The 225,450-nt window shown below is 66.8% G+C and carries 213 protein-coding genes, 3 tRNA genes and 1 pseudogene (2 of these 217 cut by a window edge); 93 read left to right on the top strand and 124 right to left on the bottom strand.

Annotation, left to right across the window (positions count from 1 at the left end; all coding sequences use genetic code 11):
* Positions 1 to 542 carry the 5' portion of a glycine zipper domain-containing protein gene (locus tag OF829_RS10540; RefSeq protein ID WP_264939970.1) on the bottom strand. The gene continues 16 nt to the left of window position 1, outside the view, so 542 of the gene's 558 nt are visible here — the first part of the coding sequence; its start codon is at positions 540 to 542; the stop codon falls past the left edge of the window.
* Positions 543 to 794: 252 nt separating this feature from the next.
* Between OF829_RS10540 and OF829_RS10535 the strand changes: the two genes are divergently transcribed.
* Together OF829_RS10535 and OF829_RS10530 are read left to right on the top strand one after the other, a co-directional pair.
* A complete protein-coding gene (locus OF829_RS10535; protein ID WP_264939969.1) occupies positions 795 to 1,022 on the top strand; it encodes a hypothetical protein in 228 nt (75 codons plus the stop codon).
* A 91-nt stretch (positions 1,023 to 1,113) separates the two neighbouring features.
* Positions 1,114 to 1,407, top strand: a complete 294-nt coding sequence (locus OF829_RS10530) for a hypothetical protein (protein WP_264939968.1) — start codon at positions 1,114 to 1,116, stop codon at positions 1,405 to 1,407.
* A gap of 128 nt (positions 1,408 to 1,535) precedes the next feature.
* On the opposite strand, the gene OF829_RS10525 is transcribed toward OF829_RS10530, so the two are convergent.
* Positions 1,536 to 2,768 (bottom strand): SH3 domain-containing protein, encoded by a 1,233-nt coding sequence (locus OF829_RS10525; protein ID WP_264939967.1) that lies wholly within the window; start codon positions 2,766 to 2,768, stop codon positions 1,536 to 1,538.
* 151 nt (positions 2,769 to 2,919) lie between these two features.
* Here OF829_RS10525 and cysS point away from each other — a divergent pair, with 151 nt between their 5' ends.
* From cysS to OF829_RS10510, 3 genes are read left to right on the top strand one after another with little or no spacing between them, the layout of a single operon-like run.
* A complete protein-coding gene (gene cysS / locus OF829_RS10520; protein ID WP_264939966.1) occupies positions 2,920 to 4,350 on the top strand; it encodes a cysteine--tRNA ligase in 1,431 nt (476 codons plus the stop codon).
* 34 nt (positions 4,351 to 4,384) lie between these two features.
* Complete coding sequence (locus OF829_RS10515; RefSeq protein WP_264939965.1) at positions 4,385 to 4,831, top strand: TM2 domain-containing protein; 447 nt, start codon at positions 4,385 to 4,387, stop codon at positions 4,829 to 4,831.
* A gap of 33 nt (positions 4,832 to 4,864) precedes the next feature.
* Complete coding sequence (locus tag OF829_RS10510; protein ID WP_264939964.1) at positions 4,865 to 5,800, top strand: D-2-hydroxyacid dehydrogenase; 936 nt, start codon at positions 4,865 to 4,867, stop codon at positions 5,798 to 5,800.
* Here the strand turns inward: OF829_RS10510 and OF829_RS10505 are convergent.
* Positions 5,794 to 6,564 carry a hypothetical protein gene (locus tag OF829_RS10505; protein WP_264939963.1) on the bottom strand — a complete coding sequence of 257 codons (771 nt, stop codon included), beginning with the start codon at positions 6,562 to 6,564 and terminating at the stop codon, positions 5,794 to 5,796. The two genes, OF829_RS10510 and OF829_RS10505, sit on opposite strands and share 7 nt — an antisense overlap.
* A gap of 65 nt (positions 6,565 to 6,629) precedes the next feature.
* Here OF829_RS10505 and OF829_RS10500 point away from each other — a divergent pair, with 65 nt between their 5' ends.
* Both OF829_RS10500 and OF829_RS10495 read left to right on the top strand, forming a co-directional pair.
* Positions 6,630 to 7,214, top strand: coding sequence for a hypothetical protein (locus OF829_RS10500; RefSeq protein ID WP_264939962.1), 585 nt, complete (start codon positions 6,630 to 6,632; stop codon positions 7,212 to 7,214).
* An 8-nt stretch (positions 7,215 to 7,222) separates the two neighbouring features.
* A complete protein-coding gene (locus OF829_RS10495; RefSeq protein ID WP_264939961.1) occupies positions 7,223 to 7,831 on the top strand; it encodes a hypothetical protein in 609 nt (202 codons plus the stop codon).
* A gap of 3 nt (positions 7,832 to 7,834) precedes the next feature.
* On the opposite strand, the gene OF829_RS10490 is transcribed toward OF829_RS10495, so the two are convergent.
* A complete protein-coding gene (locus OF829_RS10490; protein WP_264939960.1) occupies positions 7,835 to 8,386 on the bottom strand; it encodes a TetR/AcrR family transcriptional regulator in 552 nt (183 codons plus the stop codon).
* Positions 8,387 to 8,447: 61 nt separating this feature from the next.
* On the opposite strand from OF829_RS10490, the gene OF829_RS10485 reads away from it, so the two are divergent.
* The gene (locus OF829_RS10485; RefSeq protein ID WP_319951545.1) at positions 8,448 to 9,875 is read left to right on the top strand and encodes an 8'-apo-carotenoid 13,14-cleaving dioxygenase; all 1,428 of its coding nucleotides are present in this window, start codon (positions 8,448 to 8,450) and stop codon (positions 9,873 to 9,875) included.
* A 12-nt stretch (positions 9,876 to 9,887) separates the two neighbouring features.
* On the opposite strand, the gene OF829_RS10480 is transcribed toward OF829_RS10485, so the two are convergent.
* A complete protein-coding gene (locus tag OF829_RS10480) occupies positions 9,888 to 10,190 on the bottom strand; it encodes a hypothetical protein (protein WP_264939959.1) in 303 nt (100 codons plus the stop codon).
* 124 nt (positions 10,191 to 10,314) lie between these two features.
* On the opposite strand from OF829_RS10480, the gene OF829_RS10475 reads away from it, so the two are divergent.
* Together OF829_RS10475 and OF829_RS10470 are read left to right on the top strand one after the other, a co-directional pair.
* Positions 10,315 to 10,650: an ArsR/SmtB family transcription factor gene (locus tag OF829_RS10475; protein WP_264939958.1), complete on the top strand. Its 336-nt coding sequence runs from the start codon at positions 10,315 to 10,317 to the stop codon at positions 10,648 to 10,650.
* Positions 10,643 to 11,119, top strand: coding sequence for an SRPBCC family protein (locus OF829_RS10470; protein WP_264939957.1), 477 nt, complete (start codon positions 10,643 to 10,645; stop codon positions 11,117 to 11,119). The genes OF829_RS10475 and OF829_RS10470 overlap by 8 nt, the downstream gene beginning before the upstream one ends.
* Here the strand turns inward: OF829_RS10470 and OF829_RS10465 are convergent.
* Entirely contained in the window at positions 11,108 to 11,749 is a 642-nt protein-coding gene (locus OF829_RS10465; RefSeq protein ID WP_264939956.1) for an HD domain-containing protein, read from the bottom strand. The genes OF829_RS10470 and OF829_RS10465 overlap by 12 nt on opposite strands.
* A 122-nt stretch (positions 11,750 to 11,871) precedes the next feature.
* On the opposite strand from OF829_RS10465, the gene OF829_RS10460 reads away from it, so the two are divergent.
* Positions 11,872 to 13,461, top strand: coding sequence for a class II 3-deoxy-7-phosphoheptulonate synthase (locus OF829_RS10460; protein ID WP_264939955.1), 1,590 nt, complete (start codon positions 11,872 to 11,874; stop codon positions 13,459 to 13,461).
* A gap of 19 nt (positions 13,462 to 13,480) precedes the next feature.
* On the opposite strand, the gene OF829_RS10455 is transcribed toward OF829_RS10460, so the two are convergent.
* From OF829_RS10455 to OF829_RS10440, 4 genes are all read right to left on the bottom strand, one after another.
* A complete protein-coding gene (locus tag OF829_RS10455) occupies positions 13,481 to 15,643 on the bottom strand; it encodes a TonB-dependent receptor (protein ID WP_264939954.1) in 2,163 nt (720 codons plus the stop codon).
* Positions 15,644 to 15,729: 86 nt separating this feature from the next.
* Entirely contained in the window at positions 15,730 to 16,101 is a 372-nt protein-coding gene (locus OF829_RS10450) for a DUF2946 family protein (RefSeq protein WP_264939953.1), read from the bottom strand.
* Between the two features lie 106 nt (positions 16,102 to 16,207).
* On the bottom strand, positions 16,208 to 17,587 hold the full coding sequence (locus tag OF829_RS10445; RefSeq protein ID WP_264939952.1) for a DUF1501 domain-containing protein: 1,380 nt from the start codon (positions 17,585 to 17,587) through the stop codon (positions 16,208 to 16,210).
* 13 nt (positions 17,588 to 17,600) lie between these two features.
* Positions 17,601 to 19,322: a DUF1800 domain-containing protein gene (locus OF829_RS10440; protein WP_264939951.1), complete on the bottom strand. Its 1,722-nt coding sequence runs from the start codon at positions 19,320 to 19,322 to the stop codon at positions 17,601 to 17,603.
* Positions 19,323 to 19,495: 173 nt separating this feature from the next.
* Here OF829_RS10440 and OF829_RS10435 point away from each other — a divergent pair.
* Both OF829_RS10435 and OF829_RS10430 read left to right on the top strand, forming a co-directional pair.
* Positions 19,496 to 19,570, top strand: a tRNA-Glu gene (locus tag OF829_RS10435).
* Between the two features lie 204 nt (positions 19,571 to 19,774).
* The gene (locus OF829_RS10430) at positions 19,775 to 19,939 is read left to right on the top strand and encodes a hypothetical protein (RefSeq protein WP_264939949.1); all 165 of its coding nucleotides are present in this window, start codon (positions 19,775 to 19,777) and stop codon (positions 19,937 to 19,939) included.
* Positions 19,940 to 20,000: 61 nt separating this feature from the next.
* Here the strand turns inward: OF829_RS10430 and OF829_RS10425 are convergent, their stop codons facing one another.
* Positions 20,001 to 20,660, bottom strand: a complete 660-nt coding sequence (locus tag OF829_RS10425; RefSeq protein ID WP_264939948.1) for an OmpW/AlkL family protein — start codon at positions 20,658 to 20,660, stop codon at positions 20,001 to 20,003.
* 163 nt (positions 20,661 to 20,823) lie between these two features.
* Here OF829_RS10425 and OF829_RS10420 point away from each other — a divergent pair, with 163 nt between their 5' ends.
* Positions 20,824 to 21,585, top strand: coding sequence for a class II aldolase/adducin family protein (locus tag OF829_RS10420; protein WP_264939947.1), 762 nt, complete (start codon positions 20,824 to 20,826; stop codon positions 21,583 to 21,585).
* Between the two features lie 120 nt (positions 21,586 to 21,705).
* Here OF829_RS10420 and OF829_RS10415 read toward each other — a convergent pair whose 3' ends face one another.
* Positions 21,706 to 22,113, bottom strand: coding sequence for a hypothetical protein (locus OF829_RS10415; protein ID WP_264939946.1), 408 nt, complete (start codon positions 22,111 to 22,113; stop codon positions 21,706 to 21,708).
* Between the two features lie 108 nt (positions 22,114 to 22,221).
* On the opposite strand from OF829_RS10415, the gene OF829_RS10410 reads away from it, so the two are divergent.
* Positions 22,222 to 22,986, top strand: coding sequence for a phosphodiester glycosidase family protein (locus tag OF829_RS10410; protein ID WP_264939945.1), 765 nt, complete (start codon positions 22,222 to 22,224; stop codon positions 22,984 to 22,986).
* 48 nt (positions 22,987 to 23,034) lie between these two features.
* Here OF829_RS10410 and OF829_RS10405 read toward each other — a convergent pair whose 3' ends face one another.
* The gene (locus tag OF829_RS10405; RefSeq protein WP_264939944.1) at positions 23,035 to 23,763 is read right to left on the bottom strand and encodes a PDZ domain-containing protein; all 729 of its coding nucleotides are present in this window, start codon (positions 23,761 to 23,763) and stop codon (positions 23,035 to 23,037) included.
* 97 nt (positions 23,764 to 23,860) lie between these two features.
* On the opposite strand from OF829_RS10405, the gene OF829_RS10400 reads away from it, so the two are divergent.
* Together OF829_RS10400 and OF829_RS10395 are read left to right on the top strand one after the other, a co-directional pair.
* Positions 23,861 to 24,925, top strand: a complete 1,065-nt coding sequence (locus OF829_RS10400) for an alpha/beta fold hydrolase (RefSeq protein WP_264939943.1) — start codon at positions 23,861 to 23,863, stop codon at positions 24,923 to 24,925.
* 11 nt (positions 24,926 to 24,936) lie between these two features.
* On the top strand, positions 24,937 to 25,521 hold the full coding sequence (locus OF829_RS10395; RefSeq protein ID WP_264939942.1) for an anthranilate synthase component II: 585 nt from the start codon (positions 24,937 to 24,939) through the stop codon (positions 25,519 to 25,521).
* Here OF829_RS10395 and OF829_RS10390 read toward each other — a convergent pair.
* Entirely contained in the window at positions 25,518 to 26,654 is a 1,137-nt protein-coding gene (locus tag OF829_RS10390; RefSeq protein WP_264939941.1) for a sterol desaturase family protein, read from the bottom strand. The genes OF829_RS10395 and OF829_RS10390 overlap by 4 nt on opposite strands.
* 197 nt (positions 26,655 to 26,851) lie before the next feature.
* On the opposite strand from OF829_RS10390, the gene OF829_RS10385 reads away from it, so the two are divergent.
* The 8 genes from OF829_RS10385 (at position 26,852) to lexA (ending at position 33,629) form a co-directional block, all read left to right on the top strand.
* Entirely contained in the window at positions 26,852 to 27,208 is a 357-nt protein-coding gene (locus OF829_RS10385) for a hypothetical protein (RefSeq protein ID WP_264939940.1), read from the top strand.
* A 46-nt stretch (positions 27,209 to 27,254) separates the two neighbouring features.
* The gene (gene trpD, locus OF829_RS10380; protein ID WP_264939939.1) at positions 27,255 to 28,250 is read left to right on the top strand and encodes an anthranilate phosphoribosyltransferase; all 996 of its coding nucleotides are present in this window, start codon (positions 27,255 to 27,257) and stop codon (positions 28,248 to 28,250) included.
* Positions 28,247 to 29,032, top strand: coding sequence for an indole-3-glycerol phosphate synthase TrpC (gene trpC, locus OF829_RS10375; protein ID WP_264939938.1), 786 nt, complete (start codon positions 28,247 to 28,249; stop codon positions 29,030 to 29,032). The genes trpD and trpC overlap by 4 nt, the downstream gene beginning before the upstream one ends.
* 151 nt (positions 29,033 to 29,183) lie before the next feature.
* Positions 29,184 to 29,648 carry a cyclic pyranopterin monophosphate synthase MoaC gene (gene moaC / locus OF829_RS10370; RefSeq protein ID WP_264939937.1) on the top strand — a complete coding sequence of 155 codons (465 nt, stop codon included), beginning with the start codon at positions 29,184 to 29,186 and terminating at the stop codon, positions 29,646 to 29,648.
* Between the two features lie 94 nt (positions 29,649 to 29,742).
* Positions 29,743 to 30,543, top strand: a complete 801-nt coding sequence (locus OF829_RS10365) for a hypothetical protein (protein WP_264939936.1) — start codon at positions 29,743 to 29,745, stop codon at positions 30,541 to 30,543.
* A gap of 103 nt (positions 30,544 to 30,646) precedes the next feature.
* Positions 30,647 to 31,618, top strand: a complete 972-nt coding sequence (locus OF829_RS10360; RefSeq protein WP_264939935.1) for a PilZ domain-containing protein — start codon at positions 30,647 to 30,649, stop codon at positions 31,616 to 31,618.
* A 95-nt stretch (positions 31,619 to 31,713) separates the two neighbouring features.
* Complete coding sequence (locus OF829_RS10355; RefSeq protein ID WP_264939934.1) at positions 31,714 to 32,898, top strand: molybdopterin molybdotransferase MoeA; 1,185 nt, start codon at positions 31,714 to 31,716, stop codon at positions 32,896 to 32,898.
* A 59-nt stretch (positions 32,899 to 32,957) separates the two neighbouring features.
* A complete protein-coding gene (gene lexA / locus OF829_RS10350) occupies positions 32,958 to 33,629 on the top strand; it encodes a transcriptional repressor LexA (protein ID WP_264939933.1) in 672 nt (223 codons plus the stop codon).
* A gap of 131 nt (positions 33,630 to 33,760) precedes the next feature.
* Here the strand turns inward: lexA and OF829_RS10345 are convergent, their stop codons facing one another.
* From OF829_RS10345 to OF829_RS10335, 3 genes are read right to left on the bottom strand one after another with little or no spacing between them, the layout of a single operon-like run.
* Positions 33,761 to 34,420: a 2OG-Fe(II) oxygenase gene (locus OF829_RS10345; protein ID WP_264939932.1), complete on the bottom strand. Its 660-nt coding sequence runs from the start codon at positions 34,418 to 34,420 to the stop codon at positions 33,761 to 33,763.
* Positions 34,417 to 35,298, bottom strand: coding sequence for a subclass B3 metallo-beta-lactamase (gene bla, locus OF829_RS10340; RefSeq protein ID WP_264939931.1), 882 nt, complete (start codon positions 35,296 to 35,298; stop codon positions 34,417 to 34,419). The genes OF829_RS10345 and bla overlap by 4 nt, the downstream gene beginning before the upstream one ends.
* Positions 35,298 to 37,433, bottom strand: coding sequence for a ComEC/Rec2 family competence protein (locus OF829_RS10335; protein ID WP_264939930.1), 2,136 nt, complete (start codon positions 37,431 to 37,433; stop codon positions 35,298 to 35,300). Before OF829_RS10335 ends, bla begins: the two co-directional genes overlap by 1 nt.
* Before the next feature lie 347 nt (positions 37,434 to 37,780).
* Between OF829_RS10335 and gltX the strand changes: the two genes are divergently transcribed.
* Genes gltX through OF829_RS10320 form a run of 3 tightly spaced genes read left to right on the top strand, consistent with a single transcriptional unit; the run spans position 37,781 to position 40,741 of the window.
* Entirely contained in the window at positions 37,781 to 39,202 is a 1,422-nt protein-coding gene (gene gltX, locus OF829_RS10330) for a glutamate--tRNA ligase (protein WP_264939929.1), read from the top strand.
* Positions 39,203 to 39,218: 16 nt separating this feature from the next.
* Complete coding sequence (locus OF829_RS10325) at positions 39,219 to 40,496, top strand: citrate synthase (protein WP_264939928.1); 1,278 nt, start codon at positions 39,219 to 39,221, stop codon at positions 40,494 to 40,496.
* 26 nt (positions 40,497 to 40,522) lie between these two features.
* Entirely contained in the window at positions 40,523 to 40,741 is a 219-nt protein-coding gene (locus tag OF829_RS10320; protein WP_264939927.1) for a hypothetical protein, read from the top strand.
* Positions 40,742 to 40,893: 152 nt separating this feature from the next.
* On the opposite strand, the gene OF829_RS10315 is transcribed toward OF829_RS10320, so the two are convergent.
* From OF829_RS10315 to OF829_RS10290, 6 genes are all read right to left on the bottom strand, one after another.
* The gene (locus OF829_RS10315) at positions 40,894 to 41,448 is read right to left on the bottom strand and encodes an EF-hand domain-containing protein (protein ID WP_264939926.1); all 555 of its coding nucleotides are present in this window, start codon (positions 41,446 to 41,448) and stop codon (positions 40,894 to 40,896) included.
* A gap of 51 nt (positions 41,449 to 41,499) precedes the next feature.
* On the bottom strand, positions 41,500 to 41,700 hold the full coding sequence (locus OF829_RS10310; RefSeq protein WP_264939925.1) for a hypothetical protein: 201 nt from the start codon (positions 41,698 to 41,700) through the stop codon (positions 41,500 to 41,502).
* A 43-nt stretch (positions 41,701 to 41,743) separates the two neighbouring features.
* Positions 41,744 to 42,169: a hypothetical protein gene (locus tag OF829_RS10305; RefSeq protein WP_264939924.1), complete on the bottom strand. Its 426-nt coding sequence runs from the start codon at positions 42,167 to 42,169 to the stop codon at positions 41,744 to 41,746.
* A gap of 84 nt (positions 42,170 to 42,253) precedes the next feature.
* Positions 42,254 to 43,672: a sensor histidine kinase gene (locus OF829_RS10300; RefSeq protein WP_264939923.1), complete on the bottom strand. Its 1,419-nt coding sequence runs from the start codon at positions 43,670 to 43,672 to the stop codon at positions 42,254 to 42,256.
* On the bottom strand, positions 43,669 to 44,787 hold the full coding sequence (locus tag OF829_RS10295; protein WP_264939921.1) for a DUF2336 domain-containing protein: 1,119 nt from the start codon (positions 44,785 to 44,787) through the stop codon (positions 43,669 to 43,671). Before OF829_RS10295 ends, OF829_RS10300 begins: the two co-directional genes overlap by 4 nt.
* Before the next feature lie 36 nt (positions 44,788 to 44,823).
* Positions 44,824 to 45,999, bottom strand: coding sequence for a hypothetical protein (locus tag OF829_RS10290; RefSeq protein ID WP_264939920.1), 1,176 nt, complete (start codon positions 45,997 to 45,999; stop codon positions 44,824 to 44,826).
* 289 nt (positions 46,000 to 46,288) lie between these two features.
* Between OF829_RS10290 and OF829_RS10285 the strand changes: the two genes are divergently transcribed.
* Both OF829_RS10285 and OF829_RS10280 read left to right on the top strand, forming a co-directional pair.
* Complete coding sequence (locus tag OF829_RS10285; RefSeq protein ID WP_264939919.1) at positions 46,289 to 46,867, top strand: SUEL-type lectin domain-containing protein; 579 nt, start codon at positions 46,289 to 46,291, stop codon at positions 46,865 to 46,867.
* A 143-nt stretch (positions 46,868 to 47,010) separates the two neighbouring features.
* Positions 47,011 to 47,832: a hypothetical protein gene (locus tag OF829_RS10280; protein ID WP_264939918.1), complete on the top strand. Its 822-nt coding sequence runs from the start codon at positions 47,011 to 47,013 to the stop codon at positions 47,830 to 47,832.
* Here the strand turns inward: OF829_RS10280 and OF829_RS10275 are convergent.
* Genes OF829_RS10275 through OF829_RS10260 form a run of 4 tightly spaced genes read right to left on the bottom strand, consistent with a single transcriptional unit; the run spans position 47,826 to position 50,770 of the window.
* Positions 47,826 to 49,022: an exo-beta-N-acetylmuramidase NamZ family protein gene (locus OF829_RS10275; protein ID WP_264939917.1), complete on the bottom strand. Its 1,197-nt coding sequence runs from the start codon at positions 49,020 to 49,022 to the stop codon at positions 47,826 to 47,828. The genes OF829_RS10280 and OF829_RS10275 overlap by 7 nt on opposite strands.
* A gap of 4 nt (positions 49,023 to 49,026) precedes the next feature.
* The gene (locus OF829_RS10270; protein WP_264939916.1) at positions 49,027 to 49,569 is read right to left on the bottom strand and encodes a DOMON-like domain-containing protein; all 543 of its coding nucleotides are present in this window, start codon (positions 49,567 to 49,569) and stop codon (positions 49,027 to 49,029) included.
* On the bottom strand, positions 49,566 to 50,123 hold the full coding sequence (locus tag OF829_RS10265; protein ID WP_264939915.1) for a DOMON-like domain-containing protein: 558 nt from the start codon (positions 50,121 to 50,123) through the stop codon (positions 49,566 to 49,568). Before OF829_RS10265 ends, OF829_RS10270 begins: the two co-directional genes overlap by 4 nt.
* Positions 50,120 to 50,770 (bottom strand): FABP family protein, encoded by a 651-nt coding sequence (locus tag OF829_RS10260; RefSeq protein WP_264939914.1) that lies wholly within the window; start codon positions 50,768 to 50,770, stop codon positions 50,120 to 50,122. Before OF829_RS10260 ends, OF829_RS10265 begins: the two co-directional genes overlap by 4 nt.
* 207 nt (positions 50,771 to 50,977) lie before the next feature.
* On the opposite strand from OF829_RS10260, the gene OF829_RS10255 reads away from it, so the two are divergent.
* Positions 50,978 to 51,367: a VOC family protein gene (locus tag OF829_RS10255; RefSeq protein WP_264939913.1), complete on the top strand. Its 390-nt coding sequence runs from the start codon at positions 50,978 to 50,980 to the stop codon at positions 51,365 to 51,367.
* A gap of 28 nt (positions 51,368 to 51,395) precedes the next feature.
* Here OF829_RS10255 and OF829_RS10250 read toward each other — a convergent pair whose 3' ends face one another.
* Positions 51,396 to 51,992, bottom strand: coding sequence for a YdeI/OmpD-associated family protein (locus OF829_RS10250; protein ID WP_264939912.1), 597 nt, complete (start codon positions 51,990 to 51,992; stop codon positions 51,396 to 51,398).
* 347 nt (positions 51,993 to 52,339) lie between these two features.
* On the opposite strand from OF829_RS10250, the gene tyrS reads away from it, so the two are divergent.
* Both tyrS and OF829_RS10240 read left to right on the top strand, forming a co-directional pair.
* Positions 52,340 to 53,557, top strand: coding sequence for a tyrosine--tRNA ligase (gene tyrS / locus OF829_RS10245; RefSeq protein ID WP_264939911.1), 1,218 nt, complete (start codon positions 52,340 to 52,342; stop codon positions 53,555 to 53,557).
* A gap of 118 nt (positions 53,558 to 53,675) precedes the next feature.
* Positions 53,676 to 53,999 (top strand): PilZ domain-containing protein, encoded by a 324-nt coding sequence (locus tag OF829_RS10240; protein ID WP_264939910.1) that lies wholly within the window; start codon positions 53,676 to 53,678, stop codon positions 53,997 to 53,999.
* Position 54,000: 1 nt separating this feature from the next.
* Here the strand turns inward: OF829_RS10240 and recG are convergent, their stop codons facing one another.
* A complete protein-coding gene (gene recG, locus OF829_RS10235; protein WP_264939909.1) occupies positions 54,001 to 56,052 on the bottom strand; it encodes an ATP-dependent DNA helicase RecG in 2,052 nt (683 codons plus the stop codon).
* A gap of 68 nt (positions 56,053 to 56,120) precedes the next feature.
* On the opposite strand from recG, the gene OF829_RS10230 reads away from it, so the two are divergent.
* The 3 genes from OF829_RS10230 to OF829_RS10220 all read left to right on the top strand — a co-directional run bounded on the left by OF829_RS10230 (position 56,121) and on the right by OF829_RS10220 (position 61,844).
* Positions 56,121 to 56,387: an FAD assembly factor SdhE gene (locus tag OF829_RS10230; RefSeq protein WP_264939908.1), complete on the top strand. Its 267-nt coding sequence runs from the start codon at positions 56,121 to 56,123 to the stop codon at positions 56,385 to 56,387.
* 95 nt (positions 56,388 to 56,482) lie between these two features.
* The gene (gene mfd, locus OF829_RS10225) at positions 56,483 to 59,941 is read left to right on the top strand and encodes a transcription-repair coupling factor (RefSeq protein WP_264939907.1); all 3,459 of its coding nucleotides are present in this window, start codon (positions 56,483 to 56,485) and stop codon (positions 59,939 to 59,941) included.
* A gap of 4 nt (positions 59,942 to 59,945) precedes the next feature.
* Positions 59,946 to 61,844 (top strand): sulfatase-like hydrolase/transferase, encoded by a 1,899-nt coding sequence (locus tag OF829_RS10220; RefSeq protein WP_264939906.1) that lies wholly within the window; start codon positions 59,946 to 59,948, stop codon positions 61,842 to 61,844.
* Here OF829_RS10220 and OF829_RS10215 read toward each other — a convergent pair.
* Both OF829_RS10215 and OF829_RS10210 read right to left on the bottom strand, forming a co-directional pair.
* Entirely contained in the window at positions 61,841 to 62,332 is a 492-nt protein-coding gene (locus OF829_RS10215) for a YybH family protein (protein WP_264939905.1), read from the bottom strand. The two genes, OF829_RS10220 and OF829_RS10215, sit on opposite strands and share 4 nt — an antisense overlap.
* A gap of 2 nt (positions 62,333 to 62,334) precedes the next feature.
* A complete protein-coding gene (locus OF829_RS10210) occupies positions 62,335 to 64,317 on the bottom strand; it encodes a putative bifunctional diguanylate cyclase/phosphodiesterase (RefSeq protein ID WP_264939904.1) in 1,983 nt (660 codons plus the stop codon).
* Between the two features lie 82 nt (positions 64,318 to 64,399).
* Between OF829_RS10210 and moaA the strand changes: the two genes are divergently transcribed.
* The 5 genes from moaA (at position 64,400) to OF829_RS10185 (ending at position 67,209) form a co-directional block, all read left to right on the top strand.
* Positions 64,400 to 65,398 (top strand): GTP 3',8-cyclase MoaA, encoded by a 999-nt coding sequence (gene moaA / locus OF829_RS10205; protein ID WP_264939903.1) that lies wholly within the window; start codon positions 64,400 to 64,402, stop codon positions 65,396 to 65,398.
* On the top strand, positions 65,395 to 66,162 hold the full coding sequence (locus tag OF829_RS10200) for an NAD kinase (protein ID WP_264939902.1): 768 nt from the start codon (positions 65,395 to 65,397) through the stop codon (positions 66,160 to 66,162). Before moaA ends, OF829_RS10200 begins: the two co-directional genes overlap by 4 nt.
* A gap of 274 nt (positions 66,163 to 66,436) precedes the next feature.
* Positions 66,437 to 66,511 (top strand) — tRNA-Asn (locus OF829_RS10195).
* A 42-nt stretch (positions 66,512 to 66,553) separates the two neighbouring features.
* On the top strand, positions 66,554 to 66,805 hold the full coding sequence (locus OF829_RS10190) for an AbrB/MazE/SpoVT family DNA-binding domain-containing protein (RefSeq protein ID WP_264939901.1): 252 nt from the start codon (positions 66,554 to 66,556) through the stop codon (positions 66,803 to 66,805).
* On the top strand, positions 66,802 to 67,209 hold the full coding sequence (locus OF829_RS10185) for a type II toxin-antitoxin system VapC family toxin (protein ID WP_264939900.1): 408 nt from the start codon (positions 66,802 to 66,804) through the stop codon (positions 67,207 to 67,209). The genes OF829_RS10190 and OF829_RS10185 overlap by 4 nt, the downstream gene beginning before the upstream one ends.
* Here OF829_RS10185 and OF829_RS10180 read toward each other — a convergent pair.
* Both OF829_RS10180 and OF829_RS10175 read right to left on the bottom strand, forming a co-directional pair.
* Entirely contained in the window at positions 67,193 to 67,390 is a 198-nt protein-coding gene (locus tag OF829_RS10180; protein WP_264939899.1) for a KTSC domain-containing protein, read from the bottom strand. The genes OF829_RS10185 and OF829_RS10180 overlap by 17 nt on opposite strands.
* A gap of 63 nt (positions 67,391 to 67,453) precedes the next feature.
* Positions 67,454 to 68,992, bottom strand: a complete 1,539-nt coding sequence (locus tag OF829_RS10175; RefSeq protein ID WP_264939898.1) for a hypothetical protein — start codon at positions 68,990 to 68,992, stop codon at positions 67,454 to 67,456.
* 115 nt (positions 68,993 to 69,107) lie between these two features.
* Between OF829_RS10175 and OF829_RS10170 the strand changes: the two genes are divergently transcribed.
* The 3 genes from OF829_RS10170 to OF829_RS10160 all read left to right on the top strand — a co-directional run bounded on the left by OF829_RS10170 (position 69,108) and on the right by OF829_RS10160 (position 71,337).
* Complete coding sequence (locus OF829_RS10170) at positions 69,108 to 70,121, top strand: adenosine deaminase (protein ID WP_264939897.1); 1,014 nt, start codon at positions 69,108 to 69,110, stop codon at positions 70,119 to 70,121.
* Positions 70,121 to 70,636, top strand: coding sequence for a phosphoribosyltransferase (locus OF829_RS10165; protein WP_264939896.1), 516 nt, complete (start codon positions 70,121 to 70,123; stop codon positions 70,634 to 70,636). The genes OF829_RS10170 and OF829_RS10165 overlap by 1 nt, the downstream gene beginning before the upstream one ends.
* Positions 70,637 to 70,791: 155 nt before the next feature.
* Positions 70,792 to 71,337 carry a CC0125/CC1285 family lipoprotein gene (locus tag OF829_RS10160; protein ID WP_264940185.1) on the top strand — a complete coding sequence of 182 codons (546 nt, stop codon included), beginning with the start codon at positions 70,792 to 70,794 and terminating at the stop codon, positions 71,335 to 71,337.
* Positions 71,338 to 71,479: 142 nt separating this feature from the next.
* On the opposite strand, the gene secA is transcribed toward OF829_RS10160, so the two are convergent.
* From secA to OF829_RS10140, 4 genes are all read right to left on the bottom strand, one after another.
* Entirely contained in the window at positions 71,480 to 74,230 is a 2,751-nt protein-coding gene (secA, locus tag OF829_RS10155; RefSeq protein ID WP_264939895.1) for a preprotein translocase subunit SecA, read from the bottom strand.
* A 130-nt stretch (positions 74,231 to 74,360) separates the two neighbouring features.
* Positions 74,361 to 74,624: a hypothetical protein gene (locus tag OF829_RS10150; RefSeq protein ID WP_264939894.1), complete on the bottom strand. Its 264-nt coding sequence runs from the start codon at positions 74,622 to 74,624 to the stop codon at positions 74,361 to 74,363.
* 81 nt (positions 74,625 to 74,705) lie between these two features.
* The gene (locus OF829_RS10145; RefSeq protein ID WP_264939893.1) at positions 74,706 to 75,359 is read right to left on the bottom strand and encodes a hypothetical protein; all 654 of its coding nucleotides are present in this window, start codon (positions 75,357 to 75,359) and stop codon (positions 74,706 to 74,708) included.
* Between the two features lie 244 nt (positions 75,360 to 75,603).
* Complete coding sequence (locus OF829_RS10140; RefSeq protein ID WP_264939892.1) at positions 75,604 to 76,893, bottom strand: energy transducer TonB; 1,290 nt, start codon at positions 76,891 to 76,893, stop codon at positions 75,604 to 75,606.
* A gap of 153 nt (positions 76,894 to 77,046) precedes the next feature.
* Here OF829_RS10140 and OF829_RS10135 point away from each other — a divergent pair, with 153 nt between their 5' ends.
* Positions 77,047 to 79,047 (top strand): spermine/spermidine synthase domain-containing protein, encoded by a 2,001-nt coding sequence (locus OF829_RS10135; RefSeq protein ID WP_264939891.1) that lies wholly within the window; start codon positions 77,047 to 77,049, stop codon positions 79,045 to 79,047.
* Between the two features lie 38 nt (positions 79,048 to 79,085).
* On the top strand, positions 79,086 to 80,315 hold the full coding sequence (gene argJ / locus OF829_RS10130) for a bifunctional glutamate N-acetyltransferase/amino-acid acetyltransferase ArgJ (protein ID WP_264939890.1): 1,230 nt from the start codon (positions 79,086 to 79,088) through the stop codon (positions 80,313 to 80,315).
* A 31-nt stretch (positions 80,316 to 80,346) separates the two neighbouring features.
* Here argJ and trxA read toward each other — a convergent pair whose 3' ends face one another.
* The 15 genes from trxA to OF829_RS10055 form a co-directional block, all read right to left on the bottom strand.
* The gene (trxA, locus tag OF829_RS10125; protein ID WP_264939889.1) at positions 80,347 to 80,664 is read right to left on the bottom strand and encodes a thioredoxin; all 318 of its coding nucleotides are present in this window, start codon (positions 80,662 to 80,664) and stop codon (positions 80,347 to 80,349) included.
* 50 nt (positions 80,665 to 80,714) lie between these two features.
* Positions 80,715 to 84,140: a double-strand break repair helicase AddA gene (addA, locus tag OF829_RS10120; protein WP_406701421.1), complete on the bottom strand. Its 3,426-nt coding sequence runs from the start codon at positions 84,138 to 84,140 to the stop codon at positions 80,715 to 80,717.
* Positions 84,118 to 87,045 carry a double-strand break repair protein AddB gene (addB, locus tag OF829_RS10115; protein ID WP_264939887.1) on the bottom strand — a complete coding sequence of 976 codons (2,928 nt, stop codon included), beginning with the start codon at positions 87,043 to 87,045 and terminating at the stop codon, positions 84,118 to 84,120. The genes addA and addB overlap by 23 nt, the downstream gene beginning before the upstream one ends.
* Positions 87,046 to 87,345, bottom strand: a complete 300-nt coding sequence (locus OF829_RS10110) for a hypothetical protein (protein WP_264939886.1) — start codon at positions 87,343 to 87,345, stop codon at positions 87,046 to 87,048.
* 30 nt (positions 87,346 to 87,375) lie between these two features.
* Entirely contained in the window at positions 87,376 to 88,137 is a 762-nt protein-coding gene (locus tag OF829_RS10105) for a nucleotidyltransferase family protein (RefSeq protein WP_264939885.1), read from the bottom strand.
* Positions 88,134 to 89,105 carry an aminoglycoside phosphotransferase family protein gene (locus OF829_RS10100; protein WP_264940184.1) on the bottom strand — a complete coding sequence of 324 codons (972 nt, stop codon included), beginning with the start codon at positions 89,103 to 89,105 and terminating at the stop codon, positions 88,134 to 88,136. The genes OF829_RS10105 and OF829_RS10100 overlap by 4 nt, the downstream gene beginning before the upstream one ends.
* On the bottom strand, positions 89,102 to 89,545 hold the full coding sequence (tsaE, locus tag OF829_RS10095) for a tRNA (adenosine(37)-N6)-threonylcarbamoyltransferase complex ATPase subunit type 1 TsaE (protein WP_264939884.1): 444 nt from the start codon (positions 89,543 to 89,545) through the stop codon (positions 89,102 to 89,104). The genes OF829_RS10100 and tsaE overlap by 4 nt, the downstream gene beginning before the upstream one ends.
* Positions 89,542 to 89,895 (bottom strand): hypothetical protein, encoded by a 354-nt coding sequence (locus OF829_RS10090; protein WP_264939883.1) that lies wholly within the window; start codon positions 89,893 to 89,895, stop codon positions 89,542 to 89,544. The genes tsaE and OF829_RS10090 overlap by 4 nt, the downstream gene beginning before the upstream one ends.
* Entirely contained in the window at positions 89,892 to 92,231 is a 2,340-nt protein-coding gene (locus tag OF829_RS10085; protein ID WP_264940183.1) for a PAS domain-containing sensor histidine kinase, read from the bottom strand. Before OF829_RS10085 ends, OF829_RS10090 begins: the two co-directional genes overlap by 4 nt.
* Positions 92,232 to 92,321: 90 nt before the next feature.
* The gene (locus OF829_RS10080) at positions 92,322 to 93,269 is read right to left on the bottom strand and encodes a hypothetical protein (protein WP_264939882.1); all 948 of its coding nucleotides are present in this window, start codon (positions 93,267 to 93,269) and stop codon (positions 92,322 to 92,324) included.
* 4 nt (positions 93,270 to 93,273) lie between these two features.
* Entirely contained in the window at positions 93,274 to 94,512 is a 1,239-nt protein-coding gene (locus OF829_RS10075) for a hypothetical protein (protein ID WP_264939881.1), read from the bottom strand.
* 53 nt (positions 94,513 to 94,565) lie between these two features.
* The gene (locus OF829_RS10070) at positions 94,566 to 95,732 is read right to left on the bottom strand and encodes a hypothetical protein (RefSeq protein WP_264939880.1); all 1,167 of its coding nucleotides are present in this window, start codon (positions 95,730 to 95,732) and stop codon (positions 94,566 to 94,568) included.
* 173 nt (positions 95,733 to 95,905) lie between these two features.
* Positions 95,906 to 97,336, bottom strand: coding sequence for an adenosylhomocysteinase (gene ahcY, locus OF829_RS10065; RefSeq protein ID WP_406701420.1), 1,431 nt, complete (start codon positions 97,334 to 97,336; stop codon positions 95,906 to 95,908).
* 156 nt (positions 97,337 to 97,492) lie between these two features.
* Positions 97,493 to 99,457, bottom strand: coding sequence for a glycoside hydrolase family 55 protein (locus OF829_RS10060; protein ID WP_264939878.1), 1,965 nt, complete (start codon positions 99,455 to 99,457; stop codon positions 97,493 to 97,495).
* A gap of 150 nt (positions 99,458 to 99,607) precedes the next feature.
* Complete coding sequence (locus tag OF829_RS10055; protein WP_264939877.1) at positions 99,608 to 101,386, bottom strand: hypothetical protein; 1,779 nt, start codon at positions 101,384 to 101,386, stop codon at positions 99,608 to 99,610.
* A 70-nt stretch (positions 101,387 to 101,456) separates the two neighbouring features.
* On the opposite strand from OF829_RS10055, the gene OF829_RS10050 reads away from it, so the two are divergent.
* Entirely contained in the window at positions 101,457 to 101,984 is a 528-nt protein-coding gene (locus tag OF829_RS10050) for a WG repeat-containing protein (RefSeq protein ID WP_264939876.1), read from the top strand.
* Position 101,985: 1 nt separating this feature from the next.
* Here the strand turns inward: OF829_RS10050 and OF829_RS10045 are convergent, their stop codons facing one another.
* Together OF829_RS10045 and OF829_RS10040 are read right to left on the bottom strand one after the other, a co-directional pair.
* A complete protein-coding gene (locus OF829_RS10045) occupies positions 101,986 to 103,524 on the bottom strand; it encodes a TolB family protein (protein WP_264939875.1) in 1,539 nt (512 codons plus the stop codon).
* A 230-nt stretch (positions 103,525 to 103,754) separates the two neighbouring features.
* Complete coding sequence (locus OF829_RS10040; RefSeq protein ID WP_264939874.1) at positions 103,755 to 104,315, bottom strand: YqgE/AlgH family protein; 561 nt, start codon at positions 104,313 to 104,315, stop codon at positions 103,755 to 103,757.
* 98 nt (positions 104,316 to 104,413) lie between these two features.
* Here OF829_RS10040 and OF829_RS10035 point away from each other — a divergent pair, with 98 nt between their 5' ends.
* Positions 104,414 to 104,896, top strand: a complete 483-nt coding sequence (locus tag OF829_RS10035; protein ID WP_264939873.1) for a peroxiredoxin — start codon at positions 104,414 to 104,416, stop codon at positions 104,894 to 104,896.
* A gap of 61 nt (positions 104,897 to 104,957) precedes the next feature.
* Positions 104,958 to 105,233, top strand: coding sequence for a hypothetical protein (locus OF829_RS10030; protein ID WP_264939872.1), 276 nt, complete (start codon positions 104,958 to 104,960; stop codon positions 105,231 to 105,233).
* 153 nt (positions 105,234 to 105,386) lie between these two features.
* On the opposite strand, the gene OF829_RS10025 is transcribed toward OF829_RS10030, so the two are convergent.
* Positions 105,387 to 105,848 carry a hypothetical protein gene (locus OF829_RS10025; RefSeq protein ID WP_264939871.1) on the bottom strand — a complete coding sequence of 154 codons (462 nt, stop codon included), beginning with the start codon at positions 105,846 to 105,848 and terminating at the stop codon, positions 105,387 to 105,389.
* Positions 105,849 to 106,133: 285 nt separating this feature from the next.
* Here OF829_RS10025 and OF829_RS10020 point away from each other — a divergent pair, with 285 nt between their 5' ends.
* Complete coding sequence (locus tag OF829_RS10020) at positions 106,134 to 107,576, top strand: AMP nucleosidase (protein WP_264939870.1); 1,443 nt, start codon at positions 106,134 to 106,136, stop codon at positions 107,574 to 107,576.
* Here OF829_RS10020 and OF829_RS10015 read toward each other — a convergent pair.
* The 4 genes from OF829_RS10015 to OF829_RS10000 are packed head-to-tail and all read right to left on the bottom strand — an operon-like array spanning position 107,573 to position 111,572.
* Positions 107,573 to 108,370 carry an SIMPL domain-containing protein gene (locus tag OF829_RS10015; protein WP_264939869.1) on the bottom strand — a complete coding sequence of 266 codons (798 nt, stop codon included), beginning with the start codon at positions 108,368 to 108,370 and terminating at the stop codon, positions 107,573 to 107,575. The genes OF829_RS10020 and OF829_RS10015 overlap by 4 nt on opposite strands.
* Positions 108,371 to 108,428: 58 nt before the next feature.
* Complete coding sequence (locus OF829_RS10010; RefSeq protein WP_264939868.1) at positions 108,429 to 110,306, bottom strand: M2 family metallopeptidase; 1,878 nt, start codon at positions 110,304 to 110,306, stop codon at positions 108,429 to 108,431.
* Positions 110,307 to 110,364: 58 nt separating this feature from the next.
* Positions 110,365 to 111,120 carry an alpha/beta fold hydrolase gene (locus tag OF829_RS10005; RefSeq protein WP_264939867.1) on the bottom strand — a complete coding sequence of 252 codons (756 nt, stop codon included), beginning with the start codon at positions 111,118 to 111,120 and terminating at the stop codon, positions 110,365 to 110,367.
* 8 nt (positions 111,121 to 111,128) lie between these two features.
* Positions 111,129 to 111,572, bottom strand: coding sequence for a GFA family protein (locus OF829_RS10000; RefSeq protein ID WP_264939866.1), 444 nt, complete (start codon positions 111,570 to 111,572; stop codon positions 111,129 to 111,131).
* 113 nt (positions 111,573 to 111,685) lie between these two features.
* Between OF829_RS10000 and OF829_RS09995 the strand changes: the two genes are divergently transcribed.
* From OF829_RS09995 to OF829_RS09985, 3 genes are read left to right on the top strand one after another with little or no spacing between them, the layout of a single operon-like run.
* Positions 111,686 to 112,108 (top strand): MarR family winged helix-turn-helix transcriptional regulator, encoded by a 423-nt coding sequence (locus OF829_RS09995; protein ID WP_264939865.1) that lies wholly within the window; start codon positions 111,686 to 111,688, stop codon positions 112,106 to 112,108.
* A complete protein-coding gene (locus OF829_RS09990) occupies positions 112,101 to 113,177 on the top strand; it encodes an HlyD family secretion protein (RefSeq protein ID WP_264939864.1) in 1,077 nt (358 codons plus the stop codon). Before OF829_RS09995 ends, OF829_RS09990 begins: the two co-directional genes overlap by 8 nt.
* 1 nt (position 113,178) lies before the next feature.
* Positions 113,179 to 114,771: a DHA2 family efflux MFS transporter permease subunit gene (locus OF829_RS09985; RefSeq protein ID WP_264939863.1), complete on the top strand. Its 1,593-nt coding sequence runs from the start codon at positions 113,179 to 113,181 to the stop codon at positions 114,769 to 114,771.
* Between the two features lie 141 nt (positions 114,772 to 114,912).
* Here the strand turns inward: OF829_RS09985 and OF829_RS09980 are convergent, their stop codons facing one another.
* Entirely contained in the window at positions 114,913 to 115,941 is a 1,029-nt protein-coding gene (locus tag OF829_RS09980) for an aspartate-semialdehyde dehydrogenase (RefSeq protein ID WP_264939862.1), read from the bottom strand.
* Positions 115,942 to 116,192: 251 nt separating this feature from the next.
* Positions 116,193 to 117,521, bottom strand: coding sequence for a DUF418 domain-containing protein (locus OF829_RS09975; RefSeq protein ID WP_264939861.1), 1,329 nt, complete (start codon positions 117,519 to 117,521; stop codon positions 116,193 to 116,195).
* Positions 117,522 to 117,642: 121 nt separating this feature from the next.
* On the opposite strand from OF829_RS09975, the gene OF829_RS09970 reads away from it, so the two are divergent.
* Together OF829_RS09970 and OF829_RS09965 are read left to right on the top strand one after the other, a co-directional pair.
* Positions 117,643 to 117,870, top strand: a complete 228-nt coding sequence (locus OF829_RS09970; protein WP_264939860.1) for a hypothetical protein — start codon at positions 117,643 to 117,645, stop codon at positions 117,868 to 117,870.
* Positions 117,871 to 117,954: 84 nt separating this feature from the next.
* Entirely contained in the window at positions 117,955 to 118,089 is a 135-nt protein-coding gene (locus OF829_RS09965) for an entericidin A/B family lipoprotein (protein ID WP_264939859.1), read from the top strand.
* A gap of 36 nt (positions 118,090 to 118,125) precedes the next feature.
* Here OF829_RS09965 and tatC read toward each other — a convergent pair whose 3' ends face one another.
* From tatC to OF829_RS09940, 5 genes are all read right to left on the bottom strand, one after another.
* Positions 118,126 to 118,896, bottom strand: a complete 771-nt coding sequence (gene tatC, locus OF829_RS09960; RefSeq protein ID WP_264939858.1) for a twin-arginine translocase subunit TatC — start codon at positions 118,894 to 118,896, stop codon at positions 118,126 to 118,128.
* Positions 118,893 to 119,336: a Sec-independent protein translocase protein TatB gene (gene tatB, locus OF829_RS09955; protein ID WP_264939857.1), complete on the bottom strand. Its 444-nt coding sequence runs from the start codon at positions 119,334 to 119,336 to the stop codon at positions 118,893 to 118,895. Before tatB ends, tatC begins: the two co-directional genes overlap by 4 nt.
* Before the next feature lie 53 nt (positions 119,337 to 119,389).
* Positions 119,390 to 119,620, bottom strand: a complete 231-nt coding sequence (locus OF829_RS09950) for a twin-arginine translocase TatA/TatE family subunit (protein ID WP_264939856.1) — start codon at positions 119,618 to 119,620, stop codon at positions 119,390 to 119,392.
* 83 nt (positions 119,621 to 119,703) lie between these two features.
* Positions 119,704 to 120,306 carry an SMC-Scp complex subunit ScpB gene (scpB, locus tag OF829_RS09945; RefSeq protein ID WP_264939855.1) on the bottom strand — a complete coding sequence of 201 codons (603 nt, stop codon included), beginning with the start codon at positions 120,304 to 120,306 and terminating at the stop codon, positions 119,704 to 119,706.
* Positions 120,303 to 121,040 (bottom strand): segregation and condensation protein A, encoded by a 738-nt coding sequence (locus tag OF829_RS09940; protein WP_264939854.1) that lies wholly within the window; start codon positions 121,038 to 121,040, stop codon positions 120,303 to 120,305. The genes scpB and OF829_RS09940 overlap by 4 nt, the downstream gene beginning before the upstream one ends.
* Positions 121,041 to 121,322: 282 nt before the next feature.
* Between OF829_RS09940 and OF829_RS09935 the strand changes: the two genes are divergently transcribed.
* Positions 121,323 to 122,981: a di-heme-cytochrome C peroxidase gene (locus OF829_RS09935; protein WP_319951544.1), complete on the top strand. Its 1,659-nt coding sequence runs from the start codon at positions 121,323 to 121,325 to the stop codon at positions 122,979 to 122,981.
* 20 nt (positions 122,982 to 123,001) lie between these two features.
* On the opposite strand, the gene nagZ is transcribed toward OF829_RS09935, so the two are convergent.
* The 26 genes from nagZ to OF829_RS09805 form a co-directional block, all read right to left on the bottom strand.
* Positions 123,002 to 124,009, bottom strand: a complete 1,008-nt coding sequence (gene nagZ, locus OF829_RS09930) for a beta-N-acetylhexosaminidase (RefSeq protein WP_264939852.1) — start codon at positions 124,007 to 124,009, stop codon at positions 123,002 to 123,004.
* A gap of 149 nt (positions 124,010 to 124,158) precedes the next feature.
* Complete coding sequence (locus OF829_RS09925; RefSeq protein WP_264939851.1) at positions 124,159 to 124,839, bottom strand: SPOR domain-containing protein; 681 nt, start codon at positions 124,837 to 124,839, stop codon at positions 124,159 to 124,161.
* Positions 124,840 to 124,843: 4 nt separating this feature from the next.
* Positions 124,844 to 126,568, bottom strand: coding sequence for an arginine--tRNA ligase (gene argS, locus OF829_RS09920; RefSeq protein WP_264939850.1), 1,725 nt, complete (start codon positions 126,566 to 126,568; stop codon positions 124,844 to 124,846).
* Between the two features lie 312 nt (positions 126,569 to 126,880).
* The gene (locus tag OF829_RS09915; protein WP_264939849.1) at positions 126,881 to 128,035 is read right to left on the bottom strand and encodes a DUF1501 domain-containing protein; all 1,155 of its coding nucleotides are present in this window, start codon (positions 128,033 to 128,035) and stop codon (positions 126,881 to 126,883) included.
* Positions 128,036 to 128,038: 3 nt separating this feature from the next.
* Positions 128,039 to 129,547 (bottom strand): DUF1800 domain-containing protein, encoded by a 1,509-nt coding sequence (locus OF829_RS09910; RefSeq protein WP_264939848.1) that lies wholly within the window; start codon positions 129,545 to 129,547, stop codon positions 128,039 to 128,041.
* A 93-nt stretch (positions 129,548 to 129,640) separates the two neighbouring features.
* Positions 129,641 to 130,810: a deoxyguanosinetriphosphate triphosphohydrolase gene (locus tag OF829_RS09905; protein WP_264939847.1), complete on the bottom strand. Its 1,170-nt coding sequence runs from the start codon at positions 130,808 to 130,810 to the stop codon at positions 129,641 to 129,643.
* A complete protein-coding gene (locus OF829_RS09900; RefSeq protein WP_264939846.1) occupies positions 130,807 to 132,534 on the bottom strand; it encodes an SPOR domain-containing protein in 1,728 nt (575 codons plus the stop codon). Before OF829_RS09900 ends, OF829_RS09905 begins: the two co-directional genes overlap by 4 nt.
* Positions 132,535 to 132,677: 143 nt before the next feature.
* Positions 132,678 to 134,228 (bottom strand): cell division protein FtsZ, encoded by a 1,551-nt coding sequence (ftsZ, locus tag OF829_RS09895; RefSeq protein ID WP_264939845.1) that lies wholly within the window; start codon positions 134,226 to 134,228, stop codon positions 132,678 to 132,680.
* Between the two features lie 117 nt (positions 134,229 to 134,345).
* Complete coding sequence (gene ftsA / locus OF829_RS09890; protein ID WP_264939844.1) at positions 134,346 to 135,605, bottom strand: cell division protein FtsA; 1,260 nt, start codon at positions 135,603 to 135,605, stop codon at positions 134,346 to 134,348.
* 5 nt (positions 135,606 to 135,610) lie between these two features.
* Positions 135,611 to 136,522, bottom strand: coding sequence for a cell division protein FtsQ/DivIB (locus OF829_RS09885; protein WP_264939843.1), 912 nt, complete (start codon positions 136,520 to 136,522; stop codon positions 135,611 to 135,613).
* Positions 136,519 to 137,457, bottom strand: a complete 939-nt coding sequence (locus tag OF829_RS09880) for a D-alanine--D-alanine ligase (protein WP_406701419.1) — start codon at positions 137,455 to 137,457, stop codon at positions 136,519 to 136,521. The genes OF829_RS09885 and OF829_RS09880 overlap by 4 nt, the downstream gene beginning before the upstream one ends.
* Positions 137,454 to 138,332: a UDP-N-acetylmuramate dehydrogenase gene (gene murB / locus OF829_RS09875; RefSeq protein ID WP_264940182.1), complete on the bottom strand. Its 879-nt coding sequence runs from the start codon at positions 138,330 to 138,332 to the stop codon at positions 137,454 to 137,456. The genes OF829_RS09880 and murB overlap by 4 nt, the downstream gene beginning before the upstream one ends.
* A 139-nt stretch (positions 138,333 to 138,471) precedes the next feature.
* Positions 138,472 to 139,884 carry a UDP-N-acetylmuramate--L-alanine ligase gene (gene murC / locus OF829_RS09870; protein ID WP_264939841.1) on the bottom strand — a complete coding sequence of 471 codons (1,413 nt, stop codon included), beginning with the start codon at positions 139,882 to 139,884 and terminating at the stop codon, positions 138,472 to 138,474.
* Positions 139,881 to 141,062, bottom strand: coding sequence for an undecaprenyldiphospho-muramoylpentapeptide beta-N-acetylglucosaminyltransferase (gene murG / locus OF829_RS09865; protein WP_264939840.1), 1,182 nt, complete (start codon positions 141,060 to 141,062; stop codon positions 139,881 to 139,883). Before murG ends, murC begins: the two co-directional genes overlap by 4 nt.
* Positions 141,059 to 142,258 carry an FtsW/RodA/SpoVE family cell cycle protein gene (locus OF829_RS09860; RefSeq protein WP_264940181.1) on the bottom strand — a complete coding sequence of 400 codons (1,200 nt, stop codon included), beginning with the start codon at positions 142,256 to 142,258 and terminating at the stop codon, positions 141,059 to 141,061. Before OF829_RS09860 ends, murG begins: the two co-directional genes overlap by 4 nt.
* A 44-nt stretch (positions 142,259 to 142,302) precedes the next feature.
* On the bottom strand, positions 142,303 to 143,592 hold the full coding sequence (gene murD / locus OF829_RS09855) for a UDP-N-acetylmuramoyl-L-alanine--D-glutamate ligase (protein WP_264939839.1): 1,290 nt from the start codon (positions 143,590 to 143,592) through the stop codon (positions 142,303 to 142,305).
* Entirely contained in the window at positions 143,589 to 144,659 is a 1,071-nt protein-coding gene (gene mraY / locus OF829_RS09850; protein ID WP_264939838.1) for a phospho-N-acetylmuramoyl-pentapeptide-transferase, read from the bottom strand. Before mraY ends, murD begins: the two co-directional genes overlap by 4 nt.
* Positions 144,659 to 146,035, bottom strand: a complete 1,377-nt coding sequence (locus OF829_RS09845) for a UDP-N-acetylmuramoyl-tripeptide--D-alanyl-D-alanine ligase (protein WP_264939837.1) — start codon at positions 146,033 to 146,035, stop codon at positions 144,659 to 144,661. The genes mraY and OF829_RS09845 overlap by 1 nt, the downstream gene beginning before the upstream one ends.
* The gene (locus OF829_RS09840) at positions 146,032 to 147,447 is read right to left on the bottom strand and encodes a UDP-N-acetylmuramoyl-L-alanyl-D-glutamate--2,6-diaminopimelate ligase (RefSeq protein WP_264939836.1); all 1,416 of its coding nucleotides are present in this window, start codon (positions 147,445 to 147,447) and stop codon (positions 146,032 to 146,034) included. The genes OF829_RS09845 and OF829_RS09840 overlap by 4 nt, the downstream gene beginning before the upstream one ends.
* A complete protein-coding gene (locus OF829_RS09835; protein ID WP_264939835.1) occupies positions 147,444 to 149,147 on the bottom strand; it encodes a peptidoglycan D,D-transpeptidase FtsI family protein in 1,704 nt (567 codons plus the stop codon). The genes OF829_RS09840 and OF829_RS09835 overlap by 4 nt, the downstream gene beginning before the upstream one ends.
* A complete protein-coding gene (locus tag OF829_RS09830; RefSeq protein WP_264939834.1) occupies positions 149,144 to 149,695 on the bottom strand; it encodes a hypothetical protein in 552 nt (183 codons plus the stop codon). The genes OF829_RS09835 and OF829_RS09830 overlap by 4 nt, the downstream gene beginning before the upstream one ends.
* A complete protein-coding gene (rsmH, locus tag OF829_RS09825) occupies positions 149,695 to 150,648 on the bottom strand; it encodes a 16S rRNA (cytosine(1402)-N(4))-methyltransferase RsmH (RefSeq protein WP_264939833.1) in 954 nt (317 codons plus the stop codon). The genes OF829_RS09830 and rsmH overlap by 1 nt, the downstream gene beginning before the upstream one ends.
* Positions 150,645 to 151,121, bottom strand: coding sequence for a division/cell wall cluster transcriptional repressor MraZ (locus tag OF829_RS09820; protein WP_264939832.1), 477 nt, complete (start codon positions 151,119 to 151,121; stop codon positions 150,645 to 150,647). The genes rsmH and OF829_RS09820 overlap by 4 nt, the downstream gene beginning before the upstream one ends.
* Positions 151,122 to 151,575: 454 nt before the next feature.
* Positions 151,576 to 151,884 (bottom strand): hypothetical protein, encoded by a 309-nt coding sequence (locus tag OF829_RS09815; protein WP_264939831.1) that lies wholly within the window; start codon positions 151,882 to 151,884, stop codon positions 151,576 to 151,578.
* Positions 151,885 to 151,955: 71 nt separating this feature from the next.
* Positions 151,956 to 152,291 (bottom strand): hypothetical protein, encoded by a 336-nt coding sequence (locus tag OF829_RS09810; protein ID WP_264939830.1) that lies wholly within the window; start codon positions 152,289 to 152,291, stop codon positions 151,956 to 151,958.
* A gap of 49 nt (positions 152,292 to 152,340) precedes the next feature.
* Entirely contained in the window at positions 152,341 to 153,333 is a 993-nt protein-coding gene (locus OF829_RS09805; protein WP_264939829.1) for a cysteine synthase A, read from the bottom strand.
* A 98-nt stretch (positions 153,334 to 153,431) separates the two neighbouring features.
* On the opposite strand from OF829_RS09805, the gene OF829_RS09800 reads away from it, so the two are divergent.
* Complete coding sequence (locus OF829_RS09800; protein WP_264939828.1) at positions 153,432 to 153,995, top strand: hypothetical protein; 564 nt, start codon at positions 153,432 to 153,434, stop codon at positions 153,993 to 153,995.
* A 10-nt stretch (positions 153,996 to 154,005) separates the two neighbouring features.
* On the opposite strand, the gene OF829_RS09795 is transcribed toward OF829_RS09800, so the two are convergent.
* Positions 154,006 to 154,338 carry a DUF962 domain-containing protein gene (locus tag OF829_RS09795; RefSeq protein WP_264939827.1) on the bottom strand — a complete coding sequence of 111 codons (333 nt, stop codon included), beginning with the start codon at positions 154,336 to 154,338 and terminating at the stop codon, positions 154,006 to 154,008.
* A gap of 80 nt (positions 154,339 to 154,418) precedes the next feature.
* Between OF829_RS09795 and OF829_RS09790 the strand changes: the two genes are divergently transcribed.
* From OF829_RS09790 to OF829_RS09780, 3 genes are read left to right on the top strand one after another with little or no spacing between them, the layout of a single operon-like run.
* Positions 154,419 to 154,688 (top strand): type II toxin-antitoxin system VapB family antitoxin, encoded by a 270-nt coding sequence (locus OF829_RS09790; protein ID WP_264939826.1) that lies wholly within the window; start codon positions 154,419 to 154,421, stop codon positions 154,686 to 154,688.
* On the top strand, positions 154,685 to 155,077 hold the full coding sequence (locus tag OF829_RS09785) for a type II toxin-antitoxin system VapC family toxin (protein ID WP_264939825.1): 393 nt from the start codon (positions 154,685 to 154,687) through the stop codon (positions 155,075 to 155,077). Before OF829_RS09790 ends, OF829_RS09785 begins: the two co-directional genes overlap by 4 nt.
* Positions 155,074 to 155,571, top strand: coding sequence for a DNA-deoxyinosine glycosylase (locus OF829_RS09780; protein WP_264939824.1), 498 nt, complete (start codon positions 155,074 to 155,076; stop codon positions 155,569 to 155,571). Before OF829_RS09785 ends, OF829_RS09780 begins: the two co-directional genes overlap by 4 nt.
* Before the next feature lie 6 nt (positions 155,572 to 155,577).
* Here OF829_RS09780 and OF829_RS09775 read toward each other — a convergent pair whose 3' ends face one another.
* Entirely contained in the window at positions 155,578 to 156,093 is a 516-nt protein-coding gene (locus OF829_RS09775; RefSeq protein WP_264939823.1) for a hypothetical protein, read from the bottom strand.
* Positions 156,094 to 156,181: 88 nt separating this feature from the next.
* On the opposite strand from OF829_RS09775, the gene OF829_RS09770 reads away from it, so the two are divergent.
* From OF829_RS09770 to aat, 4 genes are all read left to right on the top strand, one after another.
* Entirely contained in the window at positions 156,182 to 157,486 is a 1,305-nt protein-coding gene (locus OF829_RS09770; protein ID WP_264939822.1) for a Y-family DNA polymerase, read from the top strand.
* 104 nt (positions 157,487 to 157,590) lie between these two features.
* The gene (locus OF829_RS09765; RefSeq protein WP_264939821.1) at positions 157,591 to 157,971 is read left to right on the top strand and encodes a hypothetical protein; all 381 of its coding nucleotides are present in this window, start codon (positions 157,591 to 157,593) and stop codon (positions 157,969 to 157,971) included.
* Positions 157,972 to 158,067: 96 nt separating this feature from the next.
* Entirely contained in the window at positions 158,068 to 158,799 is a 732-nt protein-coding gene (locus tag OF829_RS09760; RefSeq protein ID WP_264939820.1) for a ParA family protein, read from the top strand.
* 182 nt (positions 158,800 to 158,981) lie between these two features.
* A complete protein-coding gene (gene aat / locus OF829_RS09755) occupies positions 158,982 to 159,734 on the top strand; it encodes a leucyl/phenylalanyl-tRNA--protein transferase (RefSeq protein ID WP_319951543.1) in 753 nt (250 codons plus the stop codon).
* Between the two features lie 35 nt (positions 159,735 to 159,769).
* Here the strand turns inward: aat and OF829_RS20585 are convergent.
* From OF829_RS20585 to OF829_RS09725, 6 genes and pseudogenes are all read right to left on the bottom strand, one after another.
* Positions 159,770 to 160,003, bottom strand: a pseudogene (locus OF829_RS20585) (DUF2155 domain-containing protein); the annotation flags it as partial.
* Positions 160,004 to 160,182: 179 nt separating this feature from the next.
* Positions 160,183 to 160,575, bottom strand: coding sequence for an NADH:ubiquinone oxidoreductase subunit NDUFA12 (locus OF829_RS09745; protein WP_264939819.1), 393 nt, complete (start codon positions 160,573 to 160,575; stop codon positions 160,183 to 160,185).
* Positions 160,576 to 160,623: 48 nt separating this feature from the next.
* On the bottom strand, positions 160,624 to 161,112 hold the full coding sequence (locus OF829_RS09740) for a DUF192 domain-containing protein (RefSeq protein WP_264939818.1): 489 nt from the start codon (positions 161,110 to 161,112) through the stop codon (positions 160,624 to 160,626).
* The gene (locus OF829_RS09735) at positions 161,109 to 161,600 is read right to left on the bottom strand and encodes a DUF192 domain-containing protein (protein ID WP_264939817.1); all 492 of its coding nucleotides are present in this window, start codon (positions 161,598 to 161,600) and stop codon (positions 161,109 to 161,111) included. The genes OF829_RS09740 and OF829_RS09735 overlap by 4 nt, the downstream gene beginning before the upstream one ends.
* A gap of 4 nt (positions 161,601 to 161,604) precedes the next feature.
* The gene (locus OF829_RS09730) at positions 161,605 to 162,177 is read right to left on the bottom strand and encodes a cold-shock protein (RefSeq protein ID WP_264939816.1); all 573 of its coding nucleotides are present in this window, start codon (positions 162,175 to 162,177) and stop codon (positions 161,605 to 161,607) included.
* Positions 162,178 to 162,252: 75 nt separating this feature from the next.
* The gene (locus OF829_RS09725) at positions 162,253 to 162,789 is read right to left on the bottom strand and encodes a regulatory protein RecX (RefSeq protein ID WP_264939815.1); all 537 of its coding nucleotides are present in this window, start codon (positions 162,787 to 162,789) and stop codon (positions 162,253 to 162,255) included.
* A gap of 122 nt (positions 162,790 to 162,911) precedes the next feature.
* Between OF829_RS09725 and OF829_RS09720 the strand changes: the two genes are divergently transcribed.
* The 3 genes from OF829_RS09720 (at position 162,912) to OF829_RS09710 (ending at position 168,500) form a co-directional block, all read left to right on the top strand.
* Positions 162,912 to 164,681: a fatty acyl-AMP ligase gene (locus OF829_RS09720; protein ID WP_264939814.1), complete on the top strand. Its 1,770-nt coding sequence runs from the start codon at positions 162,912 to 162,914 to the stop codon at positions 164,679 to 164,681.
* Positions 164,682 to 165,135: 454 nt separating this feature from the next.
* The gene (locus OF829_RS09715) at positions 165,136 to 166,005 is read left to right on the top strand and encodes a hypothetical protein (protein ID WP_264939813.1); all 870 of its coding nucleotides are present in this window, start codon (positions 165,136 to 165,138) and stop codon (positions 166,003 to 166,005) included.
* Positions 166,006 to 166,145: 140 nt separating this feature from the next.
* On the top strand, positions 166,146 to 168,500 hold the full coding sequence (locus tag OF829_RS09710) for a putative bifunctional diguanylate cyclase/phosphodiesterase (protein WP_264939812.1): 2,355 nt from the start codon (positions 166,146 to 166,148) through the stop codon (positions 168,498 to 168,500).
* Between the two features lie 273 nt (positions 168,501 to 168,773).
* On the opposite strand, the gene OF829_RS09705 is transcribed toward OF829_RS09710, so the two are convergent.
* Entirely contained in the window at positions 168,774 to 168,986 is a 213-nt protein-coding gene (locus tag OF829_RS09705; protein ID WP_264939811.1) for a hypothetical protein, read from the bottom strand.
* Positions 168,987 to 169,153: 167 nt separating this feature from the next.
* On the opposite strand from OF829_RS09705, the gene OF829_RS09700 reads away from it, so the two are divergent.
* From OF829_RS09700 to OF829_RS09670, 7 genes are all read left to right on the top strand, one after another.
* Positions 169,154 to 169,230, top strand: a tRNA-Trp gene (locus OF829_RS09700).
* Between the two features lie 23 nt (positions 169,231 to 169,253).
* Complete coding sequence (locus OF829_RS09695; protein ID WP_264939810.1) at positions 169,254 to 169,832, top strand: YqaA family protein; 579 nt, start codon at positions 169,254 to 169,256, stop codon at positions 169,830 to 169,832.
* Complete coding sequence (locus tag OF829_RS09690; RefSeq protein ID WP_264939809.1) at positions 169,829 to 170,227, top strand: ketosteroid isomerase-related protein; 399 nt, start codon at positions 169,829 to 169,831, stop codon at positions 170,225 to 170,227. The genes OF829_RS09695 and OF829_RS09690 overlap by 4 nt, the downstream gene beginning before the upstream one ends.
* A gap of 148 nt (positions 170,228 to 170,375) precedes the next feature.
* The gene (locus OF829_RS09685) at positions 170,376 to 170,951 is read left to right on the top strand and encodes a GNAT family N-acetyltransferase (RefSeq protein ID WP_264939808.1); all 576 of its coding nucleotides are present in this window, start codon (positions 170,376 to 170,378) and stop codon (positions 170,949 to 170,951) included.
* Positions 170,948 to 171,859: a carbon-nitrogen hydrolase family protein gene (locus tag OF829_RS09680; protein ID WP_264939807.1), complete on the top strand. Its 912-nt coding sequence runs from the start codon at positions 170,948 to 170,950 to the stop codon at positions 171,857 to 171,859. Before OF829_RS09685 ends, OF829_RS09680 begins: the two co-directional genes overlap by 4 nt.
* Before the next feature lie 153 nt (positions 171,860 to 172,012).
* On the top strand, positions 172,013 to 172,342 hold the full coding sequence (locus OF829_RS09675) for a type II toxin-antitoxin system TacA family antitoxin (protein WP_264939806.1): 330 nt from the start codon (positions 172,013 to 172,015) through the stop codon (positions 172,340 to 172,342).
* 16 nt (positions 172,343 to 172,358) lie between these two features.
* Entirely contained in the window at positions 172,359 to 172,853 is a 495-nt protein-coding gene (locus OF829_RS09670; RefSeq protein WP_264939805.1) for a GNAT family N-acetyltransferase, read from the top strand.
* 695 nt (positions 172,854 to 173,548) lie between these two features.
* Here OF829_RS09670 and OF829_RS09665 read toward each other — a convergent pair.
* On the bottom strand, positions 173,549 to 174,562 hold the full coding sequence (locus OF829_RS09665) for a hypothetical protein (RefSeq protein WP_264939804.1): 1,014 nt from the start codon (positions 174,560 to 174,562) through the stop codon (positions 173,549 to 173,551).
* A gap of 200 nt (positions 174,563 to 174,762) precedes the next feature.
* On the opposite strand from OF829_RS09665, the gene secE reads away from it, so the two are divergent.
* The 3 genes from secE (at position 174,763) to OF829_RS09650 (ending at position 177,290) form a co-directional block, all read left to right on the top strand.
* A complete protein-coding gene (gene secE / locus OF829_RS09660; RefSeq protein ID WP_264939803.1) occupies positions 174,763 to 174,960 on the top strand; it encodes a preprotein translocase subunit SecE in 198 nt (65 codons plus the stop codon).
* An 11-nt stretch (positions 174,961 to 174,971) separates the two neighbouring features.
* Entirely contained in the window at positions 174,972 to 175,508 is a 537-nt protein-coding gene (gene nusG, locus OF829_RS09655) for a transcription termination/antitermination protein NusG (protein ID WP_264939802.1), read from the top strand.
* 198 nt (positions 175,509 to 175,706) lie between these two features.
* Positions 175,707 to 177,290, top strand: a complete 1,584-nt coding sequence (locus tag OF829_RS09650; protein ID WP_264939801.1) for a hypothetical protein — start codon at positions 175,707 to 175,709, stop codon at positions 177,288 to 177,290.
* A 68-nt stretch (positions 177,291 to 177,358) separates the two neighbouring features.
* Here OF829_RS09650 and OF829_RS09645 read toward each other — a convergent pair whose 3' ends face one another.
* Entirely contained in the window at positions 177,359 to 178,567 is a 1,209-nt protein-coding gene (locus OF829_RS09645; RefSeq protein WP_264939800.1) for a hypothetical protein, read from the bottom strand.
* A gap of 399 nt (positions 178,568 to 178,966) precedes the next feature.
* Between OF829_RS09645 and rplK the strand changes: the two genes are divergently transcribed.
* The 5 genes from rplK (at position 178,967) to OF829_RS09620 (ending at position 184,710) form a co-directional block, all read left to right on the top strand.
* On the top strand, positions 178,967 to 179,398 hold the full coding sequence (gene rplK / locus OF829_RS09640) for a 50S ribosomal protein L11 (protein WP_264939799.1): 432 nt from the start codon (positions 178,967 to 178,969) through the stop codon (positions 179,396 to 179,398).
* A gap of 4 nt (positions 179,399 to 179,402) precedes the next feature.
* Entirely contained in the window at positions 179,403 to 180,095 is a 693-nt protein-coding gene (rplA, locus tag OF829_RS09635; RefSeq protein WP_264939798.1) for a 50S ribosomal protein L1, read from the top strand.
* A 308-nt stretch (positions 180,096 to 180,403) separates the two neighbouring features.
* Positions 180,404 to 182,164, top strand: coding sequence for a tetratricopeptide repeat protein (locus OF829_RS09630; protein ID WP_264939797.1), 1,761 nt, complete (start codon positions 180,404 to 180,406; stop codon positions 182,162 to 182,164).
* 93 nt (positions 182,165 to 182,257) lie between these two features.
* Positions 182,258 to 183,991 carry a hypothetical protein gene (locus OF829_RS09625; protein WP_264939796.1) on the top strand — a complete coding sequence of 578 codons (1,734 nt, stop codon included), beginning with the start codon at positions 182,258 to 182,260 and terminating at the stop codon, positions 183,989 to 183,991.
* Positions 183,992 to 184,326: 335 nt separating this feature from the next.
* Complete coding sequence (locus tag OF829_RS09620; RefSeq protein WP_264939795.1) at positions 184,327 to 184,710, top strand: STAS/SEC14 domain-containing protein; 384 nt, start codon at positions 184,327 to 184,329, stop codon at positions 184,708 to 184,710.
* 6 nt (positions 184,711 to 184,716) lie between these two features.
* Here OF829_RS09620 and OF829_RS09615 read toward each other — a convergent pair whose 3' ends face one another.
* Together OF829_RS09615 and OF829_RS09610 are read right to left on the bottom strand one after the other, a co-directional pair.
* A complete protein-coding gene (locus tag OF829_RS09615) occupies positions 184,717 to 185,982 on the bottom strand; it encodes an amidohydrolase family protein (protein ID WP_264939794.1) in 1,266 nt (421 codons plus the stop codon).
* Between the two features lie 117 nt (positions 185,983 to 186,099).
* Positions 186,100 to 186,912 carry a LytTR family DNA-binding domain-containing protein gene (locus OF829_RS09610; RefSeq protein WP_264939793.1) on the bottom strand — a complete coding sequence of 271 codons (813 nt, stop codon included), beginning with the start codon at positions 186,910 to 186,912 and terminating at the stop codon, positions 186,100 to 186,102.
* 291 nt (positions 186,913 to 187,203) lie between these two features.
* Here OF829_RS09610 and rplJ point away from each other — a divergent pair, with 291 nt between their 5' ends.
* Both rplJ and rplL read left to right on the top strand, forming a co-directional pair.
* Complete coding sequence (gene rplJ, locus OF829_RS09605; RefSeq protein ID WP_264939792.1) at positions 187,204 to 187,719, top strand: 50S ribosomal protein L10; 516 nt, start codon at positions 187,204 to 187,206, stop codon at positions 187,717 to 187,719.
* 52 nt (positions 187,720 to 187,771) lie between these two features.
* The gene (gene rplL / locus OF829_RS09600) at positions 187,772 to 188,155 is read left to right on the top strand and encodes a 50S ribosomal protein L7/L12 (RefSeq protein ID WP_264939791.1); all 384 of its coding nucleotides are present in this window, start codon (positions 187,772 to 187,774) and stop codon (positions 188,153 to 188,155) included.
* Between the two features lie 69 nt (positions 188,156 to 188,224).
* Here the strand turns inward: rplL and OF829_RS09595 are convergent, their stop codons facing one another.
* A complete protein-coding gene (locus OF829_RS09595) occupies positions 188,225 to 188,701 on the bottom strand; it encodes a hypothetical protein (RefSeq protein WP_264939790.1) in 477 nt (158 codons plus the stop codon).
* 109 nt (positions 188,702 to 188,810) lie between these two features.
* Here OF829_RS09595 and OF829_RS09590 point away from each other — a divergent pair, with 109 nt between their 5' ends.
* Positions 188,811 to 189,299: a YybH family protein gene (locus tag OF829_RS09590; RefSeq protein ID WP_264939789.1), complete on the top strand. Its 489-nt coding sequence runs from the start codon at positions 188,811 to 188,813 to the stop codon at positions 189,297 to 189,299.
* A 170-nt stretch (positions 189,300 to 189,469) separates the two neighbouring features.
* Here OF829_RS09590 and OF829_RS09585 read toward each other — a convergent pair whose 3' ends face one another.
* Positions 189,470 to 190,648 carry a hypothetical protein gene (locus OF829_RS09585; RefSeq protein ID WP_264939788.1) on the bottom strand — a complete coding sequence of 393 codons (1,179 nt, stop codon included), beginning with the start codon at positions 190,646 to 190,648 and terminating at the stop codon, positions 189,470 to 189,472.
* Between the two features lie 157 nt (positions 190,649 to 190,805).
* On the opposite strand from OF829_RS09585, the gene OF829_RS09580 reads away from it, so the two are divergent.
* Positions 190,806 to 192,839 carry an acyltransferase family protein gene (locus tag OF829_RS09580; protein ID WP_264939787.1) on the top strand — a complete coding sequence of 678 codons (2,034 nt, stop codon included), beginning with the start codon at positions 190,806 to 190,808 and terminating at the stop codon, positions 192,837 to 192,839.
* 196 nt (positions 192,840 to 193,035) lie between these two features.
* On the opposite strand, the gene OF829_RS09575 is transcribed toward OF829_RS09580, so the two are convergent.
* On the bottom strand, positions 193,036 to 194,337 hold the full coding sequence (locus OF829_RS09575; protein ID WP_264939786.1) for a hypothetical protein: 1,302 nt from the start codon (positions 194,335 to 194,337) through the stop codon (positions 193,036 to 193,038).
* A gap of 93 nt (positions 194,338 to 194,430) precedes the next feature.
* A complete protein-coding gene (locus OF829_RS09570; RefSeq protein ID WP_264939785.1) occupies positions 194,431 to 196,122 on the bottom strand; it encodes a phage tail sheath C-terminal domain-containing protein in 1,692 nt (563 codons plus the stop codon).
* Positions 196,123 to 196,207: 85 nt separating this feature from the next.
* Between OF829_RS09570 and OF829_RS09565 the strand changes: the two genes are divergently transcribed.
* From OF829_RS09565 to rpoC, 3 genes are all read left to right on the top strand, one after another.
* Positions 196,208 to 197,104, top strand: a complete 897-nt coding sequence (locus OF829_RS09565) for a hypothetical protein (RefSeq protein ID WP_264939784.1) — start codon at positions 196,208 to 196,210, stop codon at positions 197,102 to 197,104.
* Positions 197,105 to 197,308: 204 nt separating this feature from the next.
* On the top strand, positions 197,309 to 201,463 hold the full coding sequence (gene rpoB, locus OF829_RS09560) for a DNA-directed RNA polymerase subunit beta (protein WP_264939783.1): 4,155 nt from the start codon (positions 197,309 to 197,311) through the stop codon (positions 201,461 to 201,463).
* 80 nt (positions 201,464 to 201,543) lie between these two features.
* Positions 201,544 to 205,824 carry a DNA-directed RNA polymerase subunit beta' gene (gene rpoC, locus OF829_RS09555; protein ID WP_264939782.1) on the top strand — a complete coding sequence of 1,427 codons (4,281 nt, stop codon included), beginning with the start codon at positions 201,544 to 201,546 and terminating at the stop codon, positions 205,822 to 205,824.
* Positions 205,825 to 205,903: 79 nt separating this feature from the next.
* On the opposite strand, the gene OF829_RS09550 is transcribed toward rpoC, so the two are convergent.
* From OF829_RS09550 to OF829_RS09520, 7 genes are all read right to left on the bottom strand, one after another.
* On the bottom strand, positions 205,904 to 206,428 hold the full coding sequence (locus OF829_RS09550) for a hypothetical protein (RefSeq protein WP_264939781.1): 525 nt from the start codon (positions 206,426 to 206,428) through the stop codon (positions 205,904 to 205,906).
* Positions 206,429 to 206,690: 262 nt separating this feature from the next.
* Positions 206,691 to 207,401: an anti-sigma factor gene (locus tag OF829_RS09545; RefSeq protein WP_264939780.1), complete on the bottom strand. Its 711-nt coding sequence runs from the start codon at positions 207,399 to 207,401 to the stop codon at positions 206,691 to 206,693.
* Complete coding sequence (locus tag OF829_RS09540; RefSeq protein ID WP_264939779.1) at positions 207,394 to 207,960, bottom strand: sigma-70 family RNA polymerase sigma factor; 567 nt, start codon at positions 207,958 to 207,960, stop codon at positions 207,394 to 207,396. Before OF829_RS09540 ends, OF829_RS09545 begins: the two co-directional genes overlap by 8 nt.
* Before the next feature lie 48 nt (positions 207,961 to 208,008).
* Positions 208,009 to 208,914 (bottom strand): hypothetical protein, encoded by a 906-nt coding sequence (locus OF829_RS09535; protein WP_264939778.1) that lies wholly within the window; start codon positions 208,912 to 208,914, stop codon positions 208,009 to 208,011.
* A 45-nt stretch (positions 208,915 to 208,959) separates the two neighbouring features.
* Positions 208,960 to 210,276 (bottom strand): PepSY-associated TM helix domain-containing protein, encoded by a 1,317-nt coding sequence (locus OF829_RS09530; RefSeq protein ID WP_264939777.1) that lies wholly within the window; start codon positions 210,274 to 210,276, stop codon positions 208,960 to 208,962.
* A gap of 72 nt (positions 210,277 to 210,348) precedes the next feature.
* Complete coding sequence (locus tag OF829_RS09525) at positions 210,349 to 210,732, bottom strand: hypothetical protein (protein ID WP_264939776.1); 384 nt, start codon at positions 210,730 to 210,732, stop codon at positions 210,349 to 210,351.
* Positions 210,733 to 210,943: 211 nt separating this feature from the next.
* The gene (locus tag OF829_RS09520; protein ID WP_264939775.1) at positions 210,944 to 212,998 is read right to left on the bottom strand and encodes a sulfatase-like hydrolase/transferase; all 2,055 of its coding nucleotides are present in this window, start codon (positions 212,996 to 212,998) and stop codon (positions 210,944 to 210,946) included.
* 231 nt (positions 212,999 to 213,229) lie between these two features.
* Here OF829_RS09520 and OF829_RS09515 point away from each other — a divergent pair, with 231 nt between their 5' ends.
* Both OF829_RS09515 and OF829_RS09510 read left to right on the top strand, forming a co-directional pair.
* Positions 213,230 to 213,736, top strand: coding sequence for a DUF1993 domain-containing protein (locus tag OF829_RS09515; RefSeq protein ID WP_264939774.1), 507 nt, complete (start codon positions 213,230 to 213,232; stop codon positions 213,734 to 213,736).
* Between the two features lie 34 nt (positions 213,737 to 213,770).
* The gene (locus OF829_RS09510) at positions 213,771 to 214,532 is read left to right on the top strand and encodes a sulfite exporter TauE/SafE family protein (RefSeq protein WP_264939773.1); all 762 of its coding nucleotides are present in this window, start codon (positions 213,771 to 213,773) and stop codon (positions 214,530 to 214,532) included.
* A gap of 12 nt (positions 214,533 to 214,544) precedes the next feature.
* Here the strand turns inward: OF829_RS09510 and OF829_RS09505 are convergent, their stop codons facing one another.
* The 7 genes from OF829_RS09505 to OF829_RS09475 form a co-directional block, all read right to left on the bottom strand.
* Positions 214,545 to 216,458, bottom strand: coding sequence for a hypothetical protein (locus tag OF829_RS09505; RefSeq protein ID WP_264939772.1), 1,914 nt, complete (start codon positions 216,456 to 216,458; stop codon positions 214,545 to 214,547).
* On the bottom strand, positions 216,455 to 217,219 hold the full coding sequence (locus tag OF829_RS09500; protein ID WP_264939771.1) for a PP2C family serine/threonine-protein phosphatase: 765 nt from the start codon (positions 217,217 to 217,219) through the stop codon (positions 216,455 to 216,457). Before OF829_RS09500 ends, OF829_RS09505 begins: the two co-directional genes overlap by 4 nt.
* Positions 217,216 to 217,896, bottom strand: coding sequence for a vWA domain-containing protein (locus tag OF829_RS09495; protein ID WP_264939770.1), 681 nt, complete (start codon positions 217,894 to 217,896; stop codon positions 217,216 to 217,218). Before OF829_RS09495 ends, OF829_RS09500 begins: the two co-directional genes overlap by 4 nt.
* A gap of 132 nt (positions 217,897 to 218,028) precedes the next feature.
* On the bottom strand, positions 218,029 to 218,439 hold the full coding sequence (locus OF829_RS09490; RefSeq protein WP_264939769.1) for a DUF805 domain-containing protein: 411 nt from the start codon (positions 218,437 to 218,439) through the stop codon (positions 218,029 to 218,031).
* Between the two features lie 52 nt (positions 218,440 to 218,491).
* On the bottom strand, positions 218,492 to 219,514 hold the full coding sequence (locus tag OF829_RS09485) for a glycosyltransferase family 2 protein (protein WP_264939768.1): 1,023 nt from the start codon (positions 219,512 to 219,514) through the stop codon (positions 218,492 to 218,494).
* Entirely contained in the window at positions 219,511 to 222,021 is a 2,511-nt protein-coding gene (locus OF829_RS09480; RefSeq protein WP_264939767.1) for a DegT/DnrJ/EryC1/StrS family aminotransferase, read from the bottom strand. The genes OF829_RS09485 and OF829_RS09480 overlap by 4 nt, the downstream gene beginning before the upstream one ends.
* Before the next feature lie 51 nt (positions 222,022 to 222,072).
* Complete coding sequence (locus OF829_RS09475; protein ID WP_264939766.1) at positions 222,073 to 223,125, bottom strand: hypothetical protein; 1,053 nt, start codon at positions 223,123 to 223,125, stop codon at positions 222,073 to 222,075.
* Between the two features lie 113 nt (positions 223,126 to 223,238).
* On the opposite strand from OF829_RS09475, the gene OF829_RS09470 reads away from it, so the two are divergent.
* Together OF829_RS09470 and OF829_RS09465 are read left to right on the top strand one after the other, a co-directional pair.
* Complete coding sequence (locus OF829_RS09470; protein WP_264939765.1) at positions 223,239 to 224,243, top strand: glycoside hydrolase family 5 protein; 1,005 nt, start codon at positions 223,239 to 223,241, stop codon at positions 224,241 to 224,243.
* A 43-nt stretch (positions 224,244 to 224,286) separates the two neighbouring features.
* Complete coding sequence (locus OF829_RS09465; RefSeq protein ID WP_264939764.1) at positions 224,287 to 224,826, top strand: hypothetical protein; 540 nt, start codon at positions 224,287 to 224,289, stop codon at positions 224,824 to 224,826.
* 47 nt (positions 224,827 to 224,873) lie between these two features.
* On the opposite strand, the gene OF829_RS09460 is transcribed toward OF829_RS09465, so the two are convergent.
* Positions 224,874 to 225,450, bottom strand: partial view of a tetratricopeptide repeat protein gene (locus OF829_RS09460; protein ID WP_264939763.1) — the end only. Its footprint extends 1,919 nt past the window's final position; the window shows 577 of its 2,496 coding nt (coding positions 1,920-2,496); its start codon lies beyond the right edge, outside the window; the stop codon is at positions 224,874 to 224,876.

Here is a 225,450-nt window from a genome sequence, read left to right as displayed (position 1 = left end):
TGCTGGCGGTCGCAATTGTCCTGATCGATGCCGTTGCCGATGAGCGCGCCCACGCCCGCGCCGATCACCGTGCCGGTGCCGCTGCGGCGGCTGTAGCGCCCGTCGCCACGGCCAAGCTCGCCGCCGATCAGCGCCCCGGCGATGCCGCCCAGGATCGTGCCGGTCGAGCCGCAGCCGTGCGAGCGATGGCGGCCGCGATAATAGCGGCGGCCGTCGCGATAATTGCCGGCATATTCGGTCGGCTGACCGTCGCCGCGATAATAGTCGCCGGGCTGGTAGCGGTGCGGACCCTGGGCATAGTCCTGCCGCTCATAACCGCCGCGGTCGTAACCGCGCTGATCATAGGCCTGCTGGTCGTAACCACGCTGGTCATAGCCCTGCTGGTCGCGCTGGTCATAGTTCCGATCGCCCGCATCGCGATTGTCGTCATAATAGCTCTGCTCCTCCGGCGGCGGAGGCGGCGGGTCGTAGCGCTGCGCGAGCGCGGGCGTGGCGGTGAGCGCGGTCAGTCCGATCGCGGCCGCGAACAGAAAATTCTTCATGGCGATTCTCCTCCTCGGCGCGAAAGTACCGCCCCGTTGGAACCGAAATGCTCCGCCGGCCATTCCAGCAGCCTGAACGGCGCCGTTAGCCCGCGTTCAGCTTCCTTAACATCATCCGCGCCGCAATTCCGGAAATGTTGCATTTTGGCAACTCGTCCACGGAAATGCACGGTTCACCGCTCATTGTTCATCCTGGAGAAGGAACGAAGTGCGAATCTAGGGCGTTGGTTGGGTGGTTACTGGAGTAGAACGATGTACAATTTCGGCGTCAATCAGCCCCAAACCGGGTATCGAATCGCGTATCACCAGCATGAGGCGAATCACTGCCCCGGCTGCGGACAGTCGCAATGGGTGGTCGGCCGCATGACAGCAGAATGCGCCTTTTGCGCCACGGCGCTTCCGCTGATCGCGGGCGGCAGCTTCGGCAACGGCGTGATCCGCCAACGCGGCCTTTCGGACTTCCGTCCGCTCGCGGCCTGATCCGCCTGAGGCCCGGCGGGGAAACCGGGCCCGGGCGGGAACGCCGCATCCCGGCCGCGCGTTTGGGCCGAGGCATCCGGAGCCTCGCACCATGACTGACGTCGCCGTCACCTCCCCCATCGAACGCATCGCGCGCGTCCTCGCCGCCGAAGAGCGCAGCCCCAATGGCGAGGGCCCCGACTGGTCCGACGGCCCGGTCGCGACCGAGGTCGATGCCGTCTGGCGCCGCGAGACCGGGCGCGCGTTGGCGGTGCTCAAGACGCTGCGCGAAGCCACGCCCGAGATGATCGACGCCGGCCGCGACGCGGGTGACGATCCCGCCGAGATCTGGGCCGCGATGGTCCGCGCCGCGATCGGGCAACGGATATCTCCTGACGCAACCTAGATGTGGGATTGACCACTCTCTCTCCCCGTTCGCCCTGAGCTTGTCGAAGGGCGGCCCGCCACGTGCGATGCGCTTGCGGATAGGCGGGCTTCGACAAGCTCAGCCCGAACGGAGGGTCTGGATCTTGCTCAGGGCTTCCTCAGGAACTGCGCCGAGGCCCAGCCGTCGATCGTGTCCCCGTTCAGCTTGGTCTTGATATGCCGAAATCCGTTCTGCGCCTCGAAGGCGAGCACGGGGTGGCCCTTCGCCAGGCTCGCGAAGACATTCCCCGCAACCTTCTCGGGCTTACGCCGCACGTTGAGCGGGTCGCTGCCCACTTCCACCACCAGCGGTTCGCCGAGCGGTGCGGACGGTGGAGGCGGCGGCGGCGCGGGCAGCGCGACGGCCTTGAGGAATTGCGCCGCGGCCCAGCCATCGATCGCATCGCCGTTCAGCACCGTCTTGATGTGCCGGAAGCCATCCTTGGTCTCGAAAGCCTGCACCGGATGCTTGTTGGGGAGCTGGGCGAAGACATTGCCCGGCGCCTTTGCGGGCGTCCGCCGCACATTGAGCGGATCGCTGGTCACTTCGACCGTCATCGATTCCCCGCCCGGGGCAGGTGATGGTGACGGAGCAGGTGCAGGTCCAGGCGCTGGCGTAGGAGTAGGTGCCGGTGCGGGACCCGAAGGCAGCGGCACGGTCTTCGCCAGCGCCATATAGTCGGCGAAATATTCGCCATAATATTTCTTCGAGGTCTTGTCGTAATAGCCCTGCTGCAGCCCCTTGTTCGGGTTGTAGCCGCCGGTGTTGTAGGCGATCGCCACCGCCGCCTTGTCGGCGTCGCTCAGCTTGCGGTCGGACTTCCAGCCGAGCTTCGGCCCCAGGCTGGCCAGCTGCGCGGTGAGTTCGGAAATCGCCTTGCCCAGCGTCTGGTCGAAATGAATGTAGCGGCGCTCGAGGAAATAGTCGGGATCGGTCTTGAAGAACTGGATGTCGTACTGGAACAGGCCATAGCCGTGGCAGAACCGCTCGGGGTTCGCGACATAGGGCTTATACTCGGTAATATGCTCGGCCATGTCCGCCAGTGCGGCGCGCGCTATCGCGTACATCGCGTCGCCGCCGGGCCAGGCGACCAGCTGGGCACGGTCGTTCGGAAAGGCCTTCACGCTGCGCCTGGGCGCGTTGAGCACATCGCCGACGCACAATTCGAGGATGCGCTCGGTCGTGAGGCCCTTGTTGATCAGCCGCCCCCAGATCGAGCCGGTTTCCTGCACCGCGATCGCAGTGAGCATATCGAGGTCGAATGGCGTCCCCGCGGTCGCCGCGACGATCTCCGCGCCGAAATTCGTCTTGAACCAGACGATCCAGTCTTTGGTGGCCATGACGTCATCCCCGGAAATTGGCTGGATTTCTACGCGGAACGATACGCCGCAGGGTCACCACAAGATGAGGCCCAAGTAAAGCGCGCGGCGCAATTGACGCGCCGTTAGGCAGGTTGCGCTGTCGCCCCCCCAGCCGCTATTGCCCCGCGCCATGCAGCACAGCCCGCTCACCCTCTATAATTCGCTCTCGCGCAGCCTCGAGCCCTTCCAGCCGCTCGATCCGGAAAAGGGCGCGCGCGTCTACACCTGCGGGCCTACGGTCTATAACTACCAGCACATCGGCAACATGCGCGCGTTCATCTTCGCGGACACGCTCGGCCGGGTGCTGCGCTGGAAGGGCTATGCGCTCAGCCACGTCATCAACATCACCGATGTCGGTCACCTGACCTCGGACGCCGACGCCGGCGAGGACAAGATGGAGAGGGCCGCAGCCGCACAGGCCCGGTCGATCTGGGAGATCGCTGCGCACTACACCGAAGCGTTCAAGCGCGACGTCGAGCGCCTCAACATCACGCCACCGATGCTCTGGTCGGTCGCGACCGACCATATCGGCGAGATGATCGCGTTCGCGAAGAAAATCGCGCCGGAGCATTGCTACGAGATCGAGAGCGGCCTCTATTTCGACCACACCACCGTCCCCGATTACGGCAAGCTCGCGGGGGGGCAGGACGATGCGGGTGAGAATCGGATCGACCCCGTCTCGGGCAAGCGTCACCCGCAGGACTTCGCGATCTGGCGCAAGTCGCCTCCCGGCGAGCAGCGCCAGATGGAATGGGACAGCCCCTGGGGCAAGGGCGCGCCGGGCTGGCACCTCGAATGCTCAGTGATGAGCATCAAATATCTCGGCGCGCCGTTCGATATCCACACCGGCGGGATCGATCATCGCGAGATCCATCATCCCAACGAGATCGCCCAGAACCAGGCATGGTGCGGCTGTTCCGACAGCGGCGCGCATTTCTGGATGCACAACAACTTCCTCGTCGACCGCACCGGCAAGATGTCCAAGTCGAAGGGCGGTTTCACCACGCTGCAGGTGCTGATCGACGCCGGGGTGCACCCCCTCGCCTATCGCCTGATGTGCATCAGCGCGCATTACCGGTCCGAGCTCGAGTTCAGCCCCGAAAACCTTGCCGCCGCGCTCACCCGGCTCAAGCGGCTGGTGATGACCGTCACCGCGCTCAAGGCCAGGGCCGAGGGCGAAGGCACCGCCCCCGCCCCCTGGATCAAGCGGCTCGACGAGGCGGTGTCGGACGACCTGAACACGCCCCGCGCGCTGCCAGTGCTCGACGAGCTGCTCGCCGAGAAGAGCCTGTCCCCCGCCGACCGGCTCGCCGCGCTGGCCGAGTTCGACGCGGTGCTGGGCCTCGACCTGCTCGGCCTCGACCGGAACGACCTGCGCGTCCGCCCCGCCAGCGCGGCCCTCACCGCCGAGGACATCGAAGCCCGGCTCGCCGAGCGCAAGGAAGCCCGCGCCGCGAAGGATTTCGCCCGCTCGGATGCGATCCGCGACGAACTCGCCGCATCCGGCGTGGAGGTGATGGACGGCGACCCGCTCGGCTGGGACTGGCGCCCGACCCTCTGATCGTGGCAGACCACCTCTCCAAGACTGGGAGGGCATGATGCGCGGCACGATATTGGCGTTCGATTTCCGCACCGGCGAAGGCAAGATCTCGGGCGAAGACGGCAATCGTTACAGCTTTGCCGGGGGCGAATGGCATGGCGGCGGCCAGCCCGTTGCCAACCAGTCGGTCGATTTCGAAGCATCGGAGCGCGACGCGCTGGCGGTGTACCCGGTGCGAAGCGCAGTCGGCCAATATGAGCGCAACCGCATCGCCGCGGCCCTGCTCGCCTTCTTTCTCGGCGGGCTCGGCATCCACAAATTCTACATGAACAAGCCCGGCGCGGGCGTGATCATGCTGCTGGGCGGGCTGTTCGGCTGGATCCTGATCTTCCCGGTGATCCTGGTCTGCCTCGTCGCGCTGGTCGAATCGATCATCTATGTGACGATGACCGACGAGACGTTCGACGCCACCTATATCCAGGGCAACAAGTCCTGGTTCTAGGCGCAGGCCTTCCGCCACGCTAAGCCGCGCCTCATGAAAGCCGTGCTCCCCGCCCTCGCCCGCCCGCTCGTCGAGCCCCATCTCCCCGAGGGCATCGAGGCGCATTGGTTCACCTCGCCGGACGAGGCGATCGCGATGCTGCCGGGGGCGGAACTGGGCTGGCTCGACAATAACCGGCCCGCCGAATGGGCGCGCACCGTCGCCGCCGCAACCGATCTCAAATGGCTCTCGACCATCTATGCCGGGCTCGACGCGCTCGACAAAAAGCTGCTGATCTCGCGCGGTATCCGCGTCACCAACGGCAGCGGGGTCAACGCCCATACCGTCGCCGAATATGCGGTGATGGGAGCGCTGGTCGCCGCCAAGCGCTATGACGAAGTCGTCCGCGCCGCCGACCGCCACGAATGGCCGATGGACGCGCCGGGCAAGCTCGAACTCTATGAGAGCAACGTCCTGATCCTCGGCTATGGCACGATCGGCCGGCTGATCGGCGAGCGGATGCGCGGCTTCGGCGCGCACGTCACCGCCGTCACCCGCACCCGGACCGAGGGCACGATCGGCCCCGACGAGTGGCGCGGTCGCCTCGCCGAATTCGACTGGATCATGCTCGCCGCCCCGGCCACCGCCGAGACCCGCCACATGATCGGCGCGGCCGAGCTCGCCGCGATGAAGCCCACCGCCTGGATCGTGAATGTCGGCCGCGGCAGCACGATCGATCAGGACGCGCTGATTGAGGCGCTCCACAAGCGCCGGATCGGCGGCGCCTTTTGCGACACGGTCAGCCCCGAGCCGCTCCCGCCCGAGCATCCGCTCTGGACCGCGCCCAACGCGATCCACTCGATGCATTTGTCGGGCCGCAGCCAGACCAAGATGTTCCTGCGCTGCGCCCAGCTCTTCGTCGAGAATCTCAATGCCTATGTCGCCGGCCGCCCGCTCAAGAACGAAGTCGATCTCGCCGCGGGCTATTGAGGATCGCGCTCGGCATAGAGTGTGGTGCCGTCGGTGAAGATCAGCACCATGCGGTTACGGTCGATCAGCATCGCTCCGCTGAGCCAGGCGACGGGATAGACACCCTCCTCGGCGTCGCCTTGGTCGCTTTCCGGACAGAGGAGCGAAAGGACTTGTCCTTCCACCGATTGCGACTGGGCAAAGGCTGCGGAAATCTCCCGCTCCGCTACCGCAATGCCGTAGATGATCACCACATCCTCGCGAGTGTTCGGACGGCGTCCGGGCAGATTCTCACTCGCCGTCAGCCGGTCCTTGTCGAGATAGCCGACGCTTGTGCAATCGAGCGTCACCTTGGCGAGCGGTTTCGAGGCACGCGGCGTCACGAGGATACGCCGCCGGTCGATCCGGACCTTCGCGCCGTCGAAGGCATCCAGCCGCGCCAGGGATCTGGGCTCGGTCTCCTTGCCGGAAACGGCGAACCAGGCGGTCTTGCGTACCGTCCAGTCCCCCCGCAGCAGCCGCGCGGCAGGCAGATCGCGATAATAGATCTGCCCGGGGTTCGCGTCGGTCATCGCATTCTCGCCCTTGGCATCGTCCGGGCCGGCGACATAGGATGGGGGCGGCTGCTCGCCCTCCGCCGCCATCACATTGCGAATATCGGTATCGACGGCGTTGACGTCCGCCGCGAAATTGGCGTCCGCCATGAAATTGGGGGTCTCCTCCGCAGGCTTGCACCCCGCCAGCGCCACCGCGCAGCCCAGCAGCATCACCCCATGCACGCGCATCCGCCCGACTCCCGCTTGCCTCCCATCGGCCAGCGGCTATCCTGCCCGCCTGCTGAAGGAAGTCCATGCGTAACCTGTTCACCGCCGCGGCGCTTGCCGTCCTCCTCCCCGCCACCGCGCATGCGCAGGAAGCCGATCCGCGCGTCGACGACGTGGTCGAGACCTCGGACGGCTATAAATGCCGCGCGCACGAAATGCCCGAACTCAGCCTCTCGCACGATTGGCGCGGGGCCGATCGCGGCGCGATCTGGGAGGGCCGCGCGCGTGAGGCGGGCGCCGGCGACTATCGCATCCGCGTCGCCTTCCATCCGCAGGAGGACCGGCCCTCGGTTGCAGCGCCCGCGCTGCTGGGCTTCGAGTTCAACATGCCGCGCACGCCGCTGCGCGCGCCCGCCAAATCGGCGCATCTCCGCCTCGACGGCATTGCCGATGCGACCCCGCTCCAGCTCGAGGGCGACCCCACCTATCTCTCGCTCGCGGTCGCCGAGCGCCAGCGCGAGGAATTGGCCCAGCGGCTGATGGCGGTCTCGATCGTCGAGATCGACCTGGTCGATGCCTCGGGCGCGCCGCTTGGCCGCTATAGCTGGGATATCCGCCGCCTGCGCCGCTCGAACGAGGTGCTGCAGGTGATCAACTGGAGCTGCCGCTGAAAGGGACCATGATGCGCCTGATCCTCGCCGCCTTCGCGCTGACCGCGCTCGCTCTGCCCGCCCACGCTCAGCGGCTCGATACGCGCGTGCGCGAGGTCACCACCGATGCGGGGGGCACGAAGTGCCGCCTCAACGCCAATCCCGGAATGCTGCTGGTGAACGCCGCGGCGGGCGCCGAGCCCCAGGCCCTTCTGGACCAGCCTCCCATCGACGCCGTTCGCGGGTTCCATGTCCTGCTCGGCATGACGTTTCAGCCCCGCCCGGCGACACGCTTCAATTCCGGCCCCAGCGTTCTCGGACTCGAACTCATTCCCATCGGCCGCACGCGCACGCGCAAGGTCAGCCATGGCCGGCTGCTGATCGACGGTGAGGACAGCGGGGTGAAGCTGATCTTGCAGGTCAATCCCGACCGCCCCCGGGCGACCTATCTCGCCGTGCCGGAAGCGCTGCGCCTGCAAACCGCCGAACGCATCCTCCGCAGCCGCTCGGTCGATTTCGAAGTGACCGACGGCGTCGGCACGGTCACACATTACCGCTTCGACGGCCTGCGCATCGCCGATGCGGCCGAAATCCTTTCGATCATCAAGTTCAGCTGCAACACGTATCGCGCCGACTGAACGTCACATCAGCGGTCCACGCGCCTCGAAAAACGCGTCGATCGTCGCATCGTCTACCGTCACCTGCCGGTCGAGCAGCAGCACCGCGAGCCCGTGCACCAGCGCCCATGCACGCAGCGCGAACAGCCGCGCCGCGCCCTCACCGTCGCGCTCGGCCACCTCGCGCACCGCTTGCATCCGCAGCAGCGGCATCGTGTCGGGATCATCGCTGTTCCAGTCGAGGGGATTATGGTTGGGCGAATTGGCGAAGATCAGCCTGAACAGCGCCGGATTCTGTAGCGCGAAGGTGATGTAGGCCCGCCCGACCGCGTTGAAGCCCCGCTTCCCCGCCTCGGCCTGCGCGCTGCCCAGCCGGTCGAGCCCCTCGCGCGCCATCGCGCCCAGCAATGCCCCCTTGTCGGGAAAATGCCGATAGACCGCAGTCGGGCTCACCCCCACCGCGCGCGCCACCTCGCGCAGCCCCGGCGCATCCGCACCCGGTTCGGCCAGCAGCTTCAGCCCCGCCTCGATCAGCGCCGCGCGCAGGTCGCCATGATGATAGGCCCGCTTTTCCATGTTGACACTGTTACCATCAAATCGTTATGTGAACATTGTCAACTTAGGCTGGAGTCGGAAAATGGCAAGCAGCGTCGAAACCGCGATCCGGGGCGTCGTCACCAAGGGCGTGTTCATGCTCCACGACTTCAACCGCAAGCGCATGGCCAAGCCCGCAGCCGACCACCCGTTCCTCACCGGCATCCACACGCCGATGGAGGAAGAGCTGACGATCGAGGACCTCCCCGTTACCGGCGCGATCCCCATATCGCTCGACGGCCGTTATCTGCGCATCGGGCCCAATCCGGTGAATCCGGATGCGACCGGGCATCATTGGTTCATCGGCGACGGAATGGTCCATGGCCTGCGCCTCCAAGACGGCAAGGCGCTCTGGTACCGCAATCGCTGGACCCGCTCGGGCGATGTCTCGGACCAGCTCGGCGAGGCCCCCATCCCCTCCCCGCGCGGCGACCGGACCACGGTCAACACCAATGTCATGGCGATCGCGGGCCGCACCTTCGCCCTGGTCGAGGCCGGAACCGCGCCGATCGAGCTGGGCGAAACGCTCGAAAGCCTCGCCTACAACCCGTTCGACGGCACGCTGAAGGGCCCCTTCACCGCCCACCCGCATCTCGATCCCCTGACCGGCGAGCTCCACGCGATCACCTACGCCGGCAAGGAGCAGAACCGGGTCTGGCACGCCGTCGTCGATGCGAACGGCAAGGTCCGCCGCGAGGAGCCTATCGCGGTCGAACACGGCCCCTCGATCCATGACTGCGCGATCACCAGCCGCTACGTCCTCGTCTTCGATCTGCCCGTCACCTTCTCGATGCAGGCGCTGATCGCCGGCCACAATTTCCCCTATCGCTGGAACCCCAGGCATCAGGCGCGGATCGGGCTCCTGCCGCGCGCGGGCCGCGGCGAGGAGGTGATCTGGTGCGAGGTCGAGCCCTGCTACATCTTCCACGCCGCCAACGCGTACGACCTGCCCGACGGCCGCGTCGTGCTCGATGCGGTGGTGCACGAGACGATGTTTGCGGAGAGCACCCAGGGCCCGGACTCGCGCCGCATCACCTTCGAGCGCTGGACGATCGATCCTGCAGCGAAGCGCGTCGATCGCCGCGTGATCGACGACAACCCCCAGGAATTCCCCCGCCCCGACGAACGCCGCTTCGGTCAGCCTTATCGCTACGCCTACACGATGGCGCTCGACACCGCGGACCATTTCAGCGGCGCGCATCACCTGATCAAGCACGACCTCGATGCCGGCACCCGCGCGATCCACGATTTCGGCCCCGGCCATTTCCCCGGCGAGTTCGTCTTCGTCCCCGCGCATGCCGACGCCGCCGAGGACGAGGGCTGGCTGATCGGACTGGTGGTCAATTACCCCGGCGAGACGACCGACCTCGTCATCCTCGATGCGCAGCGCTTCGAGGAGGAGCCGGTCGCCAAGGTCCGCATCCCCCATCGCGTGCCGCCGGGCTTCCACGGCAACTGGGCGCCCGGCTGAAACCGGGCCGGATCACTCCGGCAGTAAGGGAATTATCGCGGGGTGGTCGATCATATCCATCGCGATCTTGATCGTCGCGACCATGTTGCGGATATTCTCTCGCTGCTGCTCGGTGATGGCGTGCTGTTCGAGCGGGCCCGGCTCGCCGTCGGATGCCAGGATCGACTGGATTTTCGCGATGCTGGGCCCCGATCCCAGCACCGCCAGCATCGCTTTCACCAGCTGGCCCGCTTCAGGTGCGGTTGCTGGGTCGCGCTCCAGCTCCTCGATCCGCGCAAGCAGTTCGTCCAGTCCACCAAGGTCTTGATCGCTCATGGTCGCCTCCCCTCAAGAGTCGGCCGGGTTCTACCCGATTCCCCGGGGTTGGCCGAAAAAGCAAATACTTAGGTAATTTGCTAAGTGTCTTGACTCGCCCGCCCCGGCCCGGATACTTATCCCCATGCCTAACCATTCCCCCATCGACGCCGCCTTCGCCGCGCTCGCCGACCCCACCCGCCGTGCGGTGGTCGAGCGGCTCGGGCGAGGCCCCGCGAGCGTCTCCACCCTCGCCGCCGATCATCCGATCGCGCTCCCCAGCTTCATGCAGCATCTCCGCCAGCTCGAAAGCGCGGGCCTTATCCGCAGCGAGAAGCAGGGCCGCGTGCGCACCTGCACGCTCTCCCCCCAAGCACTCACCGCGGTCGAGACCTGGATCATCCAGCGCCGCCGCGACTGGGAAGCGCGCCTGGGCCGCCTCGGCGCCTATCTCGATCAACTGGAGGACCCCAATGTCTGACGCACCCGCCGTCCACGACCGCTTCACGATCGAACGCACCTACCCCCACGCCCCCGCCAAGGTTTTCGCCGCCTTCGCGACCGAAGAGGGCAAGCAGCGCTGGTTCTCCGGCCCCAACGACCAATGGGATCTGATCGAGCGCGAGTTCGACTTCAGCGTCGGCGGGATCGAGACGATCGAGGGCCGGTGGAAAGGCGGGCACATGCCGGCCGGCACGGTCTCGCGGATGGACCTCGTCTATCACGACATCGTCCCCGACCGCCGCATCGTCTATTCGTACCGGATGGCAATCGACGGCAAGCCGATCTCGGTCAGCATGGCCGCAATCGAAATGGTTCCCGACAGCGCGGGCACCCGCCTCACCCTGACCGAGCATGGCATCTATCTCGATGGCTATGAGGACAAGGGCAGCCGTCACCACGGCGTAAGCTGGCAGATGGACAAGATGGGCGAGACCTTACCCGCCTAGCGCAGCCTGGACCGTCGGCGCGTTCCCACCGAGCGCCTCGCACTCCCAACGCATGTTCGCCCGCGCCTGCTGCTCCAGCGCATCGTACGCGAGTCCCCTCGCGCGCGACAGCACTCGCAGCAGCGGCGCGGCGCTCAGATGCTCCAGCACCCGCGCCCGCCCCGCGCGATACTGCGCGTCGGGATAGATGCGATACTCGTCCCGGATCGCCAGCGCATAGCGGCGATAATCGGCGCGATCCGCAGCGAGGATCGCGAGATCGAGATCGACCAGGATCTGCGCCAGCGCGTCGTCGGCCGCATGTCCCTTGGTCGCCATGATGCACGTCTCGATCGCGCGCAGCTCATCCTCGGGCCAATCGAGCAATTCGAGCGCGATATCCGCACTGCGCCGCTCATTGTCGGTCGCCGTCGCGTCATAGACGATATCGTGCAGCCAGATCGCATAGCGCAGGATGCGCGCCTCGCGCTCGCCCAGACCGGAAAAGCTGGCCGCCATCGCCTCCAGCATCGCGGTGATATGATCGCGGTTGTGATAGGCTAGCGGCGACACGGTGAAGCGCTCGACGAGCAGTGCACGGAGCGGCGGCGGCATGTCGCCGACAAGCGTGGAGACCGGCTGGGTTGTCACCCGGCTATCCTAGTGCCGCAGTCGCCCGGCGTCACGCTTCGGGACAGGCTGGGGCAGAATTTACCCCGCGCGGATAAATTTTGGGGTTGCGTCGTTTTACCCTCTCCGGGTAAGGCCCGCCCATGACGACGCTAGCAGGCTCCAAGATCCGCCGCTTCCGCGAGGAACGCTCTCTCTCCCGCGCCGCGTTCGGCGCCTGGTTCGATACGCCGGGCTCGACCGTCCAGGGCTGGGAGGAAGAGGGCAAGCGCGCCAACCCCGCGGTGGTCAACCAGATCGCCGCCAACGGCATCGCACACCATCAGGACTGGTATGTCCATGTCCGCGCCGCCGAGAACGACCTCTCCAGCTGGACCCCGGACAGCTGGAAGGCCGCCGAGGCGCGTCAGCTCCCGACTTACCCCGATCAGGAGCGGCTGGACGCCGCGACCACCACGCTCAGCAGCTTCCCCCCGCTCGTCTTCGCGGGCGAAGCGCGCAACCTCACCGCCGATCTCGCCCGCGTGGCGGAGGGCAAGGCCTTCCTCCTCCAGGGCGGCGACTGCGCCGAGAGCTTCGCCGAGTTCCACCCCAACAATATCCGCGACACCTTCCGCGTCATCCTCCAGATGGCGGTCGTCCTCACCTATGCCTCGAAGCTCCCCACGGTGAAGCTCGGCCGCATGGCGGGCCAGTTCGCCAAGCCGCGCTCGGCGGACACCGAGACGATCGGCGGCGTCGAGCTCCCCTCCTATCGCGGCGACAATATCAACGGCATCGAGTTCACCGCCGAGGACCGCATCCCCGATCCCCAGCGGATGATCCAGGGCTACAGCCAGTCCGCCGCCACCCTCAACCTGCTGCGCGCGTTCGCCAGCGGCGGCTATGCCAACCTCCACCAGGTCCATCGCTGGACCCACGACTTCATGGGCAAGAGCCCCTGGTCGAAGAAATATGCCGACGTCGCCGCCCGCATCGGCGAGGCGCTCGACTTCATGCAGGCCTGCGGGATCGACGCCGACAGCGTCCCCCAGCTCAAAGCCACCGATTTCTACACCAGCCACGAAGCGCTGCTGCTCCCCTACGAGCAAGCCCTCACCCGCCAGGACAGCCTCACCGGCGACTGGTACGATACCAGCGCGCACTTCCTTTGGATCGGCGACCGCACCCGCTTCGAGGGCAGCGCGCATGTCGAGTTCCTGCGCGGCATCGGCAACCCGATCGGGATGAAGTGCGGCCCCAGCCTCGAGCCCGACGCGCTGCTGCGCCTGCTCGACACGCTCAACCCCGGGCGCATCCCCGGCCGCATGACCCTGATCACCCGCTACGGCCACGACAAGATCGAGGCCGGCCTCCCCCGCCTCGTCCGCGCGGTCAAGCGCGAGGGGCATCCGGTGGTGTGGAGCTGCGACCCGATGCACGGCAACGTCATCAAGGCCGCCAACGGCTACAAGACCCGCCCCTTCGACCGCATCCTCGCCGAAGTCCGCGGCTTCTTCGCCGTCCACCGCGCCGAGGGCACGTACGCCGGCGGCATTCACGCCGAAATGACCGGCCAGAACGTCACCGAATGCACCGGCGGCGCGATCGACGTGACCGAGCAATCGCTGGCGGACCGGTATCACACGCACTGCGATCCGCGGCTGAACGCGGGGCAGAGCCTAGAGCTGGCGTTCTTGCTGGCGGAGATGCTGAACGAGGAGATGGCGGAGCGGCGGAAGGTGGCGGCTTAAGCCACCCCCTCCTGCCCGTTCAGAACCCCAGCCTCACCGTCGCCCGCAAGTCCCGCCCGGCGAGCGGCGCGAAGTCCTTGAGGAAGCTCGAATGCCGCCGCGCATCGACGTCGAAGATGTTGTTCGCGCTCAGCGTCAGCGAAAGCTTGCGGTTGTTCGCGAACGGCCGGATCGCGACCGAGGCGTTGACCAGCGTATAGTCCGCGGTCGGGGTCTCGAACGGGGCGATGCGGTTCTGCTCGAAGACATGCTCGGCCTCGATGCGGCCCGTGACGGTGTCCGATTGCAGCTCGAACCCGCCGAGCAGCCGCGCGGGCGGGATGCGCGGCACCGGGTTGTTGCCATTGGCCGAGGCGTGGACATAGTCGCCGAGCAGGTCGAAATTGAGCGTCGCGCTGCCGATCGTCGCGAGCCGAACCGACATGTCGCCCTCGACGCCATAATAACGCGCGTCGGTCTGGCTGAACCGGAAGCAGGGCAGATCGACCGTCCGTCCGCTCGGCGCCGCGGCGGCCTGGCACACGCTCTGCGCGACCTGGTCCTCGGAGATATAGCCGCTGAACCAGTCATAATAGGCCGATCCGTCGAAGCTGAACCCGTCCTTGTGGACATGGAGCGTGGTCTCCAGCCCCCAGGACTGTTCGAGCCCGAAATCGGGGTTGCCCAGCTCCCAGGCCTGGGTGCCGGCATGGCCGCCATTGGCGAACAGCTCGTCGGCGCTGGGCGCGCGTTCGGTGCGCGAGACATTGGCGCCGATCCGCACGCCCTCGGCGAGTTCGAGCGAGAGACCCGCCGAGCCTGAAATGGCATCGAAGCTGCGCGAGGTGGCGGGGAAGCGGAGGTCGCCGGCATCGGGCCGCGAGGTCAGCGTGCTCCGTTCGTAGCGAAGCCCGCCCTCGGCCCGCAACTTGCCCAGATCGACCTGCTGGAGGGTGAAGATACCGACCTGGCTGCTGGTGCTGCGCGGCAGGAAGGCCTCGCTGCCGACCACGTCGAAGTCACGGTGGAAATACTGGACGCCCGACGCGCCCTGCCAGCCGCCGCGATTGGCCTGGACGAATTCGAGCCGCCCCTCATAGCCCTTGTTGTAGAAGGCGGTGCCGATCGCCCCGGTGTCCTCGAGCTCGAAATGGCGATAATTGGCATAGCCGCCGCGGAAGCGGACCTTGTCGAGCAAACCGCCGCCGGTGCTCACATCGGCGCGGATATCGAAGCGGTTCTGGAGCACGTCGAGCCGCGGCGCCTCCTGTTCCTCGCCCGATGCCAGCGCATAGCGGATCGGAACGCCGTACAGGCTGTCATAGTGCGAGTAGGAGACGCCGATATTGGCGTTGTCGCTGGCATAGGCGAGGCCGACGCCGGCAGTCCAGGTTTCCGCCGCCGTGTTGGGCAGCGTGCCCTTGAGCGCGGCGGTCGCGGCGAAATCAGGGTCGTCGGGGAGCGTCGGGCCCGCCGCGGCGGCCGCCGCCTGTGCGCGCGCCGCGGGGGTCAGCGCATAGCCGCCGATGCGGAGATCTTCGGTCTTGAGGTACGAGCCATCGACATGGGCGACGAAATTGCCGCCGATCGCGGCATCGCCCGCCGCGCCGAACGAACGCTCGTTGGAGGCGGAGCCATAGGTGGCGATCGCGTCGAGCCGGTAGCCATTCTCGGGCACGCGGCGCGGGATGCGGGTGTCGATGACATTGACCACCCCGCCAATCGCCGACGAGCCGAACAGCAGCACAGCGGGTCCGCGTAGCACCTCGACCCGCTCGGCGAGCAGCGGATCGATGATCACAGCGTGATCGGCCGAGGTGCTCGACACATCGATCGCGCCGATCCCGTCAGTGAGCACGCGCACGCGCTCGCCCTGGAAACCGCGCAGGATCGGCCGCGAGGCGCTCGGGCCGAACGAGGTCGCCGAAACGCCGGGCTGGCGCGCCAGCGTCTCGCCGATGCTGGGGCGCAGATCGCGGGTCAGCGCCTCGCCCGAGACCAACGAGGTGCCCGAGAGCACGTCCTTCTCGCTCTGCTGGAGCACGCCGGTGACGACGATCTCGCTGCTATGATCCTGGCTCTGATCCTCATCGCTCGCCGTGGGGGTCGGCGAGGCGGCGGGGGTGTCGTCGGGGGCGGCCTGGGCCGCGGCGGGAAGCGCGAGCGCGAGCGTGGCCGCGCTGAGCAGGAAGAAATGACGCATGGAAACGGACTCCGGAAAAACTTTGAAAACGGGAACGGAATCCGGCGGGCGGAGCGCATGGCGCCCCTGTCGCGGTCACGATTCCGTCAGGCCTGGAGTCGGATCGGGGGTGCGCGGCTCTGCCAGGCGTGCGAGCGCCCGGTGAGCGAGAGGCCGAGAAGGAGCGTTACAGCCAGCCAGAAGCCCGCGGTCGCGGGCGCGTCGAGGCCGATCGGCGCGGGCAGCAGGACCGGGCCTGCATGGGCGAGTTCACGGCAGATCGGGCAGTTGTTCTGCGAATCGCCGGGCGTTGGCTTGCCCGGCTTTTGCGGGGCCGCACCGTCCGCCTGCGCCAGCTTGGCGAAGTCGTAATGCTGGTGCGTCTGGGTGACGATGCTCTGCGACAGGAAGGCGAACAGCACCGCCGCGAGAACGGCAAGCCAGGCCGCGCTCAGGCGGCTCGCCTGATGCGTCCCCATGCGCCTGCCGCGCACCGACCTGCTACCCAATGCCATCGATCCGGTCGATATGTTGCAATGTATCACGAATCAAGCGCGATGCGCACCAGATTGTCCCGCAATCGGCTCAGACGAACCCGAGGTTCCAGGTCGAGGCGTTGTAATTGCCGATATTGGGCAGCACCGTCGCCATGTTCCCCGCGCTCACTCCGAACCAGGTCGCCAGCGTCGACGCATATTGATCGACCGAGATGGCGGGAAGCAGCCGCCCCTGCCCCACATCGTCGGGTGTGTTGTTCCCGATCGCGGGCGGCGTGCCGTAGAAGCGCTTGCCGTTGACCGCGCCGCCCATCACGAAGTGCATCGCGCCCCAGCCATGGTCCGATCCGTCGCTGTTGGGCTGGAGCGTGCGGCCGAAATCGGATCCGGTGAAGGTCGTCACCCTGTCCGACACGCCCAGCGCGACGGTGGTGTCGTAGAAGGCGCGCATCGCATCGGCGACGAGGCCGATCTGGGTGGGGTGCTGCGCGGCGAGGCTGTCATGCATGTCGAACCCGCCGATCGAGACGAAGAACACCTGCCGCTTCGCCCCCAGTTCCTGCGACACGGCGATCAGCCGCGCGACGATGCGAAGCTGGTCGGCCAGATTGTTGCCGCTCGGGAAGAGAGTGAAGCCCGCCGCGGGGGCCCCTGCCAGCGCGGTGCTCACCTGCGTATAGGTGTCGAGCGCGCGCTTGCTCACCTTGGCGTGCTCATTCTCGAAGATGTGCGTCCGAGGCGCGCTCATCAGGCTGCGCAGCGTGCTGGCGGCGGTGCTCGATCCGAACAGGGTCGTATTATTGTTGAGCAGGGCGATCGGGCCGTTGGTGCTCACCGAATATTGGATCGCGGTGCGGCCCGACATGAAGACGGCGTTGCCCGCCGCGTTGATGCAGGTGAGCGTCGCGGTCCCGTTGCCGCTCTGCATCAGGTCGCCCAGCCGCCCGCCCCAGCCCGACGCCGCGCCCTCGGGGCTCGAGGCTTGCCAGTAAGACTGCTGGTCATTGTGGCTGAACAGCTTGGGGGGCAGCGGCGCCGATTGGGCGTTGAACTGCGCCTTGGTGGTCGGCTGGATCAGCGTGCCGACATTGAGCACCACCGCGAGCTTGCCCGCATCGAACACTGGCATCAGCGAGGCCATGGTCGGCGCGAGCGCATATTGCCGCCCGCCGGGCAGCGCCACCGACGGGCTCAGCGCGGTCGCGGCGAGCGAAGCGCGCGTATGCGCCAGCGCGGGGCGCGCGGCATTGTAGAGATCGTAGCTGGCCTGGTCATAGGGCGGCAGCGTGTTGGCATAGTCGTTGCCGCCATAGAGGAAGACGCAGACCAGCGCCTTATAGTCGGAGGCGGTCGCCGCCGCCGCCTCGCCGATCCCGGCGAGCTGGGTGACGAAGGGGGTGACGCCGCCCGCGATCCCCAAAGCGGCGGAGCGCTTGAGAAAGGCGCGGCGGGATTGATCACTGCTCATCGGCCTTCTCCCCTCACTTCAGCGTCAGATATTCGGGCGCAGCCATCGTCAGCAGGATGGCGGTATAGACCCGGTTGGAGCCGTCGCCGAACGCGACGCTGTCCACCGCCGCCTTGATCGAGGCGACGGTTGCACTGGTCAGCTGCCCCGCGGCGAGCAGGATATTGATCTCGTCGACCAGCGCCTGGCTGTCGGCCGCCAGCGCCTGCATCGTGGTATAGTTGGCGCGGAAATCGCCGATCCCGTTCGAGATCACCACCGCCATGAAGTTGATATAGGCGACGACGCTCAGCTCGTTGGTGATCTGGAATTCGGGCGCGGTCAGTCCGGCGGCCGAGATGGCGGTGTTGGGCGGGCTATAGCCGGGGCGGAAGAAGTTGAAGACCGATTGGCTGCGCCCCATCGATTCCGCCAGCCTTGTGCTGGAGCTGCTCGTGTCGCCGATCTGCCAGGTGTCGGAGGGCGAGGTCGCGCCGAACGCGCGCGCCCAGCCGGTCAGCCGCATCACCGGCTCGCGCAGCTTGCCGCTGCTGGTCGCGCTGGCGAGCGGATCGGCACGCGCCTCGGCATCCATCAGGATCGCGCGCACCACCGCCTTCATGTCGCCGCGCACGCCCGAGCCGTTGTTGGCGAACACATTGGCGACGCGGTTGATATAGGCCGCGCTCGGATTGCTCGTCACCAGCCGCTGGATCAGCTGCTTCGAGACGAAGGGCGGCACATTGGCGTGGTTGAAGATCGTATCGAGCGCGGTCTTGAGCGAATTCGCCGCGCTGGTGCCCGAGGGCACGGTGACGCCGAGGAAGCTCGACGCCCCGGTCTCATGCTGATCGTTGAAGACCAATGGCTGTTCGTAATGATCGGGCGTCGTGAAATCGAAACTGCTGAACGTCAGCCCGGTAAAGATCCGCGCCAGCCCCGAAACATCGGCCTGGGTATAGGTCTCGACCGGATTGCCGCCCGACAGCACCAGCGATCCGTCCATGTTGAGCCGGTAGAGCCCCATGGTGAAGAGCTGCATCAGCTCGCGCGCATAATTCTCGTCGGGCACCGCGCCGGTCGCCATGTTCGCCTTCCGGTTGCCGAGGAAGGTCAGATACGATGCCATCGCGGCGTTGAAGGTGATCTTCTCGATGATCGTGCGGAAATTGTCGAAGGCATTGTCGAGCAGCACATCGGCATAGGCCGCCATCGCGAACTGGACGTAATTGAGCTGAACCCCCGCAATCCCCACCACCAGCATTTCGAGCAGCGCCATGCCGACGCGCTGGCGCAGCTGATTGGTGTCGGAGATGATCTGGCGCCACATCGTGTTATCGAAGCCGCGCTCGTCATTCATATATTGCGCGTCGCGATAGCCCTTGAGGCTCAGCCAGTTCCAATGAGTGGTGGCGCGGGTCAGGCCGAACTGGTTGGTGATCCAGCCGTCATAGCCGCGTGTTATCACATCCTCGATGTCCGCCTTGGTCGCACCGAAGCTGGCCTGGGCGAGGAAGCGGCTGGCCTGGACGCGGGTGACCGCGATGGTCGGTGTCGGGGTGGGAACCGGCGCGGGCGACGGCCCGGGGGTGACGATCCCGCCGCCACCGCCGCCGCCTCCCCCCGCGTCGCAGGCAGCCAACGCCAGCGCGGGCAACATCGCGAGCATCGAAGCGCCGGAGGCGAGCGGCGGTACCGGCTCCGCGGCGGTATCGGCCTCAGGCTCCGGATTCCCGGCTTCGACTTCCTCGCTCACGGCGCCCCCCAGTCCTGTTCCGCCCTGTCCGGCGGATATTTTCCAGCCAGGATAACCGAACATCGCCGGATGACGAAATCATCAAAGCAAAGCATGAACGCTGCGTTCGCCAGCGCCCGCTCGGGCGCTTGACGGCCCGCGCCGCTACCCCTAGTAGCCCCGCTTCCGCGCATGGCCCCTTCGTCTAGCGGTCAGGACGTCGCCCTCTCACGGCGAAAACACGAGTTCGATTCTCGTAGGGGTCACCACGCTGGAAATCATCGCGGGGCGATGATTTCGCGTGGTGACAGCGGACTCGAAAACGTGCGGGGCACGTTTTCGGCCGCTGGTGACGGCAGCAAGGCTGCCGGGTGGCCTCTCCCCAAATCCAGGATCTCCTCCCCGCTGCGGCTCATCCGCGCGTTAACCCCTTCGTCATTGCCTGTTCACAAATCTGTGGATAACTTGTGGACATGGGGCAGAAGATCACTCTCGCTCAGGAACTTGACGCCCGCGCGGGCCAGGCCCGTTCGCTGGCCGAGGGCCAGGCCCTGCACGAGGCCGCGGACCGGCTCCGGCGCGTGCGCCGCTTCGGCCTGCTCGGCGGCTGGAACCGCACCCCGCTCTTCCGCAACTAGCAGTCCGGCCCCTCCCGGGGGATCACCGGGAGAGGCTGAAGCGTGGCGAGGTGAGCGTTCCTTAGAACTTCACGCCAACACCCACGGATGCGACGATGGGATCGATACTCACGTCGAGCGTCCGCACCGTGGCGCCGGACCTCAGCGTCGCGGTCGTGTCCATGTCGATATATTTGACATCGGCGTTGATGAAGAGGTTGTGGCCCACATCGATATCGACGCCCGCCTGGAGCGCGTAGCCGGCGCTGTCTTCCATATCGATCGTGGTCGCGCCGAGCGCGGTGTTGAGCGACGAAGTCGCCTTCTCCGAATAGAAAATGGTGTAGTTGACGCCCGCGCCGACATAGGGGTGCACCGCGCCGCCCGGGGCAAAATGATATTGCAGCGTGAGCGTGGGAGGCAGCACCCGGCTGCTCGCGATGCGGCCGAGTCCGGCGATGGATCCGGCGCCGTTCACATTGTGCTTGGTGGTGGCGAGGATCAACTCGGCGCCGATGTGGCGCGTGACGAAATAGGTGAAGTCGACCTCCGGCATCACGTCGTCATCGACAGTCGCCCCGCTGCCGGCGATGCCGGTCACCGCGCCGCTCTCCTCGTTCGGCGTGACCAATATGGCGCGGGCGCGCACCAGCCAGTCACCGGCCTCCCGGTCGTTCTGGGCAAAGGCGGGGGTGGCAAACAGCGCGGTGCCCGCCAGGGCGATAATCAGGGTCGTGCGCATCGAACTTGTCCTCTTGGTGTTTCGAGGGGGCCGCTCTAGGCGCCGCCCGATCGCGCGGATTTTGGTAATTCTCCGGTTGAGGAGATTACGGATTCAACCTCGGCGTTGCGCCGATGCGTGATGGCATGGCATACCGCGCTTACGAAAACCGAGGAGAGGGATCATGGCCACCGCGCTTCAGGAAAAGCCGAAGGTCACCGAGGCCGAATGGGAAGCCCGTCAGCAGCTCGCCGCCTGCTACCGCGTGTTCGCGATGCTCGGCTGGGACGAGATGATCTACAACCATATCACGCTGAAGGTGCCCGGCGAGGACAGCGCGTTCCTGATCAACCCGTTCGGGCTGCATTTCAGCGAGGTGAAGGCCTCGAACCTCGTCAAGATCGATATCGACGGCAACAAGCTCGACGATAACCCCTATCCGGTGAATCTTGCCGGCTTCGTCCAGCATTCGCTGTTCCACCGCCATCTCGAGGATGCGCATTGCATCATGCACACGCATACCACCGCGGGCATGGCGGTGGCTTCGCTCGAGGGCGGGCTCCAGCCGGTCAATTTCTACGCGTGCAACTTCATCGGCCAGATCGCCTATCATGATTTCGAGGGTGTGACGGTCCGTTCGGAGGAGGGCGAGCGGCTGATCGCCAATCTGGGCGACAAGCGCGTGATGTTCCTGCGCAACCACGGCATCCTGGCCATGGGCCGGACCTTGCCCGAGGCGTTCCTCAAGCACTGGTCGCTCCAGCGCGCGTGCGAGATCCAGATGGCGACGCTGTCGATGGGCAAGCCTTTGATGGTGCCGCCGGAGGTGATCGCGGTGCACCAGCGCGACCTCTCCAAGGTCCAGATTCCCGGCGGCGCGGGCGCGGCGGATTTCGCGGCGATGGTGCGGCTGGTCGACCGGATCGATCGGAGCTGGCGGGAGTAGTTCCCTCTCCCTCCCGGAGAAGGAAGGCGCCCGCCGCGAAGCGTTGGGAAGGATGAGGGTGACCGAACGATAGGTCGGAATGGAACGGCAAGGTTCACCCTCTTCCAAAGGGAGAGGGAATTAAGGCACCCGCCCCGCCTTGCGTCGCTGGTCCGCGCGCTCGCGATACCATTCGCGGATCATCGCCTGCGAGCAGCCCGATTGCCCGTACGATCCGATCGGCGAGCAGCTGCCCGGCAGCACCGCGCGGTTGACCTCGGTCACCGTCTCGGTCCGCCGCGTCCAGCTCTGCGCGGCGGCGCTCTCATTGGGCTGGTCGCGAAGCTCCTTGGGGATGCGGTACGGCGAATCGCCGCCCTGGGCGCAGACCACGATCTCGTCGGGGTCGGTCGATTTGGGGCATTGCTCCTCGCCATAGAGCACGACGCTCCGCACGCGCTGCGGCGGCGGGGCCCCGCCCTCCTTTTGGGCAAGGGCGGGCGTGGCGATCAGCAGCAACGGGACGGCGAACATCAATCTGGCGAACACGGTCAAACTCCTCTGCCCCCGTACAACGTCCCTGCGCTGCGCACCGTTGCGTCCCACTGTGGCCGCAATGCGGCTTGTCCGGGGATTTCCAGTCCCTAAGTGGTGCGCATGACCTGCTTCCACCGGCTCGCCGCCTTCGCCGGACTCCTGTTTCTCGCCGCCTGCGGAGCCCCCAAGGCCCGCGACGGGATCGCCGCGGCTTGCTCCAGGGTCGAATTCGAAGGCTCGGCCTTCACCGTCTGCCGCGCCCAGCCGGGCAAGCACGACCTTCTGCTCGCCGACCGCGGCGCAGACGGCAAGCCGATGCGCGATTTCGACAAGCTCGAGGCGCGGCTCGGCGAACGCTTTCCCCGCCTCGCCTTCGCGATGAACGCGGGGATGTACGATCCTGAGGGCGCGCCGATCGGCTATTATGTCGAGGACGGCGCGGTCCAGGTACCGCTCAACCGCAAGGACGGCCCCGGCAATTTCCACATGAAGCCCAATGGCGTCTTCTATGGCGACGCGGCGGGCTGGCACGTCGCCACCACCGATGATTTCGCCAAGGCCAAGCCCGATCATGTCCGCTTCGCCACCCAGTCGGGCCCGATGCTGGTGATCGCGGGCAAGCTCCACCCCGAAATCAGCGAGAACGGCACCTCGCTCCAGACCCGCAACGGCGTCGGCATCTCGGCGGACGGCTCCGCCTGGTTCGCGATCAGCGACCAACCCGTCTCGTTCGGCCGCTTCGCCCGGCTGTTCCGCGACCGGCTGGGGGCGCCCAACGCACTGTTCCTCGACGGCGCGGTGTCGCGGCTATGGGATCCGGTTGCCGCCCGCAGGGATGTAGGCGCCGACATCGGCCCGATGGTCGTGGCGCTGCAGCGGCCCTAGAGCCCGCGCGTCATCCCGGCAAAGGCCGGGCCCCGGCCGTTTCTTCGCCTAGGGGCGAACGACCTTCACATCACCTACGCCAACAATTCCCAGGGTCACGGTCCCGTGCGCCGCCTGCAGCACGTTCTGCATGGTCGCGAGATCGAAGCCCTTGAACTGGATCCCGTTCACACTCTCTATGACTGCGCCTGGCTTCAGCCCGGCCTTCTCGGCCGGCGAACCCGCGGCGATCGCCGTGATCATCGCGCCAAAGGGCGTCTGGACGAATGTGACCCCAAATCCGGTTTGAACGGGGGCTTCCGAATTCGGCGCTTCGCCGTCCCCCAATGCAGCTCGCGCACTCGACGCCTGAGGACTCGGCGGACCGGCATTTCGCGAGGGAGCCGCCCTGAGAAAACCCCGCTTCAGCAAGCCCGGGCAGGTCGCTGTGGCCGTGTCGACGCCATCCACCGAACCGATGGACAGCGAGACGACCACGTCGTTACGGATCATCAGCAGGAACCAGACGCGGCCGGTGTAGCCACCCATCCGATTCTTCGCGTTGACCCAACCGCAGGTATAATAGCCCGCCTGACGCCGCCCGATCAGGGGCTTCAGCGAGCCGCCGGTAAAATCATATGGCCATTCGATCTGCGCCGAACCCGGGTCGATCAGGCTGCCCTTGATGGCGCGCTCGCCAAGCGCGACGCCTTGCTCGAAGGAAGGCCGCGTTCCGATATCATCCGCGGTTTGCGTCGCGGCAGTCGAAAGCGCGACCGCAAGTATCAAACCAGGCATCGCCGATTCCTCCCTCGCGCCACGAAACGCAGCAGGCCGCCCGGAGTCAAGCGGCCCCCTCTCCCTTCGGGAGAGGATTTGGGTTACGCATGCCTCCATGCGCATCCTTCTCACTCTCCTCGCCCTGATCCTCACCGCTACCCCCGCCGCCGCGAAGGACTGGCCGATCAAGGAAGGCGACTTCACCCTCCACGATTTCGCCTTCAAATCGGGCGAGAAGCTCCCCGAGCTGCGGATGCATTACACCACGCTCGGCTTCCCGCACCGCGACAAGAACGGCCGGATCGACAATGCGGTGATGGTCCTCCACGGCACCGGCGGCACCGGCAAGCAGTTCCTCCAGCCCCAGTTCGCCGACGAGCTTTACGGCCCCGGCGCCCCGCTCGACATCGCCACCCATTACATCATCCTGCCCGACAATATCGGCCATGGCGGCTCCTCCAAGCCGAGCGACGGGCTGCGCATGGCCTTCCCGCATTACGATTATGACGACATGGTCGAGGCCCAGCGCCGCCTGCTGGTCGATGGGCTGGGCGTGACCAGGCTGCGGCTGATCCTCGGTACCTCGATGGGATGCATGCACGCCTTTGTCTGGGGCACGACCCACCCCGGTTTCGCCGAACGCCTCGCCCCGTTCGCGTGCCAGCCGGTCGAGATTGCCGGCCGCAACCGGCTGTGGCGCAAGCTCTCGATCGACGCGATCGAGGCCGATCCGGCCTGGGACAATGGCAACTACACCGCCCAGCCCCTGTCCGGAATGCGCACCGCGACCAGCCTGTCGATCATCGCGGGCGCGAACCCGCTGATGCTGCAGGACCACTTCCCCACCCGCGAGAAACTCGAGGCCGAACTCGCCGGCCCGATGGCTGCGCGCTTCGCGACCATGGCCGACGCGAACGACACCATCTACTGGCTCGAAGCCTCGCGGAACTACAATCCCTCGCCCTTTCTCGAGCGGATCACCGTCCCCGTCCTGTGGATCAATTCGGCCGACGATTTCATCAACCCGCCCGAACTCGGCATCGCCGAGCGCGAAGTGAAGCGCATGCCCCACGCGCGCTTCATCCTGATTCCCGCCACCACCGAAACGCGCGGGCATGGGACACACACTTGGGCCAGGTTCTGGAAAGCCGATCTGGCGCAATTGCTGGCGACGCACTAAGTGGCGCGGCCATGATCCTCGTCCTCGACAATTATGACAGCTTCACCTGGAACCTCGTCCATTACCTGATGGAGCTGGGCGCCGAAGTTCAGGTCGTCCGCAACGACGCCCTCACCGCGCGCGACGCGATCGCGAGCAACGCCCAGGCCTTCCTCATCTCGCCGGGCCCCTGCACTCCCAACGAGGCCGGGATCAGCCTCGACCTGGTCGCCGCCTGCGCCGAACTGGGCAAGCCTTTGCTCGGCGTGTGCCTCGGCCATCAGGCGATCGGCCAGCATTTCGGTGGGCAAGTGGTGCGCGGCGGGCTGATGCACGGCAAGACCTGCCCGGTTTCGCATGACGGCACCGGGCTGTTCGAGGGCCTCCCCTCGCCCTTCACCGCGACGCGCTATCACTCGCTGATCGTCGAGGAGGTGCCCGCGGACCTGATCGTCAACGCCACCGCCGAGGACGGCACCGTGATGGGCTTCCGCCACGCCACCCTCCCGATCCACGGCGTCCAGTTCCACCCCGAAAGCATCGCCACCGAACACGGCCATGCGATGCTGGCCAATTTCATGCGCCTCGCGGGGCTAGAGGCGAAGGCGCTGGCCTAACCCTTCCGCCGGAACGGATAGAGCAACTGCGCTGCATATCCCCGCGGCACGCTTTCCGGCACGCCATAGCCGCTCGGCCATTCACTCTTCGGGAAATGATAGGTCCCGAAAAGCCGGTCGAGCAGCGGAAAATGGATCGCAAAATTCTTGTCCACCGCGATGTCGTCGATTCCATGGTGCCAGTGATGAAAGCGCGGCGTGACCACGAACCGCCCCAACAGGTTGAAATCACCACGCAAATTGGCGTGGACGATCGTCGCATAGATAAACACGAACCCCACATAAGCCTGCATCACCGACGGGCTGAACCCCAGGGTCAGCAGCGGCAGCGAGGTCAGCCCGCGCAACGCCACGATCTCCACGAAATGCATCCGCGCGCCCGCCAGCCAGTCCATCGACTTCGCCGAATGGTGGACGGCGTGGAAGCCCCACAGGAAGGGGATGCGGTGAAAGGCGCGGTGGAACCAATATTGGGCGAGGTCGGTGACGATCAGCACCTCGACGAACTGGAGCAGCCAGGGCTGGCCCGCCACCGCGGCGCGAAATTCGCCGAACCCGCCCGTCGCCGCCATCACCAATGTCGACGGGCCGAGCGCGAGGAAGGTGGTCAGCTGGATCAGCATCGAACTCACCAGATAGTAGAACAGGTCCTCGCCCCATTCGGGCCGGAACAGCCGCTGGCCGCGCCGGTGCGGGAACATCCGCTCGACCGGGGCGAACATCAGCCCGATCATCACCAGATTGATCACGAAGAAATCGACGCCGAAAAAGATGCCCCAGTCGCGCGTCTCGTGCGGCTGGACATTGGCGCCCCCGAGCAGGGTCGCGGCGATCACCACCACCAGCGCCGTCGCGCCGATCGCCTTGCGCGGCCGCAGCATCAGGCTGAGCAACGCCAGCGCATAGGCCGCGATCAGCACCGCATGGACCAGCCCGCGGAACCAGGGCACCGCCCGGAGCGCCGCCAGTTCGGGCATCGAGGCGAGATCGGGCCAACGTAGCGATACCACGAGGCACAGCCCCGAAACCGCGAGCACCAGCCCGAACAGCCCCGAAAACCAGCCGCTGCCGAACCGGCGCACCTCGATCGGCGATTCGAGATCCTTTTCAAGCTGCCTCAGCCACTTGCGCATCGCGTCTTCCCCCTTTGCCCCGAGCGTCCCCAGTCGTCGCCCGCCCAGCGTGAATGTTCCGTATCCGCCCGCCTAGCGAATTAATTGAGCAGTGTATAGTTTATAATTGAGCATCGATCAATTCACCCTCCGTACCGCCCTTACCCGATGTTAAGCTCGCTCTGGCTTCCTTGCTCCGGCAAGGCGGAGCGAGGGCGATGGGCTTCCTGAATCGGTTGATGTGGCGGCTGGGCTTCCTGATCGTAATGGCGGTGACGATCCGCCTCGTCGGGGGCCTTTTCTCGCCCGCGCATCCCGTGAACCAGCCCGAGATGACCGAATGGCCGGGCAATCCGGGCATCCCGGTCTCCAGGGCGGCGATCCGGACCAGCCAGCTCGCCGCCCCGCTCGACGATCCGCTGATGCAACAGGCGCTGGCGTCGCTCCCCTTCCATGGCGATGGTCCGGGCGCCAAGATGACCTACCGTTCCGCGGAGGGTCCGGTGACGCTCACCCCCAACGATGTGGCGGAACTCAACAATCGCTATCATCGCCTCAAGGGTGACGCGCCCTAAGCAATTCTATCTCGACTCCGGCCGCCCGGAACGGGATAGCGACGCCGTGACCGTCTTCGCCCTCCTTCCCGATCCCAGTGCGCCGCTCGCGCGCGAATCCGCCGCGCAGGCCTTTGCCGATCTGCTCGACGGCGACGTGCCCGAGGCCGAGATCGAGGCCTTTCTGATCGCGCTCGCCGAACGCGGCGAGACCAGCGTCGAGATCGCCGAGGCCGCCCGCGCGATGCGCGCCCGGCTGATCCCCGTCGCCGCCCCCGCCGGCGCGATCGATGTGTGCGGCACCGGCGGCGATGGCCACCATACGCTCAACGTCTCGACCGCGGTCGCGCTGGTGGTCGCGGCCTGCGGCGTCCCCGTCGCCAAGCATGGCAACCGCGCCGCTTCGTCCAAGGCCGGTGCCGCCGACACGCTCGAGGCACTGGGCCTCGACCTCGACCGCGCCACCGCCCGGGCCGAGGCGAGCCTGAGCGATATCGGCATCGCCTTCCTGTTCGCACAGCACCATCATCCGGCGCTTGCGCGCATCGGGCCGATCCGCAGGCGCATCGGCCGCCGCACCATCTTCAACCTGATGGGTCCGCTCGCCAACCCCGCGCACGTCACCCGCCAGCTGATCGGCATCGCACGCCCCGACTATGCGCCTGTCTTTGCCGAGGCGCTGGCGCAGCTCGGCACCGAGGCCGCCGCGGTGATCGCGGGCGAGGAAGGGCTCGACGAACTCTCGACCGAGGGCGCGAGCATCGCCGTCAATGTGGGCAGCGCGAGCCTGCCCGCGCGGATCACCCCCGAGGATGCCGGTCTCCCCCGCCACCCGCTCAGCGCGATCCGCGGCGGCAACCCGCAAGAGAATGCGGTGGCGCTGCGCAAGCTGCTGCTCGGCGAGAAGGGCGCCTATCGCGACGCCGTCCTCCTCAACGCCGCCGCCGCGCTGATGGTCGCCGGCCGCGCCGCCGACCTGCGGGACGGCGCCGAGGAAGCCGCCGAGGTCCTCGACAACGGGCTTGCCAATGCGCTGCTCGACTGCTGGATCGCCTATTCATGAGTACGATGCTGGACGAAATCCTGGACCGCAAGCGCGTCGAAGTCGCCGGGCGCAAGGCCGCGACCAGCCTTGCCGACCTCAGCGCCGCCGCGCTTGCGCAAACGCCCCCGCGCGGCTTCCGCGCCGCGCTCGATGCCAAGGCCGCGACCGGCTATGGCCTGATCGCCGAGGTCAAGAAGGCCAGCCCCTCCAAGGGTCTGATCCGCGCCGATTTCGATCCCGCCGCCCATGCCCGCGCCTATCAGGCCGGCGGCGCGGCCTGTCTCTCGGTCCTCACCGACGCACCGGGTTTCCAGGGCCATGAGGATTATCTGATCGCCGCCCGCGCCGCCGTCTCGATCCCGGTCCTCCGCAAGGATTTCATGGTCGATCCCTGGCAGGTGATCGAGGCGCGCGGCATCGGCGCAGACGCGATCCTGATCATCGTCGCCGCGCTCGACGACGCCCGGATGGCCGAGATCGAGGACGCCGCGATCGGGCTCGGCATGGACGTGCTGGTCGAGGTGCACGACGCGGCGGAGCTGGACCGTGCGCTGTCGCTCAAGTCTCGCCTGATCGGCGTGAACAACCGCAATCTCAAGGACTTCACGGTCTCCTTTGACCGCACCTACGAACTGGTAGGCCGCGCGCCCGAGGGCTGCACCTTCGTCGCCGAGTCCGGCCTGACGGCGCGCGCCGATCTCGACGCCATGGCCGAACACGGCGTCCGCTGCTTCCTGATCGGCGAAGCGCTGATGCGCCAGGCGGACGTCGAAAAGGCAACGCGGGAGCTGATCGGGTGAGGGCTACACAAATCTCCCTCTCCCTTTGGGAGAGGGAAGGGGCCCGCGCCGAAGGCGTGGGAAGGGTGAGGGTGACCTGCCTCTCGACCCTTCACCCTCACCCTCCCGCCGCTTCGCGGCTCCTTCCCTCTCCCAAAGGGAGAGGGACAGTATGACCCTCACCCATCTCGACTCCACCGGCGCCGCGCACATGGTCGATGTCGGCGGCAAGCCCGTCACCGCGCGCGAAGCCGTAGCCACCGGCCGCATCGCCATGTCCCCAGAGGCCGCCGCGGCCATCCGCGAAGGATCGGTCAGGAAAGGCGACGTCCTCGCGACGGCCCGTATCGCCGGCATCATGGCCGCGAAGAAGACGAGCGACCTCATCCCGCTGTGCCACCCCCTCCCCCTCACCCGCGTCGCCATCGACCTCGCGCTGGACGAAACCGGCATCACCGCCACCGCCACCGCCGCCACCGAGGCCCAGACCGGCGTCGAGATGGAAGCCCTCACCGCGGTCAGCGTCGCGCTGCTGACGATCTACGACATGGCCAAGGCGCTCGATAAGGCGATGGTGATCGGCGAGATTCGCCTCCTCTCCAAAACCGGTGGCAAATCGGGGGATTGGAAGGCGTGATCCGAACGGTTGCAGCCCCACGCGGCCTCTCCTAGGCTGGACGTTTCAATCGCGATGGGGGCAGCGCGACATGTGGGGCAAATTCTATCTACCGATGGCCGCGGCGTGCCTGTTTGCCGCAGCTCCGGCGGCGGCACAGGGTGCCGCGCGTGACTGGTCGCTTCAGATCGATCCGGCGATGTGCACGCTCAATCGCACCGTGACCGAGCCGACTCCGCACATGATCGGACTTTGGACCCGGCCGGGCTCGGACTATTTCACGCTGGTGATCGCCGAGCGCGGACTGCCTGATCTCGGCGGCCGTTATCCCGTCCCGGCAACCGTCCAGTTCGCCGCCGACGGCCCGGTCCACAAGGGCTACGTTGGCGTGTTCCCCGTTCACGCGCAAGGCATCCACGGGGTCACGGTCACCGGCATGAGGCCAGCGTTTCTTGAGGCCTTCGCGGGAGCCTCGGCGCTTACGGTAACGATCGGGTCGAAGAGTTTCGGCCCCTATTTGCTGCCGAGCGCCGGGCCCGCCGTTCGCGCATTCAAGGGCTGCGTCGCGGACCAGCTCATCGAATGGGGCGCCGATCCCGCCCAGTTTGCCAAAGGCGGCGCGCCCGCGGTGGCGCTGGTACCGATCGACGACTGGATCCCGAACCGGCAGCTGATCTTCATGGCCGGCAACGCGCACTTCTTCCATGCCGCCTTTCGCGTCACTGCCACGCCCGAGGGCGTGGTGGATGGCTGTCAGATCATCGATCCGGAAACCGACAAACGCGCGGAAAAGATCGGCTGCGACGCGGTCATGAACCGCAAGCTGCTGACGCCCGGCCGCGATCCGCAAGGCCAGCCGGTGCGCGGGGCGGCGACCTTCGAGGTCGAGCTGCAACGGCGACCCGCGATGCGCTGACGTCCGGTAACGGCGCAAATTAGGAGGTTAACGGGCCCCCGGCTTAACGCTTTCTTCAGGCCCCGCGCCTGACAGTCGGGGCAAGTACCGGGCGGGGCGTGGAATGTCGGAAGTGCTTGCGTCGTCTACCATTTTTTCGCTCAATGCCGATCTGCCGACCGCCCTTCCCGCGCCGGCAGAAGGGTATGAGTCGGCGCTCGATTCCGCCATTTTGGTGGGTGAGGAGCGCCGCATCCTCTGCCGCATCAGCCGCTTCACCGCCGCCGGCGCCACGCTGCGCCTCACCGTCGATGCGCTCGCCGAAGGCGAAGCGCATATCCTCGAGCTCCGCAACGGCCAGGCCATTCCCGGCACGATCGCCTGGCTCGGCGAGGGCGAGGCCGGTTTCCTGTTCGATGCGGCAATGGACGTGGTCGGCACGCTCGCGCGCAACCTCGCCATCCTCCCCGCCGAGCGCCGCCGCGTGCCGCGCGTCGAGGTCCGCCAGACCGTCTGCCTCCACCGCGGCAACAATGTCGAATTCACCCGCACCCGCGACATCTCGCAGGCCGGCGTCGGCATCGAGACCGGGCTCGCGCTGCAGGAGGGCGACGAGGTCCAGCTCGCCTTCGACGGTCTCCGCCCGATCGCGGGCAAGGTCCGCTGGGAACGCGACGGCCTCGCCGGCATCGCCTTCAACGAGGAACTGGGCTGGCAAATGCTGATGCCCTGGCTACGCGAAGTGCAGAGCCGCCCCGTCCGCCCCGCGCCGCGCCTCCACGACATCCACGAAGAGCGCGGCTTCGGCCTCACCTCGGACAAGAACGCGATCCGTATCAACGCCCCCGGCCGGGTCCGCGAGGGCACGATCTGGTGGAACGTCGAGGTCCGCAACCTCACCCCCACCCTCGTCGAATTCGAGGCTGCAGCCGATTTCTCCAAGGGCACCCAGCTCTGGTTCAGCCTGCCCGGCACCGCCGGCTGGCCGATCAGCGTGATCGAGGCGGAGAATCTGCGCTACCTCGCCGAATTCCGCCTGCCGCTGAGGCAGCACGAACTCGCCATGATCGCCCCGGGACGGTTGGCGGCGGGGTAATCCCAAAACCCCCTCGCCCCGGCCTGGTGCCCGGGTGGCGATGTATTGAAGCGCCCCTTGCATCCTCACCACATTCCGCGCCAACGCTTGCCGCGATGAAACCCCTCCTCCCCGTCCTCGAAGCCCAGCAACGTCTCCTCGCCCTCGTCGAGCCCGTCGCGGTCGAGCACGTCCCCCTTCACGAAGCCGCCGCCCGCTGGGCCGCGGAGGACATCCCTGCCCTTCGCACCCAGCCCTATGCCGATCTCTCGGCGATGGACGGCTACGCGATCCGCTTCGCCGACATGCCCGGCCCCTGGCACGTCATCGGCGAAAGCGCCGCCGGACGCGCTTTCGCCGGATCGGTCGCCCCGGGCCAGGCCGTCCGCATCTTCACCGGCGCACCCGTTCCCGGCGGGGCCGACACCGTCCTCGTCCAGGAAGAGGCGACCCGTGACGGCACCGCCCTCACCCTCACCGGCGACGGCCCGCCCCACCGGGGCCGCAATATCCGCCGCAAGGGCCTCGACTTCACCCAGGGCGATACGCTGATCGAAGCCGGCGAGCGCCTCACCCCCGCCCGTCTCGCCCTCGCCGGCATCTCGGGCCACGCCGCCCTCCCCGTCCGCCGCAAGATCCGCGTCGCCCTCGCCGCCACCGGCGACGAACTCGTGCCCCCTGGCACGCCGCTCGCCGAAGCCCAGCTCCCCGAAACCAACCGGATGATGCTCGCCGCGCAACTGGCCGGCCTGCCGGTCGAGATCGTCGATCTCGGCATCCTTCCCGATCACCAGCCGACTCTCGAAGCCGGCTTCCGTGCCGTCCAGGCCGATCTCCTCGTCACCACCGGCGGCGCCTCGGTCGGCGATCACGACCTTGTCCGCCCCGCACTCGAAGCCGCCGGCGCCACGATCGACTTCTGGCGCATCGCGCTACGCCCCGGCAAGCCGATGATGGCGGGCATGCTCGGCAACACAGCGGTGCTCGGCCTCCCCGGCAATCCGGTCTCGGCCTTCGTCACCGCCCAGCTCTTCGTCCGCCCGCTGATCGCCCGCCTTTCCGGCGCCGCCGATCCCTTCCCGGCCACGCGCACGGTCCCGCTCGGCGAACCGCTCCCCGCCAATGGCGAACGCACCGACTATCTCCGCGCCGAGCTCCGCGATGGCCACGCCTTCGCCTCGACGATCCAGGACAGTTCGATGCTCCGCACCCTCGCGCGCGCGTCCTGCCTGATCGTCCGCGAGCCGGGTGCTCCCCCCGCAAAAACGGGCGACTCGGTGGAAATCCTCGACATCGCTTGACAGGCACGCGGAACATTGCGTAAACGTTCCCAGTCTGTTCCCGACGAGAGGACCTGTCGATGCTCACGCGCAAGCAGCACGAGCTGATCTGCTTCATCAACGACCGCCTGAACGAGACCGGCGTGTCGCCGTCGTTCGAGGAAATGAAGGAGGCGCTTGACCTCAAGTCGAAGTCGGGCGTGCACCGCCTGATCTCGGCGCTCGAGGAACGCGGCTTCATCCGCCGCCTCGCCAACCGCGCCCGCGCGCTCGAAGTGCTCAAGATGCCCGAGCGTGCCGATGCCAGGAAGGCCGCGCCCAAGGGCAATGTGGTGCAGATGACACCGCGCGCACCCGAGCCCGCCAACGACGTGATCGAGATCCCCCTGCACGGCCGCATCGCCGCGGGCGTGCCGATCGAGGCGCTCGAAGGCGCGTCGATGCTGCCGGTCCCCGCCGCCCTGCTCGGCATGGGCGAACATTATGCGCTCGAAGTGGCGGGTGACTCGATGGTCGAGGCTGGCATCCTCGACGGCGACTACGCGCTGATCCGCAAGGCCGAGACCGCGCGCGACGGCGATATCGTCGTGGCGCTGATCAACGACGAGGAAGCGACGCTCAAATATTTCCGCAAGGAAGGCGCGATGGTCCGCCTCGATCCCGCGAACCGCAGCTACGACCCCCAGCGCTACCGCCCCGAGCAGGTCCGCGTGCAAGGCAAGCTGGCAGGGCTGCTGCGGCGGTATAATTGACCTGACCTTCCCTCGCCCCTCGCAGAGGGGAGAGGGTTGCGCAGACTTGGGTCGCGTTCTTCACGCGGCCCTAGTCGGAGCTGGGTGAGGGGTAGCGCTCACACTTGTGAGCGCGCGGTGCAAAGCGCCGCTTAAACCGGGGTTTCCCGCGCCCGCCGGATCCAGCAATTCACCGCAAACCGCGAATCCCCGAACGCTCCCGAAGCACAGCGCACCGGCAACACCTCGTGCGGCGCCCAGCTCGGAAACACCGCAAGACTGTTCTGCTCGGGCGGAATATCGGCGAACGCCTCAGCCTTCCTCGGCCCCGGCCGCGCAATTGGATAGAGCCTCAGGTCGCCGCCTTCGAACCCCTTGGGTTCATTGTGGAAATAATAGACCGCGGTGATCAGCCGGTCCCCCGGCAGCCCGGGCAATGACGGATCGCCGCCATGCCGGTTACGCGGACCAAGGTCCGAATGCCGCCGATAATAGGCGCCGTCATTATAGGCGATCATGTCGAACTCGATCACGCTCACCTCGAACGCCGCCATCCCGAACGCGGCCGTCCATTCGGGCAACATCGCCATGAAGCGCTCGCGCAACACCCGCCGCCAGGGCTGCGCGACCTTCGCGCGGACGTTGAGCGAGTTGCGCATGGTCAGATCGACCTTCTGCGCCCGCCCAAGCCCCGCCGCGCCGAACAGCGCCTCGTTCGCGATCGCCCATTCGAGCAAGGCCGCGCGCTCGCCGGCCGGCAGGAAATCCCGGTAGACGCGGTACGGCGGAATACGCTTGAGCGGCCCGGTCACCGTCCGCGTTTCGCCGCGGTCTGCGCCTCGAGTTCCTTCTCGAACGCCGCCTCCGCCGCGTCGACCCGCCGCCCCAATTCGTGCGCATCGACAAAGGCGAAGCGATCCCCCGCTTCCAGCGCCTTCCGCTTGGCCTCCATGTCGAACACCGCGGGATGAAAGCTCAAAAACACGTCCGCCTGCAACCCGCGCAGCAGCCGGAAGGTCCTCCGGAAATCATCGGCCACGCCCGGATAGACGGGATTCCCCCCCGTCAGGTCCTGCCCCGCCGCCGTCAGGCTGCAGGCGAACAGCACGTCGAGCGGCCGCCCCATCTCCGCCGTCCGTAACGACCAGCTCGTGCAGCCCTTGGTGTGCCCCGGGGTGAGGTGCGTCACCAGGTCGATCGCCCCCCAGCGGACATGCATGCCGTTCAGGATCAGCCGATCGACATGCACCGGCGCGAAATGGAGCAGGTCGGTCCGCCCCGCGGTCATCCCCGCCTCGAGATCGGGCGCGTCGCCCACGCTCGCCAGCAGCTGCGCGCCGCTCAGTGCCTTGAGCCTCGCCAGCCCACCCGCATGATCGAAATGCGCATGGTTGATCAGCAGATAGCGCACATCCTCGATCCGGAAACCGAGCGCGCGGATATTGGCGACGATCCCGTCGACGCTTGGATCCATCGCTCCATCGATCAGGATATGCCCTTGCGGACTGGTGATCAGATAGACCGAAACCCCCGCCGTCCCGACATAATAGACATTGCCGACGACCCGGAAGGGCGTGGTCGGCCGCGTCCATTCGACGATCGCCTGCGTCCAGTCGGTCGTCTGCGCGGCGGCGGGTGCGGCCGTCATCATCATCATCATCAGCGGGAGGAGCAGAGAGAGAGCGCGCATCATCGGGGTCCACTTGTTCTTGGCGGCTGTTGGGTCGGGTGCAGTGGTGGCGGCATTACCCCGGGCGGGTCAACCCAGGGATGGTGCCCGCCTGTCGCCGCAACGCTGCGCACCCGGGCATCGCTGAAGGTGATGGCCACCCCGCCGCTCTTCGCCAGCGCCTCGCGGTCGAGCTTGAGCCAACGCGGCGTGCATCCCGCGGGCAGCCGCCGGTCGCTCACCACGATGTCCGCCGAACGGCACAGCGCCACCATCTGCGGCCACGGCACCAGATAATTGCTCCGCGTCGCCGCCACCCGCCAGCGCCGCGTGCCCGATACGACATCGATCAGGCAGAGGTCGGCGCTGCACCGCGCGCCCTCCTGCTCGGCGAGCAAAGCCAGCTCGTCATCGCCGCTATTCTCGCCCAGCATGTCGCGGGTATAATCCCCCGCCCGGTCGCGCAGCAGCGCCATCCCGCCATCGGGCATCCGGATCGCCAGGTGCCGCCCATCCCCGGTGACGAGCAGATCGGGGGGCGGCGTCATCAGCGCCCAGACCGCCCCGATCGCCAGCGGCACCGCCCCAGCCAGCCGCACCCGGCTCCGCCACAGCGCCAGCCACAGCCCGCCCGCGACCATCAGCGCGAACGCGCCGCCCGGCATGGCGGGAAGCGCCGCCACCGCCCCCGGTGCGTTCGCGGCGGCGTGCGCGAGCCACAACAGCAGCGCGAGCGCCTGTCCCGTCAGCCACCATAGCGGCCCGCCCAGCCCGATCGTGTCGAGCAGCAACGCCAGCGCCTCGAGCGGCATGATCACGAAAGTGGTCAGCGGGATCGCGACGATATTCGCGAGCGCGCCGTAAACCCCCGCCTGATGGAAATGGAACAGCGCGATCGGCATCAGCGCCAGCTCGACCGCGATACCCGTGAGCAGCAGCGAACCCAGGCTGCGCGCCAGCCGCTTCACCCGCCCCTCCTCGCGCCGCTCGAACCAGCCACGCACCGTCCGGTTCTCGTGCAGCGCGACGATCGCGGTCACCGCGGCGAAGCTCAGCTGAAAGCTCGGGCCCGCCAGCGCCTCGGGCCAGAGCAGCAGCACGAAGAACGCCCCTGCCGCGACCAGCCGGAGCGTGATCGCCTCACGCCCCAGACTCAGCGCGAGCAACACCAGCAGCGCCGCCGCGCAGGAGCGGATCGTCGGCACCTCGGCGCCGGTCAGCAGGGTATAGCCGATCGCGGCCACCGCCCCCGCCCCCGCCGCGATCAGCGGCAGCCGGAAGCGGAGCGCCAGCCACGGGCTCAGCGCCAGCAGCCGCAGCACCACCAGCATCGCCGCCGCCGTCACCGCGGTCACATGCAGTCCGCTCACCGAGAGCAGATGCGCGAGCCCCGATCGCCGCATCGCCTCCGAATCCGCCTCGGCGATGGCGCCCTGGTCCCCGGTCGCCAGCGCGCTCGCGATCCCGCCTGCGCTGCCCTCGAGGCGGCTCTGGATATGCGCCGAGAGCGAGGCGCGCAGGTCCGCCCCCGGCGCCTCGCCCGGCTTCACCACCGCCACGGGCCCGAACCCGCGCCCCGTCGCCCCGATCCGGTCGAACCACGCCACCCGCGCAAAGTCGTACGCCCCCGGCACCGCAGGCGGCGGCGGTGGCATCAGCCGCGCGCGCAGCCGCACCATCGCGCCCCGCGCCAGTCGCGCCGGCACGTCCTTTTCCGCCAGATTGACCCGAACATGCGGCGGCAAATCCGCCCTGCCCTCGGGCGCCAGCCGCAGCCGCACCAGCCCGCGCGCCGGCAATTGCTCGATCCGCTCAACCCGCGCCTCGATGGTCACCAGCGCCGCCCGCGCCAGCACCGGCGCCGCCACGCTTTCCGCGCGCCACCATGTCAGCGAACATCCCGCCGCCATCGCAAGGCTTCCGACCAGCAGCACCCGCCCGCCCCGGCCCGCGCCCGAAAAGGCCAGCCCCAGCAGCGCCAGCGCGCCAGTCGCCACCAGAAACCAGCGCCACGCCTCCGCTCCCGGCAGCACGAACCAGGCGGCGATCCCCGCCCCCAGCGCGACCGGCAGCCACAGGATCAGCTGCTCGCGCTCGCCCTCCAGCCAGTGTTCGACCGCGCCCGGGATCTGGCCGAACAGGCTGATCGCCCCCATTTGAAGGGGCAGGTCCCCCGTGCGTGGGCTTAGACTCATCTTCCGCAACGGCCGTGATCGCCCGGAGAGAGGCGCTGGCAAGGAAGGTCGTGCAGTCGCGTGGCGGCGCCACGCGCAAGCGGCCTGACGCAGCCAGCGCCTCTCTCCGGGCGACCGCGAAGCGGCGGGCGTATTTTGGCGCACAGCGGCGTCGCGCGTCGGTCACGATGCCTTCGCATCGCTCCGCTCCTTGCTCCTACCTGTGCGCCAAAATACGCTCCGTCCCGGCCATTGCGGGAGATGAGTTTAAGCCCTAGGGCCTCGGCGGCTGAACTGGCCATCGATTTTCATGCTGGGAGCAAGCGCGGTTGAGCGCAACATCTGATACCGGCAGCACCGCTGTCGTCACCCGTTTCGCGCCGTCTCCGACGGGCTTTCTGCACATCGGCGGCGCACGCACTGCCTTGTTCAACCTCCTCTATGCCCGTCACCATGGCGGCAAGTTCCTGCTGCGGATCGAGGATACTGACCGCGCCCGCTCGACCCAGCCCGCGATCGAGGCGATCCTCGACGGGATGCGCTGGCTCGGCCTCGATTGGGACGGCGACGAAACCTATCAGTTCACCCGCGCCGATCGCCACGCCGCGGTCGCGCACGAAATGGTCGAGAAGGGCGCGGCCTATCGCTGCTACCTGACCCAGGACGAGCTCGCCGCGATGCGCGCCGAGGCCGAGGCCAACAAGAAGCCGCTCCGCATCCGCTCGCCCTGGCGCGACAAGACTCCGAACGAGGAGGGCAAGCCCTTCGTCGTCCGCCTCAAGGCCCCAAGCGAAGGCGCCACCACGATCCATGACCGCGTCCAGGGCGAGGTCACCGTCCAGAACAGCGAGATCGACGATCTCGTCCTGCTCCGCTCGGACGGCACGCCCACCTATATGCTCGCGGTGGTGGTCGACGATCACGACATGGGCGTCACCCACGTCATCCGCGGCGACGATCACCTCAACAACGCTTTCCGCCAGCTGCCGATCTACCGCGCGATGGGCTGGCCCGAGCCCGTCTACGCCCATATCCCGCTGATCCACGGCTCGGACGGTGCCAAGCTCTCGAAGCGTCACGGCGCGCTCGGCGTCGATGCCTATCGCGACGAGATGGGGATCCTGCCCGAGGCGCTGTTCAATTATCTGCTCCGCCTCGGCTGGGGGCATGGCGATGACGAGATCATCAGCCGCGAGCAGGCCGTCGAATGGTTCGATATCGACGCAGTCGGAAAATCACCAAGCCGGTTCGATTTGAAGAAGCTGGAGAACCTGAACGGTCACTATATCCGCGCCGCCGACGATAGCCGGCTCGCCGGTCTCGTCGCCGCGCGACTCGGTTTTGAACTCGGCGAATCGCAGCTCGACCTTCTGCGCCGCAGCATGGCCGAGCTGAAGCCCCGCGCCGCGAATCTCCTTGAGTTGACGGCCGGCGCCGAGTTCCTGTTTCGCACCCGCCCACTGGAATTGGACGCGGACGCGGCACCTCTGCTAGAGGGCGCGGCACGGTCGCTCCTGGTCCAATTGCACGCCGCGCTTGACGCGGCGCAAAGCTGGGATACGGAGACGCTCGAAGCGGCGGTACGCACGGTCGCGGAAGATGCGGGGGTCAAGCTTGGCCAGGTCGCGCAGCCCCTTCGGGCCGCGCTCACGGGCAAACGGACTTCCCCTGGGATTTTCGACGTCCTGGTTCTGCTGGGGCGCGACGAAAGCCTGGGCCGCATTTCCGATCAGATGGGCGTACCGGCCTAACGAAAGGATAGATGCGATGACCGACGGCACCTCGATCAAGATCGGCGATCGCGATTATGGCGTGATGTCCGGCAGCACGGGTCCGGACGTGATCGACATCCGCAAGCTCTATGCGAATACGGGGATGTTCACCTACGACCCCGGCTTCACCTCGACCGCGAGCTGCGAATCGGGCCTGACCTTCATCGACGGCGACGAGGGCGTGCTGCTCCATCGCGGCTATCCGATCGGCCAGCTCGCGGAGCATTCGAGCTTCATGGAGGTGAGCTACCTCCTCCTCAACGGCGAGCTGCCGAACAAGGAGGAGCTCGACAAGTTCAGCTACACCATCACCCGCCACACCATGCTGCACGAGCAGCTCGCGACCTTCTATCGCGGCTTCCGGCGCGATGCGCATCCGATGGCGGTGATGTGCGGTATCGTCGGCGCGCTCTCGGCCTTTTATCACGATTCGACCGACATCACCGATCCGTATCAGCGCATGGTGGCCTCGCATCGCCTCATCGCGAAGATGCCGACGATCGCGGCGATGGCGTATAAATACACGATCGGTCAGCCCTTCGTGTATCCGAAGAACTCGCTGTCCTACACCGGCAACTTCCTGCGCATGACCTTCGGCGTGCCCGCCGAGGAATATGTCGTGAACCCGGTGGTCGAGCGCGCGCTCGACCGCATCTTCATCCTCCACGCCGATCACGAGCAGAACGCCTCGACCTCGACCGTGCGCCTCGCCGGTTCGTCGGGCGCGAACCCCTTCGCGTGCATCGCCGCGGGCATCGCCTGCCTCTGGGGCCCCGCGCATGGCGGCGCCAACGAGGCAGCGCTCAACATGCTGCGCGAGATCGGCCGTCCGGAGCGCATCCCCGAATATATCGCCCGCGCCAAGGACAAGAACGATCCGTTCCGCCTGATGGGCTTCGGCCACCGCGTGTACAAAAACTACGACCCCCGCGCGACCGTGATGCAGAAGACCGTCCGCGAAGTGCTGACTGCGCTCAACGTCACCGATCCGCTGTTCGACGTCGCGCTCCAGCTCGAGGAAATGGCGCTCAAGGACGATTATTTCATCGAGAAGAAGCTGTTCCCGAACGTCGATTTCTATTCGGGCGTGATCCTCTCGGCGATCGGCTTCCCGACCACCATGTTCACCGCTTTGTTCGCGCTCGCCCGCACCGTGGGCTGGGTCGCGCAATGGAACGAGATGATTTCGGACCCCGACCAGAAGATCGGCCGCCCGCGCCAGCTTTACACCGGCCCGGTGCAGCGCGATTATGTGGCGGTGGACAAGCGCTGAGGCTATTGGCGCTAACGGAGGACCCGATGCGCCAGCAAATCCTGATCTTCGCCGGCATCATCGGCTTCATCGCGGGCATGATCTTCATGCTCCAGGGGCTCGGCGTGATCCGTTATCCCCCCAGCAGCTTCATGGTCGACAACCATGTCTGGATCACGCGCGGCGGCATCCTCGCCTTCCTCAGCGCGATCCTGGTGGCGGGCGTCCGGCTGGTGCCGGCGACGCGCAAGAAAGGCGAGGATTGAGCGCTACGGTTGCGTCGAGATTCAGCTCAGGGCGCGGCGAAAATGGTGGTTTGCCGCGACCCGGAGCGCAGCGTGCTCAAGGCACGTGAGCACCGGAAGCGCGGGAAAACGCCATTTGCAGCCCGCCATGGGCTGAAGATCGATGCAACCGCTCAGCTCTTCGGCAATTCCGCCTTGTCCAGATTGCCGTCGCCATTGGTGTCGAGCAGGCGGAAGCGGGTGATCGCCGCGCGGTCGAATTCCTGCGCGGTCACGCCGCGGTTGAAATTGGTGTCGGCCGACATCACCGGCTGCGGGATCCCCAGCCAATTGTACGACGAAGCGCCGCCGCGCCGCACATAGGTCACGTTCGGCTTGATCATGCCGTCGGCCTCGGGGTCGTAGCCGCGGTCCATTCCGCGGCCGACGCCGCCGCCCGAATCGCTGATCGCCTGCTGGATCAGCAGCTCGTAGCGCTCATTCTCCTGCGGATCGATCTCGCCGCTGTGATCGAGGTCGAGCGTCTTGAAGAAACGCTGCGCGTCGTCCTCGAACTCGTAGATGCTGACCTTGCCGTCCTTGTCCGCATCGGCGCCGTTGAACCAGGTGAGCGCGGGCGGATTGGCCTTGTCGCCGACAAAGGGCTCGCCCATCGGGCTGACGAACAGCCGGTCGGCCGCCGGAGCGGCAACGATTATCAGTGCAGGAAGGGCAAGCAGGACAAGCATCGAAAATTCCCCGGATTCGTCGCCCTCTTTCGCACATGCGAATGGCGAATGTCAGCCCCAGCCGCGCGCCAAATACCAAGCGCCGTGCACGATCAAGATGCCCGCGAGCACCATCACGATCCAATAGGCCCCGGGCTGGCGCGCCCGCGTCACCGCGCGATCCCCCCAGACCAGGGCGCCGCGCAAAAGGCCCCGCGACAGGATCGTCGCTCCGATCGCCGCTCCAAGCAGCGCCCAGACATAGTCGGCCATGGGAAAATGCTAGCGCCGCGGGGCGCAGAAGGCGAGTGCCGGGTTAGAGCCCCGTCTGCCGCTTCAGCCGCGCGCGCAGGTCGTCCATCTTCACCGCCTCGACCCCCGCCGCCTTGTCCGCTGCCTTGATGACTTCGGCCAGGTGCGCGAGAATCTGGTTGGTCAGGTCGATCCCCTGCAGCGCCATGGCGTGGCGGTGGAGCAGGATCGGGTCGCCGATCAGTGCATCGCCGATCTGGTCGAGCCGGCGGCGGATCGTGTCGAGCTCCTCGGCGATGCGGAAATCGATCGGATCATTGGAGGCCGTGGGACGCGGCGGCGGCTCGCGAAACAAAGGGCGCTTGATCGGGGTCGCGGAGGGGGGCAACGCCGCTTGGGCAGCCTGGGCGCGGATTTCGGCCAGCATGGCATCGACCTCGCGCTGATGCGCAGGGGGCACGTACCCGTTGACCGCAGCCTGACCCGACATTCCCGGAACCCTCCCTGAAACAGGGGATAATCCCGGGTGGTTAAACTAGGAATAACGCGGGGTCCGGTATGTGTCCGGAAGATTTCACGCCCCGAAAGCCGCCCCGCGCACCGGATCACGATAGGGAAGCGTGAAGATGAAGCGCGCGCCCATGCCCGGGGCGCTGTCCACGCTCAGGTCGCCGCCCATCGCCCGCGCCAGCCTCCGCGCGATATAGAGCCCCAGCCCGCTCCCGCCAGGCTCGGTCGGGTCGACGCGGCCGAACTTCTCGAAGATGCGCTCCTGATCCTCGAACGCGATGCCCTTGCCCTGATCGGCGACGATCACGCAGCCCATATCGCCGTCGCGCTCGAGCCGGATCCACACCATCGCGCCCGGCGGCGAATAGCGCACCGCGTTGCCGATCAGATTGACCAGCACCTGCAAGGCGCGGCGGAATTCGCCGGTCACCGGCATCGCCTCGCTCGCCGAGGGCTTGTCGACCCGCACTTCCGCTTGAGCAGCACGCACCGCGAGCAGCCCGCCCGCCCGCCGCGCGACGTCGGCCAGATCGATTGGCTCCGAAGCGGTGCTGAAATCGTCGCGCTCGATCGCCTGCAAATCGACCAGATCGTCGACCAGCCCGAGCAGATGCCGCCCGGCATTGGCGATGTCGCTGGCATATTCGGCATAATCGGGCTTGAGCGGCCCCTCGGTCTGCGCGCTGATCGAATCCGCATTGGCGATGATCTTGCCCAGCGGTCCGCGCAGCGCCCGGTCGAGCCGCTGGCTGAACGAGTCCGGGAAGCCTCCGAACGGCGTCGCCGGCACCGGCGCATCGACCTTGGGCGCCACCGGCTCGATCAGATCGAGCATGTGCGCCGCGCCGACGAACCCTGCGAAACGACCGCCCGGATCGGTGCGCGGCGTCGCATCGAGCCGCACCATCCGGCCTGTGCCGCGCAATTCCGCCTTCTGCCCGTCGAACCGCGCCTGCGCCGCCACCGCGCTCAGGATCGGCAAATTGCCCGTCTCATCCTCTTCGAGCGCAAACAGCCGGGTCAGCGGCTGCCCCAGCATCGCGCTGGTATCGAAGCCGTAACGCGCACCCGCCTCGATCGAGAGGAAGGTGATGCGCAGCGACGCATCGGTCTCCCACAGCCAATCGGCAGCCGAACGGAAGAAATCCCCGTCGCGCTCGGGTTCGGTCGCCACCGCGCGCCACAGCGGCCGCAGCCGCCACCCGCTCACCTCGAGCCGCACCCCGCCGTCCTGAGGCTCGGCGCGCACCCAGAGTTCCAGATCGTCCTCGCCATCGGCGGCGATCACGTTGCGCGAGATGCCGATCCCCAGCCGTTGCGCCAGCCTCGCGAGGGTGGCGATCTGCGGCACCGCCAGCGCCTGCCCGATCGCCCCGCCAGCGCGCGCGTTCAGCTCGGCGAGCCGGGCCTCGGCATCGAGCAGCCGGCCCTCCGAATCGATGTGCCCGATGGCGGTGGGGAGCGAGGAATCGATCGCGTTCACGCCCCCCCTCCGGCGCGGCCCAGCGCCAGCACGGCGGCCCGGTAATCGGGATGAAGCTTCATCGGCGCCAGCGCGGTCCGCGCCTCGCCCGCATCGATCGCGGCGATCGAATCCAGCGTATCGGCGAAGCTCTCGAGATCGCGCCGAGGATCGGCCTCGCACAGCGCATAGCCAATCTTGGCGACGGTATCGCGCGTCAGGTCGAGCGCGCGCAGCGCCAGCCACAGCCGGTCCCCCGCCGGATCGACCACCACGTCGCGGGCGAGCGCATACCCCACCCCCAGCGCGTGCGCGAGCAAGGCGGTGAACAGCACGATCCGACGGTCGCCCAGCGATTCCACCAGCAATTGGGGCAATTCGCCCGGCTGCGCGTCGATCGCAGCGGCGAAGCGCATCGCGGTCGCCTCCAGCCGGTCGCCCTCGTCATAGGCGCTGAGGCTGCGCTGCGCCGCGTCGGACAGGGCCTTGTCGAGCGGATCCACTCCGCCTTCCGCACCCTCGGCAACGCGTTCGCGCAGCGCGGCCGCGACCCACCAGATCATCCGGTGGTGCAGCTCGGCGGGCAGCTCGGTCTGAGTCAGCTGTCCCGATTCGGGACCGCCGCGCCGGCGCGACTCGGCGATCAGCACCGCCATCGCGCCTGCCGCCACGACTCGGTCGGGATGCTGAACGAAGCGGTTGATGAGGCTCGGCCTTTCGGGATCGACCGCCCCCTGCATCGGCAGCGCATTGCCCAGCAATTCCTGGCGCACCCGCGCGATCAGCTCGGCCATCAGTTCGGGATCGCGCAGCAGCCCCGATTTGGAGAGCCGCGCCAGCACCGGCACGCGCTCGTCGGCAAGCTTGCCGGCAAGCGCGGCCTCGCCCCGCGCGCCCAGCAGACGCGCGCCATGCTCGCGAATCTCGGCTTCCACCGTCTCCACCAGCGAGCGCACCAGCATCGCCAGCGCCGACCGGGTCCGCTCGTCGAGCCGCGACTCCTCTGGCAGGAAGAAATCGTCAACCGCGATCATCAGCGCGTGAAACGCGCGCACGTCCGCGGCCGCCGCCCGGGCAAGCAGCCTTTTCGCGCCGATGGTAGCGCCATCGCGCGTGTCGACGGGATTGTCCGACATCGACCTCAAACTAGCGGGAGTGTCCTTAAGACGAGACTAAGCTTTTTCGCGGCTGCCCTCAACCGCCGCGGCCAGGGTCGCGAATGCATATGTCGCGATTCCGGCAAGACCGATCGTGGCGCAATGGGCGAGCACGAACGGCGTGAGCGCGAGCAGGTGCGCGGCGGGGCTCGACCACCAGCGCTTGTGCCGTACGGGCGACCGCTCGACCAGTATTTGTGCCGCAACCGCGACGATCGCGAGCACGAACGGAGTCCAGTCCCCGGTCCCGATCCGCGTCATCGCCCCCACGGCCAAAGTCGCCGCGCCGAACAGGATCGTGATGCCGATCTCCATCGCATCGGCGCGCTTCGGCTGACCGCCCAGCGCCGCCATCGCCGCGCCACCCGCGAGCAACGCCGCCGATACCAGAGCCGCCACCATCCCCGCGCCCGGCCAGCCCCAGCCGATCCCGCCGAGCGCGCCCAGCGCCAGCGCGATCCCGCCCGCCTCCAGCGCCCATCCCGGCACGTTGCGCGTGGTCAGCCATGGCAGCGTCATCCGCGCGATCCGGTTGAACACCCAGCGGTCGGCCCAGCTCGTCCGCCGTTCGGTCAGCGCGGCGAGCACCGCATTGCCGCGCGTCGCCAGCGCTCCCGCGCTGCGCTCGACGACATGCCCGCTCTTCGCCCAGCCCGGGGTCAGCATCACATGCTCGGCCCCGGCCTGCACCGCGACGCGCAGCAGCGCCGACTGAAAGTCGTAATCGGCGGGCATCGTCGCGATCTCGCCGAGCTGCTTGCCCGTCACCCTCGCGATCCCCGCCCAGCAATCCTTCATGTCGAGCCGCTCGATCGCCGCGGGGGACTGCGGATCGTCGGTCACGAGCAGCGCCTCCGCGCCCTCCGCCGCCATGCGATCGATGACGGGATCGGTCGTCACCAGCCCGTCGGCGAGCACCAGCACGCGCGCATCGGGCGGGATCTTCTCCGAGGCTTCCTCGGCCGATCGCACCACCTCGACATGCGCCCCGCGCTTCACCGCGCGATTGACCGCGTTGAGCAGCGCCGGGGTCATCCGCCCCACCGCGACCATCACTTGCCCCGCCCCGGCGCCGGTCAGCAGCCGCACCTGATATTCGAGCAGGGTCATGCCCCCGAACGGCAAGGTCGCCGCCAGCGTCCCCGGCCGGTCCACCGCCTCGTCAATCGCGAAAATCAATCCCGCCAACATGACGCGGAGTTAGGCGGATTGGCCCGGCGAGGCAATTGCCGCGCGGCATCCGAGTACGCCAGCGACAGCTCAGTGCATCGCTTGGCCCGTAAATATCAACTGAATGAAATTTAAATTGCTTGCGATGCTTGCGGATTCAAGTGCAGAATTAATGCCTTCGAGTCGTAGTGAAATTGCATATCTGAAGATATTTATTCTTCAATCGACTCTCGTCGTATTTTTACAATTGGGCCGCCTCAAGATCAATAGATCAGTATTTATGTATTGATTCAAATCAGAGGACAAACCTATGGCCAATCCCAATCTGACAATCATGCTGGCGGTCTACGCATCCAACAACAAGGGGGCCGACGTCACCAGCCAGGTGACCAGCCTCACAGCGTCCGGCAATGACGACGTGACCGCCAACAATGCCAGTTTCGGCGACCCCGATCCGGGCTCGACCAAATATTTCATCGTCTGGTACACCTCGCCGAGCGTGAACAACGGCAATCCCGTTGGTTTGGCGTGCGCGGAAGGTCAGACGATCGACCTGATCCCGACTTCGCCGCCCTCCTATTACTTCGCCACATCGGCCCAGCCTTCGCTCGGTCAGTCGGCGATCTCGACGATCTCGGTCACCCGCGCGGTCTATGGCACGCCGAACAATGGCTTCGACGTGACCGCGATCTGCCAGGCGATCGTCAACCAGGGCGGCATCGTCGCCGGCCAGAGCTCGGCGCCTGCCCAGATCGCGATCGCCAACGAAACCTTCGGCGGCGATCCCGACTACGGCAACACCAAATATTTCGCGATGGAGTATTCGGTGAACGGGACCGCGACCTTCGTCGGTGGCCAGGAAGGCCAGACGCTGTCCGTCGGCTTCTGACCGCTTCAGATCGGGCGGACGAGGGACGGCCGCCCGCCCGATCCCACAGCCCAGGCGAAGGAACGGCTCCGAAACGTTCCAAGACGCTGGCGATCATGCTATGGGGCCCGCCGGCAATCGTTTTGGCGAGGGGGATCTCGGTCATGGCAACGGCGGCGGAAAACACGACAGGCGATAACGGCGAAATTGGCTCGGCCGCCTTCATCGATCGCTGGATCTACGTCTTCATGGCGGGGCTGTTCATCGTCACCGTGCTCGCGGGGTTCATCCCGCACTCGATGGGCATGCTGGGCGATGTCGCCGCGGGCCGGCGCCCGCCGCTGCCCCCGATCCTTCACATCCACGCCGTGCTGATGGGAAGCTGGCTCACCCTGCTGTTCGTCCAGGCCGTCCTGATGGCGACTGGCCGGCGGGGTTTCCACATGCAGCTCGGCCTGCTCGGCATGGTACTGGCGCCGGCGATGGTGATCGCGGGCTTCATCCTGATCCCCACCATGGACGGCCAGATCGTCGAGGGCATCCGCCACGGTCCGCCCGAGGTCGCGACCCAGCTCAGGGCGATCCTGCCGCTCGTCATGAACATCATGCTGATCCAGATCCGCGCCGGTTTCGTCTTCGCGGTGCTCGTCGCGATCGCACTGACGCTGCGCAAATCCGATTCCGAGGTGCACAAGCGTCTGCTGTTCCTCGCTACCGCCGCGCCGCTCCCCGCCGCGACCGACCGGATGACCTGGCTCCCCAGCTCCTTGCCCGGTACCGCCTGGAGCGTCGAGTTCTGGCCGCTGGTGGTGCTCTCGCCGCTGATCCTGTGGGATCTGTACCGCCAGCGCGGCATCCACCGCGCCTATTGGATCTGGCTCGGCGTCGCGATCGTCCCCGCAACGCTGATGCACGCGCTATGGGGCAGCGACTGGTGGTTCAAGACCGCGCTCGGGCTGCTCGGGGCAAGCGACCTCGCTCAGTAGAGCAGATATTTCGCCCTGAGCGCGTCCCACGCCCCCTCGTCGGGGCAGGCAAGCGCGTCGAGATCCCCCGGCGCGGCCTCGCTGTCATCGACCCATTCGCGCAGGCCCGGCCCGCCATTGATCACGTCGATCGCGAGCTTCCCGAACTCATATTCATATGGAAAATCGCGCCACAGATCGTAGTCCGGATAGAGCGCCCGGATCGCCTTGAACCCCAAGGCCTGCACCCGCCATGGCCGGAACGCCGCATGGCCGTACGCGGCACCCTCGGCATGGATGAACACGCCGTTGCACAGCTGTCCGACATGCTTGTGGAAGGTCGGCTGGAACCAGATGTCGCGCAACGTGCACCCCGCCAGCCACCCGGGCGCCATCCGCCGCATCTCGGCGATCACCTTCTTCGCGTCGATATCCGGCGCGCCGAACAGCTCGAGCGGCCGCGTCGTCCCGCGCCCCTCGGACAGCATCGTCCCCTCGAGCATCACCGTGCCCCCATAGGCCCGCGCCATGTTCACATTGGCCGCATTGGGGCTCGGATTGATCCACACCCGGTCCTCCGGCCAGCCGAACCCCGGCGCGGCCTCGGGCGCCCAGCCCTCCATCGCGACCACGCGGTAATCCACGTCGAGCCGGAAATGCTCGATGAACCAGTGCCCCATCTCGCCCAGCGTCATCCCGTGCCGCATCACCATCGGCCCGGCGCCGACAAAGCTCTCCCACCCCGGCAGCAGCGTGGTCCCCTCCACCGGCCGTCCCGCGGGATTGGGCCGGTCAAGCACCCACACGCTCTTGCCATGCTGCGCCGCCGCCTCGAGCACGTAGAGCAGGGTCGTCACGAAGGTGTAGATGCGGCAACCCACGTCCTGCAGGTCGATCAGGATCGTGTCGAACGTGTGCATCGACTGGCCCGTCGGCCGCCGCACCTCCCCATAGAGGCTGAATACCGGCATCCCGTAAGTGGGATCGGTAAAGTCCGGCGACTCCATCATATTGTCCTGCAGGTCGCCCCGCACGCCATGCTGCGGCCCGAACACCGCGCTGACATTGAGCCCGCACGCGACCAGCGCATCGAGCGAATGCGTCAGGTCCACCGTCACCGATGCGGGATGCGCGAGCAAGGCGACGCGCTTGCCCTCCAGCGGGCGGCGCAATTCAGGGTCGGCGAGCAGCCGGTCGATACCGAAGTTCATGGGGTCAGCCTGCTGCCGCAAGTTCGAGGATACGTCCACCCGCATGGTGGAAATCGGGCTCGTCGCGGGGATGATGGAGTGCCCAATAGGATTTGGTGCCGTCGGCCTCCTCGATCACCGCGGTCAGGCCCAGTCGCCATGGCGAAGGCCTGGCAAGGTCTTCGAGGGCCGAATAATCGACCAGCGCGCCCATGCACCGCCAGCCATCGCCTCCGGCGGGATAGCCTGTCACCGGCGTCACCGCCGTATCGCGCATCGCGCCGCGATACCCGTCGAAGCTATAGGCGGCCCAGGCGCCGTTGAGATCGAAATTCAACTCATGATAGCGCTCCGGCATCGCGCCCGCGATAAACGCTTCGAAGCAGGTGCTCTTCCACAGCTCGTCGGTCCGCACCGGCTCTCTGAAAGGCAGGCCGATCAGGTCGACATTCCCCCAAATGGCGTAGCGAAGGGTCAGCCACGCACCTTTGCGCTCGAGTTCGACCCTCACCGCGAAATCGGCGCAGGGCGGCGTCGCGGGATGCGGTTTCAGTTCGAGATCGATCATCGCGTCGCCGGCAGCGTGAGGGTAAAGCTCTCCGGCCGGTGGAAATCCGGCTTGTCCGCCGCATGCGCCAGCGCCCAATAGGACTTCGCCCCGCCTTTCGCCTCGACCACCATCGACAATCCAATATGCCAGGCTGCCGCCGCCGCGGCCCCGTCGAAATGCAGGTCGGCCCCCACCGCAAACTGCCCCGCGACCGCCGCGGTCGTGATCATCGGCGGCCGCATCGCCGCATTCGCTCCGCCCTTGCGATACGACGCGAAGTCATAGGCGGCCCATTTCCCCGAGGGCGAGAGGTTGAGCTCGCGATAGGCCGCCCCCGCCCCGGCGCGGACGAACGCCTCGCAGCAGCTATGGTGCCACAGCCCATCCTCGCGCGCCGCCTGGCCCAGCGGCGGCATGACCAGCCCCTCGACCGCACCCTTCACCACATACCAGAGCCGCAACCGCCCCGCGCTCAGCCGGGTCGCCTCGACGGTGATCGCGATCTTCGGATGCGGCTTGCCGGGAAACGGCACCAGCGGCACCGCGCGGCCCCCGAACGGCAATTCGGTCACGCCCGCCCGGCCCCTACCGTCAGCAGCATCAGCGGATTGGGCACCGGCTCGGCTACCTTCACCAGCGTGTTGCTGTCGCGGTGCAGGAACGGCTCGCTCCGCCCCCGCACGACCAGCGTCGTATCGCTGACATAGCTGTACGATCCATCGGGATTGAAACTCAGCTCCAGCCGGTAAGCATCGGTGCGAAAGGCATATTCCAGGAATGCGGTCGAGGTGATCCCGTTCTCGGTCGATCCCCGCCCGGCGCTCACCACGATCCGGTCGTCGCCCTCGGCCCGCCCCTTGGCGAGCAAGGATTGTCCGCGCGGGATCGCCAGCGTCTGCAGGATCAGCCCCGTCGCGGGCTCCCACAGCCAATACCCCACCTGATCGTGGAAGGTGATCGCTTCCTCCTCGGTGTTGATGTGCAGATGGTAGCGCAGCCCATAGAAGAGCTGCGGCCCGTTCGCCTGCGGATCGATCGGCTCAAACACGGCGCGCTCGATAAATTCCCGCCGCTCGGGGCCGTCGGCCTTGGGGTTCAGATCGATCCCCCGCCGCCCCTCCCAGGTCCCGGCAAGCCGCCGCAACGGCCCCAGATTCGCCAGCGTGTCGGGATCGACATCGGCGGGCTCGGTGAAGATGTCCTCGGGGAAAGCGGGCATGGGGGGCCTTTCTGATTCGAGAGGATGTTGAAAGCGTTTGCCCCGATCGGACAAGATAATTCCTCCCCCGGAGGGGGAGGGGGACCGCGAAGCGGTGGAGGGGTAGTCTCCGCACGCGATCCGCTCGTCTGGGGCAACTACCCCTCCGTCAGCTACGCTGCCACCTCCCCCTCCGGGGGAGGATCTGATTGTGCTATACCACCTCCCATGCCCCCGCCCTTCCCGCCCGCCTGCCCCGAAATCCCGGCCACGGACCTCGCGCTGTCGCTCGCCTATTACCGCGACCGGCTCGGCTTCACGATCGACTGGTCGGACGAGCAACTCGGCCTCGCCGGCCTCTCGCGCGGCGAAACGCGGCTGTTCATGACCAATGCCCCTTATCGCACCAACCTCGCCAACCAGCCCCCGCTGGTCCTCTGGCTCAACCTCGCCAACCGCGCCGAGATCGACGCGCTCCACCGCGAATGGTCGCAAGCCGGCGCGATCGTCGCCGGCCCGCCCGAGGCCCAACCCCACAAGCTCTACGAATTCTTCGCCCAAGACCCCGACGGGAATGTCTGGCGCGTCTTCTACGATTTCGCCTGGGAGGAGCGGTAAACCCCTCTCCCATTGGGAGAGGGAAAACTCACCCCTTCTGCGGATAGATCGTTTCCCCCCGCTTCAGCATCTCGACAAACCCCGCGATCTTCTTCGCCCGCCCCGCCTCGGTCTTCATATTGTGCGTGCGGAATGCCAGCGCGAAACGGTTCTGCGCGCTCAGCTTCGCCAGCATCGCTTTCGCCGCCGGCTCGGCATCGATCGCCGCCTGCAGATCGTCGGGGATCGCCATCCCCTTGCCGCTGGCATAGGCGCGGTCCCAGCGCCCGTCCCCCTTGGCCTTCTCGACCTCGGCAAGACCATGTTCGGTCATCCGTCCCTCGGCGATCAGCCGCGCGACGTTATCGACATTGATCTGGCTCCAGATGCTCGTCTTGGTCCGCGGCGTGTAGCGCTGGAGATAGCTCTTCGCGTCGAAACTCTTGCGGATGCCGTCGATCCAGCCCCAGCACAGCACGACATCGATCGCCTCCTTCGGCGTGATCGATGGCAGCCCCGAACCCACTTTGTGGATCTTGATCCACACCTCGTCCGCGCTGTCATGACGCTTGCCCAGCCAGGCGTAGAAGGCCTCGGCATCCTTGAACTCACACACCTTCGCCGGATCGACCTTCACCGCAGCCATGTTTCCTCCATCGCTTCGAACTACCCCTACCGTCATGCTGAACTTGTTTCAGCATCCACCGTGCGACAGGCGACGGCATCGCCTGTGGAGACATGGACCCTGAAACAAGTTCAGGGTGACGGAGGAAGAGGGCGGCCTTCCTTGAAATGTAGGATTTCATCTGCTCCACCCTGCCAGATGAAGCGACAGACCGCATCTCGCACGGCGCCCCCGCGATCCAACAATCAGCGCCTTTTCCCTCGGACAAAGGTCACCAATGAACGCGTTGTGCGGGACCTTATCGGCACGCCCCAAAACGCGAATGCCGCTGATGACGTGCGCCCGATTCGTGCTAAGCGCGCCGCGCTATGACCGAATTCAGCTCCGATCTGCTCCGCCTGCTCTCGTCGCGCGGCTATATCCATCAGGTGACCGACGCCCAGGGCCTCGACGCGCTCGCCGCCAGGCAGGTCGTCCCCGCCTATATCGGCTTCGATGCCACCGCCCCCTCGCTCCATGTCGGGTCGATGGTCCAGATCATGATGCTGCGCCGGCTCCAGCAGGCGGGGCACAAACCGATCGTGCTGATGGGCGGCGGCACCACCAAGGTTGGCGATCCTTCGGGCAAGGATGAGAGCCGCAAGTTGCTCACTGCCGAGGATATCAACGCCAACATCGCCTCGATCCGCCGCGTCTTCGAACGCTTCCTGACCTTCGGAGAGGGGCCCACCGACGCCGTGATGGTCGACAATGCCGATTGGCTCGACGCGCTCGAATATGTCCCCTTCCTCCGCGATGTCGGCCGGCACTTCACGATCAACCGCATGCTCGCCTTCGATTCGGTCAAGCTTCGCCTCGACCGCGAACAGCCGCTGACCTTCCTCGAATTCAACTATATGATCCTCCAGGCGTACGACTTTCTCGAACTGTCGCGCACGCGCGCCTGCCGCCTCCAGATGGGCGGATCGGATCAGTGGGGGAATATCGTCAACGGCATCGAGCTCACGCGCCGCATCGACAGTGTCGAGGTGTTCGGCCTGACGACGCCGCTGATCACCACCGCCGACGGCGCCAAGATGGGCAAGACCGCCGCCGGCGCGGTGTGGCTCAACGAGGAACAGCTCTCGGCCTACGACTATTGGCAATTCTGGCGGAACACCGACGATCGCGATGTCGGCAAGTTCCTCCGCCTCTTCACCGACATCCCGCTGGACGAGATCGTCCGACTCGAATCGCTCGAAGGCGCCGAGATCAACGAGGCCAAGAAGCTGCTCGCGGGCGCTGCCACCGCACTCTGCCGCGGCCAGGCCGCCGCCGAGGAAGCCGCCGAAACCGCGCGCCGCACCTTCGAGGAAGGCGCCGCGGGCGAGGCGCTGCCGACCTTCGCCGCCGCAGCCCCGCTCGGCATCGTCGAGGCGCTGGTCGGCCTCGGCCTCTGCGCCTCGAAGGGCGAGGCCCGCCGGCTCATCCAGGGCGGCGGCGCGCGAGTCGATGGCGAAAAGATCGAGGATGAGGCCGCGATGGTAACCCCCGGCGCCCGAGTCTCGGCGGGCAAGAAGAAGCACGGACTGATCGTCGCGGGATAAATACAGTCCGTATCACTCCTTACCCGGAACTAGATCGTCGTTAAGCAGTTTTGTTGCATAGAGATTCACGCGGGACTGAATATCCTTGCGATGTGGCTTCGAGTTGAATGGAGCGCGTGTGAGTCTGGGTATGGGAAATCTGGCTTTTGCCGACGGCAGGCGCGAAGGGCGTGAAGACGTCCATTACCGCGCCAAGGCGTTCGGCGCCGATGCGCGCCAGCTCAATATCGTCATCGTCAACATCTCGCCGCACGGCATGATGGCGCGCTGCGAGCGCGAGTTCGAGATCGACGACCGTATCCAGGTCACCCTCCCGGTCGTCGGCGTGGTGGCGGCGGACGTGCGCTGGTCGCTGGGCGGCCGGATCGGCTGCCAGTTCGATCCCGCGATCAATCTCGCCGGCTATTACGAACTCATCGCCGCGATGATGAAGGCCAAATAGGCTAGCCAGCCCGCAACAGGCTCACCGCCGCATCCCGCTCGAACAGGTACAGCGCCACCCGCGCCGCCTGCCCCCGCTCGGTCTTGAGCCCCCGGTCCTGATCCTCCAGCAACCGCGCATCGGCGTTCGCCGCGACGATCAGCGATGCCAGGCTCTCGGGGGTCGCCAGCCGGAACGTCTGCTCCCCCGACTGCCGCGTCCCCAGCAGCTCCCCCGCGCCCCGCAGTTCCAGGTCGCGCTCGGCGATCAGGAAGCCGTCGGTCGTATCGCGCATCAGCCCCAGCCGCGCCCGTGAGGTCTCGCTGAGGCTCCCGCCGCGCAGCAGGATGCAATGCGACTGCCCCCCGCCCCGCCCGACTCGCCCGCGCAGCTGGTGGAGCTGCGCAAGCCCGAACCGGTCGGCATGCTCGATCACGATCAGCGTCGCGTTGGGCACGTCCACCCCCACCTCGATCACCGTCGTCGCCACCAGCACCCCCAGCTCGCCGCTGGCGAAGCGCGCCATCACCGCATCCTTTTCGGGGCCCTTCATCCGGCCATGGACCAGCCCGACCTTGTCCCCGAACCGCGCCGTCAGCACCGCCGCGCGGTCCTCCGCCGCAGCCAGATCGACCTTCTCGCTCTCCTCGACCAGCGGGCACACCCAATAGGCCTGCTTCCCCGCCGCCAGATGCCGCCCGAGCCCGTCGACGACATCGCCCAGCCGGTCCTCGGCGATCACGCTGGTCTGGATCGGCTCACGCCCCGGCGGCATCTCGTCGAGCCGGCTGACGTCCATCTCGCCGTGCGAGGCGAGCTGGAGCGTGCGCGGGATCGGCGTGGCGGTCATCACCAGCAGATGCGGCGGCACCGCGGCCTTGGCCTGCAGCATCATCCGCTCGGCCACCCCGAAGCGGTGCTGCTCGTCCACCACCACCAGCCCGAGATCGCGATAGCGCACCCCCTCCTGGAAGATCGCATGCGTGCCGATCAGGATATCGATCTCGCCCGAAGCCACGCCCATCAGCGTCGCCTCGCGAACCTTGCCCTTGTCCCGCCCGGTCAGGATCGCGATCCGCACGTCCATCCCCGCGAGCAGCCGCGACAGATTCTCGAAATGCTGCCGCGCCAATATCTCGGTCGGCGCCAGCAGCGCCCCCTGCGCCCCCGCCTCCGCGGCGATCAGCAGCGCCATCAGCGCGACCAGCGTCTTGCCCGATCCGACATCGCCCTGCAGTAGCCGCAGCATCGGTTGCGTCTGCGCCATGTCGCCTTCGATCTCGCGCATCGTCCGCGCTTGCGCGCCCGTCGGCGCATAGGGCAGCTTGAGCGCCGCCCGCAGCCGCCCGTCGCCCGCCAGCGGCCGCCCCCGCTTCGATCGCGCCTCGCCGCGCACGAGCAGCAAAGCGAGCTGGTTCGCGAACACCTCGTCATAGGCCAGCCGCTCGCGCGCCTTGGCGTCGGCGGGATCGGCATGGATCCGTGCCAGCGCCTCGCGCCAGCCCGGCCAGTCGTTCTTGGCCTTCAGGCTCGGCTCGATCCATTCGGGCAGCTCGGGCGCGCGCTCGATCGCCTGCGCGGCGAGCGCCGCGATCCGCTTCGAGGTGATCCCCTCCGAACACGGATAGACCGCCTCGCGCCCGCCGCCCTCGGCATCCTCGGACACCTCGGGGTGCACGATCTGCAGCTCCTGCCCGTACTGGTCGAGCCGCCCCGAAATCCAGCGCCGCTCGTTCAGCGGCAGCAATTTCTTCGCCCAGCCCGAATTGCCCCCGAAGAACACCAGGCTGACATAATTGCCGAACGCATCCACCGCCTGCACCCGCGCCGGCGCCCGCGCGCTGCCCCCGAAGCGATAGTTCATCACCGTCAGCGGGATCGTGATCGTCCGCCCGACGTCTGATTGCATCAGCTCCTCGCGCGGCAGCTTGTCGATGAACCCGGTGGGCAAATGGAAGGCCACGTCCACCACCCGTGCCATCCCCAGCCGCTCGAGCGGCTTGGCCAGCGCCGCGCCGATGCCCTTGAGCGCGGTGATCTCGGCAAAGAGCGGGTTGAGGAGTTCGGGGCGCATGGCTATCTGCGTCCTACACCCAAGCCGACGGCGCATTCCAGCGCTGCCGGCCAATTGCCGTTGGAAACATGGACCTCGAAACCCGCCTCAAACGCCTCCGCTTCCGCAGCCATCACCGCGGCACCCGCGAAGCCGATCTGCTGATCGGCGGCTTCTTCGACGCCCACCATACCGGCTGGAGCGAGGAAGAGGCGTTGCTGTTCGAGGCGATGCTCGAGGAGCAAGATGTCGACATCATGGCCTGGGCGATGGGAACGCTGCCCGTGCCCGCGCACTATCTCGGCACCCTGATCACCGATCTCAAGCAACTGAATTACGTGCCGATTTCAAAATAACCGTCATCCCGGCGAAAGCCGGGACCCAGAGCCAAACAGGCATTGCTCGCGACTCTGGGTCCCGGCTTTCGCCGGGATGACCAAACAGGAACAGAATGCCCGACTTCAAGACCATCCTCTCCGCCGCCAAGCCGCTTACCCTGGCAGGCGCGCCCACCGGCTTCCTCCCCTGGATGCTGGCCGATCTCGCGCGCGCCTCGGGCACAGCGGTGTTCATCGCCCCCGACGAAGCCGCGATGCGCGCGCTCGCGAGCACCGCGCCCTATTTCGCCCCCGAACTCGAGATCGTCACCTATCCGGCCTGGGACTGCCTGCCCTATGACCGCGCCAGCCCTACACTACGCGTCATGTCCGAGCGCCTCGCCGCGCTCCACGCGCTCCAGACGCCGGCCAAGGCCCCGCGCCTCTTCGTCACCACCGCCAACGCCGCCACCCAGCGCACCCTCACCCGCTTCCGCATCCGCCAGCTCGTCGCCCGCCTCGCCCCCGGCGAGCGCATGCCGCTCGAAAAGCTGATCGGACTGCTCACCGCCAACGGCTATGTCCGCCTCGACACCGTCAACGACGCGGGCGAGTTCGCCGTCCGCGGCGGCCTGGTCGATCTCTTTCCCTCGGGCGCCGAACAGCCGCTCCGCCTCGATTTCTTCGGCGACGAGATCGAATCCGTCCGCACCTTCGACCCCGCCGACCAGCGCACCACCGGCCGCATCGACGGCTTCACCCTCCTCCCCGCCAGCGAAACCCTGCTCGACGAGGAGTCGATCAAGCGCTTCCGGACCCGCTACCGCGAGAAGTTCGGCGCCACCGCCACCGGCGATCCGCTCTACCAGGCGATCAGCGATGGACGCCGCCTCGCCGGCATGGAGCATTGGCTCCCGCTGTTCGAGGAGAAGCTCGAGACGCTGTTCGATCACCTCCCCGACAGCGCCGTCCTGGTCCGCGACACCGCCACCACCGGTGCCGCGGAGCAACGCTTCGAAGCGATCGCGGATTACCAGGCCAACCGCGTCCGCGCCCAGTCGAGCGATCCCGGCAGCTACCGCCCGCTCGATGCCGACGCGCTCTATCTCGCCCCCGCCGCCTGGGAGGCCGCACTGGCGGAGGCGCCGGTCCACACCGCTACCCCCTTCCACGAGCCCGAGAGCAGAACCGTCCTCGACTTTGGCGTCGACGGCCCCCGCGACTTCGCCCCCGAGCGCGCATCGGGCGCGAACATCTACGAAGCCGTCGTCGCGCACATCGCGAAGATCCGGAAGGCCGGCCAGAAGCCCATCCTCGCCAGCTACTCCAACGGTGCCCGCGAACGCCTGACCGGCCTGCTCGCCGATCACGGCCTCCACGGCGCGGCCCCCGCAGCGACCTGGCAAGAGGCGCTGGGCATCGCCGACAGGGGCGTCGCCCTGGTCGTCCTCCCGCTCGACCACGGCTTCGCCGCTCCCGATGTCGCCGTGCTCACCGAGCAGGACATGCTCGGCGACCGCCTCGTCCGCCGCGCCAAGCGCAAGAAATCGACCGACGCCTTCCTCAACGAGCTCGCCACCCTCTCCCCCGGCGATCTCGTCGTCCATGTCGATCACGGCATCGGCCGGTACGAGGGGCTGACCCAGATCCCGGTCCAGAAGGCCCCGCACGACTGCGTCGCGCTCACCTATGCCGGCGGCGACAAGCTCTACGTCCCCGTCGAAAATCTCGAGGTCCTGAGCCGCTACGGCGCGGGCGAGGAAGGCGCCGCGCTCGACAAGCTCGGCGGCGAGGCATGGCAGCGCCGCAAGAGCCGCATGAAGGAGCGGATCCGCGAGATTGCGGGCGAGCTCATCGCCACCGCGGCCCGCCGCGCCGTCCGCCCTGGCATCGTGCTCGAGCCCGATCATGGCGGCTATCCGGCGTTCGTCGATCGCTTCCCCTATGAGGAAACCGACGACCAGGATCGCGCGATCGGCGATGTGCTGAACGATCTCGGCGCGGGCAAGCCGATGGACCGGCTGATCGTCGGCGATGTCGGCTTCGGCAAGACCGAGGTCGCGCTCCGCGCCGCCTTCGTCGCGGCGATGGCCGGCCAGCAGGTCGCGGTGGTCTGCCCCACCACCCTCCTTGCCCGCCAGCATTTCCAGAATTTCTCGGAGCGCTTCCAGGGCTTCCCGATCAATATCGGCCGCCTCTCGCGCCTCGTCCCCGCCGCCGAGGCCAAGGCCACCAAGGAGGGCGTCGCCGAGGGCAAGATCGACATCGTCATCGGCACCCACGCGATCCTGGCGAAGGGCATCGAGTTCAAGCGGCTCGGCCTCGTCGTGGTCGACGAGGAGCAGCGCTTCGGCGTCACCCACAAGGAGCGGCTCAAGGCATTGAAGGCCGACGTCCACGTCCTCACCCTCACCGCCACGCCGATCCCGCGCACGCTCCAGATGGCGATGTCGGGCCTGCGCGAACTCAGCGTGATCCAGACGCCCCCGGTCGATCGCCTGGCGGTGCGCACCTATGTCATGCCCTGGGATCCGGTGGTCCTGCGCGAGGCGCTGCTCCGCGAGCATTATCGCGGCGGCCAGGCCTATTTCGTCACCCCGCGCATCGCCGATCTCCCCGAGATCGAGGAGTTCCTGCGCGATCACATCCCCGAGATCACCTATGTCGTCGCGCACGGCCAGATGGCGCCGACCGAGGTCGAGGAGCGAATGTCCGCCTTTTACGACCGCAAATACGACCTGCTCGTCTCGACCACGATCATCGAGTCCGGGCTCGACATCCCCAGCGCCAACACCCTGATCGTCAACCGCGCCGACAAGTTCGGCCTGGCCCAGCTCTATCAGATCCGCGGCCGCGTCGGCCGGGCCAAGACCCGCGCCTATGCCTATCTGACCACGCCGCCGCAGCGCCAGATGACCGAGGCCGCGGAGAAGCGCCTCAAGGTCCTTTCTGATCTCGAATCGCTGGGCGCGGGCTTCCAGCTCGCAAGTCACGATCTCGATATCCGCGGCGCGGGCAACCTGCTCGGCGACGAGCAATCGGGGCACATCAAGGAGGTCGGCTACGAACTCTACCAGTCGATGCTCGAGGAGGCGATCCTCGACGCCCGAGCGGGCGGCATCCGCGACGAGCTCCGCCCCAAGGACCTCTCGCCCCAGATCAATATCGACGCCCCGATCATGATCCCCGAGGATTATGTCCCCGATCTCGATCTGCGCATGGGCCTCTATCGCCGCCTCAACGAGGTGGAGGATTCGAACGGCATCGAAAGCTTCGCCGCCGAGATGATCGACCGGTTCGGCAAGCTCCCCGAAGCGACCGACAACCTGCTCCGCCTGATCGAGACCAAGCTCAACGCCAAGCAGGCCAATATCGCCAAGCTCGATGTCGGGCCCAAGGGCGCGCTGATCAGCTTCCACGCCGATCAATTCCCGAACATCGACGGCCTGCTCGCCTATGTCGACCGCCTCGACGGCACCGCGCGCCTGCGCCCCGACATGAAGCTGGTGGTTGCGCGCGAATGGGGGAACCCCAAGGCGCGACTCAACGCGGCGCTGCAGATCTCGCGGGGGCTCGCCAAGGCCGCGGGCTGAGCGCTTGACCGAGGCCGCGGCCACATGGGATGCGGTGGCGATGCAGCGAGGCTGGTTCGTCAGGGAAAATGCCAGCCACGTGGATACAGGCGCAGGCGACAACCCGCTCGTGCGGGGCTGGCGAAAGGCCTATCTGCTGTTCCTGCCCGCCCTGCTCGCCGTCCAGACCCTTGCGCGCATCCTGCTGCACCGGCCCAGCTTCCGCGAGACCTGGGTGAGCAGCGCGCTCCATTTCGCGATCATCCTTGCCTATCTGGTGTTCGTCGCGCTGCTGGTGTCGCGCCTCCCGCGGCGGTGGCGCGGGTGGCACATCGCGGCGCCCGTGGCGGTGCTGCTCCTCGGCACGGCCCATGCCGTGATGACGGCGTTCGACATCACCCAGTTCGTCACCCAATATTATGCGGGGCTCACCGCGCCGGTCTGGCTGATCGTCACCGATCCCGAACTCGCATTGTCGCTGCTCGAGAGTGTCGATATCGGCGCGGCCAGCCTCGTCGTTGCGCTGATCGTGATCCTGGCGCTCCACCTGCTGCTCTACGCCCCGGTAGCCCGGCAACTGGTCGAGCTTGCTCGCGAGGCGATGTCGCTGCGCATCCGCCTGTCAGCCGAAGCGGCCGTTCCTGGGGCCTGGATGGCGGCGGGTTATCTCGTGCTGTTCCTCGCCTTGGTCGTCATGGTGCCGCGTAAATACTGGAACAGCGAGATCTTCCACCAGGGCGCCCCGGGCGAGTTCCGCATGGCCCCGCTGAGCCTGATCCTGAGCGCCGCCGAACCCCCGGGCCCTGCGCCCGCACCGCGGACATTGGCCAAGCCACGCCCGCTCATCCTGATCGTCGTCGACGCGCTCCGGCCCGACCGGATGGGGGTCTATGATCTTTCGCTCAAGACGACACCCTTCCTGGCTAGGCTCCAGCAGGACGGCGCGCTCAAGGTCCTCGGTCCGGCCTATGCGACCTGCACTTTCTCGGCGTGCGGCATCATGAGCATCCTTGCCTCGCAAAGCTGGGACACGTTCGGCAAGCGCCCGCCGACCCTCCTCGACGCGCTGGCCCGCTATTCGTACCGCAACTATGTGATCCTCGGCGGCCGGCATTCCAATTTCGGCCGGCTGACCCAACTCTATGGGCGCGGGATCGTCCGGTTCAGCGAGCAGCCCGCGGGCGCCACCCCCAATGACGATCAGCTGGTCGAAGCGCTCAAGGCGACCGACTTTCCCGATCCGACGCACAGCTTCCTCTACCTCCACGTCATTTCCGCGCACGCCGCGTCGTTCGTGCGCCCGCGGTTCCGTGTGTCGAGCGCCACCCTGCCCTCCAGCGCCACTGCCTTCGTCCGCCAGTATGACGGGCGCGTCGCGCAGGTGGACCAGGTGCTGAGCGAGATATTCGCGGTGCTTCGCGACAAGGGGCTGCTCGCCGACGCGCTGATCGTCATTACCGCGGATCATGGCGAGCGGCTCGGCGAGAAGGGCCTCTATTTCCATGGCGGCCGGCCGGATGTCGCCGCGACCTCGATCCCGCTGCTGGTCTACGATCCCCGCGGCGGCGTCTATCCCGGAGCGCCCCTCTACAGCCAGATCGATATCGCGCCGACCTTCCTGCGCGCGGTGAACGGCGAATTCGGCGCAGGCTGGCACGGCCAGCCGCTGCAGGCGCCCGCGGCCATCGCCGCCATCCCACTGGGGACCGCGGAAACCACCGGGACGATCGCGTTCCTCCAGGGTGGACGGTTCAAATATCTCTGCGAGCGCGAGAGCGGCGACGAACAGGTCCTGCGCCTCGATGGCCGCTCGCTCGAAGGAAGCCCGGTGCCGCCGGGCCCCGAGCGCCGCGCGCTGCTGCCCCCGCTGCGCGCCCTGCGGCGGACTGTGTCGGGTCCGGCCGAGGGTCCGTGCCGGCGCTAGCTGCTGTGATCGGCGATGATCTTCCAGCCGCCGGCTTCCTTGCGGAACAGCAGGCTGGTCATCCCCGATTGCACCTGCGCCCCGCTCACCAGCGTCCAGCGCGCGATCAGCAGCGCATGGTCGGGGCCGATCAGCCGGAAATTCTCCTTGGTGAAATTGAGCGTCGATCGGGTCGCGGAGCTGCTCTCAGATCCGAATTGCTTCGTATAGCGCTTCAGGTACCGCGCCCGAATCCCCGCCTTGCCGTATGCGACCCCGTCGCTGCCCGCGAAGCTCGTGCCGGGATCGTCCGAATAGATGGCGAGGAAGCGGTCGATATTTCCCTCGTTCCAGCCCTTCGCCGAATCCTCCATCCCGCGCATGATCGCGGTCACCGCCTCGAGCTGGGCGCGGATGCCGTTGACGGCGATGCCGTCATCGGGCTGGATGGTCTGCGCGGCCCCGGGCGCCGCCACTGCCATTGCCGCCATCGCGATCAGCAGCCGCATCCTCACCCTCCCATCAGCCGCGCCAGCGCCTCGCCGTCGATCGGGCCGGAGCGCAGGAAGCCCTGATAATAGTTGCACCCCTCCTTCGCGAGCAGATCGAGCTGCGCCTTGGTCTCCACCCCCTCCGCGACCACCGACAGCCCCAGCGAGCGCGCCATGTCGATCACCCCGCGCACCACCACCCGGTCGCGCGCCGAACCGGTGATGTCCTGGCTCAGCTTCTTGTCGATCTTGAGATAGTCGAGCGGCAGCGCCTTCAAATAGGCGAGGCTCGAATAGCCCGTCCCGAAATCGTCGATCGCCACCCGGCATCCCGCGGTGCGCAGCTCGGCGAAGAGCCGCGCGGCCTCGCCCAGATCCTGCATGATTCCGCTCTCGGTCAGCTCGATCGTCAGGCGTCCGCGCGGAAAGCCGCTCGCATCGATCCGCCCGAGCAGGCTGTCGGCAAAGCCCGGCCGCCCGACATCGCCCGCGGTCACATTGATCGACAGCCGCAGCTTCGAAAGGCCCGCGGGCCATGCCGCCGCCGCGCGCAACGCCAGCGCCTGGACATGATCGCTGAGTGTCCCGGCAAGCCCGGCATGCTCGGCCGCCGCGAACAGCGTCTCCGCGCCGATCTCGCCCAGTTCGGGATGCTGCCAGCGCGCCAGCGCCTCGACGCCGACGATCAGGTCGTTCGCGATCGAGACCTGGGGCTGGAACAGCACACCGATCTCGCCGCGGTCGAGCGCATGCCGCAAATCCGCCGCCAGCGCGTCCATCGACGGCGCCGATGCCTCACGCGGCACATGATGCTCGAACAGCGCCTCGCTCGCGCGCCGCAGCAGCCCCGCCGCGCTGTCGCCCGCGGCGCTCACTGCACTCACCACGCGCGCGCCGAGCGGGACGAACTCGCCCTCGATCACGAACGGGCGCCCGATCGCCTCCTCGAACCGCGCCGAGGCCAGTGCGATCTTCTCGGCATCCGCATCGTCGGTCGCGACCAGGAACTCCGATCCCCCCATCCGCGCGACCACCGCGCGCCGTCCCAGCGCCTCGCGCGCCACCTCGGACAATCGCCGCGACACCGCGCGCAGCAGCGCATCGCCCGCCGGACGCCCATAGGCGGTGTTGACCGTCTCGAACCGCGTCAGCCCGATCAGGATCGCCGACACCGTCGCCCCGTCGCCCAGCCGCCGCTCGATCCAGCGCCGCGCACTGGCACCGTCGCGCGCACCGGTCAGCACGTCGCGCACCGCCGCCCCCGCATCGGGCGCGCTGCCCAGCCGCTCGACCAGCGCGTGCAGCCGCCCGGTCCGCGGATCGCGCTGGAGATGCTGGACGATACGCCCCGCCCCCGGCAGATCGTGCGCAAAGGCGGTCGAGGGCTTCTCCTCGCTCAGCCGCCGGATCGCCGCGCGGCCCAGCTTGCGGTCGGCCGGATCGACCAGCGCCAGCACCGACCGCACCGAAGCACCCTCGGGCAGCCCGAGCAGCGCGGCGAAAGCGGGCGTCAGCTGGAGCGACTTGAGATCGGCATCGTAGCGCCACCCCATCAGGTCGCCCGCCTCGCTCGCCCCGCCGAACCCGCCCGCCATCCGCTCGACATGCCGCTGGGCGAAACGCATCGCATGGGCGATCGCGGGCGAGGACATCGGGCTGCTCAGGAAATGGGTCGCGCCGGCATCGTAGAAGGCGCGCATATGGAGCGTGTCGCTCTGGCTGACGAGCACCAGCATCGCTCCGCCATTGGCCTCGATCACCCCGCCCAGCGCGCGCGCCGCCTCGATCCCGTCGCTCAGCGCCCCGCGCGCGTCGATCACCGCGACGCTCGCCCCGCTCGCGAGGAAGCGCCGCTCGACCCCCTCGGCGCGGCGTGCGGCAACCACGCGCCAGCCCGCGCCCGCGGCGGCAGTCGCCATCTCATCGCGCTGGCGGAAAGACAGCACGAACATGGGTGCTTCGGTGGGCCCAGCCGTACCGGCCTCGGCGATTTCTTCGTCCATTGCCCCCTCGATAGCGCCAACTGCGCCCCGCCGCCATCCGGGAGGGTTGTTCGCGCTGTGCGAACATCCTAGGTCTCCTGTCATGGCCTGCGCCCCCGCCCTGATCGACCGTGAAGGCCGCACGATTTCCTATCTGCGCATTTCGGTGACCGACCGCTGCGACCTGCGCTGCCGCTACTGCATGTCCGAGGCGATGAGCTTCATGCCGCGCAGTGCGGTGCTCAGTCTCGAGGAGATGGCGCTGATCGCCGAGCGCTTCATCGCGCGCGGCGTCCGCAAGATCCGCCTGACCGGGGGCGAGCCGCTCGTCCGCCGCGACATGATCGATCTCGCGCGCCGGCTGGGCGGCAAGATCGGATCGGGGCTCGACGAGCTCACCCTCACCACCAACGGCACCCGCCTTGCCGAGCATGCCGAGGCCCTGTTCGACGCGGGGGTGCGGCGCATCAATGTCAGCCTCGACAGCCGCGACCCCGACACTTTCCGCTACATCACCCGCCACGGCGATGTGACGCGCGTGCTGGACGGCATCGCCGCCGCGAAGGCCGCGGGACTCGCGGTCAAGATCAACATGGTCGCGCTCAAGGGCCTCAACCAGGCCGAGATCGCCCCGATGCTCGCCTGGACGTCCGCCGAGGGCATGGACCTCACCCTGATCGAGACGATGCCGCTGGGCGCGATCGACGAGGACCGCGCCGACCGCTTCCTGCCGCTCACCGAGGTGATGGCCGATCTGCGCACCCGGTTCGCGCTCACCCCCGACAGCCACACCACCGGCGGCCCCGCGCGCTATTGGCGCATCGAAGGCACGGACAGCCGGCTCGGCCTGATCTCGCCCCTCACCGCCAACTTCTGCGCGACCTGCAACCGCGTCCGCCTCTCGACCGACGGCAAGCTCCATATGTGCCTCGGCCATGAGGATTCGGTCGATCTCAAGGCCGCGATCCGCGCCGGCGGCCTCGCCGAGGTCGACGCACGGATCGAAGAGGCGCTCGCGCTCAAGCCCGCCCGCCATGACTTCCGTATCGCACCGGGCGCCGCCCCCGCGGTCGCGCGCCACATGAGCGTCACCGGCGGATGACCCTGCGTGCGCTCGTCGCCTCGCCTACCCCGCCCGCACAGGCGGCAGAGGAAGAGCTGCGCGCCAATTACGATTGGGTCCCGATCGAGGAGGCCGAGATCGTGGTCGCATTGGGCGGCGACGGCTTCCTGCTCCAGACGCTCCACACGATGCTCGAGGCGCGCCGCATCCTGCCCGTGTTCGGGATGAACCTCGGCACGGTCGGGTTCCTGATGAACGAGTGGCGGCTCGAGGGGCTCGAAGACCGCCTCGCCCGCGCCAAGCCCTTCCGCGTCTCGCCGCTCAAGATGGTCGCGGTGACCATCCATGGCGAGCATCTCGAGCTTCCCGCGATCAACGAAGTCTCGCTGCTGCGCGAAACCCGCCAGACCGCCAAGCTCGAGATCAGCGTCAACGACCGCATCGTCCTGCCCGAACTGGTCTGCGACGGCATGCTCGTCGCCACCCCCGCGGGATCGACCGCCTATAATCTCTCGGTCCAGGGCCCGATCCTGCCGCTCGGATCGGGCATGCTCGCGGTCACCCCGATCAGCCCCTTCCGCCCGCGGCGCTGGAGCGGGGCGATCCTGCCCGACAAGGCGCGGATCGGCATCCGCATCCTCGAAGCCGACAAGCGCCCCGTCAGCGCGGTGGGCGACCAGCGCGAGGTCCGCGAGGTCGAGCGGGTCGATGTGACGATCGATCCCTCGCGCGACCTGACCCTGCTCTTCGACCCCGAGCACGCGCTCGACGACCGGATCACGCTGGAGCAGTTCGTCGCCTGATTTGCGCGGCATATTCAAAGGTTAGGAAAGTTAGGCCAGACACGCGTTTTTGCGCGTGCATCGATTAAGTAAAATCAATAGCTTAGCGGATCGGCGTGAAATCGGGCGCCATACCCTGTTTTCAAAGAGCGGCCGATGCTCCGGCGGACGGACACCCGAGCAAGCCAAATCCTACTTTGCAAGCCCGACCGGGCGACAAGCGCTTGCAATATCCGAAAACCCGCTGCTATAGGCGCGCCTCCGCAAGCGGCCCCGCCGCCCATGAAGACGGTATTCCCCGGTAGCTCAGCGGTAGAGCGTTCGACTGTTAATCGAATGGTCGCCTGTTCGAATCAGGCCCGGGGAGCCACTTCCTTTGACTGTAAGGCTAAAATGCCTTACCTTCCGCGCCATGAGCAGGCTCACCGTCACGTCGAAGGGTCAGGTCACGCTGCGCAAGGACTTGCTGCAACATCTCGGCGTGCGGCCAGGCGAGCAGATCGAAGTCGTTGAGTTGCCCGGCGGTGAACTGCGGATCAGGGCGACAAGGCCAACGGGTAGGATTGAGGATTTTTTCGGTTCCTTGAAAAGCCACAGAGGCAAGCCCGTTTCCATTGAAGAGATGAATGAGATCATCGCGAAGGGCTGGGCCGGCGAACTGTGAGGATTACAGCCGATACCAATGTCCTGGTCCGTGCCGCCACCGGAGACGACCCCGAGCAGGCTGAAGGTGCCCGAAGCGCGATGGCGACGGCCGAAATCGTTGCCGTAACCTTGCCTGCCCTATGCGAATTTTGCTGGGTCTTGAAAGCCGCCTACGGTTTCACGCCTCATCAACTGGCTGTCTCTTTGCGGCTCCTCGCCGATTCCGAGAACGTCGCGATCGATCGCGATGCAGTCGAGGCCGGCCTCGCGATGCTGGAAGCAGGCGGCGATTTCGCCGACGGGGTGATTGCGTACGAAGGTCGCTGGCTGGGCGGCGAGACATTCGTGACCTTCGACAAGCGAGCCGCTCAAATCATCACGAACCAGGACGGATCGGTCCATCTCCTCACCGCCGCTTCGTGAAGGCAAAGTGATCGCGGATCCTGCGGTTGAAATAGCTGCCCTTCGAGAAGGCCTCGCGCATCCCCTGCGCCACGGGCTCCGGCACGTCGTGATAACTGTAGCGCTTGCCCGTCACGAACTCGACGTCGAGCCGGTGCTCGGCGGGGTCGTAGCTAAAGGCGCGGATCACGGTGGAGGGCATGCGCGCAGAACGCACACGCGTCTCACACGCTCCCGCTAGCGACTCCCCGTCTCTGCGATCCACCTAGTCAAACATCTCTACCCCAAAAGGTTCGAGGGCTTTTTTCACTGCCTCGACTGCATTGGGCAGCCATCCCATATCCGGAATTTTTCCAGCGACCGGGTTAATTTCCACGGCAATTCTGAGAGCCAATGCCAGCAAGCCCCATTTCACAATCTTGTGCGTCGCCTCGGACGCGCCCTTTTTTGCTCCCTCCGCAATGCCTTCAGCTATTGATTCCAATATGTTTGCGCCGTGCTGAAAAACCTTTGAGACAAGGTTCTCCAACGTTCGAAGCACCGCGAAGAACGCACGCTGACCCGCGCTAGCGACGTTAGCAATTAGGCCGTTAAGCGCTGCGAGTGTTTTTGGAACTTCAGCGTCCACCTTTCTTGATAGCTTCAAATCGGCGATAAGTTTGGCAGCCGCAGTGTGCACTAATTCGATATCTCCCGGCGCTAAATCAATCGCGGCGGCATTTTCTACAAACCGCGCCCATTCCGGAAACTGGCCTACATACATTTTGATTCCGTCCGAGTAACCTTTAAGCATCGCGGCAACTGCGGCCGGTAACTCATCTGAAAATGTTACCCGCATTGCTTCGCAGCCGATGTTCATCACACCAAGCTGTATGACATCTTTCTTATTTTCCAATTTTTCTTGGATTGCTTCGATCGTCTCCACGACGCGACGGTCGCAGTTTGAGCTTCTTAATTCGCCAAGCAGTCGCTGACCACCTTCGACAAGTGCAATCCGCGCCGCTTCCGCCGCGTTTTCGTCTCCTTGCGCCGTCGCACTTTCAGTGTGCGCAACTTTTAGGACCCCATCTGCAATTTCGAACTGGACCGGGCCGACGCGCTGAGCCGGGGTAACAGCCCGAACCATTCTCGCGGCTTGCGCAATGGGCAGCGGAGGCGCGGGTTTCTGATCAAGTACCTCACTCGCAACCGAAGCAAATACCTCTCCAGCCTTGCTAAATTTCAAACTTTGCAGATCTTCGAACAACCGGATACCGGCTGAACCCTGAATAGTTCGCATGATACGCCAGATACCGTCGTCGCTTCCTCCAACCAATTTCGACGTGCGAACAAAATCCCTTGTCTCAAATAGCAACAAGTATGTCCGAAGATCCGTTCTTCTCGTGCGCTCCGCGACCTTTCTTAAACTCGCCTTGTTCCAAGAGGCTTCTGTTGGGGACGCAGCAGATCCAAGTTGTGATATCAATTGCTGAATACCCTGAATCTCATCTTTGAAGGTTATCCCCATCTTCTTATTCAGGTATTTACTGTAGTACATCGACGGCGAGATCGAACGAAATTCTTCGAGCGGTACAGCCTCCAGATCGACAGCCGCTGTTCTAAGAATGCTCATCTGCTTGGAATCAGAGGCGGTGAGTCGCTCTACTACCGAAATTACCGCTGCCAAAATTGTTCTGGCCCGCTCAGCTTCATCGCTGACAACACCTTCAAGATTACTGTAGGCGGCTTCAAGCCAATCGAGTGCGGTCGGCCCATCCACATTGGTTCGATCAGATTTCCCTGGCGCTCGGCCCAAACTTTTCATCCTCTTCTTCTGAAGCTTGTCCTCCAATGCGTGGAATTTCGCAATGCCCGGTCCAACTGTAGCGCCTGGCACGCTCCCGCTTGCGACTCTCCCCCGCCCCTGCGATGCTCGCCGCATGAGCGATCTCGATGCTTTCATTACCGGCCTGCCCAAGGCCGAGCTCCACCTTCATATCGAGGGCAGCCTCGAGCCCGAGCAGATGTTCGAATTCGCGCGGCGCAACGGGGTGGAGATTCCGTTCGGCTCGGTCGAGGAGGTGCGCGCGGCGTATGAATTCTCGAACCTGCAGGACTTTCTCGACATCTACTATGCCGGCGCCAGCGTCCTCCAGACCGAGGAGGATTTCCGCGACATGGCGATGGCCTATTTCGACCGGGCCGCGGCCGACGGGGTGGTCCATGCCGAGATCTTCTTCGATCCGCAGACGCACACGCATCGCGGCATTCCCTTCGGCGTGGCCGCCAACGGGCTGCTCGCCGGGATGGCGGAAGCGGAAGCGAAGCACGGGCTCACCTCGAAGCTGATCCTGTGCTTCCTGCGCCATCTCGACGAGGAGGATGCCTTCCGCACGCTCGAGCAGGCGCATCCCTGGATCGAGCAGATCACGGGTGTCGGGCTCGATTCGTCCGAGATCGGCCATCCGCCCTCCAAGTTCGAACGCGTCTTCGCCGCCGCCGCCGCGATGGGGCTCAAGCGCGTCGCCCATGCCGGCGAAGAAGGGCCGCCCGAATATGTCCATGAAGCGCTCGACCTGCTCCATATCGACCGGCTCGATCACGGCAACCGCAGCCTCGAGGACCCGGCGCTGGTGACCAAGCTGGCGCGCAGCGGCATGACGCTCACCGTCTGCCCGCTCTCGAACGTCAAATTGTGCAACGTCGCCTCAATCGAGGTCCATCCGATCGACGAGATGCTGCGCAAGGGGCTGCGCGCGACGGTCAATTCGGACGATCCGGCCTATTTCGGCGGCTATGTCGGCGAGAATTACCGGGCGATCGCGCGGGGCCGCGGGCTCGGGCGCGACGAAGTCGTCACGCTCGCGCGCAACTCGTTCCTCGGCTCGTTCCTGCCCGACGAGGCGGTCACGGCGCATCTCGAACGGCTCGATGCCTATGTTGAGGCGAACTGATGGCCGATATAGTCTTCACCCCCTTCACGCATGAAGAGATGGTCGCGGGCGTCCATGCGATCGCCGAGGCCTCGGCCGAGTGGAACCCCTCGCTGCTGGTCGGGGTCGGGCGCGGCGGGCTGACGCCGGCGGTGTTCCTGTCGCACCGCATGGGACTGTCGATGGTGTCGGTCGACTATTCGACGAAGATCGCCCAGTTCGGCGACGAACTGATCGTCCATCTCGCAGAGCGCACCCGCGCCGGCGACCGACTGCTGTTCATCGAGGATATCAACGACAGCGGCAAGACGATCGGCGAACTGCGCGTCGCACTGGCCGCGCATGGCGCGGTGATGGAGCGGGTCCGTTTCGCGGTGCTGATGGACAACATCCGATCGTCGCAAAAAGTCGAATATGGTTTCAGGGTCATCGACCGCGCGGTGCAGAAGGACTGGTTCGTCTTCCCCTGGGAGGCGATGGCGCCGCAAGAGGCGCTGACCGAGGACGCGATGGAAGTGCCTGAACGGATCGCCTGATCGCTCACCCGGGCAATTACGGATAGGCAGCGAGCGGCGGCGATGAAAAGAGTACGGAGCCAAAGCACGGCGCATGCGTTCGCGCGTGCATAGAATTGGAGGAAATCATGCCGAGACAATCGTTTAGGCGTCCACGCCTCGCCGCATTGGCCGTGATGCTCATGGGCAGCGTCGCGCTCGCTTCGTGCGCCACGCCCACCCCCTATCAGCCCGCGGTCGGTGCCGGTCAGTATCGCACCGGCTATTGGGACGAACAGGTCGATGGCGATCATTTCCGCGTCAGCTTCGCGGGCAACAGCCTCACCTCGCGCGAGACGGTGGAGCGCTACCTCCTCTATCGCGCCGCCGAGCTGACGCTCCAGCATGGCTTCGACCATTTCGTGCTGGTCAGCCGCGATACCGAGACGCGCACCGAAACCTATGTCGACAGCCGCTGGGGCAGCCGCTTTGGGGGCGGATTCGGCTCGTGGCGGCCCTATTGGCGCTGGTACCGCCCGCGCTTCGGCTGGCGCAGCTGGGACCCGTTCTTCGACGATCCCTTCGACCGCGACTTCGATGTCCGCACGATCAACCGCTATGAGGCGATGGCCGAGATCGTCGTGGGCAAGGGGCCGAAGCCGACCGGAAACGTGCGGGCGTTCGATGCGCGCGAGGTGGTCGAGCGACTCGGGCCGGGGATCGTGTTGCCGAAGGAGAAGTGAATCCAAATTCCTCCCCCGGAGGGGGAGGTGGCATGCGCAGCATGACGGAGGGGTAGTCTCCACAAGCGATCGGCTCGCTTGTGGAGATTACCCCTCCACCGCTTCGCGGTCCCCTCCCCCTCCGGGGGAGGATTAAGCTAGATCACTCCGCGCCGGTCAGCGCGCCGTGGCAGTGCTTGTACTTGCGGCCCGAACCGCACGGGCAGGTCGCGTTGCGGCTCACCTTGCCCTCCCATTCGGCCGGATCCATGCCGAGATCGGCCGCGCCCAGTTCAGGCACCTGGAGCGGCGCGAACTGGGTCGAGGGGTTGCCGAGCGAACTCAGGTCCCAATCGCGCGTATCGTCGTCGCCGGTGAACGGATCGATATGCGTGGTCAGGAAGTCCGGCAGCTCGGGCAGTTCGGGCCCGGGCTGGTAGCGGAACTGGGCGTGCGCCAGCGTCTTGGTCACGCCCTCGCGGATTTGCGACAGCATCCGCTCGAACAGCGCGAACGCCTCGTGCTTATATTCGTTGAGCGGGGTCTTCTGCGCATAGGCGCGCAGGTGGATCACCTGGCGCAGCGCATCGAGCATCGCGAGATGGTCCTTCCAGTGCGTGTCGAGATTCTGGAGCAGGATCGACTTCTCGATCTGGGTCCAGGTCTCGGCATCGAGTTCGTTGGCCTTGTCCTCGATCAGCGCGGTCGCGGCCTCGTTGAGGCGCTCCTCGAGCGTCTCGGGCTCGATCGCCTCCTCGGCCTTGATCCACTCGGCGATCGGCGCGTCGATGCCGAGCGCCTCAAGCACGTTCGCGTGGAGCGTCTCGACATCCCATTGCTCGGGATAGGAGTTGGGCGGACAGGCCTCGCCGACCAGCGCGTTCACGGTTTCGGCGCGCATGTCCGCGACGACATCGCCGACGGTGTTCGCGTCCATGATGTCGGCGCGCTGCTCGTAGATCACCTTGCGCTGGTCGTTCATGACGTCGTCATACTCGACGACCTGCTTGCGGATGTCGTAGTTGCGCGCCTCGACCTTCTTCTGCGCGGTCTCGATCGCCTTGGTGAGCCACTTCGAGCCGATCGCCTCGCCATCGCCGATGTTCGAGCGCATCATGCGGGCGAACAAAGTGTTCGAGCCGAAGATGCGCAGCAGATCGTCGTCGAGCGAGAGGTAGAAACGGCTGAGGCCCGGGTCGCCCTGGCGGCCCGAACGGCCGCGCAGCTGGTTGTCGATGCGGCGGCTCTCGTGGCGCTCGGTGCCGAGCACGAAGAGGCCGCCCGCGGCGATCACCTGCTCCTTCTCGGCGGCGACCTCGGCCTTGATCTTCTCGATCGCGGCATCGCGGGCGGGGCCAGGCTCCATGTCGCCCAGCTCGTCGCCGATGCGGAATTCGACATTGCCGCCGAGCTGGATGTCGGTGCCGCGGCCCGCCATGTTGGTCGAAACGGTGACGACGCCGAGCCGGCCCGCCTGCGCGACGATATGCGCCTCCTGCTCGTGGAAGCGCGCGTTGAGCACCTCGTGCTTGACGCCTTCCTTGCGGAGGAACTCGCTGAGCAGCTCGGACTTCTCGATCGAGACGGTGCCGACCAGCACCGGCTGGCCCTTGAGCGAGTGCTCCTTGATCTTCTTGGCGATCGCCGCGAACTTGTCCTGCGTGTCCTTGTAGAACTCGTCCTCCTCGTCGACGCGCTTGACGGGCAGGTTGGTGGGGATCGTCACCACGTTCATCTTGTAGATGTCGTAGAATTCCGCCGCCTCGGTCGCGGCGGTGCCGGTCATGCCCGAGAGCTTGGGGTACATGCGGAAATAATTCTGGAACGTGATCGAGGCCATGGTCTGGTTCTCGGGCTCGATCTCGACGCCTTCCTTGGCCTCGACCGCCTGGTGCAGACCGTCCGACCAGCGCCGCCCGTCCATCATGCGGCCGGTGAACTCGTCGATGATGATGACCTTGCCGTCCTTGACGATGTAATCGGTGTCGCGCTTGAACATCACGTTCGCGCGCAGCGCCTGATTGAGGTGGTGGACCACCTGGGTGTTCTCGAAGTCGTACAGATTGGCGCCGACCAGCACCCCGGCATCCTCGAGCATCCGCTCGGCGCGCTCGGTGCCGTCTTCGGTGAGGATGATCGTGCGCTGCTTCTCGTCCTTCTCGTAATCCTCGGGGACGAACTGCTTCACGATCGCATCGACGCGCATATAGAGTTCGGACTTGTCGTCGGTGGGGCCTGAGATGATCAGCGGGGTGCGCGCCTCGTCGATCAGGATCGAATCGACCTCGTCGACGATCGCGAAGTTGAAGGCGCGCTGCACCATCGAGGCGCGGTCATACTTCATATTGTCGCGCAGATAGTCGAACCCGAACTCGTTGTTCGTGCCGTAGGTGATGTCCGAATGATAGGCGTCGCGCCGCTCCTGATCGGAGAGGTTGGGGACGATCACGCCCACGGTGAGCCCGAGGAACTTGTAGACCTGCCCCATCCACTCGGCGTCGCGGCGGGCGAGATAGTCGTTGACGGTGACGACATGGACGCCCTCGCCCGGCAGTGCGTTCAGATAGCAGGCGAGCGTCGCGACCAGCGTCTTGCCCTCGCCCGTGCGCATCTCGGCGATCTCGCCGCGATGGAGGACGATGCCGCCGATCATCTGCACGTCGTAATGCCGCTGGCCGAGCGTGCGCTTGGCCGCCTCGCGCACCGTGGCGAACGCCTCGGGGATCAGCGCGTCGAGCTTCTCGCCGTTTGCGAGCCGCTCGCGGAACTTGGCGGTCTGGCCCGCAAGCTCGTCGTCGGTCATCGCCGAAATGGTGTTTTCGAAGCCGTTGATCTTGGCCACGGTCGAATGGAGCGAGCGCACATAGCGATCGTTCGAGGAGCCGAAGAGGGTCTTGGCGATGGCGCCGAGCATGTGCGTTTCCTGTCGTATCTGAAATGGATCGATGCGTGCGCCCGCCTGAACGGTCCCGCGCCCGCGCTGGTGCCGCACATGGGCGGCACGAAATCGGAAAACGGCGGCCCTTGGGGACGCCGTCAGCAGCTCATTCGAGCCGGCGCTCGAAGACGAGGCGCAGCGAATAGATGGGCGCCGGCAGAACCGCGAACCAGCGCTGCACGGCCGGGCGCACGCGTGCCGGAAGCACCGCCCGCGGCAAGGCCGCACGCGCGGGCTGGACCGCCGCCTGCGCGACTTCGGCCGCCCGGATCACCGCAACGCCCTGCACCCCGCGCACTGCCGCCTGGTCGCCCGAAGCGGACCCGGTCAGGCTGGCGAACAGCGCGGTTAGGAGGAGAAGCAGTTCCAAGCGACAATCCGGAATTAAGCGCAACAGACGCGGGACATAGTGACTCGATCCGGCTTCGCCAATCGAAAAAGGGCGCGAGCCCTATTGCGCGCCTGCCGGAACTTCCCAGATCGTCTCGACCCGCATCAGGCCCAGGGGCGCGCGGGTGCCCCGGGGCAAAGGCCGATAGTTCATATCGGGCCCGCAGAGCCGGGGATAGATCGTGGCCCCTTCTTCCGCCAGCAGGACGCAGTCTTGTGGCTCTCCCTTCGCCGAAATGTGCATTCCCTGAACGCTTTTCGCGAACAACCTGCCGGGAGGCGCCTCGCCCGCCACGGTGAGCGGCTGGCCTTCGACCAGATATTCGATCCGCCGCACGAAAATGCGCGGGCGATGCCTGGCGTCGTCGAGCGCCGACGATCCGCGATAGGGGTCTTCGCACATGAAGACATGCGCGCCGGATGCGCCGCCTTCGCTGCGGATATCGCACCCCACCAGCCGCCCATCGGCGTCGAATTCGATACGCGCGGTTCGAGCCCAGGATTCGAGCGGCACCGGGTCGCCCTTCCCCAGCCAGAGCGTCGAACTGATATAGGTTGACGGAACCGGCGCGCCCTCCGCGTTCAGCGCCGGACGAAATCGCCCGCGCTCGCTCAGCGACTGGCAGAGCCGCGCATCGAGCGCGGGATCGACATTCGAGGCGATGATCGTGCAGCGCGCGATCTGCCCGGCGGCGTCGATATCGAGCCTGAACACCGTCTTCCCCAAAGCGGTCTTCCAGGCCGGGAGGGCCGCGAAATCCTTAGGGTCGAACCATGACTGCGGCGAACCGCAGGGGGCCGCCTTCCGCGCTTCACCGGGCCTTGGCGGAATCGAGAAGCCGCAAACGGCTGGACCCGCCCCGGCCGGGCGGTTCGCAGTCTGCGCCTGGGCCGGAGCCGCGGCGCCCGCGATCAAGGCAAGACAGCCGATCATCCGGCCAACGATACCCAAAGCCACCTCAATCCCCCAGATCGGTCAGCCCCGGCAGCGCCACCGCGACACCCGGATCACCATCGGTGAAGAAGCTGAGCGTCGTGGTCGCCTGATAGGATTGGCCGGGCGCTTGATAATGCGTGTAGCTGAGGCAGGTGACTGCGGGCACCGGCAGGTCATGGTCGTCGATCGTGCCGGTGCAGCTGGTGGGGTTGCCGTACGGATTGATCGTGTAGCCGCCGCTCCAGACGGCGATCGGCTTGAACCTGGCCGAAAGCGCCGGGACCTTGGGCATCGTCATCCCCGCGACCGCATGATCGAAGCGGATGACGATCGTCACGGGCCCCTGCGACCGCCCGCGCAGCCTGCGCATCGCCGGCACGGGGACCTCGGAAATCTCGACGCAGGGCGAGCGCTCCTCGATCGCCGGCGCGCCATATTCCTGATAGGCGCACGAGGCGAGTTCGCCATTGGGGCTGATCGTGAAGCGCAGCGTCGAGGCCCAGGATTCGACCGGCACGCGCACCTCTTCGGGCAGCTCCCAGCGCAGCCGGCTGGACCAGCTCGACGGGACCGGCTGCCCCTGCGCGTCGGTCGCGGGCACGAACTGGGCGCGCCGCTTGAGCAGGGCGCAGGTGGTCGCGTCGAGAATGTCCCATCCCGACGAGCTGGTCACCGTGCAGGCGAAGACCCGTCCGGCCTCATCGATATCGAGCCGGAACGCGACCGGACCCGAGGCTTCGACGCGCAGTGCGGCGGCGGGATAATCGTCGTTCGTGACCCAGTTCTGCGGCGCGCCGCGCGGCCTTACCCGGTTCCCGCCCGATTCCTGGGGCGGCGGCGGCGCATAGGATCGCGGCGGTGGCGGGGGCGGGAGGACGTTCGCCGGCACGGGCATCGGCGGAGGCGCCACCGACACCATCGGCGGCTGCGGGGGCAGCGCCTTGAAGGTGACCCAGCAAATGGCCGGCGTGCAACCGCCCTCGGTCGCGATCAGCGCGGCGATCCGGCGAAGCTTCGCGCACGCAACTCCCACGCCGGAAAGGATGATCGGCGCCCGTAAGCGCTGCGACGCCACATGCTGCACGATGATGGTCAGATCCGTCTCGCTGATCGCCATGCCGTTCCACGACAGCTGCCCGCCATCGAAAGAGACGATATCGCGGGAGAACGGCCTCTCCTCCCCGGACAGCGGCTTCCATCGCGCGGCGGGCAGCGGACAGGGCGCCTCGTAGTGCGGCGCCGGCGGCACCAATTCCCACAGCGGCTCGGCCGGCGGTGGCGCCGCCACCGCAAGCATCATCGGTACGATCATTGCGCGCCTCTCCCCCCTTTTGCCGCGACTACAGTCTCGCAAAGTGCGCGGACCCGCGCAACCGCGCGCTCGCGGCATTCGCAAGCGTCATCAAGACTTTGCTAACCATCACCGGATAGCGCATGGGGCGCGGGTATCGAGAGGGGGAACGCAGTGGATCAGGCTGAAGGCGCATCCGACGACCGGGCGGCAGTCATCCGGCTTCTTCTCTCCAGTTCGCTGATGCTGTTCCTCGAACTGGCGCTGATCCGCTGGCTCGGCGCCAACGTCATCCACCTCTCCTATTTCTCCAATTTCGTGCTGCTCGGCTCGTTCCTCGGCATCGGGGCGGGGTTCCTGGTCAGCCGCAAGAGCTGGTCGCTCTGGCCCTTTTCGCTGCCGCTGCTGACGATCCTGGTGATCGGGGTCTTCCTGTTCCCGGTGAGCATCGAGCGCAGCGGATCGGACGTGATCTATTTCACCGCGCTGGAGATGAACGGCCCGCCCGCCTGGCTTGCGCTCCCGCTCGTCTTCGTGCTCGCCGCGGTGATCCTCGCAGGGCCCGCCGAACTGGTCGGGCGCTGCTTCGGCAAGCTCCGCCCGCTTTCGGCCTATCGCTACGACCTGCTCGGCTCGCTCGCCGGCATCCTCGGCTTCACCGCGCTCAGCTTTCTCCAGGCACCTTCGGTCGTCTGGGGGACGATCGCGGCCGGGCTCTATCTGCTGCTGACCGTTCCGGCGCGGCGGCTGATCTCGGCCGCCTGGGGCGTGGCGCTGGTCATGACGCTCACCTTCGAGACGATGCAGCCCGGGGTCAGCTGGTCGCCCTATTACAAGGTCACCACCCAGAAGATCGCCGGCAAGGGCGACGGCTTCCTGCTGATCAAGGCCAATGGCGTGCCGCACCAGCTGATGGCGCCCGCCAAATGGAAGATCGAGCAGGGCGAGCGGATCTACGAGACGCCCTATCTCCGCCTGCCCGGCAACGCGCTGAAGGATGTGCTGATCGTCGGCGCGGGATCGGGATCGGACGTGGCGATCGCGCTGAGCAATGGCGCGGGGCGGGTCGACGCGGTCGATATCGATCCGCGCATCCTCCAGATCGGCGCCGAGCTGAACATCGACCGGCCCTATGCCGACCCCCGCGTCACCCGGCACACCAATGACGGCCGCGCGTTCCTCGAAAGCACCGACCGCAAATATGATTTGATCCTGTTCGCGCTGCCCGATTCGCTGACATTGGTCAGCGGCGCCTCGCAGATCCGGCTCGAATCCTTCCTGTTCACCCAGGAAGCGATGGCCTCGGTCCGCCGCCATCTGAAACCCGAGGGCGCCTTCGCGATGTACAATTATTATCGCGAGCCCTGGCTGATCGACCGGCTCGCCGGCACCGCGGCCTCGGTGTTCGGCCATGCCCCATGCGTCGATACCTTCTCGGGCGCGCAGGCGGTGGTCAGCGTCGCGCTCGCGCCCGCCAACCAGCATTGCGTCACCGCCTGGACGCCCTCCAGCCCCCAGGTGATCGCCCCCGCGAGCGACAATGCGCCCTTCCTCTATTTCCGCGGCGGCACCTTCCCGCTGCTCTATACGGTCACCCTGATCTGCATCCTGCTGACCTCGCTGGTCACCGTTCGCGCGCTCGGCGGGCCGCTGGGGCCGATGCGCCCCTATGCCGACCTGTTCTTCATGGGGGCGGCCTTCCTGCTGCTCGAAACCAAGAATGTCGCGACCTTCGCCTTGCTGTTCGGCACGACCTGGTTCGTCAACGCCCTGGTCTTTGCCGGGGTGCTGCTCGTGGTGCTGGCCGCGGTCGAGACGACGCGCAAGTTCCGCACGCCGCCGCTGCCGATGGTGTTCGCTGGCATCGCCGCATCGCTGGCGCTGGCCTGGATCGTCCGGCCCGAATGGCTGCTGCCCCTGCCCTTCGCGCCCCGACTGATCGCAGCGACGTTGCTGGCGTTCCTGCCGATCTATCTCGCCAATGTCGCCTTCGCGAAACGCTTCCAGAATTCATCGGACTCGCAGGCGGCGTTCGCGATCAACCTGCTCGGGACGATCGTCGGCGGCTGCCTGGAATATGCGGCGCTGTTCACCGGGTATAACAATCTGCTGCTGCTGACGGGGCTGCTCTACCTCGCGGCGTTCCTGCTGGTGCCGAGGGCGAAGACCGCCTGACGCTTGCAAAGCGCCGGGCCGCGTGCAACCGCGCCGCCATGTCCACGACCCGCTCCCCGCTCGCCCCGAAAGGCTTTCCGGACCTGCCCGCCATCGCCGGGGTGACGCCGCGCATCGCGCGTGCGCGTTACAAGACGTGGGACCGCTGCGACCTGACCTTCGTGACGCTCGATCCGGGCACCACGGTCGCGGGCGTGCTCACCCAGAGCCGCTGCCCCTCGCCCGAGGTCGAATGGTGCCGCAAGGCACTGGTGCTGGGGCAAGCGCGCGCGCTGGTGGTGAATGCGGGCAATTCCAATGCGTTCACGGGTGACCGCGGACGCGCAGCAGTGGAGAATCTCGCCGCCAGGACCGCGCAGCATCTGGGATGCGATCCCTCGGACGTCTTCCTCGCCTCGACCGGGGTGATCGGCGTGCCGCTGCCGATCGACAAGAGCGAAGCGGGGCTCGCCGCCGCCTTCACCGCCGAACCCTGCAGCTGGGAGCAGGCGGCCGAAACGATCATGACCACCGACACCTTCGCCAAGGCGGCGGTGACGCGCGCGGTGGTGGACGGCCGCACGGTCAACCTGATCGGCATCATCAAGGGCAGCGGCATAATCGCGCCGGACATGGCGACGATGCTCGGCTTCATCTTCACCGATGCGGCGGTCGATCCGGTGTTCCTCAAGGCCGCACTGGGCGAGGCGAATCGCGCGAGCTTCTCGTGCATCACCGTCGACAGCGACACCTCGACCAGCGACACCGTGCTCGCCTTCGCGACCGGCAAGGCGGGCAATGCCCCGCTCACCGACCAGAACTCCCCCGGCGGCGATGCCTTCCGCGCCGCGCTGTCGGACCTGTGCCTGCAGCTCGCCCACCTCGTCATCCGCGACGGCGAGGGCGCGAGCAAGTTCATCACCGTCGAAGTGGAGGGCGCCGAGAGCGACGCGAGCGCACACCGCATCGGCCTGTCGGTCGCCAATTCGCCGCTGGTAAAGACCGCGATCGCGGGCGAGGACGCCAATTGGGGCCGCATCGTCATGGCGGTGGGCAAGGCCGGCGAACCCGCCGAGCGCGACCGCCTCTCGATCCGCTTCGGCACCACGCAGGTGGCGGTGAACGGCCTTGCGGTCGAGGGCTATGACGAGGCGCCGGTCGCGGCGCATCTCAAGGGTTCGGAAATCGAGATCGGGATCGATCTGGGCCTCGGATCAGGCCGCGCGACGATTTGGACGTGCGACCTGACCCATGGCTATATCTCGATCAACGCGGATTATCGGTCTTAAGTCCCTCTCCCATCGGGAGAGGGAGGGAAGGTCAAATCGCCCCCTCGATCCACGACTTCAGCTCGCTCTTGCGCATCGCGCCCGGGCGGATCGCGACGGGCTCGCCGCCCTTGAACACGATCAGCGTCGGAAAACCGCGCACGCCATAGCGGCTCGGGGCCTCAGGGCTTTCCTCGGCGTCGATCTTCACGATGGTGACGTCGTCGGCCATTTCCTCGGCCAGCTCGGCGAGGCCCGGCGCCATCATTTTGCACGGCCCGCACCATTCGGCGTAGAAATCGACCACCACCGGCTTTTCGGAATCGAGCACATCGGCCTGGAAGCTGGCGTCGGTGACAAGCTTGGTCATCTAAGAATCTCCTGAGTGTAGCGGTAATCTATGGAGCCGTGACGCGCGGCTCAAGCGCGCGCGGCCAAGCTTTGCTCCGAGGGTCCCAAGCGCGGCTTGTGCTCGGCAAGCAGCGCGGGCGGGAGGATGTGGAGGACCGGACCCGCGGTGTAGAGCAACGCTGCCTCGATGGTCCGTCCGGGGAAGATCACCGCCAGCGCCGCGGCATAGGCCGCCATCTGGCGGAGGTGATAGGCAGGGATTTCGTCCGGACCGGGCGCGCGGCGGCCGGTCTTGAAATCGACCACCCGGACGCGGCCGTCCTCGACCACCAGTCGATCGACCGTACCCGAGACCACCACGCCATCGACCACCGCCGCGATCGGCGCCTCGGCAAGCGCGCCCTCCCCGAAGAGATCGGCGAAGCGCGGATCGCGCGTCACCGCCAGCGCGGCCCCGGCAAGCTCGGCGCGCGCAGCCGCATCGGCGACGCCCCCCGCGCCCGCCAGCCAACGCTCCGCCGCCGCCGCGCGCGCCTCGGGCGCGACCGAGGGCAGCCGTTCGAGCAACGCATGGATCAACCGCCCCCGCTCCGCCGCCGCGCGCATCGCAGGCGTAGGCGGCGGATCGGCAACCAGATCCTCGCCGAGCGACGACGGCGCAAGCGGACGCGGCGGGCGGGCCTCCTCGGGCGCCTGCTCGCCGAGCCATGACGGGACCGCAGGCTCGGCGGTCAGCTGCGCCATGGCCTCGGTCAACACCGCCACCGGCGGTTCGGGCTGGAGCCCGCGAAATTCGAGCACCCCCTCGCCCGCCACGCCCAGCCCCGCCAGCGCCCGCGACGCCGCCGAATACCAGCTCGCCTCAGGCGGCACGCCCTTGGCCTGGGGGCCCAGCGCCCCCGCGATCACCAGCCGTTCCTCGGCCCGCGTCGCGGCGACATAGAAGAGCCGCCAATGCTCGGCGAGCTCACGCTCGTCCTGCTCGGCGATGGCGGCATCGAGCGGCCCGCCGCGCTCGGCAGCGCGCGGGCGGAAGATCGGGAAGCGCTCCCCGTCATGCCCCTCGGGCGCCCAGAGCAACGTGTCGCGCCGGTTGTTGGCCGGATCGATCGCCGCATCGGCGAGGATCACCAGCGGCGCCTGCAGCCCCTTCGCGCCATGCGCGGTCATCACCCGCACCGTGCCCGCGGGCTGCGCCGCATCGCGCACGATCTCGACATCGCCGCGATCGAACCAGTCGAGGAAGCGCTGGAGCGAGGGCGTCGCCACGTTTTCGAAATTGAGCGCGGCGTTGAGCAATTCCTCGATCGGATCGCGCGCCTCCGCCCCCAGCCGCAGCAGCAGCTTGCGGCGGCCCTGGAGCGGGCCGGACAGGATTTCCTCGAGAAAGCGATAGGGCGTGGTGAAGTCCGCCCGCCGCAGCAATTGCTCGAGCGGCGCGATGCGATCGGCGAAGTTCGCGCGCAGGTGCCGCCACAGGCTCACGCGCCCGCGCACGGCGGTCTCCAGCAACTCCTCCTGGCTCCACCCGATCAGCGGCGACACCAGCAGGCTCGCGAGCGACAGGTCGTCGTCGGGCTGGAGCACGAAGCGGATCGCCGCGAGCAGGTCCTGCACCGCGAGCGGCGCGTTGAGCCTGAGGCGATCCACCCCCGCCACCGGCACGCCCTCGGCATAGAGCCGCGCGACGATCAGCGAGGCGAGATCGCCGCGGCGCTTGACGAGGATCATCACATCCTCAGGGCGGAGCTTGCGCCCCTTGCTCTCCAGCATCATCCCCGAGGCGAGCCAGCCCTTGATCGCGCGTGCGATATCGCCGGCCAGCTTGCGCGTGGCATCGCCGATCCATTCCTCCTCATCGGCGTCGCCGCCGCCCTCGACGGTGACCGGCCACAGCGTGACGCTGCCCGGTCCGTCGATCATGCTGGCATGCGCTTCGAGATCGCTCAGCGCGCCCATCCCCGGCTCGGGCAGGGTCGCCAGCGCCGCGTCGACGAACTGGAGCACCGGCCGGGTCGAGCGGAAGCTATGGGTGAGCGACAGCGTCTCCAGCTCGCGCGCCTCGACCTCATAATCGGCATAGAGGGTCGCCAGCCGCGCGAACCGATCGTGCGCGGCGCGAAAATAGATCGGATCGGTGCCCTGGAAGCCGAAGATCGCCTGTTTATAGTCGCCCACCGTGAACAGCGTCCGGGCCGCGCGGGGCCGCACGCCTTCGCCGCTGAAGAACTCGTCCGCGATCGCCGCGACGATCGCCCATTGGCGCGGATTGGTATCCTGCGCCTCGTCGATCAGCACATGCTCGGTCGCCTGATCGAGCTTGAAGCGCACCCATTCGCCCATGCCGGGCTGGCCGAGCAGCGCCACGGTGGCGCGGATCAGATCGTCGAAGTCGACCGCCCCGGCGCGGCGCTTGGCAGCGGCATAGGCGCGGGCATAGTCGCGGCCGGCCGCCAGCCCGGCGGCCAGCAGATCGGCATAATCGGCAAGGGCTTTCATCCCCAGCAGCTCGGCGCAGCGCGCACCCAGCGCCTCGGCCATGGCTTCGTAGCCGGGATCGGTCTGCACCAGCTTGGGCGAGATTTTCCGGGGCTCGCCCTTCTGCGTGAGGAACACGCCGGCCAGATCGCCCAGCGCCGCCGCCCGTCCGGCCGCATCCAGCGCCAGCCAGCGTCCAACCGCGTCAGCAGCGCCCAGTCCGGTCGCGGTCCCCCAGTCCCGGTTCGCCGCCACGATCCGGCGCAGGCTCGCCACATCGAACCGGTCATCGCCGCACGATGCGGCAATCGCCGCGTCGATATCGCCGCCCGGCAGCCCGAAGCTTGCGCGCAGGAACGGCTGTACGCCGCTCGGCAACCCCTCCAGCCCCTCGGCCGAGCGCGCGCAGGTCCGCAGGAAACCCTCGGCCCCGCCCTCGCCCAGCCTCAGGCTCAGCCCACCGACCTGCTCGACCAGGCCCCCACGCCCCTCGCGCTCGGCCTCGACCAGCATCCCCGCAAGCGCCTCGCGCGCCAGCACATATTCCTCGCGTGCGTCGAGCGGGCGGAAGCCAGGCACCAGCCCCGCCTCGACCGGGAAGGCGGCCAGCAGGCTCTGGCAGAAGCTGTGGATCGTCTGGATGCGCAGGCCCCCGCCCGGCGCATCGAGCACCCGCGCGAACAGGGTCCGCGCCCGCGCCCGGCTCTCCGGCGCGATGCTCTCGCCCAGCGCCTCCAGATCGTCGACCAGATCCTTCTCGTCGGCGCGAACCCAATGCGCCAGCCGCGCGGTGATCCGCTCGGCCATCTCCGCCGCGCCCGCCTTGGTGAAGGTGAGACACAGGATCGCCGAAGGATCGACGCCCGACAGCAACAGCCGCCAGACGCGCGCGGCGAGCACCTGCGTCTTGCCCGTCCCGGCGGAGGCGGACAGCCAGACGTTGCGCGCGGGATCGCTCGCCGCGCGCTGGTTGCCCCTGAGGGGGTGGAGGCGCCTAATCGCGCCCATACCACTCATCCAGACGCATCAGCTGGTCATAGTCCGCGTACGGCGCATATTCGGGGTGGAGCTTGGCGGTGAAGGGCGCGTCGCCCGTCAGCCACGCCTGCACCGCCTCGTGGAAATTGCTCCCGGCGATGCTCACAAACTCGTCCGCCGGGATCGGCTCCTTCTTGCGCGGCGAGACGGGGGAATCGATGAAGCCGAAGCTGCTGCCCTTGCGCGCCAGCGACCAATATTCGAAGGCGGTCGCGGTGCCGCGCACCGACTCGAACCCACCCTCCTCCGCGATCAGCCCGAGCAGCCCGAGCTGAAGGCTGTACCCCGCGCGGACCGATCGGGTGCTCGGCGGCTGGCCGGTCTTGTAGTCGACGATCGCGAGGCTGCCGTCCGGCATTTGGTCGATCCGGTCGAAGCGCCCGCTCAGCATCACCCCCGCAAACGGGATCTCGCCGCGCTGCTCCACCGCGAGCACCACACGCCCTTCCGCCTTCTGCGCCGCGATTTCGCCCGCGATCCAGTCGATCGCCTCCATCAGCCGCGGCTGCCACAAGGCGCGCATCATCGGATGCGTCCGCTCGTCGGCCAGCATCGCCTCGGCATGGCCGCGCAGCGTCTCAGGCGTGCAGCCATCGACTTCGAACCATTTCTGAAGAACCTCGTGCACCGCCGTGCCCCGCCACGCCGCGCTGGGATCGGCATCGACCGGATCGAGGCGCGAGAGCTGGAGCATCTTGCCCGCGTAAAAGGCGTAGGGGTCGGCCTTGAGGCGATCGACCTCGGTGACCGAAATCGCCTTGGGCCGAGCGGCGGCGGGCGGCGCGGGCTCGGGGCGCTCCGCGGGTTCATGCGCCCCCGGATCGTCGACCGCGCGGAGCCACCGCTCCAGTTCCTCCGCCCGGTCGAGCCCGCCCGACAGCGCCTCCAGCCGCAACCAGAAGCGCGAGGCGATGGTGGGTGCCGAGGCGTCGCGGCGCGCGCGCGTGAGGATCACCTCGGGCGCGCCGAGCCCTCCGGCCAGATCGTGCGCGGCCAGCCCGATCCGCCGCTCCAGCCCCGGCAGCCCCAGCTCGGCGCGGATGCGCGGCGCAAGCCACGGATCGGGCGCGGGCAGGCCCGGCCATACGCCCTCGTTGAGCCCGGCAAGGATCATCAGATCGGCGGTCTGCAGCCGCGCCTCGATCAGGCCGAGGATCGCCAGCCGCGGATGCCCGCCCTGCGGAGGCCGCACCGCCACCTCGTCCATCAGCGTGCGCAGCATCGGCGCAAGGCTCGCGGGTTCGAGCAGAGCCGGACCGTGCACCGCCTCGCGCTCCAGTGCGTCGAGCAGATCCGCCGCCGCGCGCCCCTCCGCCCGGCTCCAGAGAGCATCGCCCCCCAGTGCCGAAGCCGCCTCGCGCAGCGCCCCCAGCAGCGGCGCGATCGGCGCCGCCCCGCCCGCAAACACCGCCTCGACCGGCGCCAGCAACGCCCTCGCCGCCGGCCACCAGCGCTGGGCCGCGCGCCGGATATCCTTGTCACGCCCCTCCTGCTCGGCGAGGTGGCGGTCGATCCCCGTCAGCCCCGGGGCGGGCCGCGGCCCCCGCAGCGCGCGGTCGAGCAGGCGCACCCCTTCCAGCCATGCCGGCCGGTCCTCGGGGCTGGCCAGCGGGTGCTTGAGCAATGTCAGGAGCGCCATCGGCGCGAAGGCCTGGCTCGCCGCCTCGGCCAGCGCGAGCAGCAGCGTCCCGGGCGGAAGCACGGAGAGCGGCTGGCCCGCCGAATCGTCGATCGCGATCCCCCAGCGGCCCAGATGCGCCGCCACCCGAGCGCCCAGCGCCCGATCGGGCGTCACCAGAGCCGCGGTCCGACCCGGCGTCTCGAGCACCTCGCGCAGCGCCAGCGCGATCGCCTGCGCCTCCTCGGCGGGGGTCGCCACCTCCAGCGCGCGCACTCCCTCCAGCTTGCGCTCGCTCGCCTTGAGCGTGGTCCAGCCGACGGTCAGCTCGGCGGGGGCGAAGGCCGAGGCGATGGCGCGGCTGCGCGCGGGCGGGGCATCATGCTCGCTCGCCGCGCGCCACGGATCGAATTCGTCGCGGCGCACCCCCATCCGGTCGAGCAGCAGCTTCAGATGGAATTGCGGATGCGTCTCGACCGATCGTTCGCGGCCGCCATCCTTCGCCGGATGCGGCCCCAGCGAGTCCCATTCGGCGTCGGCGATGCCGGTCGCCAGCCCGGGCAGCACCACCATCCCCTGCGGCATCTCCGCCACCACGCGCAGCAGCCGCGCGATCGAGGGCGCCGAGGTGGTGATGCCCGCCGCGCACACGAAACCCTGGGGCGGCGCGGCGCGCCACCGTTCCGTGACCCGCGCCAGCAATTGCCTGCGCCGTTCGGCCAGGTCGATGCGGCCCAGCGTCGCCAGCTCCGCCGGCCAGCGTTTGACCACCAGCTCGAATAGCTCGAGCGACCTGGCCCAATGCACCGAAAGCTCCGGCCCGAGATCGAGCGCCGCCACCGCGGCAGGATCGACCTCCTCGACCAGCAGCTGATCGAGCGTCGCCGCCAGTTCCCCCGCCAGCCGCACCGCCTCCGCGGTATCGGTTCCCGGCCGCGCCGCGACGATCAGCCGGGCGAGGACCATCCGCCGCTGGAGCGGATCGACCGCCGGTGGCACGGGCGAGGCATCGCCGGCGGCATCGAACACCGCTTCGTCGAGCTCGGGATCGCCCACCGCGACGAGCCGGGGAAGGAGCAACCCGCCCTCGCTCGCGCGCACGAACGCATCCTGGATCGCCCGCTTGGCGCGGTTGCTCGGCACCAGCACGGTGCCGCGCGCCAGCCGCATCGGCTCCGCCCCGAACCGCCGGATCAAGCCGATCGCAAGCGAGTCGGCAAAGGCGCGGTGCGGGGGGATGGTGTAGAGGTGGAGGCGGGTGGGCACCTAGTCAGGCCATGTGCTCAGACCGCGCTCATAGATGCGTAGCGCTTCGGTCAACGCCGCCTTTTCGCGCCGCAGCCGCCATGCGAGGAATTCAGCCTGGATCAGGACGATGGCAGCGACGGGAAGCGCCAGCATGGAACTGGTCTTGCCAGCCAGCACCCACGCGATCCCGGTGACGATGATGACCAGGCAGCCGAGCCGCATCGTCCAGATCGCGAAAAGCTTCGTGCCCGTGCCGGGCCTCAGGCTCGGCCGGCCACTTCCGGGATCGGTGTAATATTTCTCCGAAGTGTCGAACATGCGCCAGCTTGTCACGCCCGGCGAGGGTTCTCAAGCATCCGCCAGCGCCGCTTCGGTCTCGCCGATCGCCTTCGGGGTACCGACATCGAACCACAGCCCCTGATGCACCGCGCCCCAAGCCCGGCCGGCCTCGATCGCGCGGTCCCAGAAGAGATTGGTCGAGAAGGGCCCCTCGGGCCAATCGCGGATCACCCGCGGCGACAGGATCTGCACCCCGGTGTTCACGAACGGCGCGAGCCGCCCGGGCTTGCGGCGCTCGACGATCCGGCCGAACGCATCGATCCGGAAATCGCCGCGCCCGCCATGGCTGCTGGCGCGCGCCAGCGGCACCATCAGCAGCAGCGCGTCCATCCGCGCATCGTCCCATTGCGCGGCGAGCTGGCGGATCGCGTCGATCGGGCCGTCGACCCACAGATTATCGCTGTTGACGCACAGGAACGGCTTGTCGCCCAGCCATTCGCGCGCCTGCACGAGACCGCCGCCCGTCTCCATCAGCTGCGAACGCTCGTCCGAGACGATGATCTCGATATCCTTCACCCGCGCCTTCAGATGCGCCTCGAGCTGGTCGGCGAGATAATGGACGTTGACGATCGCGCGTTTCACCCCCGCCGCGCGCAGCCGATCGAAGACATGGTCGATCAGCGCCTTGCCGCCGACCTCGACGAGCGGCTTGGGGCGCGTCGCGGTGAGCGGGCGCATCCTTTTGCCCAGCCCGGCCGCCATCACCATCGCGGTCTCGGGCACCGCCACGTCCGGATTGGGGCGGATCGAAAAGGTCCCCTTGCGTTTCATGCGCCGGCAATCGCCATCGGGTCGCCGCGCATCCCGGCGGGCAGGTTGGCGTCGAACCAGTCGGCGACGGGCTTGAGCGCCGGATGCGCGAGATCGCGCTCCAGATAGCGCCACACGCGCGGGCAAAGCGTCGGATAGCGCGGCTTGCCGTCGCGCTTCCACAGGCGCGTGAAGATGCCGACGATCTTGGCGTTCCGCTGCGCGCCGAGCACATGATAGGCGACATCGAACGCGTCGCCCGCGCCGGTGATCCGTTTGTACCGGTCGAGCATCGCGATCTCGAGCTCGGCGGGCACGTCGCGCCGCGCATCCTGGAGCAGCGAGACGAGGTCATAGGCCGGATGCCCCGCCAGCGCGTCCTGGAAATCGAGCAAGCCCAGATCGTCGCTGCCGGGGATCAGCATGATATTCTCGGCATGATAATCGCGCAGCACCGTGACCGGCGGATGATCGAGCACCGGCTCGAGCACCGCGTCCCACGCCGCGCGATAGGCATCGGCATCGGCATCGATCCCGATCGCCGGGCAATACCATTCAGTGAGCAGCCCGGCCTCACGGTGATAGACTGCCATGTCATAGGGATCGACCGGCGCGGCCTCGTGCTTGTGGAGGTCGATCAGGATGTCGATCGCCGCCTCGTACAGCCGCAGCTCGCTCTCGGGCGCGGCATCGACGGTCTCGCGCATGCGGGCGTCGCCGAAATCCTCGATCAGCACCAGGCCCTGCTCCAGATCCTCATGGAGGATCGCGGGCGCCGCAAAACCCTTGCCCGTCAGCCATTTGGCGATCGAGATGAAGGGCCGCGGATCCTCGTGCGGCGGCGGCGCGTCCATCAGGATCGCGCTGCGTCCGCCCATCACCGCGCGGAAATAGCGCCGGAACGAGGCGTCCCCGGCGACCGGCAATATCTCGGCTCCCGCCCATCCCGCGTCGGCGAGAAAAGCAGGCGCAGCGGCAGGAGGATTCATATCGGCCATCGGCTCTCCCAAGCCGGGGGCACCCGGGCTGTCAAGGCGCGCGCGCCGTCGTTAAGCACGTCGAGGGTGAGCCACAGCGCATCGCCCCACGCGCCCTCCCCCAGCCGCTCGGGCCATTCGACGATCAGCAGCGAATCGGTCCGCGCCTCGTCGAGCCCCAGTTCCTCCACCTCCGCCGGGTCTTCGATCCGATAGAGGTCGACATGGAGCACCGGAAAGCGGACTTCGGGCGGATCATAGGGCTGGACGATCGCGAAGGTCGGGCTCGGCGCCTCGCCCGTTAGCCCCAGCGCCGCGAGCAACCCACGCGCGATGCTGGTCTTGCCCGCGCCCAGATCGCCCGACAGCGCGATCACGTCCCCCGGCCGCGTCACCGCCGCCAGCCGCGCGCCGAATGCCAGCGTCGCTTCGAGACCGTCGAGCCGCGTCAATGCTCGGTCTCGCTCTCGCTATCCTCGCCCGAAGCGCTCAGCGTCCCGACAAACCACAGGGCAATGCAGATGCCGCCCAGCGCCAGCAATGGGGTGGCGATATAGCGCGTCCATCCCTCCACCAGCGCCCCCGCCCCGCCAAGCGCCATCAGCGCCACGACCAGCGCGTCACGCTGCTTCCGCCGCGAGGCGCGGGCGGCCCAGATCTCGTAGAGAAAGATCAGCGCGACGATCAGCAGCACTGCCGCCGCCATCCATTGCAGATCGGCGGGCAGCCACCCGACCAGCCCCAGCACGCCCGCGAAAATCCCCACGCGCAGCGCGAGTTCGGCGGGCGCAAGCTCGGTCACTGGCGCGGCAGCTCCACCGTCACCAGCGTCCCCTCGCCAGGTTCGGAGATCAGCCGGATCTGCCCGCCATGCGCCTCTACGAACTGCTTGGCGAGCGGCAGGCCGAGCCCCAATGCGCGCTCGCCGTTGCGCGCGATGCCGTGCTGGGCGAAGCGGTCGAACGCCTTGGCCTGCGCCTCGTCGCTCATGCCGGGCCCGTCATCCGACACGATGATCCGCGCGACGCGCTGGTTGCCGTCGAGATGGAGCAGCACGCGGCCCTTCTCGGGCGTCCCGGCGACCGCATGGCGCAGCAGATGCTCGATCACCTGCCGCAGCCGCCGCGGATCGCCCATCACGCTGCCCGCGGTCCCCGCCATCTCGACCGCCAGGTCGATCGCCTTGGCCTTGGCGAGCGGCGCCACCGTCTCGGCGGCACTATGCGCCGCCAGCTCCAGATCGACGCTCTCGCGCTCGAGCGGCGCGGCTTCGCTGCCCGTCAGATCGAGCACATCGTCGATCAGCGCACCCAGCCGCTCGACCGACACGAGGATCGCCTCGGTATATTCGGCACCATTCTCGCTCAGCTTCCCGGCAAAGCCGCCATGCAGCATCTCGGCAAAGCCCTTGATCGAGGTGAGCGGCGTGCGCAGCTCGTAGCTCATGTTCGCCACGAACGCGGTCTTGACCGCGTCGGCCGCGACCAGCGCCTCGTTGCGGTCCCTCAGCGCGCGTTCCACCCGGTGCCGGTCGCTGGTGTCGAGCATCGTCAGCAGCGCATTGCCGTCGGGCAAGGGCACCGCGGCGATATCGAACCAGCGCCCGTCCTTGAACGCGATCGTGCTGCCGCGCTGCTGGCGGTCCTTGGCGGCCGAGCGGATCAGGTCGCCGATCGTCTCGGCCTGTCCCGGCCGGGCGAGCCTGGGCGCGGCGGCCTTGGAGAGCGTAGCGATCTGCGGATGCCCGTCGAGGAACCCTTCCTCGAAATCCCAGACCGCGCTGAACTTGCGGTTCCAAAGCGCCAGCCGGCCCTTGCCGAACACCGCGACCGCCTCGCTGAGGCTTTCAAGCGTCGCGGTGCGCACCTGCTGCATCTCGCCATGCTCGCGCTGGAGCTCCAATTGCTGGGTGCGGTCCTCGAAGATCAGCAGCAGCCCGCCCTCGGGCAGCGGCTGGGCGACGACGCGCAGATGCGCCTGCCCCACCGTCCAGGTCTCCTCGACCGCATCGGGCGCCACGAACCATTCGCGCCGCTCATTCTTCCATGCCGGGAAGTCGCGGACATCGGGGATGCGGTTCGCCTCGCGCATCCGTTCGAGCACGCGGTCGAATTCGGGCCGGTCCGCGAGCCATTCATTCTTCATCGCGAACATGCGCCGGAACGGCTGGTTGGCGAAGACGAGGCTGCGGTCGCTGCCGAACTGCGCGACGCCCGCGCTCATCCGGTCGAGCATGGCGCGCTGCGCCTCGCCGAAGCGCTTCATGCCGCCGCGCAGCTGCTCCAGTTCCTCGATATCGACCGCGAAGCCCGCCACGCCGCCGGTCGGCAGCGGCACGTCGTGGAGGCGCAGCATCTTGCGCGCGCCGCCCATCGTCGCGGGCATGGCGGCCGTCTGCGGCTCCTGCGTGTCGCGCGCGATCGCGGCGTTGGCGAGCGGCCCGCCCAGCCCCGCGCCTTCGACCAGCTCGAGCCCGCGCGCGACGACATCCTCGGCATCCTTGCCCTCGACCGCCTGGACATAGGCCGAGTTGACCATCAACAGCTTGAGATCGGGCCCGCGATACCACATCGGCATCGGCGCGGCCTCGATCAGCGCGGTGAGCGCGTCGAACGCCACGCGCAGCCGCCCGGCGTCGCGCTGGAGCCGGCTGATCTCCTCCTGGCTCTCGGTCGTATCGAGGAACCACAGCACCACGCCCCCGGGCGCGCGGACGGCCTGCGGAGCGCGGTCGCCCACCACCAGCAACGCCCGTTCCGAACCCTTGGCGCGCACCGAAAGCGTGAAGGGCCGCGCCGCCTTTTGTGCGGCGGTGATCTGTTCGGTCAGTGCCGCGGCGTCCTCGGTCACCAGTCCGCCCTCGGGATCGGCCAGCTCGCTCAGGTCGCGCGGGACCGTCTCCAGCCCCAGCCAGTCCGCCAGCCGCCGCGACAGCTCGACGCGCCCGTCCGCGCGCACCACCATCGCCTGCGCCGGAGACGCGCCCAGCATCGCCAATAGCCGCGCGTTGCTCTCCGCAGTCTCGCGCGCGCTCGCACGCGCCCTGAGCCCGCCGAGCAGCGCCCAGGTCGCCACGACGATCAGCAGCGCCACCGCCGCCCCGGCGATCGCCGCCGCGGATTGCGAAATCTCGATCAACGCCCGCACCGTGGAATCATGCCTGGACCCTTAGGGTCTCAGACGCGACTGTCCAATACATGGCCGGGCGAAAACCGCCGAAACCTCCAGTCAGATACGGCGAACATAGCCTGCGAAATCATCCCACGCCGCCTTGGTCTCGTTGAGGCCGAGGCCGACCAGGTCGAGATCGATCTCCTCGCGCGCGCCGGAAAGCGCCTGAGCGACCGCCCCGGCACGGTCCTTCACCACCTGGGTCATCATCGCGATGCGAGTCAGCTCCTCCATCAGCGCCAGCCGGCCACTGGCGAACGCGTCGCCGCAATCGATGAAATCCAGCATCTCGTTATATTCGCGCAGATATTCCTGATGCTGCGCATCCTGGCGAGCAAATTCGGCCTTGAGCCGCGCCACTTCGCGCTCGCCCTCGCCCGGCGAGGGGCCGCGCGGAAAGCGCGACGGACGCCACACCGGCTCGCCCTCGATCTCCTCATCCTCGGTGCGGCGCCGTGGCAAGCCGCGCTGGACACGATCGATCTGCCGGACGCGATCCTCGGCGAGCTGGCGATCGGAGACCAAGCTGGTCCGCTCGACGCTCCGCCGTCTCCCCTCCGCCTTGAAGACATTCTCAACTTTGGGATGATTGTCGAGCACGGCTTGGTGAAAGGCGAGGAATCGGGCGCGCAGCGAGCCGGCGCGACGGATCGGCGGATCGACAGCCGCCTGTACGCTGGCGAACCGCTCGACGATCGGCGCGAGCCGGGTCGGGTCGATTCCCCGCCGCGCGCCCTTGGGCGGTATCGCCTCGCGCACTGCCTCGATCCCGCCGACCACGACGGGATGCGCACGCGCCGTCTCTTCCGGCAGTTCGCGCTCGAGCGCCGGACGGATCTCGTTGCGCCACGATCCCAGCAGCGTCTGGAAATCGAGCAAGGTCCGTGTGGTGGTGCCCGCCATCCAATAGCGCCGGGCGTCGAGCGCGAGGATCGGATCGATGCTCTTTGCCACCGCGCTCACCGCCGCGGCGAGATTCAGCCTTTGCTCGCGCACGGCGTTCATCGGGTCAGGCCGCCTTCGTCGCGATCTCGGCCTTGACGATGGTGGTTGCATGCATCTTGTTGGCGAACTCGACCAGCTGACGCCAGCTCTCCCGCGACAGGTTGAGGTCGAGCTGGGCGCTCAGCGCGTCGAATTCGGGGTCCTCCTCCGGCTCGCCGTCCTCGGGCTTGCCCTCGGTGCGCTTTTCGATCGCGGTAATCGCCTTGAGTACCGCGGCGAGCTTGCCCTTGAGCGTGCTCCACATCGCCAGCACGTCGCCCATCGCCTTGCTGGCCTTCTCATTCTCGGTCACGATCGTGTCGAAGGCGGAGCCCGTGTTTTCGAGCCAGCTGTGGAGCTTCTGCTCGTCGGAGAGCTTGCCCGCCAGCTCACCCAGCCGGACCATGTCGGCTTCCATCATCTGCTTGGCCCTGATGCCGCTATAGAGACCATAGCCGTAGACGCCCGCACCGATCACTGCGATGGCAACCAGCGCCCAACCCGCGGTGACGATCGTGGCGATGCCGACCACGATGACCGCGCCGATCGCGAGCCAACCGCTGGTTTCCTTCGCCTTGCGGGCATTCGCGAGATTCTGCTCGATCTGCTTTTTGAGCTCCTGATACTCCTTCAGCCGGACGTCGCTCTTCGCCTTTTCGGTGCTCGCGGCCTGGGCGGCGCGCTTGAACGCGCCGTGCTGATCGATCAGCGCGTTGGTGAACTTCTGGAGGTCCTGCTGGAGCTTGAGGATCACCTTTTCCTGATCGGTCAGCGCTTTGCTGAGCCGCCTGACGAGCTTCTTCAGCAAATCCAGCTCATCATCGCTCAGGTTCACCTCGGGGATCGAGGTTCCGGCGGGAACGGTCTTGTTCTTGATCCCGGCGCGGATCGCCTTCGCGGTCTTACGGCGCTCCCGGACCGCGTTCAGGATCGTTTCGATCTCAGCAGCGGTGCCCATGAAGTTGTTCGAATAGTTGATGATCGCCAGTGGCACTTTCGAGAAGATCTCGGGCCGCAGATTCGTCACCCAGTCCTTGGCCTGGACCTTCGCAAGGTCCAGTGCTGCCTTGCTCTCCGCGAACCAGGCCGGGCCAGCGCCGCCGTCGGGATGCGGGCGCGGCTCGAGGTCCAGCAGCGAATAGCAATAGGCGGTCACGATCGCCGCGGAGCTCGCCTGGGCATTGAGCAGCGCGGGCGTGGCGGCCGGCGGCGCAACGCTCGAATCGGGTGCGGATTTGATCTTCAGTTCGGCTGGTTCGGCCATGACTTCCCCCTGTTCGGCAATAGACGGAAACGACGGGCGAGCGGGTCGCCCGCTCAGGCGACCACGCGCAGCGCCGGCGTGACCTCGATCCGCTCGATCTCGGGCGGCGGGGCGGCGGTCAGCAGCGAATCCTGGATCTTCTTCGCGGTTTCGGAGAGCCCGCGCCAGATCGCCGCGGCGGCGTCGATCTGGCGAAGCTCGGCGATCCTGCCCGGCGGATCGCCCGCCCGGAGCGCATCGATCGCCGAATCGAGTTTCGCGATTTCGGCATTCCACATCACGATCAGCGCCGTCGATGCCTCGCTCGGCGCCTCGAGGCTGTCGCGCAGCGCGTCCAGATTGTGCGACACCGCCTGGCTCACCACCATCTTCTGGCTCACCTGCGAGATCGCGCTGATCTTGGCCACCACCTGTTCGATCTTGTCGCGCGCCTCCTTGAGCGCGGTGTTCGAGGTATATTGCCAATAAGCCAGCATCACGAGCGCCATCAGCAGCGCCGCCGGCGCGCCCTTGGTCAGCACCTTGGTCGTGATCAGCGAGCTGGAGATCGCCTGCTTCTTCCAGAACACCGTGGCGATATTGGTGACGATCCCGCCGCTGGCGGGCCACAACACCGCTTTCGCGGTCTCGGCGCCCTTGCTCAGCTTCGAGCCGGGCGAGGCGTCGTCGAGCCGGACATTGGCCACCTCGAGTTCCTTGAGCAGCGCATGCAGCTCGGCCTCGAGCTTGCGCACCGCGCCGGCATCGGTCTTGTGCTTGGCGTCGGCGTCCTTGCGGGCTGCGGTGAGCTGCGGCTTGAGCGTCCGGACCAGGCCGCGCAGCCGGTCTGTCGACGCCGCCGCCTCGGAAAGCGCAGCCGACGTATTCGCGGCCAAGAGGCGCTGCCGCTGAAGCCGCGCCAGCAGCGCCTTGGCGGCGCCTTCCTCATCCTCGCGGGCGAGGTGCATCAACTGCGCGATCGAGGTGAAATCATTGGAATAGTCGATCACCGACTGGGTCATCATGCCGAAAAAGGCGGGCGACTCCACCGTCACCCATTGGCGGCCCTGCTGCTTGACCTTGAAGAGCCCCTGCTCGAACGTCTGGCGCCATGGCTCGTCAGGCTCGAGCGGCGGAATCTCGCTATTGAGGATGGCGTGCATGATCGTGACATGATCGCGCCGCGCTTCCTCCGCCCGGCTCAACGCGCGCACGAAGTCCTTGCTGTCCGGTGCAAGCATAATCCCCTCCAGAATGCCGACGACTCGCAGGGGAATGCTTTCACCACATCATTGTCATTTCAAGGCCGTCACGAAAATTAATGGATCAGTATTTGGACCATTTTGGTTGATAACAGAAAAGGCCGGAGCATTGCCCCGGCCTTTCTTCTATGCGGCGATTTCCCGCGGTCAACTCAGTAGCGGTAGTGATCCGGCTTGAACGGCCCCTCGACCGGCACGCCGATATAGCCGGCCTGCTTCGGGGTCAGCTTCGACAGGTTCACGCCCAGCTTCTCGAGGTGCAACGCCGCGACCTTCTCATCGAGATGCTTGGGAAGCACATAGACCTGGTTCTGATACTGCTCGCCCTTGGTCCACAGCTCGATCTGCGCCAGCGTCTGGTTAGTGAAGCTGGCCGACATCACGAACGACGGATGGCCGGTCGCGCAGCCCAGGTTCACCAGGCGGCCCTTGGCGAGCACGATGATCTGCTTGCCGTCGGGGAACTTCACCAGATCGGTGCCCGGCTTCACTTCGGTCCACTCATAGTTGCTGAGCGCGGCGATCTGGATCTCGCTGTCGAAGTGGCCGATGTTGCACACGATCGACATCGGCTTCATCGCCTTCATGTGATCGGCGGTGATGACGTCGGCATTGCCCGTCGCGGTGCAGAAGATGTCGGCGCGCTTGACCGCCTCTTCCATCGTCACGACCTCGAAGCCCTCCATCGCCGCCTGCAGCGCGCAGATCGGGTCGATTTCGGTGACCATCACGCGCGCGCCGCCGTTGCGGAGCGACTGGGCCGAGCCCTTGCCGACATCGCCGAAGCCCGCGACGCAGGCGACCTTGCCGGCGAGCATGACGTCGGTGGCGCGGCGGATCGCATCGACCAGCGACTCCTTGCAGCCGTAAAGGTTGTCGAACTTCGACTTGGTGACGCTGTCGTTGACGTTGATCGCCGGGAAGGGCAGCTCGCCCTTCTTGGCGATCTCGTACAGGCGGTGGACGCCGGTGGTGGTCTCTTCCGAAACGCCCTTCAGGTTCTTGACCGTCTCGGTGAGGTAGCCGGGGTACTTGGCGATGAACGCCTTGAGCGCGCGCTGGAACTCGACTTCCTCGTCATTCTCGGGCTCGCCCAGCGTGTGGCCGGCCTCGAGCTTGGCGCCCCAAAGCGCAAACATCGTCGCGTCGCCGCCGTCGTCGAGGATGATGTTGGCGGTGGTGCCGTCGGTGTCGGCGCCCCAGTTGAAGATGTCGCCGACATAGTCCCAATATTCGGCCAGGCTCTCGCCCTTCACCGCGAACACCGGCACGCCGGTCGCGGCGATCGCGGCGGCGGCATGGTCCTGGGTCGAGAAGATGTTGCACGTCGCCCAGCGGACCTGCGCGCCGAGCGCGGTCAGTGTCTCGATCAGCACCGCGGTCTGGATCGTCATGTGGAGCGAACCGGTGATCCGCGCGCCCTTGAGCGGCTGCGACGCGCCGAATTCCTGCCGCAGCGCCATCAGGCCCGGCATCTCGGTCTCGGCGATCTCGATTTCCTTGCGGCCGAAATCGGCCAGCGCGATGTCCGCGATCACATAGTCGGGTTTGTCGACGACGGTAGCCACTGCTGCGTTCTCCATTGGGAATCTGCGGGCCGGAATCGCATCCCGGCCACGATGCCCGCGCCCCTACAGGGTTAGATGGAGGCGCGCAATCGAAATATAAAGATATCTTTATATGATACAAAAAGGACCGCGGCGTTTCCGCCACGGCCCCTTCCGATAGTCCTGCGAAAATCAGGCGTAACGCGGCGCGCAATAGCGCCAGTTCGCCCCGCTGGTCAGCGACAGCGTCGATCCGGTGACGTTGGTGAAACGCATCCGGAACTCGTCGTCGCCCTCGATCCAGGCCTGCCACACGATCCCCGCCGGCGGCACGGCGCTGTTATAGGGGTGGACGATCACCGACTGCTTGTTCCACTTGATGCCGGTGACCGCGAAGACCTCGGTCACGCTCGAATTGGCCGCGATGCTGGTCGTGGTCGATGAGACGATGCCCTGCTGCAGGCCCAGGATCTTGGTGCCGTCCTTCAGGTACAGCTCGCCGTTCACCTTGATCGGCGCGTTCGAATATTCGCCCACGCCGCCGTTCGAGGCCAGCGCACCGCGAACGTTGAGCACGACCGGCAGCACCCCGCCTTCCCATTTGGCGGGATCGCTGAACTGGACATAGGCGCTGCCATAGCAGTCCTCGAAGCGCCAGGTGATGCCGCTCGATCCGCTGCCCTCGGTCGCCGCGCCATAGCCGTTGCCCCCCGCATGATAGAACCAGCGGCCGTACGGATTGGGGTTGGTGACCGCATTGTAGGTGCCGCCCGGTACCGGCGGATTGCCGAGATAATTGATGCCCTTGATCAGGATGTCGCAGTTCACCGAGTCCTTGGCGTCGTAGATGGCGGCGGGATATTGGGTCCACAGCGTGTCGATCACCACCTGGCCGGTGGCGCGGATCTTGAAGTTGAGCTTCGAGCTCGGCGCCTCGGCATGGAACATGTGGACATGGAACTGCTTGATCGTGGTCGCGCCCTGATAGTCGAAGTGCAGGTCGTACTTGGCGCCCGCGCCTTCGGAAATGCAGCCGCTCATCCGCACCGCGTCGGAACCGAAGATGCCGAACGCCGAATCCTGCGAGGGATGGCCGAACACGCGGCAATTGTCGAAGACGCTGACATTGCAACCCGATCCGCTGACCGTCGCGCTGGTCCACAGCAGCGAGCCGGTCAGGAAGGAGTCGGCCGCCTGGATCACCGCGGCGCGCTTCACGCAGTAGAAATAGCGGTTGTCGCGCCACGCGCTGGCGATGCAGAAGGTGCCGATCGAGCCATAATCCAGATTGGCGAAATAACAGGACCGGACGACCGAGGTATAGGTCGCCATCAGGTGCAGGCCGACCTGCCCCGTGGTCTGATTGCCCTCGAAATTGATGTTGTGGATGTCGAAGGCATTCTGGCCGATCGCGACGTCCGCGGCCGACTGGGTCGCAAGCGGCGGACAGCCGAGGATCGTGATCGCCTGGTCGGTGCGCAGCGTCGCGCCGGCGCCGTCGATGTCCATCTGGGTGAAGACCGACACCTTGGGCAGCAGCAGCGGGTCATGGACATAATATTTCGCGCCCATGAAGTTGACCGGATAGGGCGTGCCCTTCGCGGTGACGAAGTCGAACATCGCCTGGATCGCGGCGCTGTCGTTGGTCGAATTGTCGCCCTTCGCGCCGAACATGAAGGGGTTGAGGATATTCTCGCTCAGCTCCCAATAGGTGCCTTCGGCGGTGCGCAGCCAGCCATTGTGCGACGGCACCGAAGCGACGCGCTTGTACAGTGCCTGGCCGCGATCGCCGGTGGCGGCGTAGCCCGTGGTGTAGATCGCCGTGACCGTCTCCGGCGCGGTGCGCTTCTTCGCCGCATCGCGGCTGCGGATCACCAGCACGCCATCGGCGGTGCCTTCGTCGTACACGCGGACCGGATCGATGTCGTACAGCGTCGTCGTACCCGCACTATCGGTCACCTTGATGCGATAGGTGATCGACGGATCGAGATAGATCGGCGCGAACATACCCGCGACGCCGGCGCTTTGCGGGTTGCTGCCCGCGGTGGTGCCGGCCGCGTCGGTATAATAGGTCGCAGCCGTCGTGGTGCCGGTCAGATAGACGTACAATTTGGCGTTCGCCGGCACGGCGTCGAGCGTGAATTGAGATAAGTTCATGATTTGTTCCTTCGCAAGGCATGGCAAGGCCCTTTCGGGAAAAGGCCCCGCCGGTTTCATCAATGTCAGATCCCCGATCCCATCCGCCGCGGGGAACGGCGAATCATGGGGTGGCAGGCGAAATCCTACATTGCAATCGGCGCGATCGGGCTATCCCCGGCGCGGCGCGGCGTAGCTCCAGATCGCCCCCGGGGTCAGCGCGATCGGCTTGGCGGTCACGTTGGTGAGCCGCAGCGTCATCGCGCCGTCACGCTCGATATAGGCGTTCCACACTATCCCCGGCGGCGGGGCGTGCCCGCCATATTGCGGGTTGAGCGCCAGCGAATGGAGCAAGGCGTTCAGCCCCGGCACCTCGAAGGTCTCGTCCACGCTCGCATTGGCGGGGACGAGCGCGGTCTTCGCCGTCACCGTTCCGGCCAGCACGCCCGCGAGACGGCTTCCATCGCCGAAGCCGATCGGCGAGGCGAAGGTGATCGGCGCGTTCGACCATTCCAGCACCCCCTCGTTGCGGGCCTGATTGCCGCGGACATAGACCATTTCGGGCAGCTTCCCGCCCTCCCAGCGCTCGGGATCACGGATCTGCTTCCAGGCGTCCTCCACGCAATCCTCGAAGCGGAAGCTCGTCCCGCCCGATCCCCAGCGCTCGGTCGCGGCGCCGAAGCCGTTGCCGCCGGCGCCATAGAACCAGCGCCCCTTGGGATTGGGCCCGTCCGCGCGCGCCGCGGGCAGCTCGCCCAGCCAAGCCAGCCCGCGCACGATCACCTCGCAATTGACCGATCCCTGCATGTCGAGGAGCGCGGCCGGGTAGCTGCGGATGATCCGCTCGATCCACACCTTGCCCGATGCCCGGATCTTGAAGTTGAGCTTTCCGTTGGGGGCTTCGCAGTGGAACATGTCGATATGGAACTGCTTGACCGTTCCTGCGCCCTGATAGTCGAACTGCACGTCGATATTGGCGCCATGCCCTTCCGAGATGCAGCCGTTGATCCGCACCGCGTCCGACCCGAAAATGCCGAAGGCCGAGACTTGCCTGGGGTGGCCGAACACGCGGCAATTCTCGAAAACGGTGACGTTGCTCGCCGAATTGGTCTCGACCGCGCCGGGCCAGATCGGGCCCGAATCATAGCCGGTGCCGGTCTGCACCACCGCCGCGCGCTTGTGGCAAAGGTGATAGAGATTGTCGCGCCACGCGCTGCCCAGGCAAAAGCTGCCAATCGAGCCATAGGCGAGCCGCGCGAACAGGCAGTTGCGCACGACATTGCCATAGGTGGCGCCGAGATGTAGTCCCACCTGCCCGTCCAGGCCGTCGCCCTGGAACTGGAAATGGTGGATGTCGTAATGCGAGCCGTTGATCGCCCGCATCGCCGCGTCCTGATTGGCGGGGATGCGGCTGAAGATCGTGATCGGCTGGTCGCTGAAGAGCGTCGCGCCGCCCCCATCGATATCGAGCGCGACGAAGGGCGGGACGCTGGGCAGCCTCACGCCCTTCGCCAGATAGTAGCGCGCGCCCATGAAGCCGACCGGATAGGGATCGCCTTTGGCCTCCATATAGTCGAACATCGCCTGGATCGCGCCGCTGTCATCGACCCTCGATTTCGCCCTGGCGCCGAACATGAAGGGGTTGAGCCGGTTCTCCGCCAGCTCCCACCAGCCGCCATCCGCCGAGCGGAACTTGGCGGTATGTCCGGGCTCGGCGGCAACGCGCGCATAGAGCGCCTGTCCGCGATCCCCGGCGCGCGCAAAGCCGGCGCAGAGCACCGCGCTGGTCCCCGCCGCGATCCGTGCGCGGGCGGCGGCGTTGCGGTTGGGGAAGGTCTGGACGTTTCCGCTGTCTTCGTCGCTGGCGGCGCCCTGAGCGGCGGCGAAAGCAGGAGTCGCGGCAGCCGCGGCAGCGGCGCCGATCAGGGTACGGCGGGAGGTTGTTCGCATCGGGCAAGCCTAGCCTCCGCGCGCATACAAGCAACCGTGCGTTCAGCTGGCGCGGATGATAGTCTGCGCCATGCTCGCCGCCCTCCTCCTGCTCGCCGCGCCCGTGCAAGCCGGGGGGTATGACCTCGAATGCACCTACAATTCGCGCAGCCGGCGCGAGCTGGTCACGGCCCCCGATTGTGCCCGGCAGGCTGGTATGGTCTCATTCAATCCGGAGCGCCTTCGCGACTTCGCCTTCAAGCACGGCCTGAGCGACGTGAATATCGGCGGTCACTGGTATTATGTCCGCCGCGACGGCGTCTCGCAGCCGGTGATGACCTTCGAGAATTGGGCCGACGAGTTCCATTCGAACCGCGCCCGCTCGGAGGCCGACGGCAAGATCGGCTATGTCGATCGCCGCCTCCGCCTCGTCCTCCCGCGCATCTATGACGGCGCCTTTCCGTTCGAGAAGGGCCGCGCGGTCGTCTGTTTCGGCTGCACGCGCGAGACCGATGGCGAGCACAGCTACTATGCCGGCGGCAGCTGGGCGTGCATCGACCCCAGCGGGCGCGAGATCCGCCCCCGCCGGACCGAGACAGGCTACAAGGTCTGCGACTGAGCTAGCGGACCAGCCGGTAGCTCACGAACGCCACCGATTTCCCGTCGGGCGACCAGCTGGGCACGTTGATCGTCCCCTGCCCGCCGAAGAGCCGGGTGAGGACCACCGGCGGCGCGCTGCCGTCGGCAGGCATCATCCGGATCGCCACGTCGCTGCGGTTGGGCGGATGATCGGTCAGCGCGATATCGAGCCCGAACGAGACGAACACGATCCACTTCCCGTCGGGCGAGAGATGCGGGAACCAGTCGCGCATGTTCGGGTCGCTGGTGAGCTGGACCGGATTGCTGCCATCGGCATTGGCCCGCCAGATCTGCATCGCGCCGGTGCGGGTCGAGTTGAAATAGATGTATTTGCCGTCAGGCGAATATTCGGGTCCGTCATCGGTCCCCGGTCCGACGATCAGCGGCTTGCGCTGCCCGGTCGCGACGTCGACCGTCCAGATGTCGTAGCTGTCGTCCTTGGTCCCCACGCGCACATAGGCGAGCGTCTTCCCGTCGGGCGTCCAGCCATGCCAATAGGAGCGCGCATCGGGGTCGCTCACCATCGTGCGCGGCTTGTCCGCGCCCGCGAGCGGCAGCATGAAGATGCGGCTGAGATTGTCGGGCTCGCTCTGGTCGGAGATCACCAGGCTCTGCCCGTCGGGCGAGATGCCGTGATCGTTGTTGTTCTTGACGTTGGGCCCGGTGTTGATCGCCACCGGCTCGGTCTTGCCCTCGACATCGATGCGCCAGATGCGGCCGTTCGCATTGTAGACCAGTGACTTGCCGTCGCGCGACCAGTTGGGCGCCTCGATCTTGCCCTCGAACTGGCGGACGACGCGGCGGCTCTGGACGCCGCCCACATCGATCACCTCGAGCGTGCTCTCGACCTTCGCCGGATAGCCGGTGTCGGGCACATAGGCGAGGCTGGGCACCGTCAGCTGGACGTTCGAGAAGGTTCCGGTCTCCTTGACCGTGTTGTTATGCGCCGAGAGCGCCAGCCCGACATAATAGGGCGCCTGGAAAGCGATGCGGAAGCTTCCCCCGGCATGGTGGAACACCCCATCCGCGCCCGCGACCGAGAAATAGACGAAATCGCCCTCGCGCTCGAGCCGGATCGCCTTGGGATGCCAGGTCGCGGAGATGATCTGCCAGGTCGGCCCGTCCTGCGCCACGCGGTACTGGAGCGAGACCATCCCGTCGCCATGCACCATCACATCGGCATAGGGAGATCCGGGGGTGAGGTTCTGGCGGATCATCAGCCCGCCCTTGCGGTGCGGATCGGTGCCCTGCCCCACCCAGCTGAAATCGGCCGAGATGTGGAGATCGCCCGAACGCCGCGTCCAGGTGTAGTAGAAGGCGTCCTTGGTGCCCCAGATATTGGCGCCGCTGGCGGTGACCGCGAAGCGGCCCTGTGAGTCCATCACCGCGCTGCCCGGGAAGGCGACCTCGCCGATATCCTGCCCGCCGTCGAACGGGCTCTTGGGCGCGGCGGCGGTCTGCGCCGCGGCGGGCGTGGCGGCCAGCAGCAACCCACAGGCAAGCAAGCGAATGCGCTTCATCTCAGGTCCCCTCTCGCGATGTCGCCGACTCTTCTGTCCGGCGTTGTCAGAGAGATGGTAGCGCTAACTTAGACAAGAATCGAGCGGCATATGGTCGTATATCCTCCCCCGGAGGGGGAGGGGGAACCGCCGAAGGCGGTGGAGGGGTAGTCTCCACAAGCGATATCGCCCGTGGATAATACCCCTCCGTCAGGCTGCGCCTGCCACCTCCCCCTCCGGGGGAGGATTACTCAAGCTGTCCCGGTGCTGCTCGCCAGCATCCGCGGATCGATCCCCGCCGCCGCGAAGCCCTTCACCCAGCGATCGTCCGCCGCCACATCGTAGAGCAGCCCGGTATGCGCGGCGGTGTTGAACCAGCCGTGCCGCGTCAGTTCCTCGTCGAGCTGCCCCTCGCCCCAACCGGCATAGCCGAGCGCAACCAGCCAGCGGCTCGGGCCCTTCCCCTCCGCGATCGCGCGCAGCACGTCGATTGTGCCGGAGAGCGCCCAGCGCCCAGCGACGTCGATCGTGTCCTGCCCGCCCCAGTCGGTCGAATGCACCACGAAGCCGCGGCGCGGCTCGACCGGCCCCCCGAAATGCACCGGCACGTCGGGCGCTTCACCCGGATCGATATCGAATTGCCGCAGCAGATCGTGGAGCCCCAGCCCGTCGATCGTCTCGCCGATGCCGATGCCCAGCGCGCCCTCGCCGTCATGCGCGCACATCGCGATCACGGCATGCTCGAAGCGCGGATCTCCGATCCCCGGCATCGCGAGCAGGAACTGTCCGGTGAGGTATGCGGGCGACTCCATGCAGCTCACAACATATCGGGCCCGTTTCGGCTCCGCCACGCTTGAAAATCACTGCCCGCGTCCCGATTGAGGCTGAGACCCATGCAGGAGAGATTCGAATGACCATCCAGATCGGCGACCGCGTTCCCAGCACCAATTTCGTCAAGGTGACCGCGGAGGGGCCCCAGCCGGTCGAGTCGGACGCCTATTTCGCGGGCCGCCGTGTGGCGCTCTTCTCGGTGCCGGGCGCCTTCACCCCGACCTGCTCGGCCAAGCATCTGCCGGGCTTTGTCGAGAAGGCCGACGAGATCAGGGCCAAGGGAATCGATGAGATCGCCTGCACCGCCGCCAACGACTTCTTCGTGATGAAGGCTTGGGGTGCCGCCTCGGAGGTGGGCGACAAGGTCACGCTGCTCGCCGACGGCAATGGCGATTTCCCCAAGGCGATCGGGCTCGACGCCGATTTCAGCAAGTTCGGCATGGGCACGCGCGGTCAGCGCTTCTCGATGGTGATCAACGACGGCGTGGTAGAGCAGCTGAATATCGAGGGACCGGGCGAATTCCGCGTCAGTTCGGCGGAACATATGCTCGAGTCGCTCTGAACCAAGGAACCGGGCCCGCCGGGCCGGAGTTGAGCTTCACGATCCACGAAGGGAAATTGTCATGACGATCGAAACCCCCGCCAACGACACGCCCCCCGCCACCGCGCCGACCGCCGAGCCCGGCAGCAAGTCCCTCTTCGAACAGGCATCGGACCTGCTCGGCCAGGCGCAGGAAGCGATCGGCGACGCGATCGAAAATACCGTCGACGCCGCCAAGGAGCACCCGGTGGCGGCCGCCGCGATCGCGGCTGGCGCCGCTGCGGCGGTTGCCGGCGCCGCTTACGGCATCAGCCAGCTCGTCGGCAACGACGACGAAGGCGACAAAGGCAACGGCTAGCTTCGCATCTTAGCCCCTCCCCTTCAGGGGAGGGGTTGGGGTGGGCCTATCCTCGCGGACCCGCGAACGCTAGCGCCACCGGGTCCGAGGCCGCCGCGCTTAGGCCCGCGCCGCTCTTACTCGCCCGCCTTCGGCCGTCACCACATTCGAGAGTCAATCTTTCAGCTCGACGCGCAGCAAGCGCAACGGCTTGGTATCGAGGTTTTCGACGGAATGGGGCGGCTCGGGCTGACGCCAGACAGCGACCGGATAAACTGAGGATGGCGGCGCATCGCCGACGTCGGACAGGATTTTGCCCTTGCCGTCATAGTCCCGATACGGCCCCGCCTGCATGATATACATAGCGCTCGGATTGCAATGCGCGTGGACCGGCTCGCGCTCACCGGGTTGCACCGTGACCTCAAGGACGCGGACCCGCTCGTTCTCGAGGAGGACCTTGTGGTTCGCGGGCGCGGCCTTCACCGCGTCGATCTCTGCCGGCCATGCACAGGCGGTCTTCACGCGCGCGGTGTTGGCGGGCTCGGCGGCTCGCGAGGAGGCAGGCAGCACGCCCGAAGCGGCGTAGCCAATCGCAATTCCCGCGGTGACCAATGCCAAGGATGCCAGTCGCTTCATCTCGTCCCTCCCCCTGCGGGGCGTGGTGTTTCCGCGCCCCGACGGAAATCTGTCACGGAAGGGGTGGGTTGGCAATTATGATGGGGCCCGGACCTATTGAATTGCTTGCGGTGAAGGCGATTGATTGACTCAATGGTGGCACGAGGAGGCGCCGCCATGAGTGATCTGCTCTAGCTTTTCCGAGGCGCGGAATGGTCTCGGTGAGACTGAGACGCCCCGGCGCCCCTGAAGGGGAGGGCTTTCTGTGGTCTTGCCAGCGTCACCTTTGCGGCTTAGCCGCAGAAGATGATTCAAGCATCCGACATCGTCGCAGAACTCGACCAGCTCTATTGTGCCTCGGTCGATCGGCTCCAGGCCGCGCTCACCCGCTACCTCGCCGACGGCACGCCGCCCGATCCGCAGAGCCGCAAGGACGGCTCCTTCGCCTATCCCGAAATCCGCATCATCTATCGCGGCGGCGAAGATCGCCCCGCGCCGCGCCGATCGTTCGGCCGGCTGGTCGATGCAGGCGAATACCGCATCTCCGTCACCAAGCCGGCGATGTTCGCCGACTATCTGACCGAGCAGCTGACCTTCCTGATCGAAGACTATGACGTCGAGGTCTATGCCCAGCCGGGCGATCAGGAGATCCCCTTCCCCTACGTGCTCGAGCCGAGCCATGTGATGAGCCTCGATCAGGTCACGACGACCGAGCTGGGCCGCCATTTCCCCGCGACCGAACTCGCCCATATCGGCGACGAGATCGCCGACGGAACCTGGAAGTCGATCGACGACACCCGCCCGCTGGCGCTGTTCGACGGCCTGCGCACCGATTTCAGCCTCGCGCGCCTGCGCCATTACACCGGCACGCCGGTCGAACATTTCCAGCAATATATCCTGTTCACCAACTATCACCGCTATGTCGATGAGTTCATCCACTATGCGGTCGCTCAGCTGGGGGCGGAGGGCAGCCGCTTCACCGCGGTCTCGGGCGCGGGCGGCATCTATGTCGAGTCGGGCGACGATTTCGACCGGCTGCTCAACGACAGCTCGGCCTGGCGGCGGCACCAGATGCCCGCCTATCACCTGATCGCGCCAGGCGGCACCGGCATCACGCTCGTCAATATCGGTGTGGGCCCTTCGAACGCCAAGACGATCACCGATCACCTCGCGGTGCTGCGGCCCGAGGCGTGGCTGATGATCGGCCATTGCGGCGGGCTGCGCCCCAGCCAGCGGATCGGCGACTATGTCCTCGCGCACGCCTATCTGCGCGACGATCACATCATGGACGATGTCCTGCCGCCCGAGATTCCGATCCCGGCGATCGCCGAAGTCCAGCTGGCGCTCGCCCGCGCCGCCGAGACCGTCTCGGGCCAGTCGGGCGACGAACTCAAGTCGCGGCTGCGCACGGGCACGATCGTCACCACCGACGACCGCAACTGGGAGCTGCGCTATTCCCAGTCGGCGTTACGCTTCTCGCTGAGCCGCGCGGTCGGGGTCGATATGGAGAGCGCCACGCTCGCCGCGCAGGGATACCGCTTCAGGGTCCCCTACGGCACCCTGCTGTGCGTCTCGGACAAGCCGCTGCACGGCGAACTCAAGCTCCCCGGCCAGGCCAACCGCTTCTACGAGCGCGCGATCGCCGAGCACCTCAAGATCGGCATCGAGACCTGCGAGGAACTCCGCCGCGAGGGCGCGCGCCTGCACAGCCGCAAGCTCAGAGCGTTCAACGAGCCCCCGTTCCGCTAGGGCCGTCTGGAACCCGCCGGCACGAGTTCGAACTCGACGATGATCGTGGCTTCGACATGGACGAAGCCCGGCTTGATCTCGGCGCCGAACATGTTCCGCATCGCCTCGGGTCCGCTCGTGAGCATCCGCTGGAACTTGTCCTGGAAGCCCGGCAGCAACAGCCCGTTGCCCGCCTCGCTGATCCGGATCACGCGGCCGACGCGCATCCCCAGCACGGTCGCATAGCCCTCGGCATCGCCGCGCGCGGCCGCAAGCGCCTTGGCCTTGGCCTGGCGGCGCGCGCCGTCATTGTCGTCGAGCAACGGGGTGATCCCGCTGGTCCTCACGCCGATCCCGGCGAGCGCCTTCTGAACGTCCACTACCTGTGGCAGCGAGGTCAGGCGAACGATCGCGGTGTCACTGGCGCTGGCGACCTGCGCCAGTGCATAGTCGTCGATCATGTTCGCATCTTCGGTGGTGGGCAACTCCACCACCGTCGCGTTGGTCATCACGTCGAAGGAACCGTAGTCTGGACCGGTGCTCACCGTTCCGGGCGTGATCGTGATCGCGTCGGCGGGCACGCCCAGCGCTTCCAGCGTCTTGCGGACGGTCGCCTGCTGCTCGTCCTGCGCCTTGAGCGCCGCAGCCTCGTCCTCGCCCTTGGCGGACCAGTCGAGCTTTACCAGAAAGGCAGTGGCGGGGATATCGACTTCGCCGTTCGCGACGATCTCGACCGAAGTATGACGCGGCGCGACCTGCGCGAACGCGGCGACGGGCAGCAGCAGCGCGAGCAGCGCCATCAAACGGATAATCATGGTCTTCCTCCCCGGATTCGCGGCCAGCCTACCGCGAACCCGGGGGAAAGTCTTGGACTTACCAGCCCTTGGGCTTGCCGGCGTTCTGCTCGTCGAGCCATTTCTTGAGCGGCGCGAAATATTCCATCAGCGCCGCGCCCGAAATCTCGCGCGTGCCGGTGAATGCCTCGAGCGCGTCGGGCCAGGGCTTGGACTGGCCCATCGCCAGCATCGCGTTGAGCCGCGCACCGACTTCCTTGTTGCCGAAGAAGGAGCAGCGGTGGAGCGGCCCCTTCCACCCGGCCTGGTCGCATGCCGCCTTGTAGAACTGGAACTGGAGCAGCCGCGCGAGGAAGTAGCGCGTATAGGGCACGCTGTTCGCGACATGATATTTCGCGCCCGGATCGAAGCGCGTCTCGTCGCGCGGCACCGGGGGCACGATGCCCTGATATTGAAGCCGCATCGCGTTCCACGCGCTTTCATAATGATCTGGCTTGATCTGGCCCGAAAAGACCTGCCAGCGCCATTTGTCGACCAGCAGGCCGAAGGGCAGGAAGGCGACCTTGTCCATTGCCTGGCGGAGCAGCAGCCCGGTGTCCTTGTCGGGGCTCGGCACCTTCGACTGGTCGAGCAGGCCGATCTGGACCAGATAATCCGGCGTGATCGACAGCGCGACGAAATCGCCGATCGCCTCATGGAAGCCGTCATTGGCGCCGTTGCGGTAGAGCAGGCTCTGCCCCTTGTACGCGCGCTGATAATAATTGTGGCCCAGCTCGTGGTGGATCGTGACGAAATCGTCGCTGTTCACCTTGATGCACATCTTGATGCGCAGATCGTCCTGGTCGTCGAGGTCCCAGGCCGAGGCGTGGCACACGACCTCGCGGTCCGCCGGCTTCACGAATTGCGAGCGCGTCCAGAAGGTATCGGGGAGCGGCGCGAAACCGAGCGAGGAATAGAAATTCTCGCCCGTTTTCACCATCTTGAGATGATCGTAATTCTTGGCCTTGAGCAGGTCGCCGATATCGTAGCCCAGATCGCCCGATCCCGGCGGGGCGACGATATCGTAGATATTGCCCCATTCCTGGGCCCACATGTTTCCAAGCAGGTCGGCGCGGATCGGGCCGCTCGCCGGCTGCACGTTCGACCCGTATTTCTCGTTGAGCTTGTTGCGGACATAGGTGTGGAGCGCCTCGTAGAGCGGGCGCACCTCTTCCCATAATTTGTCGGTCAGCTTGGCGAATTCCTCGGGCGGCATGTCATAGCCCGATCGCCACATCGACCCGGTATCGCTGAAGCCCAGCTCGACCGCGCCCTCATTGGCGATGCTCACCATCTTGGCGAAATCGCCGCGCATCGGCGCACCGACATTGTCGTGCCAGCTGACCCACATCTCCTGCAGTTCGGCCGGGTTGCGGTTGGTGCCCATCTCGGCCTCGATGTCGCTGCCGTTGATCGGCTTGCCGCGCAGCGTTCCCTTGCCGGTGCCATATTCCGCGCCCAGCTTGGTCGAAATGTCCGAGAGTTCGGCGGCAGCGCCGCCGCGGGTCGGCGCGGGGAGCGTGATCGCGCTGCGGAGAATGTCGAGCTTGCGCCTCGTGTCGAACGACAGGCCCTTCATCTTCTGATAGCGTGCCGCCTCGATCGCGAAGCGCACCGCCATCTCGGTGCCGCGCGCGCCATAGGCGCTGGCGAGATAGTTGCTGTCGTCGGTAATATAGGTGTTCTGGATCCAGGCGACGCGGTTCGCCTCGAGGTTGAAGGCGTAGAATTCCTTCTCGGCGCGCGCGACGAAGGCGTCGGCCTCGGCCACGGTCGGCTCGCGCTGCGGGGTGACCGAATGGTGCGGCGCGGGGGTGCGCTGCGGGACCGGATGGCCGCCCGGCGCGGCGACGGAGGGGACGGCGGGACTCACGGCCAGCGCGGCGAGCGCCAGATAGGAAATGCCTCTGCGGATCATGATTGCGGCCTCGAAAATGGCAGGATGGCGCGGACACTGATCGCGCCCCCGCGCGCCGTCAAGCGCCCAGGAAATCCGCGATCGCCTGCCCCAGCTCGGGCTTGATCACCGCGCTCATATGGTTGCCCGGAATCTCGGCCAGATGCCCGTCGGGGAGCAGATCGGCGAGCTCGCGCGCGGGGCCGTTATCGTCGTCCTCGACGCCCGAGACCACCAGCACCGGCTGGCCGATCGCCGCCACCGCCTCGCGCGGCGTATCGACGAACGTGTCGAGGATGTGGAGCAGTGCCACCGGGTCGCCCTTGGTGGTGTTGAGGAAGGCCTCGGTCATCCACTCGCTCGATCCGCGCACGAAACTGCCGAGATGGGTGAGCACGCGCCGGAAATAGTCGCCGCGCCCCTGCGTATCGATCAGCCCCTGCAGCCCCATGCCCGCGATCACCACGCGGCGCGGCGCCGCGCCATGAGCGAGCATCCGCACCACCGTCCGCCCGCCCAGCGAATAGCCGCCCAGATCGTAATCGGTGAGCCCCAGATGCGCGATCAGCGCCATCCCGTCGCGCATCAGCACGTCGGGGGGATAGGCCGCCGGATCGTGCGGCTTGGCGCTTTCGCCATGCGCACGCAGATCGGGCATGATCACGCGGAAGCCCGCCGCCGCGACCTTCGCGGCATGGCCGTAGCGGATCCAGTTGGTCCAGGCGTTCGAGAAATAGCCGTGGATCAGCACCACCGGCCTTCCCTCACCCAGCTCGTGCCAGGCAAGCTCGACGCCATCGAAGCTCTGGAAGCGATGCGTGGTGTGCTCAGTCACGCCGCGCCTTACTCCGGCACCGCGCCGGTCGCCTTGATCCAGCGATCGTTGAGCGGCGCATGCTCGTCGCAGCGCGTGCGCGGAAGATCGTCGGTATGCTGCCACGCCTCATGGATGCTCTCGACCCCGAAATGGCTGGTCGGCACGAAGCGCTCGGGCGCGTCGAAGCTGCCCACGGTCAGGTCCATGTTCGGGCTGTCGGGGAAGGCGAAGGTCAGCGGCGTTCCGCAGGCCGAACAGAAGCCCCGGCTCGCGATCGGCGACGAGGCATAGTGTTCGGGCTCGCGCTCCCAGGTGACGTCGGCCTTCTTGACGTTCTTGAACGCGATAGAGACCCCGCCGGTCGCGCGCTGGCACATGCGGCAATGGCACAGATAGGCGTCGTCATTGTGGATCAGGACGCGGTATCGCACGCGCCCGCACTGGCATCCGCCGGTCATCGTCTCGCTCATGACGCTTTCTCTAGCCGCAACCGCGTCGGCGTTCAACGCAAGCCAGTTGCGCGTTGCAATCTATAACTATGCTTATTATATGCGCGCCCATGGTCGAAAATCTCGGATTCCTGATGGCTGATGTCACGCGCCTGATGCGCCGCCGCTTCGATGAGCGCGCGCGCACCACGGGCGCGACCGGCACGCAGTGGCGCACGCTCAAGATCCTCGAGCGGCGCGAGGGCATCAACCAGGGCCAGCTCGCCGAAATGCTCGAAGTTGAGCCGATCACCGCGTGCCGCATGATCGACCGGCTCGAGGAATCGGGGCTGGTCGAGCGCCGCCGCGATCCCGGCGACCGCCGCGCCTGGCAGATCTACCTGACCGACAAGGCCCGTCCCGTCCTCGCCGAGCTGCACATCACCGCTGCGACGATGATCGAAGAGCTGCTCCAGGGACTGAGCAATCGCCAGCGCGAGGAACTGATCGAGACACTCGGCGTGATGCGATCGAATCTAACTATTGGCAATGAAAGTAATGAGGCCGCAAATGGCTGACGTGGACTCCAAGATCGAAAAGACCGGCGAGATCGAAATCGCGCCCATTGCCGAAGAAACCGCTGCGCCCAAGGCCAAGCGCAACTGGCTGCGCCCGCTGCTGATGTTCGGCGTGCCGCTGATCATCCTCTCGATCGTCGGCTGGTTCTGGCTCAATTCGGGCCGCACGGTCTCGACCGACAATGCTTACGTCCAGCAGGACAAGGTCTCGGTCGCGGCCGAGGTCACCGGGCGGATCGCCACCGTCGCGGTCAGGGAGAACCAGGCGGTGAAGGCCGGCGATGTCCTCTTCACCATCGATTCGGATCCCTATCGCATGCAGGTGATGCAGGCCGATGCCGCGATTGCGAACGCGCAGGTGCAATATGCCACGCTCCAGTCGAGCTATCAGGGCACCAGCGCCAACATCCAGGCCGCGCAGGACCAGCTCTCCGCCGCGCAGCAGGATTATGCCCGCCAGTCCGAGCTGATGAAGCGCGGCTTCACGACACGCGCGCGCCTCGAACAGGCGCAGCACGGCGTCGAGCAGGCCCGCGCCGCGATTGCCCGCGCCCAGGCCGATGCCGCCGAGGCGCGCTCGAAGCTCGCCACCGGATCGGCCGTCCCCGGTGAGAACCCCGCGATCGCCGCCGCCCGCGTCCAGCGCGAGCAGGCGCTGTGGAACCTCGCGCGCACCATCATCCGCGCACCGACCAGCGGCACCGTCAGCCAGGCGGACCGGCTCCAGGTCGGCCAGATGATGATGACCGGCCTTCCTGCAGTCACCATCGTCGGCGGCCGCCCGGCGTGGATCGAGGCCAATTTCAAGGAAACCGATCTCAACAAGATGCGCGTCGGCCAGCGTGCCTGGGTGACTTTCGACGCCTATCCGGGGCTCAAGCTGAAATGCCATGTCGCCTCGGTCGGCGCGCTGACGGGATCGGAGAATTCGGTGCTCCCGGCCCAGAACGCCAACGGCAATTGGGTCAAGGTGACGCAGCGCGTGCCCGTCCGCATCGAATGCGACGAAACCAGCCCGCGCCCGATGATCGCCGGCCTCTCGGCCTCGGTGACAGTGGACGTCCAGTAATATGGCGACCGCAGCCCCCGCGCGGGCACCGGCGGCGGCGCCCCCTGCCCCGCCGGCGCCCGGCGTCGCCGCGCTCCCGGTCAGGCAGCGCGGGCTGCTGACCCTCGGGGTCATGCTCGCGACGATCATGCAGATCCTCGACACGACGATCGCCAATGTCGCGCTGCCGCACATGACAACCGCGCTGGGCGCGACCGCGGATACGATCACCTGGGTGCTGACCAGCTATATCGTCGCTTCGGCGATCGCGATCCCGATCACCGGCTGGCTTTCGGACCGGCTGGGATCGCGCAACCTGTTCCTGCTTTCGACCGGGGGCTTCATCCTCGCCTCGGCGCTGTGCGGCATGGCCCAGAATCTCGAGGAGATGGTGGCCTTCCGCCTGCTCCAGGGCGTCTCGGCCGCCTTCATGAACCCCTTGAGCCAGACGGTGATGCTCGACATCAACCCGCCCGAGCGCCAGGCCAAGGCGATGGCGATCTGGGGCATGGGGATCATGGTCGGCCCGATCATGGGCCCGGTGATCGGCGGCTGGCTGACTGACAATTTCAACTGGCGCTGGGTCTTCTACGTCAACCTGCCGCTGGGCCTGATCTGCTTCGCCATCCTGTGGTTCCTCCTGCCCTCGCGCCCGATCCGCAAGCGCAGCTTCGACCTGTTCGGCTTCTCGTTGCTGTCGGTGGGTGTCGCCGCGCTCCAGCTGATGTTCGACCGCGGCCAGGGCGAGGACTGGTTCGGATCGACCGAGATCTGGATCGAGGCGCTGGTCGCCGCGATCGCGCTGTGGATGTTCACCATCCATATGTTCACCGGCAAGCGCCCGATGTTCGAGCGCGAGCTGTGGAAGAACCGCAACCTCGTGACCGCAATCGCCTTCATGGCGGTGATCGGCGTGGTCATGATGGCGACGATGGCGCTGCTCCCCGCGATGCTCCAGTCGCTCTATGGCTACAGCGTGATGCAGACCGGGCTGCTGCTCATGCCGCGCGGCGTGGGCGTGGTGATCACCATGGCGGTCTCGGCCCAGCTCGTGCAGCGCGGCGTCGATCCGCGCTGGCTGGTCGGCAGCGGGCTCGCCATCGCGGCGGTGTCGCTGTGGGAGATGACGCACTGGACGCTGATGATGGACAGCTGGCCCTTCATCGTCTCGGGGCTGATCCAGGGCCTTGGCCTCGGTTTCGTGTTCATGCCGCTCCAGGGCATGGCCTTCGCGACGCTCGGGCCGCATCAGCGCACCGAAGGATCGAGCCTTATGAACCTCTCGCGCAATATCGGCGCGTCGGTGGGGATCTCGATCGTCACCACGCTGCTCGCGCGCGGCATCCAGACCAGCCATGCGGACCTGGTGCCCAACATCACCGCGCAGCGCCTCGACACGATCGATCCGGCGATGCTTTCGATGTTCGGCGGCAGCGCCGATGCGGTGATGGCGATGGCCAATATGGAGATCAACCGCCAGGCGGCGATGATCGCCTATCTCAACGATTTCTGGGCGATGACGATCGTGACGGCACTGTCGGTGCCGCTTGTGGTGTTCCTGCGGCGACCCAAGGGCCCCGCGCCCAAGGCCGATCCGGGCGCGGCGGGGCATTAGTCCCTTCTTACTCCCCTCCCTCTTAGGGGGAAGCTGGGGGTGGGTAGCGAGCAAAGCGAGCGGTCGAAAATAGAAAAGGCGGGGGCGTCGAGCCCCGGCCTTTTCGAACCCACCCCTAGCCTCTCCCTAGGAGGGAGGGACTCAAGCCGCCTTCTTCAGATGCCGCCGCCCGAGCAGCTCGGCGATCTGCACGGCGTTGAGCGCGGCGCCCTTGCGGAGATTGTCCGAAACGCACCACAGGCTCAGCCCGTTATCCACTGTCGAATCCTCGCGGACACGGCTGATGAAGGTCGCATATTCGCCGACGCATTCGACCGGCGTCACATAGCCGCCATCCTCATGCTTATCGATCAGCATGACGCCGGGCGCCTCGCGCAGAATGTTCTTCGCCTGCTCGGCCGAAATCTCGTTCTCGAACTCGATATTGATCGCTTCCGAATGGCCGACGAACACCGGCACGCGCACGCAGGTCGCGGTCACCTTGATCTTCGGGTCGAGGATCTTCTTGGTCTCGACCACCATCTTCCACTCCTCCTTGGTCGATCCGTCCTCGAGGAAGCTGTCGATGTGCGGGATCACGTTGAACGCGATCTGCTTGGTGAACTTGTGCGGCTCGGCGGGGTCGCCGACGAAGATGTTGCGGCTCTGCTGGAACAGCTCGTCCATCCCGGCCTTGCCCGCGCCCGACACCGACTGATAGGTCGCGACGACGACGCGCTTGATCTTCGCGGCGTCGTGCAGGGGCTTGAGCGCCACCACCATCTGAGCGGTCGAGCAATTGGGGTTCGCGATGATGTTGCGCTTCAGATAGCCGTCGATCGCCTGCGGGTTCACCTCAGGCACGATCAGCGGCACGTCCGGGTCCATGCGGTAGAGCGAGGCGTTGTCGATCACCGTGCAGCCCGCCGCGGCGAAGCGCGGGGCGTGCAGCTTCGAACCTTCCGAACCGATCGCGAAGATCGCCATGTCCCAGCCCCTGGGATCGAAATGCTCGATATTCTGGACGCGATATTGTTTCCCGGTCTCACCATAATCGGCCATGTCGCCGGTCGAGCGCGAGCTGGCGAGCACCGCCAGATCGTCGATCGGAAACTCGCGCTCGGCGAGGATGTTCAGCACTTCGCGCCCGACATTGCCGGTGGCGCCAGCGACCACGACACGGTAACCCATTGCAGTCCCTTTCCTGGGTCATGACCACCGAAGCGGTTCGGCGGCCACATAGTCATTTTTCAGTGAGAATATAAGGGAGGCGATGCTCCCCTCGGTGCTTCGGCGGCAAGTCCCGACGCGCGACGAGCCTTAGCGGCTAGTTCGCGTGCCGGTGGTGATAATGGGCCGTTTTCGAAACATGACCGCGCCCCTAGCAGCAATGTTGCGGGAACGATAGCGCAGAACTTCTTTTGCTGCGGTGAAGCTGGGGTTCAGCCGGCTACTGGCCTGCGAAACGGCTGGCGCTTCACATAGGAGAGGCTGCGCCACAGCCATTCGAGCGGGCCCATCGCGAAGGCCTTCACCCAGAGGTTCGCCACCACCAGCTGCAATGCCAGCACGACGAGCACCACCCCGTAGAGCCCCGTCCAGCTGAGCTTGCCCCACAACCCCGGCCCCCAGGGCGCGAACAGGATCCACAGGCCAATGAACTGCTGCATGAAATAGAGCGAGAAGGCCGTCCGCCCCGCCGCCTTGAACGGCGCGAAGATCGCCCTGCCCAGCCCCGATTTGACCGCCCAGTTGACCAGCGCGACATGCCCGACCGCCGTCGCCACACGCGCGAACTCCAGCGTGATCCACATCGTCCGCGGCGCCGGCACCATCGATTGCTGTTCGAGCCCCGCGACATAGCGCAGCGGCAGCGCGAAGGCGTAGCAGGCGAGCATCAGGATCAGATAGAAGCGTCCCGATCGCCCGCCCTGGATCACCTGCCATTTCCACAAAGCGATGCCGATCAGCATCGTGCAGAAGGCCTCGGCGATGTTGATCGGCAGGCTCTGGACCACGAAAAACAGCCACGATCCGATATTGTACAGCACATAGGGCACGAAGCCGCCGGCATGCCCCTTGTCCTCCTGCTCCTTGATCTCCTTGAACTCGTCGTTCCTGCCCGCGCGGTTGTCGACCGCCTTTTGCCAGTCGGTGAGCGTCTTGGTCTCGTCCTTGCTCAGCTTGGCGCCGCCCGCCTGCTTCGCCATCACCGTCTCGGCACGGCTCATCAGATCGGCGCGCTCGGCGAACTTGATCCCGCCCTGCGCCGCGCTGAACAGCGCAAAGCCCAGCCCCAGCACGAGCAGCCACTTCGCCGCCAGCTTGCGGAACGGGAAGAGGAAGAAGGCCGCCAGCGCATAGATGTGAAGGATATCGCCCGCCCAGAGCAGGACGAAGACATCGACCAGCCCGAAGAAGAGCAGCCACAAATTGCGCCGGAAATAGAGATCGGCGACCGCGACCGGCCCGTCCGGGCTCATCGCCGCGCGGGTGAGCACCATCATCCCCGCGCCGAACAGCAGCTCGAGCAGCCCGCGCTGGGTGCCCTCGAGCAGCACCTGCACCGTCATCCAGCTCGCCGAATCCGCGGGCGACCAGCCGATCGTCTGCGGCGCGATGAACACCTTTTGCAGCTGGGCGCCCATGAAGGGGATGTTCATGAAGAAGATGCCGAGGATCGCGATCCCGCGCAGCATATCGAGCACATCGATCCGCGCCTTGCCCGTCACCGGCGCGAGCCGAATCCCGTCCGCTGCCACTTCGTTCATTGCCGCCCCCTTCACGATGCCGGCACCGCCGGCCGCCATATCCCCAGAACGCAACTGACTCACCCCAGTGTATCCATCTCGATCTCGCGCTACAATCGACGGCACAACCAAGGGGACCGCCATGCCGCCGCTCACCGACCAGCAGAAGATATTCTACGAGAACACGCTCAGCGTCACCAAGGAGGAGATCGCGGATCTGGACGATCAGATCGCCCAGGAGACGGCGACGTCGCAGGCTCGGCTCGCCGACCTCCAGTCCGCCAAGGCCTCGTCACTGCAGATGTACGCGGCCGCCTGCGAGCGGCTCCAAATCCCGAACGACCTCGCGCCGGACGCCGCGAGCGGCTGAGCTTCGCCGGCGCGCGGGCGGAACGATTTGGCGGGCCCGGGCATTTCTCAGCCGACCGTTTCACGGCCTGTATGGAGAATTCCGATGCGTAAGATGATCACCCTTGCCGCGATGAGCTGCGCGCTGCTGGCCTCGGCCTGCAACACCGTCGAGGGCGTCGGCCGCGACGTGGCCTCGGCGGGCGACACTGTCGCCAACGCCGCGAACGACCATAAATAATCGAAATAGCCCCTCCCCGCCCTTGCGTGGGAGGGGTTATTCGGCGGCAGCCTCGGCAGCCGCCGCCAGCTTGTTCCGCCGTCGGCGCGTGAACCAGATCCAGACCAGCGACAGGAAATAGAGCCCGCACAGCGGGAAGGCGAGCAGCAGCTGCGAGCCGATATCGGGCGGCGTCAGCACCGCCGCGAGTCCGAACGCCGCCACGATCGCATAGCGCCACGCGCCCTTGAGCTGCTCATAGGTGACGATCCCGGCATGTTCGAGGAGCATCAGCAGGATCGGCAGCAGGAACGAGATGCCGAACCCGAAGATGAACTGCATCGCGAAGCCGAGATATTTGTTGAGATCCGGCAGGGCTTGCTGCGTCACGCCGCCCAGGTCGCCCTGAAAGCCGAGCAGCCATTTCGCCGCCGCGGGAATGGCAAAGAAATAGGCCATCGAGGCGCCCGCGAGGAACAGCACCGGCGTCGCCATCAGGAAAGGCAGCAGCGCCTTCTTTTCCTTCCGGTAGAGCCCGGGCGCCACGAACTGCCACAGCTGGTTCGCGACGACGGGGAAGGAAATCATCATCGCCGCGAAGAATGCCACCTTAAGCTCGACGACGAAGCCGCCGAACACCTCGGTGTTGATCACCGTCACCTGCCCCGCGGCCTTGAGCGGGGCCACCAGGAACGCCAGAATCTGGCGCGCGAAGTAGAGCGAGCCCGCGAACGACACCGCCAGCGCCACGACGCACCACAGCAGCCGCCTCCTGAGCTCGATCAGATGCTCGAGCAGCGGCGCCTGGGTATCGTCGATGTCCCTCATGACTGTGCCTTTGCGCGCGGCTTGCGGGCAGGCGCCGGCTTCGGCGCTTCAAGCGTGTCGCCGGTGCTCGGGGCTTTGCGCTTGCGCGGCTTGGGCGCGGGCGCTTCGGCGGGCTCGGCATGGATCACAAGCTGTTCGACCATCACCGGATCGGCGGCGTCATCGGTCAACGCCATCGGCTGGGGCGCGGCGAGCGCGGGCGTGGGGGGATGCTGGCGCATGATCCGCTCATTCTCGGCAGCCCATTGCTTCTCCATGTCCGCGAGTTCGGATTCGCGGATCATCGTATCGATGCCGGTGCGAAACTGGCGCGCGACTCCGCGCGCCTTGCCCACCCATTTGCCGAGAAAGCGCAATGCCTTGGGCAGGTCTTTCGGCCCGATCACCAGTAGCGCGACCATCGCGACAACCAGGAATTCGGGCGCATTGAAATCAAGCATCGATTACCGCCAAATTTCGCCCCGGCTCGATACCGGGGCCTTACAATCCCGGCTCAGCGCTTTTCGGCGGTGCGCTCGGCTTCATGCTCCACGGCCGGCTCAGGCGCGGCCTTGCCTTCGATCCGCGAGGGAGGCGGAGCATCGTCGTCCTCGGCCATGCCCTTCTTGAACTGTTTGATGCCCTTGGCGACGTCGCCCATCATGTTCGAAAAGCGCGCGCCGCCGAACAGCAGGATCACCAACACGCCGACGACCAACCAATGGCCAATACCCCACGCACCCATGACAACTCTCCTTGATTCCGCGCCTATGTAAGGCTCGCACCCCGTTCCAGCAACGCCCGTGATTGTCCCAGGCTCGCGCGCCCCTATTCGGAATCGCTTGCGGTCTCGTTTTCACCGTCCCCATCGCCGTCGTTCCCCAGCGTCTCGAACGCCAGATCGACCGGATCGAGCAGCCCCGCAGCCTTGAGATCGTCGATCCCGGGCAGGTCGCGGCGGCTGGCGAGGCCGAAATGGGTGAGGAAGCCGGGGGTGGTCGCATAGGTGAGCGGGCGCCCCGGAACCTCGCGGCGGCCCGCCGGGCGCACCCAGCCCGCCTCCATCAGCACGTCGATCGTGCCCTTGCTGATCTGGACGCCGCGGATCGCCTCGATCTCGGCGCGGGTAACGGGCTCGTGATAGGCGATGATCGCCAGCGTCTCGATCCCGGCGCGGCTGAGCTTGCGGCTCTCCTCGCGGTCGCGGCGGAGCAGGTGGGCGAGATCGGCGGCGGTCTGGAAATGATATTTGTCGCCGCGCCTGACGAGTTCGATGCCGCGCCCGGCATAGATATCCTCGAGTGAGCGGAGCGCCGCGGACACATCGGCTTCGGCCCCGACATGCGCGCGGATCTCGTCGACCGAGAGCGGCTGCTCGGAAGCGAACAGCACCGCCTCGACCGCGCGGGCGAGATCGTCCTGGATGATCATGCCCCCGCCCCCCGCAAATAGAGCGGCGCGAAGGGCGATTTCTGGCGCAGCTCGAGCTTGCCCTGGCGTGCGAGTTCGAGCGCGGCGACGAAGGAAGAGGCGAGCGCCGACTTGCGGTAGAGCCCGTGCGCCTCGTCGGGAAGGAAGCTCTCGATCGTGCTCCATTCGATCCGGCTGCCGACCAGCCGCTCGACGCGCTCGATCGCCTCCTCCAGCGTCATCACGTCGCGCGCGGCGACGACGTGCATCACCGGCCGGGTGCGCGCGCTGATCCGGCCATAGGCGGCGATCAGGTCGTAGATCTCGGCCTCGTAGCGGCCCTTGCGCACAACCCGGAGTCCTTCGGGTGCGGCGCGCAGGAAGACGTCGCGGCCGAGCCGGTCGCGCGCCACCAGCCGCGCGCCGGCCTCGCGCATTGCGTTCAGCCGTTCGAGGCGGAGCTGGAGCCGGAGCGCCAGTTCCTCGGGGCTCGGCGATTCCTCGGGGTTGCGCGGGAGCAGCAGGCCCGACTTCAAATAGGCGAGCCACGCCGCCATCACGAGATAGTCGGCGGCGAGCTCGAGCTTGAGCGCCCGCGCCTCCTCCATGAAGGCGATATATTGGTCGACCAGCTGGAGGATCGAGATCGCGCGCAGATCGACCTTCTGGTTGCGCGCGAGCGTCAGCAGCAGGTCGAGCGGGCCCTCCCAGCCGTCGATATCGATCGTGAGCGTATCCGAGACTTCGCCGTCCATCGCCCGGTTTAAGCAGGGCGAAAGCGAGAAGTCACGCTCCCTGGGGGCCCGCTATCCGATTGACGGCCCCGTCACCTTCTCCTATAGTAATCGCAGCCGATTTGGATCGATTCAACTTTCGATCCATAGTAAAAATACAATAAACCAACAGCGGTCGCGTTTCGGTTCAGTAAAGCGTTGCGTAGGGGCACGTTTATTGGGGGAATTGCGATGGCGCACGCACGATTCGGCTTTGCACTGAAAGCGTTTCTTCTTGCCGCGGCCGGCGGACTGTCATGCGGCGTGGCACAGGCCCAGGTGCCCTGCCTGCCGGGCTCGAACGTTCAGTGCGTCAATCAGGGGAGTGCCTGGACCAACAATACCCGCAAGGATTTCTACAGCCGCGACCAGGGATCGCAGATGATCCCCTATGCCTGGGCCAAGGCGCTCAAGACCAGCGACGGCCAGCCCTTCATGGGCGACGGGCTCGCGCGCTACGGCTATCTCGACGATCCCTTTCGCAACCTGCCGGTGGGCTTCACCGTGGCGGGGACCGGGGTTGATGCGCAGCTCGGAATGAACTGCGCCGCGTGCCATACGCGCGAGATCACCTATTCCAATCTGACCTTCCGCGTCGATGGCGGTCCCGCGCTGGTGGATTTCCAGGGGCTGCTGACCGACATGGTCGATGCGGTGGGCGACGTACTCAACGACACCACCAAATGGACCGCCTTCTACAAGGCGGTGCTGGGCCCCGCCCCCTCCGCGAGCAAGATCGCCGCGCTCCGCAGCCAGGTCGAGATCTGGTACATGCGCGAAAACACCATGAAAGAGCGCGCCTATGGCACGCCCAATCTATGGGGCCTGGGCCGGCTCGACGCGGTCGCGATGATCTTCAACCGGGTGACCGGCCTCGATCTCGGGCCGCCGCCGACCTATCTCATCGCCAACAATATCCAGCCCGCCGACGCGCCGGTCCGCTATCCCTTCCTGTGGAACGCCGCGAAGCAGGACCGGACGCAATGGCCGGGCTTTGCCGACAACGGCACCTCGGTCGCGGGGCTGGCGCGCAACACCGGCGAGGTGTTCGGCGTGTTCGGCGTGGTCCATCCCCAGGCGCCGAGCCCGCGGATCGGCAATGTCAATTTCACCGCGATCAACTCGATGAACGGCTGGGGCCTGCTCGCGCTCGAGAATCTCATCAAGAAGATCGGGACGCCCAAATGGCCGTCGCATTTCCCGATCAACACCACGCTCGCCGCGGCGGGCAAGCCGCTCTACGAGGCCAATTGCGGCAGCTGCCACGGGGTCAAGCCGGGCAAGCCGGGCTTCCCCAACATCCCGACCTGGGCGACCCCGCTGCAGGATGTCGGCACCGACAGCCGCGAGTATCAGGTGATGGCGCGCCAGGCCGATCCGGGCGTGCTGATCAACCTCAAGACCCATCTCGCGCCGAACTTCAAGGTGACCAACCCGTCAAAGTCGTTCGATCTGCTCAAATATGTCGTGATCGGATCGGTCGTGCAGAAGGGCACGGTGCTGCTCGCGCTGGCCGAGGACTTTATCGACTCGCCCGGCTTCAAGAACGGCAAGACGCTGGCGAAGGCCCAGCAGCTCACCGAGGACAGCTTCGACTTCCCCGATCTCGACGGCACCTTCAAATATGAGTCGCGGGTGATGTTCGGCATCTGGGCGGCGGCGCCCTATCTCCACAACGGATCGGTGCCGACGATGTGGGATCTGCTCAAGCCCGCGAGCCAGCGCCCGGTCAGCTTCGCGGTGGGGCCGGCCTATGACCCGATCAACATGGGCCTCGCGCCGACCCAGCCGGGCAGCTACACCCATGTCACCACCGGCTGCGAAGACCGCAATTCGGGCAACAGCCGCTGCGGGCACGAATTCGGGGTCAATCTGAGCAACGCCGACAAGCGTGCGCTGATCGAATATATGAAGACGCTGTAACCCCCCGGGCCGGACGCGCTTCAGGCCAAGGCCAGGAGCGCGTCCCGCTTTGCGATCAGCTCCCCGAAATCGCCGGGTTCCGGGCCGTTCGCGACCGTCGCCATCGCGCGGTCGAGGCGGGCGAGCGTCTCCGGCGGCGCATCGCCGAGGCGCGCGGCGATCTCGACCATCTCGTCCATCCGCGCCCAGCAATCGAGCACGGCGTCGCAGCCCGCGGCGAGCGCGGCAGCGGCCTTTTCGCCCGCGGTTCCGCTCAGCGCCTTCATGTCGATATCGTCGGTCATGAGCAGCCCGTCGAAACCGATCCGGCCGCGGATGATGTCGGCGATCACGTGTGGGGAAAGGGTGGCGGGGTGTTCGGCGTCCCAGGCTTCGAACACGACATGGCAGGTCATGCCCATCGGCGCATCATTGAGCGCGGCGAAGGGCTCGATATCGGTTTCGAGCTCCGCGGCCGGCGCGGAGACGCGGGGCAGCTCGAGATGGCTGTCGACGATCGCGCGGCCATGGCCGGGCATATGCTTGACGATCCCGACCACGCCCGCGCGGCGCAGTCCCTCGATCACCGCCTGCCCCAGTGCCGCGACGCGCATCGGCTCGCTGCCGAGCGAGCGGTCGCCGATGACGTTGCTCGTTTCGGGGCGGCGGACGTCGAGCAGCGGGAGGGCATCGACATTGACGCCGACCTCGCGGAGCATCAGGCCGAGGGCATGGGCGTTCGAGCGGGCGGCCTCGATCGCCGAGATCGGCGCGATTTCGTAGAGCGCATCGAACGCGGCACCGGCCGGGAAAGCGGGCCATTCGGGCGGCTGCATCCGCGCGACACGGCCGCCTTCCTGGTCGATCAGGATCGGGAGATCGTCGCGGCCCGACAGGGTGCGCAGGCTGTCGGTCAGCGCGCGCATCTGGGCGCGATCGGCGCAGTTGCGCTTGAACAGGATATAGCCGAGCGGGTCCGCTTGCCCGAAGAAATCGCGCTCGTCGTCGGTGAGGGTGAGGCCGGACAGGCCGAAGATCACGGGCTTCATGGGATGGCCCTACCAAATCCTCCCCCGGAGGGGGAGGGGGACCATCCGAAGGATGGTGGAGGAGTGGTTGCCACGAGCGGTATCGCGTGGGGAGAATACCCCTCCGTCAGCCTTTGGCTGCCACCTCCCCCTCCGGGGGAGGAATTAGGCTAATTCGCCACGTAGCAATTCTCGCCGCCGGCCTTGAGTTTGGCGCAGATCTCGCGCGCCTGGCCGTTGCTCCCCGCATTGACGCGCAGGCGGAACACCGGCTTGCCGTCCTTGTTGCCCTGTTCGATCGAATGGCCCAGCGGGGCGATCACCGGAAAGCGCTTGGCGAGCCGCGCCCAATTGCCCTCGGCACCTTGGCGGTCCGGGAAGGCTCCAAGCTGGACCAGCGCGCCCGAACCTGACGCCTCACCGCCCGCGGCCGGGATCGCGACGGTCGCGGTCTTGGTGCCCGTGGTCGGGGTGGGCGACGGGGTCACCGTCTTGCCCTCGACCGGGGCTTCGGCGGTCGCGTTCATATTGACGCTCGCATTGACGTCGGCGCCCTCGCTGGTGGCGAAGGTGGTGCCGCCCTCGCCTTCGACCTTCATCCCGCCCTCATCGTCGGGCTTGACCTTGTAGTCGCCTTCCTGGGCGTTGATCAGCGCGCCGTTGCCCGCGAGCCCCTGCTGCTTCTGGTACCACCATACGCCGAAGACCACCGCCGCCAGCACCGCCAGCGCAAGGACGATCAGCAGCAGGATCCGCCAGATCGAGGGCCCTTCGCGATAATCTTCCTCAACCGTTTCCAGCCAGGGGAGGCGGTCGTCATCGCCGAAACCTGCCTCGTTACGCCCACTCATTTTCCTACATCTCCTGGACGGCTTCCACGCCCATGATTGCCAACCCGTTACGAACAACTTGCCCGATAGCCCGCGCCAATGAAAGCCGAGCGCATGTTAACCTTACCTGATCGGGTAGCAGGAAACGCCGCGTGGGATCGTCGTTGCCGAGATTGTAAAGCGAGTGGAATTCCGCCGCCAAGTCGTAGAGATAAAAGGCAATCCGATGCGGCTCGCGCGCCAGTGCCGCCGACTCGACCACTCGCGGAAACTGCGCGGCCAGCTTGGCCACCGAAAGCTCGCGTGTATCAAGCAGAGACAAGTCCCGATCCGGGCAAGTAATCCCCGCCTCCGCGGCGCGACGGTGTACCGACTCGACCCGGGCATGTGCATATTGGACATAGAAGACCGGATTGTCCTTCGACGTCTCGGTCACCTTGGCGAAGTCGAAGTCCATCTGGGCATCGGCCTTGCGGGTCAGCATCGAGAAGCGGACGACATCCTTGCCGACTTCCTCGACCATATCCGAAACGGTGACGAAATTGCCCGCGCGCTTGCCCATTTTCACGAGCTCGCCGTTGCGCATCAGCCGGACCATCTGGATCAGCTTGACGTCGAACCGGGTCTTGCCGCCTGTAAGCGCCTGAACTGCCGCGACAATCCGCTTGACGGTACCCGCATGATCAGCACCCCAGATATCGATCAGCTGATCGGCTTCCTGAGCTTTTTGAAAGTGATAGGCGAGATCGGCGCCGAAATAGGTCCATTGCCCATTCGACTTCTTGATCGGTCGGTCCTGATCATCGCCAAACTGGGTCGAGCGGAACAGCGGCAGCTCGACCGGCTCCCAATCGTCGGGCAGTTCGCCTTTCGGTGCCTCGAGGAAGCCATCATAGATGAGGTCACGCTCGCGCAGCCATTTCTCGGCGGCTTCGGGCTTGCCCGCCGCCTGCAGTTCGGCCTCGGACGAGAACAGATCGTGGTGGATGCCGAGCAGCGCGAGATCGGCGCGGATCAAGTCCATCATCGCTGCGACCGCGCGCTGGCGGAACAGGATCAGCCATGCCTCTTCGGGCTGGCCAACATACCGGTCGCCGAATTCCGCAGCGAGCGCCTGACCGATCGGGATCAGATAGTCGCCCGGGTAATAGCCTTCCGGGATTTCGCCGATATTTTCGCCAAGCGCCTCGCGGTAACGGAGGTGCACCGAACGCGCGAGCGTATCAACCTGCCCGCCCGCATCGTTGACATAATATTCGCGCACCACCTTGTGCCCGACAAATTCGAGCAGGCTCGCCAGCGCATCGCCGACCACCGCGCCGCGGCAATGGCCCATATGCATCGGGCCGGTCGGATTGGCCGAGACATATTCGACATTGACGGTGATGCCCTTGCCGATTGTCCCGCGGCCATAATCGGCGCCCGCATCGAGAATCTCGGCGAGCTCGGCGCGCCAGCTGTCCTCGGCGAGCGTCAGGTTGATGAAACCCGGCCCGGCGACCGCCACCGCGGTCACCTCGTCGAGCTTCTCCAGTTCGGCGGCGAGCTTCTCGGCCAGCGCGCGCGGATTGGTGCCCGCCGGCTTGGCGAGGACCATCGCGGCGTTGGTGGCGAGATCGCCATGGCTGGCGTCGCGCGGCGGCTCGACCGTAACGCCACGTCGCTCCAGCCCGGCCGGCAGGTCACCCGAGGCCACAAGGGCATCGAGCGCGGCATCGAGATGGGCAGCGAAACGGGCGTAGAGGGTCACGGCTCTTCCAATGATAAGGGAAGCGCGCCTCTAGCGGACCGGAACCCCAACCTCAACTCGTCATCCCGGCGAAAGCCGGGACTCAGAGCCACATGGGACATCGCTCATGACCTTGGGTCCCGGCTTTCGCCGGGATGACGATCCAAATTGAAATCGTTCCGCTCCAAGCTTGCAATGTAGGATTTCGGCTGCTTGCATCCGGCCTGGGCTCTTTGAACCTGTCGAACGATCTGCGCATGGCGCTCCGTGAATCCATCAGGATGCACCTTTTCCCTGGGGCAAAGGTCATCAATGACCGCGAAGTGCGGGACCTTATGCCCGCACCAGCCCGTCGATCGTGCGGGCGCTGCGGGTCTCGGGGAAGAGCGTGGTCAGCGCGCGCTTGCCCTCGATCCCGAAATGGCCGCCCGCCGCGCTGGCGATGAAGGTGTCGAGATCGGTGGTCGGCTTCAAATCTCGGCCTTCGTAGAGCGCCGCGTCGCCAAGCCCCGGCCAGTCGGCGATCACGCGCCCGCCATTGACCGCGCCGCCCAGCAGCATCGCCATCGACGCGGTGCCGTGATCGGTGCCGCCGGTCCCGTTGACCTTCACCGTCCGTCCGAATTCGGTGGCGACCGCGACCATCGTGTTCGCCCAGAGCGGGCCCAGCCCGTCCTTCAGCGCCCCGATCAGCCCGTCGAGCCCGCGCAGCTGGGCCGCGAGCCGGCCGCGCTGCTGGGCGTGCGTGTCCCAGCCGCCGGTCTCGATCATCGCGATCCGCGAGCCATTGTCGGCGGCGAGGAGTTTCGCCGCGAGCGCGCCGTTGGCGGCGGCGTTGCGGCCATTGTCGGCGGCCATGTCGCCCGTGAGCATGCGCGTCGAGGTGGCCTGCTTCCAGGCGGCGTGGAGCTGGGGGTCGTCCTGATACAGGGTCGAGACGCGCGCGATCAGGTCGTCCGAGGCATCGGGGAGCGCGGTCGGCGCATAGCTCGCCACCTCGATCCTGCCGCGCAGCGCCATCGGGATGGTCGCGGCGATCGCGATCGCCTTGGCCTCGGCCGGCGGCAGCAGCGAGAGCATGCGGTTCAGCCAGCCGTCCTTGAGGCTGTAGGCCGCGCTCCCGCCGGTCTCGAGGACGTTCTGGCCGTCGAAATGCGAACGGTCACGATAGGGCGAGGCGATAGCGTGGACGAACAACGCCTGTTTGGCGGCGTGGAGCGCGGCGACGTTCGCGAGCGAAGGATGGAGCGCGAACATCGAATCGAGTTTGGGCGCGGCGGCGAAATCCTCCGCCAGGAGCCCGCGCTGAGCCGCGAAGGCGGGGTCGCCGACCGGCGCGAGCGTCGCCAGCCCGTCGGCGGCGCCGCGCTGGATGATGAAGACGAAGCGCCGGTCGGTCGCGGCGCTGGCAAACGCCATCTTCGCGCCGAGGCTGGTGCCGAGGAGGGTGATCCCGGCGGCGGTGACGAAGCTGCGGCGGTTCATCATGGCCTATCTCCGCATCATTTCGGGCGAGACCAGCATCAGCGCGACGCCCTGCCCCGGGCTCTCGGCGCGCGCGATCGATTGCGCGGTCGAGGCGCTGAGCGCGCCGGGGAAGATCTCGGCGGCGCGGCTGCGCGCATCGACCTGATCGCGCGTCCGTGCGGCGATCCGCTCGGCGGCCTCGACCCGGCGCATGATCGCATCGGGCCCCGCCCATGCCGGGGCGACATCGTCCCAGCCCGCGGGCGATCCGGACTGCCAGATCGGCTGGCCGAGCTGCTTCATCAGCCCGACCGCGGCGAATTTTTCCAGGTCGCGGGTGCCGAGCGCGCGCAGGCACGCGATGCTCCACTCCCAGGGCGTCTTGAACTTGAGCGGCTGCGGCGCCCAGCATTCGGGGGAGTCGATCAGCACACGGTAGAGCGCAGGCAGATTGCCGCCGGTTTCGAGGAAATTTCTCTCGAGCCGGGCGACCAGAGCAGGCGGCGGATCGTCGCCCGCGAAGTGGCGCGCGAGCTTGGTGGCGATGTGGCGCGCGGTCGCGGGGTGGGTGGCGAGATGGTCGAGCACCGCAGCCGCCTGGGCATAGCCTTGCTGCGGCCAGCTCTTGCCCAGGATCGTCCGCGTGCCGGGTTCGTGGAGGCGATCGGCGAAGGCGAAGTCGCCAGGATTGCCGGTCACGCCCATGCGCCGCGACTGCTGCCCGCGCACGAGCCCGGCGACCGTCCAGCCGGTCATCGCGCGGGCGAATTCGGTGACGTCGGCCTGGGTATAGCCGGTGCGGACGCCGAGCGTGTGGAGCTCGAGGATTTCGCGGGCCAGATTCTCGTTTAGGCCACCACGCTGGGCATTCATGCGCGGGCGCTGTGCGAGAAACTGGCCCGCCGGGCTTTTGGGCCCGATCGAATTGGCCTGATCGAGATAGAGCAGCATCGCCGGATGGCGTTCGACCGCGAAGAGCATGTCGCGGAAGCTGCCGAGCACATTGGGGCGGATCGCATCGAATTCGAGCTGACCGGCGAGACCGACGATGATGAATTTGTCGATCGAGACCGCAAAATGGTTCGCCCAGAAATGGACGAGGCGCTCGATGAAGGGCGAGGCGGTGTTGATCGCGGTGAGCGCGCGGGCGTTGACTGCGCCCGAATAGATGTCGCGGCCCTGCTGGCGCGCGAAGCGGCGCGCCTGGGCGACGGGATCGCGGGGGTCTTCCTGCCCCTGGGCGGGCTGCATCGCGGCGTCGCCCATCATCGCTTCGTCGCTCATGCGGGGTTGGGTGTAGCCGGCCGGGCGGTTATCGCCGCCCCGGCGTTCGCGCTGGGCCTCGCGGAGATCGACCAGATAGGTGGCGAGGTCTTCGGAAATGGCGCGGGTGGTGGGGAGCGCGGCGATGACCGCGGGCGCGGCATCGAAGCGGTCGAGCTGGCCGAGCAGCCAGCGGCGCGCGTCGATCCCGGTCTCGCCGGGACGCGCGCCGAGTCCGAAGCGGTTTAGCGCGGTGCTGGCGTCGGACATGACCGAGTCCCCTTGCGACTGGCACCGGACTACGCCCAGCCTGTCGCAAAACTATGTCAGGCGCACCGTTGGCCGCGCGCGGGCAACGCTCCGTCAGAAGCCTTCGGGCAGATCGACCGGGCCGACGACCCGTTCGTAGGAGCGGATCGCGTAGCGGTCGGTCATGCCGGCGATGAAGTCGGCGATGTGGCGGCTCCGCCGCGGTTCTTCGGCAGGGAGCGCCTCCCGCCACTCCTCGGGCATCAGCATGGGGTCGGCGGCATAGGCGGCGAAGAGCCCCGCGACCACGCCGTGCGCGGCGCGGGCCGCATCGAGCTGGCTGGGGTGGTGATAGAGATTGGCGTACATGAAGCGCTTCAACCCGCGTTCGGCATCGCGCATCTCGGGCGAGAAGCCGGCCAGCGCTTCGCCCGCGGCACGGACGTCATCGACCGACCGGACCCGCGCGGCGGCAACCCTGGCACGGGTAGTCTCGATCAGGTCGTTGACCATCGTCCCGATCTGCGCGCGGATCAGCTCGCCGATCAGCCGCTTGCGCGAGACTCCGGGGAAGCGCGCCTCGACCTTGCGCCACCCCGCCTCGATCATCGGCACCGCGAGCAGCTGATCGAGGCTCAGCAGCCCCGCGCGCAGGCCATCGTCGATGTCGTGATTGTCATAGGCGATATCGTCGGCGAGCGCGGCGACCTGCGCTTCGAGCGAGGGCCAGGAACCGAGCGCGAGCGGAAAGGCCGCGTCCGATTCGGCCAGCGCCCATTCGGGATCGGCGACCGGGCCGTTATGCTTGGCAAGGCCTTCGAGCGTATCCCAGGTCAGGTTGAGCCCGTCCCAGCCGGGATAGGGGCGCTCGAGCAGCATCAGCGTGCGCAGCGTATGGCCGTTATGATCGAAGCCCCCCAGCCCCTCCAGCGCCGCCTCCAGCGCATCCTCGCCGGCATGGCCGAAGGGGGGATGGCCGATGTCGTGCGCGAGGCAAAGGGCTTCGGTGAGATCCTCGTTGAGGCCCAATGCCCGCGCGATCGTTCGGCCGATCTGCGCGACCTCGAGGCTGTGGGTCAGGCGGACGCGGAAATGGTCGCCGTCCGGGGCCATGAAGACCTGGGTCTTGGAGCGCAGGCGGCGGAAGCCGGTCGAATGGATGATCCGGTCGCGATCGCGCTGAAAGGCATCACGCGACCCGCCGCGAACGGTCGCGGCACGTTCTTCGTGGAGGCGGCCACGGCTGGCTTCGGGAGTCGATGCCCAGGAAGCCTTGTCCGTCACTTCACCTCCAAACGATTCACCTTCTGGCCCGCATCGCTGGTGAAGGCATAGGCGTCAATCCCCGCCTTGCCGAGCGTGTTGACGAAAGCCTGCGCCTCGGCCGCGGTCTTGAACGGGCCGGTGAGGAGGCGGTTGGTGGCGCGGAGCGGGGTCCACCAGGCGCTGCGGCCGCGAAAGGCGGCGGGGGCCTGTTTGAGCAGCTTGCGCCAGGTGTCGGGGAGGCGGCGCTCGTCGGCGCCGATGCCGACCTGGACCCAGAAGCGCTTGGGCTCGGGGGGCGGCTTGGGTTCGGCGCGGCGAGCCGGAGGCGTTGCGGCGGGCTTGGCCGTGGCGGGCGCGGCTCGCGACGGTGCGGGCGCGGGCGCGGGCGCGAGCGCGGGCCTGGCCCGGACCGGGATCGGCGCCTCGGGCTCGTCGTCGGGCATCTCGAACGCGGCGAGCTCCTCGGGCGGGACGGTGATCCCGCCGACGATATTGTCGAGCACGCCATTATCCTCGCCTGGCCTGGCCGGTCCCGGCGGAGACGGACGTCGGGCCTCGGGAGCGACATCGGCGCCGAGGCCATAGCCGGTGCCGGTGGCGGGCACGCCGCGCTGCCCGGGGACGCGGCGCATCGTCGGCAGCGCGGGCGTGGGCGCGGCGACGGCGACCTGGACTGGCGCGGGCGTGGGCGTGGGCGTGGGCGTGGGCGGCGGTGTCGGCGCGGGGGTAGCGATCGGGAGCGGCTGGACCAGCGGCGCCTGGTATTGCGGCGGCGGGGGCAGCGGATTGACTTCCTCGGGCCGCGGAACCGGGCGCGCGGCGACGGGCGCGACAGCGGCGACCTGAACGGGCTGGTCGCGCCGCCCTCGCCGGCTGCGTGCCGGCGCGGGCGCGGGCGGAGGCGTCGGGGCCGCAACCGCCGCCGCGGCGACGGGCGGCGGCCCGCGTTCGGGGACATAGGGCGGCAGCTGCGGCGCGAGTTGCAGGTCGGCGCGGCGCCCGGGGGTGGGCGAAAGCTCGCCGAAATGCACCGCAAACGCCTTGTCCGCGACCGACAGCCCCGGCAGGCGGCGGAAGAATGGCCCGAGCGCCGCGCCCATATTGCCCGGCATCATGCTCTGCGCGATCCGCTGGGCGCCCTCGAAATCGCCCTGCATCGCAAGGATGAAGGCGCGTGCGCGCCACGCGGCGCGGTCGCTGCGGCGGAGCAACGGATCGAGCTCGCGCATCGCCTCGTCATATTTGCCGGTGATCCCGAGCGAGAGCGCGAGGCGGCGCACCGTCTCGTCGTCGCGGTCGCGCTGGAGTGCCGCGCGGTAATCGCGCTGGGCGAGCTGCGGCGCGCCGAGCAGGTCATAGGCGAGCCCGCGATCGACCAGATATTCGCCCATCGGCAACCCGCGCTGCTCGGCGGTCTGGAACAGCCGCAGCGCCTCGCCGGGCCGCTCCATCCGCACCAGCACCTGCGCGCGGCCCGCCATGATCCGCGGATTCTCGGGATCGATCTTCTCGGCGCGGGCATAGAATGCCATCGCCGCCGAGGTGTCGCCGAGCCGGGTGCTGATCGCGGCGGCGGAGAGCAAGGCCCGGAGATCGCGCGGGTTTTGCGTGAGGAATCGCATCTCGCTCGCCAGCAGATCGGCATCGGGATTGGTCGGCGGCGGCATCGGGACCGGCGCACCCTGGGTGGCGGCGGTCGGGTCGGTCTGCGCGAAGGCGGGGGCGCCCCCCAGCGAAGCCACGGCAAGCGCCAGTAGCGCGGGTGTTTGAAAGCGAATCCGGTTCATGCGTCCCCCAGCGTTAGCCTGTCTAACCCTGAACGCCGAATGACACACTCCCGCGGCTCGCCAGGGCGAGCCGCGGGAGCGCCAAAATGAAGCAGTTGTTACTGGTTGTTCTGGCTGCGCAGGAAGCGCGGGATGTCGAGCGGATCCTTGTCGTCATCGTCCGACGACTTGTTGCCGCCACGCGAGGCCGAGGCCATGCGCTCGAACAAGGTCCCGCCCGCTTTCTTGGCCGGCTTGGCCTCGGGCGCGGGGGCTTCCTCGGGCTCGGAGGTCAGCCAGCGGCGGCGGCTGCCGAATTCGGGCGGGCGGCCCTCATCGGCCGGCTCGTCCCCGCTCTCGGGCGCTTCTTCCGCGACTTCGCTCTCGGAACCGAGCACCAGCTCGTCCTCATCCTCGGGCTCGTCGCCGAAGGAGAGCGGAATCGGCGCGGGCGCCGCTTCGGCCTCGGGCTCGGCTTCCGCCTCGGGCTCATAGGGCTCGGGGATCGCGGGCGCCGCGACCTCGGCTTCGGGCTCGTCATCGAACGCGATCGGCTCGGGCTGCGAGAAGCCGGGTTCGGGCATCGGCTCCGGAACCGGCGCGAATTCGGTTTCCACCGGCGCGGGCGCCTCGGCGGCCGGACGGCGCGGGGTGGCGAAGGAGAAGACGCGCGGTGCCTCGACCGGGGCCGCGGCCGCCTGTGCGTCCGCATCGATGCCGGTCGCGACGACCGAGACGCGGATCTTGCCTTCCAGCTCGGGGTTGAACGCCGAACCCCAGATGATGTTGGCGTCGGGATCGACCAGCTCGCGGATATGGTTCGCGGCCTCATCGACCTCGAGCAGGCGCATGTCCTCGCCGCCGGTGATCGAGACGATCACGCCCTTGGCGCCATTCATGCTCACGCCGTCGAGCAGCGGATTGGCGATCGCCTTCTGTGCGGCGACCAGCGCGCGGTCGTCGCCCGCGGCCTCGCCCGTGCCCATCATCGCCTTGCCCATTTCCTGCATCACGGCGCGGATATCGGCGAAGTCGAGGTTGATCAGGCCGGGCATCACCATCAGGTCGGTAATGCCGCGCACGCCCTGCTGGAGCACTTCGTCGGCCAGCTCGAAGGCTTCCTTGAAGGTCGTGTTGGCGTTGGCGATCAGGAACAGGTTCTGGTTCGGGATGACGATGAGCGTGTCGACATATTTCTGAAGCTCCTCGATGCCCGCCTCGGCGCTCTGCGCGCGGCGCTTGCCCTCGAAGGCGAAGGGCTTGGTGACCACGCCCACCGTCAGGATGCCCATGTCGCGCGCCGCCTTGGCGATGACGGGCGCGGCGCCGGTGCCGGTGCCGCCGCCCATGCCGGCCGCGAGGAAGACCATGTGGACGCCCTGGAGCGCCTGCTGGACGCTCTCGATCGTCTCCTCGGCCGCCGCGCGCCCGATCTCGGGCCGCGAGCCCGCGCCGAGCCCCTGCGTGATCTTCGCGCCGAGCTGGATGCGATGCGCCGCCGTGGACTGTTTGAGCGCCTGCGAGTCGGTGTTGGCGACGAGGAACTCCACGCCCTGCACATCGGCGCGGATCATGTTCGCGATCGCGTTGCCGCCCGCCCCGCCGACACCGATGACGGTGATCTTCGGAGTGAGGTCATCCACCTCGGTGGGCAGGAAATCGATACTCATTGCCTGGTCTCCCTCGTGCGCCCGCGGCAAGGCGGACCACGTTTTATTTCAGAAATCTTTCTGCACCATCCATTGTGGTGACTCTAGCCGGAAAACTACAATATCCACGGGTTTCTTTTAATAATTCGATCGGAATGCGGCCATCAGGCGCCCCAGCACGGCACGCGGAGACGCACGCGTGACGAGCTGATGCTGCGGCTCGAGCGCGCGCAGGTCGATCGGGTCGGCCGCGGCGAAGCGCGCGAGGCCGGCGAGGGTCGAGAAGGCGGGGCCGCTATGCGCCTCGGGGAGCGCGACCAAGCCCTTGGGACGGCCCACTTTTACCGCGCTGCCGAGCAATTGCTGGGCATAGTCGGCGATGCCCTTGAGTTCGGCGCCGCCACCGGTGAGGACAATCTGGCGGCCGACCGGATCGGTGAAGCCGAGCCGCTTCAGCTCCTTCTGGATCTCAGCCATGAGTCGTTCGAGCCGCTGGCGGATCACCGCGATCAGCTGCGCCTTGGTGATGCGCTGGCCCTCGGCGCCCTCGTCGGGGGTAGCCGCGACGACATCGATCATGTCGTGATTGTCGCGCGGGGATATGTTGGCCGAGCCGTGGAAGCATTTCGTCCGCTCGGCCCAGTTGCGCGCGGTGCCGAAGGCGGAGGCGATATCGTCGGTGATGTCGGCCGAGCCCATCGGGATCGAGGCGAGCCCCGCGAGCACGCCGCCCGCGAACACGCTGACATTGGTCACACCCGCGCCGATCTCGACGAGCGCGACGCCGATCTCGCGCTCCTCCTCGCTCAGGCAGGCGAGCCCGGTGGCGACCGGGGCGGCGATGATCGAGCGGACCTCGAGATGCGCCGAGCGGACGCACAGATCGAGGTTGCGCACCGGCGAGCCCTCGGTCGCGACGACATGGATATCGACACCCAGCCGGTCGGCATGGAGTCCGAGCGGCTTCTTGACGCCTTCGAGCCCGTCGAGCGTGTAGCAGGTCGGCTGGGCGTGGAGCACCATCTTGCCCGCGGGATTGAGCGCGTCACGGCCGGCCTTGAGCAGGTCGTCGATGTCGCTCTGCTCGACCCGGTGCCCGCCCAGATCGGCCTCGAGCTTGACCACGTCCGAGACGAGACCCCCGGCGGAGAAGCTGACCCAGACATTCTCGATATTGGTCCCGGCGATGCGCTCGGCCTGCTCGACCGCCTCGCGGATCGCCAGCTCGGTCGAAGCCATGTCGGCCACATAGCCGCGCTTGACCCCGCGGCTCTCGCGCTGGCCGGTGCCGAGCACGACGAGCGAGCCATCGTCCATGCGCTGCGCGATCAGCGCCGAGACCTTCGACGATCCCACGTCGAGCGCGGTGATGAGACCTTCCGGTGCCGCCTTCGCCATTACCCCTACTCCTGCCCCTGTGACACATTGCCGGTCGATGTCGCCGCCGGCTGCGGCTTGGCGGCGCGGCAGCAGACGAACATCCGCTCCGGCACGCGCAGGTCGAACGACGTCTTGCCCTTGCCCAGCAGGCCGTCCTTCGCATCCATCTCCGCGAAGCGCCTGAGCGCGTCAGCGGCTTCCATTTCGCCTTCGGGCAGCATCAGCCGCTCGCCCGTGTCGAACACCAGGTCCCAGCGGCGGTTGCCGATCCAGATCGCCGCCTTGACGAGCGGCTTGAGCGCGGGGGCGGCGTCCATCAGCTTGCGCCGTGCCTCCTCCTGGTGATTGGCGTTGTCGCCGATCAGCAGCGGCAGATCGGGCATCGCCTCGCGCGAGACCGGCTCGAGCAGCGCGCCCTTGGGATCGATCAGCATCAGCTGGCCATGGTTCTGCCAGATCGCGGCCGGCTCGCGCTCGACGATATGGATGGTCAGCGTATCGGGCAGGCGGCGCGAGACGCGCGCATCCTCGACCCAGGGATATTGAAGCAGCCGGGCGCGCACCGCGGCGAGATCGACCAGCGGCATCGCGCGCGATTTCTGGTCGAGCGCCTGCTTGTAGACCGTCATCTGATCCATCCGCCTGAGGCCCGTAATGTTGATCTTCTCGAGCCGGAGCCCCGCCTCGCCAATCACCTCGGACGCGGCCGTGCCCGCCATTGCGGGCACTCCGAACCAGTTGGCCACGCCGAGCGCGACCACCCCCGTCACGCCGACAATGCTCCAGGTCGCCAGGCGCTGGAGCGTCGCCGGGGTGAAGGGCAAAGCGCCCATCAGCTGGTCGAGCATCCCCGGCTTGCGGCTGCGCCGCACCGCCTGCCTTTTCTTGGGCGGCGCGCGGCGCGGGGCCGGCTTGCGGGCGGGCTTCCTGCTCACGCGCCCGCCTCTCCCCGGTTCAGGGCTTCGACGACGATCTTTTCCACCAGATCGGCATAGCTCATCCCGACATATTTCGCCTGCTCCGGAACAAGACTTAAGGGCGTCATGCCGGGCTGGGTGTTGACCTCGAGCAGGAAGATGCCGTCGACGCCCTGGCTGTCGTCCCAGCGGAAGTCCGAACGCGACGCGCCCTTGCAGCCGAGCAGGCGATGCGCCTCGCACGCGATGCGCTTGCACGCCTCGGCGACATCCTCGGGAATGTCGGCGGGACAGACATGCTCGGTGAGGCCATCGGTATATTTGGCGTCGTAATCGTAGAAGCCGCTCTTGGGCTTGAGCTCGGTCACCGCGAGCGGGGTGTCGCCGAGCACCGCGGTGGTCAGCTCGCGGCCGCGGATAAAGGGTTCGGCGAGGAGTTCGTCGAAGTCCTGCCAAGGGCCCTTGGCCTCGCGGCTGATCGGATTGCCGTAATTCCCTTCGGTCGTGACGATCGCGACGCCCACCGACGAGCCTTCGTTGACGGGCTTGAGGACGTACGGGCGCGGGAGCGGATCGTGCTGGTAGAGTTCCTCCGAATGCACCATGCGGCCGCCGGGCATGGGGATGCCATGGGGCACCAGCGCCTGCTTGGTGAGCTGCTTGTCGATCGCGATCACCGAGGTGACGAGGCCGCTATGCGTGTAGGGGATGCCCATCAGATCGAGCATGCCCTGCACGGTGCCGTCTTCGCCCGGCGTGCCGTGGAGCGCGTTGAACACGACATCGGGCGCGACCCGGGCGAGTTCGGTCGCGACATCGCGGCCCATGTCGATGCGGGTGACGCGATAGCCGCGCGATTCCAGCGCGTCCGCGACGCCCTTGCCCGACATCAGCGAGACCTCGCGCTCGGCGGACCATCCGCCCATCAATACCGCGACGTGGAGCTGCTTCACTTGTTCACTCCCACGCGCTGAATCTCCCATTCCAGTTCGACGCCCGAATGCGCCCTGACCTTGTCGCGGACCTCCTCGCCCAGCGCCTCGATATCGGCGCTGGTCGCCTCACCGAGGTTGAGGAGGAAATTGGTGTGCTTCTCGCTGACCTGCGCATCACCCCGCCGCAGCCCGCGGCAGCCGGCGGCATCGACGAGCTGCCACGCCTTGTGCCCGTCCGGGTTCTTGAAGGTCGAGCCGCCGGTCTTGCTGCGCAGCGGCTGCGAGGCTTCGCGCGAGGCGCCGATCCGGTCCATCTCGGCCTGGATGTCGGCAGGCTCGCCGGGATTCCCACGGAAGGTCGCGCTCACCACGATCGCGCCGTTCGGCAACTCGCTGTGGCGATAGGTGTAACCGAGATCGGCGAGCTGGAGGGTGCGGCGCTCGCCGCTCCGCAGCACGACCTCGCACTCGACGAGGATGTCGCAGGTCTCGCGGCCATAGGCGCCGCCGTTCATGCGGACGAAGCCGCCGACCGTGCCGGGGATCGACCTCAGGAACTCCACCCCCGCGATGCCCGCATCACGCGCCTTTGACGAGACGAGGATGCCGCTGGCCCCTCCCCCGCATTTGAGCGTCAGGCCATCGGTCTCGACGGTGGCGAAGGGCTTGCCCAGCCGCACCACGACGCCGGGGACGCCGCCGTCGCGAACGATCATGTTCGAGCCGAGCCCCAGCCCCATCACCGGAACCGCGGGATCGAGCGCGAAGAGAAAATTGGCCAAGTCGTCGATATCGGCGGGCTCGAACAGCCATTCCGCCGCGCCGCCGCTCTTGAACCACACCAGAGGCGCGAGCGGCGCGCCATGGGTGAGCTTTCCGCGCACCGGGGGCATGGCGTAGCAAGTGCTCACGACCTCACCCCCCAACCGTTCGTGCTGAGCTTGTCGAAGCACTGCCCTTCCCTTTCGAGCCGGTCGAAGAAGAAGAACAGCCCTTGGACAAGCTCAGGGCGAACGGAGGTTGATACGCGGGTCATGCGTGCACCTTCGCTTCGGCAATCGCGCCGGCGAGGTTCGCGGCCCATTTCGTTATATCGCCCGCGCCGAGGCACACGACCATGTCGTTCGGCTGCACGGTTTCCGCGAGCAGCTTCGCCAGTTCAGCGGCATCCGCCACCGAAGCCGCCGCGCGATGCCCGCGCCGCTTGATACCCTCGACCAGCGAGTCCGCGCTGACGCCCTCCACCGGCGCTTCGCCCGCGGCATAGACGGGGCTGACGAACACCATATCGGCGTCGTTGAAGGCCTGGGCGAAGTCCTCCATCAGATTGCCGAGGCGCGAGTAACGGTGCGGCTGCATCACCGCGATCACGCGCCCTTGAGCGGATTCCCGCGCCGCGGAAAGGACCGCGCGGATTTCGACCGGGTGATGGCCGTAATCGTCGATGATGGTCACGCCATCGACTTCCCCGACCTTGGTGAAGCGGCGCTTGACGCCCCCGAACTTGGCGAAGCCGCGCTGGATGGTCGCGTCGGCAATGCCCATCTCGAGTGCCACGCCGACCGCGGCGAGCGCGTTCTGGACATTGTGGCGGCCGGGCATCGGCAGGTCGATGCCCTCGATCGTCCGCGTCGATCCGTCACGTTCGCGAACGATCGCGTCGAAGCGGTTGCCGCCGGGATAGGGGGTGACATTGGTCCCGCGCACATCGGCGCTGGCGGCGAAGCCATAGGTGACGATCCGGCGGTCGCGGACGCGCGGAATGATCGCCTGCACCTCGGGATGATCGAGGCACAGCAACGCCGCACCGTAGAAGGGGACATTCTCGACGAACTCGACGAAACAGTCCTTCACCTTCTCGAAGCTGCCGTAATGGTCGAGATGCTCGGGATCGATATTGGTCACCACCGCGATCGTGCCGTCGAGCCGCAGGAAGCTGCCGTCGCTCTCATCGGCCTCGACCACCATCCAGTCGCTCGCGCCGAGCCGGGCGTTCGAGCCGTAGGAGTTGATGATGCCGCCGTTGATCACCGTCGGATCGACTCCGCCTGCATCGAGCAGGGCGGCGATCATCGAGGTGGTGGTCGTCTTGCCGTGCGTCCCCGCCACCGCGACGGTGGACTTCAATCGCATCAGCTCGGCGAGCATCTCGGCGCGGCGGACCACGGGGATGCGGCGCTCATAGGCCGCCTCGACCTCGGGATTGGTGCGGACGATCGCGGTCGAGACCACGACCACTGCCGCGTCGCCGATATTCTCCGCCTTGTGGCCGATCTCGACGGTGATGCCGCGGTCGCGCAGGCCTTGGACGACATAGCCTTCCGCCACGTCCGAGCCCTGAACCTTGTAGCCGAGATTGTGCATCACCTCGGCGATGCCCGACATGCCGATGCCGCCGATGCCGACGAAATGGATCGTGCCGATGTCGGTCGCGACACCCTTCATGCGCCGGAGACCTTTGCGAAGGCGGGGCTGCCGCCGAGATTGGAGGATTGCTTCGCCGCGCGGCGGATGCCGATCGGCGCGGTGGGGGCGTGGATCGACTCGACCAGATCGGCAAGGTCGCGCGCCGCATCGGGCCGGCCGCAGCTGCGCGCGCGCGCGGCGGCATTTTCGAGGCCGACCGTATCGAGACCGAGCTTCTGGATCTGCTTGGCGAGTTCGGTCGCGGTAAAGCTGCGCTGGTTGATCGTCCGCGCGCCGCCGGCATTGGTGATCTCGCGGGCATTGGCGGTCTGGTGATCGTCGGTCGCGCTCGGCAGCGGCACGAGGATCGCGGGGCGGCCCGCGGCGGTCAGCTCGGAGATGGTCGAGGCCCCTGCCCGCGCGATCACGATATGCGCCCAGGCGAGATGCTCGGGTAGGTCGGGTAGGTAGGTGGCGATCTCGGCGGGGATGCCGTGGTTGAGATATTTCTGGCGGACTTCCTCGATATCCTCGACGCGCGCCTGGTGCGTCACCTGCATCCGGCGGCGGAAATGGACCGGGAGCAGGGCGAGCCCGTCGGGCACGACCTGCGACAGGATCGAGGCGCCCTGGCTGCCGCCCGTCACGAGGACGCGGAAGATGCCGTCCTCCTCGAGCAGCGGATAGGGCCGGTTGCGCAATTCGAGCACCTGCTCGCGCACCGGATTGCCGACGAGGTGCGTCTTGGCCTTCCAGCTGTCCTTGAGCCGCTCGACATCCTCATAGCTGGTCGCGATCGCATCCACCTTGTCGGCGACATAGCGGTTGACGCGGCCGAGCACGGCGTTCTGCTCGTGAATGATCGTCGGAATGCCCGCGCTGAAGGCGGCGAGCAGCGAGGGGAGCGCGGGATAGCCGCCAAAGCCGATCACGCAGCTCGGCTGGATCTCGCGATAGAGCTTCTTGGCCATCGAGCGCCCGGCCATGACGTTGCGCGCGGCGCGCAGCCAGCCCATCGGCCCGCCACCGAGCCTTCCGGCCGGAAGCACATGCGTCTCGACATCCTCGAACAGCCCCGGGAAGCGCACGCCGCGGTCGTCGCTGACCAGCGCTACATGGTGGCCCCGCTCGGCCAGCTCCGCCGCCAGCGCCGCCGCGGGCACCATATGCCCGCCGGTGCCTCCGGCTGCGAGAACATAGCTGCGCGTATTCGTCATGTGCCGCTCCACCGCACGGTATAGGGAGAGCGCTTCAGATACGGATTTCGGCGGGTGAAGGCGAGCAAAAGCCCCATGCCGATCGACAGCGCCACCATCGACGACCCGCCATAGGAGATGAAGGGCAAGGTCATGCCCTTGGAGGGGGCGAGGCCGGTATTGACCGCCATGTTGATCACCGCCTGAATCCCGAATTGGGCCGCAAGCCCGGTCGCGGCGAGCAGGCGGAACGCGTCCTCCTCGTCGAACAGCTTGAACAGCACCCGCGCAATGATCGCGACATAGAGGCAGGCGATCGCGGCGCATGCCAGGAGCCCGAACTCCTCGCCGATCACCGAGAAGATATAGTCGGTATGCGCCTCAGGAAGCTTGAACTTGACCTGGCCGCTGCCCGGGCCGGTGCCGAACAGGCCGCCGGCGGTCAGCGTCTTCTCGGCCATATCGGTCTGGTAATGCTCCGCGAGCGCCTTTTCCTTGTCGGGCCACAGGAAGCTGTCGATGCGGATGCGCGCGGTATCGTAGAGGAAATAGGCAGCGATCACGCCGGTCATCGCCGTGCCGATCAGCCCTGCGATCATCGCCGGCGAGATGCCGGAGACGACGAGCAGGATGATCCAGACGGTGCCGAACACGATCGTCTGGCCGAAATCTGGCTGCATCATCAGGAGCACGCCGACCAGGCCGGTGAGGCCGCCGGTCACAAGCAGCATCAGCGTCATCGGCAACTCTGCATCGCGCGCGCGGAACGACAGGATCCAGGCGGTCGAGACGATGAACAGCGGCTTGAGGAATTCGGACGGCTGGAGATCGGAGACGCCGAGATTGATCCAGCGGCGCGCGCCGTTCACCTCCGCGCCGACAAAGGGGACCAGCATCAGCAGCAACAGGAAGATGCCCGCCCCGATCAGCGCAGCACGCCGGGCGAAGGTGACGGGGAGCATCGAGACCAGGATCATCACCGGCACCGACACCGCGACCCACACCAGCTGGCGCCAGAAATAGAAGAGGTCGGCGACATGGTGCGTGCCGCCCGAATAGCGCCGCGCGCTGACCGGCGAGGCGGCGGCGACCGCGACCAGCCCGATCGCGATCAGCAGCAGCACGAGCAGAAGGAGGACACGGTCGACCTCCCAGAACCACATGCCGGTGGCGGATTGGTTGCTGCGCATCAGCTGGTTGCCGCCGGTACGCCGCATCACGCGGGGCGCATCGGGGACCTCGACGCCTTCGGCCTCGTCGCTCACAGCGCCGCCACCGCATCGCGGAAGGCCTGGCCCCGCGCCTCATAATCGCGGAACTGGTCGAACGACGCACAGGCCGGGGAGAGCAGGACGGTGTCGCCCGGCGGGGCGTGCGCAGCGGCGCTCTTCACCGCGGCTTCGATCGTGCCACTGCGCTCGACCGGCATTTCGCCTTCGAGCAATTTCGCGAACATCTCGCCCGCCTCTCCGATCGTGTAGGCACGAACGATATTCGGGAAGCCGGGGCGGCAGGCGTCAAGCTCGTCGCTCTTGGCGCGGCCGCCGACGATCCAGTGGATGCGGTCGAACGCCTGGAGCGCGGGGGCGGTCGACTCCGCGTTGGTCGCCTTGCTGTCGTTGACGTAGCGGACGCCGTTCTTGACCGCGATGATCTCCATCCGGTGCGGCAGCGCCTTATAGGTCTCAAGCCCGCGGTCGATCGACGCGGTGTCGATCCGCAGCGCCTCGCACGCGGCGATGGCGGCGAGCGCGTTCTGGGCGTTGTGCGGCCCCTGCAGCGCGGGCCAGCGCGACTGATCCATGCAGAAGCCGGGGGCGATCTTGGTCAGGTCCTCGGAGCGGCCCGAGCGCGCGAGCTGGCTGGCGATCTCGGCCGATGGCGCATCGGCGATCGAGATGATCGCGGCATGGCCCTTCGATTGCATCTCGAACAGGCGCGCCTTGGCGGCGGCGTAACCGGCGAAACCCGAATCATAGCGGTCGAGATGGTCGGGTGTGATGTTGAGCAGCACCGCGACGTCGCAGTCGAGGCTGGCGGTCAGGTCGATCTGGTAGCTCGACAGTTCGAGCACATAGACCCCGCCTTCGGCGAGCGGCTTCTCGGCGAGGATCGGCAGGCCGATATTGCCGCCCGCGAGGCTCGGCAGCCCCGCGGTGCGGCAGATATGGTCGATCAGCGCGGTGGTGGTCGATTTGCCGTTGGTGCCGGTGATGCCGACCACCTTGTGCGGCGGCAGCCCGGCGCGCGCCTCGGCGAACAGCTCGATATCGCCGATCAGCCGCGCCCCCCAGCTGCGGGCATGCGCCGCTATCGGGTGGCAGTTGATCGGCACGCCGGGGGAGACGATCACCGCGTCGAACCCAGCCAGATCGATCTCCAGCGGATCGGCGAGCTGCGCGCCCTTCACCTGCGCGCGCGCCGCCTCGCTCGTATCCCAGGCCACCACCTCCGCCCCGCTCGTGACGAGCGCATCGACGGTGGCGATGCCAGATCGCGCGAGCCCCAGCACCGCATAGCGCTTGCCGCGGAAAAGGGGGGACGTGATCATCGCAGCTTGAGCGTGGCCAGCCCCGCGAGCGCCAGCACGAAGGCGATGATCCAGAAGCGGATCACCACGGTCGGCTCGGACCAGCCCAATTGCTCGAAATGGTGGTGGATCGGCGCCATCTTGAACACGCGCTTGCCGGTCCGCTTGAAGAAGAAGACCTGGATGATGACGCTCAGTGCCTCCATCACGAACAGCCCGCCGATGATGCCGAGCACCAGCTCGTGATGCGCGACCACCGCGATCGTGCCGAGCGCACCGCCCAGTGCCAGCGAGCCGGTGTCGCCCATGAACACCGCCGCCGGGGGCGCGTTGAACCACAGAAAGGCAAGCCCGGCCCCCACCATCGCGCCGCAGAAGATGGCGAGATCGCCAGCACCCGGCACGTGCGGGATGCCGAGATAGGTGGCGAACTTCACGTTGCCGGCGAGATAGACGATCATCATGAAGGCCAGGCTGGCGATGATCACCGGCATGGTCGCGAGCCCGTCGAGCCCGTCGGTCAGGTTCACCGCATTGCCGAACGCCACGATCGTGAAGGCGGCGAACAGGATGTAGAAATAGCCGAGATCGGGGTGGAGCCAGCTGAAGAAGGGCACATAGAGATGCGTGCCGTTCTGGCTAGTGATGATCCAGGCGGCGACCCCAGCGATGATGAATTCGCCGAGCAGCCGCATCTTGCCGGAGACACCCTTGACGCTCGCCTTCCGCACCTTGTCGTAATCGTCGAGGAAGCCGATCATCCCGAAGCCGAAGGTGACGAACATGCACGCCCAGACATAGGGGTTGCTCAAGTCCATCCACAGCAGCAGCGCGAGCATCAGGCTGGTGAGGATCATCAGCCCGCCCATCGTCGGCGTGCCGCGCTTGGCGAGGTGGCTCTGGGGGCCGTCGTCGCGGATCGGCTGGCCCTTGCCCTGGCGGATGCGCAGCCAGCCGATGAAGCGCGGCCCGATGATCAGCCCGATCAGCAGCGCGGTCGCGACGGCGCCGCCAGTGCGGAAGGACAGGTAACGGAAGAGATTGATGACCCCCGGGAAACCCAGCCAGTCCGCAATGAGATAAAGCATTAGGCGGGTGCCCTTTCCGCCAGCGCCGCGACCACATTGGAGAGCCGGACGCCGTTCGACCCTTTGATGAGCACCGCATCGCCCGGTCCCAACATATCGAGCAGATGGTCGCGGGCGGCGGTTGCGTCGGGCACATGGACGAAATCGACATGGCCCTCAAGCGCATTTGCGAGCGGTTCCATCAGTTCGCCGACCAGGATCAGATAGTCGAGCCCGGCGGCTTCGATCGGGCCCGAAAGCTCGGCGTGGAACGCCTCCGAATGCTCGCCCAGCTCGCGCATCTCGCCGAGCACGGCGATCTTGCGCGCGGCCTGCTCATGGCCGAGCACTTCGAGGGTGACGCGCATCGAGGCGGGGTTGGCGTTATAAGCCTCGTCGATCACCAAGGCCTCGCCGCCGGGCACGGGCACGAGGAAACGCGCGCCGCGCCCGGTAAGCCCGCCCAGTTCGGCGAGCGCGAGCCCGGCGAGTTCGAGATCGGCGCCCGCGGCGACGACCGCCGCCAGGATCGCCATTGAATTCGAGACCCAGTGCGCGCCTGGCTGCGAGATGGTGAAGCTCAGTTCGCGCGCGCCCAGCCGCGCGGTGACGAAGGTCCCGCCGAGCTTGGTGCGCATCGTCTCGATCGCGCGGACATCGGCGCCTTCGCCAAGACCGAAGGTGACGATCTTCGCGGCGTAAGGCCTGGCGGCTTCGATCAGCCGGTCGCGATGCGGGCTGTCGAAGGGGATGATCGCGGTGCCGCCGCACTCGAGACCCTGGAAGATCTCCCCCTTGGCGTCGGCGATCGCGCTTTCGTCCTTGAAGAAGCCCATATGCGCAGGTGCGATGGTGGTGACGATCGCGATGTGCGGGCGAACGAGGCGGGTCAGCAGGGCGAGCTCGCCTTCATGGTTCATCCCCATCTCGAACACGCCGTAGCGCGTATTGCGGGGCATCCGGGCGAGGCTGAGCGGCACGCCGGTGTGATTATTGTAGCTCTTGACCGAGCGATGCGCATAGCCCGGCTCACCACGGTCGAGCGCGGCGAACAGCGCTTCCTTGGTGCCGGTCTTGCCCGCCGAACCGGTGACGCCGATCACGACGCCCTCCATCCGCCCGCGCGACGCGGTGCCGAGCGCGTTCAGCGCCGCCATCGTGTCACGCACCATAACGTGCGGGTGCGGCGTGTGGGAGTGAACGACCGCACCCGCAGCCCCGCTCGCAAATGCCTGGTCGAGAAAGCGGTGACCATCGGTCGCCTCGCCGCTCAATGCCAGGAACAAGTCGCCGGGACCGACCTCGCGGGAGTCGAACGTGACCCCCGAAACCTCGAATTCTTCGGACGCGGTGCCGCCGGTAGCGGCCGCGATCTCATCGGATGTCCAGAGCCTCATGCCGCGCACTCGCGCGCGACGCTGACATCGTCGAACGGCAGAATCATGTCGCCGACGATCTGCCCCTGCTCATGTCCCTTGCCCGCGAGCAGGACGATATCGTCCGGCCCCGCCGCCGCCACTGCCGCCGAAATCGCCGCGCGGCGGTCGCCGATATTCTGGGCGCCGGGCACGCCCTTGAGGATCATCGCGCGGATCGCCGCCGGGTCCTCGCCGCGCGGATTGTCGTCGGTGACGATCACCAGATCGGCGCCCGCAGCGGCCGCCTGCCCCATCAGCTCGCGCTTGCCCTGATCCTTGTCGCCGCCCGCGCCGAAGGCGAGTATCAACCGGCCCTTCACATGCGGCTTGAGCGCCGCGATCGCGGCGTCGAGCGCGTCCGGCGTGTGGGCATAATCGACATAGACCGGCGCGCCGTTCGCCTTGATCACCGCCCGCTCGAGCCGCCCGCGCACCGGCTGGAGCCGCGCGAGATTGGCAAGCGTCGCCGCGACATCGCCGCCGGTCGCGATCACCAGCCCCGCGGCGGTTAGCGCATTGGCGGCCTGGTAAGCGCCGATCAGCGGCAGATTGACCTTGTGCTGCCGGCCCTCAGCCTCGATCACCAACCCCTGTCCGAGCAGGGTGGGATCGCGCGATACCAGCCGCAGCGTCTCGCCATGCTCGCCGACGGTGACGAGCTTGTTGCCCCGCGCCCGCGCCAGATCGATCACGCGCTCACTATTAGCGTCATCGACCCACACGACGGCCGTCCCGTCGGGATCGAGCACATCGGCGAACAGCCGCAGCTTGGCGTGGAAATAGGCGCACATATCGCCGTGATAATCGAGATGGTCGCGGCTCAGATTGGTGAAGGCGGCGGCCTGAACCGGCAGCCCTTCGGTCCGATATTGCGACAGGCCGTGCGAGCTCGCCTCGAATGCGACATGGGTCACGCCCTCGCGCGCCAGCCCGGCGACGTTGGAGAGGAAGGTGACGATGTCGGGTGTGGTCAGCCCGGTCGAGACCTGCTCGTCGGCGGTCGTGACGCCGAGCGTTCCGATCGAGGCGGCGTGGTGCCCCGCCATCCGCCAGAGTTGGCGGGTCATCTCGACGGTCGAGGTCTTGCCGTTGGTCCCCGTCACCGCGACCGCGGTGCCCGGAAAGGGCGCGAAGAATTTGGCGGCCAGCCGGGCAAAGCGTTCGCGCGGGTTGTCGTCGGCGATATGCACCGCGCCCTCGACCACCGCATCGGGGCCCGCGACGACCGCCACCGCCCCGGCCTGCACCGCCGCGGGGATGAAATCCTCGCCGTTGAACTTCGCGCCCGGAAACGCACCGAACACCGTGCCTGGGGCAACCTTGCGGTGATCGATGGCGAAGCCGGTGACGACCGCTTCCCCCAGCCCGTCTTCCAACCCGCTGAGCCTCATCGATCCGAAGCCTCCGCGGTGCCGGGGCGGTGCCAGACCAGGCCCAGCAGCTGCGAGACGTCGACATCGCGCTGGGTATCGGGGAGCACCCCGAGCAGCGGGCCGGTGCGCGCGATCACGCGGCGGACGACGGGGGCCGCGGTCCAGGCGGCGGTGGTGCGGGGGACGCGGGCATTTGCCTTGGGCGAATCGAGCATGGCGACCACCACATAGCGCGGCGCATCCGCCGGGAAAGCCGCCGCGAACGTCGAAACGTTGCGACTCTTGTCGTAACCACCACCCGCCGCCGCCTCTGCGGTGCCCGTCTTGCCGATGACGCGATAGCCCGGCGCCTCGCCGTTGCGTCCCGTGCCCTGGAGCACGATCATCCGCAGCAGCTGGCGCATACGGTCGCTGGTTGCCTGCTGGAGCACGCGCTCGCCGGGCGACGCTTTGCCCGGATCGACGCGGAACAGCGTCGCCGGACGCCAGATCCCGCCATTGACGAGCGCGGCATAGGCGCTGGCGAGATGGAGCGGCGTCACCGCGATGCCATGGCCGTATGCGGCGGTCATCACGGTGATCCGGCCCCAGTAACTCGGCCAGAGCGGGCGTGCGCCACCCTCGATCTCCAGCCCCTCGCGCTGGTCGAAATGGAGCCGGCGGAACATGTCCTGCAGCTTGTCCGCGCCCAGCTCGTCGGCGATCCGCGCGGTCGCGATGTTCGAGGAATAGATGAGCGTTTCCGGGATGTTGAGCCAGCGGAACTGCTCGTCGCCGGGATCGTCATGGATCTTGAACCGCCCGACCTCGAGCGGCTTGGTCGCGTCGAAGCGGCGTGACATCGAGGTGATCGTGCCGCTGTCGATCGCCGCCGCCACCGCGATCGGCTTGAAGGTCGAGCCGAGCTCATAGACGCTTTGCGTCACATTGTTGCGCGGCGGCGGACCCTGGATCGCATTGGGGTTGTAGCTCGGCAGTGAGGTCATCGCGACGATCTCGCCGGTATCGACATCGAGCACGACGCCCGCCGCGCCCTGCGCCTGCAGGTCGGTCATCGCGGTGGCGAGTTCGTTCTCGAGCGCGCCCTGCACGCGGACATCGATCGACAGCGCGATCGGCTTCATCCGGTCGGGCCCGGTCAGCCGCGTGTCGAGCAGTTTCTCCATCCCCGCCACGCCGTGGCCATCGGCGCCCAAATAGCCGAGCACATGCGCCGCCATCGTCGATTGCGGATAGAGGCGGTCGGGCTCACGCATCAGCTCGATGCCCGGATTGCCGAGTGCATTGGCTTGCTTCACCAGCTCGGGCCGTGCGCGGCGCTTGAGCCAGGCGAAGCTCGATCCCGAATTGAGCAGCGCGAAATATTGGCCGGCATTCTTCTCGGGGAAGAGCTGCGCGAGCTGCTGCGCAAGCACTCCCTTGTCGCCGATCACCTGGTTGGGGTGGATCGCGATCGACCAGCCCGAAATCGTCTGCGCGAGCGGCTGGCCGTTGCGGTCGACGATATCGCCGCGCGGCGGCAGCCCCGCGAGCGGGTCCTGCGCCGCCGCCGGGGTCGCGGCGAAGGCGAGCACCGCGAGCCGCACCAGGATCGCGAACATCGCCGCGCCGAAGATCATCGCCAGCACCGCGAGCCGCACCTGCGCGGCCTCGACCAGGGCCTTGCGGGCGCCGCCCGGCCGGCGCGCCCGCGCCGATGGGGCGACGAGAACGGTCAACGCAGCGCCTGGCGCTCGGAAGCCGCACTGCGTTCGAGATCACCCATGGTGGACGAGCTCAGCAACTGACGCCGATCGACCATCGCCACCGCGCGTTCCATGGGACGCGCACCGCTCTGGGGCTGGGCCTGGGCGGTCGCGGCGGGATCGCGGCTCGTGAGCGCGGCGGTCTCGGTCTGGGCCCGCGGCGCGCCCGTCGGCACGACCAGCGAGGCCTGTTCGATCTTCGCCTCGCCCTCGTCGGGCACGCGGTCCAGATCGGCCAGCGCGGTCTCGCCGGCAATGAACTGCTGCGGCGCGGGCGCGGCCATGCCGAGCCCCCCGCCCTCGCCATTCGCGTTCCAGCGCTCGAGCTGGGCAAGGTTGGCGCGGGTCGAGAATTCGGTCTCGAGGTTGCGGATGCCGCGCTTCGCATCGGCGATGCGGACGTCGAGCTGATGCAGCCGCGCGCGCTCGGCGGCGCCCTGCGACATCACCATATAGCCGCCCAGCGCCACCGTCAGGCTGACCGCGAACCACCCCAACCCTCTGAAGCCATACACAGCCATCACTTCACTCCTTCACCCGCCCAGGGGGACGCGGCCGTCCGCCGGGCAACACGCAATGTCGCGGAGCGCGCGCGGGGGTTGCGCGCCAGCTCCGCCTCGCCCGGGCGCACGGCCTTGGCGGGGGTCTCGAAACTCGGTTCGGCCTTGGCGGCCGTCATGGGGCGGTGGCGTGATCCCGCGGGTTCGCTGCCCGACCGCTCGCGCAGGAAGCGCTTCACCAGCCGATCCTCGAGGCTGTGGAAGGTCACCACCGCCAGCCGCCCGCCGGGCTTGAGCACGCGCTCAGCCGCCGCCAGCCCTTCCGCCAACTCGTCGAGCTCGCGGTTCACATGGATGCGGATCGCCTGGAAGACCCGCGTCGCCGGGTCCTTCTTGTCGTGCGGCTTGTGGCCCAGCGCCTTGCGGACGACGTTCGCCAGCTCGGAAGTGCGGGTCAGCGGGCGCGCCTCGACGATCGCCCGCGCCACCCGGCGCGAACGCGGCTCCTCGCCATAATGATACAGCACGTCGGCGATCTCGCCCTCATCGGCCTCGTTGACGAAGTCGGCCGCGCTCATCCCTTCGCCAGACATGCGCATATCCAGCGGTCCGTCTGACTGGAAGCTGAAGCCGCGCTCGGCCCGGTCGAGCTGCATCGACGAAACGCCGATATCCATCGTCACGCCGTCGACGGGCGCGAAGCCCCGGGCGCCCAGTTCACTCTCCATCGCGGAGAAGGGCGCCTCGATCAGCGTCAGCCGGTCATTGGCGGCGAAGCGAAGTAGGCCGCCCTCGATCGCACGGGGGTCGCGATCGAAGGCGGCCACCTCGGCACCCCGCTCGAGGATAGCGTCGGTGTAGCCGCCTGCTCCGAAGGTCGCATCGACATGGCGCTCGCCGGGCACGATGGCGAGGCCGTCGATGACTTCATCGAGCAGCACGGGGATATGGGGCTGGGCGGAAGCGGCGGTCACAGCTTGACGCCCTTCTGGTGGAGGCAGAATTCGCAGAGTTCGCGGAGTTCCTCGAAATCATGGCCCTGGGCCTTCAGCAGCACCTCGGGCGACCAGATGTCGAAGGTCTCGCCGCTGCCGGTGAAGAAGGCCCAGCGCGAAATCTGGCCCTTGGCGCGGAAGAAGGGCGGGATCACGAAGCGGCCGCTGGCGTCGAACGGGGCACGTTCCACGACGCCAAAGGCGCGGCGCTTGATGCGCGATTCCCCGCCATCGCCGTCGAAGGGCGATGCGGTGGGGCTATCGATGCGGTTGAACTTCTCGACCGACCAGCTGAGGTCGTGGACCGAGAGGCACGGATCGAAGGGGTGGCGGCCGACGACGATCGAGCGGACGTCCGAGTTGCGCTCGACGGCGGCGCGAAGATCGGCGGGGATCGCGACGCGACCCTTCTCGTCCACCGATTGCAGCGCGTACCCCTCGTACAGCTCCACCGAACCCGTCCCTGAGTTCGGGCACGCCCTCCCCGCCCCGCAGAACGACGAATCGCCAGCGGCTTCACATCAACGGTGAAAAGGGTCGCGCCCCGACCTTAACCATGCGTGTTTACGCACAATCTGCTCGGGGAATCAATGGGTGAGTTGGGGATTTCACCCCACTCAGCCCCATTTTGCAGTCATGTTCGATATAGAATCAGTATTTGTTCTTAATTTGTTTTCATGAGCGATGACCGGTTTAAGTAATGATGCGGAGCGGAATTGGGTGGGCCGGCGCGAGCGCGGCTCGGCGACGTCAAAATCCCTACCCTGCCCCGATTTCCGCAAAATGGCGGATTCCCGGGGCTTCTCAATTGGATCGCTAGCACAGCGCGATTCGCCGCACAGCCGGGAAAACTCGGAAAACCGCAGAAATCCTGCGAGTCGCCGTGTTAATGGAGGTGGTTAACGCTCAACTGCCATTTGTATCGACTTCGAAGACCAGCGCCTTGCCCCGCGACATGGGTTCCCACTTACTCGCCAGAGCCGCACGGATTCCGTTGGTCACACGCGTCCGGTTCACTTGCGGGCGGCGCATCCTGAGGTCCCATCCCCATTGCCGCTTTCCCGGTACCGGAAACTGGAGGATCGCTTCGCGCTGACCGTCGCGATGGCGAACGGCAATCACCATCCCCTGCCAGCCATCGATGATGCGCCATTGCGGCTCGCGCCGCAACTCCCAGCAATAGGGTTGCCCGTCCACGACGAGCAGGCCCGACAAATCACGTTTTCCGTAAGACATTTCGAAAATCCAATAGCCAATGATCGCGTGTCCCTCGGGAGACGCGCCAGCTACTTCTTCCCCGCCGCCTCGGCCTTGCGCCGCGCCGCTTCGCGCTTGGCGATCTCGGCGGCGTTGACCGCCTCGGTCGCGCCGGTGCTCGGGGCGACGCCCAGCTCGGCCAGCGGCTCTTCCTTGCTCTTCTCGACGACGACATTGGCGTCGGTCATGTTGGCGACCACGGTCGAGTTGGACGCGCCGATCGCGGCCACCGGCTCCTCGCGGTTTGCAGAGGAGAAGATGGCGCTTGCGAGCCCGATCACGACGAGCACCATCGCCAGTCCCGTCATTCCGACGCGGACGCGCTGCATCGCCTGGGCAGAATCCGTCTGGAGTCCCGACTTCATAGCTGTGGCATAAATGTAACGGATTAACGCATTGCTGTCGAGACAGGCCTCAGCCGCGCGCGAGCCATTCCGGGACTGGCAGGCCCTTGGCCTCGAGCCATTCCCGGTTATAGAGCGTTGAAAGATAACGGAATCCTGTGTCACACAATATCGTGGCGATGCGTTTTCCGGGGCCCAGTTCGCGCGCCAATCGTATCGCCCCCGCAACGTTGATGCCCGAGGAGAGGCCGAGGCAGAGCCCTTCCTCGGCGAGCAGGCGGCGCACCCACTCCATGCCTTCCTCGTCGGAGATGCGGAACTGGGTGTCGACCGGCGCGCCCTCGAGATTGGCGGTCACCCGCCCCTGCCCAATCCCCTCGGCGACCGAATTGCCTTCGGCCTTGAGCTCGCCGCACGCATAATATTCGTAGAGCGCGGCGCCGTGCGGATCGCTGAGCGCAATGCAGACCGTCTCGTCCTTGGCCTTGAGCCCGAGCCCGACGCCGGCGAGCGTGCCCCCGGTCCCCACCGAGCAGGTGAAGCCATGGATCCGGCCCTCCATCTGCTCCCAAATCTCCTCGGCGGTGCCGTGGATATGCGCCTTGCGGTTGGCGGTATTGTCGAACTGGTTGGCCCAGATCGCGTTGGGCGTCTCCTCGGCGATCCGGCGGCTGGTGTGCACGAAATGCCCGGGGTTCGAATAAGGCGCGGCGGGAACGAGGACCAGCTCGGCGCCGAGCGCGCGCAGCGTGTCCATCTTCTCGCGGCTCTGCGTCTCGGGCATGACGATGATCGTCTTGTAGCCCTTGGCATTGGCGACCAGCGCGAGCCCGATGCCGGTATTGCCCGCAGTGCCCTCGACGATCGTGCCGCCGGGCTGGATCAGGCCCCGCTCCTCGGCATCCTGGACGATGTAGAGCGCGGCGCGGTCCTTCACCGAAGCGCCCGGATTGGCGAATTCGCACTTGCCGAAAATCTCGCAGCCGCTGGCCTCGCTGGGGCCCTTCAGTCGCACCAGCGGGGTGTTGCCGATCAGCGCGAGCGTGTCTGGTGTCACATGCATGGCCGCTAGATAGGGGCGGAGATGGCCCCGGGGCAAGCAAGCGAAACTTGCCGCATCCCCCGCTTGCGATAGGATCGCGGCCGGAGGGGAACGGCACGATGGCGCCTTTCGAATATATGCTCGGCTTCGCCGTGGTGATCCTGGGGCTTTCGGTCACCGAGCTGGCGATGGGGCTCAACCGGCTTCTGCGCACGGGCAAGGTCCGCTGGGACTGGCTCGCGCCATTCGCGGCTTTGCTCGTCTTCCTCAAGATCGTCGCACAATGGTGGAGCTGGCACGCCGCGGTCAGGTTCGCGCCGGGCATGACCTTCGAAATGTATCTCGCGGTGCTGGCGAGCGCGACCTTGCTGTTCCTGCTCGCTGCGACGCCGCTGCCCGAGGTGCGCGAGGGCGGCACCGATCTTCGTGCCTATTATGCCGGGGCGGCGCGGCGCTTCTGGATCCTGTTCGCGCTGCACAGCGCCAGCGCGATCGTCACGGTGCTCTGGGTACAACTCGCCGCGGCGGGCGAGCATGCGCAGTTCCAGTTCAGCATCATCCTGCTGTTGCCGCTGATCGCGCTGGGTTTCGCCTTCGCCAGGCCGCGCTGGGCGCAGGCGCTCGGGCTCGCGCTCTTCACCGCGCTCTATATCGGCCAATATTTCGGGCGGACTCTGTTCTAGCGGGCGGATCCTAGCGCGTGGCGACGCCCGCCGCCTTGAGATGCTTGTCGAGCCGCCCGGCGAACCACAGGAAGAACATCCGGTAGTCCGAGACCAGCGACCAGAGCGGATAGGTGAAGGTCGCCGGTTTGTTCTTCTCGACGGTGAAATGCGCCGCCCAGGCAAAGGCATAGCCCGAGAGGGGGACCGCCAGCCACCACCAGCCCCCCGCCCCCACCGCGATCAGCAGGAACCAGAGCGACAGGAAGGTGCCGATATAGTGGAGCACCCGCGTGAGCGGTTTCGCGTGCTCGCGTAGATAGAAGGGCCAGAATTCGGCGTAGGTGGGGATCTTGTCGGCCATGAGCGTTTGTAGGCACGGCGCGCGCGCTTGTTCAAGCCGCTCCGGCGATGGTATAAGCTTTGCGCCAAGAGGTAGAAAGCATGGGTGCGCAGCTCAATATCAAGGACGCGGAAACCGTCCGCCTCGCCCGACAGCTCGCCGACGCCACCGGCCAGTCAGTCACAGCGGCGATCAGGGCAGCACTTGAACGCGAGCTGCGCGAGAATGAAAAGGCCAAGGCGGAACGGAGGCAACGCGTGCGGGAGATCGTGAAAGGGTCGCGCGAACTTTTGAAGCCGGAGTTCCGCGATCAGGAACTTTCGCTGACGCATGGCGACCTGCTGTATGACGAGGACGGCTTGCCGAAATGATCGTCGATACATCGGCGATCGTCGCCATCCTTCTGGGAGAGGCCGAGGGATCCGAATTCGAGCGCAAGCTCGAAAATGTCTCAGGGTCGAAAAGAATGTCGGCTGGCAGCCGGATCGAGCTTTCTGCCATCCTGTTCCGCACGAGCGGCGAGGTTCTTGAAGCGCGTGGTGGGCAATTGCTGCTGGACCTTGGCGTGATGATCGAACCCGTGACACTCGACCAGGTTCAAACCGCCCGCGACGCCTATCGCCGTTTCGGCCGTGGTTCTGGAAAACCGGGCTGCCTCAACTTCGGCGACTGCTTCGCGTATGCCCTTGCCAAGGCGCGTGGCGAGCCCCTGCTCTTCAAGGGTGGCGATTTCGCCCAGACGGACATCATCGCGGCGTGAGCCCGCGCAAGCAAAGCTTCCCTCCCGTCGTGAATCCCGAGGTCCGCCTGCTCGTGCTCGGCAGCCTGCCGGGCGAGCGGTCGCTGGCCGAGCGGCGCTACTACGCCCATCCGCAGAACCAATTCTGGCGGCTGATCTCGCCCGCCGCGGGGCGCGACCTGACCGCGCTCGATTATGACGCCCGGCTGGCGGCGCTCCTTCACGCGCATATCGGCCTCTGGGACGTGGTCGCCAGCGCGCGGCGGCAGGGGAGCGCCGATGCGGCGCTGCAGGATGTCGAGGCGCACGACGTAGCCGCGCTTGCCGCCACCCTGCCCCGACTGCGCGCGATCGCCTTCAACGGCGCGACTGCGATACGCCATGGACTGCGGCAATTGGGCCCAGCGGCAGAGCGCTACGCGATCATCGCCTTGCCGTCGAGCAGCCCGCTCCATACCGTCGGCGCGGCGGCCAAGCTTCCCGAATGGGAGAAGCTCGGCGCCTGGCTGACCTGACCCGCCTTACGGCGTCGTGGTGTTCTCCATTTCCTCGTCAGGCTCGTCCTTGGGCTTGGGGCCCGCGCAGCCGGTGCGGACCTTGGTGCCGATGGTGAGCTTGGCGGTGAGCGGCTGGGTGTCCTCGGGCTCGCCGACTTCGAGGCAATCCTTGCGGGTGAGCACCAGCACCACCGGATCGCCCGCGACATTCTTGGTCGTGTAGGTCGCCGTGTCGCCCGCCACCACCGGGGCGACCCAGTAGAAGGGCTCGGGCTTGGGGGTTTCGACCGCATTATCGGTGAAGATCATGTCGCCCGGCCCTAGGTCGAGCGTCCAGAAGGGCTCGGTGCCAAAGGCGCGGATCAGCTGGTTGAGCTCGAAATCGCCGAGCTTGACGCTCGGGGCCGGCGCCGGCGCGGCGACATTGGCGGCGTTCGCAGGCTCGGCGGGCGTGGCCGCGTTGTCTGCATTGACCACCATCGAGCCGCCGCCGCATGCCGACAGCGTCAGTGTAATCGCGAGCAGTGCTAGGCGCATCATCTCTCTCCCCTGTTGGCGTGCAGGGTGGCGGCGCGCCCTGTCGCCGTCAAGCATGGGATTCGCGCGGAAGTTCTGCTAATGTTCCGGCATGTCCGCCGAGCCCGTCCTCGCCTTTCCCCCGCGGCCGCTGCGCTGGCTGTTCCTCGACCTGAACAGCTATTTCGCGAGCGTCGAGCAGCAGCTGAACCCGGCGTTGCGCGGGCGTCCGATCGTCGTGGCGCCGGTGAATACCGATACCACCGTCGCGATCGCCGCCTCGGTTCAGGCCAAACTTTATGGCATCGGCACGGGGACGCCGATCTGGGAGGCGAAGCGCAAGTGCCGCGAGGTGCTGATCGTCCCCGCCAACCACGAGAAATATGTCGAGTTTCACGAGGCCATCCTCGCCGAGGTTTGGAAGCATATCCCGGTCACGATGATCTGCTCGATCGACGAGGTCGCCTGCCGGCTGCTCGACAATGAAAACAGCCCCGAGACCGCGGTCGCGCTGGCGCACCGGATCAAGGCGGGCATCCTCGCCAATGTCGGCGAATGCCTGACCTCGTCGATCGGCATCGCGCCCAACCGCCTCCTCGCCAAGCTCGCCACCGACATGCGGAAACCCGACGGACTGATCGTGCTGACCGAGGACCAGCTTCCGCACCGCCTGTTCGACGTGCCCCTGCGCGAGATCGCCGGGATCGGGGCGAAGATGGAGAAAAGGCTCGCACAGGACGGCATCCTCGACATCCGCCAATATTGCGAGCGCCGCCCGCGCGATGCGGGCAATGCCTGGGGCGGGGTCAATGGCGACCGGCTCTGGTATCTGCTCCACGGCGTCGACCTGCCCGACAAGCCGAGCCAGAGCCGCAGCATCGGGCACAGCCATGTCCTGTCGCCGCGCCAGCGCCACCTCGAGGGCACGCGGCTGACCGCGCGCCGCCTGGCGCTCAAATGCGCGAGCCGGTTGCGGCGCAAGGGCTATCGGACGCGGCTGCTGGTGCTCCACGGCAAGTTCGAGGACGACAAGACCAATTGGCGCGCCTCGATCAAATTGCCCTGCACGCAGGATAGCTTCGTCGTGCTCCACGCGCTCGATGCGCTGTTTCCGCGGCTGGCGGAGGCGGGAAAGGCGCGCCCGGGCGGGTTCCGGCTGCGGATGGTGGGGGTGACGCTCGCCGAGATCGAGGGCGTCGAGGGCGAACAGGGCTCGCTGTTCGCGGCGCTCGATCCCGACGATCCGCTCGCCCGCGAGACGCGCACGCTCGCGCTCAGCAAGGCGATGGACCGGATCAACGAGAAATTCGGCAGAAACGCAGTCAGCCTAGGCCCGCTCACCGGTGGACGGCTCGACGGGGTCGGCACCAAGATCGCCTTTGGCCGGATTCCCGACGCAAGCGAATTCCACGAATGAGACGCAATTTTACTATGGTCATGGCGCTCGCGTCACAATAATGTAACTTTATCACACGAGGGGACTTGACGAGTCTTACCCACCTTGCAAAGGCACGGCCCGCTATGAAAACCCTCCCCATTATCGCCTCCGCCGCTGCCGCGCTCCTGTCGCTGTCGGCCTGTGACAACAAGCCGATCCAGGTCGGCGACGTGCCCGATCCCAATCGCGAGAAGGTCGATGCCAAGCCGAAGGTGGAGCTGCCGCCGACGATCGAGGCGAGCGTGACCTTCCGCTGCCAGCCGGGCAACACCCTGCTCTATGTCGAGTTCTTCAAGGGCCACAAGCTCGCGCTGCTGCGCACCACCAAGGACGGCCTGCCGATCAAGCTCGAGGCACCCGCGGAAGGCCAGCCCTATGTTGGCGCCGACGGTTCGCGCGTCAGCGGCACCGCCAAGGCGGCAACCATCGTCACCGGCGGCAAGACCAGCACCTGCAAGGCCTGATCTTCCCGGTTTCCAGTTTCAAAAGGGCTGGCGGGGCATTCCCGCCGGCCCTTTTTCATGCGAGCCTGACCGGGTTGGATTCGGGGAGCTTCCCAAGTGGCGACGGTCGCGATCTATAGCCTCAAGGGCGGCGTCGGTAAGACCACGCTGGCGGTGAACCTCGCCTGGTGCGCGGCGGTGCAATCGGCGCGGCGCACCTTGTTGTGGGACCTGGATCCACAGGCGGCCTCGACCTTCCTGGTTGGCATTCCCGGCAAATCGAGCGACCAGGCGCAGGCAATCTTCACCCGCGACCTCGCGCCGAAGAAACTCATCCAGCACACCGCGATCGAGCGGCTCGACCTGATCCCCGCCGACGCGTCGCTGCGCGGGCTCGACCTGCTGTTCCACGAGCTCGACAAGAAGAAGCGGCTCGCCAAGCTGCTCGGCGAGCTCGACAAGGCCTATGACCGGGTGTTGCTCGATTGCCCGCCCGGCCTGACCGAGACCAGCGAACAGGTGATGCGCGCGGCCGATCTGATCGTGGTGCCGGTAGTCCCTTCGCCGCTCTCGGCGCGGGCGCTGGCCGAGGTCTCGGCCTGGCTGGACCGCAAGGGCGGGAAGGTGCCCCTGCTCCCGGTGCATTCGATGGTCGATCGCCGCCGCAAGCTCCACGCCGCCGCGGTCGAGGCCAATCCGGACTGGCCGGTGATCCCGATGGCGAGCGTGGTCGAGGCGATGGCGGTGCGGCGGATGCCGCTCGGCGGCTATGCGGGCAAGACCGCGGGCGCGCAGGCCTTTTCAGGGCTGTGGCAGGCGATCGAACGCAGATTGGCGGGGAAGCGTTAGAGCAGAATGCAGGCCACCCTCCCCCAACCGTTCGTGCTGAGTAGAGACCAAGTAGCCGAAGGCGTATCGAGGGCTCGTATCGCAGCATCTCCCGCGCCAGCTGTCCTTCGATACGCCATTTCGATACGCCCCAGCGGGGCTACTCAATGGCTACTCAGGACGAACGGGGTGAGAGTGGCGGCATGACCCAGCGCATCGACCGGCCCGAGGAGATCGATCCCGAGCTGGTGCTGCGCGCATACGCGATGGGCGTCTTCCCGATGGCCGATCATCGCACCGCCGACAGCGTCTATTGGGTCGAGCCCAAGCTGCGCGGGGTGATGCCGCTGAACGGCTTCCACCTCTCGCGCTCGCTCAGGAAAACGATCCTGTCGGACCGGTTCCGCGTCACCGTGGACACCGCCTTCGCGCAGATCATCCGGCTCTGCGCCGAATCCGCCGCCGACCGGCCCGATACCTGGATCAGCGGGCCGATCGAGCGGGTGTTCATGGAACTCCACCGGCGCGGCTTCGCGCATTCGGTCGAGGTGTGGGAGGGCGATCGGCTCGTGGGCGGTCTCTATGGGCTCGCGCTCGGACGCGCATTCTTCGGCGAATCGATGGTCACGCGGGTCCGCGACGCTTCGAAGGTCGCGTTCGCGCACCTCGTCGCGCGGCTCAAGGCCGGCGGGTTCGCGTTGCTCGATTGCCAGTTCCAGACCGCGCACCTGCAATCGCTCGGCGCGGTCGAGATTCCGCGCGACGATTATGTCGCGTTGCTGGGCGGCGCGCTGGGCGAGTCGGCGGGCGGACTCGCCTTGGGTTCGCCCGTGGTCGAGGGCGATTTCGGCGCGCTCGACGGCGCTGAGGACCCGCTCGGCCCCACGCCGACCGAGACGGTGCCCGGCCCGCTGTCGCGGAAGGTCATCGCGCAGCTCTTGGTCCACACATCGTAGATCGGATGCTGGACGACATTCTGCGCGGGCCGGTCCTTGTACAGCCAGCCTGAGAAGACGCGCTTCCAGCTCTGGTCTGTCTGGAGCACATCGACCTGGACGAAGGCGCCGGTATCCTGGACATTCTCCCAGGGCGCGGTCCGCTCGCAGGCGCGCAGCCGCAGCACGACATCGCCGACGCGCACCGCCTCGCCGGGCTTGAGCGTGACGTCGCGCGAGACGCCGTTGCGCTTGTTGAGCAGGCCGAGCACCGCGACGCGCTCTTTCATCGGGGTCGCGCCGGCGAGCTCGCTGCCGTCGGGCGCTGCTTCGGTCACCTGCGCACCGGCATTTTCGCCGCCGCCGGCGGCGATCTCGTCGATGCTCTGATTGTTGCCGCCGCTGCCGCCGCCGGTGCACGCGCCGAGCGCCAGCAGCAGCGCCGCTGCCACAGAGCTGCGCGGCGAGATCATGCGTCGGGCGCCCATGCCTCATAGTCGCCGGTGGCGGCCGCGCGCCGACCGCCCAGTTCGAGCGCGCCGGGCGGGCGATAGGCGAGCTGGGTACCGGTCAGGTTCGGCTCGGCGGGCTTTTCCCAGATGCGCGGCGGGGGCAGCGCATCCTCGGGCGCGGCGTCGATCTGATGATGCAGCCACGAGAACCATTCGGGCGGCACCCGGCTGGCATCGTTCTGGCCGTTATAGATCACCCAGCGCCGCGTGAGCCCGTTGGCGTCCGTGCCGCCGGCCCAATAGACGTTGCCGAGCGAATCCTCGCCGACGCGTTCCTTGCCACGCAGCGCGACCGAGGTGCCGATGGTGGCGCCTTCCCACCAGGTGAAGATCGACTTGAGCAAACCCATGCGCGGCCCATAGCGGAGCGGTGACGGGGGAGGCAATCGGGGAATGCGCTACTGTTTCTTCTGCCCCCGCCAGCTCACCGCATCGCCGGGGGATATCCCCAGCTCCGCCGAGCGGCCGCCATTGATCTCGATGATCGCGGCCACCGGCTCACCCGAAGGGATACGCGCCTCGGAGAGCGGCAGCGCATTCTCGGCGATGCGCGCGATGGTGCCGTCGGGACGGATGAAGATGAAGTCGATCGGGACCGGGACATTCTTGGTCCAGAAATTGACCTCCTCGGGCGCGCCGCCGTTCGGGGGATAGGGCGCGACGAGCAATCCTCCATCAGGGGGAATGTTCGAGCGGTACATCAGCCCCCTGGTCTGCTCGGCCTCCGAATCGGCGACCTCGAGCTTGAGCGTCCTGGGGCCCTCGGCGGTGGCGATCGTCACCGTCACCAGCGCCGTCTCGGCCTCGTTCGCGACATTCTCGCCGCCGCTGCCGCAGCCGCCCAGCGCGAGGAGCAGCCCCGCCGCGATCGCCAGTTTCACCTTCACTTGCGCCCCTGCCAGTTCACCCTGTCGCCGACCGCGATCCCCAGCGCCGCTGCCCGCCCGCCATTGATCTCGAGCACCGCGGTCACCGGCCCGTCCGAATAGATGCGGTCCTCGCTATAAGGTTTCGCGTCCGCCGCGATCTTGTCGATCGTGCCGTCGGCCTTGATGAAGATGATGTCGAGCGCGCTCGGCGTGTTGTGCATCCAGAAATGCGCCTCCTGCCCGCGTCCGCCCTCGGCCGGATAGGGGGTGAAGAGCATCCCGCCATCCTGAGGGATGTCGGTGCGGTACATCAGGCCACGCTGCTGCTCCTCATAGGTGCGCGCGACTTCGACGCGGAAGCGATGCACGCCCGTTTTGCTCTCGATGGTAAGATCGATGGTGGGCGCATCGCGCAGACCGGCAAGCGGCGCGGCGATCCCCGCCGCGGCGGGGATGAGCAGCAGCGCTGCGGCAAAAGCCGCTCCGATTCCCCGCAAACCCTTCAAGGCCTCAGCCGATCCTTTCGACCGCCACCGCGAGCGGCCCTTTGTCGCCATCGACGATGCGCGCCCGCATGGGCTCGCCGGGCTCGACCTCTTCGATCTCGGCGCGGCGCAGCGTCTCCATATGGACGAATATATCGGCCGAGTCGGCGTCGCGCACGAGGAATCCATAGCCTTTGAGGCGATTGAACCATTTGACCGTGACCGACTCGAACGGCCCGGCGGCGGAAATCAGCTTGAGTCGGTCGGCGCGGTCGCCACCGCGGGCGCGCGGCGCCTCCACCGCGTCGGTCAGGTCGATCGACAGGATCTCACGCGCCTGGAAGCCGCGCTGACGGCGCACCGCGACGCATTCGACGCGCGCGCCCTCGGGCAGGCTGCGCCGGCCATGGTCTTGTAAAACGGTGAAATGAACCAGGATGTCGCCCAGGTCGCCTTCATCGGCAACGACGAAACCGAAGCCCCGCGTCACATCGAACCATTTCACCACGCCGGTACAGGTCTGGCCGGCGTCTTCCTCCTCGTGTTCCGCCGGTTCGACCGCAAAGTCGTTGGACAGAAGCTGCGGGTCCGCACGCATATTGTTACTCCCCCAGCCGAACGCTTTACCATGTTTTTCCACAGGAGGAACTGCTTTGTGTCAATTGGCAGCGTATCAATTGTCCCCGAGCAACGCCTCGGCATCGTCGCCGGGGGCCATCCGCGCGATTTTCCAGGCGAGCGATGGGGCATGGCCCGCGCGCACCATCGCGCCAACCTGCTTCTGAAGCATGTCGCGGTCGGCGGGCTCGCGCGCATGTGGCCCGATCCGCTTGCGCCGGGCAAAGGCGAGCGCGCTGGCGATCCGGTCGTCCTCGATCAGGGGGGCGACCGCTTCGGCATCCGCCGTGTCGATTCCGGCGTAATGCAAGGCATGAGCAATCCGCCGCGCGCCCAGACCCCTTCGCCCCATTGCGGAAACCCGGGCCTCGGCGAAGGCCCGATCGTCGATATAGCCGAGCTCGGAGAATTGGTCGGCGAGCGCCGCTGGATCCGCCGGGGCCTCACCCTCCCACCCCCGTTCACGGAGCTTGCGCTTCAAATAGGCGGTGAGGCGGCCCCGGGTTGTGGCGTATCGCTCAACGTAGCGCAGTCCCAACCGCTCCAAAGCGGCACGGTCGAGCGGTGTCAGCGGTAGGTTGGGACGTGCCATGCGCCATCATTGTGCCACAGTGGCAACCGATTTTGAACGGTAGTGCGTAGCAGGAGCCGGCGCGGTCGACGCGCAGTTGGGGGGCCAACGGACTGCTACGACAGGGGCACGGAAAAAAGAGAATGGATTTGGACGTTAAGCGACCCGAGAGCAATGAGGCCGCGCCGGCATCGCCGGCTCCGACGCCTACCGACGACAGCCTGCCGCGCCGTTATGCCGACTTCGCCACGCTCGGCGAAGCGCTGGACTATGCGGCCAGGGGCGTTCGCGGGCTCAACTTCCACACGCCGCGTGGCGAGCTGGCGCGCGCCTATCCCTTTTCCGAGCTGCGCGAGGACGCGCTCAAGCAGGCCCGCCGGCTGATCGCCGGCGGCACCCAGCCCGACGACCGCATCGCGCTGATCGCCGAGACGGGGCCGGAATTCGCTTCGCTCTTCTTCGGCGTCATCTATGCCGGCGCGTGGCCCGTGCCGCTCCCGCTGCCGACCAGCTTTGGGGGCGCGCAAAGCTATATCGACCAGCTCAAGGTCCAGCTGAACAGCTGCGATCCGACGATGCTGATCTATCCGCCCGAAATCGGCGCGATGTGCGCCGAGGCCGCGCGCCAGGCCGGCACGGAAGGGATCGACTGGTCCGAATTCGTGACGCGCGACGCGCCCGAGGCCGAGCTGCCCCAGGCCGACACCGACGATATCGCCTATCTGCAATATTCGAGCGGATCGACCCGCTTCCCACACGGCGTGGCGATCACTCACCATGCCCTGCTCAACAATCTCGCCGCGCACAGCCATGGCATGCATGTCGGCGACGGCGACCGCTGCGTCTCGTGGCTGCCCTGGTATCACGACATGGGACTGGTCGGCTGCCTGCTGTCGATCGTCGCCAACCAGGTCTCGACCGACTATCTCAAGACCGAGGATTTCGCGCGGCGCCCGCTCGCCTGGCTCGACCTGATCAGCCGCAACCAGGGCACCACCCTCTCCTATTCGCCGACCTTCGGCTATGACATCTGCGCGCGCCGCATCGGCAGCCAAAGCCATGTCGCCGACCGGTTCGACCTCAGCCGCTGGCGCGTCGCGGGCAATGGCGCGGACATGATCCGCCCGGACGTGATGCAGAGCTTCGTCGATGCCTTTGCCGATGCGGGCTTCAAGGCCAGCGCCTTCCTGCCGAGCTACGGTCTTGCCGAGGCGACGCTGGCGGTGTCGATCATGCCCCCGGGCGAGGGCATCGTCGTCGAGCTCGTCGAGGAAACCCAGCTCTCGGGCAGCGCCTCGCGCGCCGACCGGCCGCAGCGCTTCCGCGCGATCGTCAACTGCGGCAAGCCGGCGCGCGACATGGCGATCGAGATCCGCGAGGAGGATGGCACCCCGCTCCCCGAAAAGGCGATCGGCAAGGTCTGGTGCAAGGGCCCGTCGGTGATGGTCGGCTATTTCCGCGACCCCGAATCGACCGATGCCTGCCTGGTCGACGGTTGGCTCGATACCGGCGACATGGGCTATATGTCGGACGGCTATATCTATGTCGTCGGCCGCGCCAAGGACATGATCATCATCAACGGCAAGAACCATTGGCCCCAGGATATCGAATGGGCCGTGGAGCAGCTGCCGGGCTTTAAGCAGGGCGATATCGCGGCGTTCGCGATCACCACCCCGGGCGGCGAAGAGACGCCGGCGGTGCTCGTCCAGTGCCGCACCTCGGACGAGAAGGAGCGGCTGCGCCTCCGCGAGGAAATCCGCGAGCGCGTCCGTTCGGTGACGGGGATGAACTGCGTGATCGAACTGGTCCCGCCGCGCACCCTGCCGCGCACCAGCTCGGGCAAGCTCAGCCGCGCCAAGGCGCGCAACCTCTACCTCAACGGCGAGATCAAGCCCTACGCGCTGGCGGCGTAGCGTTTGCGCTACCTTGCGCTTCGTCGCCGTTTCACTCTCCGAGATTTGCGATTACAATGCAAATACTGGGAAGGGGCGAATCGTGGCATCGCATCGGCTATCAAGACCTGAGCTAATCACACTCGCCTTTTCGATTGTCGCCGGGCTCATCGGGGCCGGCTGGGCGGTTTTTACTTATCTTTATCCTTCACCAACGCCGGTGTCCGTTTCAAACATCCCGAACACTTCGGCGACCCCGCCTAGCACTCCTGCAGCGGAACATATTCCCTCGGCAGCGCCTCGACCGAAGCCCGCGTCTAGCAGAAGGCATGAACGAGTTGCGGCACCCACTGGATCGCAGGGTCACGTCACCCGGGAAGAGCCGAACGTGAGCACCACAGGAAAATGCGCGCCTGTGGTCGTCAATTCGAATGTGACGAGCATGAATTTCGAAAATTGCTCGTGAGGCTGACCGATGAAATCGTACCTTCTCTATCCGACTACGGCATTGCTAGCGGCTTTCCCGTTTGCTGCTCAGTCACAGATAACCACGAGTGGAACCTGCGCCCTCGTAATTCAGGGCTCCTCGGTTCAAAATGTAACAATCACTAATTGTGGATCGAACTCCGCGCAGCTCGATAAAATCGTCGAAATGATTAATGCAATTGTGAGGAATGGAAACCTCACTGCCGACCAGACTAATTCGCTACTAGATACAATTAATCACGTAGTTATTCCGGCGATATTGCGCACCGATAGCAACACTGCCGATATAAATGAGAAAGTGTCAAAAATACTAGATATTTTAACTTTGGCTTCACGAAATCCGGAAAATGCCTCGGCTTCACTCGGATCATTAGTCAATTGGGAAATTAGATCGCCTTTGACACCGATCGTGAGCAAGGCGCCTATTAACGTTCAATTGATTCGAGCAACTAGGCCATCAAAGAACTACGACGTTATCAGATTCGTTATTCGTCTATCTGTGACCGATAAAGTAAATATTGGCGTAATTACCACCGATGCGATGGACAATTATATAAAATATTGGCATGCTTGGAATGATTTCGGTACAAATTGTCAATTTCGAGGAAATGATGCGGGACTGACCATATCACACTCTTATGATCGATTTTTACTAGCTTCTCAAGCCGATGATGAAAGTTTTTCTGAAGAATTATTTCCGAAAACGATCGTATTATCGGCCACTTGCTCCGCTTTGATTGGCCGAAGCTTTAATCTTGCGATGCGATACTACTACCGGCCGGCACGTATAATGCGGACTGCGCCAGACAGTTGGCAATTTATCGATTTTAGATTTACCGATTTAGCCTATGAAGAATAGAGCCAAGCCGCGACCTTGATCGATCCGTCACCTCCTATCCGGCCACTAAACGACTAGGCTGCGATCGTGCCCACAAATTTCCCCCAGAATCGCCCCCAAACCTAACCTCTCGCTAACCTCCCCTCCGGTACATCCGGGGTGTGACCAGCCAGACGATCTCTCAATTCGCCCGGCCACGCATCGACGCGCGTGCGCTGCTTGGCCTGTACGACCCGGCGGACACGACCGACTGGGGGCCGATTCGCGCCGCGCAGCTTCATGCCGGGCGCCAGCTCGCGCTGTTCATGCTCGCCGCCAACCTGGTCGGCGCCGCGCTGATCGCGATCATCCTCGCAACCAGGGTGCCGCAATGGCAGCTTGCGAGCTGGGGCGCGCTCGTCGCTGCTGTGGCGGTGTCGGTGGCGTTTCGCCGGCTGTCGTCCAAGCATCGCAGCGCCGCCAGTGCCTCGCTCCGCGATGTGCGCGATACGCTGCTCGACGGGATCTCGCTCGGCGCGGTCTGGTCGATTCCGCCGCTCGCCTTCGGCCATGCCGCTGATGCCAACGCCTCACTAGGACTCTGGATCGTCCTCACCCTGCTGATGACCGCCAGCGCGGTTGCGATGGCCGCGCTTCCGCTGGCCACCATCCTCTTCGTCGCGATCCTGGGCGGCGCGATCACGGCGACGCTGGCGCTCACCTCGCCCCTGCTCGGTGCCGCCGCCGCGCTGTTCACCGTGCTGCTGGCGATGGCCACCTTCGCGCGCGGCAAGGCGCTCGTGGTGATCCGCGCAGGCGAACTCGCGCTTTCCGAGCGCGACGAGACCGTCAGCCTGTTGCTGCGCGAATTCGAGGATTCGGGTGCCGACTGGCTGTGGGAGATCGACGCGCAGCGCCGCGTCGCCCGCGCCAATCCGCGCTTCGCCGTCGCCGTGGGCGTCGATCCCGCCAAGATCAACGGCATGCCCTTCCTGCAGGTACTCGCGGGTGCCACCTGGGAGGCGGGCAATTTCGCGCCCGGCCTCCATACGCTCGCCGAGAAATTGAAGGGCCGCGAGGCGTTTCGTGACCTCCTTCTCCCCGTCTATGTCAATGACGAGGAGCGCTGGTGGGAGATGTCGGCGAGCCCCAAATTCGACGAGACCGGCTCCTTCATCGGCTTCCGCGGGGTCGGATCGGACGTGACCGAGGCGCGGCGCACCTCCGACAAGATCAACCGCATGGCGCGGTTCGACACGCTCACGGGGCTCCCCAACCGGCTGATGATCCATGAGGCGCTGAGCGCCGCGATGGCCGAGGCCGAGAAATGGGGTAGCCGCTGCGCCTTCATGATGATCGACCTCGATCGCTTCAAGGCGGTCAACGATACGCTCGGCCATCCGGTCGGCGACCGGCTGCTCGGGCGCGTTTCGGAGCGGCTCAAGCTGCTGATGACCGAGAATGAGATGATCGGCCGCCTGGGCGGCGACGAGTTCGCGGTGGTGGTGCGCGACGCGACCGATACCGCCAAGATCGAACGGCTGGCGCATACGATCATCGACACGCTGTCGCGCCCCTATGAGGTCGATCAGCACACCCTCTATATCGGCGCCTCGGTCGGTCTCGCCACCGGCCCGCGCGACGGGCGCACCGCCGAGACGCTGATCCGCTCGGCCGACCTTGCACTCTATCGCTCCAAGGACGCCGGCGGCGGCATGTTCCATGCCTATGAGCCCCAGCTCCACATGGCCGCCGAGGAGCGCCGCGTGCTCGAGATCGCGCTGCGCGGCGCGGTCGAGAATGGCGAGATGCACCTCAACTATCAGCCCGTGGTCGATGCCGGCACCGGCGGCCTCATGGGGTTCGAGGCGCTGCTGCGCTGGACGCATCCCGAATTCGGCAACGTCTCCCCCGCCAAGTTCGTGCCTCTGGCCGAAGATGCGCGGCTGATCGCGCCGATCGGCGAATGGGTGCTCCGCACCGCCTGCACAGAGGCGGCGCGCTGGGAGACTCCCGTGCGCGTCGCGGTCAATGTCAGCCCCGAACAGCTCCACAACCCGGCCTTCGTCAATGTCGTCGCACAGGCGCTGGCGCAATCGGGGCTGCCGCCCGAGCGGCTCGAGCTCGAGGTGACCGAGAGCGTGTTCATGCGCGAGGGCACCCAGGCGATTCAGGTACTCGAGAAGATCCTCGATCTCGGCATCCGGCTGAGCCTCGACGATTTCGGCACCGGCTATTCGTCGCTCGGCTATCTGGCGCATACGCGCTTCAGCTCGATCAAGATCGACCGCAGCTTCGTCCAGGGCGCGTCGAAGGGCCTCAAGGAGGCGATCGCGATCATCCGCGCGGTCGTCGCGCTCGCCGAGAGCCTCGGCATGGCGACCACCGCCGAGGGCGTCGAGACCGAGGAGGAGCACCACATGGTCCAGGCGCTCGGCTGCACCAAGGTCCAGGGCTATTATTTCGGCCGCCCCCTTCCCGTCCACGAGGCCCGCGCGCTCACCACGCGGCAGAGCGGGGCCAGCGCGGCGGCTTGAGGTCTGTGCTCAATCAGCGCCCCGGCTTTGCAGGGCGTGGTTCGTTGAGTCTGGTCCCCAAGGTCTTGAAATGTAGGATTTCGCCTGCTTTGCTCGCGGGGCCGGTTGCTCCGGCCGCTCTTTGACCCTGTCGATCCGCACCCGGCGAACCACGCATTTCCCTCCGGGAACTGCGCGGCGCAAAACATGCGCGATAGTGTGAAGCTAGTGTCAACTTTCACATGCTGGGACGGCCCAGCCTGGCGCGCTACTGTGGGTAACTGGCCCCGCGGTTCAGCCGGCTTCAGTCTCGCCTTCGTCCTGCCAGGCCTTGTGATTGGCCTTGTACACTTCGTTGCGCTTGTCGATCAGCGCCGTGAGCGCTTTCTGCTCCTTGTCGCTCATCTCTTCCTTGAGCGAATGGATAATCTGGCCGTCGAGTTCGACGACATCGGCGTGGAGTTCGGGCAGCCAGAGCGTTTCATGATCCTCGTGTTCATGCGACATCTTCAATCTCCCATGTCAGGCCCATGTTGGGAACGCGTCACTTGCCGCGATACTAGGTCGAGGCGAGGACAAATCATAGACGGGACTCGATTTTATCTTGGCCGCATCGGATCGAGCGATGTGCGCTTGCGGCGCGCCGCGCGGCGGGCTAAGTCGCCGGTCCGCATAGGGGTGTAGCTCAGTTGGTTAGAGCGTCGGTCTCCAAAACCGAAGGCCCTCGGTTCGAGTCCGAGCTCCCCTGCCACCTTCCCGCATTCCGGAGACCGCATGTTTCGCCCGCTCTATGATTGGGTTCTCCGGCTTGCGCACCACAAGCACGCATTGCCGGCGCTGGCGGGGATTTCGTTTGCGGAGAGCAGCTTCTTCCCGATCCCGCCCGACGCGATGCTGATCCCGATGGTGCTCGCGCAGCGCGACAAGGCGTGGCTGATCGCGGGGGTCTGCACCGTCGCATCGGTGATCGGGGGCATGTTCGGCTATCTGATCGGCTATGCGCTGCTCGAGAGCGTCGGCCAATGGCTGATCAACCTCTATCACATGCAGGACAAGATCGCGCAGTTCCAGGCGAGCTATGCCGAATATGGCGCCGCGATCATCCTGCTCAAGGGCCTCACCCCGATCCCGTTCAAGCTCGTCACCATCGCCAGCGGCATCGCCCATTATAATTTCGGCCTGTTCGTCCTCTTCTCGACGATCACCCGCGCGGCGCGCTTCTTCATCGTCGCCGGGCTGCTCAAGAAGTTCGGCGCGCCGGTGCAGGAGTTCATCGAGAAGCGCCTCGACCTGTTCGCCTGGCTCTTCCTCGCGCTGATCGTGGGCGGGTTCGTCGCGGTAGCCTATCTGTGAGCGGCACGGCGGAACTGATCGCGCGCTACTATGCCGCGTTCAACGCGGGCGACTGGGAGGGCATGCTCGCCTGCCTGAGCGAGGATGTCGCGCACGATATCAACCAGGGCGGGCGGCAGACGGGCAAGGCAGCGTTCCGGGCGTTCCTCGCGCATATGGAGCGCTGCTACCGCGAGCGGCTCGAGGACATCGTGATCATGGCCTTGGGCGAGCGCGCGGCGGCGGAGTTCGTGGTGCATGGGGAATATCTCAGCACCGATGAGGGGCTGCCCGAGGCGACGGGGCAGCGCTACACCTTGCCGGCGGGCGCCTTTTTCGAGGTGCGGGACGGGCTGATTTCGCGGGTGACGGTCTATTACAACCTGCCCGAGTGGACGCGGCAGGTCGGGGGCTGACCCGATCCTCCCCCGCAAGGGGGAGGTGGCAGCGCAGCTGACGGAGGGGGCGGACACGAAACGGACGTGGCCGCCGCCCTCCCCCTCCGACGCCTTTCGGCGCCACCTCCCCCTTGCGGGGGAGGATTGGAGGTGCGTAGGCAGCGCCATGACCGTCACCGTCCGCCCGCTGCTTGCTGACGAGATCGAGGCCGCCCTCCCCGACCTTGGCCGGTTGCGCATCGCGGTGTTTCGCGAATGGCCGTATCTCTACGAGGGCAGCGAGGCCTATGAGCGCGACTATGTGCGCGCCTACGCGCAGGCCGCGGACGCGGTGCTGGTTGCGGCGTTCGATGGGGAACGGATCGTGGGCGCCGCGACCGCCTCGCCGATGGCGGCGCAGGAGGCCGAGGTGCTCGCCTGCTTCCCCTCCCCCGCCGGTCATTTCTATTTCGGCGAATCGGTGCTGCTGCCCGAGTATCGCGGGCGCGGGATCGGGCATGCGTTCTTCGATCACCGCGAGGCGCAGGCGCGGGCGTGCGGGGCGACGGTCGCGGCGTTTTGCGGGGTGGTGCGGCCGGCCGATCACCCGCTGCGGCCCGGGGATTTCCGGCCGCTCGATAGTTTCTGGCGCGGACGCGGCTATGCGCCGGTGGCAGGGCTGGTGACCGCCTTCGAATGGAAGGACATCGACCAGCCGGGCGAGACCGCGCATCCGATGCAGTTCTGGACCAGGACGCTGTGATCCGCCGCTACAAAGTCGCCGCCGCGCAATATCCGGTCGAGCAGCTCGCCGATTTCGCCGCGTGGCAGGCCAAGCTGGCGCGCTGGGTGGGCGAAGCGGCGGATGCGGGGGCGAAACTGGCGGTCTTTCCCGAATATGCCGGGATGGAGCTGACGGCCCTTGATGCGGCAACCGTGGGCGATCTCCATGCGTCGATCGCGGCGCTGGGGGCATGGGTGGCGCGCATCGACGCGGCGCATGCCGAGCTGGCGGCGAAGACGGGGATGCATATCCTGGCCGGGAGCCTGCCGGTGCGGGGCGAAGACGGGCGGTTTCGCAACCATGCGCGGCTGTTCACGCCGGGCGGGCGCATGGGGCTCCAGCAGAAGATCGTGATGACGCGGTTCGAGCGCGAGGCATGGGACATTGCGGGGGGCTCGCCGATCCGGGTGTTCCGGACCGAGCTGGGGATGATCGGGGTGGCGATCTGCTACGATAGTGAGTTCCCGCTGCTGGTGCGCGCACAGGCCGAGGCGGGCGCCGAGCTGATCCTGGTGCCGAGCGCGACCGACACGCTGCACGGCTGGCACCGGGTGCGCACCGGCGCGCGGGCGCGGGCGCTGGAGAACCAGTGTTACGTGGTGCAATCGCCGGTGGTGGGCGCGGCGGAGTGGACGCCGGCGCTGGACGTGAGCCGGGGGGCGGCGGGGGTTTTCGGGCCGGCGGACATCGGGTTTCCGGAGGATGGGGTGGTAGCCGAGGGTGTGGTGGACGCGGCAGGATGGGTGTTCGGGGAGGTGGATCTGGACGCGGTGGCTGCGGTGCGCGGTGGGGGCGCGGTGTTCGGGTTTGCGCATTGGGGGGAGCAGCTTGGCTCGGGTGCGGTGCCGGGGGTGAGCGATGGGGTGGAAGTTGTGGATTTGCGGTGAGGGGTTGGCGTTCGAAACCCCGGTCATCCCGGCGAAAGCCGGGACCCAGGGTCACAAACGGCGCATTGCTTGGCTCTGGGTCCCGGCTTTCGCCGGGATGACGCTTTCATCGGTTGTATTGACATTGTAGATACAAATTGGCACTTTTCCGCGATGGCAAAGTCGCGCGTCTCGGATCGGAAAGTGACTTGGGGCGCCGCCGCCGAACCGGGTGCGGCCGAACCCAAGGGCAGCATCAATTTGCGGATCGAGGCACGGACGCGCCAGCTGATCGACGATGCGGCGGCTTTGCTGGGCAAGACGCGCACCGAGTTCATGATCGACAGCGCGCGGGCGCAGGCGATCGACGTGCTGCTCGACCAGCGGCTGTTCGTGCTCGATACCGACCGGTACGATGCATTCGTGCGGGCGCTCGACAATCCGCCCCCGCCGGGCCCGAAGCTGCGCGCGCTGCTGCGGCGGACACCGGCCTGGGACGCCTGACCGACCCGGTTGAAGAATGACGCTCTCGGCCCCGGTTCCGCTTGCGGATCATCATGATACGAGCGGGTTCGATTGCGGCGTGCCGGTGCTGAACGACTGGCTGGCGCAACGCGCGTTGAAGAATGAGGGCCGGTTTTCGCGGACCTATGTGGTCTGCGAGGGCGACCGGGTGGCGGGCTATTTCTGCATTTCGGCGGGGGCGGTGGAGCGCGGGGCGGCGCCGGGCAAGGTGCGGCGCAATGCGCCGGACGCGATCCCGGTTTCAGTGATCGGGCGGCTGGCGGTGGACAGGACTTGGGCGGGGCGCGGGCTGGGCGCGGACATGCTTTCGGATGCGCTGCGGCGGATCGCGGTGGCGTCGCAGAGCATCGGGATCGGCGCGGTGCTGGTGCAGGCCAAGGACGAGCGGGCGAAGGAGTTTTATTTGGCCTGCGCAGAGTGGGTGGAATATCCGGGGGATAGCCGGACGTTGTTTTTGCCGATCGAGACGGTGGTGGCGGGGTTTGGGTGACGGAGGTATTTAGTGAACTACCACCGTAATTCCTGTCACCATACTCCCTGTCACTGTAATCCCCACCGTAATCCCAACAAGCTAGACAGGCGATAACCTACGCGCGACTGAGGACGAGCTTGACCTGTGGCCTGATCGGTTGACGCGGGCGCGCGTGTGACGACTGGAAAGCACCTCGCTCCTATGCGATACTGGGCTCCGTAGCCAAGCTGTGCGAGCAATCGGCCTAGGAGGTTTGCTGATGCCGGAAACCCTCAGGCCGTACATGGGCCACGAAAGGCAAGATGGCCGCGGCAAATGTAGCAACGATAGTCCTGTCACATTTGAAAGAAGCGGCGATGTGTGGCGCCCGACGGAGTACGACTACAAACGTTGGGGTATGCACGAGCACAGCATCGGTGTGATGATATGTAACGAATGCAGGGAGTTCGTTCGCAAGGTCCCTAGGCCTGGTTACTGACCGGCTGAATATCGCACAGATGTGTGATGCTTTCTCCAGCAACGACGCCCTCACTTCGTTGCATCGTGGGGTCAACATCACGTCAACTTCCAGCTATCATTATACCCCCCCCCGGCGAAGGCCGGCCTAGTCGCGATCAGTCTCGATGGCGGAATCCTCGCCGAAGCTCCGCCGATACTGGGCCCCGGCCTTCGCCGGGGAACTCATTCCAATTGGCCGAATCCCGCTCTAACCCCTACCCCCTCCCCTGCTTCACCCAATCCCCGATCCGCCATCCCCCGAACAGTGCCACGTCCTCGCGGTGGGGCTTTTTCTCCGGGTCAGCCTTGCTCCAGCCGGTGACCTGGTCGAGCGGGGGCAGCACGATCGGGGCGGGTTCGTTGGGGCGGCGCCAGTTGCCGGTGGTTTCGTAGCGTTTGGCGCGCGATCTGGCGCGGGCATGGCGGGCGTCGGCCTGCTTCTCCTCGCGCTTCTCGCGTTCCAGGCGGGCCTGGAGGAGTTCGCGCTTGAGTTCCCAGGGGATGCGGCGGCGCATGATCGCGTCGACTTCGTCGTGCTGCTCGTTGCGCTTGTGGCGGGCGAGGAGTTGCATCGCCTGCGCCGCGGTGAGCGGGGGGATCGGATTGGCGTCGAGGCTGTGCTGCCAGGCGGCGTCGGGGCCTTCGGCGTCCTGCGCGGCGGTGGCGGCTTCGAGCATCGCGGCCTCGAGACGCTCGAGGCCGATGCGGCGGGCCTCGTCCATCTGGCGGGCGAAGGCGGGATCGGCCTTGCGCCGGGCGTAGATGCTGGTGTGGGCATAGCCGGCCGCGGCGGCGGAAAGGCGGACATTGGCGGTGGCGGCGAGCGCGGTGAGGAAGGCCTGGGTCGCGGCGCGGGTCATGCGGTCCGGCGGGCTCAGGCGGAGCTGGAGGCGGCCGGAGGCGGTGCGGGTGATGACGGGCTCGCCGCCCCCTGTGCGGAGTTGGGCGCGCCATTGATCGGCGTCGGTGAGGGCGAGGCTGTTGGGATCGGGCGCCCGTTTGGGTTCGGGCTGGCGCGTGCCGCCGGCGAGGGCGAAGGCGGCGTGGGCGGCGGCGAGGGTCGCGTCCCATTCGGCGGCGAAGGCGGCGTGCCTGGCGCGGCGCTTGGTGAAGGTGGCGCGGTGGACGCCGAGCTCGCGCGCGGCGAGGCGGGCATTGCCGGTGCGGCGCAGCGCTTCGAGGAAGGCGGCGTTCTGGAGGCGCTGGGGATGGGTGAGTGGGCGCGGCATGTTCTCGCAATGTTCCGCGCTGAAATCCTACATTGCAAGGGGCTCCGGCGCGGGGCCCGGCACGCCTTGCGTTCCGCTCCCCCAATCGCTAGATGCGGTGCCCAATCCGACAGCGTGGATGGGAAGCGCCGGCTCCGAGAAGGACCGGGCAGCGGACCCATGCCCCGCAGCCGGCAACATTTTTGAGCAAGGCAGGGCAGATGGCCAGGACCAGTCCCGGAGAATTCATTCGTCAGGTGCGCGCCGAGACCGCCAAGATCGTGTGGCCGACGCAGCGCGAGACGATCATGACCGGCGTGATGGTGATGATCATGACCAGCCTGTTGGGGGTCTTCTTCATCGGGATCGATTCGCTGTTCGACGCGATCGTGAACTTCCTCCTCCGGCTCGCGCAGTAAGGACCGCACACATGTCGCGCTGGTACATCATCCACGCCTATTCGGGCTTCGAGAGCAAGGTCCGCGATTCGATCATGGCGGACGCCACCCGCATGGGGCTCGACCGCTTCGTCGAATCGGTCGAGGTCCCCGTCGAGACCGTCACCGAGGTTCGCCGCGGCAAGAAGGTCCAGTCCGAGCGCAAATTCTTCCCGGGCTATGTGCTCGCCAAGCTCGACATGAACGACGACGTCTATCACCTGGTGAAGAACACGCCGAAGGTGACGGGCTTCCTGGGCGCGATGGGCAAGCCGCAGCCGATCAGCGAGGCCGAGGCCGCGCGCATCCTCAACACCAAGGAGGAAGCCGCCGCCGCGCCCAAGCACAAGATCAGCGTGGATTACGATATCGGCGACACCGTCAAGGTCACCAGCGGCAATTTCGCGACCTTCTCGGGGCTGGTCGAGGAACTCGATTTCGACAAGAGCCGCGTCAAGGTCTCGATCTCGATCTTCGGACGCGCGACGCCGCTGGAGCTGGGCTTCGAGGATGTCGAACGGGTGAAGTAAGCTCGCTGTCGAAAGCATATAGGAAGAGGCCGGGGAGAAATCTCCGGCCTTTTCTTTTGCTTGACTTTGTGCGCCGTGCCGATCGCGCCATTCAGGCTGTTTTTATTGTGCTTGAGGGCGGATCGCCCTTGGATTAGTTTCGTGCCAGTTGCGTAGCCCGGAGCGGCTGCTCCGGTTCCTCAGGGGCAGGAGGCGAGCATGGCCATCGGAAATCTTCGCGGCGGAACTTCGGCACTGGTGCTGGCGGCGGCCACGCTGGCGGGCACGATCGTGCTGAGCGCGTGCAAGCCGGATGGCGCCGGCAACAACAGCAGCGAGGATGTCGCGAGCAATCCGTGCATCGTCGGGCCCGGCAATCTGAGCTCGGCGCTGCCCAATTCGATGGACGCCTCCGAAGTGGGGATGGACTGCTTCGCGTGGCAGAGCTTCATCGCGCTCAACTGGAAGGCCGATCCCAACAATCCCGGCTATCCCGCCAACGTGCCTGCAGCCGATTTCGGCCTGCCGACCGACCAGACGCCCAAGGTGTGGGAGACCTATCTCGAGGCGGCGACGGTGTTCGGCAACGGGCTGAAGGGCCAGTGGAAGGTCAAGCGGCCCGCGGTGAAGACGCTCACGCGCATCTCGAAGACCGGCGATCTCGACCTGAGCGACGTGACCCAGGCGGGCGCCGGGCATCACTGGCTGACCAACCAGCGCGGCGAGATCACCTATTACGAGGTGATGATGAACAAGGACGAATATGAGTTCATCACCGAGCAGAAATGGGACCTGACCACCGCCCAGGGCCAGCTCACCTGCGCGACCCAGCACGGCAAGGTGATCTCGGACAGCTTCCCGCCGCCGACCGGGCCGCTGCGCGGCGGGCTGACGCTGCCCGAGGGCCAGTTCCCCGGCTGGGACGACACCGATTGCGAGGGCAATGTGAAGGCCTATGGCGACCATGTCGGCGCGATGGAGATCAAGGCGAGCTGGACGCCGCTGCCCGAGGATGGCTCGCTCAACTCGCGCTACAAGACCGCGATCGCGATGATCGAGGACCCGACGACGCACAGCATGAAGCAGGTGACCGTCGGGCTGGTGGGGCTGCACATCGCCCGCAAGCGCGTCGCCAACCATCAATGGGTGTGGGCGACCTTCGAGCATATCGACAACAGCCCCGACGAGGGGACCAATGGCGGCGTCACCGATCCGGTGCTGCCCCCCAACCCCAACATCGTGCCGCGCACGGCCTATACCTTCTTCGGCGCGGACTGCGATGCGAAGACCAATTTCTACAAATGCGTGCACAATGCGCCGCCGACCTGGTGCGCCCCGGGGGCACCGGGCTGCACCCCCTCGCCCTATGACGCGACGATGCAGATCACCCGGCTCAACCCGGTGGGCAGCGTCGCGAATTCGGTGACGGCCTGGTATTGGAGCCTGATGCCGGCGGCGTCGGTGTTCAACTATTACCGGCTGATCAACGTGCAATGGCCGCAGACGCCGGGCAACCCGATCGGCCCCAAGGCGACCGTGCCGCTGTCGATGGGCAACCCGATGCCAAAGGGCGCCGCCGGGGGCACGAGCCAGATCCTGGCGAACACGACGCTGGAGAGCTTCCAGCAGACGAGCAACGCCTGCATGGACTGCCACGTCTTCGCCCAGATCGCGCCGCTGCCGACACCGACGCCCACCGGCACGCCCGGAGGATCGCGGCGGCTTGTGAAGCCGGTCGCGGGCGGGGCGCCGGTCTATTCGTCGGATTATTCGTTCCTGTTCGTGACGGAGACGAAGCGGTAGGGGGTGAAGCGCTTCGCAAGTAACGTTGAAATAGATTAGGATAATTTTCAATATTCTATCGAAATATGCTAACCTTTTTCGTCATCGCTAACAATAAGTTCTTTAATTTTCTCCGCGGTTTTTTTTGCGTGAATGAGCCATGCCGCACCTACTCCGGCAGCAATTGGCTCGATTCCAATTATCGCATGCAGCGCGGCGCCCAACAAGCCAATTGCAATAGCCCTTGACCCTCCCTTGGCCAAAAGCGAGCTTGTTTGAACACCGGTATCAACGACAAGATTTGCTGACCATCTTAGTATAGCCGACGTCAAATTTTCCACTGTACGCACGATGCCAAACGCAGCCCGACGCATTGCTTTCTTAGGGCCAGAAATTGCGTCACTCAAAACAAGAAGAGTCTTTGGAACTTCTGGATCAACGTTATCCCTTGTTTCCAGTATGGTGGATAGTTCAGTCGCCATCCTCTTTAGATCTGGTATGTCATTATCATCAAGGTCAGCGAGGGCTGCATTCTCGACAAATTTGCGCCATTCGTAATGCTGTCCAACATAGAGATTCAGGCCATGCGAATATCCCATCATCATTGCTGAGACTGCATCATGGAGTTCATGCGCATAGGCGGCCCGCATATTTTCAAGCGATACGGCGAGTAACCCCGTCCGAATAATATCGCGCCCCGTTGAGAGGCTAGCATGAAGCGAGTCCACCGCCGAGGCCAACCGAGGATCACAGTTTGATCTCTCAAGTTCCGCCCGTAATTTAGCACCGACCTCCAGTAGCACCTCCCGCGCCTGATTTGCCGCAAGCTCAGCGCCCTCCATCGGCACAGGATCTTGGGGAACTATTTTTAACACGCCATCAGTTATTCCAAACTGAGCAGGACCAATTTTTTGAACCGGTGTATTTTTTAGTAATTCATCTCGAAGGCTTGATGTTTTCGCAGGCCCACCGTTCTGACGCGCTCGAGCAACGGTACGCAACGCCCTAATAATTACGGTTACTATACTGTCAGATCTTATATTAGATTCAGATTTATCAAATATATTTGGCAATACCCAAGACGAGCGAAATCTCCCTTTGATACGCTCAAGCTCATTTCCTATGTAAATTACCTCGTCAAACCACCCGTCATCAATATCTTTTTTATCAATCAAAATTGATATTCTAGATGATACGTCTACAAGCAAGGACGCAACATGCCTTGTCTCTTGTGCCTCATATTTACTGCGAGTTACAAATTCACCCAATTCTTTACTTGTAGCGTCTAGCACATACAAGATGTTCCCAAGAGCTTCGTATAGCTCATCCGGAGAAACGCGGTTCGCGGTTTCGATCTCGACTAAGGCCTGCACCGCGTCATGTATGTCTAGGGGAGATGAGACCACAGCTGGATCCTTAACACGAAGAAGGCGCCTTCCATTGTCCAGCAATCAGGGCCAATGGCAACCATATCCAGCGATGCTGTGGTTTGATTTCATCGTTTAGTCCAAAATCTAGACCGCGTCACCGAAGCCGCACTCCCGGTTGCAAAGCGGGCGATCCTCCGCTATGCGCCCGCCCTTCCAAAGCCCACAGCAATGGAATTGCGGGAGGCCGACCCCCGGGACGGACCGCTTGAACCGCTAAACTTGAACCGGGTCCGCCGTCCGCGGCGTGCCCATTACAGAGTGAGACCAATGGCCAAGAAGATCAGCGGCTATATCAAGCTGCAGGTGCCCGCGGGCGCCGCCAATCCGTCGCCCCCGATCGGCCCTGCACTGGGTCAGCGCGGCGTCAACATCATGGAATTCTGCAAGGCGTTCAACGCCGCGACCGGCGACCTGGAAAAGGGCGCGCCGATCCCGACCGTGATCACCGTCTATGCCGACAAGAGCTTTTCGTTCGAGACGAAGACGCCGCCGGCAACCTTCCTCATCAAGAAGGCCGCGAACCTCAAGTCGGGCTCGAAGGAGCCGGGCAAGATCAGCGCGGGCAAGATCGCCCGTTCGAAGCTGAGCGAAATCGCCGAGATCAAGATGAAGGACCTCAACGCCAACGACATCGAGGCCGCGACCAAGATCATCGAAGGCAGCGCCCGCGCGATGGGCCTCGAAGTGGTGGAGGGCTGATCCGATGGCAAAGCTGACCAAGAAGCAGAAGGCGTGGACCGTCGACGCCAACAAGTTCCACGGCGTCGATGAGGCGATCGCGATCGTGCGCGCCAACGCCACCGCCAAGTTCGACGAGACCGTCGAGGTTTCGCTCAACCTGGGCGTCGATCCGCGCCATGCCGACCAGATGGTCCGCGGCGTCGTGACGCTGCCCAAGGGCACCGGCAAGACCGTGCGCGTGGGCGTGTTCGCCAAGGGCGCGAAGGCCGAGGAAGCCAAGGAAGCGGGCGCGGACGTCGTCGGCGCCGAGGACCTGCTCGAGATCGTCCAGGGCGGCAAGATCGACTTCGACCGCTGCATCGCCACGCCCGACATGATGGGCCTGGTCGGCCGCCTCGGCAAGGTGCTGGGCCCCAAGGGCCTGATGCCGAACCCGAAGCTGGGCACCGTGACGATGAACGTCGCCGAGGCCGTCAAGGCCGCCAAGGGCGGTCAGGTCGAGTATCGCGTCGAGAAGGCGGGCATCATCCATTCGGGCATCGGCAAGGCCTCGTTCCCGGCGGAAGACCTGCGCGCGAACTTCGACGCGCTGGTCGATGCGGTGGTCAAGGCCAAGCCGACCGGCGCCAAGGGCAAATATGTCCGCAAGGTCGCGCTCTCGAGCTCGATGGGCCCGGGCGTGAAGATCGATGTGGCGGAAGTCGCTTCGGCCTGAGGCCAGCCTCACGCAAAACGAAGAGGGCCTCGGGAAACCGAGGCCCTTTTTCGTGGGATATCCCAATCCTCACCCGCCAGGGGGAGGTGGCGCCGAAGGCGTCGGAGGGGGAGGACACGAAACAGGGGTGGCCGTTACCCTCCCCCTCCGTCAGGCTGCGCCTGCCACCTCCCCCCCTGGCGGGGGAGGATTGAAGGTCATTCCGCTCCCGTTCAGAAACGATCCGGCAACAACTTCGCTCGTGATCTCACCGCCTTGCGCGCCTATGATCATCTGTGCCTTGCGTAATCGCACGAGGGAGAGGTGATATGCGGTGGTCGGTCGCTTTGATGCTGGCGTTGCTCGCGCCGCTTCCCGCATTGGCGCAGAAGGCCGCACCCGATCCCGGAATCGTCGTCGAGGGCCAGCGCGGCAATGCGCGGCCAATCCCGATGAGCGACTGGTATGTCGCCGAGACCCCGCACGTGCTCGTCTATGCCAAGTCGAACGACAAGCGGATCGTGCGGATCGCGCATAATCTGGAGAAATTGCACTTCCTGCTCTCGATGCTGTTCAACCGCGTCGACGAGGAGGACGATACCGCCAAGCTGCGCGTCACGCTGATCGGCGATTCGGCGGATTTCGGGAAGCTGGGGCTGGCCAATATCCGCTGGCAGCAGGGGCCCTATCCCCGCCAGTTCCCGACGATGCTCTATTACGACCCGCGCGAGGACGGGGCGGTGCTCGCGACCAGCTATACCGACCAGAAGATCATGCTCGAGCAGGGGCAGGGTCCACAGAGCGCCGACCTGGAGCCCGCGCGCGAGAAGGGCTCGGGGGCGCAACAGGGCAACGAGCGGCTGAGCATTCCCTCGGTGCTCGACCCGCCCGCCAATTCGGCGCCCGATCTCAACTTCCTGACGCTCGGGGAGGAAGCGGTCGCGATGACCGCGGAGGGGCGGCTCTATGCCGGCTTCGCGCAGCATTATCTGCTCACTTATTTCCCCGCCGCCTATCCGCGCTGGTATCTCGACGGGATCGGCGAGATCTTCTCGACAGTGAAGGCCGATCAGGACGGGGTGATCGAATATGGCCATCAGCCCGAGGGCTTCCGCGCGGTCACCGAGAAGTTCGGCAATTATCCGATCCAGAAGCTGCTGGACGGCACCTATCTGACCGAGACTAATGTGCGGCCGAGATGGACGCCGTACCGCGCGTGGCAGCTCGCGCACCTGCTGTTCTTCTCGGACGAATGGAAGGAGCCGCTGCATAATTATCTGGCGGCGGTCGCGCGCGGGGCGCCGCCGGCGGAGGCGATGACCGCGTTCGGCGACCTCGAGGCGCTGCGCAAGGAGGCCAACCGCTATTATGGGCGCAAGGCGCCCTATGAGCGGCTGATCTATCCCGCCGACCGCGCGATCGCGCCGCTGATGCGCCAGCTCAACCGCAGCGAGGCGGCCTATGTCGAGGGCAAGCTGGAAATGGGAGCCCGGCTGGAGATCCCGGCGGAACCGGGCGCAGCGCGCGACAGGGCGATCAGGGCGCGCGACGCCTGGCTGGCCGACCAGCGCGCGACCGCGGCGCGCTATCCGACCGACCTCGAATATCAGCTGCTCGTCGCCGAGGCCGATTGCCGGACGGGCCATGACGCCGAATGCCTCGCCATCGCCGAGCGGGTGCTCGCGCTCTCGCCCGAGCGCTCGGGGGCGTTGCTGTGGAAGGGCGTGGCGCTCACGCATCTCGCGATCCAGGGGCCGCAATCGCAGCGCAAGGCCAAGCTGCGCGAGGCGAGGACCCATATCGTCCGCGCCAACCGCGCCGATACCGAGGCGGTGCTGCCGCTCATCGCCTTTTATCGCAGCTATGCCGATGCCGGCGAGCCGGTGCCCGATATGGCGCTGCAGGGGCTGATGAAGGCGTGCGACATCGTCCCCTCCTCCCCCACCACGCGGCTGATGCTCGGCGAGGAGCTGGCGCGGCGCGGCGACGTGACGGGAGCGCGGCGGGCGCTGCTGCCGGTGGCGGCCGGGGCCTATGATTCGCCCGAGCGGGCGCGCGCGCAGGCGGTGCTCGCGCGCCTGTCCCACTAGGCGTCACGACATCTGAGCAAACGCATTGCGCCGCCCGCGCGGCTGTGTGACAGCGCTGACCGAGGGCCCGGCGCCCGTGATGGAGAGGAATAGATGCGTTTCCTGCGTTCCGGCCTTGCGGCGCTCGCGCTGCTGCTTCCCCTCCCCGCGCTGGCGCAGGTCACGCCCGGCCAGGATCAGGGCATCCTCGTCCAGGGCCAGCGCGGCGACAAGCCGAGCAACTGGCGCGTCGCCGAGACCGACCATGTGATCGTCTATAGCGACGGCGGCGAGGCCGAGCTGACCCGAATCGCGCATAATCTGGAGCGGCTGCACTTCCTGCTCTCGATGCTGCTCAACCGCTATGGCAAGCCCGACGACACGATCAAATTGCGCGTGACCTTGGTGGGCGACACCGCCGAGTTCGACGCGATGGACCTGCACAATGTCCGATCGGCGCAGGGGCCGTTCGCCCAGGCCTTCCAGATGCAGCGCTATTATGACCCGCGCGAGGACGGCGCGGTGATGGCCGCGGGACGATACAGCATGAGCGCGGTGATCGAGCCGCCGCAGACAGTCGATATCCAGGGGATGAATCTCGATCCGCCGCAGCAGGACCCGGCGAGCGGCGGCTTCAACAGCACCTTCCTGGGCGCGAGCAGCGAGAGCCGCGCGCTGACGGGAGGTGGTAATGTGGTGCCGATCAGCGCGGAGGGGCGGCTCTATGCCGGCTTCGCGCAGCATTATCTGCTTACTTATTTCCCCGCCGCCTATCCGCGCTGGTATCTCGACGGATTCGGCGAGCTGTTCGCGACGATCCGCGTCACCGCCGACGGCGAGATCGAATATGGCCGCATGCCCGAAGGCTATTGGCGCGTGATCGATTCCTTCCGCGCGATTGCGGTGAAGGACATCGTCACCGGGCGCTATCTCACCGAGGCGGTGCGCGGCAAATGGACGCCTTTCCACGCCTGGATCCTCACCCACTATCTCTTCTTCTCGGCGGAGCGCCGCCCGCAATTCTCCCGCTATCTCGCCGCGATCGGCCGAGGTGCCTCGCTGGAGGAGGCATCCAGCGAGTTCGGCGATCTCGACAAGCTCGGCGCCGAGGTGCGCGCCTATGACAATAAGCGGCTGCCCTATGAGCGGATGACCTATCCGCCCGCGCTCGCCGACGAGCCCGTCGTCACGCGGCTGACCGAGAGCCAGGCGGCGTTCCTGAAAGGGCGGATCGAACTCGGCTCGCGCATCGAGATTCCCGCCGGCCCGCCCGAGCTGCGTGCCCGCGCGATCGCCGCGCGCGACCGCTGGCTGGGGCGGCTGCGCCAGGACGCGCGCCGCTATTCGTCCAACCTCGAGGCGCAATTGCTGCTCGCCGAAGCCGAATGCCGCAGCGCCAACAATGCCGAATGCCTGGCGGCGGCCGAAGCGGCGCTGCGCATCATGCCCACCGACGCGCGCGCGCTCGGATGGAAGGGCGTGGCGCAGGCGCAGCTCGCCATTGCGGGTCCCGCGGGCGAGCGCCCGGGCAGGCTGCGTGCCGCGCGCGGCACGATCGTGCAGGCGAACCGTGCGGACACCGAATCGACGCTGCCGCTGATCGGCTATTTCCGCAGCTTCTCGAACGCGGGCGAAGCCCCGCCCGAAGTCGCGCTGGTCGGGCTGCTCAAGGCGGTCGATGCCGTCCCCGCGGCGCCGGGCCCACGCCTGCTGCTCGGCGAGGAACTGGCGCGCCAGGGCCAGGGCGAAGCGGCGCGCAGGATCCTCGAGCCGGTGGCGCATGGGCCGTACGACTCGCCCGAACGCGCGCGGGCGCAGGAGATACTGGACTCGCTGCCGAAGCGGTGAGTGCTCGCTGAGGTGGCGATCTTCCTCTCCCATCGGGAGAGGTAGCGAAGCTTGGCAGCTTGCTGCCTAGCGTAGCTCGGTGAGGGGTTACACGCTCTCGATTGGGCGGATCCCCTCACCCAGCTCCGACTAAGGCCGGCTGAAGAAGCCGACCTAAGTCTGCGCAACCCTCTCCCGATGGGAGAGGGAAGGCGGGCGGCGAGGCGGCCCACCCATCATGGTCAATTTTTCCTGAAGACCCCCTCCCTGAACACCCCTTAGCGGGTTCGCCCCGAATGGCGTTGGGGGGCCGGAGGCGGAATAAACGGCTCATCCTCAGGGACGGAGCGACGGCCATGTACCGGTTCACGCACGACGACGAAGACGGCATCCTCGAAATCCGCGTCGAAGGCTTCATGCCGCTCGCCGCCTTCCCGGCCTATGCGCACGAGTTTCGCAGCCATGTCCGCGAGGCGCGGATGTGCGGCCGGCCGGTGCGGCTGATGATCGACCTCAGGGGCAGCGCCGCCTTCCCCGCCGACGTCGCCGACCGCATCGCCCGGCTCGAGCATGAGCTGCTCACCTCGGCGCTCGACCGAATCGCGGTGATCGCGATGCCGGGCGCCAAGGCGAGCCGCACGATCGCCACCTCGGGCCGCAGCCACAGCTTCGCCAATGCGGGCGAGGCGCGGCGCTGGCTGCTCGCCTTCGCGCACCATCCGATGCGCCGCGCGGCCTGACGCCGCCTAATTCGGGCTGCGATCGACCTTGTAGCCATTCTTCCAGATTGCCGCGATCGCCAGGGTCGCGCCGATCATCATGGTCGGGTCGCCCTCGACGAGCAGCAGATCGGCCCGATAGCCCCTGAGGATGCGGCCCCGCCCCGCCAGCGCGAAGTAGCGCGCGGGGAGCGCGGTGGCGGCCGAGAGCGCCTCTGCGGGGGTCAGCCCCGCCTGCACCAGCAATTGCAGCTCACCATGGAGCGAGACGCCGTGCGCCGTTCCCGGCCCGGGCGCGTCAGTGCCCGCGAGAAGCGGGATGCCGGCGGCATGAAGCGCGCGGGCGACCGCGAGGACGGTGGGGAAACTCTCCGGATGCGGGGTCGGGAAGCGGACGGTCATCGTCCGGTCCTGGTTGGCGGTTAGGAACGGCGCGACGCGCGGATCGGCCGCGAGTCCGGTGGCGAAGGGCGCGCCCGCTACCCCCGCGATCACACTGAGCGTCGTTTCGAAGAAGACGCCGCGCCGCCTGGCCTCGCGCAACAGCGCGGCATCGGGCATGGCATCGCCGAACAGATGCGCGAGCCCGTCGGCGCCGCAGGCGATCGCGGCGCGGGCATCCTCGCGGACCGAGATATGGACGATCGCCTTGCGTTTGTGCCGATGCGCGGCGGCGATGGCGGCGCAGACCGTTTCGCGCGAGAGCGCCGGAAGCTGCTCGCGCGGGTTCCCCAGCCCCTCATGTTCGAGGATGATCTTGATATAGTCCGAGCCCTCGGCGACGCGCGCGGCGACGAAGGCCTCGGCATCGGCCGGATCGGTGAGCACCGGCATGGCCTGGCCGGGCGGGAGCATCCGCGCGGGATGGCCACCGGGGGCCGAAACGCCGATCCCGGCGGACCAGGTATCGGCGGCGGTGACCCGGCCGCGCGAGTCGCGCTGGGCGCGCCAGGGGCCGAAGGTGGCAGTCAGGCTGAACATGTCGAGTTCGGCGGTGACGCCGAAGCGGAGCGCGTCGCGCTGGGCGCCCGGGAAGACATGGACGTGCGCGTCGATCAACCCGGGAAGCAGGGTCTTGCCCGCGCCCTCGATCACGCTCAGCCCGCGCGGGATCGCGGCGTCCCTGCCGATGGCGGCGATGCGCCCGTCGCGCACCACGACATTGGCGTGCGGGATCGTCCGCAGCCCATCGAAGACGCGCACGTCGCGCACGGCAAAGCTGTTGTCCGGCCCCGCCAGCGCGGGTGAGGCCGAAACCAACCCTGCGAGCAGGGCGAGAAATGTGAATCGCATGATGTTTCTCCCGGCCCCTCTGGCGCGAGGCAGGCCATGGCGCGGCGGCGGGGGCAACCCGGGGCACGGCGCTTTGGCGTCAGCCGTGCGAGGGTTGGCGCGAACCGTGCGGCGGGATCAGGACGGGCTTTCGAACTGCGCCATGCCGAGCCGCGCCTGGAGCGCGTCCCGATAGCTGCGGCTCGCGGCGACGCGGCGGCCGCTGGCGAGAAGCAGCTCGCAATCGCCGTTGCGGCGCTCGTCGAGCGCGCGGATCCGGTCGAGCCGGACGATCGTCGAGCGGTGGACGCGGGCGAATTCGGCGGGATCGAGCCGCGCTTCGAGATCGCCCAGTTGGCCGCGGATGACATGGACCGCCTCGCCCGCATGGATGCAGAGATAATGGCCCGCGACATCGACATGATCGATCGCGCGCGTTTCGAGCACGTCGGTCCGGCCTTTCTCGCGGATCGCGAGGCGGGCAGGATAGGTCTGGGTGGCGGCGGCAAGCGGATGCGCGCGGGCGAGCGCCTGTCCGATCGCCGCGACCGCGACATAGATGGGGACGCTGTAGAAGGCGGTGATCGCCACCGCGATACCGAAATGGCTCCAGGAACCCACCGGGTTCACCAGAAGCGTCAGCGCCCGCCCCGCGAGCGCGACGAGGGGGATCACGATCACCCCGACCATCGCATGCACCAGCAGCCGCTCGACGCGTCGCTGCGCCACGGGGAAGCGCTGGGCGAGCCACAGCATCAGCGGGGTCGCCGCCATCCAGGGCACGAAGCTGAGCAAGACGAGTAGGAAGACGCCGCCGCCATCGGCGCCGTGGCCGCCCGCCCGCTCGACCAGGAGCGTCGCGGGGGTCCAGGCCAATGCGAGCAGCAGCCACGCGCCGACGATCGCCGGGACGAACCACAAGCGTGCGCGCAGGGGGCGGCTGGCGATCATTCGCCCGCTATATCACCAACCCGCACCGCCGCGAGGGGCAAGGCGTTGACTTTCGTCCCAATCCCGCTATTGGCGCGCCTCCTCCTTCGGGAGGAATCCGTCCGAGACAGCGAGTGACCGGATCTGCCGGTCTTGATTTCTCGCCTAGACGGGGACTGATATTCCACCGGCCCTCGCCCTGCGCGAGCGTTCGGGTCACGCCCAGGGAAAGCCTGGCCGCGACGATCATGCCCCCTCACTGGACAGTTGTAACCGGGCCTCCCGCAAGGGCGGCCCAATGAGGAGAATGGCATGGATCGTGCTCAAAAGGCCGAAGCCGTCGCCGAACTGAACGCAACCTTCAACGAGGTCGGCGTGGTGGTCGTCACCCGCAACCTCGGCCTCTCGGTCGCCCAGTCGACCGTGCTGCGCAACAAGATGCGGGAAGCCGGCGCGACCTACAAGGTCTCGAAGAACAAGCTTGCCAAGATCGCGCTCAACGGCACCGACTATCTTTCGCTCGGCGAACTGCTCACCGGTCCGGTGGGTCTCGCTTCGTCGAAGGACCCCGTCGCGGCCGCCAAGGTGGCGATCGACTTCGCGAAGACCAACGACAAGCTCGAGATCGTCGGCGGCGCAATGGGCACCACCGTGCTCGACGCCGAGGGCGTGAAGGCGCTGGCTTCGATGCCGTCGCTCGATGAGCTTCGCGCGAAGATCGTGGGCCTGCTGGTTGCTCCGGCGACCAAGCTCGCGACCGTCACGCAGGCGCCGGCGGCTCAGCTCGCCCGCGTGCTCAAGGCCTATGCGGAGAAGGAAGCGGCGTAAGCCCTTCCGGCAACTATTTCCCTGAACAACCTGATTTGAATGGAGTTTTAACATGGCTGACCTGAACAAGCTCGTCGACGATCTGTCGGCTCTGACCGTCCTCGAGGCCGCTGAGCTCTCGAAGCTGCTCGAAGAGAAGTGGGGCGTTTCGGCCGCCGCTGCCGTCGCCGTTGCCGGCCCGGGCGCCGCTGCCCCGGGCGCCGCTGCCCCGGCTGCGGAAGAGCAGACCGAGTTCGACGTGATCCTGACCAGCGATGGCGGCAAGAAGATCAACGTCATCAAGGAAGTCCGCGCGATCACCAACCTCGGCCTGACCGAGGCGAAGACCCTGGTCGAGACCGCGAACGCCAAGGTCAAGGAAGGCGTCTCGAAGGACGAGGCCGAGAAGATCAAGAAGCAGCTCGAGGAAGCCGGCGCGACCGTCGAGATCAAGTAATCTCGCGGCTGCATCCGCAGTCTCACATGAAGGGGCGGTCCGGAAACGGGCCGCCCTTTTGCGTTCCGCTCAGTAATCGAACCAGAAGACGATGCGGGTGGGGAAACCACCTCGCTCATAAACCTCGAGCAGCGCGAGCAATGCCGCCCATTCAACCGCCGGGCCATCCTCGAAACTGTCGAGGACGCGGCGATATTCGTCGGTCGTCAGCCAGCTGTGATCGATCAGATCGGGATCGAGAATCTTCTCCTGGCGCTCGTCGTACCAGCGCGTCTTGCCCTCCGCGACCATCTGCTCCGCCTCGGCACGCGATATGGTGTAGTCGGATCGCCAATCGCCATCGACGTGGATGACGACGTGCTTTTCCGCTTCGGGACTGAGCCCCGCGGGCAAGCCGCGGAGCGGGAACAGCGCCATCGACCGCGCGCGGCCCAGCCGGTCGAACAAGGTCCGGTTTCGCCCGACAAAGACTTCGCCGCATATCCCCCACCACTGCGCGTCGTCATCGAGGCGTGCTTCGCAATAGATGTTGATGTCGATGCCCATCGCCGTCCGCTCCGTTTCGGGGGAGGCGGTGGCACCGGCGTCGCGGCGCGACTGGCGTCCCCTTCCCGCCCGGACTATCCTGTCCGGCACCTCAAGGGGAGTCGAACCGATGAAACATGCGATCCTGGCCCTGACCCTGTGCGTCCCCCTCGCGGCCTGCAACGCGCCCGCGATCGACAATGGCGCGGCGACGGCGCAGGACCGGTCGGCCGCCGATGCGGTGAAGGCGGTCGAGGCCGATCTCGCCGCGGCGTACAAGGCAAAGGATGCGGCCAAGGTCGCCTCCTTCTACGCCGCCGACGCGGACATCGTCGTCCCCTTCCAGGCGCCGCGTTCGGGCGCGGATTCGGAGAAATCGGCCACCACCGACTTTGCCGACCCGGCCTTCGCGCTCGATTTCGCCAATGCCCGCACCGAAATCTCGCCCGCGGGCGACATGGCCTATACGCGCGGCACCTACACGGTCAGCTATACCAATCCGGGCGACAAATCGGTCGCGACCCAGGCGGGGAACTACGTCACCGTCTTCCGCAAGACCGCCGAGGGCGGGTGGAAGATCGTCCAGGATATCGCCAGCCCGGGGCCTTCGGCGAACTGATCCAAACCCAAACTGTTCGTGCTGAGTAGAGACCGAGTAGCCGAAGGCGTATCGAGGGCTCGTATCGAAGCACAGTGGGACTCAGGTCCTTCGATACGCGCTTTCGATACGCTCCTTCGGAGCTACTCAATCGCTACTCAGGACGAACGGGTGGAGTTGGGTAGCCGACCTTACTCCGCCGCGGCGGAGACCGGCTTGGGGAAATAGCGGTTCGCGTTGAGCCGGTCGAGGCGCTGGGCGCCGCGATCGAGCCAGATCGGGCCGAGCTTTTCGCCCTGCCCGCCGATGCCGACCATGAAGTCCGCGCTGTGGTGCTTGACGGTGAGCCCCGAGCGCCAGCGGATATCGACCATCAGGATCGGCACGAACATCGGCCGCCCGCCGACCTCGACCACATTGATCTTGTCGGGCGTCAGCGGGAGCTTGCCCGTCATCCGCCCGCCGGCCTGGGGGCCAAGGGTGAAGGGATCGATGACGGGCGGCATCTGGGTGGCGTGGAAGTTGGCGATCAGGCCATCCTGCATTTCGTTGGCGCTCATCAGGGCATAGGCGATCCGCAGGCCCTCGGCATTGGACGGCATGGCATTGGCGATCGACAGCTCGAATTCGAGCACCGCGCCGGTATCGGCCAGATCGAGCGCGATCGGGCGGAGCTCGACGACGATGGGTTCGGCGGGCGGAGCCGGGCGCGGCGCGGGTTTGGGCGCGGGGGGCGGCGGCGGAGCCGCGGCGGGAGCCGGCGGAGGCGCGGCGGGACGCGGCGGCGCGACCGCCACCGGTTCCTCGACGGGCGCGGGGCGGCGCCCGCGGCCGAGCAGCCAGCCGAGCAGCACCAGCACCGCGGCCATCGCGGCGCCGACGAGGATCCAGAGCCATGGGATGCCCTGTTCGGCGGCGGGTAGCGGCGCGGGCGTCGGGGTCGAAACCGGGGTCGCGCTGGGGATCGCCACCGGTCTCGTCGAGGTCACGATGAGTTCGTCCGACGGAGTCGGCCGGACGGTGGGGCCTGCAACGGGCGCAGGGGTCGGCGTTGGCTGAGCCGCCGGGCGCACGGCGGCCGGCGTCGGGCGCGGTGCGGGGGTCGACCGCGCCGCAGGTGTCGGGCTGGGCCGCGGTGCGGGAGGCGGCGTCGGCCGCGCAGCGGGCGTCGGGGTCGGCTGCGGGGTCGGGCGCGGCGGCTGAGCACCCGAGGGTTGCAGGCTGAAGCCATTGGCACCCGGCAGCGTGATGATCGCGGGCGACCGGCGCGGGGCCGGAGTCGGCGCGGGGGTCGGGGTGCCCTGCTGGGCGTGCGCGGGCGAAGCGAGCAGGAGGGGCGCGAGCAGGGCCAAGGCGGCCGCGCCCGTCATCAGGCGCCCGATCCGGGAATTGCGCGACGTCACGCCGCCGGACTTAGGGCTGCGAATCTGAATTTCACCTGCACGCGGCCAACGCTTCACCGGACTTTTCCTTCGATTGCCCGCCGCTCGCGCCTGCCCTAGAGGCCTCCCCGATGGGGAGCCCCAAGTGACAGCCACGCAACCCGGCGCGCGGATCGGTTACATCCCGGCCATCGACGGCTTGCGCGCCGTCGCGGTCGGATCGGTGATCCTCTATCACCTCTGGCCGGGGCTGCTACCCGGCGGCTTCACCGGCGTCGACATCTTCTTCGTGATTTCGGGCTTCGTCGTCACCGGATCGATGGCGGGGAAACGTTTCGAGAGCCTCAAGGAGCTGCTGCTCGCCTTTTATGCGCGGCGGCTGATGCGGATCATGCCGGCGCTGGTGGCGATGCTGCTCGCGGCGATCCTGGCGACCCAGCTGTTCGTGCCCGATGCCTGGCTGTCGAACAGCGTCGCGGTGACAGGCAAGCTGGCGTTCGCGGGGCTGAGCAATATCGCCCTCGCCTTCGACAGCGACAGCTATTTCGGGCCGCAGGCGGGGTATAACCCCTTCACCCACAGCTGGTCGCTGGGGGTGGAGGAGCAATTCTATCTGCTCTTCCCGTTCCTGCTCCACCGCCGCCAGACCGACGAACGCGGGGTGATCCGGCTGGTCGCGATCCTCTCGCTCGCCTCGTTCGCGCTGTGCGGGGTGCTCGCCTATGTCGATCCCAAGCTCGCCTTCTACCTGATCGTGACGCGCTTCTGGGAGCTGGGCACGGGGATGCTGCTGCGCCTGACGCTCGAGCGGTGGAAGCCGTGGCTGGCAGCGCACGGCGGCGGGCCGCTCGTCCTTGCGGGGCTGGCGCTGGTGGCGGGTGGGCTGGCGATCCCGCGGATCGGGACCACCCCCTTCCCCTTCGCGCTGCTGCCGGTGATCGGTACCGCGGTGCTGATCGCGGCGGTGTGCGCTTTCCCGAAGGCGGCGGTGACGCGGCTGCTCGAGACGCGCGCGATGGTAGGCGTGGGGCGCCTCTCCTACTCGCTCTATCTGTGGCACTGGCCGGTGTTCGTGCTGTTCCGCTGGACGACGGGGCTCGAGGCGCTGCCGTTGCAGCTGACCGCGCTGGCACTGGCGTGCGGGCTTGCCACCCTCTCCTATTTCCTCGTCGAGCAGCCGCTGCGGACCAACAAGCACATCTCCGCCGCCCCGCGCGGACGGGTGGTGGCGTTCGCGCTGGGGGGCGTGGGGGTCTCGGCGCTGGCGGGGGTGGCGTTGTTCATGGCGCATGACCAGGTGACGCTGAGCGTCACTCGCGATCACGCCGCCTGGTATGCCGACGAACGCCATCCGCTCGATCCCAGGCTGGCGAATTGCACCGTGCGCGAAGAGGTTTTCTCCTTCGGGGGAGGCAAGGAGAGCGTCTGGATCCCGGAGGGCTGCAATACCCCGCCCGCAGGCTTCACGCTCTATACGGTGGGGGATTCGCACAATCTCGCTTACGCCCCCAATTACCGCCAGCTCGCGGCCGAGCTAGGCGTGCCGGTCCATGCCTGGTTCAAGGCGGGCTGTCCGGTGATGAAGCTGACCGAGAGCCACGCCTCGCGCCCGCGGTGCAAGGGCTGGTACGACGCGCTGGTCGCCGAGATCGGCGCGCGCGCGAAGCGAGGGGATGTGGTGTTCATGCCGTCGCTCAGGCTGACCCGCTTCACCAATCAGTTCGAGGGCGACCGCGACATCCTGAACGCCAAGCCGGATCGGGTGGCGCCGGAGAGCCTGGCCGAGGCGCAGGCGACCCTGAACGGCTGGACGCAGCATGGGCTGGGGCTGGTGATCGAGGCGCCCAAGCCGATGTTCCGCAGCCCGCCCTTCCGTTGCTCGGACTGGTTCAACCGGGACAATCCGATCTGTCATGGGCTGAGCGTGCCGCGGGCCGAGCTGCTCTCGCGGCAGAAGCCGGTGAGCGATGCGATCCAGACGCTTGCCGCGCGCCTGCCCGGGCTGTTCGTGTGGGATCCGTTCCCTGCGCTGTGCCCGGGGGAGGTGTGCCAGGCGCAGGCCGGGGGGAAGCCGCTGTTTTTCGACGGGGACCATCTGAGCGGCGCGGGGAATGATTTGCTCTATCCCGGGCTGCGGGGGGCGGTGATGGCGGCTTCGGACTGGAGCCTGCATCGTTGAAAATCCTCCCCCGCCAGGGGGAGGTGGCGCCGAAGGCGACGGAGGGGGAGGACACGAAACAAGCATGGCCGCCGCCCTCCCCCTCCGTCAGCTACGCTGACACCTCCCCCTGGCGGGGGAGGATTTGGGATGGCAGACGGAAAGGCCCCGCCCCTCTCGCGAAGGACGGGGCCAATCGGTCTCCGGAAAACCCGGATCAGGCGTGGGCGGGTTTGCCCACCAGCTCGGCCGCGACGTCGCGGTGCATCTCCGGGCGGTCGAAGGCGATCGGCTCGAGCCGCTCGCTCTCGCCCCACAGGCCGACGCGGAAGGTGGCCGAGGTGCGGCCCTCGCTCCCGTCGGCCATGGTGTAGCGGGCGTCTGCGACCACCATCGGCGAGAATTCATGCTCGTTCAGCGTATCCTTGCGGACCGCCAGCGTGGCATCGACGCGGGTGCCCTCGCCCGGCTTGATCGTGACCGGCGGGACCGTCGTGTCCGCGCTGCGCTCGATCAGCAGCTCCTCCATGTGGCCGGCGTCGCCATCGGCGAGCAGGAAAGTGGAGATGCGGACATCCTTGGCGGGCAGATCGCCGGCATTGGCGACGGTCAGCTCGAGCTCGACCAACGCCTCGTCCGCGCTGGTGCCCGCGCGGACCGGGCGCATGCCGAATTCGAGCCAGGGCCGCTGGGCGATCGGCGCCTTGCTGGTGAGGCCGGCAAGATCGTCATTGTCGGCATGGTGGAGCTCGGCCTCGGCGGCGGGCTCGGCAAAATTGGGGTCGGGTTCGTTATCGACCGTGTCGCCCACCCCCAGCGCGACCGAAGGGGCGACGCGGGCGACTTCGGGCTCGTGGCGCGGCTGGATGCGCTCGGCGACCGGCTCGCGCGCGACCAGGGGCGTGGCGGCGACGGGCTCGTACGCCTCGTACGGCTCCTCATAGACCACGTCATCGTCGCGGCGGCGGCGGAACAGCAGGGCCGCGGCGATGCCCGCGACGATCAACGCGCCGACCAGCAGCCACGGCCAGATCGGCATCGGGGCCTGCGCCGGAGCGGTGGTTTCGGTGGTCGCGGTCTCGCTGGTCTGGGCTTCGACAGGTGCCGGGGGGGCGGCTTCGGGAGCCGGGATCGGGGCCGGAGCCTCGGCGGCGGGCTGCGGCGCGGCGGCCTGGGGGGCCGGGGCGGGCGCAGGAGCCGGAGCGGGCGTGGTCGCGCGCGTCACCTGACGCGTGGCGGTGGTGGTGGTGGTGGTGGAAGCCGGACGGCGCACGGCGGCGCGCGGCGCGGCGCGGGCGGGCGCGGCCTCGGGCGTGTCAGGGACGCTCTGCACGACCGGCGACGCGGGCGCGATCGTGATCGTCGGAGCGGGCGCAGGCGCGGGAGCAGGCGCAGGGACGGTCGACACCACCGGCGGCGGCGTCACCTGGGTGTCCTGCGCCCAGGCTGGAGTGGAAAGGAGCGCGGCACCGATAAACAGTGCGGCGCGGGGGCTAAGCTTTACGGGTCTGTTTTTCATGACGGGGGTTCAATGAATGGAACCCCCTAAAAGCTCCGCTCCCGCGCGGTGGCCCGTGTCTTCACGCCGATGAATGGAAATGAAGCTGAAGAATTAGCTGCCCTGCATTTCTTGCCGGAATGTGAGCAGAATGAATTCGGCCGGGTGCGTCATTTGTAGCGTCACCGCAACGATCAGGTTCCCATCGATGACGTCTTGCCCGGTCATGGTTGCGGGCAGGCCGCATTGGACGGTGAAGGCATCGCTCGCCTTGTCCCCCATCAGCCCGCCCGACGCCCAGAGCTGGGTCAGGAAGTTCGAGATCAGCGCGGTCACCATGGTCCAGGTCTGACTGTCATTCGCCGCAAAGACGAATTGCCGGAGCGCCGCCTTGATCGACTGCTCGACATAGATGAGCGTCCGCCGCACCTGGATGTAGCGATAGTCATTGCTGTTACCGTCGAGGGTGCGCGCACCCCACACGACGTTGCCGCGATTGACCTGCGCGCGGATGATGTCGATCGCCATGCCGTTCGCCGGCACGTTGAACGCACCCTGCTGGGCGTCGTTGATCGCGCAGAGCGGCGACAACACGCTCGCGAGCGCGATATTGGCAGGGGCGTTCCAGACATTGTTGATCTCGTCGTTTTGGGCCCACACCCCTGCGATTGCGCCCGAAACCGGCTGGACGTTGATATCGGCCGCCACCAGCTGGAGCAGCTGGGCGTACAGCGGCAGCGCGTTGACGAGCGCGGTGTTGAGCGCTGCCGCGTCGCTGCCCGCGGGCCAGCCGCCGGCGTCGCCCGAATATTGCGGATTGTTCTGCTTCGGCAGCGTCGCGGGCAAGGGGAAGGCGGCGGCGATCATGGCCTGGACCGATGCAAGCTGCGCGGGCGACGGCTCGAAACGCTGATAGGCCTGGGTGGTGAGCAGATCGTTGATCAGGCGGTTGTCCGCCGAGGCGAGGCGGGTGAAATCGAGATCGCCAGCCTGCACCAGCGAGGCGTTGACCGCGGGCGCATAGACCGCACCATAGCTGGCATCGTTGGCCTGCGGGGCGAGCGCGGTCCAGAGCTGGGCCTGCGCCGCCTCGAGATCGTCGAGGGTCGTGGCGCTCAGGCAGCCCGGCAGATCGAGGATCGCCATCCGGTCCTGCAGCGAGCCAGCCTGGTCGAGCATCGCGGTGGCGACCGTCGCATAATCCACCGCGCCCAGCTGGCAGGCCTCCGGGATGACGGTCATGGTCGGCCCCTTCAGCGCGCCGGCCGCGGTCAGCGCGGCGGAGAGCGCGGCGGCAGTCACCGATCCGGGCTGCCACCCTTGCGGGTTCGGCGCGCCGACGGGGAGCTGGCCGGCCCAATAGCTGCCGGCGGACACGACAAAGCAATTGCCGCCGCCATTGGCGAAGAAGAGCTGCATCTGGCGATAGAGCAGGAACGGCTCGGCCTGGGCGGGGGCGATCAGATAGCCCGCCGACGCGACGGACCAGCCGCCCCCGGCATTCGGGCTGGTGGCATAGGCCGCGAAATCGGGCGTGACCCCGGGCGGCACCGGCGTCGGGACCGGATCGATGCGGTAGGGTTGCGGCGCGGGGCCGCCGAAATAGCGGGCATAGTCCGCCATCGAGGCGATCGCGACGGGCTGGTTGTACAGCGCCGCGCCGGTGGCGGGATCGCCGGCGAATTCGGTATAGCCGATGAAGATCGGCACCGCAGTCGCCACGCCGACGATCGCGGACGGAAAGGCGCTCAGCTCCTGAACGTAGACGCCGGGGGTTTCTTTCGGCGAACCGAACTCGGTCGTCATCATCAACTCCTTGAAACGGCGAGGAAGCGATTTGTAGCGAAGCCGGAACGACCTTATAGTCACCCGGGGGACAGGGGGAAATCAAATGACGGGTGTCGGGCAGATCGTCGACGGGATGACGCAGAGCGCCTATATCTTCCACACCGGCGCGGGCGAGAACGGCCTGTGGTACACGATCCTCGACAATCTCGGCTGGCAGCTCGACAGCCAGGCGCCGAATACGGGATCGAGCAACACTGTCGCCGCGGTCAATTATGCCGGCAACATGGTCGTGATCCATCAGGGGCAGAATAGCGAAAACCTGTGGTGGAACAGCTTCGACGGCAACAGCTGGGCGGGCGACCAGCAGGTGCCCAACACCGAGACCGGCAATGGCGCGGCCGCGACCGTGTACAACGGCCAGATCTACGCGTTTCATATGAGCAGCCAGGCCACCCCCGGCAAGGAGAGCATTGCCCCCGGCGTGTGGCAGATTTGGTGCAATATCTTCGACGGGTCGAACTGGCTGGGTGACAATCCGGTGCCGATGCAGGCCTCGGGCACGCCGTCAGCGGTCGTGTACGATGGCCTGCTCTACGTGTTCCACAACGATTCGAACCCGACCTATCTAACCGAGCAGCTCTGGTACAACAGCTTCGACGGCGCGAGCTGGGGCTCCGACACGGAGATTCCGGGCGTCGGCTCGTTCAGCCCGCCCTGCGCCGTGGTGTTCCAGAACCTGATCTATCTGTTCTACTCTTCGGGCGACAACTCCTATTATGCGACCTTCGACGGCACGACATGGTCCAATCCGGTCGAGATCCCGATCAGCATGAGCGTGCCGTGCGGCGCGGCGGAATGCGACGGGCTGATCTATCTCTTCTGGAACGCCAGCCAGCAGCTCTACTACGCCACCTTCGACGGCACCAATTGGCAGACCGAGGAACAGGTGCCGAGCGCCGAACTCGACGGCACGCCGTCGGTGGTGATCTTCCCCGCCTAGCGGGCTTTACAAATCCAACACGCTCCCTATATGCGCACCCACACCACAGCTCCGGGAAATGACGCGCCGTCGCGCAGCGCGTCGATCGAATTGGGGTTGCGGTTTCATAAGACGCCGAGAGCTGCCGAAGCCCGATGAGGGAATCGCGCGGCTTTTTCGCGTCTTTCGCTGCGTCCGGTATCGAACGACGAGGACAAGACCTACATGGCAACCAAGGCAATCGCAGGCGGCACCATCAAGCGCCGCATCCGCAAGGTGTTCGGCGACATCCACGAAGTGGTGCAGATGCCGAACCTGATCGAGGTTCAGCGCGAATCCTACGAGCAGTTCCTGCGCAGCGATCCTTCGATCGGTTATGTCTCGGGCCTGGAGAAGACGCTCCGCTCGGTCTTCCCGATCCGCGATTTCGCCGGCACCGCCGAACTCGACTTCGTCAATTACGAGCTCGAGAACCCCAAGTTCGACACCGACGAGTGCCGCCAGCGCGGCATCACCTATGCGGCGCCGATGCGCGTCACGCTGCGCCTGATCGTGTTCGAGGTGGACCCCGATACCGAGGCCCGCTCGGTGCTCGATATCAAGGAGCAGGACGTCTATATGGGCGACATGCCCCTGATGACGGGCAACGGCACCTTCATCATCAACGGCACCGAGCGCGTGATCGTCAGCCAGATGCACCGCTCGCCGGGCGTGTTGTTCGATCATGACCGCGGCAAGACCCACGCTTCGGGCAAGTATCTCTTCGCCGCGCGCGTGATCCCGTATCGCGGCTCGTGGCTGGACTTCGAGTTCGACGCCAAGGACATCGTCAACGTCCGTATCGACCGCAAGCGCAAGCTGCCGGTGACGACCCTGCTCTACGCGCTGGGTCTGAACAGCGAGGACATCCTCAACTATTTCTACAACCGCGTGACCTATGTCCGCGGGCCGGGCGGCTGGCAGATTCCGTTCGATCCGACCAACTGGCGCGGCGCCAAGCCGATGTTCGACATTGTCGATGCCAAGTCGGGCGAAGTGATCTTCCCCGCGGGCCACAAGATCAGCCCGCGCGCCGCGAACAAGGCGCAGAAGGACGGTCTCGAGACCCTGCTGATCCCGACCGAGGAAATCTTCGGCCGCTATTCCGCGTACGACCTGATCAACGAAGCCACCGGCGAGATTTACATCGAAGCCGGTGACGAAGTGTCGGCCGAGAATCTCGAAAAGCTCGACAAGGCGGGCATCGAGCGGCTCGAACTGCTCGACATCGATCACATCTCGACCGGCCCCTGGATCCGCAACACGCTCGCCGCCGACAAGGCCGAGGAGCGCGAGCAGGCGCTGAGCGACATCTATCGCGTCATGCGCCCCGGCGAGCCGCCGACGCTCGAGACCGCCGAGTCGCTGTTCGCGGGCCTGTTCTTCGATCCGGAGCGCTACGACCTGTCGGCCGTGGGCCGCGTCAAGCTCAACATGCGCCTCGAACTCGACGCGCCGGACACGATGACGACGCTGCGCACCGAGGATATCCTCGCGGTGGTCAAGACTTTGGTCGATCTGAAGGACGGCAAGGGCGAAGTCGACGATATCGACAATCTCGGCAACCGCCGCGTCCGTTCGGTGGGCGAGCTGCTCGAGAACCAGTACCGCGTCGGCCTGCTCCGCATGGAGCGCGCCGTGAAGGAGCGCATGTCGTCGGTCGACGTATCGACGGTGATGCCGAACGACCTGATCAACGCGAAGCCCGCGGTCGCCGCGGTGCGCGAGTTCTTCGGATCGTCGCAGCTTTCGCAATTCATGGACCAGACCAACCCGCTCTCCGAAGTGACGCACAAGCGCCGCGTCTCGGCGCTCGGGCCGGGCGGTCTCACCCGTGAGCGCGCCGGCTTCGAAGTCCGCGACGTTCACCCGACGCACTATGGCCGCATCTGCCCGATCGAGACGCCGGAAGGCCCGAACATCGGCCTGATCAACAGCCTCGCGACCTTCAGCCGCGTCAACAAGTACGGCTTCATCGAGACGCCGTACCGCAAGGTCGTCGATCACAAGGTCACCGACGAGGTCGTCTATCTCTCGGCGATGGAAGAGGCGAAGCACACGATCGCGCAGGCGAACGCCGAGCTGGGCCCCGACAAGGGCTTTGTCGAGGAACTGGTCTCGTCGCGTCAGGCGGGCGAATTCCTGATGGCGATCCCCGACAACATCACGCTGATGGACGTGTCGCCGAAGCAGCTCGTCTCGGTCGCGGCATCGCTGATTCCGTTCCTGGAAAACGATGACGCCAACCGCGCGCTGATGGGCTCGAACATGCAGCGTCAGGCCGTGCCGCTGGTGCGCGCCGAGGCGCCGTTCGTCGGCACCGGCATGGAAGAGACCGTGGCGCGCGATTCGGGCGCCGCGATCGGCGCCCGCCGCTCGGGCATCGTCGATCAGGTCGATGCGTCGCGCATCGTCATCCGCGCCACTGGCGATATCGATGCCGGTGAATCGGGCGTCGACATCTACACGCTGATGAAGTTCCAGCGTTCGAACCAGAACACCTGCATCAACCAGCGTCCGCTGGTGAAGGTGGGCGATATCGTCAATGCCGGCGACGTGCTGGCGGACGGTCCCTCGACCGAGTTCGGCGAGCTGGCGCTGGGCCGGAACAGCCTCGTCGCGTTCATGCCGTGGAACGGCTACAATTATGAGGACTCGATCCTCATCAGCGAACGCATCGTGAAGGACGACGTCTTCACCTCGATCCATATCGAGGAATTCGAAGTCATGGCCCGCGACACCAAGCTCGGGCCCGAGGACATCACCCGCGACATCCCCAACGTCGGCGAGGAAGCGCTGCGCAACCTCGACGAGGCGGGCATCGTCTATATCGGCGCCGAAGTGGAGCCGGGCGACATCCTGGTCGGCAAGATCACGCCGAAGGGCGAATCGCCGATGACGCCGGAAGAGAAGCTTCTCCGCGCGATCTTCGGCGAGAAGGCCTCGGACGTGCGCGATACGTCGCTCCGCCTGCCTCCGGGCGTGTCGGGCACCGTCGTCGAAGTGCGCGTGTTCAATCGCCACGGCATCGACAAGGACGAGCGTGCGATGGCGATCGAGCGCGAGGAGATCGAGCGCCTGAAGAAGGACTCGGACGACGAGCGCAACATCCTCAACCGCGCGACCTGGTCGCGCCTCAAGGAAATGCTCCTAGGCCAGACCGCCACCGCGACCCCCAAGGGCCTCAAGAAGGGCGCGAAGATCGATGTCGACCTGCTCGACTCGGTCGACCGCCACGAATGGTGGAAGTTCGGCGTTGCCGACGACAAGGTGCAGGGCGACCTCGAGGCCGTCCGCGCCCAGTATGAGGAAGCCGTCAAGCGGATCACGGACAAGTTCCATGACCGGCGCGAGAAGCTGGAGCGCGGCGACGAGCTGCCCCCCGGCGTGCTCAAGATGGTCAAGGTGTTTGTCGCGGTGAAGCGCAAGCTGCAGCCGGGCGACAAGATGGCCGGCCGCCACGGCAACAAGGGCGTCATCTCGCGGATCCTGCCGCAGGAGGACATGCCGTTCCTCGAGGACGGCACGCCCGTGGATATCGTGCTCAACCCGCTGGGCGTGCCTTCGCGCATGAACGTCGGACAGATTTTCGAGACCCATCTGGGCTGGGCCGCGCGCGGCCTGGGCCGGCAGATCACCGAGGCTCTGGAAGGCTGGCGCGAGGCCAATCCGGACCCCAAGCCGGGCCAGATGCCGGATGTCGTCAAGGAGCGGCTCAAGACCGTCTATGGCGCGCAGTATCACGCCGATATCGACGCGCGTTCGGGCGACCAGATCATCGAGCTTGCCGAGAACCTCAAGAACGGCGTGCCGATGGCCACCCCGGTGTTCGACGGCGCGCGCGAGGCGGACGTTTCGGCGATGCTCTCGCTCGCGGGTCTCGATACGTCGGGCCAGGTCGAGCTGTATGACGGGCGCACCGGCGACGCGTTCGACCGCAAGGTGACCGTGGGCTATATCTACATGCTCAAGCTGCACCACCTTGTGGACGACAAGATCCACGCGCGTTCGATCGGGCCCTACTCGCTCGTCACCCAGCAGCCGCTGGGCGGCAAGGCGCAGTTCGGCGGCCAGCGCTTCGGCGAGATGGAGGTGTGGGCGCTCCAGGCGTACGGCGCCGCCTACACGCTGCAGGAGATGCTGACGGTCAAGTCCGACGACGTGGTCGGCCGCACCAAGGTCTATGAGGCGATCGTCAAGGGCGACGACACCTTCGAGGCCGGCATCCCCGAGAGCTTCAACGTGCTCGTCAAGGAAATGCGCTCGCTCGGCCTCAACGTCGAACTCAAGCAGAATGAGCCTGAGTTCGATACCGATGGCGTGCAGATCGCGGCGGAGTGATCGGTCGGGGGCACTGTGACATCGCGGTGCTCCCCCACCCCTCCCGCCCCTGAGATTTTACCCTCCTGAGGGAAAAAGAAATGAACGAACTGACCAACTTCGCGAACCCGGTGGCCAAGCCGGAGACCTTCGACCAGATCCAGATCGGTATCGCTTCGCCGGACCGCATCCGCAGCTGGTCGTTCGGCGAGATCAAGAAGCCCGAGACGATCAACTACCGCACGTTCAAGCCCGAGCGTGACGGCCTGTTCTGCGCGCGCATCTTCGGTCCGATCAAGGATTACGAGTGCCTGTGCGGCAAGTACAAGCGCATGAAGTACAAGGGCATCGTCTGCGAGAAGTGCGGCGTCGAGGTTACCGTCTCGAAGGTCCGCCGCGAGCGGATGGGCCATATCGAGCTCGCCGCCCCGGTCGCGCATATCTGGTTCCTCAAGTCGCTGCCGTCGCGCATCGGCCTGCTGCTCGACATGCAGCTCAAGCAGCTCGAGCGCGTGCTGTACTTCGAGAGCTACATCGTCACCGAGCCGGGTCTGACCACGCTCGACAAGTATCAGCTCCTCACCGAAGACGAGCTGCTCGACGCGCAGGACCAGTTCGGCGAGGACGCCTTCTCGGCCGGGATCGGCGCCGAGGCCGTCAAGCAGATGCTGATGGACCTCGACCTCGAGGGCGAGCGCAAGGACCTGATGGACGAGCTCGCGGTCACCAAGTCCGAGCTCAAGCCCAAGAAGATCATCAAGCGGCTCAAGGTCGTCGAGAGCTTCATCGATTCGGGCAACCGCCCCGAATGGATGATCCTCGACGTGATCCCGGTCATTCCGCCCGAGCTGCGCCCGCTGGTGCCGCTCGACGGCGGCCGCTTCGCGACCTCGGATCTCAACGACCTGTATCGCCGCGTGATCAACCGCAATAATCGCCTGAAAAGGCTCATGGAGCTGCGCGCGCCGGACATCATCGTCCGCAACGAAAAGCGCATGCTGCAGGAAGCCGTCGACGCGCTGTTCGATAACGGCCGCCGCGGCCGCACGATCACGGGCGCCAACAAGCGTCCGCTCAAGTCGCTGTCGGACATGCTCAAGGGCAAGCAGGGCCGCTTCCGCCAGAACCTGCTCGGCAAGCGCGTCGACTATTCGGGCCGCTCGGTCATCGTGACCGGTCCGGAGCTCAAGCTGCACCAGTGCGGCCTGCCGAAGAAGATGGCGCTCGAGCTGTTCAAGCCCTTCATCTATGCCCGCCTCGACGCCAAGGGCCTGAGCATGACGCTCAAGCAGGCGAAGAAGTGGGTCGAGAAGGAGCGCAAGGAAGTCTGGGATATCCTCGACGAGGTGATCCGCGAGCACCCGGTTCTGCTCAACCGTGCGCCGACGCTCCACCGCCTGGGCATCCAGGCGTTCGAGCCGGTGCTGATCGAGGGCAAGGCGATCCAGCTCCACCCGCTCGTCTGCTCGGCGTTCAACGCCGACTTCGACGGCGACCAGATGGCCGTGCACGTTCCGCTGAGCCTCGAGGCTCAGCTGGAAGCGCGCGTCCTGATGATGTCGACCAACAACATCCTCTCGCCCGCCAACGGCAAGCCGATCATCGTGCCGTCGCAGGACATGGTGCTGGGTCTTTATTATCTGTCGATGATGAAGGAAGGCGAGCCCGGCGAGGGCATGATCATCGGTGAGATGTCCGAGGTCCATCAGGCGCTCAACGCCGGTGCGGTCACGCTCCACACCAAGATCATCAGCCGCGTTCCGCAGACCGACGAGGACGGCAACCAGTATCTCAAGCGCTACGAGACGACGCCGGGCCGCATGCTGCTCGGCGAGACGCTCCCGCAGTCGCACAAGGTGCCGTTCGAGACCGTCAACCGCCTCCTCACCAAGAAGGATGTGGGCGACGTGATCGACGAGGTCTATCGCCACACCGGCCAGAAGGAGACCGTGCTGTTCGCCGACGCGATCATGGCGCTCGGCTTCCGTCACGCGTTCAAGGCGGGCATCTCGTTCGGCAAGGACGACATGATCATCCCCGACGCCAAGGTGGGGATGGTCGATGAGACCCGCGCGCTCGTGAAGGATTATGAGCAGCAGTATCAGGACGGCCTGATCACGCAGCAGGAGAAGTACAACAAGGTGATCGACGCCTGGAGCCGCTGCGGCGACCAGGTGGCGACCGCGATGATGGACGAGATCAAGGCGGTGAAGAAGCTGCCGAACGGCCGCGAGGCCCCGATCAACTCGATCTACATGATGGCGCACTCCGGTGCCCGCGGTTCGCAGGCGCAGATCAAGCAGCTTGCGGGCATGCGCGGCCTGATGGCCAAGCCGTCGGGCGAGATCATCGAAACGCCGATCATCTCGAACTTCAAGGAAGGCCTGACCGTCCTTGAGTATTTCAACTCGACCCACGGCGCCCGCAAGGGTCTCGCGGATACCGCGTTGAAGACCGCCAACTCGGGCTACCTGACCCGCCGCCTGGTCGATGTGTCGCAGGACTGCGTCATCATGGAGCAGGATTGCGGCACCGAGCGTGCGCTGGAAATGCGCGCCATCGTGCAGGGCGGCTCGACCATCGCGTCGCTCGGCGAGCGCATCCTGGGCCGCACCACGGCCGAGGACGTGGTCGACGCCAAGACCAACGAGGTGGTCATCCCCTCGGGCACTTTGCTCGACGAGGCGATGATCGCGCAGATCGAGGCGCTGGGCATCCAGGGCATGAAGATCCGCAGCCCACTGGTCTGCGAAGCCAAGATCGGTGTCTGCGGCAAATGCTATGGGCGCGATCTCGCCCGCGGTACCCCGGTGAACATCGGCGAGGCCGTCGGCGTCATCGCGGCGCAGTCGATCGGCGAGCCGGGCACCCAGCTCACCATGCGTACCTTCCACATCGGCGGCGCGGCGCAGCTCAACGAAACCTCGAACCTCGAGGCGACGTCGGACGGGCAGATCGAATATCGCGATCTGCGCATCATCAAGGATCAGCGCGGCCGCCGCGTCGTGCTGAGCCGTTCGGGCGAGCTGGCGATCGTCGACATGGATGGGCGCGAGCTGGCGGTGCACCGCATTCCTTACGGTGCGCACGTGCTGTTCGACGATGGCCATATCGTCAGTGCGGGCGACCGGATGGCGGAATGGGATCCGTTCACCATGCCGGTGATCACGGAAAACCCGGGCGTCGTGAAGTATCAGGACCTGATCGACGGCAAGACGATGACCGAGCAGGCCGACGAAGCGACGGGCATCACCCAGCGCGTCGTGACCGAGAATCGCGGCATCTCCGCCAAGAAGGAGGATCTGCGTCCCCGCCTCACCCTGCTCGACGAGGGCTCGGGCGAGGCCGGCCGCTACATGCTCGCGGCGGGCGCGGTGCTTTCGGTCGAGGACGGTGCGCAGGTGCAGGCGGGCGACGTGCTCGCTCGCGTCAGCCGCGAGTCTGCCAAGACCCGCGACATCACCGGCGGCCTGCCGCGCGTCGCCGAGCTGTTCGAAGCGCGCAAGCCCAAGGAGAATGCGATCATCGCCAAGGTCTCGGGCCGTGTCGTGTTCGGCAAGGACTATAAGGCCAAGCGCAAGATCGGCATCCAGCCCGAGGATGGCGGCGAGGTCGTCGAGTATCTGGTGCCCAAGTCGAAGGTGATCGACGTCCAGGAAGGCGATTACGTCAAGCGCGGCGACAATCTGATCGGCGGCTCGCCCGATCCGCACGATATCCTCGAGGTGCTCGGCATCGAGCCGCTCGCGGAATATCTCGTGTCGGAGATCCAGGAGGTCTATCGCCTCCAGGGCGTGAAGATCAACGACAAGCACATCGAGGTGATCGTTCGCCAGATGCTGCAGAAGGTCGAGATCATCGAGAGCGGCGACACCACCCTCCTCGTGGGCGAGCAGCTCGACCGCGACGAGATGGACGAGCAGAACGCCAAGCTCGCTCCGGGCCAGGCCCCGGCGCAGGGCAAGCCGATCCTGCTGGGCATCACCAAGGCGTCGCTGCAGACCCGCAGCTTCATCTCGGCGGCGTCGTTCCAGGAGACCACCCGCGTCCTCACCGAGGCGGCGGTCCAGGGCAAGCAGGACCAGCTCAACGGCCTCAAGGAGAATGTCATCGTCGGCCGCCTGATCCCGGCGGGCACCGGCGCGGGCATGAACCGTCTCCGCGTGGCGGCAACCTCGCGCGACGCCGCGCTCCGGGTGCAGCAGCGGGCGCTCGCGGCCTCGCTGATCGCACCGGACTCGGCCGCCGAAGAGCATGCCGCCGAACTGGCCCGCTCGAACCGCGACGCCGCCGGCACCGGCGACGACGCGCTGGCGAGCGTGGTCCCGAGCGGGCATGGGACCGATGCCGATGCGGGGGAGTATCTGAACGAAGGCGAGTGATCGCCGGGTTCAGGCTTCCGGGCTGAAGAATGAAAGACCGCCGTCCGGGATGCCGGGCGGCGGTTTTTCTTTGCTCAGATCAACGGTGGGCGCTGCCGATGGCGTACGACAAATCATAAAGCAGGAAGAATGATCCTATCCATGCAGCGAAGAGGCATGCGGGCAGGAAAAGGTGGAAGCTCGCACCCCACCAATCGCGCCCCTTGTTGCCGCCGCCGATCAAGCCCGGAAAAACCTTCCTGGGATCGAGCTTATCGCTTTGAGCATCCCAGCGTCTATTCAATGCCTTGATGGCCTTGTGTGCGGCCCAAATCGAAAGCGATGCCGACAGCGATGACGCGATCCCAACGAGGGATATCGCGGCTAGCAGGACGCATGCCGAAGCTCGAATTCCCGGAACCATCGCCGCCGCTTCCCTCGCAAAGGTTGATGTGAAGGAAGCGAAGATGATGCCGTAGGTGGCGATCAGGAATGAATGCAGTTGAATGAACCATCCAACCCGGTTGTTGATCAGATTGTCCTCGTGCTTGATGTAATCTCGGTAGACACAGTAGATGTCATGGCCCGAAGGCACGGTCTCTCGTCTGCGCGAAGCTATCTTCATCTGGACTCCCCCTTCCAGATCAATCCCCATCCAAATAAAGCATGCGGCGGGATTTGCGGCAAGCCGGCCAGAAGCCAAAACCGCCACCCGGGGGTTGGGGCCCCGGGCGGCGGCCTCGGGCGCTGCGGTGCCGGCCCCGAGGTGGGAGCGTCTTGCCGGCGGCCGCTGGGCGCGGGGGGGCCGCGCCCTACCGAGTGGGCTTCGGGATTAGTTACGGGGGCGGAGCGGCCGTGGATGCGGCCCCGCTTCAATTCCGGGATTTTCAGATCGTCGAGATTTTGCCCGCGGCGATCGGGGCGCTGCTCGGCGCCTTGTGCGGGGCGCCGTCGCGCGGCTCCATGGTGATGGCGAGCGTCGCGCCGTCCTGGATCATCTCGCGCTGCGCCATCGGCACCTTCATGCGGCTGAGCCCGCCGCGCGCAACCATGCCGAGCGAGCGCGGCACGCCGTCGGCGGGGATCACCCAGAGCTCGGGCTCGAGATTGCCTGCCGGGACCTTCATCGCGCGGATGCGCAGCTCGCCCTCGGCGGGATCGTAATTGGCGGCGAGCATGATGCCCTGCTCGGGGCCCTCGCCTCCCTCGAGCTGGGTGACCATCAGCTGATCGGGCATGCGCGCGACCTGCACCGGCGCGGGCGGCGGGCGCAGCACCAATATGCCGGCCAGCGACGCCGCGATCGCGCCCGATCCGATCGCCGCGATCCGCCAGCGCCGGAGCGCGCGCACCGCATCGCCGCGCAGCGCCCCCAGCCGCCGCTCGACCGCGGGCCAGACATTGGGAGGCGCGGCCTCGGCGAACTCTTCGTAGAGCGGATCGAAGCGCCGCTCCCACGCCGTTACCGCCACAGCGAAATCGGGCTCGGCGAGGCGGAGGCGCAGCGCCGCGGCGCGGTCCGCGCCCTCGAGCACCCCCAGCGCCAGCTCGGCGGCGAGCAGGTCGCGTTCCTGCTCGGGGGTGAAGGCCTCATCCATCGCCCAGGCATCCCCTGAGCTGCGATAGCCCGCGCCGGATCCAGCCCTTCATCGTGCCGAGGGGCACGGCCATGCGGGTTGCCAGCTCGGCATAGGTCAGCCCGTCGAAAAATGCCGAGCGGATCGCGCCGCGCTGCTTGGCCTCCAGCGCCTCGAGACAGGCATGGATGCGCGCGCGCTCCTGCCCTTCCTCGATCAGTTCGAAGGCGAGCGCGCCATCGTCGGCGATGTCGGCGGCGGCTTCCTGGGGCAGCATCGCCGGGCCGCCCGAGGCACGGCGCCAGTCGATCGCGGTGTTGCGGGCGATCGCGCACAGCCAGGTCACGGGGCTCGCGCGCGCGGCATCGAAGCGCCCCGCACGGTTCCAGACCTTCAGATACACGTCCTGCAAGATATCCTCTGCGGCTTCCCTGTCCTGGGAGATACGCAGGATGACGCCGAAAAGTTTGGCGGTGGTGAGATCATGGACTTCGCGCAGCGCACCCCGGTCGCCATCCGCGACCCGCGCCAGCGCGGCGGTGAGCCGCGTGCGCGCGGCGTCGGAAGCCCCTTTACCCATCGCCCCCGTAACTAACGCCTCGCGGCCGTCCGCGCCAGCGCCAAGCCCCTATCGGCCGATGATGCCGAGCATCGCCAGCAGTCCGGCGAACACGCCAAAGGCGAGCCGGATCACGATGAGCGCGGCGATCGCCATGCCGATATTGCGCAGCAGCTTCGATTCCTGCTTCGGATTTTCCGGGTGCGCGGGATTCGCGGTATTGTTCGCCCATAAGGCGACACGCCCGGGGTTCAGTTCGCCTTCCATCTCCGGCCAGACATGGCGGATGACCGCCTGGATCTCATGGACATGCCGGGGGCTGCAGCGCCCGCGGCCCACGCCCGGCCCGGCGTCGCTCGTCAGCTCGACCCAGGCGGCATGATGGGGATGGCCAGGCCGCCGTACGCGCTGGAGGAACTGGATCCCCCGGTATCGCCACAGGATATCGGCGATTAGCCCCTCTTCGTCGGGCACCTGCCCGGGCCCGGTCCAGTCGAAATGGTCGACCGCGAAGGGCACGAGCCCGACCGCCCAGGCCCGCCAGTGGAGGATCAGTCCGCGCACCACCCGATCGGCCGCGCGCCGCTCTTCCTCGCCCTCGCCCGACCAGTCGGCGATCGCGGCCCAGGCGCCGCGCAGCGCGAGCTTTTCCTCCGCACTCAGCCAGCGCCGATCCTCGCGCAGCGCGGCTTCGAACAGCGCGTTCAGCTGGCCGATCGCGGGTGGCAGCGCCGCCTGTCCGGGGTCGAACGGTCCCGCGGGCCCGGTGGGCGGGGCCTCGAGCCAATTGTCGATATCGTCCGCGCCCCGTGCCGAGGCGAGCGCATCCTCATAGGCGGCGCGCAATGTCAGAAGTCCGGCGGCGCCCGCGCCGGCGTCCGCGGTCTTCAGCTTGCGCGCGCAGGCGATCCGGATCACCGCGGCATCGCGGGTCCATTTGATCCCCAGCCTCTCCCAGGCTTCGCGCTCAACCATGCCGATTCCCCCTGCGCGCGATTGACCATGGCGGCGGAGAGGCCGTCAATGCCGGCGCGCGAGCGCGAGCGCCCCTTCCCCCGCCAGCGCCGCGAGCATCGTCAGCCCGGTGAGCGGGAAGAGCATGCCGAGCGCGGCCATCGCGGCGGCGACCGCGAGGCTCCGGCGCCGGTCGAGCGCGGGCGGCGGGGCGCGGAGGCGGCCGCCCCGGCGGCGTTTCCACCAGGCGGCGAGGCCGGTGCCCGCGAGCAGCCAGACGGCGATGCAGCCGGTAAGCATCGCCAGGCGGTTGGGCTCGCCATATTGCTGGCCCTGATGGGTGGCGATCCCCCATTCGATCGCCTGCGCGCCGCCGCCGAAATCGCCATAGCGCGCGTCCTGGAGCACGCTGCCGGTGGCGGCGTCGATATAGACGGCGTGGGCGTCCTCGGCGCGGACGATCGCGGCGGAGACGAGCCAGGGCGCGCCGGGGCGGGCGGGGAGTGTCATCGTCCAGGGTGCGGCGAGGCCCGACCATAAGGCGCGCTCGGCGACGAGATCGGGGGTGACCCGCCCTGCCCCGCTCGTCGGCGCGCGCGCGCGTTGCATCGACCAGGGGAGGCTTTCGGCGCCCTCGTGATGGCCCTCATGGCCTTCGTGGCGTTGGGCGAGTGCGCCGGGCGCGGGGCGTTCGGGGCGGCCCCAGCCATGGGCGTTGACCCAGCCATCGAGCCATTCGCCCGCGACCCCGCTCCATGGCATGCCGGTGACTGCGAGGAACAGGATCACCGCCGCCGCGGCCACGCCGATCGAGGCGTGCAGGTCGCGCCAGAAGACGCGGCCGCCGGGCTTGCCGCGCGCCCCGATCGCGGGCGAGCCGCCGCGCGGCCACCACAGGATCAGGCCGGTGACGACCAGCACCACCGCCCAGCCCGCGACGATCTCGATCAGCGCATTGCCGATGGGGCCGGTGATGGCGAGGCTGTGGAGGTCGCGCACCGTCGCCATCATCCCGCCCGCGTTCGCCGTGCCGAGCACGGTGCCGCGATAGGGATCGACGAAGGCGGTGCGCTTTGCCTCGCCGGCCTTAAACGTCATCCGCCAGCTCTCGGCGGGCGAGGCCGGGCGCGAAACCTGGGTCACCGTCCCGCCCGTCGCCCGCTCGACCGAGGCGATCAGCTCGGCGATCGGCTGCGCCTGCCCCGTGGGCTGCACCGCGTTCCAGTCGCGGTAGAGCCAGGTCTCGATCTCGGGCTTGTAGAGGTAGAGCGCGCCGGTCGCGGCGAGCCAGAGCATGACGGGCAGGACGATCACCCCGGCATAGAAATGCCAGCGCCAGATCGCGCGGTAGAAGCCCCCGGCGGGGCGGATGGTCGATGTCATCTGAAACAGCCTCGTTGCGCGCATGTCGGCGCGCAGGGTCACGGGTCCGGCAGCGCCGGAGACGGGCGGGGTTCAGACGGTGGCGGGCGGTCCGGTCGCGGGCGGGGGCGGTGCGGCGAGACCCTGGCCGATCGATGCGAGCGCACGGGTCGTTGCGGGGGCCGCGTCGGCGGGGAGAAGGGGCGCGATAGCGGGCGGCAGGCCGCCCCCGAGCATCGGCGCGCCGAGCCCGGCAAAGGCGCAATGCTGGTCGCCGCCCTGCGCGGGGGCCTGTTTGTGGACCTTGCCCTCGGTATCGACCCAGGCGGCCTCCATCGCCGATCCGGTGCAGATGGTGACCGTGAAGCCGCCTTTCCCGGACGGCATCCAGCCGGCGGGCACCAGCAGGCGCAACGCGAGCACCAGCCCGAGCAAGGCGAGCGCGACGCGCGTGCGGAGGGTGGCGGCCCCGGTCATGCCGGGCGCTTTAGCGGGGTTGAGGGGGGATGCCAGTCTGCATGCAATATTCCTCCCTCGCAGGGCACCTGCGGGGGAGGTGGCAGCGAAGCTGACGGAGGGGGCTCACACCCATCGTCGCGCACGCGGTTGGTGGTGATCCCCCTCCGTCAGCGCTTCGCGCTGCCACCTCCCCCGCTGTCTGCGCAGCGGGGGAGGAATAGGAGAACCCTTACAGGTCCCGCCGCTCCAGATGCGCCAGCAGCGCGGCCATGCGGTTCGCGGCCTGCTGGATCTCCTCGCGGTTGGGCAGGTGCTCGCGGGCACGCGGCGGGGATTGCTGGACCTCGACCAGGTTGACCGCCTCGTTCGGATCGGCGCGCAGGTCGTACATCTCCCATTCCTGCGCGGCCTTGCCCGAGGGATCGAAATAGCGCGCGAGCTTGTACTCGTTGGTGCGCACGCAACGGACATTGTTGGGCTGCTTCACCGAGCCGGGCTCGAGCAGCACCTTGCCGCGCGCATTCACCGCATCGACGACGTTCAGATAGACCGCATATTCCTCATAGCTGTGCTTCTCCTGCGCGGTGCGCGACGGGGGCAAGGGCGCGGTGATCTCGTCGTCGGTGATGAACAGCACGCCTTCGCGCACCTGCCCGTCGGGCTCGACGATCGGCACCTCGACGCGCGATTCCGGCGGGGCCATCGCATTCTTGATCGCGGGCGACAGATCGACCCCCGGCAGCGGCGGCACCGGGCGGCTGAGCGCGAGGTTGCGGCTGATCTTGGCGCGCTCCTCGGGGGTCACCCCGGCAAGGCCCAGCACCGTCGGCAGGATGTCGATATGGCTGGTCAGGGCATCGAGCTGCGCGGGATCCGGCGCGACATAGCCGGCGCTGGCGGTCTGCGGCCCGGGGCTCGGGAACTGGACCACCACCGGCACGTGCAGCGCCTCGGCATAGGCGGTGTGCCATTTCTCGATCATCATCCCGTGCGCGGCGCCATATTCGCCGTGATCCGCCAGGAAGATCACGATCGTGTTCTCCGCCTGCCCGGACTCGTGGAGCGCGGTGAGCACCGCATCGATATGCGCGTCGACCACCGCATGGAGCCAGGCATAGAATTGCAGGAAGGCGACCGAATTGCCCTCGGGGTCGTCGCTCAACTGGAAGGGCACGCAGCTGCGCAGCGACCCGGCGACCGCGGCCGCCATCCGCCGCTGGGCGATCGTCCTGGGATCGCCGCTGGGATCGAAGCCCTCGGCTTCGGCGCCGGTGATCACCGTGTTGACGAGGTTGAACCCGCCCTTGGACGCGAGCGCCAGACCGACCTTGTACGCCGCCTCGTGCTGGCAGCTGGGCTTGGTCGAGAGGTCCTCATTCTGCGTCGGCGAGGCCTTGGCGCAATCCTGGGGGAAGCCGAGCGGATTGAGCGGGATCTGGATCGTGCCCGCGGTGGGCGGCGGGGTGTGGTCGCCGGTGAGCGGGATGGTGAGCGGGCCGAAGATCGACTGGGTCTTGCCGCTGCCGTCGGGCTTGGGGACCGCCTGGGCGATTACGCCCGGATAGGTGGCGATATCGTGCGGATTGGTGAAGGACGCCACCGCGAACCAGGGCGGGATCTCATCGACCTCGGGGCCGGTGGTCGCCGGGTCCTGCATCGCCATCGAGGCGTAGACGCGGTTGTAATTGTTCGCGAGGCCCTGGCGCCGCAGGAACGCGCAGGCGCTGTCGGTGAAGCCGCAATCGCGATAGACGCCCAGATTGTTGGCCTGCGCGCCGTGCGGCTCGGGATAGCTGCTCTCCCAATCGTCGAAGCCATAGCGCTTCAGGCTGTGCTCGGGCGGGTTCGAGACGTGCCATTTGCCGAAATAATGGGTGGTGTAGCCGGCCTCGCGCATCCACGTCCCCAGCGTGGGGATGCCGTCGGCGTCGAGCCAGGGGAAGTTCGCGGAATCGCCGTTCTTGAACAACCCGTCGGTCTGGGTGACGCCGGTCTTGGTGCCGTATTGGCCGGTGTAGATGACGGTGCGGCTGGGGGTGCAGGCCGACGCCGCGATGGTGTGGTTGCGCAGTACGACCGAATTCTGGCGCAGCTTCAGCAGGCCGGGGAAGAACTGCCAATAGGGATTGTCCTCCATCACCTTGCCCTGGAAGCCGAGGATCTGCTTGAGGCCCTCGTCGAAGCCGCCCTCCGCGCCATAGGAGAAACGCGGAAACCGGTATTGATCGCAAGTAATCAGCAGGATGTTCGGCCGCTTCGCCGTATCGTCCGAGCTCTTCCCCATGTTTCGACCCTCCGCCAAAGTCCGGGCGCGCAACAACACCCGGCGAATGCCGCAACGGGATTGTCACGGTGCATTCGCTGATCTGTCTTTTGCTTTTCAGCTTATTGTCGGGCGACTCCGATTGCCTTCACGATGCTCCCGGCAGCAGGTAAAGGCAAGCCGGTACCGAGGCGAAACGATCCCAAGCGATCCCCTCTGGCGCGCGCCCTCCGCCATGCCTATTTGCGGCGCATGGCTACCGAACTCTATGACATCACCGTCCCCGTCTTCATCCGCGGCTTCGCGGCGATGGCGACGTTCCTCGACAAGGGCTGCGCCTATGCGGACGAGCACAACCTGCCGCACGAGGCGCTGCTGAACGCCCGGCTGTTCGAGGATATGGCGCCGCTGACCGCGCAGGTGCAGCGCGCGAGCGACGCGGCGAAGTTCACCGCGGCGCGGCTCGGCCAGATCGAGGGGCCGGCGATGCCCGATACCGAGGCGAGCTTCGACGAACTGCAGGCGCGGATCGCGGCGACGATCGCCTTTCTGGAGTCGGTCGACCCGAAGGCGGTCAACGGGCGCGAGGATGCCGACATCACCATCACCACGCCCAACAAGAGCTTCCATATGAAGGGGCGGCAATATGCGCTGAACTTCGCCCTGCCGAACTTCTATTTCCACGCGACCACCGCCTATGCGATCCTGCGCGCCAAGGGCGTACCGTTGGGCAAGATGGATTTCCTCGGCGGGATTTGACGGCGCGGATCGCGGTGACATCGCCAGCGCGAACGTGCCCGGCTGGAGCGGCCTGATGGACACGCAGACCATCATCCTGATCGCGGCGCTGATGGGCCTGGCCGCGGCGCTCTACACCTCGGTCGGCCACGCCGGAGCGTCGGGCTATCTCGCGATCATGGCGCTGTTTTCGGTGGCGCCCGCGACGATGCGGCCCACGGCGCTGGTGCTGAACATCATCGTCGCGACCCTCACAACCTTCCGGTTCGCCCGCGCCGATCAGATCAACTGGCGACTCCTCGCGCTTTTCGTCCTCGGAGCAATTCCCGCCGCTTTCGTCGCAGGCGGAATCACGCTGCCGTCGAATTTCTACCGCCCGTTGGTTGGCGTGATCCTGTGGGCCGCCGCGGCACGGCTGCTATGGCCCCGTCCGCTCGCTTCGCTCGACGCGCCAAAGCCCCCACCCGCATGGGTCGCTGTCCTGACAGGAGCGGGAATCGGTGCGCTCTCGGGCCTGACCGGCACCGGCGGGGGCATTTTTCTCAGCCCGCTGATCCTGTTGTTCGGATGGGAGCAGGTGCGCAAGACCTCGGGAATCTCCGCGGGGTTCATCCTGTGCGTGTCGATTTCGGGGCTGGTGGGCAATCTGAGCAGCGTCGGCAGCCTGCCGCCGGAGCTTCCCTGGTTCATCGCGGCGGTGGTTGCGGGGGCGTTGACAGGCACGCAACTGGGTCTGAAGCGCCTGCCCACCGGCCGGCTCGTGCAGGCGCTTGGCCTGGTCCTCATCCTTGCGGGTGCAAAACTGGTGCTGACGTGACGCGCTCCAGCCTCAGCGCAATGCGCTGAGCGTCGCGGGCGGCAGGTCGGGGGTGTTGCGGTCACTTCTTTCAGCCGCGCCCCAATCCTCGAGATCGGCCTTGCGGCGCGCGTCGAGCTTGATCCGGCACGGCACGGGATCGGGGGCGTCGTCGCAGCGGCGGCGCTGGGCCTCCCACAGCCGCTGGCCGTCCATCAGATAGGTGCGGTCATAGCCTGCGGCCTTGCCGAGCAGCCGCTGGTAGCGCGCATCGACCAGGCGCTTGCCCTCGGCCGCCGCGGCCTTTTCGGCCTCCGAAGCGGGGGGCTCGCCGGCGACACCCGAGGGCGCACGTTCGAGCAGCCCGCCCTTGTGGACATAGCCCGACAGGCCGTCGCTCGCGCGGGTGACCCACACCCAGTCGCCGCCGCCGGGCGCGCTGCCGGTGCCGGTGCCGATCACCGCATCGTGCAACCCCAGCCGCGCGATCTGGAGATAATTCTCGCCCGGCCCCTCCCGCAGCGCCACGGTGAGCGCGCCGCCCGCGGGGAGGACGAGATATTCGCGCGGCTCGTCGAACGCGGCGATCTTCGCGGCGGGCGCATCGCCATCGACCTCGAGCGGGGGGATGCCCTGGGTGTCGGCGGCCTGGGCGACGCCGCCGGGGATCATGTCCCGCCACGCCGCCGGATCGACCACGCCGGTCGCGACCAGCGTGGCGCCGCTGCCGAGCAGGGCGATCGCGGCGAGCATGGCGGTCACCCCGCCACGCTGCTTGCGCCGGGGCGGCCTGCGCAGCGTCAGCGGCGCGGTGTGGCGCATCGCGACGCGGCGCGCCGCGGGACTCATCGCGCGGCGGGCGGGCTTGATCGGCTGCGCCACCACCGCCGGCTTCTTCGCGACCGCCGTGGGCTTGACCGCCGGGCGCGCCTTCGCCGCGGCGACGCGCGCCTCGTGCCCGCAGAAACCGCAGCCGGCGCCGAAATGGATATGGCTGTCGGGCTTGGCGCCGCAGGGCGTCAGCTGGTCCATCAGCGAATCGATATGATCGCGCCATTCCTCGGCGCTCGGGCGGCGCCCGCCGGGGAGGAAGGCGCAATCGAACATCACCCGCGTGCCGCGGCGGAACATGCGGTGGACGCTTGCCGCGCTCGGCGCGAGGCCGGGCTTGGGGCGCATCGCATAGGGATAGAGCCCCTCGTTGATGCGCGTCTGCAGATCGGTCGCCTGGGCGGTGCCGCCGGCGGAGCCCGCGAAGGGGTGGACCCCATTGTTGAGCAACTGGAAGATGATCACCGCGAGCGCGAACAGATCCTGCTGCTCGCCCAGCTCCTGCGGCTTTCTCTTCCAGCTGTCCGGCGCGATATATTCGTCGGACATCACGTCCGCCGGGATGCGCCCGCCGCGCCCCTGGATCGAGAAGCCGTCGGTATCGACCACCGCCATCCAGCAGACCTGCGGATAGAAGCGCAGATTGGCGGGCTTCATGTCGATCATGTGGTGGCCCGCGCGGTGCAGCTCGGCGAAGACCGAGGCGAGGTTGCGCGCCACCAGCACGCGATAGCCATAATAGTCGGAGAGCTTCTCGATCCGGCGGCTGTTCTTCTGGAGCAGGTTCACCAGGCTGGTCGAGCGGCCGAAGTCGATCTCCGGCATCAGGAATCCGATGAAGCGCCCCGCGCGGTCGAAGAGCTTGGCCTCGGGCCACGAGATCTGCGGATAGGCGATGCGGTTATGCTCGGCCGGCGGCAGATCGGGCGGATGTGCGATCATCGCCGCGATCTTGGCCTCGTGCTGCCGCGATTCCTTCTCGCCGTGATAGAGCTTGGCGGCCGATCCCGGCATGCCCTCGATCGCGAAAACCTTGCCCGCGGCGCCCTCGCCCAGCAGCTTGCCGAGCCTCAGCTCGCGCGCATCCTTGCCGCGGCCGAGGAAGACGCTGCTCATTTTGAAGCCGCCGTAGTTTGGGCCCAGACGAGCGTCTTGTCGTCGCCGGTACGCCCGCGCGCGGCTTCGCTGTCGAGCGTGGCGCGCAGCGCCTGTTCGCCCTCCTCGCGGCTGGCGCCGGCGAGGAAGCGGCCGATCGGCTCGAAGAAAGGCATGTGCGGCTCGGTCCCCTTGAGGCCGAGTTCGGTGACGCCGTCGCTCATCACGAAGACGGTGTCGAAGCCGGGCTCGACGGGCAGGAAACGCAGATTGTCGCGCCAGTCGGCCTCGGTGAAGAAATAGGTGGTGTCGGCATATTCCCCATTTCGAGGAGCGGACATCACCCAGCGCTCGCCCGACACCGCGAGCGCGGCGCCGTCGCCGATATGGAAGAAGAGCCCGCCCTTGCCCGGCACGACGACCGCGCCGACGAGCGTGGCGTGGAACGCCTCGAGCCCCGCGCCATGCTCGGCACCCTCGGCCTCGGCGGCGATGCGCGCGGTCGAGACCCCCTGCTCGACCGCGAAGCCGAGCGCGTCGGCATCCACCGCCCTGGGTTTGCCCTTGCCGATATGGCGGACGAGCGCATCGACGACATGTTCGCACAGCAGCGCGGCGCCCTCGCCGCCGAATTTGGCCGAGCCTGCGCCGTCCGAGACCACCGCGATCAGCACGCCGCCCGGCGTCACCTGCACCCGGTGCCGGTCCTGGCAATCGTCATTGGCGTGGCAGGGCCCCGCCACCGACGTTGCCGCCACGCGCCAACCCGGCGCGGCCATCATCCGGTCCGCCCGGGAACCACCGCCCAGTCGCTGGGCGCGGCCATCTGGATATTCTCCGACGGCGCCGACTTGGAGCCCGCGCGCGCCGAGCGGCTGAGCCAGAGGAAGAATTCGCGGAAAGCCAAGCCCTTGAGCGCGAGCGGCTGACGCGGGCTGAACTTGGCAAGCTTGGCGAGATTGGCCTCGCCCACGCCCACGCAGAAGACCGAGACGTGGCCCGATTCCTCGGCGCGGCGGCACTCGTCGGCGGCGCTTTCCCAGTCATGGTCGGTCGGCTCGCCATCGGTCATCACGAACAGCCAGGGGCGGTTATAGGGGATGCCATGGTCGCGGTAGCGCGCCTTCTCGGTCTCGATCTCGTCGAGCGCGCGGCGGACGCCCGCGCCGAGCGGGGTGGTGCCGTTCGCCTCGATCTCGGGCGCCTCGAACTCGATCGCATCGACCCAGTCGGTGACGACCTCGACATCCTGCGGCGCGCCGACGCGCAGCACGAGGATGCGGACGCGCTGGCGCGCGACGTCATCGGCCTTGAGATCGGCCTCGAGCAGCTTGAGCCCATCGTTGAGCGCGCCGATCGCGTTGTTCGCGGCCATCGACGTGGAGCCGTCGAGCACCACCACACAGGGCAAGCGCTGGCTCGTATTCTCCGCGAGCGCGACGTCTGGAATCAGGTTCAAGCAACCCCTCCACTCGTACCCGGAGCCCCCCGGCCCCCCGATACCGATGCCGGATTCGGCGGCGGCAACAGGGTTATGAAGCGGTTAGCACAACGCCGCAAGGCAAGCCGCGGCCGGTAAGCATCTTTGTCGTCAGGCTGCTCTCGGGTCCGGCCCGTAGCGGTTGTCGCCGGGCGTGCCCGGCAGGCACATGAAGACCAGCACGATCAGGCCGCCGATCGAGGGGATCAGGTTGAGCAGCACCAGCGCGCCGGTCAGGTTCTGGTCGTGAAAACGGCGCACCTGCACCGCGATCGTCGGGATGAAGGTGACGAGGAGGAAGATGCCGAGCGCGGCCATCGGCGCGTCGAGATAGGCCGCGGCGACGCTCACCGCCTGTCCGGTGTCGCCCTCCCTGCCGATCTTGATGAAGATCTGCATCGCCCAGAACACGCACCCCGCGAGCGCAACGAAAGTGAGCAGGAAGAACATCCAGAATTCCAGCCGGCGCGAACGGCCGGAGAAATCGAACGTCCGCAAAAACGGCGTGAACATCCAGCGCATGAGTCCCTCCCTCGATTTGGTGGAGGTACGACGGCGCGGACCGCAGGTAAATTCAGTTCGTTCGCGAAATCCCGCGCGCCGCCGCGCGGACGCCGCCGATCACCTGGCTGACGATCAGGTCCGCCGCATTGCCGTCGGCGAGCGGCACCGCCTCGGGGCGGCCGGCGAGCGCCTGGGGCAGCGCGATCCGGCCCGAGCGGACTCCGGCACGGCACAGGCGCCACCAGAGGCGCGAGATTTCGCGGTCGACCAGCCCGAGCGTGCGCGCATCGCCCTCGAAACCGGCGCGCAGCCGGGCGATGCCGACGAACAGCCGCTCGAGCGTGGCGCCGTCGGGAACCGGATCGCGCGCCATGACATGCTTGACCAGCAAGGGCGCGATGTCAGGGGCGTGACGGGCGAGCAGCGCCTCGGCGTGATCGCGCATCGTACCGTTGAACACCTGCGAGGCACCGCCGGAATGGACGCGGTAGAGGGTCAGTTCCTCGTCGATCTGCGCGAGCAGGCCATGTTCGCGGATGCGCGTGTAAAAATCGAAATCCTCGACATAACGCATCTCGGGCCGCTCGAACGGCATCAGCTCGCGCGCAGCGGCGGTGCGGAACATCACCGATGACCAGACGATCGGGTTCTGGACCAGCATCAGCCAGTCGATCAGCCCCGGGGTGAGCGGGCGCGGCCAGTTGCCGGCGCTCTCGCGGCCGTCGGTCAGCAGGCGCGTGGCGGTGCTGACGAGGACGACATGGCTGTTGGCGTCGAGGAACGCGACCTGCCTGGCGAAGCGTTCGGGGAGCGCGATATCGTCCTGGTCGAGCGCGGCGGTGTAGGTGCCGCGCGCCTCGGCAAAGGCGCGGTTGCGGGCGACCACGGGACCGCCATTGCGGCTGCTCTCGATCACGCGGATGCGCGAATCGCCGATAGCTTTCAGCACCTCGACGCTCTCGTCCTGCGAGCAATCGTCGACCGCGATCAGCTCCCAGTCGCCGAAGCTCTGGGCCTGGAGGCTGGCGATCGTCTCGGGCAGCAACGCCGCGCCGTTATAGACGGCCATGATCACGGAGATGGTGGCGGTCACGCCGCGCGGCTCGCGCTCTGGGCACGGTCGAGCAGCTGTTCGACGATCATCAGCCCGATATCGTTCTGCCACAGCCACAGGCCGTTGGCCTTGCCGCTGAAGCTGCTCTCGCCGCCGAGCTTGCCGTCGGGGACATGGCCCGAGGCGAGGCCGATGCCATAGACGCCGGGGACCGGGTGCCCTTCGGAATCGATCACGCGGCAGCGCTGGTCGACCAGCCGGGGCCGCCCGGCCGTATCCGCCATCAGCGCGATCCGCGAGCCGCCGGCGTCGTAGAGCGGCAGAGCGCGCGGGCGATAGCCGAGTGCGCCGATGACGATGTCGGCAGCGGCGATCTCGGCGCGGCTATCCTCGCCGATCAGCCGCAGCGCCATACGCGGATCGGGGGCGCGGCCGCCGATGCCGAGCATCCGCAGCACCAGCTCGCGCGCCTCGAGCCGGAAGCCGGCGAGGCGATAGACGAAGCCGGTGACCGGGCAGACATCGTCGGGGGTGAAATCGGAGAAGCCGTCCTCCCACGCCGCCTCGACCGAGAAATAGAAGGGGCGCAGCGGGCGGCGATGATGGAGGGTGAGCGCCCCTGCCCCCAGCGGCAGCGCGGGCGCGGCCTTGAGGATCAGCGCGGCGGCGGCCATCGCGCTGGTCGATCCGCCGACGATCGCGATGCGCGGCGCATGGTTGCCGGCGATGCGTTCGCGGAGGCGATCGACGCCGCCGATGGCGAGGAAATCGTCGCCGAGCATCAGCCGGTCGCCCGCGAGCTCGCCGAGCGGCGTGCCCACGACCTGCTCGGCGGCGATATGCTCGCGCGACTGGTGCCCGCCGGTGGCGATGACGATGCTGGCGGTGCGCATCACGCGCTCCTCGCCGGTCACGAGATTGCGGACGCGCGCGGCCCAATTGCCGTCGCGGGTGCGCCGCGCCTCGATCACCTCGCTGCGCGTCGCGACGAAACCGCCATTCTCGGCGACGATCTGAGCCAGCCTGGCGCCGGTGGCGGTGAGGAAGGGCGAGCTGCGCGCGAGCGGGACGCCGGTGGTGCCGCCCTTGTAGAGCGCGATTTCCTGGCCGCTCAGATGGGTTTCGAGCGCGGCGATCTCCTCATGGCTGTTGTCCTTGACCGCGGTGAGGAAGGTTTCGGCGGTCGAGTCCGAGGTGATCGCATAATTGCCGAGCGCGCCGCGCCCGAGCACGGCATCGCGCTCGACCACGGCGAGACCGGCGGCCGCGAGTTCGGTCAGCCGGTCGTGCTTGGTGGCGGCGGTGAGCAGCGCGGTGCCCGCGGGACCGCCGCCGACGATGAGCGCCGAATGGATGAAGCTGCCGCGCCGGTTGCGCGACGCGGCGTCGCGGCCGAGCCGGCTGCACACGTCCATCAGCGTGACGCACACCCGCCCGACATCGGCCTCGGTCATCGCGTCGGTGACGGGGAGCGAGAGGATGCGGGCGGAGACGTCGTCCGAGACCGGCACCGGCTCGATCACGCCATTTGCGCGGAACCAGGGCTGCTCGGCGAGGTGCGGGCTGAAATATTGACCGGTGCCGATGCCCTCGTCCGCGAGCGCCGCGACGATCGCCTTGCGATGCCCGGCAAAGGCGCGCGGGAGCAGGATCGACTGGCATTGCACCGCCTGGCGGCGCCCGGTCTCGACCTGGAACTCGAACCCGGTCAGGTGCGCGCGATAGGCGCGGTCGAGTGCGGCGCGGTGGTCGGCGATGGCCTCGATCTCGTCGAGCTTGGCCTGGGCGAGCAGGCCCAGCACTTCGGGCAGCTTGGCGTTGAAGCCCGGCCCTTCGGCCGAGCGCCCGCCCGCGAACCCGTAATTGGTCATGCGCCGCAGCGCCTCGATCAGCCCGGCATCGCCCGAATGGATCACCCCGCCCTCGGCGGTGGCGAACACCTTGGTCGCGTGCATCGAATAGACGATCGCGAAGGGGGAGCCCGTGCCGAACTGGCGGCCCCAGCTGTCCTGCGCGCCGAGCGAGGCAGCGGCATCGACCACCACGCCGACGCCGTGATCCCGCTGGTAGCGCTGATAGCGCGCCAGATCGATCGACGCGCCGAAAGTGGCATAGGGCACGACCACCGCGATCCGCTTGCCATAGCGCTCGAACGCGGCGGCCTCGGCGGCTTCGGCGGCGGCCCAGTCGCCCGGGTCGATGTCGACGAGCAGCGGCGTCAGCCCGGCCCATTCGGCGGCGTGCGCTGCGGCGGCGAAGGTGAAGCTCGGCATCATCGCCAGCGCGCCATTGCCCGCGCGCGGCCCCGCGGCGTGGCGGATCGCGAGCATCAGCCCGAGCGTCGCATTGCCGACCGCGAGGCAATCGCCCCGCCCCTGGAACAGCCGCGCGGTCATATCGGCCTCGAAGGCGCGCACCACCGGCCCGCCGTTCGAATAGATCCCCCGCGTCTCGATCCCACGCAACGCGTCGCCCATCGCGCTCAGCCGCGGGGGTCGCGGAGCGATCAGCGGGAGCGGCCCCTTCGGAATGTTTTCGTCACCCATTGGCGCGGTTCTGCCCGATGGGGCGTTTGAAAACGGTAAATGGCGCGGTGGCTATCTGCGCAGGGCGTTTCCAAAGTGATCGAAGAATTCGCTCGCGGTCGCATGGAGCGTATCAACCTTCTTTCGCCTCTCGGCGATCGCGTTGTTTCGCCTGAAAACCGCAAGGGGCTCATCCGGAGAGGCCGGATCGACCGTTGCACTTGCCATCGCCCAACGCGCTAGGTTCTTGTCAGGTGATGAGAGACCAAGCGTGGTCGCGTAGATCGCGCTGGATGGCTTCGGAGTTGGAGCTTTCAGAAGCTCCATATTTTGATCAAGGAAACTGAATCCGAGGTAGACAACCTGCTCGGCCTCACTCAGCGCAGTCCGCATCTCCGCGAGTATTTTCTCGTCGTCCATTCCCTGTGTGAAGGTTCGGAGTAGCTTTGCTCCCTGAAGCACTTCTTCAAACCCGACCGAAGTCTGAGGGAATCCGAGCAATGCGTTCCTCTCACCAAATGATTGGAAATCCAGGGTACCAACCGTGCCGTAGGGGTGCCAGATTCTAAGCCTCTGCATCACTTCGGCAACTCGCTCGAGGGGCGCATCGGTGAGAAATCGGATGGCATTGAAAAACGCGACCTCGACGCAGCGGTCGTAATTGAAACAGATGAAGCTCACGTTTTGAAACAGTCTCTCGACCGTTGGCAGGTCGGTATCGTCATTCATTCCGTGAAACAGCTTCAATAGCCACGTGTCGCCTATCGAGAGCATACCGTGGGCAACCATACCCCTGGCAAGCTTGGAAGCTCGCTCACTCTCCAGGATGGTCGCCGCGATGGCGCACTTGCCGAGCATCACCTTCCATTCGTCTTCGCGATGAAAGTGAAGGTATTGATCGATGCTCGCCTTCGAATGAAGGCCGTTCGCAAAGGCTGCCATTCGGCGATCTATGTCAATGTTGGCGTTTGGAATAGGCGCACGAAGCATCGCTTGCCCCACAACGCCACTTGTCCCATTCAGCGCAGCGCTGAAGATATGATCACGAAGTTTTGGCCCGAGCGGCAGGTCGAACTCGTGGCTGCATCCAGCGCCGATCACAAACACAGTCCGTTTCTTGTACATAGTGACGGGCTACCACATTGTGGGTCATCGCAACGAGTCCACGACGGTCATCACCGCTTTACACGCGCCACACCCGCACCTAGCCAGTCGCAAACACCAGGAGAGGGTCCCCGATGCGCTTCATCACGCTGATCGCCGCCGCGCTCGCGCTGCTGCTGCCCGCCGCCGCAGGTGCGCAGCGCGCCGGGCCTGCCTGGGAGACCGCAGCGCATATGAAGCGCGGGGTGAACATCATCGGATATGATCCGCTGTGGCGCGATCCGGCCAAGGCGCGCTTCCAGACGCGGCATTTCGGGATCATCAAGGCGGGCGGCTTCGATTTCGTGCGCGTGGTGCTGTCGGGCTTCCGGCACATGGACGCCGACAACAAGCTGTCCCCGCAATTCTTCGCGACGCTCGATTGGGTGGTGAAGGAGGCGGGCGCGGCGGGGCTCGGCGTCATCCTCGACGAGCATGATTTCACCTATTGCGCGGCGAATGCGGACCCGTGCGAGACCAAGCTGATCGCCTTTTGGCAGCAGATGGGCGAGCATTACAAAGCGGCGCCCAAATCGGTGCTGTTCGAGCTGCTCAACGAGCCCAACGGCCAGCTCGACGCGCCGCGCTGGAATGCGATGATCGCGAAGGTGCTGCCGGTGGTCCGCGCGACCAATCCGAACCGCACGGTGGTGATCGGCCCGGTCCGCTGGAACAATCTGGGGGAGCTGCCCAATCTCGTCCTCCCCAAGGCCGACCGCAACATCATCGTGACCTTCCACAGCTATGAGCCGTTCGGCTTCACGCATCAGGGCGCGCCCTGGGCCGAGGGGATGAAGGATGTCCACGGCGTTCCCTTCACCGCCGCCGACGAGGCGCGGATCGCGGGCGATTACGACAAGGTCCAGGCCTGGTCGAAGGCCGAGGACCGCCCGATCCTGATGGGCGAATTCGGCGCCTATGACCGCAGCGGCACGCCGATCGAGGACCGGGCGCGCTACACCGCCACCGTCCGGCGCGAGGCCGAGAAGCGCGGCTTCCTCTGGGCCTATTGGCAGTTCGACAGCGATTTCGTGCTGTGGGACATGGCCAAGGATCAATGGGTGGAGCCGATCCGCAAGGCACTGATTCCAGAAGGATAATTGCGAGCTGGACGCGGCCGTTGCGGCGCGCTAGCGCGCCGCCATGATCCTCGGCCCGCCCGCGCAAATCGACGACGCCACCCTCGCCTTCTGCGCGACCCTTTCGCCGCACGCGCCCTTCTACGTGCCGGTCGAGCCCGCCCCGCACGCCAAGGTCGCCTATTGTTTCGACAATTCGGTGGCGCAGGCGGCGGCACATGGCGGCGAGGCGGCCTATGGCTGGGCGATCTGGCACTGGCCTGGCCGCTGGTTCGAGGCCGAGCATCATGCGGTGTGGCGGCGGCCCGACGGCAGCCTGCTCGACGTGACGCCGCAGCTCGGCGATCCCGAGCGCATCCTGTTCCTGCCCGATCCCGAGGCGGTCTACGACCCGAGCACCTTCCGCCCGAACGTGATGGCGCCGGACGGGGGGAACGCGCTGGCGGCGGAATATATCGAACTGGTGGCCGAGCGCGGGGCGATCACGCGGAAATACTGGTCCCCGGGGATCGAGGTGCTGCCGCTGTTTTCGGAGGAGGACCGGGCAAGGCTGGCGCCGATCGATGCGCGGATGGCGGCGTTGCGGGCGGCGATGTCCCTATGATCGCGGATAGTTGAGCATTCCGGCCCGCCGGCCTCGAGACCCGCACCCTATGCCGCGCGCTTCCACAGAAGAATTTCCCGGGTAGCGGCCAGGCTGACGCTCACTTCCATCTTCAGGATATTGTCGTTGACCGCTTCCAGCTCGATCGAATTGACGTTTCTCAGCACATATTTCCGGACCAGCAGATCCGAAAGCGCCTTCTGATCGGTGGAAAGCCGGCACTTGTCGATCTTGCCGAGCAGGTCGGTTGCGGCTTGATAGTCGCCCAACTCGCCAAACGCATGCGCCTCCAGCATTGGAATGCTCACATCGACCGGCAGCCGATCCTTGCGGAGCGTTTCGAATTCCCGCAACGCCTCGCCCGCGCGATGCTGGGTGACGAGCGCCAGCGCATAGCTGCTCCGGAAATAGGGCGCGACATCCGCAAAGGGGGCCTCCCTTCCATCCTTCAGGATGGCCAGCGCCGATTCGAAATCGCCCCGCCGCAGCAACGACATCGCCAACACATGGGCCGCCACCCACTCGTTTCGCGTGTGCGGGTGCCGCGCGGTCTCCTTCAGGAGCGCCTCGCCTTCCGCAGGGCGCCCCAGCGAAACCAGGAAATTGGCGTAGGCCGTCCGAATT

The organism is Sphingomonas caeni (assembly GCF_026013415.1).
GTDB lineage: Bacteria > Pseudomonadota > Alphaproteobacteria > Sphingomonadales > Sphingomonadaceae > Sphingomonas > Sphingomonas caeni.
This window is presented reverse-complemented; position numbering and strand designations above follow the sequence as displayed.

Excerpts from the sequence above, each read along its gene's own strand:
- OF829_RS09570 (WP_264939785.1), bottom strand. The coding sequence starts at position 196,122 with ATGACGACCGAGTTCGGTTCGCCGAAAGAAACCCCCGGCGTCTACGTT.
- bla (WP_264939931.1), bottom strand. The coding sequence starts at position 35,298 with ATGCGCGCTCTCTCTCTGCTCCTCCCGCTGATGATGATGATGATGACG.
- OF829_RS10445 (WP_264939952.1), bottom strand. The coding sequence starts at position 17,587 with ATGAGCAGTGATCAATCCCGCCGCGCCTTTCTCAAGCGCTCCGCCGCT.
- OF829_RS10050 (WP_264939876.1), top strand. The coding sequence starts at position 101,457 with ATGCTCGCCGCCCTCCTCCTGCTCGCCGCGCCCGTGCAAGCCGGGGGG.
- OF829_RS10260 (WP_264939914.1), bottom strand. The coding sequence starts at position 50,770 with ATGCCCGCTTTCCCCGAGGACATCTTCACCGAGCCCGCCGATGTCGAT.
- ftsA (WP_264939844.1), bottom strand. The coding sequence starts at position 135,605 with ATGGCGAAGGCGGCACCGGAAGGTCTCATCACCGCGCTCGACGTGGGA.
- OF829_RS10515 (WP_264939965.1), top strand. The coding sequence starts at position 4,385 with ATGATGCGCGGCACGATATTGGCGTTCGATTTCCGCACCGGCGAAGGC.
- OF829_RS09590 (WP_264939789.1), top strand. The coding sequence starts at position 188,811 with ATGAAACATGCGATCCTGGCCCTGACCCTGTGCGTCCCCCTCGCGGCC.
- OF829_RS10455 (WP_264939954.1), bottom strand. The coding sequence starts at position 15,643 with ATGCGTCATTTCTTCCTGCTCAGCGCGGCCACGCTCGCGCTCGCGCTT.
- OF829_RS09980 (WP_264939862.1), bottom strand. The coding sequence starts at position 115,941 with ATGGGTTACCGTGTCGTGGTCGCTGGCGCCACCGGCAATGTCGGGCGC.
- ahcY (WP_406701420.1), bottom strand. The coding sequence starts at position 97,336 with ATGGAGAACGCAGCAGTGGCTACCGTCGTCGACAAACCCGACTATGTG.
- tatC (WP_264939858.1), bottom strand. The coding sequence starts at position 118,896 with ATGAGGGACATCGACGATACCCAGGCGCCGCTGCTCGAGCATCTGATC.
- OF829_RS09810 (WP_264939830.1), bottom strand. The coding sequence starts at position 152,291 with ATGAAGTCGGGACTCCAGACGGATTCTGCCCAGGCGATGCAGCGCGTC.
- OF829_RS09550 (WP_264939781.1), bottom strand. The coding sequence starts at position 206,428 with ATGAAGATAGCTTCGCGCAGACGAGAGACCGTGCCTTCGGGCCATGAC.
- secE (WP_264939803.1), top strand. The coding sequence starts at position 174,763 with ATGGCCAGGACCAGTCCCGGAGAATTCATTCGTCAGGTGCGCGCCGAG.
- OF829_RS09715 (WP_264939813.1), top strand. The coding sequence starts at position 165,136 with ATGAAATCGTACCTTCTCTATCCGACTACGGCATTGCTAGCGGCTTTC.
- murG (WP_264939840.1), bottom strand. The coding sequence starts at position 141,062 with ATGACGAATACGCGCAGCTATGTTCTCGCAGCCGGAGGCACCGGCGGG.
- OF829_RS10280 (WP_264939918.1), top strand. The coding sequence starts at position 47,011 with ATGGCAACGGCGGCGGAAAACACGACAGGCGATAACGGCGAAATTGGC.
- OF829_RS10230 (WP_264939908.1), top strand. The coding sequence starts at position 56,121 with ATGGACCTCGAAACCCGCCTCAAACGCCTCCGCTTCCGCAGCCATCAC.
- rpoB (WP_264939783.1), top strand. The coding sequence starts at position 197,309 with ATGGCAACCAAGGCAATCGCAGGCGGCACCATCAAGCGCCGCATCCGC.
- OF829_RS10315 (WP_264939926.1), bottom strand. The coding sequence starts at position 41,448 with ATGCTTGTCCTGCTTGCCCTTCCTGCACTGATAATCGTTGCCGCTCCG.
- OF829_RS10385 (WP_264939940.1), top strand. The coding sequence starts at position 26,852 with ATGGGCTTCCTGAATCGGTTGATGTGGCGGCTGGGCTTCCTGATCGTA.
- OF829_RS10495 (WP_264939961.1), top strand. The coding sequence starts at position 7,223 with ATGATGCGCCTGATCCTCGCCGCCTTCGCGCTGACCGCGCTCGCTCTG.
- OF829_RS10480 (WP_264939959.1), bottom strand. The coding sequence starts at position 10,190 with ATGAGCGATCAAGACCTTGGTGGACTGGACGAACTGCTTGCGCGGATC.
- OF829_RS09795 (WP_264939827.1), bottom strand. The coding sequence starts at position 154,338 with ATGGCCGACAAGATCCCCACCTACGCCGAATTCTGGCCCTTCTATCTA.
- OF829_RS10395 (WP_264939942.1), top strand. The coding sequence starts at position 24,937 with ATGATCCTCGTCCTCGACAATTATGACAGCTTCACCTGGAACCTCGTC.
- OF829_RS10450 (WP_264939953.1), bottom strand. The coding sequence starts at position 16,101 with ATGGGGACGCATCAGGCGAGCCGCCTGAGCGCGGCCTGGCTTGCCGTT.
- OF829_RS10290 (WP_264939920.1), bottom strand. The coding sequence starts at position 45,999 with ATGTTGGCGGGATTGATTTTCGCGATTGACGAGGCGGTGGACCGGCCG.
- ftsZ (WP_264939845.1), bottom strand. The coding sequence starts at position 134,228 with ATGAGTATCGATTTCCTGCCCACCGAGGTGGATGACCTCACTCCGAAG.
- OF829_RS09830 (WP_264939834.1), bottom strand. The coding sequence starts at position 149,695 with ATGGCTGTGTATGGCTTCAGAGGGTTGGGGTGGTTCGCGGTCAGCCTG.
- rplK (WP_264939799.1), top strand. The coding sequence starts at position 178,967 with ATGGCCAAGAAGATCAGCGGCTATATCAAGCTGCAGGTGCCCGCGGGC.
- OF829_RS10505 (WP_264939963.1), bottom strand. The coding sequence starts at position 6,564 with ATGCGCGTGCATGGGGTGATGCTGCTGGGCTGCGCGGTGGCGCTGGCG.
- OF829_RS10110 (WP_264939886.1), bottom strand. The coding sequence starts at position 87,345 with ATGTTCGACACTTCGGAGAAATATTACACCGATCCCGGAAGTGGCCGG.
- OF829_RS09595 (WP_264939790.1), bottom strand. The coding sequence starts at position 188,701 with ATGGGCATCGACATCAACATCTATTGCGAAGCACGCCTCGATGACGAC.
- OF829_RS10360 (WP_264939935.1), top strand. The coding sequence starts at position 30,647 with ATGTCGGAAGTGCTTGCGTCGTCTACCATTTTTTCGCTCAATGCCGAT.
- OF829_RS09470 (WP_264939765.1), top strand. The coding sequence starts at position 223,239 with ATGCGCTTCATCACGCTGATCGCCGCCGCGCTCGCGCTGCTGCTGCCC.
- OF829_RS10305 (WP_264939924.1), bottom strand. The coding sequence starts at position 42,169 with ATGTCGGGTCAGGCTGCGGTCAACGGGTACGTGCCCCCTGCGCATCAG.
- OF829_RS09725 (WP_264939815.1), bottom strand. The coding sequence starts at position 162,789 with ATGGCACGTCCCAACCTACCGCTGACACCGCTCGACCGTGCCGCTTTG.
- OF829_RS09500 (WP_264939771.1), bottom strand. The coding sequence starts at position 217,219 with ATGATGGCCGCGCCGGGTTGGCGCGTGGCGGCAACGTCGGTGGCGGGG.
- OF829_RS09695 (WP_264939810.1), top strand. The coding sequence starts at position 169,254 with ATGTTTCGCCCGCTCTATGATTGGGTTCTCCGGCTTGCGCACCACAAG.
- trxA (WP_264939889.1), bottom strand. The coding sequence starts at position 80,664 with ATGACCAAGCTTGTCACCGACGCCAGCTTCCAGGCCGATGTGCTCGAT.
- OF829_RS09770 (WP_264939822.1), top strand. The coding sequence starts at position 156,182 with ATGTCCGCCGAGCCCGTCCTCGCCTTTCCCCCGCGGCCGCTGCGCTGG.
- OF829_RS10255 (WP_264939913.1), top strand. The coding sequence starts at position 50,978 with ATGCCCCCGCCCTTCCCGCCCGCCTGCCCCGAAATCCCGGCCACGGAC.
- OF829_RS09465 (WP_264939764.1), top strand. The coding sequence starts at position 224,287 with ATGATCCTCGGCCCGCCCGCGCAAATCGACGACGCCACCCTCGCCTTC.
- OF829_RS10170 (WP_264939897.1), top strand. The coding sequence starts at position 69,108 with ATGAGCGATCTCGATGCTTTCATTACCGGCCTGCCCAAGGCCGAGCTC.
- OF829_RS09950 (WP_264939856.1), bottom strand. The coding sequence starts at position 119,620 with ATGGGTGCGTGGGGTATTGGCCATTGGTTGGTCGTCGGCGTGTTGGTG.
- OF829_RS10215 (WP_264939905.1), bottom strand. The coding sequence starts at position 62,332 with ATGCGGCTGCTGATCGCGATGGCGGCAATGGCAGTGGCGGCGCCCGGG.
- OF829_RS10160 (WP_264940185.1), top strand. The coding sequence starts at position 70,792 with ATGCTCATGGGCAGCGTCGCGCTCGCTTCGTGCGCCACGCCCACCCCC.
- OF829_RS10355 (WP_264939934.1), top strand. The coding sequence starts at position 31,714 with ATGAAACCCCTCCTCCCCGTCCTCGAAGCCCAGCAACGTCTCCTCGCC.
- OF829_RS09745 (WP_264939819.1), bottom strand. The coding sequence starts at position 160,575 with ATGGGTTTGCTCAAGTCGATCTTCACCTGGTGGGAAGGCGCCACCATC.
- OF829_RS10035 (WP_264939873.1), top strand. The coding sequence starts at position 104,414 with ATGACCATCCAGATCGGCGACCGCGTTCCCAGCACCAATTTCGTCAAG.
- OF829_RS09765 (WP_264939821.1), top strand. The coding sequence starts at position 157,591 with ATGAAAACCCTCCCCATTATCGCCTCCGCCGCTGCCGCGCTCCTGTCG.
- OF829_RS09535 (WP_264939778.1), bottom strand. The coding sequence starts at position 208,914 with ATGGTTGAGCGCGAAGCCTGGGAGAGGCTGGGGATCAAATGGACCCGC.
- OF829_RS09990 (WP_264939864.1), top strand. The coding sequence starts at position 112,101 with ATGGCTGACGTGGACTCCAAGATCGAAAAGACCGGCGAGATCGAAATC.
- OF829_RS10530 (WP_264939968.1), top strand. The coding sequence starts at position 1,114 with ATGACTGACGTCGCCGTCACCTCCCCCATCGAACGCATCGCGCGCGTC.
- OF829_RS10390 (WP_264939941.1), bottom strand. The coding sequence starts at position 26,654 with ATGCGCAAGTGGCTGAGGCAGCTTGAAAAGGATCTCGAATCGCCGATC.
- OF829_RS10430 (WP_264939949.1), top strand. The coding sequence starts at position 19,775 with ATGGGGCAGAAGATCACTCTCGCTCAGGAACTTGACGCCCGCGCGGGC.
- OF829_RS09490 (WP_264939769.1), bottom strand. The coding sequence starts at position 218,439 with ATGCGCTGGATGTTCACGCCGTTTTTGCGGACGTTCGATTTCTCCGGC.
- aat (WP_319951543.1), top strand. The coding sequence starts at position 158,982 with ATGACCCAGCGCATCGACCGGCCCGAGGAGATCGATCCCGAGCTGGTG.
- recG (WP_264939909.1), bottom strand. The coding sequence starts at position 56,052 with ATGCGCCCCGAACTCCTCAACCCGCTCTTTGCCGAGATCACCGCGCTC.
- OF829_RS09705 (WP_264939811.1), bottom strand. The coding sequence starts at position 168,986 with ATGTCGCATGAACACGAGGATCATGAAACGCTCTGGCTGCCCGAACTC.
- rplL (WP_264939791.1), top strand. The coding sequence starts at position 187,772 with ATGGCTGACCTGAACAAGCTCGTCGACGATCTGTCGGCTCTGACCGTC.
- OF829_RS09790 (WP_264939826.1), top strand. The coding sequence starts at position 154,419 with ATGGGTGCGCAGCTCAATATCAAGGACGCGGAAACCGTCCGCCTCGCC.
- OF829_RS10200 (WP_264939902.1), top strand. The coding sequence starts at position 65,395 with ATGACCCTGCGTGCGCTCGTCGCCTCGCCTACCCCGCCCGCACAGGCG.
- OF829_RS10460 (WP_264939955.1), top strand. The coding sequence starts at position 11,872 with ATGACGACGCTAGCAGGCTCCAAGATCCGCCGCTTCCGCGAGGAACGC.
- OF829_RS09805 (WP_264939829.1), bottom strand. The coding sequence starts at position 153,333 with ATGCATGTGACACCAGACACGCTCGCGCTGATCGGCAACACCCCGCTG.
- OF829_RS10210 (WP_264939904.1), bottom strand. The coding sequence starts at position 64,317 with ATGGACGAAGAAATCGCCGAGGCCGGTACGGCTGGGCCCACCGAAGCA.
- OF829_RS10285 (WP_264939919.1), top strand. The coding sequence starts at position 46,289 with ATGGCCAATCCCAATCTGACAATCATGCTGGCGGTCTACGCATCCAAC.
- OF829_RS10175 (WP_264939898.1), bottom strand. The coding sequence starts at position 68,992 with ATGAAAAGTTTGGGCCGAGCGCCAGGGAAATCTGATCGAACCAATGTG.
- OF829_RS10490 (WP_264939960.1), bottom strand. The coding sequence starts at position 8,386 with ATGGAAAAGCGGGCCTATCATCATGGCGACCTGCGCGCGGCGCTGATC.
- OF829_RS10055 (WP_264939877.1), bottom strand. The coding sequence starts at position 101,386 with ATGCGAACAACCTCCCGCCGTACCCTGATCGGCGCCGCTGCCGCGGCT.
- rpoC (WP_264939782.1), top strand. The coding sequence starts at position 201,544 with ATGAACGAACTGACCAACTTCGCGAACCCGGTGGCCAAGCCGGAGACC.
- OF829_RS09540 (WP_264939779.1), bottom strand. The coding sequence starts at position 207,960 with ATGGGTAAAGGGGCTTCCGACGCCGCGCGCACGCGGCTCACCGCCGCG.
- OF829_RS09730 (WP_264939816.1), bottom strand. The coding sequence starts at position 162,177 with ATGCGTGCGGACCCGCAGCTTCTGTCCAACGACTTTGCGGTCGAACCG.
- OF829_RS10100 (WP_264940184.1), bottom strand. The coding sequence starts at position 89,105 with ATGAATCCTCCTGCCGCTGCGCCTGCTTTTCTCGCCGACGCGGGATGG.
- OF829_RS09910 (WP_264939848.1), bottom strand. The coding sequence starts at position 129,547 with ATGTCCGACGCCAGCACCGCGCTAAACCGCTTCGGACTCGGCGCGCGT.
- murB (WP_264940182.1), bottom strand. The coding sequence starts at position 138,332 with ATGCCCCCGGTGCGCGGAAAGCTCACCCATGGCGCGCCGCTCGCGCCT.
- mfd (WP_264939907.1), top strand. The coding sequence starts at position 56,483 with ATGCCCGACTTCAAGACCATCCTCTCCGCCGCCAAGCCGCTTACCCTG.
- OF829_RS10105 (WP_264939885.1), bottom strand. The coding sequence starts at position 88,137 with ATGAAACGCAAGGGGACCTTTTCGATCCGCCCCAATCCGGACGTGGCG.
- OF829_RS10250 (WP_264939912.1), bottom strand. The coding sequence starts at position 51,992 with ATGGCTGCGGTGAAGGTCGATCCGGCGAAGGTGTGTGAGTTCAAGGAT.
- OF829_RS10320 (WP_264939927.1), top strand. The coding sequence starts at position 40,523 with ATGCGCCAGCAAATCCTGATCTTCGCCGGCATCATCGGCTTCATCGCG.
- OF829_RS10165 (WP_264939896.1), top strand. The coding sequence starts at position 70,121 with ATGGCCGATATAGTCTTCACCCCCTTCACGCATGAAGAGATGGTCGCG.
- OF829_RS10500 (WP_264939962.1), top strand. The coding sequence starts at position 6,630 with ATGCGTAACCTGTTCACCGCCGCGGCGCTTGCCGTCCTCCTCCCCGCC.
- moaC (WP_264939937.1), top strand. The coding sequence starts at position 29,184 with ATGACCCTCACCCATCTCGACTCCACCGGCGCCGCGCACATGGTCGAT.
- OF829_RS09515 (WP_264939774.1), top strand. The coding sequence starts at position 213,230 with ATGGCTACCGAACTCTATGACATCACCGTCCCCGTCTTCATCCGCGGC.
- OF829_RS09860 (WP_264940181.1), bottom strand. The coding sequence starts at position 142,258 with ATGCGGCGTACCGGCGGCAACCAGCTGATGCGCAGCAACCAATCCGCC.
- OF829_RS09545 (WP_264939780.1), bottom strand. The coding sequence starts at position 207,401 with ATGGATGAGGCCTTCACCCCCGAGCAGGAACGCGACCTGCTCGCCGCC.
- addA (WP_406701421.1), bottom strand. The coding sequence starts at position 84,140 with ATGAGTGGTATGGGCGCGATTAGGCGCCTCCACCCCCTCAGGGGCAAC.
- OF829_RS09585 (WP_264939788.1), bottom strand. The coding sequence starts at position 190,648 with ATGACGGGCGCGGCCGCCTTGGCCCTGCTCGCGCCCCTCCTGCTCGCT.
- OF829_RS10020 (WP_264939870.1), top strand. The coding sequence starts at position 106,134 with ATGATTCAAGCATCCGACATCGTCGCAGAACTCGACCAGCTCTATTGT.
- OF829_RS09845 (WP_264939837.1), bottom strand. The coding sequence starts at position 146,035 with ATGAGGCTCTGGACATCCGATGAGATCGCGGCCGCTACCGGCGGCACC.
- OF829_RS10535 (WP_264939969.1), top strand. The coding sequence starts at position 795 with ATGTACAATTTCGGCGTCAATCAGCCCCAAACCGGGTATCGAATCGCG.
- OF829_RS09475 (WP_264939766.1), bottom strand. The coding sequence starts at position 223,125 with ATGTACAAGAAACGGACTGTGTTTGTGATCGGCGCTGGATGCAGCCAC.
- murC (WP_264939841.1), bottom strand. The coding sequence starts at position 139,884 with ATGAAGGGTGTCGCGACCGACATCGGCACGATCCATTTCGTCGGCATC.
- OF829_RS10140 (WP_264939892.1), bottom strand. The coding sequence starts at position 76,893 with ATGATCGTACCGATGATGCTTGCGGTGGCGGCGCCACCGCCGGCCGAG.
- OF829_RS09995 (WP_264939865.1), top strand. The coding sequence starts at position 111,686 with ATGGCTGATGTCACGCGCCTGATGCGCCGCCGCTTCGATGAGCGCGCG.
- OF829_RS09620 (WP_264939795.1), top strand. The coding sequence starts at position 184,327 with ATGTACCGGTTCACGCACGACGACGAAGACGGCATCCTCGAAATCCGC.
- murD (WP_264939839.1), bottom strand. The coding sequence starts at position 143,592 with ATGATCACGTCCCCCCTTTTCCGCGGCAAGCGCTATGCGGTGCTGGGG.
- tatB (WP_264939857.1), bottom strand. The coding sequence starts at position 119,336 with ATGCTTGATTTCAATGCGCCCGAATTCCTGGTTGTCGCGATGGTCGCG.
- OF829_RS09565 (WP_264939784.1), top strand. The coding sequence starts at position 196,208 with ATGACGGGTGTCGGGCAGATCGTCGACGGGATGACGCAGAGCGCCTAT.
- OF829_RS10310 (WP_264939925.1), bottom strand. The coding sequence starts at position 41,700 with ATGGCCGACTATGTCTGGGCGCTGCTTGGAGCGGCGATCGGAGCGACG.
- OF829_RS09610 (WP_264939793.1), bottom strand. The coding sequence starts at position 186,912 with ATGATCGCCAGCCGCCCCCTGCGCGCACGCTTGTGGTTCGTCCCGGCG.
- OF829_RS09675 (WP_264939806.1), top strand. The coding sequence starts at position 172,013 with ATGGCAAAGTCGCGCGTCTCGGATCGGAAAGTGACTTGGGGCGCCGCC.
- OF829_RS10075 (WP_264939881.1), bottom strand. The coding sequence starts at position 94,512 with ATGGCCGAACCAGCCGAACTGAAGATCAAATCCGCACCCGATTCGAGC.
- OF829_RS10325 (WP_264939928.1), top strand. The coding sequence starts at position 39,219 with ATGACCGACGGCACCTCGATCAAGATCGGCGATCGCGATTATGGCGTG.
- OF829_RS09720 (WP_264939814.1), top strand. The coding sequence starts at position 162,912 with ATGGATTTGGACGTTAAGCGACCCGAGAGCAATGAGGCCGCGCCGGCA.
- OF829_RS09940 (WP_264939854.1), bottom strand. The coding sequence starts at position 121,040 with ATGGACGGCGAAGTCTCGGATACGCTCACGATCGATATCGACGGCTGG.
- OF829_RS09840 (WP_264939836.1), bottom strand. The coding sequence starts at position 147,447 with ATGAGGCTCAGCGGGTTGGAAGACGGGCTGGGGGAAGCGGTCGTCACC.
- OF829_RS10470 (WP_264939957.1), top strand. The coding sequence starts at position 10,643 with ATGTCTGACGCACCCGCCGTCCACGACCGCTTCACGATCGAACGCACC.
- nusG (WP_264939802.1), top strand. The coding sequence starts at position 174,972 with ATGTCGCGCTGGTACATCATCCACGCCTATTCGGGCTTCGAGAGCAAG.
- OF829_RS10015 (WP_264939869.1), bottom strand. The coding sequence starts at position 108,370 with ATGATTATCCGTTTGATGGCGCTGCTCGCGCTGCTGCTGCCCGTCGCC.
- OF829_RS09775 (WP_264939823.1), bottom strand. The coding sequence starts at position 156,093 with ATGATGCGCCTAGCACTGCTCGCGATTACACTGACGCTGTCGGCATGC.
- OF829_RS09625 (WP_264939796.1), top strand. The coding sequence starts at position 182,258 with ATGCGTTTCCTGCGTTCCGGCCTTGCGGCGCTCGCGCTGCTGCTTCCC.
- OF829_RS09575 (WP_264939786.1), bottom strand. The coding sequence starts at position 194,337 with ATGAAAAACAGACCCGTAAAGCTTAGCCCCCGCGCCGCACTGTTTATC.
- OF829_RS09525 (WP_264939776.1), bottom strand. The coding sequence starts at position 210,732 with ATGACCGGGGCCGCCACCCTCCGCACGCGCGTCGCGCTCGCCTTGCTC.
- OF829_RS09800 (WP_264939828.1), top strand. The coding sequence starts at position 153,432 with ATGGCGCCTTTCGAATATATGCTCGGCTTCGCCGTGGTGATCCTGGGG.
- moaA (WP_264939903.1), top strand. The coding sequence starts at position 64,400 with ATGGCCTGCGCCCCCGCCCTGATCGACCGTGAAGGCCGCACGATTTCC.
- OF829_RS10060 (WP_264939878.1), bottom strand. The coding sequence starts at position 99,457 with ATGAACTTATCTCAATTCACGCTCGACGCCGTGCCGGCGAACGCCAAA.
- OF829_RS10180 (WP_264939899.1), bottom strand. The coding sequence starts at position 67,390 with ATGCCCTCCACCGTGATCCGCGCCTTTAGCTACGACCCCGCCGAGCAC.
- OF829_RS09505 (WP_264939772.1), bottom strand. The coding sequence starts at position 216,458 with ATGAGCAGCGTCTTCCTCGGCCGCGGCAAGGATGCGCGCGAGCTGAGG.
- OF829_RS10030 (WP_264939872.1), top strand. The coding sequence starts at position 104,958 with ATGACGATCGAAACCCCCGCCAACGACACGCCCCCCGCCACCGCGCCG.
- OF829_RS09670 (WP_264939805.1), top strand. The coding sequence starts at position 172,359 with ATGACGCTCTCGGCCCCGGTTCCGCTTGCGGATCATCATGATACGAGC.
- OF829_RS10270 (WP_264939916.1), bottom strand. The coding sequence starts at position 49,569 with ATGATCGATCTCGAACTGAAACCGCATCCCGCGACGCCGCCCTGCGCC.
- OF829_RS10045 (WP_264939875.1), bottom strand. The coding sequence starts at position 103,524 with ATGAAGCGCATTCGCTTGCTTGCCTGTGGGTTGCTGCTGGCCGCCACG.
- OF829_RS09615 (WP_264939794.1), bottom strand. The coding sequence starts at position 185,982 with ATGCGATTCACATTTCTCGCCCTGCTCGCAGGGTTGGTTTCGGCCTCA.
- secA (WP_264939895.1), bottom strand. The coding sequence starts at position 74,230 with ATGCTCGGCGCCATCGCCAAGACCCTCTTCGGCTCCTCGAACGATCGC.
- OF829_RS10040 (WP_264939874.1), bottom strand. The coding sequence starts at position 104,315 with ATGGAGTCGCCCGCATACCTCACCGGACAGTTCCTGCTCGCGATGCCG.
- OF829_RS10405 (WP_264939944.1), bottom strand. The coding sequence starts at position 23,763 with ATGCCTGGTTTGATACTTGCGGTCGCGCTTTCGACTGCCGCGACGCAA.
- OF829_RS10410 (WP_264939945.1), top strand. The coding sequence starts at position 22,222 with ATGACCTGCTTCCACCGGCTCGCCGCCTTCGCCGGACTCCTGTTTCTC.
- OF829_RS10010 (WP_264939868.1), bottom strand. The coding sequence starts at position 110,306 with ATGATCCGCAGAGGCATTTCCTATCTGGCGCTCGCCGCGCTGGCCGTG.
- OF829_RS10365 (WP_264939936.1), top strand. The coding sequence starts at position 29,743 with ATGGCCGCGGCGTGCCTGTTTGCCGCAGCTCCGGCGGCGGCACAGGGT.
- tyrS (WP_264939911.1), top strand. The coding sequence starts at position 52,340 with ATGACCGAATTCAGCTCCGATCTGCTCCGCCTGCTCTCGTCGCGCGGC.
- rplJ (WP_264939792.1), top strand. The coding sequence starts at position 187,204 with ATGGATCGTGCTCAAAAGGCCGAAGCCGTCGCCGAACTGAACGCAACC.
- nagZ (WP_264939852.1), bottom strand. The coding sequence starts at position 124,009 with ATGAAGCCCGTGATCTTCGGCCTGTCCGGCCTCACCCTCACCGACGAC.
- OF829_RS10080 (WP_264939882.1), bottom strand. The coding sequence starts at position 93,269 with ATGAACGCCGTGCGCGAGCAAAGGCTGAATCTCGCCGCGGCGGTGAGC.
- OF829_RS10525 (WP_264939967.1), bottom strand. The coding sequence starts at position 2,768 with ATGGCCACCAAAGACTGGATCGTCTGGTTCAAGACGAATTTCGGCGCG.
- OF829_RS10420 (WP_264939947.1), top strand. The coding sequence starts at position 20,824 with ATGGCCACCGCGCTTCAGGAAAAGCCGAAGGTCACCGAGGCCGAATGG.
- OF829_RS10335 (WP_264939930.1), bottom strand. The coding sequence starts at position 37,433 with ATGGGGGCGATCAGCCTGTTCGGCCAGATCCCGGGCGCGGTCGAACAC.
- OF829_RS09975 (WP_264939861.1), bottom strand. The coding sequence starts at position 117,521 with ATGAACGAAGTGGCAGCGGACGGGATTCGGCTCGCGCCGGTGACGGGC.
- scpB (WP_264939855.1), bottom strand. The coding sequence starts at position 120,306 with ATGATCATCCAGGACGATCTCGCCCGCGCGGTCGAGGCGGTGCTGTTC.
- OF829_RS09650 (WP_264939801.1), top strand. The coding sequence starts at position 175,707 with ATGGCCATCGGAAATCTTCGCGGCGGAACTTCGGCACTGGTGCTGGCG.
- argJ (WP_264939890.1), top strand. The coding sequence starts at position 79,086 with ATGTCCACGACCCGCTCCCCGCTCGCCCCGAAAGGCTTTCCGGACCTG.
- rplA (WP_264939798.1), top strand. The coding sequence starts at position 179,403 with ATGGCAAAGCTGACCAAGAAGCAGAAGGCGTGGACCGTCGACGCCAAC.
- OF829_RS09665 (WP_264939804.1), bottom strand. The coding sequence starts at position 174,562 with ATGCCGCGCCCACTCACCCATCCCCAGCGCCTCCAGAACGCCGCCTTC.
- OF829_RS09530 (WP_264939777.1), bottom strand. The coding sequence starts at position 210,276 with ATGACATCGACCATCCGCCCCGCCGGGGGCTTCTACCGCGCGATCTGG.
- OF829_RS09630 (WP_264939797.1), top strand. The coding sequence starts at position 180,404 with ATGCGGTGGTCGGTCGCTTTGATGCTGGCGTTGCTCGCGCCGCTTCCC.
- OF829_RS10190 (WP_264939901.1), top strand. The coding sequence starts at position 66,554 with ATGAGCAGGCTCACCGTCACGTCGAAGGGTCAGGTCACGCTGCGCAAG.
- OF829_RS10475 (WP_264939958.1), top strand. The coding sequence starts at position 10,315 with ATGCCTAACCATTCCCCCATCGACGCCGCCTTCGCCGCGCTCGCCGAC.
- OF829_RS10485 (WP_319951545.1), top strand. The coding sequence starts at position 8,448 with ATGGCAAGCAGCGTCGAAACCGCGATCCGGGGCGTCGTCACCAAGGGC.
- trpC (WP_264939938.1), top strand. The coding sequence starts at position 28,247 with ATGAGTACGATGCTGGACGAAATCCTGGACCGCAAGCGCGTCGAAGTC.
- cysS (WP_264939966.1), top strand. The coding sequence starts at position 2,920 with ATGCAGCACAGCCCGCTCACCCTCTATAATTCGCTCTCGCGCAGCCTC.
- OF829_RS09685 (WP_264939808.1), top strand. The coding sequence starts at position 170,376 with ATGACCGTCACCGTCCGCCCGCTGCTTGCTGACGAGATCGAGGCCGCC.
- mraY (WP_264939838.1), bottom strand. The coding sequence starts at position 144,659 with ATGCTTTATCTCATTGCGGACTGGCTGGGTTTCCCGGGGGTCATCAAT.
- OF829_RS10000 (WP_264939866.1), bottom strand. The coding sequence starts at position 111,572 with ATGAGCGAGACGATGACCGGCGGATGCCAGTGCGGGCGCGTGCGATAC.
- OF829_RS09965 (WP_264939859.1), top strand. The coding sequence starts at position 117,955 with ATGCGTAAGATGATCACCCTTGCCGCGATGAGCTGCGCGCTGCTGGCC.
- OF829_RS09915 (WP_264939849.1), bottom strand. The coding sequence starts at position 128,035 with ATGATGAACCGCCGCAGCTTCGTCACCGCCGCCGGGATCACCCTCCTC.
- OF829_RS10510 (WP_264939964.1), top strand. The coding sequence starts at position 4,865 with ATGAAAGCCGTGCTCCCCGCCCTCGCCCGCCCGCTCGTCGAGCCCCAT.
- OF829_RS10275 (WP_264939917.1), bottom strand. The coding sequence starts at position 49,022 with ATGAACTTCGGTATCGACCGGCTGCTCGCCGACCCTGAATTGCGCCGC.
- OF829_RS09985 (WP_264939863.1), top strand. The coding sequence starts at position 113,179 with ATGGCGACCGCAGCCCCCGCGCGGGCACCGGCGGCGGCGCCCCCTGCC.
- OF829_RS09520 (WP_264939775.1), bottom strand. The coding sequence starts at position 212,998 with ATGGGGAAGAGCTCGGACGATACGGCGAAGCGGCCGAACATCCTGCTG.
- OF829_RS09970 (WP_264939860.1), top strand. The coding sequence starts at position 117,643 with ATGCCGCCGCTCACCGACCAGCAGAAGATATTCTACGAGAACACGCTC.
- OF829_RS10070 (WP_264939880.1), bottom strand. The coding sequence starts at position 95,732 with ATGCTTGCACCGGACAGCAAGGACTTCGTGCGCGCGTTGAGCCGGGCG.
- OF829_RS09480 (WP_264939767.1), bottom strand. The coding sequence starts at position 222,021 with ATGGGTGACGAAAACATTCCGAAGGGGCCGCTCCCGCTGATCGCTCCG.
- OF829_RS10425 (WP_264939948.1), bottom strand. The coding sequence starts at position 20,660 with ATGCGCACGACCCTGATTATCGCCCTGGCGGGCACCGCGCTGTTTGCC.
- OF829_RS10295 (WP_264939921.1), bottom strand. The coding sequence starts at position 44,787 with ATGTCGGACAATCCCGTCGACACGCGCGATGGCGCTACCATCGGCGCG.
- OF829_RS09785 (WP_264939825.1), top strand. The coding sequence starts at position 154,685 with ATGATCGTCGATACATCGGCGATCGTCGCCATCCTTCTGGGAGAGGCC.
- OF829_RS10400 (WP_264939943.1), top strand. The coding sequence starts at position 23,861 with ATGCGCATCCTTCTCACTCTCCTCGCCCTGATCCTCACCGCTACCCCC.
- OF829_RS09925 (WP_264939851.1), bottom strand. The coding sequence starts at position 124,839 with ATGAGTGGGCGTAACGAGGCAGGTTTCGGCGATGACGACCGCCTCCCC.
- lexA (WP_264939933.1), top strand. The coding sequence starts at position 32,958 with ATGCTCACGCGCAAGCAGCACGAGCTGATCTGCTTCATCAACGACCGC.
- OF829_RS10025 (WP_264939871.1), bottom strand. The coding sequence starts at position 105,848 with ATGAAGCGACTGGCATCCTTGGCATTGGTCACCGCGGGAATTGCGATT.